The sequence below is a fragment of the Sphingorhabdus sp. EL138 genome, assembly GCF_945882965.1.
Classification (GTDB): domain Bacteria; phylum Pseudomonadota; class Alphaproteobacteria; order Sphingomonadales; family Sphingomonadaceae; genus Sphingorhabdus_B.
Genome location: NZ_CAMCWY010000001.1, coordinates 1 through 195851, shown reverse-complemented (window position 1 = coordinate 195851; position 195851 = coordinate 1). Strand labels below are relative to the sequence as shown.

200 protein-coding genes, 4 tRNA genes, 4 pseudogenes and 1 riboswitch are annotated in these 195851 nt (G+C 56.1%); of the genes and pseudogenes, 88 read left to right on the top strand and 120 right to left on the bottom strand.

Features of this window, described 5'->3' with window-relative positions; genetic code table 11:
* Window positions 1–201: 201 nt before the first annotated feature.
* Genes cysD through Q0N43_RS01030 form a run of 3 tightly spaced genes read left to right on the top strand, consistent with a single transcriptional unit; the run spans window position 202 to window position 3775 of the window.
* Window positions 202–1104: a sulfate adenylyltransferase subunit CysD gene (gene cysD, locus Q0N43_RS01040; protein ID WP_295441203.1), complete on the top strand. Its 903-nt coding sequence runs from the start codon at window positions 202–204 to the stop codon at window positions 1102–1104.
* The gene (cysN, locus tag Q0N43_RS01035; RefSeq protein ID WP_295441200.1) at window positions 1104–3026 is read left to right on the top strand and encodes a sulfate adenylyltransferase subunit CysN; all 1923 of its coding nucleotides are present in this window, start codon (window positions 1104–1106) and stop codon (window positions 3024–3026) included. The genes cysD and cysN overlap by 1 nt, the downstream gene beginning before the upstream one ends.
* On the top strand, window positions 3023–3775 hold the full coding sequence (locus tag Q0N43_RS01030) for a 3'(2'),5'-bisphosphate nucleotidase CysQ (protein ID WP_295441197.1): 753 nt from the start codon (window positions 3023–3025) through the stop codon (window positions 3773–3775). Before cysN ends, Q0N43_RS01030 begins: the two co-directional genes overlap by 4 nt.
* Window positions 3776–3795: 20 nt before the next feature.
* On the opposite strand, the gene Q0N43_RS01025 is transcribed toward Q0N43_RS01030, so the two are convergent.
* On the bottom strand, window positions 3796–5244 hold the full coding sequence (locus tag Q0N43_RS01025) for a S41 family peptidase (RefSeq protein ID WP_295441194.1): 1449 nt from the start codon (window positions 5242–5244) through the stop codon (window positions 3796–3798).
* Window positions 5245–5437: 193 nt separating this feature from the next.
* On the opposite strand from Q0N43_RS01025, the gene Q0N43_RS01020 reads away from it, so the two are divergent.
* The 7 genes from Q0N43_RS01020 to Q0N43_RS00990 all read left to right on the top strand — a co-directional run bounded on the left by Q0N43_RS01020 (window position 5438) and on the right by Q0N43_RS00990 (window position 16135).
* On the top strand, window positions 5438–6760 hold the full coding sequence (locus Q0N43_RS01020) for an AarF/ABC1/UbiB kinase family protein (RefSeq protein ID WP_295441191.1): 1323 nt from the start codon (window positions 5438–5440) through the stop codon (window positions 6758–6760).
* 152 nt (window positions 6761–6912) lie between these two features.
* The gene (gene ahpC, locus Q0N43_RS01015; RefSeq protein ID WP_295441188.1) at window positions 6913–7476 is read left to right on the top strand and encodes an alkyl hydroperoxide reductase subunit C; all 564 of its coding nucleotides are present in this window, start codon (window positions 6913–6915) and stop codon (window positions 7474–7476) included.
* 113 nt (window positions 7477–7589) lie between these two features.
* Window positions 7590–9140: an alkyl hydroperoxide reductase subunit F gene (gene ahpF, locus Q0N43_RS01010; protein ID WP_295441185.1), complete on the top strand. Its 1551-nt coding sequence runs from the start codon at window positions 7590–7592 to the stop codon at window positions 9138–9140.
* Window positions 9141–9303: 163 nt separating this feature from the next.
* A complete protein-coding gene (locus tag Q0N43_RS01005) occupies window positions 9304–10350 on the top strand; it encodes an efflux RND transporter periplasmic adaptor subunit (protein ID WP_295441182.1) in 1047 nt (348 codons plus the stop codon).
* Between the two features lie 12 nt (window positions 10351–10362).
* Complete coding sequence (locus tag Q0N43_RS01000) at window positions 10363–13467, top strand: efflux RND transporter permease subunit (protein WP_295441179.1); 3105 nt, start codon at window positions 10363–10365, stop codon at window positions 13465–13467.
* A 101-nt stretch (window positions 13468–13568) separates the two neighbouring features.
* A complete protein-coding gene (gene wecB / locus Q0N43_RS00995; protein WP_295441175.1) occupies window positions 13569–14687 on the top strand; it encodes a UDP-N-acetylglucosamine 2-epimerase (non-hydrolyzing) in 1119 nt (372 codons plus the stop codon).
* Window positions 14688–14833: 146 nt separating this feature from the next.
* Complete coding sequence (locus Q0N43_RS00990) at window positions 14834–16135, top strand: UDP-glucose/GDP-mannose dehydrogenase family protein (RefSeq protein ID WP_295441172.1); 1302 nt, start codon at window positions 14834–14836, stop codon at window positions 16133–16135.
* Window positions 16136–16153: 18 nt separating this feature from the next.
* On the opposite strand, the gene Q0N43_RS00985 is transcribed toward Q0N43_RS00990, so the two are convergent.
* The 28 genes from Q0N43_RS00985 to Q0N43_RS00850 all read right to left on the bottom strand — a co-directional run bounded on the left by Q0N43_RS00985 (window position 16154) and on the right by Q0N43_RS00850 (window position 47784).
* Entirely contained in the window at window positions 16154–17713 is a 1560-nt protein-coding gene (locus Q0N43_RS00985) for a fatty acid--CoA ligase (RefSeq protein WP_295441169.1), read from the bottom strand.
* Between the two features lie 96 nt (window positions 17714–17809).
* Window positions 17810–18439: a DUF938 domain-containing protein gene (locus Q0N43_RS00980; protein WP_295441166.1), complete on the bottom strand. Its 630-nt coding sequence runs from the start codon at window positions 18437–18439 to the stop codon at window positions 17810–17812.
* Window positions 18436–20007, bottom strand: coding sequence for an aminomethyl-transferring glycine dehydrogenase subunit GcvPB (gene gcvPB, locus Q0N43_RS00975; protein WP_295441163.1), 1572 nt, complete (start codon window positions 20005–20007; stop codon window positions 18436–18438). Before gcvPB ends, Q0N43_RS00980 begins: the two co-directional genes overlap by 4 nt.
* Window positions 20004–21362 (bottom strand): aminomethyl-transferring glycine dehydrogenase subunit GcvPA, encoded by a 1359-nt coding sequence (gene gcvPA, locus Q0N43_RS00970; protein ID WP_295441161.1) that lies wholly within the window; start codon window positions 21360–21362, stop codon window positions 20004–20006. The genes gcvPB and gcvPA overlap by 4 nt, the downstream gene beginning before the upstream one ends.
* A gap of 36 nt (window positions 21363–21398) precedes the next feature.
* Window positions 21399–21770, bottom strand: a complete 372-nt coding sequence (gene gcvH, locus Q0N43_RS00965) for a glycine cleavage system protein GcvH (protein ID WP_295441159.1) — start codon at window positions 21768–21770, stop codon at window positions 21399–21401.
* Entirely contained in the window at window positions 21767–22915 is a 1149-nt protein-coding gene (gene gcvT / locus Q0N43_RS00960; protein ID WP_295441155.1) for a glycine cleavage system aminomethyltransferase GcvT, read from the bottom strand. Before gcvT ends, gcvH begins: the two co-directional genes overlap by 4 nt.
* A gap of 182 nt (window positions 22916–23097) precedes the next feature.
* Window positions 23098–23186, bottom strand: a riboswitch (glycine riboswitch).
* A 34-nt stretch (window positions 23187–23220) separates the two neighbouring features.
* Window positions 23221–23877 (bottom strand): NAD-dependent epimerase/dehydratase family protein, encoded by a 657-nt coding sequence (locus tag Q0N43_RS00955; RefSeq protein ID WP_295441152.1) that lies wholly within the window; start codon window positions 23875–23877, stop codon window positions 23221–23223.
* Window positions 23874–25025 (bottom strand): deoxyguanosinetriphosphate triphosphohydrolase, encoded by a 1152-nt coding sequence (locus Q0N43_RS00950; protein ID WP_295441150.1) that lies wholly within the window; start codon window positions 25023–25025, stop codon window positions 23874–23876. The genes Q0N43_RS00955 and Q0N43_RS00950 overlap by 4 nt, the downstream gene beginning before the upstream one ends.
* A gap of 39 nt (window positions 25026–25064) precedes the next feature.
* A complete protein-coding gene (locus Q0N43_RS00945; protein WP_295441147.1) occupies window positions 25065–26834 on the bottom strand; it encodes a hypothetical protein in 1770 nt (589 codons plus the stop codon).
* A gap of 126 nt (window positions 26835–26960) precedes the next feature.
* The gene (gene ftsZ, locus Q0N43_RS00940) at window positions 26961–28448 is read right to left on the bottom strand and encodes a cell division protein FtsZ (RefSeq protein ID WP_295441144.1); all 1488 of its coding nucleotides are present in this window, start codon (window positions 28446–28448) and stop codon (window positions 26961–26963) included.
* Between the two features lie 104 nt (window positions 28449–28552).
* Window positions 28553–29818: a cell division protein FtsA gene (ftsA, locus tag Q0N43_RS00935; protein WP_295441142.1), complete on the bottom strand. Its 1266-nt coding sequence runs from the start codon at window positions 29816–29818 to the stop codon at window positions 28553–28555.
* Window positions 29815–30747, bottom strand: coding sequence for a cell division protein FtsQ/DivIB (locus tag Q0N43_RS00930; protein ID WP_295441140.1), 933 nt, complete (start codon window positions 30745–30747; stop codon window positions 29815–29817). Before Q0N43_RS00930 ends, ftsA begins: the two co-directional genes overlap by 4 nt.
* Window positions 30747–31694: a D-alanine--D-alanine ligase gene (locus tag Q0N43_RS00925; RefSeq protein WP_295441138.1), complete on the bottom strand. Its 948-nt coding sequence runs from the start codon at window positions 31692–31694 to the stop codon at window positions 30747–30749. The genes Q0N43_RS00930 and Q0N43_RS00925 overlap by 1 nt, the downstream gene beginning before the upstream one ends.
* Complete coding sequence (gene murB, locus Q0N43_RS00920) at window positions 31681–32580, bottom strand: UDP-N-acetylmuramate dehydrogenase (protein ID WP_295441136.1); 900 nt, start codon at window positions 32578–32580, stop codon at window positions 31681–31683. The genes Q0N43_RS00925 and murB overlap by 14 nt, the downstream gene beginning before the upstream one ends.
* Window positions 32577–33995 carry a UDP-N-acetylmuramate--L-alanine ligase gene (gene murC / locus Q0N43_RS00915; RefSeq protein WP_295441135.1) on the bottom strand — a complete coding sequence of 473 codons (1419 nt, stop codon included), beginning with the start codon at window positions 33993–33995 and terminating at the stop codon, window positions 32577–32579. Before murC ends, murB begins: the two co-directional genes overlap by 4 nt.
* Window positions 33992–35173, bottom strand: coding sequence for an undecaprenyldiphospho-muramoylpentapeptide beta-N-acetylglucosaminyltransferase (murG, locus tag Q0N43_RS00910; RefSeq protein WP_295441133.1), 1182 nt, complete (start codon window positions 35171–35173; stop codon window positions 33992–33994). Before murG ends, murC begins: the two co-directional genes overlap by 4 nt.
* A complete protein-coding gene (locus tag Q0N43_RS00905; protein ID WP_295441131.1) occupies window positions 35170–36390 on the bottom strand; it encodes a putative peptidoglycan glycosyltransferase FtsW in 1221 nt (406 codons plus the stop codon). Before Q0N43_RS00905 ends, murG begins: the two co-directional genes overlap by 4 nt.
* Window positions 36387–37676, bottom strand: a complete 1290-nt coding sequence (gene murD, locus Q0N43_RS00900; protein ID WP_295441129.1) for a UDP-N-acetylmuramoyl-L-alanine--D-glutamate ligase — start codon at window positions 37674–37676, stop codon at window positions 36387–36389. Before murD ends, Q0N43_RS00905 begins: the two co-directional genes overlap by 4 nt.
* Window positions 37673–38743: a phospho-N-acetylmuramoyl-pentapeptide-transferase gene (mraY, locus tag Q0N43_RS00895; protein ID WP_295441128.1), complete on the bottom strand. Its 1071-nt coding sequence runs from the start codon at window positions 38741–38743 to the stop codon at window positions 37673–37675. The genes murD and mraY overlap by 4 nt, the downstream gene beginning before the upstream one ends.
* Entirely contained in the window at window positions 38743–40131 is a 1389-nt protein-coding gene (gene murF / locus Q0N43_RS00890; protein WP_295441119.1) for a UDP-N-acetylmuramoyl-tripeptide--D-alanyl-D-alanine ligase, read from the bottom strand. The genes mraY and murF overlap by 1 nt, the downstream gene beginning before the upstream one ends.
* Window positions 40128–41522, bottom strand: coding sequence for a UDP-N-acetylmuramoyl-L-alanyl-D-glutamate--2,6-diaminopimelate ligase (locus tag Q0N43_RS00885; RefSeq protein WP_295441227.1), 1395 nt, complete (start codon window positions 41520–41522; stop codon window positions 40128–40130). Before Q0N43_RS00885 ends, murF begins: the two co-directional genes overlap by 4 nt.
* Window positions 41523–41554: 32 nt before the next feature.
* On the bottom strand, window positions 41555–43291 hold the full coding sequence (locus tag Q0N43_RS00880) for a penicillin-binding protein 2 (RefSeq protein ID WP_295441116.1): 1737 nt from the start codon (window positions 43289–43291) through the stop codon (window positions 41555–41557).
* Window positions 43291–43872, bottom strand: a complete 582-nt coding sequence (locus Q0N43_RS00875; protein ID WP_295441114.1) for a hypothetical protein — start codon at window positions 43870–43872, stop codon at window positions 43291–43293. The genes Q0N43_RS00880 and Q0N43_RS00875 overlap by 1 nt, the downstream gene beginning before the upstream one ends.
* Window positions 43873–43880: 8 nt before the next feature.
* The gene (gene rsmH / locus Q0N43_RS00870; RefSeq protein WP_295441111.1) at window positions 43881–44837 is read right to left on the bottom strand and encodes a 16S rRNA (cytosine(1402)-N(4))-methyltransferase RsmH; all 957 of its coding nucleotides are present in this window, start codon (window positions 44835–44837) and stop codon (window positions 43881–43883) included.
* Window positions 44834–45322: a hypothetical protein gene (locus Q0N43_RS00865; RefSeq protein WP_295441108.1), complete on the bottom strand. Its 489-nt coding sequence runs from the start codon at window positions 45320–45322 to the stop codon at window positions 44834–44836. The genes rsmH and Q0N43_RS00865 overlap by 4 nt, the downstream gene beginning before the upstream one ends.
* A 310-nt stretch (window positions 45323–45632) precedes the next feature.
* Window positions 45633–46463 carry a hypothetical protein gene (locus Q0N43_RS00860; protein ID WP_295441105.1) on the bottom strand — a complete coding sequence of 277 codons (831 nt, stop codon included), beginning with the start codon at window positions 46461–46463 and terminating at the stop codon, window positions 45633–45635.
* 10 nt (window positions 46464–46473) lie between these two features.
* A complete protein-coding gene (locus Q0N43_RS00855; protein WP_295441102.1) occupies window positions 46474–46761 on the bottom strand; it encodes a hypothetical protein in 288 nt (95 codons plus the stop codon).
* A 30-nt stretch (window positions 46762–46791) separates the two neighbouring features.
* A complete protein-coding gene (locus tag Q0N43_RS00850) occupies window positions 46792–47784 on the bottom strand; it encodes a cysteine synthase A (RefSeq protein WP_295441100.1) in 993 nt (330 codons plus the stop codon).
* Between the two features lie 174 nt (window positions 47785–47958).
* Between Q0N43_RS00850 and Q0N43_RS00845 the strand changes: the two genes are divergently transcribed.
* Both Q0N43_RS00845 and Q0N43_RS00840 read left to right on the top strand, forming a co-directional pair.
* Entirely contained in the window at window positions 47959–50091 is a 2133-nt protein-coding gene (locus Q0N43_RS00845; RefSeq protein WP_295441097.1) for a TonB-dependent receptor, read from the top strand.
* 133 nt (window positions 50092–50224) lie between these two features.
* Window positions 50225–50347, top strand: coding sequence for an entericidin A/B family lipoprotein (locus tag Q0N43_RS00840; protein WP_295441093.1), 123 nt, complete (start codon window positions 50225–50227; stop codon window positions 50345–50347).
* 321 nt (window positions 50348–50668) lie between these two features.
* On the opposite strand, the gene tatC is transcribed toward Q0N43_RS00840, so the two are convergent.
* The 10 genes from tatC to Q0N43_RS00790 all read right to left on the bottom strand — a co-directional run bounded on the left by tatC (window position 50669) and on the right by Q0N43_RS00790 (window position 58347).
* Window positions 50669–51436 (bottom strand): twin-arginine translocase subunit TatC, encoded by a 768-nt coding sequence (tatC, locus tag Q0N43_RS00835; RefSeq protein ID WP_295441091.1) that lies wholly within the window; start codon window positions 51434–51436, stop codon window positions 50669–50671.
* Window positions 51433–51795, bottom strand: coding sequence for a Sec-independent protein translocase protein TatB (tatB, locus tag Q0N43_RS00830; RefSeq protein WP_295441088.1), 363 nt, complete (start codon window positions 51793–51795; stop codon window positions 51433–51435). The genes tatC and tatB overlap by 4 nt, the downstream gene beginning before the upstream one ends.
* Window positions 51796–51842: 47 nt before the next feature.
* Window positions 51843–52064: a twin-arginine translocase TatA/TatE family subunit gene (locus Q0N43_RS00825; protein ID WP_295441086.1), complete on the bottom strand. Its 222-nt coding sequence runs from the start codon at window positions 52062–52064 to the stop codon at window positions 51843–51845.
* A 64-nt stretch (window positions 52065–52128) separates the two neighbouring features.
* Entirely contained in the window at window positions 52129–52734 is a 606-nt protein-coding gene (gene scpB, locus Q0N43_RS00820; RefSeq protein WP_295441084.1) for an SMC-Scp complex subunit ScpB, read from the bottom strand.
* On the bottom strand, window positions 52731–53513 hold the full coding sequence (locus tag Q0N43_RS00815; RefSeq protein ID WP_295441224.1) for a ScpA family protein: 783 nt from the start codon (window positions 53511–53513) through the stop codon (window positions 52731–52733). Before Q0N43_RS00815 ends, scpB begins: the two co-directional genes overlap by 4 nt.
* An 8-nt stretch (window positions 53514–53521) precedes the next feature.
* Entirely contained in the window at window positions 53522–54571 is a 1050-nt protein-coding gene (gene nagZ / locus Q0N43_RS00810) for a beta-N-acetylhexosaminidase (RefSeq protein WP_295441082.1), read from the bottom strand.
* A gap of 75 nt (window positions 54572–54646) precedes the next feature.
* Complete coding sequence (locus Q0N43_RS00805; RefSeq protein ID WP_295441079.1) at window positions 54647–55153, bottom strand: DUF1993 domain-containing protein; 507 nt, start codon at window positions 55151–55153, stop codon at window positions 54647–54649.
* Between the two features lie 135 nt (window positions 55154–55288).
* Window positions 55289–55933 (bottom strand): SPOR domain-containing protein, encoded by a 645-nt coding sequence (locus Q0N43_RS00800; protein ID WP_295441076.1) that lies wholly within the window; start codon window positions 55931–55933, stop codon window positions 55289–55291.
* Window positions 55934–55949: 16 nt separating this feature from the next.
* Window positions 55950–57671, bottom strand: a complete 1722-nt coding sequence (gene argS, locus Q0N43_RS00795; protein ID WP_295441074.1) for an arginine--tRNA ligase — start codon at window positions 57669–57671, stop codon at window positions 55950–55952.
* 25 nt (window positions 57672–57696) lie between these two features.
* Window positions 57697–58347 carry a hypothetical protein gene (locus Q0N43_RS00790; RefSeq protein WP_295441072.1) on the bottom strand — a complete coding sequence of 217 codons (651 nt, stop codon included), beginning with the start codon at window positions 58345–58347 and terminating at the stop codon, window positions 57697–57699.
* A gap of 400 nt (window positions 58348–58747) precedes the next feature.
* On the opposite strand from Q0N43_RS00790, the gene ispH reads away from it, so the two are divergent.
* The 3 genes from ispH to rnhA are packed head-to-tail and all read left to right on the top strand — an operon-like array spanning window position 58748 to window position 61126.
* Window positions 58748–59713: a 4-hydroxy-3-methylbut-2-enyl diphosphate reductase gene (ispH, locus tag Q0N43_RS00785; RefSeq protein WP_295441070.1), complete on the top strand. Its 966-nt coding sequence runs from the start codon at window positions 58748–58750 to the stop codon at window positions 59711–59713.
* Window position 59714: 1 nt separating this feature from the next.
* On the top strand, window positions 59715–60689 hold the full coding sequence (thrB, locus tag Q0N43_RS00780; protein ID WP_295441067.1) for a homoserine kinase: 975 nt from the start codon (window positions 59715–59717) through the stop codon (window positions 60687–60689).
* Window positions 60686–61126 carry a ribonuclease HI gene (rnhA, locus tag Q0N43_RS00775; protein ID WP_295441065.1) on the top strand — a complete coding sequence of 147 codons (441 nt, stop codon included), beginning with the start codon at window positions 60686–60688 and terminating at the stop codon, window positions 61124–61126. The genes thrB and rnhA overlap by 4 nt, the downstream gene beginning before the upstream one ends.
* Here the strand turns inward: rnhA and Q0N43_RS00770 are convergent.
* The 5 genes from Q0N43_RS00770 to maiA all read right to left on the bottom strand — a co-directional run bounded on the left by Q0N43_RS00770 (window position 61123) and on the right by maiA (window position 65435).
* A complete protein-coding gene (locus tag Q0N43_RS00770) occupies window positions 61123–62232 on the bottom strand; it encodes an FAD-dependent oxidoreductase (protein ID WP_295441063.1) in 1110 nt (369 codons plus the stop codon). The two genes, rnhA and Q0N43_RS00770, sit on opposite strands and share 4 nt — an antisense overlap.
* A complete protein-coding gene (locus Q0N43_RS00765; RefSeq protein WP_295441060.1) occupies window positions 62229–63185 on the bottom strand; it encodes an alpha/beta hydrolase in 957 nt (318 codons plus the stop codon). The genes Q0N43_RS00770 and Q0N43_RS00765 overlap by 4 nt, the downstream gene beginning before the upstream one ends.
* Before the next feature lie 59 nt (window positions 63186–63244).
* Window positions 63245–64252 (bottom strand): fumarylacetoacetate hydrolase family protein, encoded by a 1008-nt coding sequence (locus tag Q0N43_RS00760; RefSeq protein ID WP_295441057.1) that lies wholly within the window; start codon window positions 64250–64252, stop codon window positions 63245–63247.
* 104 nt (window positions 64253–64356) lie between these two features.
* Complete coding sequence (locus Q0N43_RS00755; protein ID WP_295441054.1) at window positions 64357–64803, bottom strand: MarR family winged helix-turn-helix transcriptional regulator; 447 nt, start codon at window positions 64801–64803, stop codon at window positions 64357–64359.
* Window positions 64803–65435, bottom strand: coding sequence for a maleylacetoacetate isomerase (maiA, locus tag Q0N43_RS00750; protein ID WP_295441051.1), 633 nt, complete (start codon window positions 65433–65435; stop codon window positions 64803–64805). Before maiA ends, Q0N43_RS00755 begins: the two co-directional genes overlap by 1 nt.
* A gap of 99 nt (window positions 65436–65534) precedes the next feature.
* On the opposite strand from maiA, the gene Q0N43_RS00745 reads away from it, so the two are divergent.
* Window positions 65535–65954 carry a DUF2147 domain-containing protein gene (locus Q0N43_RS00745; protein ID WP_295441048.1) on the top strand — a complete coding sequence of 140 codons (420 nt, stop codon included), beginning with the start codon at window positions 65535–65537 and terminating at the stop codon, window positions 65952–65954.
* Between the two features lie 37 nt (window positions 65955–65991).
* Here Q0N43_RS00745 and Q0N43_RS00740 read toward each other — a convergent pair whose 3' ends face one another.
* Complete coding sequence (locus Q0N43_RS00740; RefSeq protein ID WP_295441045.1) at window positions 65992–66849, bottom strand: ABC transporter permease; 858 nt, start codon at window positions 66847–66849, stop codon at window positions 65992–65994.
* Window positions 66850–66940: 91 nt separating this feature from the next.
* Between Q0N43_RS00740 and Q0N43_RS00735 the strand changes: the two genes are divergently transcribed.
* Together Q0N43_RS00735 and parE are read left to right on the top strand one after the other, a co-directional pair.
* Window positions 66941–67612, top strand: a complete 672-nt coding sequence (locus Q0N43_RS00735; RefSeq protein ID WP_295441042.1) for a GcrA family cell cycle regulator — start codon at window positions 66941–66943, stop codon at window positions 67610–67612.
* A gap of 87 nt (window positions 67613–67699) precedes the next feature.
* Window positions 67700–69688, top strand: a complete 1989-nt coding sequence (parE, locus tag Q0N43_RS00730; RefSeq protein ID WP_295441039.1) for a DNA topoisomerase IV subunit B — start codon at window positions 67700–67702, stop codon at window positions 69686–69688.
* Between the two features lie 123 nt (window positions 69689–69811).
* On the opposite strand, the gene Q0N43_RS00725 is transcribed toward parE, so the two are convergent.
* The 16 genes from Q0N43_RS00725 to Q0N43_RS00650 all read right to left on the bottom strand — a co-directional run bounded on the left by Q0N43_RS00725 (window position 69812) and on the right by Q0N43_RS00650 (window position 83715).
* The gene (locus Q0N43_RS00725; RefSeq protein WP_295441036.1) at window positions 69812–70351 is read right to left on the bottom strand and encodes a GNAT family N-acetyltransferase; all 540 of its coding nucleotides are present in this window, start codon (window positions 70349–70351) and stop codon (window positions 69812–69814) included.
* Complete coding sequence (locus Q0N43_RS00720; protein ID WP_295441033.1) at window positions 70348–71139, bottom strand: LysR family transcriptional regulator; 792 nt, start codon at window positions 71137–71139, stop codon at window positions 70348–70350. Before Q0N43_RS00720 ends, Q0N43_RS00725 begins: the two co-directional genes overlap by 4 nt.
* Window positions 71136–71546 (bottom strand): Co2+/Mg2+ efflux protein ApaG, encoded by a 411-nt coding sequence (gene apaG, locus Q0N43_RS00715; protein ID WP_295441030.1) that lies wholly within the window; start codon window positions 71544–71546, stop codon window positions 71136–71138. Before apaG ends, Q0N43_RS00720 begins: the two co-directional genes overlap by 4 nt.
* Window positions 71543–72751 (bottom strand): aminotransferase class I/II-fold pyridoxal phosphate-dependent enzyme, encoded by a 1209-nt coding sequence (locus Q0N43_RS00710; RefSeq protein WP_295441028.1) that lies wholly within the window; start codon window positions 72749–72751, stop codon window positions 71543–71545. The genes apaG and Q0N43_RS00710 overlap by 4 nt, the downstream gene beginning before the upstream one ends.
* Before the next feature lie 27 nt (window positions 72752–72778).
* Window positions 72779–73825, bottom strand: coding sequence for a 3-isopropylmalate dehydrogenase (leuB, locus tag Q0N43_RS00705; protein ID WP_295441025.1), 1047 nt, complete (start codon window positions 73823–73825; stop codon window positions 72779–72781).
* Between the two features lie 138 nt (window positions 73826–73963).
* Complete coding sequence (locus Q0N43_RS00700; RefSeq protein ID WP_295441021.1) at window positions 73964–74554, bottom strand: recombination protein O N-terminal domain-containing protein; 591 nt, start codon at window positions 74552–74554, stop codon at window positions 73964–73966.
* A gap of 37 nt (window positions 74555–74591) precedes the next feature.
* Window positions 74592–74903, bottom strand: coding sequence for a hypothetical protein (locus Q0N43_RS00695; RefSeq protein ID WP_295441018.1), 312 nt, complete (start codon window positions 74901–74903; stop codon window positions 74592–74594).
* Between the two features lie 75 nt (window positions 74904–74978).
* Window positions 74979–76937, bottom strand: a complete 1959-nt coding sequence (gene uvrC / locus Q0N43_RS00690; RefSeq protein WP_295441014.1) for an excinuclease ABC subunit UvrC — start codon at window positions 76935–76937, stop codon at window positions 74979–74981.
* Between the two features lie 197 nt (window positions 76938–77134).
* The gene (locus tag Q0N43_RS00685; protein WP_295441011.1) at window positions 77135–77749 is read right to left on the bottom strand and encodes a F0F1 ATP synthase subunit B; all 615 of its coding nucleotides are present in this window, start codon (window positions 77747–77749) and stop codon (window positions 77135–77137) included.
* The gene (locus Q0N43_RS00680; RefSeq protein WP_295441008.1) at window positions 77742–78236 is read right to left on the bottom strand and encodes an ATPase; all 495 of its coding nucleotides are present in this window, start codon (window positions 78234–78236) and stop codon (window positions 77742–77744) included. Before Q0N43_RS00680 ends, Q0N43_RS00685 begins: the two co-directional genes overlap by 8 nt.
* Before the next feature lie 58 nt (window positions 78237–78294).
* Window positions 78295–78522: a F0F1 ATP synthase subunit C gene (locus Q0N43_RS00675; protein WP_125229901.1), complete on the bottom strand. Its 228-nt coding sequence runs from the start codon at window positions 78520–78522 to the stop codon at window positions 78295–78297.
* Between the two features lie 42 nt (window positions 78523–78564).
* Complete coding sequence (locus tag Q0N43_RS00670; protein WP_295441221.1) at window positions 78565–79320, bottom strand: F0F1 ATP synthase subunit A; 756 nt, start codon at window positions 79318–79320, stop codon at window positions 78565–78567.
* A 67-nt stretch (window positions 79321–79387) separates the two neighbouring features.
* Window positions 79388–79705 (bottom strand): AtpZ/AtpI family protein, encoded by a 318-nt coding sequence (locus tag Q0N43_RS00665; protein ID WP_295441001.1) that lies wholly within the window; start codon window positions 79703–79705, stop codon window positions 79388–79390.
* 179 nt (window positions 79706–79884) lie between these two features.
* Window positions 79885–80277 (bottom strand): YdbL family protein, encoded by a 393-nt coding sequence (locus Q0N43_RS00660; RefSeq protein ID WP_295440998.1) that lies wholly within the window; start codon window positions 80275–80277, stop codon window positions 79885–79887.
* On the bottom strand, window positions 80277–80516 hold the full coding sequence (locus tag Q0N43_RS00655; protein ID WP_295440995.1) for a YnbE family lipoprotein: 240 nt from the start codon (window positions 80514–80516) through the stop codon (window positions 80277–80279). Before Q0N43_RS00655 ends, Q0N43_RS00660 begins: the two co-directional genes overlap by 1 nt.
* Before the next feature lie 25 nt (window positions 80517–80541).
* Complete coding sequence (locus Q0N43_RS00650) at window positions 80542–83715, bottom strand: YdbH domain-containing protein (protein ID WP_295440992.1); 3174 nt, start codon at window positions 83713–83715, stop codon at window positions 80542–80544.
* A gap of 163 nt (window positions 83716–83878) precedes the next feature.
* On the opposite strand from Q0N43_RS00650, the gene radC reads away from it, so the two are divergent.
* Both radC and Q0N43_RS00640 read left to right on the top strand, forming a co-directional pair.
* Complete coding sequence (radC, locus tag Q0N43_RS00645) at window positions 83879–84520, top strand: DNA repair protein RadC (protein ID WP_295440988.1); 642 nt, start codon at window positions 83879–83881, stop codon at window positions 84518–84520.
* A 39-nt stretch (window positions 84521–84559) separates the two neighbouring features.
* Window positions 84560–85813: a multidrug effflux MFS transporter gene (locus Q0N43_RS00640; RefSeq protein ID WP_295440985.1), complete on the top strand. Its 1254-nt coding sequence runs from the start codon at window positions 84560–84562 to the stop codon at window positions 85811–85813.
* Window positions 85814–85868: 55 nt separating this feature from the next.
* Here the strand turns inward: Q0N43_RS00640 and Q0N43_RS00635 are convergent, their stop codons facing one another.
* From Q0N43_RS00635 to Q0N43_RS00620, 4 genes are all read right to left on the bottom strand, one after another.
* Window positions 85869–87425 carry an amino acid permease gene (locus Q0N43_RS00635; protein ID WP_295440982.1) on the bottom strand — a complete coding sequence of 519 codons (1557 nt, stop codon included), beginning with the start codon at window positions 87423–87425 and terminating at the stop codon, window positions 85869–85871.
* 68 nt (window positions 87426–87493) lie between these two features.
* On the bottom strand, window positions 87494–87871 hold the full coding sequence (locus Q0N43_RS00630; protein ID WP_295440980.1) for a histidine triad nucleotide-binding protein: 378 nt from the start codon (window positions 87869–87871) through the stop codon (window positions 87494–87496).
* A 15-nt stretch (window positions 87872–87886) separates the two neighbouring features.
* Window positions 87887–88201 (bottom strand): phosphoribosyl-ATP diphosphatase, encoded by a 315-nt coding sequence (locus tag Q0N43_RS00625; RefSeq protein ID WP_295440978.1) that lies wholly within the window; start codon window positions 88199–88201, stop codon window positions 87887–87889.
* Window positions 88201–88710, bottom strand: coding sequence for a MarR family transcriptional regulator (locus Q0N43_RS00620; protein WP_295440975.1), 510 nt, complete (start codon window positions 88708–88710; stop codon window positions 88201–88203). The genes Q0N43_RS00625 and Q0N43_RS00620 overlap by 1 nt, the downstream gene beginning before the upstream one ends.
* 48 nt (window positions 88711–88758) lie before the next feature.
* Here Q0N43_RS00620 and Q0N43_RS00615 point away from each other — a divergent pair, with 48 nt between their 5' ends.
* From Q0N43_RS00615 to Q0N43_RS00600, 4 genes are all read left to right on the top strand, one after another.
* The gene (locus tag Q0N43_RS00615) at window positions 88759–89859 is read left to right on the top strand and encodes a branched-chain amino acid aminotransferase (protein WP_295440972.1); all 1101 of its coding nucleotides are present in this window, start codon (window positions 88759–88761) and stop codon (window positions 89857–89859) included.
* 62 nt (window positions 89860–89921) lie between these two features.
* A tRNA-Gln gene (locus Q0N43_RS00610) sits at window positions 89922–89996 on the top strand.
* A 155-nt stretch (window positions 89997–90151) separates the two neighbouring features.
* Window positions 90152–90439, top strand: coding sequence for a response regulator (locus Q0N43_RS00605; RefSeq protein WP_295440969.1), 288 nt, complete (start codon window positions 90152–90154; stop codon window positions 90437–90439).
* Between the two features lie 68 nt (window positions 90440–90507).
* Window positions 90508–90792, top strand: a complete 285-nt coding sequence (locus tag Q0N43_RS00600; RefSeq protein WP_295440966.1) for a winged helix-turn-helix domain-containing protein — start codon at window positions 90508–90510, stop codon at window positions 90790–90792.
* Window positions 90793–90825: 33 nt separating this feature from the next.
* Here the strand turns inward: Q0N43_RS00600 and Q0N43_RS00595 are convergent, their stop codons facing one another.
* Window positions 90826–92199 carry a class II 3-deoxy-7-phosphoheptulonate synthase gene (locus Q0N43_RS00595; RefSeq protein ID WP_295440962.1) on the bottom strand — a complete coding sequence of 458 codons (1374 nt, stop codon included), beginning with the start codon at window positions 92197–92199 and terminating at the stop codon, window positions 90826–90828.
* Between the two features lie 389 nt (window positions 92200–92588).
* On the opposite strand from Q0N43_RS00595, the gene petA reads away from it, so the two are divergent.
* The 8 genes from petA to Q0N43_RS00555 all read left to right on the top strand — a co-directional run bounded on the left by petA (window position 92589) and on the right by Q0N43_RS00555 (window position 98387).
* Complete coding sequence (gene petA, locus Q0N43_RS00590; RefSeq protein WP_295441218.1) at window positions 92589–93152, top strand: ubiquinol-cytochrome c reductase iron-sulfur subunit; 564 nt, start codon at window positions 92589–92591, stop codon at window positions 93150–93152.
* 14 nt (window positions 93153–93166) lie between these two features.
* Window positions 93167–94462 carry a cytochrome b/b6 gene (locus tag Q0N43_RS00585; RefSeq protein ID WP_295440960.1) on the top strand — a complete coding sequence of 432 codons (1296 nt, stop codon included), beginning with the start codon at window positions 93167–93169 and terminating at the stop codon, window positions 94460–94462.
* 18 nt (window positions 94463–94480) lie between these two features.
* Window positions 94481–95344 (top strand): cytochrome c1, encoded by an 864-nt coding sequence (locus tag Q0N43_RS00580; protein WP_295440957.1) that lies wholly within the window; start codon window positions 94481–94483, stop codon window positions 95342–95344.
* A gap of 119 nt (window positions 95345–95463) precedes the next feature.
* Window positions 95464–95537, top strand: a tRNA-Gly gene (locus Q0N43_RS00575).
* Between the two features lie 141 nt (window positions 95538–95678).
* Window positions 95679–96185 (top strand): EF-hand domain-containing protein, encoded by a 507-nt coding sequence (locus Q0N43_RS00570; protein WP_295440954.1) that lies wholly within the window; start codon window positions 95679–95681, stop codon window positions 96183–96185.
* Between the two features lie 292 nt (window positions 96186–96477).
* Window positions 96478–96939, top strand: coding sequence for a tRNA (cytidine(34)-2'-O)-methyltransferase (locus tag Q0N43_RS00565; protein WP_295440952.1), 462 nt, complete (start codon window positions 96478–96480; stop codon window positions 96937–96939).
* Complete coding sequence (gene hemF / locus Q0N43_RS00560; RefSeq protein ID WP_295440949.1) at window positions 96936–97793, top strand: oxygen-dependent coproporphyrinogen oxidase; 858 nt, start codon at window positions 96936–96938, stop codon at window positions 97791–97793. The genes Q0N43_RS00565 and hemF overlap by 4 nt, the downstream gene beginning before the upstream one ends.
* 6 nt (window positions 97794–97799) lie before the next feature.
* A complete protein-coding gene (locus Q0N43_RS00555) occupies window positions 97800–98387 on the top strand; it encodes a GNAT family N-acetyltransferase (RefSeq protein ID WP_295440946.1) in 588 nt (195 codons plus the stop codon).
* Between the two features lie 2 nt (window positions 98388–98389).
* On the opposite strand, the gene Q0N43_RS00550 is transcribed toward Q0N43_RS00555, so the two are convergent.
* Entirely contained in the window at window positions 98390–99133 is a 744-nt protein-coding gene (locus Q0N43_RS00550; protein ID WP_295440942.1) for a hypothetical protein, read from the bottom strand.
* 79 nt (window positions 99134–99212) lie between these two features.
* Here Q0N43_RS00550 and lipB point away from each other — a divergent pair, with 79 nt between their 5' ends.
* From lipB to Q0N43_RS00535, 3 genes are read left to right on the top strand one after another with little or no spacing between them, the layout of a single operon-like run.
* Window positions 99213–99890, top strand: coding sequence for a lipoyl(octanoyl) transferase LipB (gene lipB / locus Q0N43_RS00545; RefSeq protein ID WP_295440939.1), 678 nt, complete (start codon window positions 99213–99215; stop codon window positions 99888–99890).
* Between the two features lie 15 nt (window positions 99891–99905).
* Complete coding sequence (locus Q0N43_RS00540; RefSeq protein ID WP_295440936.1) at window positions 99906–100190, top strand: hypothetical protein; 285 nt, start codon at window positions 99906–99908, stop codon at window positions 100188–100190.
* Window positions 100187–101479: an NADH:flavin oxidoreductase/NADH oxidase family protein gene (locus Q0N43_RS00535; RefSeq protein ID WP_295440934.1), complete on the top strand. Its 1293-nt coding sequence runs from the start codon at window positions 100187–100189 to the stop codon at window positions 101477–101479. The genes Q0N43_RS00540 and Q0N43_RS00535 overlap by 4 nt, the downstream gene beginning before the upstream one ends.
* Here Q0N43_RS00535 and fdxA read toward each other — a convergent pair.
* The 4 genes from fdxA to Q0N43_RS00515 form a co-directional block, all read right to left on the bottom strand.
* A complete protein-coding gene (gene fdxA / locus Q0N43_RS00530; protein ID WP_295440932.1) occupies window positions 101476–101814 on the bottom strand; it encodes a ferredoxin FdxA in 339 nt (112 codons plus the stop codon). The genes Q0N43_RS00535 and fdxA overlap by 4 nt on opposite strands.
* 105 nt (window positions 101815–101919) lie before the next feature.
* Window positions 101920–102168 carry a S4 domain-containing protein gene (locus Q0N43_RS00525; RefSeq protein WP_295440929.1) on the bottom strand — a complete coding sequence of 83 codons (249 nt, stop codon included), beginning with the start codon at window positions 102166–102168 and terminating at the stop codon, window positions 101920–101922.
* A 12-nt stretch (window positions 102169–102180) separates the two neighbouring features.
* A complete protein-coding gene (locus Q0N43_RS00520; RefSeq protein ID WP_295440927.1) occupies window positions 102181–104898 on the bottom strand; it encodes a helicase-related protein in 2718 nt (905 codons plus the stop codon).
* A gap of 106 nt (window positions 104899–105004) precedes the next feature.
* A complete protein-coding gene (locus tag Q0N43_RS00515) occupies window positions 105005–106243 on the bottom strand; it encodes an FAD-dependent oxidoreductase (RefSeq protein WP_295440924.1) in 1239 nt (412 codons plus the stop codon).
* 106 nt (window positions 106244–106349) lie between these two features.
* Between Q0N43_RS00515 and Q0N43_RS00510 the strand changes: the two genes are divergently transcribed.
* The 4 genes from Q0N43_RS00510 to Q0N43_RS00495 all read left to right on the top strand — a co-directional run bounded on the left by Q0N43_RS00510 (window position 106350) and on the right by Q0N43_RS00495 (window position 110852).
* A complete protein-coding gene (locus Q0N43_RS00510) occupies window positions 106350–107516 on the top strand; it encodes an acyl-CoA dehydrogenase family protein (protein ID WP_295440921.1) in 1167 nt (388 codons plus the stop codon).
* A gap of 22 nt (window positions 107517–107538) precedes the next feature.
* Window positions 107539–108276: a gamma-glutamyl-gamma-aminobutyrate hydrolase family protein gene (locus tag Q0N43_RS00505; RefSeq protein WP_295440918.1), complete on the top strand. Its 738-nt coding sequence runs from the start codon at window positions 107539–107541 to the stop codon at window positions 108274–108276.
* A 208-nt stretch (window positions 108277–108484) separates the two neighbouring features.
* On the top strand, window positions 108485–109876 hold the full coding sequence (locus tag Q0N43_RS00500) for an aspartate aminotransferase family protein (protein ID WP_295440914.1): 1392 nt from the start codon (window positions 108485–108487) through the stop codon (window positions 109874–109876).
* A gap of 283 nt (window positions 109877–110159) precedes the next feature.
* On the top strand, window positions 110160–110852 hold the full coding sequence (locus Q0N43_RS00495) for an FKBP-type peptidyl-prolyl cis-trans isomerase (protein WP_295440912.1): 693 nt from the start codon (window positions 110160–110162) through the stop codon (window positions 110850–110852).
* Between the two features lie 4 nt (window positions 110853–110856).
* Here Q0N43_RS00495 and Q0N43_RS00490 read toward each other — a convergent pair whose 3' ends face one another.
* The 5 genes from Q0N43_RS00490 to Q0N43_RS00470 all read right to left on the bottom strand — a co-directional run bounded on the left by Q0N43_RS00490 (window position 110857) and on the right by Q0N43_RS00470 (window position 116161).
* Complete coding sequence (locus tag Q0N43_RS00490; protein ID WP_295440909.1) at window positions 110857–111987, bottom strand: ABC transporter ATP-binding protein; 1131 nt, start codon at window positions 111985–111987, stop codon at window positions 110857–110859.
* A 47-nt stretch (window positions 111988–112034) separates the two neighbouring features.
* Window positions 112035–112871, bottom strand: a complete 837-nt coding sequence (locus Q0N43_RS00485) for an ABC transporter permease (protein WP_295440907.1) — start codon at window positions 112869–112871, stop codon at window positions 112035–112037.
* A complete protein-coding gene (locus tag Q0N43_RS00480) occupies window positions 112871–113785 on the bottom strand; it encodes an ABC transporter permease (protein WP_295441215.1) in 915 nt (304 codons plus the stop codon). Before Q0N43_RS00480 ends, Q0N43_RS00485 begins: the two co-directional genes overlap by 1 nt.
* 3 nt (window positions 113786–113788) lie before the next feature.
* Window positions 113789–114898, bottom strand: a complete 1110-nt coding sequence (locus Q0N43_RS00475) for a spermidine/putrescine ABC transporter substrate-binding protein (RefSeq protein WP_295440904.1) — start codon at window positions 114896–114898, stop codon at window positions 113789–113791.
* A 138-nt stretch (window positions 114899–115036) separates the two neighbouring features.
* Entirely contained in the window at window positions 115037–116161 is a 1125-nt protein-coding gene (locus Q0N43_RS00470; RefSeq protein ID WP_295440901.1) for a serine hydrolase, read from the bottom strand.
* A gap of 4 nt (window positions 116162–116165) precedes the next feature.
* On the opposite strand from Q0N43_RS00470, the gene Q0N43_RS00465 reads away from it, so the two are divergent.
* From Q0N43_RS00465 to Q0N43_RS00445, 5 genes are all read left to right on the top strand, one after another.
* The gene (locus Q0N43_RS00465; RefSeq protein ID WP_295440898.1) at window positions 116166–116375 is read left to right on the top strand and encodes a hypothetical protein; all 210 of its coding nucleotides are present in this window, start codon (window positions 116166–116168) and stop codon (window positions 116373–116375) included.
* A 119-nt stretch (window positions 116376–116494) separates the two neighbouring features.
* Entirely contained in the window at window positions 116495–117103 is a 609-nt protein-coding gene (locus tag Q0N43_RS00460; RefSeq protein ID WP_295440895.1) for a LemA family protein, read from the top strand.
* A 21-nt stretch (window positions 117104–117124) separates the two neighbouring features.
* Complete coding sequence (locus Q0N43_RS00455) at window positions 117125–117910, top strand: TPM domain-containing protein (RefSeq protein ID WP_295440892.1); 786 nt, start codon at window positions 117125–117127, stop codon at window positions 117908–117910.
* Between the two features lie 11 nt (window positions 117911–117921).
* On the top strand, window positions 117922–118611 hold the full coding sequence (locus Q0N43_RS00450) for a hypothetical protein (protein ID WP_295440890.1): 690 nt from the start codon (window positions 117922–117924) through the stop codon (window positions 118609–118611).
* Complete coding sequence (locus tag Q0N43_RS00445; RefSeq protein ID WP_295440887.1) at window positions 118608–119126, top strand: NUDIX hydrolase; 519 nt, start codon at window positions 118608–118610, stop codon at window positions 119124–119126. Before Q0N43_RS00450 ends, Q0N43_RS00445 begins: the two co-directional genes overlap by 4 nt.
* Here Q0N43_RS00445 and Q0N43_RS00440 read toward each other — a convergent pair.
* The 3 genes from Q0N43_RS00440 to Q0N43_RS00430 are packed head-to-tail and all read right to left on the bottom strand — an operon-like array spanning window position 119123 to window position 122951.
* Window positions 119123–119398, bottom strand: coding sequence for an NADH dehydrogenase ubiquinone Fe-S protein 4 (locus Q0N43_RS00440; RefSeq protein WP_295440885.1), 276 nt, complete (start codon window positions 119396–119398; stop codon window positions 119123–119125). The genes Q0N43_RS00445 and Q0N43_RS00440 overlap by 4 nt on opposite strands.
* A 56-nt stretch (window positions 119399–119454) precedes the next feature.
* Entirely contained in the window at window positions 119455–121908 is a 2454-nt protein-coding gene (gene hrpB / locus Q0N43_RS00435; protein ID WP_295440881.1) for an ATP-dependent helicase HrpB, read from the bottom strand.
* A gap of 29 nt (window positions 121909–121937) precedes the next feature.
* Window positions 121938–122951 (bottom strand): polyprenyl synthetase family protein, encoded by a 1014-nt coding sequence (locus tag Q0N43_RS00430; protein ID WP_295440879.1) that lies wholly within the window; start codon window positions 122949–122951, stop codon window positions 121938–121940.
* A gap of 96 nt (window positions 122952–123047) precedes the next feature.
* On the opposite strand from Q0N43_RS00430, the gene Q0N43_RS00425 reads away from it, so the two are divergent.
* Entirely contained in the window at window positions 123048–123335 is a 288-nt protein-coding gene (locus Q0N43_RS00425) for a chorismate mutase (RefSeq protein WP_295441212.1), read from the top strand.
* On the opposite strand, the gene Q0N43_RS00420 is transcribed toward Q0N43_RS00425, so the two are convergent.
* From Q0N43_RS00420 to Q0N43_RS00400, 5 genes are all read right to left on the bottom strand, one after another.
* Complete coding sequence (locus tag Q0N43_RS00420; RefSeq protein WP_295440876.1) at window positions 123336–124712, bottom strand: HAMP domain-containing sensor histidine kinase; 1377 nt, start codon at window positions 124710–124712, stop codon at window positions 123336–123338.
* A gap of 17 nt (window positions 124713–124729) precedes the next feature.
* The gene (locus tag Q0N43_RS00415; RefSeq protein WP_295440873.1) at window positions 124730–125395 is read right to left on the bottom strand and encodes a response regulator transcription factor; all 666 of its coding nucleotides are present in this window, start codon (window positions 125393–125395) and stop codon (window positions 124730–124732) included.
* A gap of 72 nt (window positions 125396–125467) precedes the next feature.
* Entirely contained in the window at window positions 125468–125767 is a 300-nt protein-coding gene (locus Q0N43_RS00410) for a hypothetical protein (protein ID WP_295440870.1), read from the bottom strand.
* A 77-nt stretch (window positions 125768–125844) separates the two neighbouring features.
* Window positions 125845–126561, bottom strand: coding sequence for an SIMPL domain-containing protein (locus Q0N43_RS00405; RefSeq protein WP_295440867.1), 717 nt, complete (start codon window positions 126559–126561; stop codon window positions 125845–125847).
* A 27-nt stretch (window positions 126562–126588) separates the two neighbouring features.
* On the bottom strand, window positions 126589–127437 hold the full coding sequence (locus Q0N43_RS00400) for a D-amino-acid transaminase (RefSeq protein WP_295440864.1): 849 nt from the start codon (window positions 127435–127437) through the stop codon (window positions 126589–126591).
* Between the two features lie 135 nt (window positions 127438–127572).
* Here Q0N43_RS00400 and Q0N43_RS00395 point away from each other — a divergent pair, with 135 nt between their 5' ends.
* Window positions 127573–129375 (top strand): ATP-binding cassette domain-containing protein, encoded by a 1803-nt coding sequence (locus Q0N43_RS00395; protein WP_295440861.1) that lies wholly within the window; start codon window positions 127573–127575, stop codon window positions 129373–129375.
* Here the strand turns inward: Q0N43_RS00395 and Q0N43_RS00390 are convergent.
* Window positions 129372–129869, bottom strand: a complete 498-nt coding sequence (locus Q0N43_RS00390; protein ID WP_295440859.1) for a DUF6456 domain-containing protein — start codon at window positions 129867–129869, stop codon at window positions 129372–129374. The two genes, Q0N43_RS00395 and Q0N43_RS00390, sit on opposite strands and share 4 nt — an antisense overlap.
* An 88-nt stretch (window positions 129870–129957) precedes the next feature.
* On the opposite strand from Q0N43_RS00390, the gene Q0N43_RS00385 reads away from it, so the two are divergent.
* The gene (locus tag Q0N43_RS00385; protein WP_295440856.1) at window positions 129958–130521 is read left to right on the top strand and encodes a helix-turn-helix transcriptional regulator; all 564 of its coding nucleotides are present in this window, start codon (window positions 129958–129960) and stop codon (window positions 130519–130521) included.
* 3 nt (window positions 130522–130524) lie between these two features.
* On the opposite strand, the gene secF is transcribed toward Q0N43_RS00385, so the two are convergent.
* From secF to yajC, 3 genes are all read right to left on the bottom strand, one after another.
* Window positions 130525–131514 carry a protein translocase subunit SecF gene (secF, locus tag Q0N43_RS00380; RefSeq protein ID WP_295440853.1) on the bottom strand — a complete coding sequence of 330 codons (990 nt, stop codon included), beginning with the start codon at window positions 131512–131514 and terminating at the stop codon, window positions 130525–130527.
* 10 nt (window positions 131515–131524) lie between these two features.
* Window positions 131525–133123, bottom strand: coding sequence for a protein translocase subunit SecD (gene secD, locus Q0N43_RS00375; protein ID WP_295440851.1), 1599 nt, complete (start codon window positions 133121–133123; stop codon window positions 131525–131527).
* A gap of 68 nt (window positions 133124–133191) precedes the next feature.
* Entirely contained in the window at window positions 133192–133512 is a 321-nt protein-coding gene (yajC, locus tag Q0N43_RS00370) for a preprotein translocase subunit YajC (protein ID WP_295440848.1), read from the bottom strand.
* A gap of 180 nt (window positions 133513–133692) precedes the next feature.
* On the opposite strand from yajC, the gene Q0N43_RS00365 reads away from it, so the two are divergent.
* The 4 genes and pseudogenes from Q0N43_RS00365 (at window position 133693) to Q0N43_RS00350 (ending at window position 135036) form a co-directional block, all read left to right on the top strand.
* Window positions 133693–133769: transfer RNA gene (locus Q0N43_RS00365), tRNA-Pro, on the top strand.
* Window positions 133770–133903: 134 nt separating this feature from the next.
* Window positions 133904–134245: pseudogene (locus Q0N43_RS00360) on the top strand (glycosyl hydrolase 108 family protein).
* A 49-nt stretch (window positions 134246–134294) separates the two neighbouring features.
* Window positions 134295–134699 (top strand): annotated as a pseudogene (locus tag Q0N43_RS00355) (holin family protein).
* A 73-nt stretch (window positions 134700–134772) separates the two neighbouring features.
* On the top strand, window positions 134773–135036 hold the full coding sequence (locus Q0N43_RS00350) for a hypothetical protein (protein ID WP_295440845.1): 264 nt from the start codon (window positions 134773–134775) through the stop codon (window positions 135034–135036).
* A gap of 164 nt (window positions 135037–135200) precedes the next feature.
* On the opposite strand, the pseudogene Q0N43_RS00345 reads toward Q0N43_RS00350, so the two are convergent.
* Window positions 135201–135873 (bottom strand): annotated as a pseudogene (locus Q0N43_RS00345) (gamma-glutamyltransferase).
* A 218-nt stretch (window positions 135874–136091) separates the two neighbouring features.
* Here Q0N43_RS00345 and Q0N43_RS00340 point away from each other — a divergent pair.
* The 6 genes from Q0N43_RS00340 (at window position 136092) to Q0N43_RS00315 (ending at window position 139724) form a co-directional block, all read left to right on the top strand.
* Entirely contained in the window at window positions 136092–136304 is a 213-nt protein-coding gene (locus Q0N43_RS00340) for a hypothetical protein (protein ID WP_295440842.1), read from the top strand.
* 123 nt (window positions 136305–136427) lie between these two features.
* Window positions 136428–137450 carry a hypothetical protein gene (locus Q0N43_RS00335; RefSeq protein ID WP_295440839.1) on the top strand — a complete coding sequence of 341 codons (1023 nt, stop codon included), beginning with the start codon at window positions 136428–136430 and terminating at the stop codon, window positions 137448–137450.
* A 107-nt stretch (window positions 137451–137557) separates the two neighbouring features.
* Window positions 137558–137779 carry a helix-turn-helix domain-containing protein gene (locus Q0N43_RS00330; protein ID WP_295440835.1) on the top strand — a complete coding sequence of 74 codons (222 nt, stop codon included), beginning with the start codon at window positions 137558–137560 and terminating at the stop codon, window positions 137777–137779.
* Window positions 137776–138369 (top strand): hypothetical protein, encoded by a 594-nt coding sequence (locus tag Q0N43_RS00325; protein WP_295440832.1) that lies wholly within the window; start codon window positions 137776–137778, stop codon window positions 138367–138369. The genes Q0N43_RS00330 and Q0N43_RS00325 overlap by 4 nt, the downstream gene beginning before the upstream one ends.
* A gap of 437 nt (window positions 138370–138806) precedes the next feature.
* Window positions 138807–139361: a hypothetical protein gene (locus Q0N43_RS00320; protein ID WP_295440829.1), complete on the top strand. Its 555-nt coding sequence runs from the start codon at window positions 138807–138809 to the stop codon at window positions 139359–139361.
* Window positions 139362–139502: 141 nt separating this feature from the next.
* The gene (locus tag Q0N43_RS00315) at window positions 139503–139724 is read left to right on the top strand and encodes a hypothetical protein (RefSeq protein ID WP_295440827.1); all 222 of its coding nucleotides are present in this window, start codon (window positions 139503–139505) and stop codon (window positions 139722–139724) included.
* Between the two features lie 180 nt (window positions 139725–139904).
* Here Q0N43_RS00315 and Q0N43_RS00310 read toward each other — a convergent pair.
* The 5 genes from Q0N43_RS00310 to Q0N43_RS00290 form a co-directional block, all read right to left on the bottom strand.
* Window positions 139905–139981 (bottom strand) — tRNA-Arg (locus tag Q0N43_RS00310).
* 35 nt (window positions 139982–140016) lie between these two features.
* A complete protein-coding gene (locus Q0N43_RS00305; protein ID WP_295440825.1) occupies window positions 140017–140505 on the bottom strand; it encodes a DUF1178 family protein in 489 nt (162 codons plus the stop codon).
* Entirely contained in the window at window positions 140502–140774 is a 273-nt protein-coding gene (gene grxC, locus Q0N43_RS00300) for a glutaredoxin 3 (protein ID WP_295440822.1), read from the bottom strand. Before grxC ends, Q0N43_RS00305 begins: the two co-directional genes overlap by 4 nt.
* A 31-nt stretch (window positions 140775–140805) precedes the next feature.
* On the bottom strand, window positions 140806–140961 hold the full coding sequence (locus tag Q0N43_RS00295) for a hypothetical protein (protein WP_295440819.1): 156 nt from the start codon (window positions 140959–140961) through the stop codon (window positions 140806–140808).
* Window positions 140958–141533 carry a double zinc ribbon domain-containing protein gene (locus tag Q0N43_RS00290; RefSeq protein WP_295440816.1) on the bottom strand — a complete coding sequence of 192 codons (576 nt, stop codon included), beginning with the start codon at window positions 141531–141533 and terminating at the stop codon, window positions 140958–140960. Before Q0N43_RS00290 ends, Q0N43_RS00295 begins: the two co-directional genes overlap by 4 nt.
* 10 nt (window positions 141534–141543) lie before the next feature.
* Between Q0N43_RS00290 and Q0N43_RS00285 the strand changes: the two genes are divergently transcribed.
* Complete coding sequence (locus Q0N43_RS00285; protein WP_295440813.1) at window positions 141544–142416, top strand: methyltransferase domain-containing protein; 873 nt, start codon at window positions 141544–141546, stop codon at window positions 142414–142416.
* On the opposite strand, the gene Q0N43_RS00280 is transcribed toward Q0N43_RS00285, so the two are convergent.
* From Q0N43_RS00280 to Q0N43_RS00260, 5 genes are all read right to left on the bottom strand, one after another.
* On the bottom strand, window positions 142413–142820 hold the full coding sequence (locus Q0N43_RS00280) for a (deoxy)nucleoside triphosphate pyrophosphohydrolase (RefSeq protein WP_295440810.1): 408 nt from the start codon (window positions 142818–142820) through the stop codon (window positions 142413–142415). The genes Q0N43_RS00285 and Q0N43_RS00280 overlap by 4 nt on opposite strands.
* Window positions 142821–142906: 86 nt before the next feature.
* Complete coding sequence (locus Q0N43_RS00275; protein ID WP_295440807.1) at window positions 142907–144406, bottom strand: M48 family metalloprotease; 1500 nt, start codon at window positions 144404–144406, stop codon at window positions 142907–142909.
* Between the two features lie 96 nt (window positions 144407–144502).
* Entirely contained in the window at window positions 144503–145447 is a 945-nt protein-coding gene (locus tag Q0N43_RS00270; protein WP_295440805.1) for an acetyl-CoA carboxylase carboxyltransferase subunit alpha, read from the bottom strand.
* Entirely contained in the window at window positions 145444–146370 is a 927-nt protein-coding gene (locus Q0N43_RS00265) for a tyrosine recombinase (protein ID WP_295440802.1), read from the bottom strand. Before Q0N43_RS00265 ends, Q0N43_RS00270 begins: the two co-directional genes overlap by 4 nt.
* A gap of 30 nt (window positions 146371–146400) precedes the next feature.
* Window positions 146401–148182: a hypothetical protein gene (locus tag Q0N43_RS00260; RefSeq protein ID WP_295440800.1), complete on the bottom strand. Its 1782-nt coding sequence runs from the start codon at window positions 148180–148182 to the stop codon at window positions 146401–146403.
* Between the two features lie 252 nt (window positions 148183–148434).
* On the opposite strand from Q0N43_RS00260, the gene Q0N43_RS00255 reads away from it, so the two are divergent.
* Both Q0N43_RS00255 and aroB read left to right on the top strand, forming a co-directional pair.
* Entirely contained in the window at window positions 148435–148998 is a 564-nt protein-coding gene (locus Q0N43_RS00255; RefSeq protein ID WP_295441209.1) for a shikimate kinase, read from the top strand.
* Window positions 148995–150095, top strand: a complete 1101-nt coding sequence (aroB, locus tag Q0N43_RS00250; protein ID WP_295440797.1) for a 3-dehydroquinate synthase — start codon at window positions 148995–148997, stop codon at window positions 150093–150095. The genes Q0N43_RS00255 and aroB overlap by 4 nt, the downstream gene beginning before the upstream one ends.
* Here aroB and Q0N43_RS00245 read toward each other — a convergent pair.
* From Q0N43_RS00245 to radA, 4 genes are read right to left on the bottom strand one after another with little or no spacing between them, the layout of a single operon-like run.
* Window positions 150092–151879 carry a monovalent cation:proton antiporter-2 (CPA2) family protein gene (locus tag Q0N43_RS00245; protein WP_295440794.1) on the bottom strand — a complete coding sequence of 596 codons (1788 nt, stop codon included), beginning with the start codon at window positions 151877–151879 and terminating at the stop codon, window positions 150092–150094. The two genes, aroB and Q0N43_RS00245, sit on opposite strands and share 4 nt — an antisense overlap.
* Window positions 151879–152310, bottom strand: a complete 432-nt coding sequence (locus Q0N43_RS00240; protein WP_295440791.1) for an iron-sulfur cluster assembly scaffold protein — start codon at window positions 152308–152310, stop codon at window positions 151879–151881. Before Q0N43_RS00240 ends, Q0N43_RS00245 begins: the two co-directional genes overlap by 1 nt.
* Complete coding sequence (locus Q0N43_RS00235) at window positions 152310–152834, bottom strand: CvpA family protein (protein WP_295440788.1); 525 nt, start codon at window positions 152832–152834, stop codon at window positions 152310–152312. The genes Q0N43_RS00240 and Q0N43_RS00235 overlap by 1 nt, the downstream gene beginning before the upstream one ends.
* A gap of 36 nt (window positions 152835–152870) precedes the next feature.
* Window positions 152871–154235, bottom strand: a complete 1365-nt coding sequence (gene radA, locus Q0N43_RS00230) for a DNA repair protein RadA (protein WP_295440785.1) — start codon at window positions 154233–154235, stop codon at window positions 152871–152873.
* A 93-nt stretch (window positions 154236–154328) separates the two neighbouring features.
* Between radA and Q0N43_RS00225 the strand changes: the two genes are divergently transcribed.
* Complete coding sequence (locus Q0N43_RS00225) at window positions 154329–156665, top strand: patatin-like protein (RefSeq protein ID WP_295440781.1); 2337 nt, start codon at window positions 154329–154331, stop codon at window positions 156663–156665.
* A gap of 56 nt (window positions 156666–156721) precedes the next feature.
* Here Q0N43_RS00225 and dnaJ read toward each other — a convergent pair whose 3' ends face one another.
* Both dnaJ and dnaK read right to left on the bottom strand, forming a co-directional pair.
* Window positions 156722–157849, bottom strand: coding sequence for a molecular chaperone DnaJ (gene dnaJ / locus Q0N43_RS00220; RefSeq protein WP_295440779.1), 1128 nt, complete (start codon window positions 157847–157849; stop codon window positions 156722–156724).
* A gap of 68 nt (window positions 157850–157917) precedes the next feature.
* Entirely contained in the window at window positions 157918–159825 is a 1908-nt protein-coding gene (dnaK, locus tag Q0N43_RS00215; protein ID WP_295440776.1) for a molecular chaperone DnaK, read from the bottom strand.
* A gap of 226 nt (window positions 159826–160051) precedes the next feature.
* Here dnaK and Q0N43_RS00210 point away from each other — a divergent pair, with 226 nt between their 5' ends.
* Both Q0N43_RS00210 and Q0N43_RS00205 read left to right on the top strand, forming a co-directional pair.
* Entirely contained in the window at window positions 160052–160525 is a 474-nt protein-coding gene (locus Q0N43_RS00210; protein ID WP_295440772.1) for a copper chaperone PCu(A)C, read from the top strand.
* Window positions 160526–160527: 2 nt separating this feature from the next.
* Entirely contained in the window at window positions 160528–160992 is a 465-nt protein-coding gene (locus Q0N43_RS00205; RefSeq protein WP_295440770.1) for a vgr related protein, read from the top strand.
* On the opposite strand, the gene Q0N43_RS00200 is transcribed toward Q0N43_RS00205, so the two are convergent.
* From Q0N43_RS00200 to hrcA, 3 genes are all read right to left on the bottom strand, one after another.
* Window positions 160981–162378 (bottom strand): MATE family efflux transporter, encoded by a 1398-nt coding sequence (locus Q0N43_RS00200; protein ID WP_295440767.1) that lies wholly within the window; start codon window positions 162376–162378, stop codon window positions 160981–160983. The two genes, Q0N43_RS00205 and Q0N43_RS00200, sit on opposite strands and share 12 nt — an antisense overlap.
* A gap of 61 nt (window positions 162379–162439) precedes the next feature.
* Window positions 162440–163015 (bottom strand): nucleotide exchange factor GrpE, encoded by a 576-nt coding sequence (gene grpE, locus Q0N43_RS00195; protein WP_295440764.1) that lies wholly within the window; start codon window positions 163013–163015, stop codon window positions 162440–162442.
* An 89-nt stretch (window positions 163016–163104) separates the two neighbouring features.
* Window positions 163105–164148 carry a heat-inducible transcriptional repressor HrcA gene (hrcA, locus tag Q0N43_RS00190; RefSeq protein ID WP_295440761.1) on the bottom strand — a complete coding sequence of 348 codons (1044 nt, stop codon included), beginning with the start codon at window positions 164146–164148 and terminating at the stop codon, window positions 163105–163107.
* A gap of 82 nt (window positions 164149–164230) precedes the next feature.
* On the opposite strand from hrcA, the gene rph reads away from it, so the two are divergent.
* The 4 genes from rph to Q0N43_RS00170 all read left to right on the top strand — a co-directional run bounded on the left by rph (window position 164231) and on the right by Q0N43_RS00170 (window position 167931).
* Window positions 164231–164944 carry a ribonuclease PH gene (gene rph / locus Q0N43_RS00185; protein WP_295440758.1) on the top strand — a complete coding sequence of 238 codons (714 nt, stop codon included), beginning with the start codon at window positions 164231–164233 and terminating at the stop codon, window positions 164942–164944.
* A 119-nt stretch (window positions 164945–165063) separates the two neighbouring features.
* A complete protein-coding gene (gene rdgB / locus Q0N43_RS00180) occupies window positions 165064–165690 on the top strand; it encodes an RdgB/HAM1 family non-canonical purine NTP pyrophosphatase (RefSeq protein ID WP_295440755.1) in 627 nt (208 codons plus the stop codon).
* Between the two features lie 179 nt (window positions 165691–165869).
* The gene (gene hemW, locus Q0N43_RS00175) at window positions 165870–167030 is read left to right on the top strand and encodes a radical SAM family heme chaperone HemW (RefSeq protein WP_295440752.1); all 1161 of its coding nucleotides are present in this window, start codon (window positions 165870–165872) and stop codon (window positions 167028–167030) included.
* A gap of 13 nt (window positions 167031–167043) precedes the next feature.
* Entirely contained in the window at window positions 167044–167931 is an 888-nt protein-coding gene (locus tag Q0N43_RS00170; RefSeq protein WP_295440749.1) for a tyrosine recombinase XerC, read from the top strand.
* Here Q0N43_RS00170 and Q0N43_RS00165 read toward each other — a convergent pair.
* Genes Q0N43_RS00165 through rsmI form a run of 4 tightly spaced genes read right to left on the bottom strand, consistent with a single transcriptional unit; the run spans window position 167888 to window position 170683 of the window.
* Window positions 167888–168532 (bottom strand): DedA family protein, encoded by a 645-nt coding sequence (locus Q0N43_RS00165; RefSeq protein WP_295440746.1) that lies wholly within the window; start codon window positions 168530–168532, stop codon window positions 167888–167890. The two genes, Q0N43_RS00170 and Q0N43_RS00165, sit on opposite strands and share 44 nt — an antisense overlap.
* Window positions 168532–169494 (bottom strand): glutathione synthase, encoded by a 963-nt coding sequence (gshB, locus tag Q0N43_RS00160; RefSeq protein ID WP_295440743.1) that lies wholly within the window; start codon window positions 169492–169494, stop codon window positions 168532–168534. Before gshB ends, Q0N43_RS00165 begins: the two co-directional genes overlap by 1 nt.
* An 11-nt stretch (window positions 169495–169505) precedes the next feature.
* Window positions 169506–169856 (bottom strand): YraN family protein, encoded by a 351-nt coding sequence (locus Q0N43_RS00155; protein WP_295440740.1) that lies wholly within the window; start codon window positions 169854–169856, stop codon window positions 169506–169508.
* Entirely contained in the window at window positions 169853–170683 is an 831-nt protein-coding gene (gene rsmI, locus Q0N43_RS00150) for a 16S rRNA (cytidine(1402)-2'-O)-methyltransferase (RefSeq protein WP_295440737.1), read from the bottom strand. Before rsmI ends, Q0N43_RS00155 begins: the two co-directional genes overlap by 4 nt.
* A gap of 33 nt (window positions 170684–170716) precedes the next feature.
* Here rsmI and Q0N43_RS00145 point away from each other — a divergent pair, with 33 nt between their 5' ends.
* The gene (locus Q0N43_RS00145) at window positions 170717–171877 is read left to right on the top strand and encodes a penicillin-binding protein activator (protein WP_295440734.1); all 1161 of its coding nucleotides are present in this window, start codon (window positions 170717–170719) and stop codon (window positions 171875–171877) included.
* A gap of 48 nt (window positions 171878–171925) precedes the next feature.
* Here Q0N43_RS00145 and def read toward each other — a convergent pair whose 3' ends face one another.
* Entirely contained in the window at window positions 171926–172483 is a 558-nt protein-coding gene (gene def, locus Q0N43_RS00140; protein ID WP_295440732.1) for a peptide deformylase, read from the bottom strand.
* 31 nt (window positions 172484–172514) lie between these two features.
* On the bottom strand, window positions 172515–173111 hold the full coding sequence (gene recR / locus Q0N43_RS00135; RefSeq protein ID WP_295440729.1) for a recombination mediator RecR: 597 nt from the start codon (window positions 173109–173111) through the stop codon (window positions 172515–172517).
* A gap of 42 nt (window positions 173112–173153) precedes the next feature.
* On the opposite strand from recR, the gene fmt reads away from it, so the two are divergent.
* Complete coding sequence (fmt, locus tag Q0N43_RS00130; RefSeq protein ID WP_295441206.1) at window positions 173154–174059, top strand: methionyl-tRNA formyltransferase; 906 nt, start codon at window positions 173154–173156, stop codon at window positions 174057–174059.
* The gene (truA, locus tag Q0N43_RS00125) at window positions 174056–174796 is read left to right on the top strand and encodes a tRNA pseudouridine(38-40) synthase TruA (protein WP_295440725.1); all 741 of its coding nucleotides are present in this window, start codon (window positions 174056–174058) and stop codon (window positions 174794–174796) included. The genes fmt and truA overlap by 4 nt, the downstream gene beginning before the upstream one ends.
* A gap of 28 nt (window positions 174797–174824) precedes the next feature.
* On the opposite strand, the pseudogene Q0N43_RS00120 reads toward truA, so the two are convergent.
* Window positions 174825–175364, bottom strand: a pseudogene (locus tag Q0N43_RS00120) (methylated-DNA--[protein]-cysteine S-methyltransferase); the annotation flags it as partial.
* An 8-nt stretch (window positions 175365–175372) separates the two neighbouring features.
* Entirely contained in the window at window positions 175373–176050 is a 678-nt protein-coding gene (locus tag Q0N43_RS00115; protein WP_295440721.1) for a dienelactone hydrolase family protein, read from the bottom strand.
* Between the two features lie 220 nt (window positions 176051–176270).
* Here Q0N43_RS00115 and Q0N43_RS00110 point away from each other — a divergent pair, with 220 nt between their 5' ends.
* The 5 genes from Q0N43_RS00110 (at window position 176271) to Q0N43_RS00090 (ending at window position 181411) form a co-directional block, all read left to right on the top strand.
* Entirely contained in the window at window positions 176271–176837 is a 567-nt protein-coding gene (locus Q0N43_RS00110; protein WP_295440719.1) for a F0F1 ATP synthase subunit delta, read from the top strand.
* 35 nt (window positions 176838–176872) lie between these two features.
* Window positions 176873–178402 carry a F0F1 ATP synthase subunit alpha gene (atpA, locus tag Q0N43_RS00105; protein WP_295440716.1) on the top strand — a complete coding sequence of 510 codons (1530 nt, stop codon included), beginning with the start codon at window positions 176873–176875 and terminating at the stop codon, window positions 178400–178402.
* Between the two features lie 84 nt (window positions 178403–178486).
* Window positions 178487–179368, top strand: coding sequence for a F0F1 ATP synthase subunit gamma (locus Q0N43_RS00100; protein ID WP_295440713.1), 882 nt, complete (start codon window positions 178487–178489; stop codon window positions 179366–179368).
* Between the two features lie 27 nt (window positions 179369–179395).
* A complete protein-coding gene (atpD, locus tag Q0N43_RS00095; RefSeq protein WP_295440711.1) occupies window positions 179396–180952 on the top strand; it encodes a F0F1 ATP synthase subunit beta in 1557 nt (518 codons plus the stop codon).
* Between the two features lie 198 nt (window positions 180953–181150).
* The gene (locus Q0N43_RS00090) at window positions 181151–181411 is read left to right on the top strand and encodes an ATP synthase F1 subunit epsilon (RefSeq protein ID WP_295440707.1); all 261 of its coding nucleotides are present in this window, start codon (window positions 181151–181153) and stop codon (window positions 181409–181411) included.
* Window positions 181412–181421: 10 nt separating this feature from the next.
* On the opposite strand, the gene Q0N43_RS00085 is transcribed toward Q0N43_RS00090, so the two are convergent.
* A complete protein-coding gene (locus Q0N43_RS00085; RefSeq protein ID WP_295440704.1) occupies window positions 181422–181922 on the bottom strand; it encodes an SH3 domain-containing protein in 501 nt (166 codons plus the stop codon).
* 80 nt (window positions 181923–182002) lie between these two features.
* Between Q0N43_RS00085 and Q0N43_RS00080 the strand changes: the two genes are divergently transcribed.
* Both Q0N43_RS00080 and Q0N43_RS00075 read left to right on the top strand, forming a co-directional pair.
* Window positions 182003–183001 carry a D-glycerate dehydrogenase gene (locus tag Q0N43_RS00080; RefSeq protein WP_295440701.1) on the top strand — a complete coding sequence of 333 codons (999 nt, stop codon included), beginning with the start codon at window positions 182003–182005 and terminating at the stop codon, window positions 182999–183001.
* Between the two features lie 102 nt (window positions 183002–183103).
* Window positions 183104–184414, top strand: a complete 1311-nt coding sequence (locus Q0N43_RS00075; protein WP_295440697.1) for an ammonium transporter — start codon at window positions 183104–183106, stop codon at window positions 184412–184414.
* Between the two features lie 79 nt (window positions 184415–184493).
* On the opposite strand, the gene Q0N43_RS00070 is transcribed toward Q0N43_RS00075, so the two are convergent.
* Entirely contained in the window at window positions 184494–185897 is a 1404-nt protein-coding gene (locus Q0N43_RS00070; RefSeq protein ID WP_295440694.1) for a nitronate monooxygenase, read from the bottom strand.
* A 72-nt stretch (window positions 185898–185969) separates the two neighbouring features.
* Complete coding sequence (locus Q0N43_RS00065; protein WP_295440691.1) at window positions 185970–187118, bottom strand: glycosyltransferase family 4 protein; 1149 nt, start codon at window positions 187116–187118, stop codon at window positions 185970–185972.
* Between the two features lie 37 nt (window positions 187119–187155).
* On the opposite strand from Q0N43_RS00065, the gene Q0N43_RS00060 reads away from it, so the two are divergent.
* From Q0N43_RS00060 to Q0N43_RS00035, 6 genes are all read left to right on the top strand, one after another.
* Window positions 187156–188547 carry a protein adenylyltransferase SelO family protein gene (locus Q0N43_RS00060; protein WP_295440688.1) on the top strand — a complete coding sequence of 464 codons (1392 nt, stop codon included), beginning with the start codon at window positions 187156–187158 and terminating at the stop codon, window positions 188545–188547.
* Between the two features lie 101 nt (window positions 188548–188648).
* Window positions 188649–189416, top strand: a complete 768-nt coding sequence (gene cobA, locus Q0N43_RS00055) for a uroporphyrinogen-III C-methyltransferase (protein WP_295440685.1) — start codon at window positions 188649–188651, stop codon at window positions 189414–189416.
* Window positions 189413–189709: a DUF2849 domain-containing protein gene (locus Q0N43_RS00050; RefSeq protein ID WP_295440682.1), complete on the top strand. Its 297-nt coding sequence runs from the start codon at window positions 189413–189415 to the stop codon at window positions 189707–189709. The genes cobA and Q0N43_RS00050 overlap by 4 nt, the downstream gene beginning before the upstream one ends.
* A gap of 1 nt (window position 189710) precedes the next feature.
* The gene (locus tag Q0N43_RS00045; protein WP_295440680.1) at window positions 189711–191339 is read left to right on the top strand and encodes a nitrite/sulfite reductase; all 1629 of its coding nucleotides are present in this window, start codon (window positions 189711–189713) and stop codon (window positions 191337–191339) included.
* On the top strand, window positions 191332–191754 hold the full coding sequence (locus Q0N43_RS00040) for a DUF934 domain-containing protein (protein WP_295440677.1): 423 nt from the start codon (window positions 191332–191334) through the stop codon (window positions 191752–191754). The genes Q0N43_RS00045 and Q0N43_RS00040 overlap by 8 nt, the downstream gene beginning before the upstream one ends.
* Window positions 191747–192517 carry a phosphoadenylyl-sulfate reductase gene (locus tag Q0N43_RS00035; RefSeq protein WP_295440674.1) on the top strand — a complete coding sequence of 257 codons (771 nt, stop codon included), beginning with the start codon at window positions 191747–191749 and terminating at the stop codon, window positions 192515–192517. Before Q0N43_RS00040 ends, Q0N43_RS00035 begins: the two co-directional genes overlap by 8 nt.
* A 37-nt stretch (window positions 192518–192554) precedes the next feature.
* Here Q0N43_RS00035 and Q0N43_RS00030 read toward each other — a convergent pair whose 3' ends face one another.
* Window positions 192555–192938 carry a thioesterase family protein gene (locus Q0N43_RS00030; protein WP_295440671.1) on the bottom strand — a complete coding sequence of 128 codons (384 nt, stop codon included), beginning with the start codon at window positions 192936–192938 and terminating at the stop codon, window positions 192555–192557.
* 168 nt (window positions 192939–193106) lie between these two features.
* Between Q0N43_RS00030 and Q0N43_RS00025 the strand changes: the two genes are divergently transcribed.
* The 5 genes from Q0N43_RS00025 to yidC all read left to right on the top strand — a co-directional run.
* The gene (locus Q0N43_RS00025) at window positions 193107–193448 is read left to right on the top strand and encodes a hypothetical protein (RefSeq protein ID WP_295440668.1); all 342 of its coding nucleotides are present in this window, start codon (window positions 193107–193109) and stop codon (window positions 193446–193448) included.
* A gap of 197 nt (window positions 193449–193645) precedes the next feature.
* Window positions 193646–193780: a 50S ribosomal protein L34 gene (rpmH, locus tag Q0N43_RS00020; RefSeq protein WP_125230634.1), complete on the top strand. Its 135-nt coding sequence runs from the start codon at window positions 193646–193648 to the stop codon at window positions 193778–193780.
* 23 nt (window positions 193781–193803) lie between these two features.
* Window positions 193804–194139: a ribonuclease P protein component gene (gene rnpA, locus Q0N43_RS00015; protein WP_295440661.1), complete on the top strand. Its 336-nt coding sequence runs from the start codon at window positions 193804–193806 to the stop codon at window positions 194137–194139.
* Window positions 194140–194287: 148 nt separating this feature from the next.
* Window positions 194288–194500 (top strand): membrane protein insertion efficiency factor YidD, encoded by a 213-nt coding sequence (gene yidD, locus Q0N43_RS00010; RefSeq protein ID WP_295440658.1) that lies wholly within the window; start codon window positions 194288–194290, stop codon window positions 194498–194500.
* A 34-nt stretch (window positions 194501–194534) separates the two neighbouring features.
* Window positions 194535–195851: membrane protein insertase YidC (gene yidC, locus Q0N43_RS00005; RefSeq protein ID WP_295440655.1), on the top strand; the 1317-nt coding region annotated here is incomplete at its 3' end.

The following is a 195851-nucleotide window of genomic DNA, read 5'->3' as shown; positions in this document are numbered from 1 at the left end:
ACTTTTAATCAGTAGGTCGCTGGTTCGAACCCAGCAGGGCTCACCACATCTAGGTTGCGCGCATATTGCGGATATTTCCGACGCTACGCACTCGGTTCTCGTCACCTTCGCTAAAACTGTGCTATTTGCCCTAACAAGAATGTCTTGTTTGCGGGATGCATGTAGTTCTGACTATGGGGATCATAGGAAGCGAAACAGACTATGACCAAAACCCTTACCCATCTTGAGCGCCTTGAGGCTGAAGCCATCCATATTATGCGGGAGGTTGTCGCCGAAGCGGAAAAGCCGGTGATGCTATATAGCGTCGGCAAAGACAGCGCCGTGATGCTGCATTTGGCGCGCAAGGCGTTTTACCCATCGCCGCCGCCCTTTCCGTTGTTGCATATCGATACCACCTGGAAGTTCACCGCGATGTACGCGTTGCGCGAGCAGGCGGCGCGCGATGCAGGCATGGAATTATTGGTATACCAAAATCCAGAGGCAATTGCGCGCGGCATCAACCCTTTTGATCATGGGTCGCTGCACACCGATATGTGGAAAACCGAAGGGCTGAAGCAAGCACTCGACCAATATGGTTTCGACGTCGCCTTTGGCGGGGCGCGGCGTGACGAGGAAAAGAGCCGGGCCAAGGAACGCATATTCTCTTTCCGCACCGCGACGCATATTTGGGATCCAAAGAACCAACGACCCGAATTGTGGAACCTGTATAATGCACGCAAGGCGAAAGCAGAGAGCATCAGGGTATTCCCGATCTCCAACTGGACCGAGCTGGACATCTGGCAGTATATCCACCTTGAGAATATCGAGATTGTGCCTTTATATTTCAGCGCGCCGCGCCCCACAGTGACCCGCGACGGCATGTTGCTGATGCTAGATGATGATCGCTTCCCGTTAAAAGACGGCGAGGTTCCGGTTGAACGATCCATCCGTTTCAGGACGCTTGGATGCTATCCGCTGACGGGCGCGGTTGAAAGCCATGCCGCAACCTTGCCCGAGATTATTCAGGAAATGCTGCTAACCACCACCTCCGAACGCCAAGGGCGCGCTATTGACCATGATCAGGCCGCCAGCATGGAAAAGAAGAAGCAGGAGGGCTATTTCTGATGTCAGATGCAACGCCTCAAAATGGCATCTACAAAACCGATGACCTTATTGCTTCGGACATTGAATCCTATCTGAATGTCCACCAGCATAAGTCGCTGTTGCGGTTCATCACTTGCGGTTCCGTAGATGACGGCAAATCGACGCTTATCGGTCGCTTACTATACGATTCCAAAATGATCTTTGAAGATCAGCTTGCGGCATTGGAATCCGATTCAAAAAGGTTAGGTACACAGGGCCAAGAAATCGACTTTGCCTTGCTTGTCGACGGCCTTGCAGCCGAGCGAGAGCAAGGCATCACCATCGACGTCGCCTACCGGTTTTTTGCGACCGAGAAGCGGAAATTCATCGTCGCCGATTGCCCTGGTCATGAACAATATACACGCAATATGGTAACCGGCGCATCAACGGCGGATCTTGCGGTAATCTTGGTCGACGCGCGTAAAGGTGTTCTCGTCCAGACGCGGCGCCATAGCTATCTTGTCCACTTATTGGGCATAAGAAACATCGTCCTTGCCGTGAACAAGATGGACCTGATCGACTATGATCAGGCGACATATGATGCAATCGTCGCCGAATATGCCGCCTTTGCGCGCAGCATCGGAATAAGCGATTTTACCGCCATGCCGATTTCCGGCTTCAAAGGCGACAATATCACCGAGCGTTCCGTCCATATGCCATTTTATACAGGTCAGCCGCTTATCGCGCATTTGGAGACCGTGGCGCTTGATAACGACGTGGACCAAGCCAAGCCATTGCGTATGCCGGTACAATGGGTCAACCGGCCCAATCTCGATTTCCGGGGATTTTCCGGCCAGATCGCAACGGGCATATTGCGTCTGGGCGATAATATTCGCGTGCTGCCTTCAGGTAAGACTTCAACGATCAGCAAGATCGTCACATTTGACGGCGAGCTGAACGAAGCTGTTGCAGGCCAGTCGGTTACGCTGTGCCTTGCAGACGAAATTGACTGTTCGCGCGGCGACGTGATTGCCGCTGCAGATAATCCGCCCGAGGTATCCGACCAGTTTGAAAGCACCATTGTCTGGATGGCGGACGAGCCTTTGATACCAGGGCGGGCCTATTGGTTGAAGCTTGGGACGCAGACGGTATCGGCCACGGTACAATCGCCCAAATTCTCCATCAATGTAAACAACATGGAGAATATGGCCGCCAAGACGTTGGAACTCAACGCCATTGGGGTTGCGGAGATATTAACCGACAAACCTATTGTGTTCGAACCATATACGAACAACCATGTTTTGGGCGGATATATTCTGATCGACAAGATCACCAATGCGACCGTCGCTGCCGGCATGCTGCACTTTTCTTTGCGTCGCGCACAAAATGTCCATTGGCAAGCGACTGACATTGGCCGCGAAACGCATGCTGCGCTCAAAAACCAAAAGCCGAAGATTTTATGGTTCACGGGCCTTTCCGGTTCGGGCAAATCGACGATTGCCAATGAAGTGGAAAAGATACTCAATCTGCTGAACAGGCATACATTTTTGCTTGATGGCGACAATGTCCGCCACGGCCTCAATAAGGATTTGGGCTTTACCGAAACCGACCGGATTGAAAACATTCGCCGCGTGGGCGAAGTTGCAAAGCTGATGGCAGATGCAGGTCTCATTGTCCTGACTGCGTTTATTTCGCCATTCCGCGCGGAACGCGATATGGTGCGCGCATTGATGCCGGAGGGTGAGTTTGTCGAGATATTCGTCGACACGCCACTTGAGGTCGCCGAGGCGCGCGATGTGAAGGGGTTGTATAAAAAGGCCCGTGCCGGACAATTAAAGAATTTTACAGGAATCGACAGTCCCTATGAACCACCCGAAAACCCGGACATCTGTGTGAACACGGTCGAAATGAGCCCTGCAGAAGCCGCTGAGCATATCGTTCGCCAGCTGATGCCGTTAAAATGAGCATTATCGCAGACGATTGCGCCTTAGCCGCGCATTTGGCCGAAACCGCTGGCAAATTGCTTTTGCAAGTGCGCGACAGCGGGCTGCTATCATTGCATGCGCTTGGCAAGGCTGGTGATCAAACCGCCAATCAGTTTTTGATTCATGCCCTCGCCGAACAACGTCCTGATGACGGGTTGTTGTCGGAAGAAAGCAAGGACACCGACGCGCGCCTTTCAAAATCACGCGTGTGGATTATCGATCCGGTTGATGGCACCCGCGAATATGGGGAAGGCCGCACCGATTGGGCCGTCCACGTCGCGCTTGCGATACATGGTGCCCCGGTAATTGGCGCGGTCGCACTTCCCGGGTTGGGCATTGTGCTAAGGAGCGATCAGCCGACAGCCATCCCTGCCGCCCCCGAAAAACTGCGCATGGTGGTCAGCCGAACTAGGCCCGCAGCAGAAGCCTTGACGGTAGCAAACGCGTTAGGCGCGGAATGCATCCCGATGGGTTCCGCAGGCGCAAAGGCCATGGCGGTCGTGCGCGGTGAGGCCGATATTTACCTGCATAATGGCGGGCAGTATGAATGGGACAATTGCGCGCCAGCGGCCGTCGCGATTGCCTTTGGCCTGCACGTCAGCCGAATTGATGGTAGCCCTTTAGTCTATAATCAGGCGGATACATATATCCCGGATCTACTCATTTGTCGCAAACAGCATGCCCAGAGCGTATTGGACGCGCTAAAGGCGGCGACGGCGGCGACCTGAGCGCATCCAACACAATGTTTTTAGAACAATCCTGGAACCTCACGCTGGGCTATGCTGGCGTTTTTCGGCGCAGGCAAAACACGACGTTCGTTTCCTGAAGCTACGCTCTGGGCGCTTTGGGCGAGCGCGATTGGCGTGCAACTGCGCCCCGCCACGAAATCCAGCGCCGTGCGCAGCGAAGCCTCTTGCGGGTCGCCTAAAGGCCGGGTGATATCGTCAGCCGCAGCACAGGTGGTGCGCATGGTGCCTGCAAGGCCGGAGAAATAATCACCCTGCCCATCCTGATTTTCTTTCGCAAAAGCAACAACGCGAATGCGATCATCACAAGCTGCCAGATCAAGCCCGATCTGCCCGACGGGCTTACCGAAACTGTTACTGCCGACCAAAGCGGCGTTAGCACCAAGAAACGGCACGAAGGCCGCCGCTACCAATTCACTCGCAGAGGCCGTCGAACCTGTAGAGATGAAGGCAATTTTCACTGGAGAAACCGACTGCGGTTGCGGGGCAAAGCGACGCGTTGCATTTTCTGCTGACTTAGACGCGCGGAAACGCGTCAATGAGAAAATGTCGCTGCTATAGCGGTTGCCGCCAAGCAAGTCGCCCATCACCTCCGCCGTTGAGACAAGCCCGCCACCATTATAGCGGAAGTCGATAACAAAATTTGTGATACCTTGCGCACGGAAATCGGAAAACGCGGTGCGCAATTGGTTGTCAGCGGTCGAAATGAATGTGCGCATATTGATATAACCGACACGCTGGCCGCCGCCATTGTCGATGACTTTCACGCCATAACGCGATGAGAGCGGGCTAATGTCATATTCCGCTTTGGTCACTGTGACATTGCGCGTTCCCCCTGCGTCCGTAATGCGAAATACGCGTGAGGTCCCCACGGTGCTTGGACCCAAAGCGTTCGATACACCCGCAGATCCTTCCGCTGCCAAAACATCAGATACCGACCGGATGTTCGAAGAATTGATACCGATTCCCACAATTTCCGTGCCACGGTCAATGCCAGCGGCAAGCGCTGGCGCGCCCTCAAAGGCTTCTATTACGAATACTCGTGTGGGTTGATAAGAAAGACGCACGCCGAACCCGGCCGTCGCACCTGAGGAAAAATAGGCGTTTTCCTCTTGGATAGAGGTAACGTAGGTGAAATACCGGTCCCGCCCTTGACCACGTGCAGTCGCGGTTAAGGCATCAATATAGTCGCCCACGGTGGTGTAAGCCGAAGGGCTGAGTGCTGTCGGCAGCGTTTCTGGAAACAGGTACCATTCGTTCAGGACGGACCCCGCAAAATTCTGCCGATTGAGCAAACTACAGGTCGTAGTGGGCGGCTGAGGTGGCGGAGGCGTCACGCTGGTGGGGGCAACGGTGATTGTACCGCCCCCTGAATCGCTTCCACTGCCACCACATGCCGAAACGCCTACAGCCAGTATCAGTATGATGCTGTTTAACGGAGGTTTTTTCATAACCTGTTCCTGCAATTTTTGCACTATCCCAATGCCACATAGGTGCACGGGTTGCGACCTATTCACAAGTGGCATTTGTGCCTCAAACTTCAGATTAACGGCTCGTTATTGTAAATTCTTTTAGCGCTTTACCTTGCCGAACGGCGTGGGGCATCTCATCTAGAGGTTGCCCCATTCTTAGAGCAGCGATTTCATGCCCCCTGATCAATTTGTGTCCAAGGGACTGCGCGTCCCAAGCGGACGGCTCTCCCGCATCGCCCGCTTCGGCAACATAGCGACGGGTATCGCTGGAAGCATGTTGCTGGATGGCGCGCGACAACTGGCCAGTGGCCGCCGCCCAACCGTTGGCGAACTGCTGATGACACCAGCAAATGCGATGCGGGTCACGCTGCAATTGGGCAAAATGCGCGGCGCAGCTATGAAACTAGGGCAGCTTATATCCATGGACACCGGCGATTTCCTGCCGCCTAAATTGACGGACATTTTTGCAAGACTTCGTGCCGATGCCCAACATATGCCGCCAGCGCAGCTGAACATGGTTATGACACGCCATTGGGGAAAGGATTGGCGCGCGCAGTTCATACGTTTTGATGACCAGCCCATTGCGGCGGCCTCTATCGGGCAAGTGCATCGCGCGCTGACTGTCGATCAACAGGACGTGGCCGTTAAAATCCAATATCTCGGGGTACGCCGCAGCATCGATAGCGATGTCGATAACGTCGCTGCGTTGTTGCGCTTATCGAACGTGCTGCCAAAGACGTTAGATATCACGCCATTGTTGGCGGAGGCAAAACGTCAGTTACATGAAGAGGCGGATTATGCGCGTGAGGGCGCATATCTTATGCAATTTGGCGCACTGCTGATGGATGCGCCCGAATATGCGGTACCGGCTTTTTATGCGCCGCTGAGCAGTAAAAATGTGTTGGCAATGTCCTTTATCGACAGCGTCCCGATCGAATCGATGATCAGCGCGCCGCAAGCGGACCGTGACGGAATCATGACGCTGCTGATTGAGCTGGTGGTGCGGGAATTGTTTGAATTCCGCTTGATGCAGACAGACCCCAATTTCGCGAATTACCGATATGCCCCTGAAACGCGGCAAGTCGTCTTGCTCGACTTTGGTGCGACCCGGGCTCTGCCGAAAGCCATGGTCGCGCAATATCAAAGCTTGCTGAACATGGGCGTTGCGGGCGATAAAGAAGGTGTTCTGGCTGCTGTGCTCGACATCGGCTTTATGAATGCACAAACCGTGCAGCAGAATAAGCCCGAAATCGATAAGCTGATAGCAGCCGCGATTGATATGATCCAGCGGCCAGGCCCGTTTGATTTTGCCCGGACCGATTTTATCACCGACATGCGCGATGAAGGCATGACAATCGCGGCTGATCGGCGCAACTGGCATATTCCGCCGTCTGACACGTTGTTTGTGCAGCGTAAACTGGGCGGCGTATTCTTATTAGCCAGTCGGTTAAAGGCGCGTGTCGATGTAAACCGCATCCTTGCCCGCTATTTGTGAATTATTTGCGCCTTGAACAGCGGCGCTTTAAAACATTAATTATCGACAAAAACGATTAGTCATTGCAAAAAGCGTTGCTAGACTAAATCAGGAAAATCGTGTTTAGCCACGTCAGTCCACACCAACCTCTCCTCAACAAAAAGGGTAATTACATGGGTATCATTGGTTCAAGCCTTAAGCCATTCACTGCGCAATCGTATAAATCGGGCAAGTTTGTCGAAGTGTCGGACACCGACGTTGTTGGCAAATGGGCCGTATTTTTCTTCTATCCAGCGGACTGGACCTTCGTCTGCCCAACCGAACTGGAAGATCTCGCCGACCAATATACAGACCTGCAAGGCATGGGCGTTGAAGTGTATTCGGTATCGACCGACACGCATTTCAGCCACAAGTCATGGCATGATAGTTCGCCAGCGATCAGCAAGATCAACTTCCACATGCTGGGCGACCAGAACCATGTAATTAGCAACAATTTCGGCGTGTTGCGCGAAGGCCAGGGCCTCGCAGACCGCGCGACCTTCGTCGTCGATCCAGACGGCGTTATTCAGGTTATGGAAATCACCTGCGAAGGCGTTGGCCGTAACGCGGTTGAACTCGTCCGCAAGATCAAGGCCGCCATTTACGTGCGTGAGCACCCAGGTCAGGTTTGCCCTGCGAAGTGGGAAGAAGGCGGCGAAACGCTTGCACCTTCGATCGACCTCGTCGGCAAGATCTAAATATATATCGGGTGCCGCGTAAATGGCGCGGCACCCAACCTACCGTTTTTTACAAGAATTTCGACCGCGTTGTTGCGCGGCTTGTCTCCGCTCGCTTAAAAAAGGCCTCCCCGATGCTTGATGCTGCTACAACTGCCCAGCTAAAAACTTATCTGGCAAATCTGCGCACGCCCGTTGAACTGGTCGCGACGTTGGACGACAGCCCAAAGTCTGCGGAAATGCGCACCCTGGTAGAAAATGTAGTCGAACAATCGCCTTTGCTGTCGGCACGTTATGATGGTCACGCCGACCGCGTGCCCTCCTTTGCCATTCGCCGAGCCGATGGCACAGCCGAAACGCAATTTGCTGGCCTACCGCTTGGGCACGAGTTCACTTCATTGGTGCTCGCATTGTTGCACATGGGTGGTCACCCGCCAAAGGAAGAGGCTGAACTGCTCGAATCCGTCAAGGCGCTTGAGGGCAGTTTCAAATTCGATACATTCTTCTCTTTGTCCTGCCAGAATTGCCCCGATGTTATTCAGGCGATTAACATCATGGCTGCGCTCAACCCCGGCGTAAGCCATGTCGCCATTGACGGCGCGATGTTCCGTGAGGAGGTCGAAACACGCAAGGTCATGGCCGTGCCAGCGGTTTACTTAAACGGCGAACCATTTGGCCAAGGCCGCATGGACCTGTCGCAGATCATGGCAAAGCTTGATACCGGCACAATTACGCGTGCCGCCGAAAAGATCGCGGCGATGGAGCCGTTTGAGGTTCTGGTTGTCGGTGGCGGACCTGCTGGCGCTGCGGCAGCGATTTACGCCGCGCGCAAGGGCTTTCGTACCGGTGTTGTCGCCGAACGCTTCGGCGGCCAAGTGCTTGATACTATGGGTATCGAAAACTTCATTTCGATCCAACACACAGAAGGTCCAAAGCTCGTAGCCCAGTTGGAGCAGCATGTCCGCGAATATGACGTCGACATTCTGAACTTGCAGACGGCCGCTGAACTCATCCCCGCTGGCGCCGATGGTCTGCACGAAGTCAAACTCGCAAGCGGTGCCTCGTTAAAGGCGAAGACGCTGATCCTGTCCACCGGCGCGCGCTGGCGGCAGATGAACGTCCCGGGCGAAGAAGAATATCGCAACAAAGGCGTCGCTTATTGTCCACATTGCGATGGTCCTTTGTATAAGGGAAAGCGCACCGCAGTCATTGGCGGCGGGAACTCTGGTGTTGAGGCCGCGATCGACCTTGCCGGTATTGTCGCGCATGTCACATTGATAGAATTTGACTCACAGTTGCGCGCCGATGCTGTGTTGCAGAAGAAACTCCGCAGCCTGCCCAACGTAGATATCATCACCTCCGCACTCAGCACTGAAGTCATTGGCGACGGCGAGAAGGTTCAGGCTTTGGTCTACACCGACAGAAAAACCGACGAGTCCCATCGCATCGATCTGGACGGCATCTTTGTGCAGATTGGCTTGGTGCCCAATACCGAATGGCTCAAAGGCCCGCTAACATTGTCGCCGCGCGGGGAAATTGAAATCGATGCACATAACGCGACCAATATTCCCGGCGTGTTTGCAGCAGGTGATGTCACCACTGTGCCGTATAAGCAGATTATCGTTGCGATGGGCGAAGGGACGAAGGCCGGATTGTCGGCATTTGACCATATCATTCGGCATTGATGGCAAGATAAGACAAGGCAGCCAAGCGCGACCAGCTTGCTGCCCAAAAGGGTTTCCGCACAAAAAAGCTTCATGTGTCATAAAATTACTGGTCGATTGGAGTAAGTTCCGCCAACAGCACGTTTGAGGTTGTCCCCTTCCTGAATCCCAAACTGGTGAGAAAATGCGTAAGCCAATCATTCTGTCATTGATGCTCTGTGTGGCCGCATGTGGTGGCAGCGAAGAAAAGCGCGAGCGCCCTACCCCGCTAGTTACCATTGACGCGGTATCCTCACACGCATTTTCGGATGTCTATGTCGCTGTGGGAACGGCTAATGCAAATGAGCAAGTTTCGGTCCGCGCGCCGGTCACCGAACGGATAACGCAACTTGGCTTTTCCGACGGCGATTATGTGCAAAAGGGACAAATGCTTGCGGTTCTTGCGCAGGGTCAGGAGACGGCATCCCTTGCCAGTGCGCAAGCCCGCGCACGCGAAGCCGAGCAACAGCTAAAGCGTATCAGCGAACTTCACCGCCGCGGCTTTGCAACCAACGCAAGTTTGGACGCGCAAACCGCATCTGCAACTGCTGCAAAGGCGCTGGCAAATGAGGCGCGTGCGTCGGTTGGCGACCGTGTCGTGCGTGCGCCTTTTTCCGGCTACGTATCGTTGCGGCGAATTTCCGTTGGCGCCGTTGTAAGCGCTGGCGACGAAATTGCCGCAGTGAGCGATCTTAGTTCAATTAAGCTCGACTTCACCGTGCCAGAAACAATGCTTGCCAATGTCCGGGTGGGACAGGTCATAACGGCAAAGGCCGCCGCCTTTCCAGACTATGTCGCGTCGGGCAGCATTACCGCCATTGACCCTGTTGTTAATCCACAAACCCGCACACTAACATTGCGTGCAGTTTTGCCCAACCGCAATGCCAACTTGAAACCCGGCATGCTGCTATCCGTAACAATAGCGTCAAAAAATCGCACTGCTCCTGCCGTACCCGAACTGTCATTGGTCCGCGAAGGCGATACTAGCTTTGTCTATACGGTTGGGTCCGACCTTAAGGCGAAGCGCACGCCTGTGATAACCGGGACACGGGACGGCAATTTGGTCGAAATTATTCAGGGCATGAAAGTGGGTGACAAAATCGTCACCGAAGGCGTGGTAAAACTTTCCGATGGCACCACGGTGCGGACTGGCCCCGCCAAGGCAAGCGGCGCACCAGCCAAATCGCGCTGATGCAAGTCTGACATGAAACTCTCCGACACCTCCGTCCGTAGACCCGTATTCGCAGCCGTTATTGCGATTCTAATGGTGCTCGTCGGTGTTGTAGGGTTTTTAAGTCTGCCCGTCCGCGAGTATCCAGATACTGAACCGCCAATCGTATCTGTCGGGACAACCTACACTGGCGCAGCCGCGACAGTCGTTGAATCCCGCGTCACTCAAGTCCTCGAAAATTCGCTTGCCGGTATTGAGGGGATTCAGACCATCACATCGCGTTCACGCGACGGGCAGTCGGACATTACCATCGAATTTGCGCCTGGCCGTTCGGTAGACAGCGCCGCCAATGATGTCCGTGATCGTGTCGGCGGGGCTGCGGACGATTTGCCCGAAGAAGTGCTGCCGCCCGAAGTGCGCAAGGTCGATGCGGACGCGTCGCCAATCCTGTTTCTCGTCGTTTCGAAGCCCGGTTGGTCGCGGCTTGAGCTTAGCGATTATGTCGACCGCAATCTTGTTGACCGCTTTTCGTCCATCGACGGCGTCGCCCGTATATATGTAGGCGGCGAAGCAAGGCCGTCCATGCGGATATGGCTTCAGCCGGATCGCTTGGCGGCCTTGGGCCTGACGCCGATAGACATTGAAAATGCCTTGCGCAGCCAGAATGTTGAGCTTCCCGCTGGGCGGCTTGAATCAACCGATCAAAATGTCACGCTGCGGGTGACCCGCCCTTTTGGCACGGAAGCCGAATTTCGCCAGTTGATCGTCGCGCGTGGCACAGATGGATCATTGACGCGCCTGGGTGATGTTGCGCGAATCGAAACTGGGCCCGAAAATCCTTACGCCGCGTTTCGCCTCAACGGGGAATCTGCGTTAGGCATGGGCATTGTACGCCAATCGGGTGCGAACACACTGGCTGTGGCAGAGCGCGCGAAACAACTTGCCGAGCAAATCAAACCCACTTTGCCACAAGGCATGACAATTACCGTTGGTTCCGATGACTCGCTGTTCATAAGCAAGGCAATCAGCAGCGTGTGGGTCACCCTGGCAGAAGCAGCAGCGCTGGTTGTCTTAGTCATTTTCCTGTTTTTGGGCAGTTGGCGCGCGACGATCATCCCCGCTGTTACCGTGCCCATTTGCGTGCTCGCAACTTTTGCTGTCCTCTGGTTGCTTGGCTTTTCGATTAACTTGCTGACGCTATTGGCAATGGTGCTGGCCATTGGCCTTGTTGTCGATGACGCAATTGTTGTGCTTGAAAACGTCTATCACCGCATTGAACAGGGCGAGCCGCCCTTGGTCGCGGCGGTAACCGGAACGCGGCAAGTGGCGTTTGCCGTTGTCTCTACCACCGTCGTCGTTTGCGCCGTATTTGTGCCGGTGATGTTTCTGGTTGGCCAGACGGGCTTGCTTTTCCGCGAACTGGCAGGCGCGATGATTGCGGCCATTGCCTTTTCGGGTTTCGTCGCACTCAGCCTTGTCCCGATGCTGTGTTCCAAGCTGCTAAAGCAAGAAGAACGCGGGCGCGTGGCCAAATGGGTGGATGACAAGTTCCAGCGGCTTGAGCGTCGTTATGCCCACCTGCTGTCAGTTGTGATCGCAAAGCCATTGGGCACATCACTTGGCGTGCTCGGTTTCCTTTTATGTGCCGGATTCCTGTTCACTACATTGCAATCCGAACTCGCGCCGGCCGAAGATGTCGGCATATTGAACGCCAGCATTTCCGCGCCTGAGGGCACTAGCTTTGAAGCCATGGACAAGTATATGCTTCAGGCGTCGGAACCGATCGTGAAGCTGATCGAAAAGGGCACCGTAAGGTCAATCATTCAGCGCACGCCCGGCGGATTTGGACCCAGCGACGATTTCAACAGCGGGACGTTTATCGTCTTTCTAAAACCATGGGACGAACGGACCGAGAAAACCGAAGATGTGGTTGCGCAGGTCAACAAAATCCTCGCCGAGCTGCCTGCTGTTCGCGGCAATGCGTCGGTGCGGTCGTCCATCGGGCGCGGGCGTGGTCAGCCCATAAATTTCGTGATTGCTGGTTCAACATATGAATCGCTTAGCATTGCGCGTGACCGCATATTGGGCGCGGTAAGTGAAAATCCCGGCATCGTAAACATGGATTCCGATTATAAGGAAACCAAACCCCAAATGGAGATTCAGGTCGATACCGCCCGCGCGGGCGACCTCGGCATCTCAGTGGCAGAGGTTAGCCAGGCGCTACAAACGCTCTTGGGGTCGCGCCGGGTATCGACCTATTTGGATCGCGGCGAAGAATATCGCGTCATCGTACAAGCGGATGCAGCGGATCGCGCCACTGCCGAAAATCTCGCTGCGATCCAGCTTCGGACGCGTGACGGATCATTGGTGTCGCTCGCCAACCTTGTAAAATACACCGAGACCGCAGGCGCCCGCGATTTGGGTCGCTTTAACAAGCTGCGCGCAATCACGCTTCAAGGTGGGCTGGCACCGGGTTATACGATGGGGGAGGCTTTGGCCTTTTTGGAAGAGCAAGCCGCTGCATCCCCAGAAGTATTGGCGGTTGGGTATCGCGGTGAAAGTCAGGCTTTCAAGGAAACCGGCGGCTCAATCATGCTTGTGTTCTTGCTGACGATTCTTCTGGTATATCTCGTGCTCGCCGCACAGTTTGAAAGCTTCGTTCACCCGGTGACTATCATTATGACAGTACCATTGGCCGTCGGGGGTGGCATCATTGGTCTTGCGCTCACGGGCATGACGTTGAACCTTTATAGCCAGATTGGCATTGTGATGCTCGTCGGCCTCGCTGCGAAGAACGGTATTCTGATCGTCGAATTTGCAAACCAGTTACGTGACGACGGGATGGAAATATTGGAGGCGGTTCAACAAGCCGCTAGCCGTCGCTTGCGACCCATTTTGATGACATCTATTGCCACGGTATTCGGGGCAATTCCCTTGGCTATTGCAAGTGGTGCCGGTGGCGGTGCGCGGTCAGCCATTGGTGTGGTGATTGTTTTCGGTGTGACACTGGCAACGTTCATCACACTCATACTCATCCCGCTCATTTATGCGCGGCTTGCCAAATATACAGGCTCTCCTGAGGCGGTATCGCGCCGCTTGGAACAGGAAATGAAAACGCACGCAACGCCGTTGTCTTAGCGCATGTTGCAATAAAAATTATTTACAAATAATTTCGTTTCTTTTCAATATTTTATTGTTATCTACGATCTTGGCGCAGGCCGAGAATGCAGGGACCGTAGATGTACAAGAATTTGGTGATTTTCGGCACGCGGCCCGACGCGGTTAAGTTGTTCCCGGTTATAAACGCGCTGTCGCAATATCCGGATATGCACAGTGAAGTCCTGGTCAGCGGGCAACATCGGCATATGTTGGACCAAGTGCTGTCGATCAGCGGCATCGTGCCCGATTATGACCTCAACCTCATGCGTCCGGGACAATCACTCGACACGCTCACGGCGCGCCTGCTGCAAACAATTGGGGTGGTAATGGACAGCGCGAAGCCGGATCGCGTCATCGTTCAGGGTGACACCGTAACAGCTATGGTCGGCGCGCTTGCCGCTTATTATCGCAAGATTCCAGTTAGCCACATCGAAGCGGGATTGCGCAGCCATGATATTTATCAGCCATGGCCCGAAGAGATAAATCGCAAGATTATCAGCAATATCGCCAATCAGCATTTCGCCGCAACGGAGATATCCGCTGCCGCTCTCTGCGCAGAATCCATTCCCGCCGATCAAGTCTTTGTGACCGGCAAAGCCGTGATTGATGCGCTGCATTGGGTCTTAAAACGAATTGAACACGACCCGTCGCTCATCATTGGCCTCGCGCCGTTGGAGGCCAGGTTTCGCGGTCGTAAAATTATCGGGATTACCGCCCACCGCCGGGAGAATTTTGGTGCGGGCATGGTGAACATCGCCGCTGCGATAAAAGCCATTGACGCGCGTGACGATGTGGCCTGTATCTTTCCTGTCCATATGAACCCGAAAGTCCGTGCGGTCATGAATGCCGCTTTGGGGGACTTACCCAATATCGCGATGATTGAGCCGCTGGATTATCCATACTTTGCGCGGCTGTTTTCCATCAGCCATATCATGCTGACCGACAGCGGCGGTGTTCAGGAGGAGGCGCCCGCGCTCGACAAACCTGTATTGGTCCTGCGCGAGACCACCGAACGGCCAGAAAGCGTCACAACGGGAATAGCAAAGCTCATTGGGACAGATACGCAGCGGATCATTTGTGAAATTTCGACTCTTTTGGAGGATGATGCCGCTTATGCCGCAATGGCCCGTGGGCGATATTCCTTTGGCGATGGACATGCGAGCCAGCGAATAGCAGAAATTATCTCGAACGCGCGTTGACATTACGCCCAAATTTTCGAGCCAACGCGTCGCCTCGATCAATTTTTTTGGCTTGGCCTAAGAACCGATTGTCCCAAGACTTGTTGCCGCGCGTATAACGTCATAAGGCGTACACGTTCGGATGCCGCCTTTAAGAGGGACAATTAATGAAAATTGCTATGATTGGTTCAGGCTATGTAGGCCTTGTGTCTGGTGCGTGCTTTGCCGATTTCGGTCATGAAGTTGTCTGCGTGGATAAGGACGGGTCCAAAATCACCCGTCTGCACGCCAATATCATGCCGATTTACGAGCCTGGCCTTGACGCGCTTGTCAAAACCAATGTCGATGCGGGCCGGTTAAGCTTTTCAACGGATGTTACCGAAGCGGTCAAAGGGTGCGATGCGGTTTTCATCGCCGTGGGCACGCCTTCGCGTCGTGGTGATGGCCATGCGGACTTAAGCTATGTCTACGCCGCTGCCGAGGAATTGGCGCGCGCGATCGATCCGCACACCGTTGTTGTTACGAAATCGACCGTTCCAGTCGGCACTGGCGACGAAGTCGAGCGGATCATCCGCGAAACCAGCCCCGAGCTGGACTTTGCGGTGGTATCCAACCCCGAATTCTTGCGCGAAGGCGCTGCCATTGGCGACTTTAAGCGCCCAGACCGCATTGTCGTTGGCAGCGATGTCGAATGGGCCCGCGATGTCATGCGCGCTGTGTACCGCCCGCTCTTCCTCAACGAATCGCCCTTATTATTCACCAGCCGCCGTTCGTCGGAACTCATCAAATATGCCGCCAACGCATTTTTGGCGACGAAGATCACCTTCATCAATGAAATGGCAGATCTCTGCGAAAAACTAGGGGCGAACGTGCAAGATGTGTCGCGCGGTATTGGCCTCGACAACCGTATCGGGTCAAAGTTTCTGCATGCCGGCCCCGGCTATGGCGGCAGTTGCTTTCCAAAGGACACTCTCGCGCTCCTCAAGACCGCGCAGGACCATGAAACACCCGTTCGGGTCGTTGAGGCCGTGGTGCAGGCAAATGACCTTAGAAAGCGCGCTATGGGCCGCAAGATTATCACGGCGCTGGGCGGCGATGTACGCGGCCTAAAGATTGGCCTGCTTGGCCTGACGTTTAAGCCCAACACCGATGATATGCGCGATGCGCCGTCGATTGCGATCGTCCAGACCTTGTTAGACGCTGGTGCAATCGTGCACGCCCACGATCCAGAGGGTATGGAAGAAGCAGCAAAGATCCTGCCCGATGTCATCATGGCCGACAGCGCTTATGATGCCGCACAAGGCGCGCACGCCGTGGCGTTGATTACCGAGTGGGATGCCTATCGCGCGCTTGACCTCAAAAAACTACACGCGGCGATGGCGGGCGATGTCCTTGTGGATTTGCGCAACATCTACCGCCCTGACGATACCGCCGCAGCAGGGTTTAATTATGTCAGCGTGGGCCGCTGATTTCGATTCTCAGCGGCTTCAGTTTACCTGCCGCTCAAAACCAGCCCAATATGGGGCGCGTAGGTCCTTGCGCAGGATTTTGCCCGATGCATTGCGCGGCAATGCCGCAATGATGTCGACCGAACGTGGCACCTTAAAGCCTGCAATGCGTTCGCGTGCCCACCCAATGACGCTATCGGGATCAATTTGTGCGCCCGGTTTGGGGACGCATATCGCCTTCACCGCTTCGCCCCATTTGGCGTCCGGCACGCCAATCACCGCGACCTCCAATATATCGGGATGTCCGTAAATCGCGCTTTCCACTTCAGCGGGATAGACATTTTCACCGCCAGTGATGATCATGTCTTTCACGCGGTCGTGGATATACATATATCCATTCGCATCCAGATATCCAGCATCACCGGTTTTAATCCAGCCACCGTCGGCAACGGTGCCTTTCGTGGCTTCGGGTAAGTTCCAATAGCCAATCATATTGTTGGACGACCGCGTCCAAATCTCACCCACTTCGCCCACCGGAACATCGTTCCCTGCAGCATCCACCACGCGCAATTCGACGCCGGGAATCGGCTTACCAGCCGAACGCATTCGTGTATTGCCATTGGGATCATGGTCCTCGGGCGGCAACATGCAGATCGTGCCTGTCGTTTCTGTCATACCATAGACCTGGATAAATTCGGCGCTGAACACATCCATACACTGGCGTAACAGCTCAAGCGGAATGGGCGCTGCGCCATAGAGGATATATTTAAGACGGCTATAATCTACGCTGCGGCAACGCGGGTGGTTGACCATCATCTGCAAAGCGGCAGGGACGATGAAAAGCCGCGTTGCCCCGCCCTTTTCGATAGCATCAAAGACGGAGTCTGGCGAGAACTCCGCCTCTACGAGCGCCGGCAGACCTGACGCCATAGCCATGATGCCAAGCCCGGTTCCGCCAATATGCGCGCAGGGCATGGCGATGAGGACGACCTCATCATCTTCCCATTTACTATAGGCATTCCCCTCTTCGGCAGCATTTTTGCGCAGCGCGAACAGGTTCCGGTTGGAAAGCACCGCGCCTTTGGGATTACCAGTCGTGCCGGAGGTGTAGAGTTGCAGCACGGCGTCATCAGGGCCAGCCGGCGCAAACGCAGTGCGCGCCGTCGCCTCAATCATATCGCGCGCTTCTTCTTCGGGTATGACCCGATCAACACCAGCTATCCCGCTGGCCAAGGCGTGCACACCCGCCTCAAACCCCTGCCCCGCAAAGAGTATGCGTGCGCCAGTATCGTTGGCGATATAGGCCCATTCGGCAGGCGCAAGACGCCATCCGACGGGCACCATCACGACACCAATCCGCGCCGCGCCGTAGAACAACGCAAAATATAGATCGCTGTTTTTGCCAATCCAGGCAATCCGGTCGCCCTTTTTCAGGCCTAACCCAAGCAGCATCGCGACGATCTTCGCGGTGCGCTCCTCCAACTCGCCATATGTGAAATGGCGGTCATCTTGCAAAAGCGCGGCCCATTCCGGCCGTTCCACCGCCCAGTGCGTTAAAAAACCATCAAAGCTCAGTATGTCGTAGCTGGCAACGGCCATATCATTCTCCCCTAGCACCGGCCATTTTTTCGCAAAGGCCTGATGCAATGTGTTGAGAGATTATCGCGACATGTCAATATTGTGATTTGCAGCCGCCTAAGCGCGGAAGATCAACGATAGATTGTTCGCGGGCATATCGATGACTGAGTCCAAGTGGAGCCCTGATTTATAGGCTTCTGCCGCAATATCCTCGACATAGCGCAGGCCCCATTCGGCATTTTGTTGCCGCAGCGAAGCATCAAAGGCGGCATTGCTTGGGACCAGCGGGACGTCGCGTTGGTTGAAGGGTCCGTAAATGAAAAGCACGGCAGACGGCGGCAAAAGACGCGAGACGTTGCGTAGTAGACCAACGGTGGCAGCCCAAGGGCTGATATGCGTCATGTTGATGCAGACGACCGCGTCAGCCTGCGCTATCGGCCAATCTGCCGTTGCGTCGAGCAGCATCGCAGGCCGCATGTTCGGCACGTTGGAATCCGCACGCCACGCGTTGATCGACGCAAGGGCGATTGGGTCCGGGTCGCTTGGCTGCCATGTCAGCGCGGGGAACAGCCTTGAAAAGTGCACAGCATGTTCGCCGGTCCCGCTCGCCACTTCCAACACGAGGCCTTCTGCCGGAAGCAAGCGCGCCAATGTTTCCGCAATCACATCACGGTTGCGCTCGGTCGCTGGCGCGTAGCGTTTTACGTCTGGGCCGCTTTCGAAGATGAATGGCTGCGGTCCACTCATTCTGCCGCAACGGCCTGTTCGGGTTCGCGCCAGACCAACACGGGCTTACGCGCAGCTTGGGTTTCATCGAGGCGGCGACGCGGCGCATGATGCGGCGCGGACTTTAGCGACGGGTCACCCGCCTTGGCCCGCTCCGCCACGCGACCCAGCGCGCCAATGAACTGATCCAGCGTTGCCTTGCTCTCGGTCTCGGTCGGCTCGATCAGCATTGCGCCATGCACCACGAGCGGGAAATATACCGTCATCGGGTGATAGCCCTCATCAATCAGGCCCTTGGCAATGTCGAGCGTGGAGAAGCCTTCGGCCAGCCCATTGTCGTTGAACAATGCCTCATGCATGCAAGGACCGCTATGGGCGAAAGGTGCCTCAAGAACGTCCTCCAAGCTGCGCAGGATGTAGTTGGCGTTCAGCACGGCATCTTCCGCCACTTGGCGTAGGCCATTTGCGCCATGCGACATGATGTAAGCCAACGCGCGGGTGAACATGCCCATTTGCCCGTGGAAGGCAGTCATGCGTCCAAAGCTGCGCGGATGGCGTTCACCGGCTGTTTCTTCTTCAACGAGTGTGTAATTGCCGTCAGCATGTCGTTCGGTAAAGGGCAAGGGACCATAAGGCGACAGCGCTTGTGACAACACCACTGGCCCGGAACCCGGCCCACCGCCGCCATGCGGGGTAGAAAACGTCTTGTGCAGGTTGATGTGCATCGCATCGATGCCCAAATCGCCGGGGCGGACGCGGCCAACAATCGCATTGAAGTTCGCGCCGTCGCAATAGACATAGCCACCCGCCGCATGGACCGCGTCAGAAATTGCGCGCATATCCCGCTCGAATAGACCGCAGGTGTTGGGATTAGTGATCATCACCCCGGCCACATCCGGACCAAGCCTTGCTTTAAGCACCGCCAAGTCAACCCTGCCTTCCGAGGTTGCCGGGATATTTTCGACCAAGAAACCGGCAAAAGCCGCAGTGGCAGGGTTGGTCCCATGCGCACTTTCGGGAACCAAGATAACGCTGCGCGGGTCACCCCGTGCTTCGAGTGCCGCCTTGATACACAATATTCCGCACAGCTCCCCGTGCGCGCCAGCCTTGGGCGTCATAGCGACCCCATACATTCCGGTGAGCTGGATCAGCCACACCGCAAGTTCATTGATAACCGCCAATGCGCCTTGGACCGTCTCGACAGGTTGCAACGGATGGACATCGGCAAAGCCCGCCATGCGCGCGACTTTTTCATTCAGGCGCGGATTGTGCTTCATTGTGCAGCTGCCGAGCGGGAAGAAACCGAGATCAATCGCGTAATTCTGACGGCTGAGGCGCGTATAATGGCGTACCGTCTCAGGCTCCGACAGGCCGGGCAGGCCAATGTCGCTGTGCCGTTCCAGATTGCCCAGGCGCGTGGCGACCTGCGGCGCATCGGCGAGATCAACGCCTGTTGTTTCAGTGGTGCCAATCTCGAAAATCAATGCCTCTTCCAGCATCAATGCCTTGTTGCCGGTATAGGTTGCAGGAACGCTTTCGCCTACACCGCCCATTTCGGGCTTCCATCCGCTCTGTTTGATGCTGTTCATGCCAAAATCTGCTGCAAAGCGGCGGCAAATGTTTCGACATCCGCGCTGGTGGCGGTCTCCGTAACGGCCACAAGCAGGCCATTTGAAAGCGCGTCTGCATTGGGGTAAAGACGCCCAAGCGACACGCCGCCAAGTATCTTGCGGTCGGCAAGCGCACGCACAACGGGTCGCGCTTCTTTGGGTAGCTTTAACGTAAATTCGTTGAAGAAGCTGTCATTGACCAATGCGACGCCCGGAATTTTTGACAGCCGATCCGCCGCTTGCACCGCAAGCGCGTGGTTCAACTGGGCTAATCCGCGCAATCCTTTTTCACCCAACAGGGTTAGATGCACACTGAAAGCCAGCGCACAAAGACCGGAATTGGTGCAGATATTTGACATCGCCTTTTCACGGCGGATATGCTGCTCACGTGTGGACAGGGTAAGGACAAAGCCGCGCTTTCCTTCGGCATCCACAGTCTCACCGCATAAGCGACCAGGCATTTGGCGGACGAATTTTTCCTTGCACGCGAATAGGCCTACATAAGGCCCGCCAAATTGCAAGCCGACGCCAAGCGACTGCCCCTCACCCACCACGATGTCCGCGCCCATTTCACCGGGCGCTTTAATCGCGCCCAAGGCAACGGGCTCCGTCACGACCGCAATCAACAACGCCCCATGCGCATGCGCCTTAGCGGCGATGGCAGACAGGTCTTCGATCCGTCCCAATATGTCGGGATATTGCACAACGACGCAGCTTGTCTCGCCGTCAATAGCGGCGAGCAAACGCGCGCTGTCGGTCTGGGCAGAAAGCTCCGGCAATGCGGTGTGCAAGGTATCGCCCGTATATTGCGCCATCGTCTTGGCCACGCTGACATAATGCGGGTGCAACCCTGAAGACAGCAGTGCCTTTGTCCGCTTGGTAATGCGGCCAGCCATGCCAATGGCTTCCCAACAAGCGGTCGAGCCGTCATACATCGACGCATTGGCGACATCGCAACCGAACAATCGCGCAACCTGAGTCTGGAATTCAAACAGCATTTGCAACGTGCCCTGCGCGATTTCGGGCTGATAGGGCGTGTACGCGGTCAGGAACTCACCGCGCTGGATGATGTGATCCACGCTTGCGGGCACATGATGCTTATATGCGCCTGCGCCCAAGAAGAATGGATGATGCGACGAGGTCATATTTTGGCGCGCGAGCTCAGAAAAATGCCGCTCCACCGCCATTTCACTGGCGTGATTGGGCAGGCCAAGGATCGGCCCATCCAGTCGCGCTTCGGCAGGCACATCACAAAACAAATCGTCAATCGACTTTGCCCCGATGACAGCAAGCATCGCTTGCCGGTCAGATGGGGTTAACGGTAAATAACGCATTTCAATCTCCATAACCCGCATCGCGAGCGGATTATCTTAAAGCCCGTCAACAAATGCCTTATACGCGGCAGCATCCATCAGGCTGTTAAGTTCGCTGATGTCGCTTAAAGTGAGCTTGAAGAACCAGCCTTCGCCTTCGGGGTCGCTGTTGACCAAAGCAGGGTCGCCCTCAAGCGCGGCATTGCTGTCGATGACTGTACCGCTCACGGGCGCGTAAACGTCGGATGCGGCCTTCACCGATTCCACAACCGCTGCATCGCCGCCTTTTTTTAACGTCGCACCTGCCGCAGGAACCTCCGCAAACACAATGTCGCCCAATTGGCCTTGCGCATATTGCGTGATGCCGACTGTTGCGCTGTCGCCGTCTACGTCGATCCACTCATGATCTTCGGTGAAATAACGGGTCATGCGTTCACTCCTTTGCGATGATAATGATGTGGGACGAAAGGTAGATTTGCGACAGTGATGGACACGCGCTTGCCGCGCACTTCGGCTGCAAGCGCGGTGCCGACCGCGTTATGGCCAGCATCAACATAGCCCATGGCAATGGGCGCGCCGACGCTTGGGCCAAAGCCGCCAGAGGTAATGACACCAACTTGCATGTCGCCTGCAAAAATCGGTGCGCCCTCACGGACGGGCATTTTGCCATCGACCGAAAGGCCAACCAACTTGCGTGCAGGGCCGTTGGCAAGCGCTTCTAGGATACGCTCGGACCCAGCAAAGCCACCTTGCGCCCGGCGGCGTTTGGAGATGGCAAAGGCGGCGTTGGCTTCGACAGGCTCCAGTTCAGGGTTCATATCATGACCATAGAGCGGCAAGCCAGCCTCAAGCCGGAGCGAATCGCGTGCGCCAAGGCCAATCGGCTTGACCTCTGGCTGCGCACATAATTGGTCCGCCAGTTTTTGTGCATGCGTGGCCGGAACAGAGATTTCAAAGCCATCCTCGCCCGTATAGCCCGAACGGCTAATCCAAAGCGGCTCAGGGTCGGTCTTGGGACCCCAGAAGAATGAACCCGCCTCCATGAAATACAGCGCGTCCACGCCCGGCACGACACGTTTCAACGCATCGACCGCCTTGGGCCCTTGCAGCGCCAACAACGCGCGGTCTTCCATATTGTTGATGGTGATTTCGTCGGGCAGATATTCGCGCAGATAGCCCATATCATCCCATTTCACCGCGCCATTGACGACGACATACAGGCCCATTGGCGCCGCCGTAATCATCATGTCGTCGAGCACGCCACCGTCTTCGGCCAGCAAAAGCGAATAGCGCATCTTGCCCTCTTTCAGTGCCGAAATGTCGCCGGGGACGAGGGCTTCAAGCGCTTCGGCGGCACCGTCGCCGGTCAGCATCAACTGACCCATATGGCTTACATCGAACAGCCCGGCATTTTCGCGCGTCCAGATATGTTCGGCCATGATGCCTTCATATTGGATCGGCATGTGGTAGCCCGCAAATTCAACCATGCGCGCGCCCTTGTCACGATGCCAGGCATCGAGCGGCAGCTCTAATATTTCGATGGGTTCGAGTTCGAATTCGTCTTCTTCGCGCATATCAGTCCGTTCAAGAGTCGCAGCGACCGACGCCGGTTGGCGCAAAGTCTGCTGCCCCCTCTGTCACGGGTACCTGAGAGCTTTATCCACGATAGGTGCCATGAATGGCGCATATGGCAGGTTACACCTTCGGTGGCGTATCTCAGCAAACGGCCAAGATAAGCGCTTTCCAGAGTGTCGCAAAAGCCGAAGCGGTCCTTTTGCCTGAGAGATTCCGGGGCGGTTGCTCCTTCGGCGATCCCTTAAAGGGATGCTCTCCCGCTTCGTCAGCGACAGTCCTATATTGGCGTTAGCCTATTGCAGAGTCAACCGGCGAGCGCGCGGATGGAATCATTTTCGTGGATAAAAACGCCATGTTCGCGCCTATCTGCCAAGCCCGCGATGGCCTGCGCCAATATATGAGATGGCGTGGAGGCATATTTCCGCATCGGTCCAACCATCAACCTGTCGACGAACGGTGACAATAAAATCCCCAATGCCTCGCCCGGACGATTCCCCTCGCGCTTGCCACCCGTCAGCAGGCTTGGGCGCATGATATCAAGGCGTTGAAAGCCAATGTTGCACAGCCCCTGTTCCATCTCAGCCTTTGTTCTCAGGTAGAAATTGCTGCTCGCTGGCATCGCGCCCACCGATGAGACAGTGATGAAATGCTGTGTTCCGGCTGCATGGCTGGCCTGTGCAAAGGCAAGCACCAGCGCGTGGTCGATAGCCTTGAAAGCGTCCTGCGACCCTGCGGTGCGTATCGTGGTTCCCAAACATGAAATGGCGACGTCCGGCTTAATTCGCGCCACAATCGCTGGCCATTCATCGCTTAAGGCGACATGCTCCTGCACATTGCGTGTTGATTGCGCGGTAGGTCGACGCGACACCAAATGGACCTCAACTCCGTTACGGGCCAGTAGATCCGCCACCTCTTTTCCGACCAAGCCCGAGCCACCGGCAATGACGATTTTCGGGTTCACGCGCCGATCCCGCAAAGTTCGCGGTGCCGGTCAGTGGCGTAACGATCCGTCATCCCGGCCAAAAAGTCGCCGATATGGCGGCTACGCTCCGGGTCTTGCTGGGGAAGATTTTCGCGCCATTCGGGTGGCAGCAGGCCAACATCGTTGTGATAGAGCACAAACAGTTCGCGCACGACCTTCGATGCCTCCATCGCCGCCGCAGTCTGCGTGGGGTGATGATAGAGCTTTTGATACATGAATTTCTTGAGCCGCCGCTCACGCGCTGCCATTTCAGAGGAAAACCCACCAATCATGACGCCAGCCTTGCGCACATCATCGGCAGTTCTGATACCGAGTTCGTCTATGCGCGTGCGCGTGGATTCAATCACATCATTGACCATCACGCCAATCTGTTCACGCGTAAGCTCGCCGATCAAGCGGCGCGGGCGGACGTCGGGGTAGCGGGCCAAGATAGCCTGCCAGCGCTCCGCCACGAACGGCAGCTCAAGCAATTGGTCCATGTCGAGCAACCCTGCCCGGATGCCATCGTCAATATCGTGATTGTCGTAAGCGATATCGTCGCTGATCGCCGCAACTTGCGCCTCCAACGAAGGCCAATCGGTCAGGCTTAGGTCAAAGCCTGCATGCACTTCGGCCAAGGCCCAACCGGGGTTGGCAACCGGGCCATTATGTTTGGCCAGCCCCTCAAGCAGTTCCCAGCTTAAGTTTAATCCAGGCCATGACGGATAGGGCGATTCAAGCAGCGTCAGCGTACGCAGCGTCTGCGCATTGTGGTCGAACCCGCCAAACGGCTTCATCGCTTCTTCAAGCGCATCCTCGCCCGCATGACCGAAGGGCGGATGGCCAATATCGTGGGCCAGACACAAGGCCTCGGTCAGATCCTCATTCAAGCCCAGCGCGCGGGCAATCGTCCGGCCAATTTGCGCGACCTCAAGACTATGTGTCAGGCGGACACGAAAATGATCGCCATCGGGGGAAATAAAAACCTGCGTCTTGTGGCGCAGGCGGCGAAACGCAATCGAATGGATGATACGGTCGCGGTCACGCTGAAAAATATCCCGTGGTCCGCGTATATCGCTGGACGGTTCGGCATGCAGCCGACCTCGGCTATGTTCAGGAAAGGAGGCATAAGGGGCAAGATGCGACATGGCGCGCTTATGCCGCCAAGTGCCACCGACCGGAAGCCACTATTTTGTTTTCAACGGACTAACGACCTCGCCAATCTCGCTTTTCCACATAAAGGCGTCACCGCCCGCCTTTTTATAGTCGCCTTCCCATTTCTTCGCCGCTTTCAGGTCGGCAAACGGACCAACCAACAGACGGTCTGTTCGGCCCCATTCGGACGTGTATGGGTTCCGGTCTTTAAGCAAGGCCGCATAGGTCTTGATGAGTTTGCGATAATCAAAGCCAAGGGCATTGGCGTTTCCGGTCGCAATCTGCACCCAATAGCGGGCGGGATGGTCCTTTTCGGCTTTGGCCTTCGCCGCAATCTTAGGATCAAACTTGGCAACCTTGACTGGCTCTGCCGTCGCCTTGGGTGCCAGTGGTTTCAATTTTTTCAAATCAACGGGAACTTGCGAAGGCTGTTGATCGCTTTCCGGAATATCAATGGCCTCCACAATTGCGCCCAGATCAAAGCCGGAGGACGCAACCGGCACCGCAGGCGCGGGTTCAGGCGCTTGCCCAGCAGCATTTGGGGCCTGCGATATCGGGACTGCCTCCTGTATTGACCCACGGCTTTGGGTTGGTGCTGGCGTAATGGCAGCGGGCAAAGCAGGCGTTGGCGTGCTTACCGGCCTTGGCAAGGCTGCACTGACCAATGGGCGCGCAGTTTCGGGCACTGGCAGCGCATTATTGCTGACGCTGGCAATTCGGGCGGTTTGCGCTTCCTCGATCTGGGCACGCGCGGCAGTGCTAAGGCGAGACGTGTCTGTCTTGGGCAGCTTCTGTGCTTCGGGAATATTGGCAACCACCGCCTGAATTTCCGCCCGCTCCTCGGCCTTTTGGTCGCGTTTACGATGTGGATTCGAGGTGGTTTTGCCGTCGCGCTTTGGCGTAGCTATTGGTCCAAGCGCAGCGCCCGACGGAATAAGGCGATTATTGCCGGACACGACGGGCGCCTGTGGTTGCCTCGATGCAATTCGGCGGACCTGTTCACTGTCACGTCCGACCGCTTGGCCCGTCGGGAAATGGCCCAAATGTATTGCCGCTGCCTTCTGCGCAGCCGTCAGGGAAGGCATCAGCCGGAAAAACCGCTCCATTCGCTGGGCCGAGCTAGCATCCATGAACCCTTGCGCGACTTTCGTTGCTTCAATAAGGTCCCCTCGGGCCGCCAGCATGAAAGCCCGGGCACGCCATGCCGTGGCACTGTTGCGTTGCAGCAGCGGAACCAGCATCGCGTCGGCGGCTTCTTTTTGCCCCGCCAGAGACAAGGAAACCGCCTGGCGGATAATCAGGTCATCCGAGGCTGACGCTGTCCGCGCCAACTTATAATCCTGCTGCGCGCGGGCAAAATTACCCAACAGGTCAAACGCCAATGCACGGTCCAGCGCAATCGAACGCTCATTCGCGCCGAGGCGGACGGCTTGATCAAACAACCGCAGTGCTTCAAACGGGTTTTCCGTGCGCACGGTCGCCGTCGCCAGACCTGACACGATACGGCTGCTGCTGGGACGAAGCGCATTGGCACGCGTGAAGAAGTTCAAAGCGGCGTTGGCGTCGCCCAAGGCAAGCGAGGCGTTGCCCGCATCGGCCATGGCGTCCGCATCGGAAGGATTAAGAGATATCCGGCGCATGGCTGCACGCAACTCGGCCGCGCCAGCAGGTTCCGAACGTATCGGTGCAGCAGGCGCTACCTGGTCAAGTGCCTCAAGCGCGCTTTCATCAACGGCTTGCGCGAGCACGCCCGATGATAAAGCGAGCGCACACAATATCCCTGCATCACGTAACATTGTCACATTCATTCGCCCTTATTTGAACGCAGATTGCCGGACGCAAAGCCTGCTTACAAAATGCTCCGACAAATGGTTGCCTAAACCGGACGAAATGACGCGGCGCTGCTGACGCAGCTTAGGGTCAGGACCCTAAGAGTTGTTCTGCCTATCGAGGAAGCGCGGAACGTTCACACTGCTCGCATCATCACGGCTCTTGTCATCTGCATCGTCGGACCGGGAAAGACCGCGTGACAGGTTCGACATACGTTCGAACAACGTACCCCCTGTGGAAATGCGGGGTGCCGCACGTTCAGGCGCCTGTGTTACGTCGACAGGTGCAGGCGATGGTACATTTGCATCCGCAGGCGTGTTCAGTTCAAGCGCATCTGCGCCTGCCCAAGATGCAGAGGAAAAGGTGCTCGACCCGGGCGACTGCTCTTGGCCGTCCGCAGTGGCGTCTTCATCCGCTTCTGGAGCTTCGAAATCACTGCCAAGGACCAAGCTGTCGTCTTCTTCTGGTTCCGCAACCAGGTTTGGTTCTTCAACTGGCGCGGAATTGGTGGATACAAATAAAGGCGGTATTGGCGCAGGCGCCACCACAACTGGCTCTGGTGCCGGACGGTTGAACGAAAATGGCGTCCGCGATTGCGTTGCTGGTGATGTGCTCAGGCCTTCATTATCGATACCGGTTGCAACAACCGAAACGCGGATTTTGCCGTTCAGATTTTCATTGAACGCTGAACCCCAGATGATGTTTGCATCGGGGTCAACAAGCTCACGAATATAGTTCGCAGCCTCGTCAACTTCCATCAGGCGCATGTCTTCGCCGCCAGTAATCGACACGATAACGCCCTTTGCGCCTTGCATCGAAACGCCGTCGAGCAGCGGGTTGGCAATCGCCCTCTCCGCCGCTTCAAGCGCGCGGCCATCGCCTTCGGCTTCGCCAGTGCCCATCATCGCCTTGCCCATTTCGTGCATGACAGAACGCACATCGGCAAAATCGAGGTTGATGAGGCCAGGCATAACCATAAGGTCAGTGATACCGCGAACGCCCTGTTGCAGAACTTCGTCGGCAAGCAAGAATGCCTCTTTAAACGTCGTGTTCGGGTTGGCGACCAAAAACAGGTTCTGGTTGGGAATAACGATCAGGGTGTCAACATGCTGTTGCAGTTCGGCAATGCCTGAATCTGCAGAGCGCATCCGGCGCGATCCTTCAAAAAGGAATGGCTTAGTCACGACGCCAACGGTTAGTATGTTCATTTCACGCGCAGCCTGCGCAATGACTGGAGCGGCGCCTGTTCCGGTTCCACCGCCCATGCCAGCCGCGATGAAGCACATGTGACAACCAGCCAAAGCGGACTTTACTTGCTCAATTGTCTCTTCAGCAGCGGCCCGTCCGACCTCTGGGCGCGAACCAGCGCCAAGACCCTGCGTAATCTCGGGTCCAAGCTGAATGCGATAATCCGCAGGCGAGGCGTTCAGTGCCTGCGCATCGGTGTTGGCCACAAGGAAATCTACGCCTTCAACCTTCGCTTTTATCATATTGGCAACGGCATTTCCGCCGGCACCGCCAATGCCAATCACTGCAATTTTCGGCTTCAATTCGTCAACCATAGGTGGTCCGATATTGATGCTCATAATTTTATCCCCTTAGCCTCTTTGGCTTGTTCGATATTTACATGCCTTTGACACAAAAGCGTAATGCGCACACCAGAAAATTACCCTTTTTGCACAGGTTTCTGTCAGAAGTTCTCACGAACGGCCCGTTTTAGCCGTTCAATCAAACTTGGCATCGATCCGCCCAAATGTTCGGTGCGCAAATCATAGCCCGATTGCAGTTCGATCCGCTCCGATGCCGCATAATGAATCAACCCGACAAGCGTTGAGAATGCCGGCCCGGAATGCGCGTCGGGAATGCTGATAAGCCCGGTGGGACGCCCGATGCGGACAGTGCGGCCTAATGCGCTCTGCATATGTTCGGCTGCACCCTTTAATTCTGCGCCGCCGCCGGTCAGGACAACCTGATGCCCGGACGGCCCTGTAAAGCCCAGCGTTTTCAAAGCGCGCGCAACTTCAGTCACAATTCCGTCAACGCGCTGGCACACGACCGCGTTCAACTGCGCCTTGGTGATGCGTGGCGCTTGATTGCCGTGTTCAACGCCATTTTCGTCCGGGCCGATATCAAGCACATCCTGATGGTCGCGTGGGCTGGTCAATGCCGAACCATGAAAACATTTCAGCCGCTCCGCTTGCGCCCGGCGAATACCAAAGACCGACGCGATATCGTCGGTGATGTCCGAGCCGCCTTTTTGAATGGTTTCAAGTCCGACCAGCATGCCACCAATGAATACCGACACGTTGGTGACTGCTGCCCCAAATTCGACAAGCGCAACGCCAAGCTCACGCTCTTCGTCCGTCAAACAGGCAAGACCTGTTGCAACTGGTCCGACAACAAGCGAATCAACATCCAGATGCGCGGAGCGCACCGTCATATCCATGTTGCGGACGGGTGACGGGTCGGCAAGGACGACATGCACGTCCACGCCAAGCCTATCTGCGTGCAACCCAACCGGATTTGTCACACCGCCAACACCATCGAGCGAATATAGCGTCGGTTGAATATGCAGCGCAATTTTGCCGCCCGTCTGGATATTAGCGCGTCCGGCCTGCAACAGTTCGTCGACATCGTCTTGCGTGATGCGGTCGCCGCCCAGTTCAATTTCAACGGGCGCCAACATGCTATCGAGCCCGCCCGACGACATGCCGACCCAAGCTCTGTCAATGTTAAGGCCAGCAATGCGTTCGGCTTGCTCCACCGCGTGGCGGACAGACAGTTCGGCCTGTTCGATGTCCGCAATACAGCCACGGGTCACACCGCGACTTTCGCGCTGACCCGTGCCCAGCACCAGCAGATCGCCATTTTCGGTTTGCCGTGCGATTAACGCGGACACTTTGGATGAACCGATATCAATCGCCGAAATCAGCCGTTCGGCACGCGTCGTCTTCATGCCGTTAGTCCATTGTTTGTTATCGTGATTTCGTTACTTTCGGTGTCATCGTTATTTTCCACTTGATCAGGCTGTGCCTTTGGTGCTTTGCGGAAATAGGCGCGATCGGGGTCGCGCAGGTCAAAATGGATGAGGTCGCGGCCAAGCAAACGGTGGACACCATCCAAGCGTGCAAAGTTCAGCAGTGCTTTAGCCGCTTCCGCCTCACCCTCTGGTAAAGCCAGCGTTTCGCCCGTCTGGAACTGCAAGTCCCAGCGACGGTTACCTATCCAAGTTGCGCCTGAAACGTGCGATTTCAAAGCCGAAGCTTTGTCGAGCAAGGCGTTTAAGGCGACGATATGTGCATTGGCTTGCCTGCCGTTCAACGTCGGTAACTCGCCGCCCGCACCCGCGCGGACATTTGCCAGGACGATCCCGTTCGCGTCGATCAGCGAGTATTTCCCGTCCCGTTGCCATAGCGCCGCTGGCTTGCGTTCAATGATCTCTACCGCCAGCGTATCGGGCAAGCGCCGCGCAATACGTGCGTCCTTAATCCACCCATATTGCAGCAGGTCCGCGCGTACCTTGTCGATATCCACCAAAGGCATCGCACGATCTTTTTCGGCGAACACCAACTGATAGACTTTTAATTGGTCCACCCGTTCCATGCCCGTGACCTCGACGCGCTGCACCTGAAAGCCAGCCTTGGCGGCAAGCGCGGTATATTGTTGGTAACCGGCTGCCAGCAGCCCGGCATATTGCGCAGCGACCAAGGCAAGTAGCGTGAGCGCCGCCAATATGATCCAGGTAACAATGCGCTGCACCTCCTGTTCGGTCAAAGGCAGCATGCGCAGCAACATATCGACACGCGAAGCTTGCAGCACCTTTTGCCGTGAGCCTGGGCTTTTTGCCTTGCGTTTTGCAGGCGCTTTGCGTGCGGCACCAGCCATTATGCCACTGCCCCTTTAACAATCAGCGCCTCTTTAACGATGATGTCCACAAGCTGTTCGTAGCTAATCCCGACATAACGCGCTTGTTCGGGCACAAGGCTCAACGGAGTCATGCCAGGCTGGGTATTGATTTCGAGAACGAAAACGCCGTCCATGCCTGCTTCGTCATCCCAACGAAAATCGGTGCGAGAGGCGCCCTTGCAGCCAAGCAATTGGTGCGCGCGCAGGGCCGTGTCCAACATATATTGGGCAATATCCGCAGGAATTTCCGCAGGGCAGATATGTTCCGTCAGCCCGTCTGTATATTTCGCATCAAAATCGTAAAAGCCGCTCTTGGGCTTCAACTCGGTTACGCACAACGCTTTGTCGCCCAGCACGGCCACGGTCAACTCGCGGCCCTTAATGAAGGGTTCAGCCAGCAACCGGTCAAATTCCTGCCACGGCCCTTTGGCGTCGCGCCCAATCGGGTTGCCGTAATTGCTGCCTTCTGTGACGATTGCCACCCCGACCGAGCTGCCCTCGTTTAAAGGTTTCAGGACATAAGGGCGCGGCAGCGGGTCAGCCGCATATAGGCTTTCGCTGTCGACCATCGTGCCCTTTGGCATCGGGATTCCGTCGGGTACGAGGCACTGTTTCGTCAGTTCCTTGTCAATGGCGATGACTGAGGTCACCATGCCGCTATGCGTGTACGCTATGCCCATTAGGTCCAGCATGCCCTGCACCGACCCATCTTCGCCCGGAACCCCGTGCAAGGCGTTGAACACAACATCGGGGCGAAGGCCCGCAAGGACTTGTGCCACATTGCGGTCCATGTCGACGCGGCTGACCTGATAGCCAAGCTTTTCAAGCGCATCAGCTACATTATTGCCGCTCATCAAGGACACAGGCCGTTCGTTCGACCATCCGCCCATCAACACCACGACGTGCATTTGCTTACTCATTTTCATCACCCACGCGCTGAATTTCCCATATTAGTTCCACGCCAGACTGCGCCATGACGCGGGCACGGACTTCCTCGCCAAGCGCCTCAATATCTGCGCTGCTCGCATCGCCGGTATTTATCAAGAAATTGGTATGTTTTTCGGACACCTGCGCGCCGCCAATCTGAAGCCCACGGCAGCCAGCCGCATCGACGAGTTGCCACGCCTTATGTCCATCAGGGTTCCTAAAGGTAGAACCGCCCGTTTTGGAGCGCAGCGGCTGCGATGCTTCGCGCGATGCGCTAATCCGGTCCATCTCGGCTTGGATTGCTTCAGGTTCGCCCGGATGCCCCTGAAAGCGCGCGGCCACAACAATTGCGCCATCGGGCAGTTCGGAATGCCGATAGCAATAATGCAAATCTTCCACCGACAAGGTCGCCAGCGTTCCGTCGCGTATCACTACATCGCAATTAAGCAATATGTCTTTCACCTCGCCGCCATAAGCGCCCCCATTCATACGGACAAAGCCGCCGACCGTGCCGGGGATTGAGCGCAAAAATTCTAAGCCAGCGATGCCCTTGTCGCGCGCGGTGGATGAAACCAATATGCCTGACGCACCCGCGCCACACGCCAGCGTCACCGCATCTGTGCAAGTGACCTTGGCAAAGGCCTTACCCAAACGGATGACAACGCCCCTGACACCACCATCGCGGACGATGAGGTTCGAACCCAAACCAAGCGCCATGACAGGCGTGCTGGAGTCAAGTTCGCGCAAAAACGATTGCAGGTCGGCAACGTCCTTTGGTTCAAACAATATCTCCGCGCAGCCGCCTGATTTGAACCAGACCAACGGCGCCAACGGTGCGTCTTGGGTCAAGCGACCTTCTACATGCGGCAAAATCTGCGTCGTCATGCACGCGCTGCCTTTATGGCGTCGGCGAGGCCAGCGGCCCATTTGGTGATGTCGCCAGCGCCTAAACACACGACAATATCATGGTGCTGCAACACCTCAGCTAGCTTGCGCGCCAAGTCGCTTGCGTCCGCCACGGTCACGGCGGAAGGATGCCCACGCGCCTTAATGCCACGCACCAGCGCGTCTGCATCTATGCCGTCTATCGGACCCTCACCTGCGGCGTAGACTGGCGATATGAATACCATGTCAGCATCATTAAACGCCTGTTGGAAATCATCCATATGGTCGCGCAATCGCGTGAATCGGTGCGGCTGTGCCACGGCAATCACACGACCCTGCGCGCCTTCGCGGGCAGCAGAGAGCACGGCGCGGATTTCGACGGGATGGTGGCCATAATCGTCGATTATCGTGACCGACCCATCAGCAAGGGCTATTTCGCCGACCTTAGTAAAGCGCCGTTTAACCCCGCCGAATTTGTCAAAGCCATGGGCAACGGCCGCATCGCTCATCCCCATTTCAAGGCCAACCGCGATAGCAGCCAGCGCATTTTGCACATTGTGGCGGCCGGGCATGGGAAGGTCGATGCCCGTTATCGTCCGTTGCGACCCGTCGCGGGCGCGAATAACGACGTCGAAGCTGTTCCCGCCGGGGTGCGGGGTAACATTTTCACCGCGAATGTCGGCCTGCGCCGAAAAGCCATAGGTAATGATCCGGCGGTCGCGAATCTTAGGCAAAATCGCCTGCACTTCGGGATGGTCGAGACACATGATCGCCGCGCCGTAAAATGGCACGTTTTCGACGAACTCGACAAATGCGTTTTTGATCGCGTCAAAGCCGCCATAATGGTCAAGATGTTCAGGATCGATGTTGGTTACCACCGCAATCGTGCCATCAAGCCGCAGGAAGCTGCCGTCGCTTTCGTCCGCCTCAACTACCATCCAGTCGCTTGCACCAAGGCGCGCGTTGGAACCGTAGCTGTTGATGATACCGCCGTTGATGACCGTCGGATCAATGCCGCCATGGTCAAGCATCGCAGCAATCATAGATGTCGTCGTCGTCTTGCCATGTGTACCAGCCACAGCGACCGTGTTCTTCAACCGCATCAATTCGGCCAGCATTTCGGCCCGCCGAACCAAGGGTATGCGCCGTTCCAAAGCGGCGTCGCGTTCAGGATTGCCCGCCTTTACGGCAGTCGAGGTCACGACCACCGCTGCCTCGCCCAGATTTTCGGCGCTATGGCCAATCATCACCTTGATACCGCGTTGGCGCAGGCCATCGAGGACATAGCTGTCGGCGATGTCGCTGCCTTGCACGCGGTAACCCAAATTGTGCATGACCTCCGCAATGCCCGACATGCCGATGCCGCCAATACCGACGAAATGCACAATGCCGATATCGGTTGGAACGCCTCTCATGCCGCATTCTCTTTAGCAAGTGCGGGCGATGGGCTGAAAGCGCCACTGGGTTGGGGTTGCGATTTAATGCCATGCATGATTGGGGCGCGACCAAAGGATTCAACCAGGTCGGCAAGATCGGCAACCGCATTTGGTCGGCCGCAGCTTTTGGCGGCCTTCGCTGCATTTTCCAGCGCACCGGGTTCCAACGCTATCTTCTGGATTTGCTTGGCGAGTTCAACCGCCGTGAAGGCGGGTTGCGCGATTGCGCGCGCGCCGCCTGCGTGGACCATTTCCTTAACGTTATAGCTTTGATGATCGTCGGTCGCGCTGGGCAGCGGAACGAGGATCGCAGGCCGTCCAGCGCATGTCAGCTCTGCAATCGTCGATGCCCCGGCCCGCGATATCACCATATGCGCCCAGCCAAGTCGTTGCGGCAAGTCAGGCATATAGGTCGCCAGCTCAGCTGGAATGTCATGGGTGGCATAAGCGGACCGCACCGCGTCAATATCCTCAGCGCGGCATTGCTGCGTAACCTGCAAAAGCTGCCGTAAACTAAGCGGCAACATCGACAAGCCATCAGGCACAACATCGGAAAGCACCGTCGCGCCCTGGCTTCCGCCGGTCACCAACACGCGGAATATGCCATCGGCCAATAGCATTGGATAAGGCTGGTCGCGCAAATCAAGCACCTCTTCGCGGACCGGGTTGCCGACCAGATGCACCTTGCTGGCATGACGCGGCGACAGGCGGAGCACATCGGGATAAGAAGTGGCGATGGCATTCACTTGCCGCGCGGTGAAACGATTCACGCGGCCAAGCACGGCATTTTGTTCATGAATAATCGCCGGTATCTTCTCGGCAAAGGCACCCAGCAATGCGGGAAACGCGGGATAACCGCCAAAGCCGACTACGGCGCTGGGTGCAAAATTTTCGTACAGGCGGCGCGCCATAGCGCGGCCCTCTGCAATTGCCTTTATGCCCCGAAGCCAGCTCGCCGGATTTTTGGTAATACGTCCAGCAGGCAAGATATGCGTGGCGATCTTATCAGGGCAGCCCGGAATTTTCGCCCCGCGCTCGTCCGTAATCAGCGCCACATGATGGCCTCGATTGATCAGCTCCTGCCCCAGCGCAAAGGCAGGAATCAAATGCCCTCCAGTTCCGCCAGCGGCCAACACATAATGCCGAGTAATGGTCATGGCCTGTGTCCCTTCACCATATAAAGCGACCGGTCAAGATATGGGTTTCGCTTCGTCAATGCGAGTATCAGGCCGCAGGTAATCGAGAGCGCTAAAATAGACGATCCGCCATAGCTGATGAAGGGCAAAGTCATCCCCTTTGATGGGAAAACGCCCAAATTCACGGCAATATTAATCATCGCCTGTCCGCAAAATTGTGCGCCAAGGCCCGTGACCGCCATGACCACAAACTGGTCCTTCTCATCCAACAGGCGGATGATGATGCGGACCAGAATCGCGAAGTATAAAAGGGCAATGACCATGCAGGCCAAAAGGCCGAATTCTTCGCCGATGACCGAGAAGATATAATCGGTATGCCCCTCAGGCAGCGAGTATTTCTTCACGCCAAGCCCGGGGCCAAGGCCAATGAAGCCCCCGTTAGTTAAGGTCGCCAGCGCCATCTTGTCATGCGTCAGCCCCTCTGTACCAAAAATCCACGCGTCGATCCGCTGGGTTGCGACGGGGTAGAAGTTGTAGGCGAGGAGGATGAACAATACGCCGCTGATCACGAGGAACCAAAGCCGGCCTGCAGGCACGCCAGCGACCATCATCAGAGCAAACCACGTCCCCATGAACAAGATAGTTTGCCCAAGGTCCGGTTGAAGCAACAGGAAAAAACACACACAGCCAGTGGCGATGCTGGTAAGAATAAGAACGGGTAAGCTTGGGTCTTTTAACCGCCAGCTAATAATCCACGCCATCATGACCGCGTAAAAGGGCTTCAGAAACTCAGACGGCTGAAGCCCTGCAAAACCAGCGCCAATCCATCTTTGTGACCCATTCACCTCGCGTCCCAATAGGGGCACCAAAGCAAGCAGAACAAAAAAGACGCAAAAACCGTAGACCGCAAAGCGCTGCGCCTGTGCGCGCGGATACATCGACACAAGAAGCATGAGCGGGACACCAACCAAGACCCACATCAACTGCCGATAAAAGAAATAGAGCGAAGAAAGCTGCGTCGTTGAAGACGACAGCCGCTGCGCACCCGCTGGAGACGCAGCGGCAACGGCAAGCAACCCAATGGCGATCAACACCATCATCAGCGATAACAATACGCGATCAAGTTCCCAAAACCACACGCCCAAGGGCGAACGGTCGCCACGGCCCAAGCGGTTGGCAAAGCCGATTTTGCCGGTTTTAGCCGCAAGCACCCAGGGAGCCTCTTTTGGATCCCTCATAATGCTTCCACAATCGCGCGGAACGCATCGCCGCGGGCTTCAAAGTCTTTGAACTGGTCAAAGGACGCGCACGCGGGCGAGAGCATGATAACGTCGCCCGGCTGTGCTTGGGCTGCTGCTGAATGCACCGCCGCGCCCATCATCTCGCTGCGTTCCACAGGCATGTGCGGCGACAATAATGCATGGAACAACGGACCGGCTTCGCCAATGGTGTAAGCCTTTACAACATGGCCGAAATTAGGGATGCATTCGTCAAGATTGTCGGTTTTTGGCAATCCGCCAACGATCCAATGCACGCGCGGATACGCGGCCAAGGCGGGCGCAGTGGACGCCGCATTCGTTGCCTTGCTGTCGTTGATGAACAATATGCCATTACGTTCGGCAACAACTTCCATCCGATGGGCAAGCCCTTTGAAGCTGCGCATCGCTGGCCGCCATTGGGCCTCAGTCACGCCAAGCGATTCGACGATGGCAATGGCCACCGCGATATTCTGCAAATTATGGGGTCCTTGAAGCGAAGGCCATTCGGCCTGACCAGTTACCGATTGCGGATTGGCGAGATGCACATATTCCGTCCCACGCCGCGCAAGCACTTGCGTGTAAACGCGTTCGGTATCAGCGTCGCCTTTACCAAACACAGAAAACTCTTGGCCCGTCTGCATTTCAAACAGCCGCGCTTTCGACGCCATATAGCCGTCATAACCATCATAGCGGTCGAGATGATCTGGTGAGAGGTTAATGAGCGCAGCGGCATCGCAAGCAAGGCTATGCGTGATGTCAATTTGGTAGCTTGAAAGCTCAAGCACATAAACGCCGCCTGCGGGCAACGGCACTTGCGATAATATTGGCAAGCCAATATTGCCCCCCATGCAGACCGGAATTAACGCGCTCTCCAGCACATGATGCACCAATGCCGTCGTGGTGGATTTGCCATTGGTCCCTGTAATTCCCACGACACGATGCGGCGGCAGGTTCGGCCGCGCCATCGCGAACAATTCTATATCGCCAATCAACGGGATTCCTGCCGCCTTTGCCTTATCCGCGATAGGGTGGCGGTTGATGGGAACGCCGGGCGAAACGACAATCGCCTCATAGCCCGTCAAGTCGCCCAGCAACGGATCGGCAATCGTCGCGATATCCGCAACCTTAAAGCGCGCCCCTTCGTCATTGTCCCATGCCAAAACTTCGGCCCCGCCCGCGACAAGCGCGCGTGCAGTCGAAAGGCCGGAGCGCGCAAGTCCCAATATTGCGAACTTTCGGTCTTTAAAGGCAGGGGTAGTGATCATCTGAGTTTGAGGGTTGATAGCCCTGCAAGTGCCAATACGAAAGCCACAATCCAGAAACGGATGACAACGGTTGGCTCGGACCAGCCAAGCTGCTCAAAATGGTGGTGGATCGGTGCCATGCGAAAAATGCGCTTGCCCGTGCGCTTGAACCAAAACACCTGAATTATAACAGAAAGCGCTTCCAGCACAAAAAGCCCGCCGATGATGACGAGCACAAATTCATGATGCGCGACAACCGCAATTGCGCCAAGCGTGCCGCCCAAGGCAAGGCTTCCAGTGTCGCCCATGAACACCGCTGCGGGCGGCGCGTTGAACCACAAAAAGGCAAGGCCAGCGCCCACAATCGCGCCGCACAACATGGCCAAGTCCCCTGCCCCCAAAAAGAAGGGAATACCGAGATATTCGGCATATTTGGCGTTGCCGACCATGTAGACGATCAACATAAATGCAATAGAGGCAATGATGACGGGCATGGTCGCAAGCCCATCAAGGCCGTCGGTCAAGTTCACAGCATTGCCAAAGGATACGATCACAAACGCGCCAAAAGGCACATACCACCAGCCCAAGTCGATAACGGGACCGTTGACGAAGGGCAGATATAAATTGCCGCCCGATTGCCAGACGATCAACGATACCGCGACACCGGCAATGGCAAATTCCCACAACAACCGGACTTTGCCGGACACGCCCTTGTGGCTGCGTTTCTTGACCTTGTCATAATCGTCGAGAAAACCGACCATGCCAAAGCCAGCCGTCACCAATAAACAGGCCCATACATATATGTTTGTCAGGTCCATCCACAAAAGCATCGAAATACCGATCGACACCAACATCATAAGCCCGCCCATCGTTGGCGTACCGACCTTGGCCAGATGCGATTGTGGCCCGAGACTGCGAATGGGTTGCCCCTTGCCCTGACGCACGCGCAGCATGCTGATAAAGCGTGGTCCAATCAGCAGGCCAATGATTAATGCGGTTGCAATCGCCGCGCCAGACCGGAAGCTGAGATAGCGGATAAGGTTGAAAATACCCGGAAATCCAAGATATTCGGCCAAAACATATAGCATCAGTTTTTCCCACCCGTCAGCGCGTTCACGATATTGGAGAGTCCCATACTATTGGAACCTTTGACCAAAACCGTGTCTGATGCGCAAAGATATTGTTGCAAGACGCCAAGTGCCTCCTGCGCGGTCGCGCAATGCGCGAATTCCCTCGGTCCCTCAACCCCTGCTTTCAACTCTTCGGCGAGAATTTCCATCTCTTTACCGACAAGGATCGCAAAATCCACCTTTGCGGCGGCCAAGGGCACGGCAAGCGCGCGGTGATAATGATCACCCTTGTCGCCCAATTCCTTCATCGAACCTAAAACAGCTATACGCCGTCCGCCGCTCGACAGTCCCAACTGGCCAATTGTTGCCGCCATGGACGCTGGGTTGGCGTTGTAGCTTTCATCGATCACATGCACATTGCCGCCAGCAATCGCCACATCATGCCGCGCGCCGCGTCCGGATAGGCCGTCCATTTCGGCCATCGCCAGACCCGCAGACGCCAGATCACCGCCCGCGGCGAGCACAGCCGCCAATACAGCCATGCTGTTGGCAATCCAATGCGGACCGGGTTGCGACAAATTGAAGGACAACATCGCGTCGCACACTTTTGCTGTGATCAGCGTGCCATTTTGGGCCGTGTTGAGATGGTCGATAACACGAACATCCGCGTCGGGGCTGAAACCAAAGGACAATATCGTTTTGGTGTAATGTTCTGCCGCAGCGCGCAAACGCGGATAATGCACATTGTCTGCGGGCAGGATCGCCGTGCCGCCTTCGACTAAGCCTTCGAATATCTCCGCCTTGGCATCGGCAATGCCGCTTTCATCCTTGAAAAATTCAATATGCGCAGGGGCGATGGTGGTGATGATGGCAACATCAGGGCGGACAATATGGCTCAACGCGCGCATTTCGCCTGCATGGTTCATACCCATTTCGAAGATGCCAAAATCGCAATCTGCGGGCATCCGCGCCAGGCTTAAGGGCACGCCGACATGGTTGTTGTAGCTTTTCACCGAACGGTGCGCGCGGCCGCGTGAACATCGGTCCAACGCGGCAAACAACGCCTCCTTCGTCCCTGTTTTACCCGCAGAGCCAGTCACGCCAATAATCTTTGCCTTGGTCCGCGCGCGCGACGCATGGCCCAATGCCTCCAACGCCTGCATCGTATCGGTAACAAGGATGTGCGGGTGCGGCACTGGCTGCGACACAATTGCGCCCGCTGCGCCATTGGCAAATGCCGTGTCGACGAACAAATGCCCGTCAGTCTCTGCGCCTTTCAACGCCAGAAACAAGTCGCCTGTGCCGATTTCACGCGAGTCAAAGGCAACGCCAGTGGCATCAAAATGCCCCGACGCTATACCGCCCGTCGCCGCCAGCAGTTCGTCAAAGGTCCACAATAAGTTCATACCGCGCATTCCCGTGCGACTTCGACATCGTCAAAGGGCAAAACACGGCCCATGATGATCTGTCCCTGTTCATGCCCCTTGCCCGCGATCAAGACAATGTCGTCCGGCTCGGCATGTTCGATGGCAAAGGCAATGGCGTAACGCCTATCGCCAATTTCATGCGCGCCCTTTGCACCTGCCATGACATCCGCACGGATGAGCGAGGGATCTTCGCTTCTTGGGTTGTCGTCAGTGACAATCACAATGTCGGAATCCGCCACGGCCACCGCGCCCATTTCCGGACGTTTGCCCGTATCCCGGTCGCCGCCAGCACCAAATACGGTGATGAGCTTGCCCTTGGTATGGGGACGCAAGGCCGCGATTGCCGCGCGCAAGCCATCAGCTGTATGCGCATAATCAACGTAAACGGGCGCGCCGCTTTTGGTAATCACCGCGCGTTCCAAACGTCCGCGCACGGGTTGCAACCGCGCCAGATGCGACAGCAGGCTTTCGACCTCTCCACCGCTTGCCATTACCACGCCTGCCGCAACCAAAGCATTAGCGGCCTGATACGCGCCAATCAGCGGCAACTTCAATTTGTGCACATCGCCCTGAATACGCAGTTCAAGGGTCTGCCCAAGCTGCGTGGGTTGGCGCGACAATAATTGGATGCCCTTGCCCTTTTCGCCGACCGTAATCAGGCGGAGTTCCCGTTTGCGCGCGCGGGCAATCGCTTGGTCGGACCAGACATCGTCGGCCCAAATGACGGCGCAGCCGCTTTCGTCGACGACTTCGTCAAACAACCGCATCTTGGCTTCAAAATACGCTTCCATGGTCCCGTGATAATCAAGATGATCGCGGCTTAAATTGGTAAAGGCTGCAACCGAAACCGGAACGCCTTCGCTGCGATATTGGGACAGGCCGTGGCTTGATGCCTCGAATATCGCATGGCTGACGCCTTCGCGTGCTAGCCCTGACAAATTGGACAGGAAGGTTACGATGTCGGGTGTAGTCAGTCCGGTCTTGGCCTGATCCGACGCTGTGGTGATACCCAAAGTGCCAATCGACGCCGCATTATGCCCCGCCATCCGCCAAAGCTGCCGCGTCAGTTCTGCGGTCGATGTCTTACCATTGGTTCCGGTGACAGCAGCAACATGGTCTGGAAAAGGTCGGAAGAATTTTGCCGCAAGATGCGCGAAAGCGCGGCGCGGGTTGGCTTCGGCAACATGCATCGCGCCGCGCACCAACGCTTCGGGACGTGCGACAACGGCAATGGCACCAGCGGCAATCGCATCGTCGATAAAATCTTCGCCGTTAAACGCAGCGCCTTCAAACGCACCAAAAACGGTGCCTGGCGCAATCTTCCTATGGTCGATGGCAAAGCCGGTCACTATTTTGTCGGCAGATGCCATGTCGGCACCGCTTACCAATTGCCCGAGCTTCACTATTGCTCTCCCTTCGCCTTCCACAGTAAAGGCTTTAGCTCTGATACATCAACTTCGCGTTTCATATCCGGAATAATTCCCAATAATGGACCAATGCGCGTGACCGTTTTGCGGACAACTGGCGCGGCGGTATAGCCCGCCGTGCGCTGAAAACTTGATGCATCGGTACCCTTTGGTTCATCGAGCATCGCAATCACAATATAACGCGGATTGTCCATAGGAAATGCCGCAGCGAAGGTTGCGACCACAAGATTGCGGCTATACCCACCAACACTGGGTTTTTCCGCCGAGCCGGTTTTTCCGCCGACGCGATAGCCCAATGCGTCGGCTTGATTGCCTGTGCCGTCGCCCACAATCATGCGCATCATCTGACGCATCCGCGCGCTGGTTGCAGCTTTGAACACGCGTTTGCCGGGGATTTTTGCCTCGGGCTTTGCCTTGAACATCGTGGCCGGCCGATAGATACCGCCATTGACCATCGCGGCATAAGCGCTCGCCAAATGCAACGGCGTAACGGCAATGCCATGGCCATAGCCAACGGTCATGTTTTTCAGGCGATCCCATTTTTTGGGATAGAGCGGCATCGCTTTTTCGGCGAGTTCAATGTCTGGCCGCGCGTTGAAATGCATCGTGCGCAGCATCGCGTCCATGCGGGCGGCACCCAAATTATCCGCAATTTGCGCTGTCACGATATTCGAACTGTGAATCAGTGATTCTGGGGCATTGAGCCAACGTTCAGACGGATGCGAATCCCGAATTTTGAACTGGCCAACCTGAAGCGGCTTTGTCGCGTCATAGCGCACCGAAAGATCACGCACCGTGCCCGCGTCCATCGCCGCTGCAACCGTCAATGGCTTGAAGGTGGAACCCAGCTCATAAACGCGGTTCGTAACATTATTAGTCTGCCGCGAAATCGGGTAGCGGCCATCGACTATATTTTGCCCAAGGTCGGGGATGTTGGCAAAAGATGGCCGGTTCGGGTTGAATGATGGCAGGGTGGCCATGGCGATGACTTCGCCCGTTTGCACATCCAGGATCACGCCCGCCGCACCCTTGGCAGTGGTTGCAGCCATGCCGGATGCAAGCTCGCTTTCAAGTGCGGCTTGCACACGGACATCCAACGCAAGGTTCAACGGCGCGGAACGCTTTGACGGGTCACGCAGATAGTCATTCATGACTCGCTCCATGCCCATCGCGCCTTTGCCGTCGCGATTCACAAAACCCAAGACATGCGCCGCCATATCATGCTGCGGATATAATCGCGTGGCCTCACGCGGGAACTCAATGGCGACTTCGCCAAGGCTGTGCACCTGCCGAACTTGCTCTGGCAGCGCGCGTTTCCGCAGATAGCCGGGCTTGTCTGCAGTCAATTTGGCATAAAATTCAGAAGCTGGTGTGTCCGGGAAGATTTCTGCCAATTGGCTTGCCAATTGCTTACGATCGCCCAGAATATCTTCAGGCTTTACCCAAATCGCATAGCCATAGATGCTGCGCGCCAAAGGAACGCCGTTGCGGTCCACAATGTCACCCCGCTCAGGCACATATTCAGTGCTCGTTGCACCATATGCCCGCGTGCTTTCAAATAATGCCAAGGTGGTAAGGCGGCCAATCAACAGCACCACAAACATGCCAAATGCCAGCAATAGGATAAGCATCCGCCAAAACCCGTGCGCCGCAAATGGTGGCGGGTTGACGCCGCTTTTCCGAGTGGTTGTGCGGGCGATATGCGGATTCATTACCGGCGGCGTTCGTTCGCGGACTTAGCGGAAATGTCCCGTAACAGATCATCGGACAATAGCGTTTCGTCCATACGCGCAAGTCGCTCGGTCCGGGTCTGTTCAACCTTTGGCGCTAAGGGCTTTGGCGCGACGCGCTTTACCGGCTCGGCGAAAATCGGCGCTGCAACAGCCGTTGCAATCGCAGTCGACTTTTTCACCACAGCCTCAATCGTTGGCGCAGGATTCGCTTGGTTGGCGCTTGGCGCAACGTCGATATCCGCAGATGCCATCATCACTGGTTTCGTCTGCTGCAGATCTCCGGTCAGTTCTGCAAGTGCAGCTTCACCGTTGACGAATTGCTGCGCCGATGGTGGCTGATAACCGTACAAAAGCTCATTCCATTCCTCCAGCTGCTGAAGGCTGGCGCGCGTCCGGATTTCCGCTTGAAGAAAGCTGATTTCCCGCTTTGTTTCAAGAATTTCGCGATCAACCGACACAAGATCGCCATGCGTCGCGGCAACATTGAGCGACAATGGGTACAACAGAATGGCAACCATGAAAACCAAAGCCAACCAGCCGAGATTCTGGAGTTTTTTCATAGCGAGACTCATGCTGCAAGTCCTCCTGTTGCCCATGCGGCGGCGTGTGTCCGAGTTGCGGAACGTAAGGTTGCCGACCGTGACCGTGGATTACGGGCCAGTTCAGCGTCCGATGGCCGGACTGCCTTGTCCGCTTTATCAAAGGTGGGGGCCGGACCGTCGCTGCCAACGGATGGCACATGGCGCGACCCTGCGGCTTCTGCGCCGCTACGGCGACGCAAAAATTGCTTGACGATGCGGTCTTCAAGACTGTGGAAGGTGACGACTGCCAAGCGGCCACCTGGCTTCAACATGCGTTCGGCAGCCTCAAGGCCGTCGGTCAGCTCGTCCAACTCGCGGTTTACATGAATGCGAATGGCTTGAAAGGCGCGGGTAGCAGGATCTTTCGGCGCGCCGGGCTTGTGACCAACGGCCTTGCGGACAATGGCGGCCAATTGCGCGGTGGTTTCTATGGGCCGCGCAGCAACAATCGAACGCGCAATGCGGCGTGAGCGATGCTCTTCGCCATAACGGTAAATAATATCTGCAATATCAACTTCTTCGGCCTCGTTGACAAAGTCCGCCGCGGTCATGCCGTCCTGACCCATGCGCATATCAAGCGGGCCATCTTTTTGAAAAGAAAAGCCACGCTCAGCGCGATCAAGCTGCATCGACGAAACGCCGATATCCAATACAACGCCATCGACCGACGAAATGTCGTCGGCCATCAAGACATTGTCCATAATAGAAAAGCAGGCCGCGTAAAGACGCAGAGCGCCTTCGTTGCGGCCTGCAAGGTCGGCACCTTCTTTAAGGGCATCGGGATCGCGGTCGAACGCGTAAACGCGCGCACCGCCAGCCAGTATCGCCTGACTGTATCCACCTGCACCGAAGGTACCATCCACGATCTCAGCGCCAGGGGTGATGGCAAGAGAGTGAATTACTTCATCCAGTAAGACTGGAATATGGGGGGCTGGCGCGCTCATTTGTCGCGCCTTGCCTGGGACAGCCAATAATTCAGCTCATCCTTAACGGGATTAAATGCTGCAGGCGCCTCTGTCAGGAAGACGTCGGGGTTCCACAGCATGAAATGTGTTGTTGCACCAAAAAAGAAGGCGCGATCTTCAATACGACCGAAATGCTTGAGCATCGGCGACAGCACAAAGCGGCCACTGGCTTCAAAAGCAGTCTCGAAAATGGAAGATGCTGAAACACCTGCGATTTCGCGGTCAAATTCGGTACCGCGATTAACGGCACTTTGCCATTGCGCCTCGATATCGGCGCGCAGCTTAAGGCGTTCGGAGCCGCCAAAGCCGATTAGGCAAGGCAAAGTGGAATGGCGCGATATACACACGCTGTTGCTGCCGCTGGATTGTTGGACGCTGTCGCGCAGTTCCGCAGGAATGGTCGTGCGGCCTTTGGCGTCGACATTTGACACCCCCGAACCTGCATAGACGACCAACGCTGACACTAACCGTACACCCCTCGAATAAAGGGCGCAGACCTCTAATCATGGCGAAACATATCGCCATGCGGACGCCGTAACGACCGATAGAATCAGGAATCCACCCCTTGATGACTGTGCATAGCAAGGGATTTCATGGATGAAAAGAGGGATTTTGTGGAAAATTATTTAATTTTTGGTGAAAACGCTTAAATTCCGTTACTTTTTATACATCGCTCCAAATATAGGTTGCATAATGGACGCGATTTTATGGCACCAAAAGCGCCAAAATCGAGAGCTTTGCCGACAATATCGGCACCATTTCCCCCATCGTCCTTCATTTTCCCACAAAATCCCCGTCCAGTCCCTTATTGTCGTGCAGAGCTGCCAAAAGCGCTTGCAACAGGGCCATATTGGCAAATTCATCCTTGCCGGTGAGGATCCGCATCCCCCGTCCTTCCCAAAAGGCATCATCGAGAAAATCGGCATCGGCCACAAGCACAGCGCGCCCTTTGCCCATCCGGCAATCCGCCAACAGGCCTTTCGCCAATATTGCGCAGCGGTTTTTAGCTGTGCCCTCTTTGGGCAACCACTCCCCGGGTGTTACCGTTCGGATATTGAACACGCCAATCTTGCGCATGGAAGTAGGCTCCTCGTCCTCCAACGGCAAAACCAGCTCCACCCCCCAATGCGCCAACAAGGGCGACAGCATCGACGTAAACAAAGGACGCCGTTTATCGCCCAAGGGGTAAAGACTTCCCCATTGCAAAGCGGGGTCCGCAAGTATCAACACAAGGCCACCTTGCCGGACCCAATTGTCGATCCAGACCAGTTCGCGTGGTGCAAAGGCCCGCGGCTGCGCAAGCAGAAGCATGTGGTTAGGCTTTGGCACCCAAGCCGCCACATCGTCGATGGGCGTGATGTCAAAATGCGCGCTCAGACGGGTAAAGGCGGGATGCGCGGTGGCGTCCTTGGCCAAATCCGCCTCAATGCCCCCCTCGCTCCAGACCAGCGGCAGCGAAGTCATCAGTCCTAATGCCGGCTTTGGCCGGCTGTCCGTTGGGCGCATAGTGACAAAGCCAGCGAGCAAAAGCGAAAACGTACATGCCGCCAACACAGCGATAAGCAGCCACTTTCTGCCGCCGAACTGGACCCATCTATCAATCACAAAACAATTATTATTGTGCGGGCGCGGATGAACGCCGCGTTTGCGCTGCATCCTTGGCGGCTCTTTCGGCGTCCGTCTCCTTAGCCACCGGTGTAACGCCCAACTCCGCCAGCGGTTCATCCGGCGTTGCGTCCTTATCCGTTATCAGGGGCGCAGATTCAGGCGCGCCGCCTGTTTGTGGCCCGTCGCTCACCCGGTCAAGGACCATATTGGCCAATGTCACGAACAAGAGCACGACGACGAGCCCAACCAGCCCTACCTGAATACGCTGAATTGCGGATTGCTTTTGTTCGACCATGTGCGTCCTCCTTAAACCTCAATATGGCTTTTAGCTGTCTTGCTGCCACGGCATTACCGGAAGGTTTTTGCTGCGCATCCACGCCGGGTTATAAATGGTGGACAAATATCGGAAGCCGGTATCACATAATATCGTCACGATACGCTTACCCGGCCCCAAATGCTTTGCCAGCGCAATGGCACCTGCCACGTTGATCCCCGAAGACAGCCCAAGGCAAAGCCCCTCCTCCGCCAAAAGCCGCCGGACCCAGACAAGGCCCTCTTCATCAGAAATGCGGAATTGCGTATCAATGGGCGCGCCGTCGAGATTGGCGGTGATGCGCCCCTGCCCAATGCCTTCAGCAACCGAGCTGCCTTCGGCACTTAATTCGCCATGCGCATAATAATTATAAAGCGCCGCACCATGCGGATCGGCCAGAGCGATGGTGACGCCCTCATCCTTTGCCTTTAGCCCAAGCCCGACGCCAGCGATCGTCCCGCCCGTGCCAGCCGCGCAGGTGAAGCCGTCAATCTTGCCATCCATCTGCGTCCAGATTTCTTCGGCCGTGGTTTCAATATGCGCGCGGCGGTTGGCGATATTGTCGAACTGGTTTGCCCAAACCGCATTTTCGGTCTCCTCCGCCAGCCGGCGTGATGTGTGCACGAAATGCCCCGGGTTGGCATAAGGGGCCGCTGGCACAAGCACGAGCTCTGCACCCAAAGCGCGCAGCGTGTCCTTTTTCTCCTGACTCTGCGTTTCGGGCATGACGATGATCGTCTTATACCCAAGTGCATTGCACACCAAAGCAAGGCCAATGCCCGTGTTACCAGCCGTGCCCTCGACGATTATCCCGCCGGGCTTTAATAGCCCCTGCCGTTCGGCATCGCGGACGATGTAAAGCGCGGCGCGATCCTTTACCGATGCACCGGGGTTCACATATTCGCATTTGCCAAAAATATCGCATCCGGCTTCCGCGCTTGGCCCTTTCAGGCGGACAAGCGGCGTGTTGCCAATCAAATCAAGTGTTGAGCCAAGCGTTTTCATATCCCAGACAGCTAGGCGCGTTCAGGACCAATCGCAAGACGGTCTGAGCGCTGGCGCGACAATATGCAGGCCAAATGCGGATATTGTCGCAAAATGCATTTCAGGTGTTGTTATATTATATCATTACGCGTAACATGTGGTTCTAACCCTCGCTCTTATGGATGACGTTCTGTTATGAAAACCGCCGCGCTTCTTACGATATCCGCAAGCCTTTCCGCATTATCGCTGCCTTCGGCAGCACCCGCTTATGCGCAGCAGAGTGATTCAGCTTCGACCGAAGCCAGTATTCAGTCCGACGACTTTCACGGGTCCGACGACATCGTCGTCACCGCGCCATTTGTTGAACGCCTCGATATTCTTTCCGGCACGTCTGCGATTTCGGGCGAGGTGCTCGCCGAAAAAACGCGCGCGCAATTGGGCGATATCTTAACCAGCCTGCCCGGCGTTTCGGCGACGAGCTTCTCCCCCGGCGCATCGCGGCCCGTGCTGCGCGGTTATCAAGGAAACCGCGTCGCTGTTTTAACGGACGGTATCGGCAATATCGACGCGTCCAACACTTCGGCGGACCATGCGGTTACTATCGACACCTTGACGGTTGAACGGATTGAAGTGTTGCGTGGGCCAGCCGTCCTGTTGTTCGGCGGTCAGGCCGTGGGCGGCGCGGTCAACGCGCTCGACAAGCGAATCCCGCGTTCCATCCCGGACGAAGACATTCACATTGATGCGCTGGCCGGATATGGCAGCGCAGCGCGCGACTGGTCCGGCGGCGCGTCGATTGATATGCCGATCACAGACCGGGTCATCGTCCATCTCGACGGCAGTTACCGCAACAGCGATGATCTGCGAACCGGCGGCTATGTCTTGTCCCCTAATTTACGCGGTGAGGTGCTCGAATTCGCGGCAGAGGAAACCAGCGAAGGCAATCTGGAAGAAGCAGCCGAAGCACGCGAGTTGGCGGATCAGCGCGGACGCATTCCCAATAGCGCAGTGAAAAGCTGGACCGCTGGCGGTGGCATTGCGTTTATCGACGATAATGGCAATCTTGGCGTGTCTTATAGTATATATGACACCAATTACGGCATACCTGCCCGCCCCGGCACATCGCATGCCCATGCCGCCGCAGAAACCGCAGAGGAAGCAGCCGTCACCATTGGCTTGCGGCAATATCGCCTCGACTTTCGCGGCGAGCTTAATTTAGGCGAGGGCTTGTTCGACAAACTGCGCCTGCGCGCGGGCTATGCCGATTATACCCATACCGAATTTGAAGGCGACGAAGTCGGCACCGTCTTTAACAGTCAGGGTATCGAGGCGCGGGCCGAGTTGGTGCAAAATGACCGCAACGGCTGGCGCGGGGCCAGCGGCATCCAATATCAAATCCGCGATTTCGAAGCGATTGGTGCAGAAGCCTTCGTCCCGCCCAACAAAACGCGCCAATATGGCCTGTTCACCTTGCAGGAATATACCAAAGGCAATCTGGACGCCGAAGTCGCTGTGCGGTTCGACGCCGCCGAACTGCGCGCCGATACGCTGGGCATCACGCGGTCATTCCAGAATGTCTCTGCTGCTTTGGGCGTTGGTTACAATATTGGTGATTTGAAGATCGGCGCGAATATTTCGCGGACGGGCCGCGCGCCAGCGGTGGAGGAATTATTCTCCAACGGACCGCATATCGCAACGCAGGCCTTTGAAATAGGCGACCCTGATATGAAAAGCGAGCGCGCTTGGAATGGCGAGCTCTATGCGCGTTATGACACGCCGGGAACCGCGTTCAGCGCAACGCTATACACCAACCGCTTCGACAATTTCATTTATGAAGCTGACACTGGCGACATCGAAGATGATTTGCCGGTGTTCCAATATTTTCAGAATGACGCCAAGGTTTGGGGTGTAGAATTTCAGGCGTCCAAGCGCCTCGCCAGCTTTGGCAGTTCAAATCTTTCGGTTGATGGCGTTGCGGATTATACACGCGCCAAAATCTCGTCTGGTGGCGGCAATGTCCCGCGTATCCCGCCCTTGCGTTTGCTGGGCGGTGTTGAGTTGACCAATGCAAGCTTTGACCTGCGCGGTGAGGTCGAATGGAGCGACGATCAGACAAAGACCGCCGCATTTGAGACGCCAACGGACGGTTTCACTTTGGTCAATGCTTCGGCAACCTGGCGGCCGTTCGGGCGGGGTCGTAACATTGCGCTGATTGCGTCGGCGAACAATATTTTCGACCTAACCGCCCGTCGTGCCGCGTCCTTTACCAAGGATTTCGTGCCTTTGACCGGTCGTGATTTCCGGGTGACGGCGCGCTTGAGCTTCTGATCATCCGATATTGTTCATGTAACACCCCCAAGGTGCTAATCCGGCTATCGCGCGCTAGAAAAACGGAACCTTCGCGCGATCACCGGGTTAGCCTGCTAGGCCTTATTTTTGGGCCAAGATCTTGGAGAATATCATGCGCAAAATTGCAACGATCATCCTGCTCTCAGCCGCATTGCTGGCAGCGGCCTGCAACACCGTCAAGGGCGTGGGCGAAGACATTGAGTCCGTCGGCGAAGCGGGCGATCGCGCAATCTGACAACTGGTTTGATGGCGTAACGTGAGGGCCGGAGGGGAACCTCTGGCCCTTTTGGTTTGGGTCGGGCGCGTGCTTTAGGGGTGTCTCGAACACTGAGCCGCACGAAGGGCTCGACATGAACGGGCAGGAGCGCCCTCCTTTATCTAATACCCGTCACCCTGAACTTGTTTCACCTTCGGTGACTGTCGTTCCAGGGTCCATCGTGCAGCACGCCCAGAGCTAGAACGGATAAATGGACCCTGAAACAAGTTCAGGGTGACGTGGGGGATGAAGAGATGGCCGGAAGACAAAGGACAGAGGGTGACGGCAGCGCGGTCAAACCTACAACACGGCCTCTTCGGTGGCCTCAGCCTTATTACGGCGGCGGCGGGTGAACCAGATCGCAATCAGGGCAAGCTCGTACAATATGCACAAGGGGATCGCGAGCAGCAATTGCGACACGACATCGGGCGGCGTGAGGACGGCAGCGATGGCGAAGGCACCGACAATGGCATAGCGCCGCGAGCTCCTAAGCTGTTCCAGCGTCACAATCCCTGCCCGCTCCAACAACATCAGCAAGACCGGTAGCAGAAACGAAATGCCAAAGCCGAAGATGAACTTCATCACGAAACTTAAGTAATTATCGACGCCCGGAAGCGCCTCTTGCTCGACACCGCCGACAGTGCCGCCAAAGCCAAGCAAATATTCCAGCGCGACCGGGATCGCCATATAATATGCCATCGACGCGCCCGTGATAAACAACACAGGCGTTGCGAGCAAGAATGGCAGAAATGCGCGTTTCTCTTTGCTGTACAAGCCTGGCGCAACGAAGCGCCACAATTGGGTTGCGAACACCGGGAAAGAGAAGAAGGTGGCGGCAAAAAACGCAACCTTAATCTCGACAAAAAATGCCTCGAATATCGCGGTGTAAATCAGTTTGGTTTGCCCCGACGCGAGCAAGGGTTGCACGAGAAAGCCGAAGATCTGTCGCGCGAAATAGAGGCTCATACCAAAGGCAATGGCAAGCGCCAAAAAGCTCCAGAGCAGACGGCTGCGCAGCTCAATCAAATGATCAAGCAAGGGCATTTTGCTGTCGTCGATTTCGTTCATGTCTTGGCCGCCATTTCGGTGGGCGGAGTGTCGATCGGCGGGGTGTCGGCGGGCGAAGTGTCGACCGGCGTTTCTGCTATATGCGTATCAGGGTCATCACCGACAACGTCTGCGCGAGGATCGGCCGGGTGCGCAGCCATGATACGCTCATTTTCGGCCTTCCATTTTTTCTCAAGCTCTTCAATTTCGGACTGGCGCACCATTTCGTCAAAGCCCGACCGGAAATGCGCCGCGACACCGCGCGCCTTGCCCACCCATTTGCCGACAACGCGCAAAGCCTTTGGCAAATCCTTTGGCCCGATGACCAAAAGCGCCACAAGGACGACAAGCAACAGTTCGGACGACGCGATGTCAAACACGTCAGTCCCCCGGCATCGAGGGTGAATGATCCAGCACTGTCAATGGCTTAGCCTTGATTCTTGTCAGTCTGCTTTTCAGCGTCAACGACCGTATTTGCGCTAATCTGCGGCGGAGCCTTAGGCGCCTCGTCCTCTTCGCTCATACCCTTTTTAAAGCTTTTAATGCCTTTGGCGACGTCGCCCATCATGTCGGAAAAACGGCCCTTGCCAAACAAGAGCAACACCAAAATGCCAACAATCAGCCAGTGCCAGATGCTAAAACCACCCATTTCAAACTCCTAACGGGGCGCACCCCGGATGTTGCGAACCCTATGTTGCATGTCCTTCACCTATTTAGGCATTGTTTTCGTCAATTGCCAGTTCGGCGTCACTTTCTTCGCCGGTAAATAGCATATCGCCCATTGCGCTATCAATCGGGTCAAGCAAACCGGCGGCTTTCAGGTCCGCAATCCCCGGCAGATCCTTGCGGCTGGTCAGCCCGAAATGCGTCAGGAAGCCGGGCGTCGTCGCGTAAATTAGGGGCCGCCCCGGCACTTCGCGGCGGCCAGCAGGGCGCACCCATCCAGCCTCCATCAAGACATCGAGCGTGCCCTTTGAAATCTGCACGCCGCGAATGGCCTCAATTTCGGCGCGGCTGACGGGTTCATGATAAGCGATGATTGCCAAGGTTTCGACCGCAGCGCGGCTGAGCTTGTGGCTTTCCTCTCGTTCGCGGCGCAGCAAATGCGCAAGGTCAGCGGCGGTTTGAAAATGCCAGGTCTTACCGCGCCGGACGAGTTCAATGCCGCGGCCTTGATAATGTTCAGATAGATGCGTAAGCGCCGCCGCAACATCGACGCTGTCGCCGACGTAGATCCGAATCTGTTCAACGGTCATCGGATGGTCGCTGGCGAACAAGGTCGCCTCCACCGCGCGCAGGTCGGGGTCGGTTTCGATCATCTTACCTTTTTCCGCACCATCAATGGCGCAAAGGTCGCCTCTTGCTGCAAATCGGCGAGTCCACGTTTGGCAAGCTCCAAGGCCGCGACAAAGCTGGAGGCTAAGGCTGATTTACGCAAGGCCGGGTCCGTCGTTGGCGGCAAAAACGCATGTATCGCGGTCCAGTCAATCGCGCGGCCAATCATGGCCGATACGCGCTCCAACGCTTGCTCCAACGTCATGACCTGGCGTTTTTTGACGATGTGCATGGCAGGCGCGGTGCGCGCGTTGATTTGGCCATAAGCGGTGATTAGCTCAAAATAATCGCATTCCCACGCTCGCGCTTTGACCACGCGCAACCCTTCGGGTGTGCCGCGCAAGAACACGTCGCGGCCAATCCGGTCGCGCGCCATCAACCGCGCGCCGCTCTCACGCATGGCGTTCAGCCGCTCCAGCCGCAATTGTAAGCGCAATGCAAGCTCCTCCGGCGATGGGTCAATCGTCGGATCCTTCGGCAGCAATAATGCCGATTTGAGATAGGCCAACCAAGCGGCCATCACCAGATAATCGGCAGCGATCTCAAGCTTAAGCGCGCGTGCCTGATCAATGAATATCAGATATTGTTCGACCAAGGCAAGAATAGACAATTGCCGCAAATCGACCTTTTGATTGCGGGCGAGCGTGAGCAATAGGTCCAACGGTCCTTCCCAGCCGTCAATATCGATGGTCAGCACATCGGGGCCAAATTCGACACTGGTAGCGCTCTCGTCGCGAAGGGCGCCCTCTGCGTCAAAGAGCATTGGTGCCATCATGCCGCGCCAGTGGCCCCGCCTGTCAGCTTGGCTTGCGTGTCGGCCAAGGCAAGTAACTGGTCACGTTTGTCCAGCAGATGCGCCAGCCGGTCGGCGTCAAACGGCACAGACGGCAGCGTCATCGCACAATCAAGGCGGGCACGGGCAGCAGGCGTAATTTCGGGCAGAATACTGGCTATCGCCACCATTTCGTCAAAGCGGCCCCAGCAATTGAGCGCAAGATCGCAGCCCGCCGCAACGCAGGCCAAAGCGCGGCTCGCGACATCGCCTTGCAACGCATTCATATCCAGATCGTCGCTCATCAACAGGCCGTCGAAACCGACCATATCGCGAATAACCTTATCAATGACAAAGCGCGACATGGTTGCGGTGTGCGCCTTGTCCCAAACGTCATATACAACATGGCCCGTCATGCCCATCGCGGCGGTTTTGAGCGCGCGGAAGGGGGCAAGGTCTTGCGCCAACTCGGCCTCAGTTGCGGTCACATGTGGCAAGTCGTGATGGGTGTCGACCGTAGCGCGGCCCTGCCCCGGCATATGCTTTACGACGCCGATGACGCCGCCCAAGGCAAGACCATCAAGGATCGCGCGGCCCAACGCCGCGACACGCATCGGGTCGCTGCCCAAGGCGCGGTCGCCAATGGCGGAATGCGTGTCGGGCACGCGAACATCAAGGACGGGCAAGCAATCGACATTGATGCCAACTTCGGTCAGCGAGAGCGCAATAGCCTCTGCATTACAACGTGCCGCCTCAATCGCGGTGATAGGTGCGATGTCATATAGCGCGTCGAACGCGCCGCCAGCGGGGAAATCAGGCCAGACCGGCGGACGCATCCGCGCGACACGGCCGCCCTCTTGGTCAATCAGGATGGGCACATTGTCGCGGCCATGCAACGCCCGCAAGCTGTCGGTCAGCGCGCGGACCTGCACCCGATCTTCGATATTGCGTTTGAACAGGATATAGCCTGCTGGCTCGACATCGCGAAACAGCCGTTTTTCGTCATCCGTCAGGGTCAGGCCCGATAGGCCAAATATTACCGGCTTCATGGCGTGAACGCTAAGCCCGCCGCCGCCGCAAGGCAAGCATGGAGCGGCGGGAAGTGGCGCTTTAGCTGTGTATAATTACCGAATTGCGCCCAAGAAATCGAGCTTGCCCAAAGGCACACCCTTCATCCGCAACAGCGCATAGGCCATGCTGAGATGAAAGAAGAAATTGGGAATGGCAAAGCCGTGGACGTAGGTGTTGCCAGTGAACGGGATGTCCCCGCTGGGCGTCGTCAGCACGACCTTTGCATCTTCGCGGGCTTCAAAACCATCGGGCGATGCGGCTTGCAGAAAGGATATGGCCTTGGCCACGCGGGCTTGGACATCGTCATAGCTGGCTTCATCATCGGCCCAAGGCTGGTTTTCAACTTGGCCGACGCGGACCGCAACAAACTTCGCGGTATCAGTGGTCATCTGCACTTGCTTCGTCAGCGGGGCCATGTCGTCGATCAGCCGCGCATCGAGCAATTGAGACACATCCATGCCCTGTTCAGCGGCAAAAGCCTTACCCTTTTCGAGCATATTGGACAGGTTTTTCAAGCCGCGGATGAAAGTGGGAATGGCAGCGTCATATAAAGCAGGCATATTCTTTTTCCTCGGGAAGTTTGGCGCTGCTTAAGTTGCTATTTGAAACGCTTCAACGTGAAAAAGGGGGCGGTGCGCCTTGTTAGAAAGGAAATGCCAGCATGACGAGAGAGTGCGTGGCATCGCGCCAGAGGCCTACCGCACGATCAAGCAATTCTCACCCGCGACCCTCAGTTTCGCGCAGAGTTGTTGCGCTTCGGTTGAATTGGCGGTGACGGCTTGCAGGCGGAAAACTGTGCCCCCGCCTTCGACATTGGCTTGGGCAATCTTGCGATTCATCCCCGCCAAAAACCCAAAGCGCTTGTTTAGACCGGTCCATGCCGTTTCGGCCTTGGCGAAATCGCCGAACGCGCCAAGCTGCACCAAGACCGCATTCGCAGGCGCTTTATCGGTCGCAGTTGGAGTCGCTGGCTGCGCCGTAACAGGACCAGCGGGCGGAACCGCGAGCACGGCGCCAGTTTTCTGCCCTTCGCTTGCGGCAAAGGCGGAATCGCCTTCACCTTCGAAGCTTTTGCCGCCAGCATCCGCAGGCTTTTCCTTGTAATTACTCTTGGGCGCGACGATCAGTTCGCCCGTGCCGTTTGGTCCGCCCGCTTGGCCTGATTGAAGCCAATAAATGCCCCCGACAATCGCCGCGAGCAAAGCAAAGCCAGCCACCCCCAAGTAGGCGAGCCGCATGGGCGATCCGTTCGGCTCTGCGGCATAACCATCAGCGGTTTCGAGCCAAGGCAGACGATCATTGTCGTCGAGATTCAGCCCATCATTGTTGCGGTTAATCACGTCACGTCCCCAATCCCTACATGTTGTAAGCGGCTTCAACCCCCATCAGACGCAATCCATTGCGTAGGACTTGCCCGATTTTGTCCGCCATGAAAAGCCTTGCGCCTGTAACTTCCTGATTTTGCACGAGTATAAAGCGCTTATCAGGCTGGTCATTACCTAAGTTCCAATAGGCATGGAAAGCAGCTGCCAGATCATTCAGATAAAAAGCAATTCTGTGCGGCTCGCCTGATTTTGCGGCGGCTTCCACGATACGCGGGAAATTTGCGGCTTCGCGGATGAGGCCAATCTCCGCATCGCCCAGCAACGCGATCTGCGCGCCATCGGGGCCAAGTCCTTCGACTTCTGCCTTGCGCATGGTCGATGATATGCGCGCATGGGCATATTGCACGTAGAATACCGGATTGTCCTTTGACGCTTCCACCACCTTGGCGAAATCGAAATCCATTTGCGCATCGGACTTGCGTGTCAGCATCGTGAAGCGGACGACGTCCTTGCCAACCTCTTCAATCACCTCGGCCAAGGTTACAAAACTGCCTGACCTTTTGGACATTTTAACGGGTTCGCCGCCGCGCAGCAGGCGCACCATCTGCACCAGCTTGACATCGAAATCGACTTTGCCATCGGTAAGCGCATTGACCGCCGCCTTGATCCGTTTGACCGTACCCGCATGGTCCGCGCCCCAAATGTCGATCATGGCATCGACGCCCTGGCTTTTCTGAAAATGATAAGCAAGGTCAGCGCCGAAATAGGTCCAGCTGCCGTCGGATTTCTTGATAGGCCGATCTTGGTCATCGCCAAATTGCGTTGAGCGGAACAAGGGGAGCGTCACAGGCTCCCAATCTTCAATTTCCTTGCCTTTTGGCTTTTCCAGCTCGCCGTCATAGACGAGCCCGCGCGCACGCAACTCTTTCTCTGCGACATCAGCCTTGCCTGCTTCATGCAGCTCGGCCTCGGACGAAAACAGGTCATGGTGGATGCCAAGCAAGGCCAAGTCGGCTTTGATCATCTCCATCATTTCGCCGACTGCGGCCTTGCGGAATAGCCCAAGCCATTCGCTTTCAGGCGCGGCGACATATTGGTCACCAAAACGCGTCGCAAGCTGCTGGCCAACGGGAACCAGATAATCGCCGGGATACAGCCCTTCTGCGATTTCTATGGTCTCGCCCAATGCCTCACGATAGCGCAGATGCACGGACCGCGCGAGGACATCGACTTGGCCACCCGCGTCGTTGATATAATATTCGCGGATCACGCGGTACCCGGCAAATTCAAGCAATTTAGCCAAAGCATCACCGACCACAGCGCCGCGACAATGACCCATATGCATAGGGCCAGTCGGGTTAGCGGAGACATATTCGATATTCACGTACTTGCCATCGCCCACATGCGATCGCCCATAATCGTCGCCCGATGCCGCGATACCGCGCAATTCATCAAGCCACGCCGATGCATCAAGCCGCAGGTTGAGGAACCCCGGCCCGGCAATTTCAACCGCCGTAACACCAGCGACCTTCGCCAGTTCAACCGACAAAGCCTCTGCTAAGGCGCGCGGGTTGGTTCCGGCGGGTTTCGCAAGCACCATTGCTGCGTTGGTGGAGATATCGCCATGCGTCGCATCGCGCGGCGGCTCAACCGTTACATTGCTGCGGTCCAAATCCGTCGGCAAGGTTCCGAGCGCCACAAGCGCGTCCAACGCATGGTCGACATGCGCTGCATATTGTTCAAAAAGGGTCATGACTGTGCCTTGAAATCAACGCGGATCAACGCGTGACATTGTAACGCAGCTGATCTTCGGTCAGCTGAAAACCGATGAGCATTTCAAAGCTTGATCGGACAACCGCTGCGCGCACTTCGGGGTCGGCCATCGGGTCAAGCGCCGCGTCGGGATCGCCCGGCTTGCGCTTCTTGGTGATTTTCTGCACGATTTCGGCGGGCAAGCTGGCTGCGTTTCTGTCGATATAACCAGCCGCTTGCGCCTGCGCCGATGCGCGTTGCTGGCCATCGGCAAATTGCAGTGTCACTTGACCAACCCGCTTTGCAATCACAGCGCTGCCGCCTTGAACGACCGTGTTGAAATACGGTATAATTACAGACCGGCTGCCGCGCACGTCGCTGCGCCGCGCTTGCACATCAAATGTCGCCTGCGAAAAGATCTTCTCGCCCCCTTCGTCGCAAACAGGACGAATATTGGTGATTGTCGCAACCACGTCGATGGCTTCGGCGTCCGTGCTGCCAATTGGGTTGAAAATAGTGATGTCCCCCGTGCCATCGGGCACCGCAACCGTAGGGCAGCCAGACCGCGTGACGTTCACGCCAACGCCAGCAGCAACATCCAGTTCGCCGTCGCGTGAGCAACCGGCCAAAGTAGCGGCGGCAATACCGATGGTCAGGGCTTTGGCGGCGAAGTTCATAAAGGGCAATCCTTGGGTTTCTGAGGCTTGGGTCGCGGGTGCGAAACGTGATTTAGTCCTTATCCCCCGATTGCGGCCCGCGCAACAGGGGAAAGGTCTTGGCGGATGCAGCGACTTAATCGGGGTCATAACCTGTTAAAATCAACTTCGCGGCGTCAAAATGGCAAAGATATCGAAGTAAAATGTCCGCTGCAGGCAGTTATTCTGCTTGCAAGGGCATTTTACTTTGAGATCGAAGCCATTTTGGCGTCCTTCGGATTTGACCCATTTTGTCCATTGCCACGTTGGCAAAGCTAGACTTAGAACCACTAAGCCTGCGCCTTGCCGCCTTGCACTGAACAAAATGGCCTCAAACCTCGTAGTTGAATTTAACAGGTCATGACCCTAAAGAACATGACGTATGGCTGAACAATCACCCCCAAAAAAATCGCTCCGGCTACTTTTGGCCGCGCCACGTGGTTTTTGCGCAGGCGTTGACCGCGCTATCCAGATTGTTGAGCTTGCGCTCGAACAACATGGCGCGCCGGTCTATGTCCGCCATGAAATCGTCCACAACCGCTATGTCGTTGACAGTTTAAAGGTCAAAGGTGCAATTTTTGTCGAAGAACTCGACGAAGTGCCCGATGGCGGCAATGTTGTATTTTCCGCACATGGCGTTCCCAAATCTGTTCCTGCAACTGCGCAAGCACGTGGCCTTGCCTATTTTGACGCGACATGCCCATTGGTATCAAAGGTCCATAAGCAAGCCGAACGGCAGGTTGAAGCAGGCCGTCATATCATTTTCGTGGGCCATGCCGGGCATCCGGAAGTCATCGGCACCTTTGGCCAAGTGCCCCCCGGTGCGATGACTCTGGTGGAAACAGCCGACGAGGCACGGTTGATTGAGCCTGCGGAACCCGACAATCTCGCGTTTTTGACGCAGACCACATTGTCGGTCGATGATACATCGGAAATCGTGGGAATCCTTCAACAACGCTTCCCCAATATCGTCGGGCCAAAGGGAGAGGATATTTGTTACGCCACCTCGAACCGCCAAGAATCGGTGAAAGCGATTGCGCATCAATGTGACCTTGTCCTCGTTATCGGCGCGCCCAACAGCTCAAACTCGCTCCGTTTGGTTGAGGTTGCCGCGCGTTCCGGCGCGAAGGCCTATTTGGTGCAGCGTGCCGAAGAAATTAGCCTGAACTGGTTTGATGACGTTAAAACGCTCGGCTTGACCGCAGGAGCGTCGGCACCTGAAGTTTTGGTGCGCGAGATTATCGACGCACTCGCGCTGCATTTCGACTTGGATGAGCAGCAAGTCACCACCGCCGAAGAGACCATCACGTTTAAACTGCCCCGCGAACTGGCTGGCGCGGCGATCTGATTTGGCGGTTTATACGCAGTTAGGGCCGCAGCAGGTTGACGCATTGCTGGCGCATTATGAAGTCGGCGAGCTTGTGGCGTTGAAGGGCATTGCGGAGGGCGTCGAAAACAGCAATTTCTTTGTGCAAACAACGCAAAGCCGCTTCATCCTGACCCTTTATGAAAACCGCGTAAATCCCGACGATTTGCCGTTTTTCTATGCTTTGCTCAAGCATTTGCATGATGCAGGTTGCAAGGTGCCGCAGTTTATTACGGATCGTGATGGCCAATGGCTACAAACCGTCGCGGGGCGACCGGCGTGCCTTATAGAATTTCTCGATGGCGTTTCTGTCACCGAGCCGACGGCGGCACAGGCACATTCGACCGGTGCGGCATTGGGGCATATGCACAAGGCGCTGGCCGATTTCACTTTGTCGCGGCCAAATAGCCTTGGCGTTTCGGCATGGCGGCCATTAGCGATGCGTTGCACGGCCGAAGGACTTGAGTCCATCGCGAACGGCCTGTCAGCGCGGGTCTTTGCCGAGTGCGATCATCTGGAGGCGCATTGGCCAACCGATTTGCCCGTCGCGGCGATCCATGCCGATCTGTTTCCGGACAATGTCCTGATGCTTGGCGACCATGTGAGTGGCTTGATCGACTTCTACTTCGCGTGCACTGAAATCCGCGCTTATGACTTGGCGGTCACGCACAGCGCATGGTGCTTTTCCCATGATGGCGCCGTTTTTGATGCAGAGGTGAGTGCGGGCTTGCTTTCGGGCTATGCCAATTGCGTGCCCTTGGACGCAGCAACGCGGGAAGCCTTGCCCATATTGCTGCGCGGAGCATGTCTGCGGTTTTTGTTAACGCGCTGCTATGACTGGATTAACACGCCGGCAAATGCGCTTGTGACGCGCAAAGACCCGCTGGCGTTCCTGCGCCGACTTGATTTCTACAGCGACAGCACGCAGGTTGAAAATATGTTGGGGCAGTATTCGTGAAACAGCTTGAGATTTTCACCGATGGCGCTTGCAAGGGCAATCCCGGGCCTGGCGGGTGGGGTGCTGTGATCCGTTATGACAAGCATGAGAAAGAAATTTCGGGCGGCGATCCAGATACCACCAATAATCGGATGGAGCTTTCCGCCGCGATTAAAGCGCTCAACATCCTGATCGAGCCGTGCCATGTGAAATTGTACACGGACAGCAAATATGTCCTCGACGGCATCACCAAATGGATCCACGGCTGGCAACGCAATGGATGGAAAAATGCTTCAAAACAGCCCGTCCGCAACGCCGATTTATGGCATGACCTGATTGAGGCGGTTGCGCGTCATCAGGTCGAATGGATTTGGGTGAAAGGGCATAATGGCCACCCCGAAAACGAACGCGCCGACCGGCTGGCGAGCGACGCGGCGGAGGTTGCGGCGCAGCGCTAAAGAAAACGCGCTGGCGTGTAGATAGCGGAATTCACCTTGTGCGGCGGGGCAATTGCTTCATCCAATAATGACCCGGCAAGCTGCGCTGCGGCAGGTGCAGTCTGGATGCCAAAGCCGCCCTGCCCCGCAAACCAGAAAAACGCATCATTCGCCGAATCGCGACCAATGACGGGCAACCGGTCCGGCGCGAAGCTGCGAAGCCCGGCCCATTTATGCTCAACGCGCTGAATCTCCCAATCCATCACAGTCTGCAGGCGATCAATGGCGGTGGCGACGTCCAGTTCCTCTGGCGCGGCGTCACAGGCCGGGGTTGCGGTTTCATCATGCGGACTGAGCCACAGGCGGCCGCCCGCATCGGGTTTGAAATAGAAACTGCCATCCAACCCAATCACCAAGGGCAAGTCCGCCGGAACAATTGGCGACACAACCAATTGTGCGATCGTGCGGCGATAGGGTTGAATGCCCAAGGGCCGCACCTGCGCCATTTGCGCCACTTCGTCGGCCCATGCGCCCGCCGCGTTAATGAGGATATTTGCCGAACAGTTCAGGCCGCCCGCCGTGATCTGCCATGCGCCCTTTTGCCATATAGCGGCGCTCAGGCGGCTGTTGCAGTATAGGTCTGCGCCTTGCCTTTTTGCTTGGCGCAAATAAGCGGCGTGCAAATTTGCGACATCAATGTCGCAACAGTCTGGCTCCCAAAGGCCATGTGTCCATTCGCTGCGTAGTCTAGGGACACGCATTGCCACTGCGGCGCGGTCGCTGACGTCGATATGAACGCCGCTGGCCGCAAATTCGGCGAGCATATCGTCCGCCAACGCCGCCTGATCCGATGTACCGATGTGCAGCGCGCCGCGCTTGTGCATCAATGGGCCGTCATGAAAATCCGCAGGTGGCGCGGCCAAAAACGGCCCTGACGCAGTGGTGAGTGGCTGGACCCCCGGGCCGCCATAGCATTCGACCCAGAACGCGGCCGATCGGCCCGTCGAATGATATCCGGGATGCGCCTCTGCCTCAAACAACACCACCGATGCCCGCGCGGACAATGTCGCCGCAAGGCTTGCGCCAGCAATGCCAGCACCGATAATGGCAAAGTCAAAGTCGCTCATTTTCGCGGTGCGTTGACTTCCAGAAAGCTGTCGATCCGCTTGAGGCACTGGTCACGCACGGGATCGGCCTCCCGCAACAATTCATGCGCGGCCTCTTTGCCGAAGATTAATGTTTCGGCAACTGGCAGGCGTTTGCTGTCGGCAATCACGCGCGGAGTGCTGACCAACTGGTCGCCAGTGGTCGCGAGCAGCAAGACGGGCGTCTTCACCGCCTCCAACAGACCCGGCGCTTCCAACATGCGGATCGACGCAATTGCGCGTTCGATCCAATGCCAGCTTGGCGGCCCCAATTTGACATTAGGGCGCAATTTCCACCATGCGAGTTCGTCTTCGTAACGATCATCATCATGCGTCAACATTCTGCCACGCATCTCGAGGGGCGACATGGGTTTCTCACTGACTTTCCATGCGGCATCCTCGCCCTTGCCGATCTTGACCATCAGCTTTGCAAACGCATGGTTCAGGGCCAGTGGCAGGCCGCCGGTTTGAATACCCAGCATCGGCGCGCTCAGCACGACCGCGTCGGGGTCAATTGCCTTTTCCACCAAAGCGCGCATGGCCAGATGCCCGCCCATGCTATGTGCCATCACAACAAATGGGCCGGGATTTTTCTGTTTCCAAGCGCGCCAAAAAAGCCGCAGATCAGAAATCCAAGTGCCAAAATCATCGATATGACCCACTTGCGGGTTCGCCAATATCCGTCCGGATTCGCCCTGCCCGCGCCAGTCAATTGCCGTCACGCGCCAGCCCGCATCGGCATAATAGGCCAGCGTCTCCAGATATTTTTCATAATGGTCGCCGCGGCCTGGCAGGAACAATAACGACCCGCGGGGCGGGTTTGTGCCTTGCCAATCAATGCGGCGAATGGCCCATTGGTCGGCGGCATGCCAGATGCTCTCCACTGCGTCGGCAGGGATCATGCGTCGGTTCATCGGGGTATTGGTTACGTGCATGGCTGTCTCTCGTAAACTAGGCGGTACGGATATTGAAGCGGGGATCGATGCCTACCCCTTTAACTTTTACGAACGGTCTGCTCGATAGCGCCAAAGATACTGTGTCCGGCATTGTCGAGTACTTCAATCCGCAAGACGTCGCCATCCTTTAGGAATGGCGTCACCATATCGCCCGTCTGGATTTTCTCGACCATGCGCGCTTCGGCCAAACAGCTATAGCCAAGGCCGCCAGCAGCAACAGGCTTGCCGGGGCCACCATCGGCATCACGGTTGGATACTGTGCCCGAACCGATAATAGACCCTGCACCGATATTCCGCGTCTTGGCGAGATGCGCGATCAAGGTTCCAAAATCAAAAGTACAATCGTCCGAAGCCACCGCGCGGCCAAATGGCGCGCCGTTAAGGTCAACATTCAATGTGCGGTGCAGCTTTCCGCCCTGCCAATGCTCCCCAAGGCTGTCCGGCGTGACGAACACGGGCGATAAGGCGCTGGCGGGTTTCGATTGGACAAAGCCAAAGCCCTTTTCCAACTCGGCGGGGATGAGGTTGCGTAACGACACATCGTTCACAAGGCCAACCAGCCGGATGTAAGACAAGGCGTCCTGCGCCGATGTTCCTTGCGGCACATCGCCAGTCACGACAACAATCTCCGCCTCAAGATCACATCCCCACGCCTCGTCGGTTAAGGGAATGTCGTCGCGGGCACCCATGAAGGCATCAGAACCACCCTGATACATTAAAGGGTCATGCCAAAAGCTGTTGGGTAGGACCGCGCCCCGCGCCTTGCGGACCAATTCGACATGATTGACATAAGCCGAACTGTCCGCCCATTGAAAAGCCCGCGGCAAAGGTGCGGCGGCGTCATGTTCGTGGAAGCGTTCGCGGGGAATGACGGCATGTTCAAGATCGGTCGCGAGTGCTTGTAATCGCGGCGCAAACTCTTCCCAATCGTCAAGCGCGGCCTGCAACGTCGGGACGATGTGCGCGGCATCGGCATACCAGGCAAGATTGTCCGACACGACAACCAGATGTCCGTCGCGGCCCGACTTCAATGATGCAAGTTTCATGATGTTTCTCCGGCTTTTGCCCTTCATGCAACGATATTGCGGTTGCGGCAACCGCAACTCTGCGTTTGGGCGTCGGGAATGTTGGGCGCGAGGAAATTGGGCTCCTAACCCAGCTCAACGACTCGCGCGCGCAATTGCGCCAACATCGCCTCCAACAACTTCGCCTCGCCGCTGCCTAATATCTTCTCAAGCTCGGCCTCTAACGTCAGCGCCTCTGGCACAATGTGTTCGTATAAATCGCGTCCCGCTGGCGTGAGCGCCAGATGATGTGAACGGCCATCCGACGTGTTAGGCACACGGCTGATCAGGCTGCGTTCCTCCAACGCCTTGCACGCGCGGTTAATGGTGACCTTGTCCATCGCGGTTGCCGTAACCAATTGCCGCTGCGTTGCCACATCGCTTTCGCCCAACAGCGCCATAACTCGCCATTCCGGCAACTTTAGAGCAAATTTCCCACGATAAGCACGCGCGATCAGGTTACTGACCGCGTTCGAGGTGATGGATAATTGATAAGGAAGAAACGCACCGAGCGTCAGTTTTTTTGTTGGCATCAGTCGGGCTTCACTTGGTCAGGATGCGCCGCGGCAAACGCCGGAAACGCGGTCAGCGCGGCATCCATCCGCAATAGCTTGGGAAAGGCATCCAACGGCGTATCCACGCGGCGGGCATTCGCCATTTGCGGGACAAGGCAGACATCGGCCAAATTCGGCAAATCGCCGCCGAACAAGCCATCTTCGGGTGCCATTGCCTCCAACGCCGTGAAACCTTCAATTATCCAGTGCCTGAACCATTGGTCCACAGCCTCTTGCGATTGGCCCATCTGGTCCTTCAGATATCGCAGGACGCGCAGATTATCGATGGGATGTATGTCGGCAGCGATAATCAGCGCCTGCGCCAATGTTTTTGCCCGATCCGCCGGATTTGAAGAGACCATCGCGGGGTCGGGATATTGCGCATCCAGATAGTCAATAATCGCCAAGCTTTGCGTCAGGTCATGCCCGTTTATCGACAGCATCGGGACAAAGCCCTGCGGATTGCGCTCCACATAATCGGGTGCCCTTTGGGCATTGTCCAGCAGGCTGGTTGGCACGCGCGTATACGTCACATTTTTAAGGTTCAGCACAATGCGCACACGATAGCTTGCGGACGAACGCTGGTAGTCGAACAGGATAATTTCACTCATGCATCCCAATAAGCATGGCATAGGTAAAAGGCAAAAGCATTGCGACTTGCGACTTGCGTATTGGCCGTTTATGCAGGTCTTCAACTCGAAGGACCCGATATGCATCACAGCAAAAAATGGATGATCGCAGCCGCGATTATCGCGGCCGTGCCCGCACAAGCCGCCGCGCCAGTTTCCGGGCTTTGGGTCACACAAAGCAAGGACGGCGTGGTCGCAGTATACCAATGCGGCGCGGCATTATGCGGGAAGCTGGTGAAGTTTCTTGTCAACCCGCCAGCAGGTGCGGGCGCGAAGGACATGAACAACCCCGATAAAGCGCTACGCAACCGAACGATATTGGGCATGAATGTCCTGACTGGATTCAAGTCCGACGGCAAAGAATGGAAAGGCCAGATTTACGATCCCAAGTCAGGTAAAACCTATCGCTCGATCGTCTACAAGGGCAAGTCAGGCAATCTAGTCGTCAAAGGATGTATTGGACCATTTTGTCAGGCGCAAACATGGACGCCGGCCAGCTAAGAGTCAGGGCGACTTAAATCCACCTACGCCGCGTCAATTATGCGCGTAATTTCCATCCAGAGCGCAGCAAGAGATAGCAGATAAGCCCAAGTGCCGTGTTGAGCGCGAGCAACAGCAATGCGCCAAACGCCACCGGGCTATCCGCGTTGCCGATAAAGCCATAGCGGAAACCCGAAATCGCGTAGAAAAACGGGTTAGCGTGGCTAATCACCTGAAAAGTAGGCGATAATGTATCAACCGAATAGAAAGTGCCAGACAGCAAAGCCGCAGGCGCAACGATGAAGTTGCTGACTGCGGCGGCATGATCGAACTTTTCCGCCCATATTGATGTCATGACGCCGATAAGCGCAAGCATCATGGACCCCATCAGCCCGAACCACAAAACCGCCCAGAAATGCATAGGGGTGACATGGACGCCGGGCCAGAATAACATGGCAAGCCAGATCGTTCCGCCAACCAGAAACGCCCGCGTCACCGCAGCCGCCGTAAGCGCGGTCAAAACCTCCGCGTTGGAAAGCGGAGGCATCAGATAATCAACAATCGTTCCCTGAATCTTGCCCACCAACAGCGAGAAGCTCGAATTTGCAAAAGCGTTCTGCATCATGCCCATGATGATAAGGCCAGGCGCGATAAAGTCAGCGAACGACACGCCCAACACGGTTGGCTTGACCGCGCCCAAGGCGACGGTGAAGATGATCAGATAGAGCAGGGTCGTAATGGACGGGGCCCACACGGTTTGCAGCTGCACCTTAAAAAAGCGGCGGACCTCTTTCGTGTACAAGGTTTGCAGGCCAACCCAGTTTACATTGCGGATATAGCGTTCTCCATCGGGCAGTTGCACAACGGGGTTGGCCTCCCTATCTTGGCCAGTGTTGCTTTTATGGTGGATAGTCATTGAGCAATCGACTATCGGCTTGCAGCGATAACCGCAAGGCGCAATCGCGTCATTCGTGCGGCAAATAGAACTCGTTATTGGAATTGCAATTATGTCGTGGACCGACCAGCGGATTGATCAGCTAAAGGCGCTTTGGGACAAAGGCCTGACCGCAAGCCAGATCGCAGATGAACTTGGCGGCGTCAGCCGCAATGCCGTTATTGGCAAGGCACACCGTTTGGGCCTGAAATCACGCCCTTCGCCTGTGAAGTCGAACGATGCGGACAAAAAAGCCGCGCCGAAAAAGGCTGCACCGGCGCCGGCAAAGGCTCCTGCCGCCGCTGCGCCAGCGCGCCCACGTCCATCTGCACCGACCGCTGAACCAATTACCCCTGTGCGCGCAGACGATGATACCTTAGAGGCACCCGCGCCGCGCGCGTCGGCGATGCCGCGTATCGTATCCATTGGACCCGGTGGCTTCATGCGTCAGGGTCCCGGCGATCAACAAGCGCCCATACCACCTGCCCCGCCACGCCGCCTTGTGCCCGCAAAGCCCAGCCGCGAAATGGCGGACAAAACATCCTTGCTCGATTTGAACGAGCGTATTTGTCGCTGGCCACTTGGCCACCCCGGTGAGGCGGATTTCCATTTCTGCGGTGTGCCCGTGAATCCGGGCTTCCCTTATTGTGTCGAACATTGCGGCCGTGCCTATCAGGCGCAGCTTCCACGCGGTGTGCGCCGCCCTCCACCACCCATGCCGTTTGGTGGGCCAAGGGTTCGTTAAAGGCCGGAAACGAAATATCCACAGGCTATTTTCAAAGCCTTGTGCTCGTGCTTGCGCGGGTGACTCTCCCGTGCCTATAGCATACCGATGAACGATGACCTGTTCGGCGGCAGCGCGGCCGCCACCGCCGCATCCAATGACTATACCGCTTCTGCGATTGAGGTGTTGGAGGGGCTTGAGCCTGTTCGCCGTCGCCCGGGCATGTATATTGGCGGCATTGATGAGCGCGCGTTGCACCATCTGGCGTCCGAAGTGCTCGACAATTCGATGGATGAGGCTGTTGCCGGCCACGCCAACCGGATCGAAGTTCTTCTGGGTGTCGGCAACCGCCTTACCATTACTGACAATGGCCGCGGTATTCCGGTCGATCCGCATCCGAAGTTCCCTGACAAGTCTGCGCTTGAGGTCATCCTCACAACCTTGCACTCCGGCGGTAAATTCACCGACAAGGCCTATGCGACCTCGGGCGGCCTGCATGGTGTGGGTGTGTCGGTCGTCAATGCGCTTTCGACTGATACTTTAGTTGAGGTCGCGCGCAACAAGCAGCTTTATCGCCAGCGATTTTCGCAAGGCCTTCCGCTCGGCAAGTTGGAGGAATTGGGCCCAACGCCCAACCGGCGCGGAACAACGATTGCCTTTACGCCCGACCCCGAGATTTTTGGCGCAGACGCGAAGTTCAAACCCGCGAGGCTGTTCCGTTTGGCGCGGTCAAAGGCCTATTTGTTTGCTGGCGTCGAAATACGCTGGCGCTGCGATGCGGAATTGGCGAGCGAGGATGTGCCCGCCGAAGCCGTGTTCCAATTCCCCGGCGGTCTGTCCGACCATTTGCGAGAGCAGCTTGGCACCCGTGCCTGCGCCACTACCGAATTTTTCGCCGGGACGCAGGATTTTCCCGACGCGCAAGGGCGCGTCGAATGGGCGATTTCATGGCCATTATATTCCGACGGTTCCTATAGCTGGTATTGTAACACTATTCCCACGCCCGATGGCGGCACGCATGAGGCGGGCGTTCGCGCCGCGCTGACCAGGGGCCTGCGGGCCTTTGGCGAATTGATTGGCCAGAAAAAAGCCGCGCAGATTTCAGCGGAAGACATTTTCAACGAAGCCGAATTGATGTTGTCGGTATTCATCCGCAACCCGCAATTTCAAAGCCAGACCAAGGACCGGTTGACCTCACCTGAGGCAACGCGCCTTGTCGAAAACGCGGTGCGCGACCATTTTGACCATTATCTTGCCGACAATATGGAACGTGGCAAGGCGTTGATAGGCTTCATCCTTGAAAAGGTCGATGATCGCTTGCGCCGCAAGGCCGAGCGTGAGGTGAAGCGCAAGACCGCGACCTCAGGCCGCAAGGTGCGCTTGCCGGGTAAGCTTACCGATTGTGCGTCGGACGACCCGACTGGCACCGAATTGTTTATCGTCGAAGGCGACAGCGCAGGCGGCAGCGCGAAACAAGCGCGCAATCGCAAGACGCAGGCGATACTGCCGATCCGGGGTAAAATCCTAAACGTTGCATCGGCCACGGCTGACAAGATCCGCGCAAACAATGAAATCGCCGACCTGCAATTGGCGCTGGGCTGTGGCACACGTAAGGACTGCAACCCGGATAATCTGCGCTATGAACGGATCATCATCATGACCGATGCCGATGTCGATGGCGCGCATATCGCGACCTTGCTGATGACATTTTTCTTCCAAGAAATGGCGGAGATCGTGAAAGCCGGGCATCTCTTCCTCGCCCGCCCCCCGCTCTATCGCCTGACGCATGGCAGCCAAAGCGTCTATGCCGCCGATGACGCCCACCGCGCCGAATTGGAAACGACGCTGTTCAAAGGCAAGAAGGTCGATGTTGGCCGCTTTAAGGGACTCGGCGAAATGAACCCGAACCAGTTGAAGGAAACCACAATGGACCCGGCGACCCGCTCGCTGATCCGCATCACTTTGCCGCATGAATATGAACGGCGCGCAGTGGTCAATGACCTGGTCGACCGCCTGATGGGCAAAAATCCGGAGCACCGGTTCAACTTCATTCAGGAAAACGCCGCGCAGTTGGATGAGGATACGATTGACGCTTGATGGGGGCAGTCTCTTCGCGCGAGCGTCACCCCGAGCATCACCTATCGTCCCCCTGAACTCGCTTCAGGGTCTATCGTGCAGCCAAGGCGGACCTTGAAAGACGGAATGGACGCTGAACCAAGTTCAGGCTGATGCTGATTTAAGCCACTCGGAACGCAATATTCCGAAAATCAGGCTATCGCGTAGACCGATATGGGTTTCCCATGCTTCACGCAAATGCCCTTCGCGCTGGAAACCTAGTTTTTCAAGAAGCCGTATTGAACCAATGTTATCGGGGTCTGTGTCTGCCATAACCCGACGCGCAGCGAGGTTCACAAAAGCATGATCCAAAGCCATACAGGTAGCTTCATAGGTATAGCCTCTGCCCCAATGGCTGCGTCCGAGAATATAACCTAGCTCAAAGCTGTTTTTGCGGCACGGCAAAAGAATAACCCATCCTAGTGCGACCCTTTCGTCGAGCGTGATGGCCCAACATATATGACCAGCCTTGGTGTCTGCATTCAAAGCAATGTAACTTTGCGTTTCATCGATATCCTCATGCGGGCCGCTAGACCAATAAAGCATAACTTCGTCATCGGATAGAACATCAAAGAGCGCGGGTGCATCATCGACTCTCAACTGCCTGAGAATGACACGCTCGCCGAGAAGTTTCGGCGCAGTCACCCCGTCAAAGCCTCAACCAGCGCCTTCACCTTCTTCTGCCGCCATTGTGGCAAGGGTGCGACTAGCCAATAGGCTTGATCGCTTTCCTTCGCATTGTCGACGGCGCGCACTTTGCCGCTGGCGATGTCAGCTTCGGCAAGGATTAGCGGGACAGTCGCCCTGCCCAGCCCAATCGCGGCGGCGTCAATGGCAAGGCCAGCGTCGGCAAGACGAAGCGCGGCAACGCCCTCTGCCACCGGACAATTTGGCCAGCTGATTGGTGTCTCTGCCCCACCCTGTGGCGCGGCAACGGTCACATAAGCGCCCGCCGCAAGGCAAATGCCCTCATGTTCCCCCGGCCCGGTAGTCAGGCGGATGGCGAGGTCGAGATTGGCCTCGGTAAAGTCAATACTCTCGTCCGCCGCAACCAAATTAAAACGCGTATCGGGGTTTGCCTTGCTAAACGTCGCCAGCCGCGCGGCGAGCCATTTGGCGGTAAAATCACGCGGCGCGGCAATGGTCAGCGCATTGGACGACTGCCCCGCCTGCATTGCACGGACCGATTCTTCGAATTGCAGGAACCCGGCGCGCAGGGCATCAAGGCCGTTTGCCGCTTCGTCCGTCAGCTCCAGCCCCTTGGGCGTGCGGCGGAACAGCACGACGCCCAACATATCCTCCAGCGCGCGGATTTGTTGACCGACGGCGGCGGGTGTGACCGCGAGTTCGTCGGCTGCCTTCGTAAAGCTCAAATGCCGCGCCGCAGCGTCAAGTACGCGCAAGCCGTTTAGGGGCAGATGGGTGCGCTTCATCGCGCCGTAGCTGGCGCGACCAGCGTAAACCGCGGAATTTCAGCAAGGAACGTGGTACTATCTTCGCGAATGAAACGATATTGCCCTTCCATCATGCCGCTGGGTGTGGGCAATGGGCAACCGGAAACATAATCATGGCTCTCGCCCGGCTTAAGCAGCGGCTGTTCTCCCACCACGCCGTCGCCATCGACATGGCTGATCGTGCCGCGACCATCGGTAATCCGCCAATGCCGGGTCATTAATTGCACAGGCGCATCACCCACATTTTCGATGCGGATATGGTAGGACCAGAACCAGCGTCCTTGGGCGGGCGCGGATTGTTCCACCAAAAAATTTGGCGAGACGCGGACGGTAATGCCGTCAGTCGTCGCGCTGGCGGCGAAAAAGGAATCGAGGATGCCGCTCATAAACCAGCGGCCTTGAGCGCCTGATCCAAATCTTCGATCAAATCGGCAGGATCTTCCAAACCAACATTGATGCGGATCAAGCCTTCGCCAACGCCCATCGCTTCGCGGGCTTCGGGGCCCATGCTGTGATGCGTGGAGGATGCCGGGTGGCACATCAGGCTGCGCGCATCGCCGATATTGTTCGAGATATCGATCAACTTCAGCCCATTTAATAAGGCATGTGCTTGTTTACGGCCACCATCGACCGAAAAGGCGAAGATTGGCCCGCACGCCTTCATCTGCTGCATCGCAAGTGCATGTTGCGGGTGGCTTTCAAGGCCGGGGTGCATCATGTGCGGCACGCGGCCCTCAAGGAATTTACCCACGACAAGCGCGTTTTCAGACTGCCGCATGGCGCGCAGCTCCAACGTCTCAAGCCCCTTATGCACCACCCATGCGTTAAAGGGTGACAAATTTGGCCCAGTGTTGCGCTGAAACGGCAAAAGCACGTCATCGATCCATTGTTGCGAGCCACACACCGCGCCGGCCAATACGCGGCCCTGCCCGTCCATCAATTTGGTTGCGCTATAAGCGACAACGTCGGCGCCAAAGTCCATCGGACGCTGAAGAACGCTCGTAGCAAAGGCGTTATCGACGACGGTGGTGATACCATGTTCCTTCGCCAGTCCGCAGACATAGGCCATGTCGACAATGTCCATCGTCGGGTTTGCCGGCGTTTCAAAGAAGAACACTTTCGTATTCGGCTGGATCGCGGCCTTCCACGCGTCATTATCGCGGCTGTCGATGGTGGTCGTGCTGATACCCCATTTGGGCAGCAAATTGTCCGTTAGCCAACGGCAAGAACCGAACGCCGCACGCGCGGCAACGACATGGTCGCCCATTTGCAACTGGCACAATAACGCCGTGGTCATCGCCGCCATGCCCGTGGCTTGGGCGCGGCATGCCTCTGCCCCCTCCATCAACGCAATGCGTTCTTCAAGCATTTGCACCGTCGGATTCTGCAACCGCGAATAGGTCATGCCATCCTGTTCACCGGCAAAGCGCGCGGCAACGGTTTCAGCGTCGTCATAGGTAAAGCCCGACGACAGGAATAACGCCTCAGACGTCTCGCCATGCTCGCTGCGCCAAGTGCCCCCACGCACAGCTTGGGTGGCGGGACGCCAAAGCTTCGTAATTTCGCGATTCTGGCCTGTGGTTTTCTTCATAAGTTCGCTTTTCGGGGAGAGCAGGGTTCAGGTCAAGGCGGCAAGCACCGCATCACCCATTTCACGGGTCGAATGAGTGCCGCCGAGATCCGCAGATCGTGCGCCCCCAGCAAGTGCCTTCGCCACGGCAGTTTCAATACGGTCGGCATGCTCCGGCAAGTCCAGAGAGTAACGCAGCATCATCGCCGCCGACAATATCGTCGCAAGCGGGTTGGCCTTGCCCTGCCCCGCGATATCGGGCGCGCTGCCGTGGATTGGCTCGTATAAGCCCTTCTGGGCGGCGTCCAAAGAGGCGCTCGGCAACATGCCAATGGAGCCAGCGCACATGCTGGCCTGATCGGACAATATGTCGCCGAACAAATTGCCCGTCACGATCACGTCAAACTGGCCAGGGTTGCGCACCAATTGCATCGCGCAATTGTCGACATACATGTGGCTTAAAGCGACTTCGGGATATTCGGCATGGGTTTCAATGACGACATCGCGCCACAGTTGCGAGGTTTCGAGCACATTGGCCTTGTCCACCGAGCAGAGTTTCCTGCCGCGCGCCATCGCGGTTTCAAAGCCGACGCGGGCGATGCGGCGGACCTCATCCTCATTGTAAGACATGATATCATAGCCTTCGCGCTTGCCGTCGGCGGTTTTGCGCATACCCTTTTCGCCAAAATATACATCGCCATTGAGTTCGCGGACGATGACCATATCAATTTGTGACGCAACCTCAGGGCGAAGCGCGCTGGCGTCGGCCAATTCGGGAAACAATATCGCGGGGCGCAGGTTCGCGAACAAGGATAGTTCCTTGCGTAGGCCCAATATCGCCTGTTCTGGACGCAAATGCCGTTCGAGCGCGTCACAATCCGGATCCCCCACCGCACCAAATAATATCGCATCAGCGCGCTTGGCAAGCGCGAGCGTGTCGACGGGCAATGGATGGCCAGTCGCCTTATATGCCGCACCGCCGACGAGCACTTCTTCAAAGGCAAGCCCTTCGATAGCGAGCGCATCCAGAACGCGCAGTGCTTCTGCGATGACTTCGGGACCAATTCCGTCCCCGGGTAACAAAGCAACTAACATGGCGGCATTCCTCAAAAGAAACCGTAGTGCTGCGCCTGTCGAAGCACGCCTCTCGGGATGGCGATGCCTTTAAGCGCCCTTCGACAGGCTCAGGGCTACGGGGTTGTAATCATGCCTCCCCTGCCAAGTGCAGAGCGCTTATGCAACTGCCCTTTTCAATCGCTCCACCAGCCGTTCACGCGCAGCCATGACGTCGGCGCGGCGGTCGCCCAGCACATGCGCGACCAGCCGCTTGCGAGTCTGCGCCATCATTGCGACGGGCGCGCTGTCACTATCATGGTCTTCAGCATAGCCAAGTTCGGCCAGCAGCAACGTCTCATATTGCGCCACCGCCCCTGCCCACACCCTAGCCGCCGGGGCAAGTTCAATTGCGGAGAGCAAACCATCCGCTGCGCTATGGACACGCGGATAGGGGATGCCCTCCGCCAGCGTCGCTGCGGTCAGCGCCGTGACCCAGTCAATCGCGGCAATCGCCAATGGTTCGCTTAACAAATGCGCGCGGCTGTGCTCTAATTCGGGCGTCAGGCGCGCCAATTGTCCAGCGATGCGCGTCCGCCATTCGCCCTTGATGACATTGCCGGGGATGAGGGCTGGCCGCAATTGCCGCCCGCGTGCGCCTGCGACATAGCCCGCAATGATGCCGTAATCTGCGGTAAAGCAACGCACAATGGCACCTGTTTCGCCATGGTTGCGGACCGCGCAGATGATGGCCGATGCCGAAATGTCCATGCGCCCTCATGCCAAGACTGCGCCGTGAGGGGAAGCTCTATCCTGCGTCCCCGCTGACCATGAATAAGGTCACACCTGCATATTTTTCGGCGGCAGGTTGGAAAACAGCATCAATTTCAAATGACTGATCCGTCAGTTGCAGTTCGTTGAGCCCCGATAAATGGAAAGCGCCAATCTTCTTATCACGTCGCGCAACGCCATGTTTTTCCAATATGACCGCATCGGTGAACACTGCATTATGTTTGGAATATAGGACATGCGGGGCAAGCTTCATCGGCACATTGTTGTACACTAGGGTGATACATTTTTTGAGCGCGATAGCTTCAAGCAACAGTTGATTGTTCGTCATAGGCTGACTCTATCGAACCTACCTCACCATGCAACTAAAACATTGTGCAGTGCAACATATCGCTGCAAGCGGACATCACCCGTTGCTATGATAATAATCATAGACCGTTTGGGCGACGGCAGCTGATACGCTGGGGGCTTTTTGCAAATCCTCAAGGCTGGCATTGCGCACGGCACGGGCAGTGCCAAAATGCATCAATAGCGCCTTTTTACGCGACGGGCCAATACCTGGAACTTCGTCAAGCGGGCTAACGGTAATGGCCTTGCTGCGTTTCGCGCGGTGCGCACCAATGGCAAAGCGATGCGCCTCATCGCGCAGCCGTTGCAAATAAAACATGACGGGCGCGTTGACGGGCAAGGTAAATTCGCGGCCATCGGGGAAGTGAAACATCTCGCGGCCCGCATGGCGGTTAGGGCCTTTGGACACGCCGATAAAGGCAACATCCTCTACACCCAATTCACGCACTATTTGCATGACGGAGCTCATTTGCCCCTTGCCGCCATCGATCAGGACAAGATCGGGCCAGTTTTCATCGCGTTCAGGTTCAAAATCCTCCCCGGTTCGGGGAGAATTTACGAGTCGCCCAAAACGCCGCGCCATGACTTCGCGCATCATGGCAAAGTCGTCACCCGGCGCAATGTCAGGGTTTTTGATGTTGAACTTGCGATATTGGCCCTTGATGAAACCTTCCGGCCCAGCCACGATCATCGCGCCCAGCGCGTTGGTCCCCTGAATATGGCTGTTGTCATAGACTTCGATCCGGCGCGGCGCTTCGGGCAATTCGAACAGGTCAGCCACTTCTTGCAGCAATTTACCCTGCGTAGTGCCCTCTGCCAGCTTGCGGTCCAGCGCCTCTTCGGCGTTACGCGTCGCTTGTTTGACCAAGCGCACACGGTCGCCGCGTTGCGGCACGCTGATTTCGATCTTGCGTTCGGCACGTTCGGACAGGGCTTGCGCCAACAAGTCTGTCTCGGTCAGTTGCCGGTCAAGGAAAATGCATTTCGCAGGCGGAACATTTTCATAAAATTGCGCAAGGAAGCTTGTGAACACCTCGTCCTCGCTGATTTCAGCAACATGCGCGGGGAAGAACGAACGATGCCCCCAATTCTGCCCGCCACGAATGAAAAATGCCTGAATGCCTATAACGCCGTTGCGATGTGCCAGCGCGAAGATGTCAGCGTCGCCCGCGCCTTGCGCGTTGATCGCCTGCGACCCCTGAATGAAGGTAAGCGCCCGAAGACGGTCGCGGACCATAGCGGCGCGTTCGAAATCGAGCGCCTCAGCGGCGGATTCCATTTCCTTGGCCAATTTGGCTTGCACAGCGGAGGATTTGCCGTCGAGGAAGGATTTGGCGTCCGCGACAAGACTGTCATAAGACGCGTCGTCAATCCGCCCGACACAAGGCGCGGAACAGCGCTTGATTTGATACAGCAAACAAGGCCGGTCGCGATTGTTAAAGAAACTGTCGGTGCAGCTTCGCAGCAAAAACAATTTTTGCAGCGCGTTCAGTGTTTGGTTGACGGAGCCAGCGCTGGCGAACGGGCCGTAATATTGGCCCTTATGCCGCCGCGCACCGCGATGTTTCTGAATGCGCGGAAATTTATGGTCGGCGCGCAGCAGAATGAAGGGGAAGCTTTTGTCGTCACGCAGCAGCACATTGTAAGCGGGGCGGTAACGCTTGATGAGTTGCGCCTCCAGCAACAGCGCCTCAGCCTCGCTATTGGTGGTGACGATGGTCATGGATCGCGTCAGCGCGACCATCCGGCGCAAGCGGTTGGGCAGCCGGTCGATCTGCACATAATTGCCGACGCGATTCTTTAAGGCACGGGCTTTACCGACATAGAGCACGTCGCCGCGCGCATCGTGCATGCGGTAGACACCGGGTTTGAACGGCAGGGTGTTCAGGACATTTCGGATCGCGGCGATGCCGATGTCAAAATCCGGCGTGTCCGCACCGCGCACCGCATATGTCGCCTTTTCCTCGCTAAAGCGGGAGGCTGCGTTGGGTTGGTCGGGGCGTTCGGCTTTGGGCATGTTGCCTGCCATGTAGGCTGAGCCATTGGCAGACTCAATGTCATTCCGTTGGGGGGCTTGTTTAGCATACCCACCGTCATTCCCGCGCAGGCGGGAATCTAATTCCGGACTCATAACTGCTCCAAAACGGCTTATTGCTAACGGAGAGCACAGGAGTTGGGTTCCCGCCTGCGCGGGAATTACTAAGTTTTTATAACTTAATTCAGCGCCGCAATCGACTGATCGATTAACGCGGCATCGGCCTTTGCGTCATGATGCGCAGCGATAAGTTGCGCAGCGGCAGCAGCAGCAGCCGTGGCCGCAGCCTTACGCACATCGCCAATCGCAGCGCGTTCGGCGGCGGCAATTTTTTCTTCGGCAGCTTGCGCACGGCGGCCAATCAACGCAGTTGCGTCGGACTTGGCGCGCGATACGATCAACTTGGCTTCTTCTTCCGCCGCAGCCTTCATTGCTTCGGCGTCAATCGCCGCTTGCTTGGCCTTAGCTTGATATTCGGCCTTGATGGCTTCAGCTTCGGCCCGCAAAGCGGTGGCCTGATCCAATTGCGCGCGAATGCCCGCAATCTGGTTATCCAGCGCGCCTGCAATCATCGCAGGGACTTTTTTCCAAATAGCCAACGCAATAACCGCTAGCATCGCCAATGCGACGAGCATGGAGGCATCAAAGCCCAGCGCCGACGGCGTGACATGTTCTTCAGCGCCGCCGTGCGCTTCGGTTGACGCATGTGTTTCGGCGGCTGGCGTTGCAATCGCGGCGGCCTCTGGCGCAGGTGCAGTCATGGGCGCTTCGGTTGCTGTGGTTGGATTAGCCATGCGACATTACCGCCTTCACTGCTTTTGTGGCTTGCGCAGATGTGACCTTGGCACCGGAAACCTTGGCGACGATGTCCGCCGCAGCTTCGGCGGCGACAGCTTCTATGCCAGCCAGCGCGTTGGCCGTTGCCTTGGCCAAATCGGCGTCGGCAGCGGCGATCTTTGCGCTGATTTCGGCGTCCGCCTTTGCCAAACGCGCATCGGCGTCCGTCGCGGCTTTCACCTTGGCAGCGGCGGACTTGGCCTGCGCTGCGGTCCGCGCCGCCGTCAGGTCGGCAGCACCGCTGTCACCCAGATTGTTGGCCTCTGCCCGTGCATGTTCGGCAGCAGCAAGGTCGTCCGCAATCTTGCGATTACGGGCATCCATCGTTGCTTCCACCTTTGGCAACATGACCCGGCTGACCGTAAAATAGATCAAGCCAAAGACAATCAACAGCCAAAAGAACTGCGATGCGTAGGTTTCAAGGATCTGACTAATCTGGGGCATATTATGCGTTCGTCCTTATGAAAGAATGCCCCGGCGCAGTGCCGGGGCGAACCGTCAGTTAGGCAACGAAGATCAGGATCATCGCGATAACGAACGCGAGCAGACCAAGAAGTTCGACGGCGGCGAAGCCGATGAACAGACGGCCCTGCTGGCTGTCAGCTGCTGCTGGATTACGCAACGCGCCCTGAAGGAACGAGCTAAAAACGTTACCAACACCGCCAGCGGCGATACCGGCACCAATTGCTGCCAGACCGGCACCGATCATTTGGGCTGCTTCTGCGTCCATGATAATAACTCCTGTTAAAAAATAAACTTAGTGGTTGAAAACTTAATGCAAATTGACGGCGTCGTTGATGTACAGCGACGTCAAAAGCGCGAAAACATAAGCCTGAATTGCACACACAAGCAATTCAAGCAGGGTAATACCAATCATCAGCAGAAACGCTGGGAAGCTCACAATCAGCGGCACCCAAGCGGCTTCTGCATTCAGGCCGTTGATCACAAATCCGGCGAGCACCTTCATCATGATATGTCCGGCAGTCATGGCGACGAACAAACGCAGTGCGAGACTGAATGGACGGATCATGAAAGAGAAAAGCTCAATAACCGGGATCAGCCAAAGCAACCACCATGGCGTGCCATGCGGCACAAACAGGCTGAAGAAATGTAGGCCATGCTTCCAGAAACCAACGACCAAGACAGTGCCGAAGCTGAACAACGCCAAGACGGCAGTTACGGTCAGATGGCTGGTAATTGTGAAGGGATGCACGCCGGGAACGATGCCAAAGGGCATCATGCCCATGAAATTCGCCATCAGGATGAACATGAACAACGAGAAAACCAAGGGCACATATTTCTTGCCCTCGGGACCAACATTTGCGGTCAACATGTTGTTGATAAAGCCAGTGGCACCTTCGACCGCCATTTGCCAGCGACCGGGAACCATTTCGCGCTTCATTCCGCCCGCCATGAAAACCCACAAAGCGCCAAGGACAAGCACCATGAACAACGAAGAGTTGGTGAAGGAGACGTCATAGCCACCAAGTTGAAGCTGCGCGAGCGGCTCAATCTTGAACTGGTACATCGGATCGATTTTGCCGCTTTCGCCTGCCACGTTCACTACCCTGTTATATACACGTCAAGCGCCCGGATTAGTCCGGACGCTCTGCTGAAATCTTTATTATATTCCTGAAGGCGACCGCGATGCCCAAAAACATGCACGTCAACAGGAGCGCAGGCGCGATACCCAGAAGGCGGTCCAATAACCAGCCAACCAAAGCACCACCAGCCGGACCAGCAATCAGTTCGGTCAAAACCCTGTTCCCTTGCCGCATTCCTTTGGCGGGAACCTGATCCTTACCAGCACGAACTGCCTCGGCTTTCCGCGCTGCTTTCAGCTGCAAATCTATCGAATCGAGCCGTGCGTCACTTGTGCCGTCATTGTCCTGCCCGGGGTTATTTGAATTCATGTGATTCCGGCCTTTCTAAACAAGGGAAACCACCTCGAAATCGGGCAAACCCCGCCTAGGCACGGGCGCTTTAGGAGAGCCCCCGCGCCAAGTCAACAGCGCGCCTACAAGATTGTTGCAACGCAATAGAAAAGGCCGCGGCATCTCTACCACGGCCCATCCAAACTATATTGGCAGTCTTACTGCGGACAGCGCGAATCCAGCTCTGGTGCGGTGCCGTCGCGGGTTCTCCATTGCCCCGATGATGTCTGGTATTTTTCCCCCGATACGGTGCGTTCTGCAATCAGGCGGCAGCCCGTACGCAACGCCATTTCCTCGACTGTGGCACCATTTGCCAGAGCCTCTTTTGAATACACGGCCTTGCGCTTAATGTTGATATCCTCAACCAGCGCGCGAACCGCCGACGAAGGCGGGACGACAAAGCCCAGATAACCGTCTGACTTTTCACCCACTAAACCGCTTTCCCGCGCATTTTGATAGGCCGGGTCACGGCCCGACTGGAAGGCTATTGCGCTTGTTGCGATGGCACCCAGCAACAACGCTGCGGTCATCATTTCAACAGAAACTTTCATCAAAATACTCCAGGGTTTTCTTGGATCACTTTTTCGGACGCAGCCGACAGCTTGTATAAAATCTCCTGCCGGATCGCGATGTTCAAGTTGATGACGATTGGCTTGTCTGGCGCGGTGACTTGCACGCATCCTGTCAAAACCGACGCCACCAACGGCGCGCACAAGAATATCATTTTCCTCATATGGCGGCGAATCGCATTATCCGTGCGGTTCGTCAATTGATCGCGGTTTTGCGCCATGTTCGCTTTCCCTATGCTGAATGGTTCATTCATTTGATGGTTCTTGTTTAGTTTCCGCTGGCCCTGTTTGCGCGTTCTGCTTTTTCTGCGCGTCGAGCAAAGACTGCAGATCGCGGTCCGCCGCATAATTGGCGTCATAAAGCCCGCGGATAGAGCCTATAACCTTCAGGAATTCCGCCGTCACGCTGACGTTGAACTTGATGGGAATCCGCGCCAATTGCCGGGTTAGGAAGTTGCGCTTTGCCAGCGTCCCCTGCTGCACCCCAGTAAAGCCGATGTCCGTGACGATTTCCCCGTCAAGGTCGCCCCCCACGCCAATGGTCAATGTGGAATAGCGGATAGAGCGCAAGGCGTTGAAGGCATAGTTGGCGAACATACCCATATCTTCATAGGCAAGTTCACCCAGATAGCTGACCTCCCCGCCGCCGGGACGCGACACCAGAGCGCCGCCGACAATCCTGCCGCCATCTTGGTTGAACAGCATGGGCAAGGTCCCATCAAACACGCCGGTAACGCGCAAATTCTGGAAATCATATCCAGCCAGCAGTTTCTCCGCGTCAACGCCAATGACGCGGAAGGTCAGGCGGCGTTCGGACTCAACCCCGAAATCGAGGACAGTTGGCTCAAGGACCAATTCCCCGCCCGCAAATGGCCAGCGCCCCGATTCAATCGCGACCTGCCGATTGGGCAGCAATCGATAGCTGACCGTTCCCCCCAGCGCGGCTATACCTGGGTTCACCGACCCCAAAGTTGCGATTTGGTCCGATGCAGTTTCGAGGCCCAAAAGGTCGGAAAACACGATTTCGGTCGTCAGCCCCTCAACCGGGCCGAAGGCAGCGGCCAAGTTCATATTGAGCGTGGACGCGCGTCCAGTGCTGCGCACCCCATCTGTGTCCCACGCGATACGACCATCACCCGAGACGCTGCCGTCAACATTGGCGACGACGCCCAAGACAAGGGCTGTGAGCAAGTCGGGTTGAAAGCCCTCCTTAAAGCGCACGTCATCCACCGCGAGCAAGGCGCGCCCGCTGCTGTTGCTTAAATCATGACGGATATCGACATCTGACACCCGCGTACCGGTGGTTAGCTCAACCAAATGGCCGGTCGCGGTGATGATGTTGTTTTCGAGCAACAACCGCACATCTGGAACCAGCATGGGCTTGAACCTGTCGACCTGGTCTGCATCCAACACATTTAGCCGCGCGTTGAGGGTCAGCGTCTTGGCAAGGTAACGCCATTCACCCGATGCGGCGTCCATCAGCAGCGGCAGTTTGCCAATCTGCCCCGCGCCGCCGGTCAATGCACCGGAAGCGCCGCCTTGATCGAATCTTCCATCAACGCTGCCAATATTGAAAACAGAACGCGCTTCGGGTTGGCCCAGCTCAACGACCACATCTTTGGCGGCAAAACCATCGGTCAGGCTGAAGCGGACATTACTGCCACGCGCAGCGAGCGGCGCGCTTCCAAGCGTACCCAAAACGTTGAGGCCTGCAACATTAGTCGCAAAGCGGGCGTTGCCTTCACGCACGCTCAGCATCGGGCGGCCAGCATCCGGACAAAGCCGGAGCGACTGGCCGCGTAACGCAAGGCTCGATAGCCGCAACGCGTCAAATCGGACATTCTGGCAGCTGTCATACAAGGTGAAAGCCCCAGCATTGTAACGACCCGATATGGGCACGTTCAGGCCAGTGACGAAACCACCCGGCAACGGCCCTGATATCCGCGCCTGTCCGGCAAAGCGCCATGCGCCATTGCCCCCCCCCTTAAAGGCAAGTTTAGGCACTATAAGCTTCGCCCCGCCAGAGGCATAAGGCGCAATAACCAGATTGCCCGACCAGCTCTGACCCGATTGTGCGAGCGAAAGGGCGGCAGAGGGCACATTGGGCCCAGATAATGCGATCTGAACAGGCGCGTTCAATATCCAACCAGTCGATGTTGCCATGGCACCGAAGTTACCGTTTTGCCGCATACGCAAGCCTGATGCACTTGTGAACGCAAGCTTCGCGATGCGTGCCCCACGCCGACCCTGAAAATCCTGATAGCCATCAAAATCGAGGCTGGCGGAGAATTGATCGCCAGCGCGTTCGAGCACGGGTGCGATTCGCGCGATTATGGGGCCAACTGGCGTGTCCTTCGTTTGTGCGGCCAAGTCACGAAGGCCCGCGATTGTGCCGCGATCAAATGCGCCGCCAGTGATTGAGGCATCGCCGCGCGCAGACAAAGCCATATGGCCGTCCATGAGGCCAGCCGTTCCCTTAGCCGCCCAAACCAACCGGCGCGCCGACAGCGGGGCGGAACGCAATGAACCCTCGTGCACGGTAAAGTCGAAATTGGTACGCGCCAGTTTGCCATCGACCGACAGCTTGCCGAATATGCCCCGCAAGTGAGCTTGCGATAGTCTGAGCGCATCTGCCGCATAAGCAAAGGTGCCGTCCCACGCATCAAAACGTTCAGACAGCTTGAGATTAATATCAAAACGCGGCGCGTCGAGCACAATGCCTGCTTCGCCGCATGTTGCTTTGGTGGACGTCATTGGCCCGATTAAATGCGGCTCACGCCATTCGAGCAGCAGCTTGCCATCAAATTTCATGTCTGCCGCGCTACATCCCGCCGCCTTCACAACCGGCGCGCGCAGCGACAGAACGCCGGTGAAACGGTTCCGCAGCAGGCCGCTGCCATTGAGGCCAGCACCAATAACACCCCATGGTGTATCAATCCGCGCACGCGCGTTTTTAATTTCTACCGCGATATCGGGCCACGCAAACGGCTCGGCGGATTTGACGTCGCGGAATTTGTCGAGTCCACCGAAGGACAAGGTGCCATCGGCATAACGCCCGCGCAAGATGATGCCGTCCGCGCGGACGTCGCGCAAAGTTGCACCGGCAAAGTTCAGGGCCACGTCAATTTCGACCAGCTTTGCGGTAAGGTCAGGGCGAGCAGGGTCGCCGATAACAAGATCGCGAATACGCTGCGTACGCAAACCGATCGTATCAATTTTGTAGCTTGCCTTGATACCCCGCTCTGCAAACGCATTTTGCACAAAACGGTCGGCGATAGTGTTGCGCTGAGTCCACGCAAACAGCAACAGTAGTGCGAGCAAGATGCCAACGCCGCCGAAAATGCGCCGCTTCCAATGTGCGCCGCTATAGTGTTGCACATCGACATCGCCCGTCGGTGTTTCGTCGGCAGGATTCTGCATAATACGCAAATGCGGGAAAGGCCGTCCTGTTGCAACGCCATTTGCATGATGCGACTTGCGCCCGACGCAAAAATCACAGAAAAGAACAATATCACAGCAGGATAGACTGATTACAGATAGAATGGATAAGACGTAACATCATGGCACGGGCCACCGCGCGCGTTTGCGTAAGCGTTTGTTGGAGAAGAATGGCGAAAGCCTTCACGATCATGAATTGATCGAGTATCTCCTCGCGCTCGCCATTCCGCGCCGAGATACCAAGCAGATCGCGAAGGATTTGATTCACCGTTACGGCAGCCTATCGGCCTTGCTGACCGCAGACGCCGACAGTATTTTACAAGAAAAATGGATGGGCGAAACCAGCGTTGCGGCGTTGAAGATAGTTCAAGTCGCGGCGCTTCGCCTGCTCAGCGAACCCGTGCGCGAACTGCCGATACTGTCGTCTTGGCAATCATTGCTGGATTATCTGCGCGCCGACATGGCGCATCTGACGATTGAGCGCGTGCGCACGCTATATCTTAACAGCAAAAACATGCTGATCCGTGATGAGGTGGCGAGCGAGGGTTCCATCGACCAAGCCGCCATTTACACCCGCGAAGTCATCCGTCGCGCGATGGACCTTGGCGCGGCAGCGATTATTCTTGTCCACAACCATCCCAGCGGGGACAGCTCCCCCAGCCGGCAAGACATCGCGATGACGCGCGACATTGCCGATGCGGGGAAGAAGTTCGGATTAGCTGTGCACGATCACATCATCATTGGCAAAAACGGTTTCAGCAGCATGCGCAGTTCCCGGCTGATTTAGTGGGTGGCAAAATGGTGGCCGCTCCCGCATAGCCACAAAATGCCATCCCCAACCCCCGTCAAGAAATCCATCGGCCCGCGTGAGTTGACCGTTATGATGTCGTCGCTCATGGCGCTGAATGCGCTGGCCATTGACGCGATGTTGCCCGCCTTCCCCGCCATGGTGCGCGGCCTTAGCCTCGCTGAGCCGAACCAGATCCAATACATTATTTCGACCTTTCTGGCTGGCACAGGAATCGGTGCGCTCATTTACGGTCCATTGTCCGACCGTTATGGACGAAAGCCGATATTGTTGATTGCAACTATTGGTGCGGCGATAGCGTCTTTGGCATGTTCCTTCGCGCCTGATTTTGAAATCATGCTTGTCATGCGCTTTATCCATGGGCTGTTGGCGGCAGCCATGGGCGTTCTGGTGATTTCGGTTATCCGAGATCAATTTGAAGGCGACGCCATGGCGCGGCGCATGTCGACCATCTTCCTCATCTTCATGATCGTGCCAATTATTGCGCCGACAATTGGCCAGTTGGTGCTGCTTTTCGCTGGCTGGCGGGTGATTTTTGACCTGATGGCCGTCATGGCCGTCGCCGCCGCTATCTGGGTCTATCTGCGCTTGCCCGAAACATTGGCACCCGAAAATGTCATTCCTATTCAGCCAAAGGCGCTCGCAAAGGCGTGGAAGATTGTCGTCCTGAACCGCAATGCCGCTGGTTACATGATTGGCGCTGGCGTCACGCAGGGCGCTTTGTTCGGCTATCTCAACAGTTCGCAGCAGATGTTTGACAAGGTGTTCAACGCGGCGGATTTCTTCACCATTGGCTTTGCGATCATCGCCATTGGCATCGCGGTGTCCAACTTCACCAATTCGCGGATCGTCGAACGTTTTGGGGCGCGCCGTGTGTCGCAGACCGCATTGTTGACCTTCATCGCGTTGGGCGCGTTGCAATTGCTTGCGGCCAAGTTTGCGCCAACGTCCTTGCCGATCTTCCTGATATTGCTGACCGGTAACATGGCGATGATTGGCTTTATCGGGTCCAACTTCTCGTCGATTGCAATGTCCCCCTTTGGCCATGTCGCAGGGGCGGCCTCGTCTTTTCAGACCTTCGTCCGCACGGCGCTTGCGGCATCGCTTGGCGCCATTATCGGGCAGCAGTTTGACGGCACGGTATATCCCGTCGCTTTGGGGTTCCTATGCTGCGGGCTGGTGGCGCTTGGCCTTGTGCTGTGGTGCGAGAAGGGGAAGCTGTTTACCCGGCCCGGAACCACTCAGCCCCTGCCCACCAACCCGCGCAATTAAGGCAAAGAAAAGGGGCACCGAAGCGCCCCTGTCCTATTGTTATTTGGCGGAAGCCTTAGTCCACTAATGGACCAGGAAACTCACCCATATCCGGCGCATCATCCATACTTTGGTCATGCTGCAGGTTTGAATTGCGCATGCCATACACGAAGTAAATCAATATGGCCCCAATCAAAAAGTATAAAAACATCATGAGTACATGTTGTGGAAGCGACTCGATCAGATACAGGCAGGACAATATGCCAAGGATCGGTGTCAGCGGGTACAAAGGCACCGAGAAACCACGCGGCAATTCAGGTGCTGCACGGCGCAGGTAAATCACCGACAGACAGACGATGGCAAATGCCGCCAAAGTACCAACCGACGTCATGTCGCCCAGAACATTGATGTCAAAGAAACCAGCCGCAACCGCCGTGATCGTGCCAACCAACAACGTGTTGATGTAAGGTGTGTGGAAACGTGGGTGCACCCTCGAGAATATCTTCGGCAACAGACCATCGCGGGCCATGGTGTAGAAGATACGGGTTTGAGCATACATCAACACCAGAACAACCGAGGTCAGACCAATGATAGCGCCGACCTTAATGGTCTTTGCCAGCCACGACCATTGGGCACCGAAGCTATCGACCACAACCGCAACTGGGTCAGGCACGTTCAATGTTCCATAAGGCACGAGCAGGGTCATGATCGCAGCGACAAGCATGTAAATGACGGTGCAAACAACCAACGAACCGATAATACCAAATGGCATATCGCGCTTGGGGTCTTTTGCTTCCTGACCAGCGGTAGATACCGCTTCGAAACCGATATAGGCAAAGAAAACGATAGAGGCAGCGCGCATGATGCCGTCGAAACCGAATTCACCTTCGCCGGTATTTTCAGGAATAAATGGCGTCCAATTAGTCGCCACTAGTTCAGGCAGATTTGAAAGGACGATATAACCACCAACTAGAATGAACGCTGCCAACACGCTGACTTTGATAGCTACGATGATGTTGTTCACTTTGGCCGATTCCGATACGCCAACCACCAATAAAAGTGACAAGGCCATGCAGACAAAGAATGCTGGCAAGTTGAAAATCGCAGTCACGGCGGCGCCATCGACGATCAACGGGGCACCATCCTGCATGACGGCATGTCCGGTGGGTCCTGTGAATTGGGGCGGGATGACAAGGCCGAAGTCCGCAAGCAAGCTGACAACATAGCCGCCCCAGCCGACGGCCACCACCGATGCGGCAAGGCCGTATTCGAGAAGCAGCAACGCGCCCATAATCCAAGCAACAAATTCGCCCAACGTGGTGTAGCTGTAAGTATAAGCTGAACCCGACACCGGCAGCGTCGAGGAGAGTTCTGCGTAGCAAAGCCCTGCAAAAGCACAGACGATGCCTGCGACAACGAAAGACAACATAACCGCAGGGCCAGCATGTAAGGCAGCCGCGCTACCCGTACGGACGAAAATACCCGCACCGATGATGCACCCAACGCCCAACAGCAAAAGGTTCCATTTGCCCAACGAACGCTTAAGTTCGCTGTTTGCCGACTCTCTTTGTACCTGTGCGATCGTTTTGCGCGCAAACATGCGCTGCAACACGGATTGCTGCTCAACGGCCATCATAATCTCCCCGATGGATTTCTTATCGCGCAGAACCTAGCCTCTAAATGCCGCCGCGCAACTTAATTTCACCGTATAAGCATGGGTCCGAGCGGTTTTCCACCAAAAATATGGACATGCAGGTGCGGAACCTCTTGATGTGAATCCATTCCGATGTTGGCGAGCAGGCGATATCCAGGCTCGACCAGTCCTAGTTCGCGCGCAACATGGCCCACGGCGCGGACAAATCCGGCGATTTCGGCATCGCTGGCTTTGGCGCTGAAATCATCCCAGCTGACATAGGTGCCTTTTGGGATCACCAGCACATGAACAGGTGCTTGCGGGTTGATGTCGTCAAAGGCCAAGGCCCATGCATCCTCGAACACCTTGCGGCAAGGTATCTCGCCGCGCAGGATTTTGGCGAAGATATTCTGGTCGTCATATTCCAGTGTCGGATCAATCGGCATGTGTCACTCCTTGGCTTATGTCCGCGCCGCTTTTTCGACCAAGCCAGAGACGCCTTCCCTGCGATCCAGTTCAGCGAGCACATCGTCCAGCGACACACCCACATCACGCAGCAATATCATCAGGTGAAAAATCAGGTCCGCGGCTTCAGCGGTGACATGCTGCGCATCGCCTGAAAGCGCCGCGATAATTGTCTCGGTCGCTTCTTCGCCAACCTTTTGCGCGATTTTACCGCGACCTTTGGCTAATAAGGATGCGACATAGCTGCTGTCCGGGGCGGCGTCCGCCCGCTGGGCAATGGTGTGTTCGAGCCGTATGAGTGTATCGCGCATCAAATATCTCTCTGTAAGGCGACGACCATGGCCTTGTCCTCAGCGGGGATCAAGCCCTCGAGAACGCGCCAGAAGCCTGTGACGGATTCCTGACCCGCCGCGGCATAAGCGGACGCCAGGCTGTTGCGGAGCGCATCGAACAATTGCGCTTCGAACTGAATGCCCTCTGGCGTGAGGCGCAAGAGTTTCTGACGCCGGTCGACATTCCCCGTTCGCGTTTCGACAAGTCCCCTGTCCGCCAAATCGGTAAGGACTCGGCCAAGCGATTGTTTGGTGATCGCGAGGATTTTCAACAACGCGCTAATCGGCAGATCGGGCTGGCGCGCAACGAAATACAGCGCGCGATGGTGCGCGCGACCAAGGCCATGTGCCGCCAGCCCTTCGTCAATTGCGCGGGTAAGTCGCGTGTATCCAAAGAATAAAAGCTCAACCCCGCGCCGCACTTCATTTTCTCGAAGGAACAGGGGCGACGCGGTCGGCGTGACAGAAACAGAAGATGGGACAGCCATATTGACGTATCTTGGCCTAGCCCATAGGACAGTGCAAGACCCTAATGAATGAGAGCATCGATGAACGCTGGCGCATTTCCTTTTGAAGCAAACCCTAATCCGGTCGATTCCAGCGAACGCACGGCGCGGCTGGTCGATCCCGGTTTTGGACGAGTTTTCACCGACCATATGGTGACGATTCGGTATTCGGACGACAAAGGCTGGTATGGCGCAAAGGTCGGGCCACGCGCGCCCCTATCGCTCGACCCTGCGACGGCCGTTTTGCATTATGCGCAAGAGATTTTTGAAGGGCTAAAGGCCTATCGCCTTGCCGACGGCGGAATGGCCTTGTTCCGTCCCGAACAAAATGCCCGCCGTTTTCAACGCTCGGCAAAGCGCTTGGCAATGCCCCAATTGCCTGAAGAGATGTTCCTGCAAGCGTGCAAGCAATTGGTTGATGTCGATAAGGACTGGTTTCCACCTGTTGATGGCGGCTCTATTTATCTGCGCCCATTCATGATCGCGAGCGAAGTGTTTCTGGGCGTGAAGCCATCTGCAGAATATCTGTTCATGGTCATTGCGTCTGCGGCCGGCAATTATTTCAAAAGCGGCGCGCCAGCAATTTCGATCTGGGTGTCCGAACATTATACCCGCGCGGCACCCGGCGGCACGGGCGCGGCGAAATGTGGTGGTAACTATGCCGCCAGCCTTGTGGCGCAGTCCGAAGCGATCAAACAGGGTTGCGACCAGGTCGTATTTCTCGACGCAGCCGAACATCGCTGGGTCGAAGAACTGGGCGGCATGAACCTATTTTTCCTGTTCGATGACGGGTCGATCATCACGCCGCCCGCCGACGGCACAATATTGGAAGGCATCACCCGCGATTCCGTGCTAACTTTGGCGCGTGCGCAAGGGTTGAACGTGCGTGAGGAGCGCTACGCCATCGACCAGTGGCGGGCCGATGCAGAATCGGGGCGCTTGGTCGAAACCTTTGCCTGCGGAACGGCTGCAGTCGTGACGCCGGTTGGAAAAGTGCAGTCTGCGAAGGGCAGCTTTACCATCGGCGCAGGCGGTCCGGGGCAGATGACTCAGCAAATTCGTTCACAACTTGTGGATATCCAACGCGGAGTTGCCGCAGATGCCCATGGCTGGGTGCAGCGTATTGATTAAGCAGTTGCGCAATAAGTTTCCCGCGATATAAGCCGCCGGAACTGGTCAGATTACTGGCTTGCTGGGGCGTCGCCAAGCGGTAAGGCAGCGGCTTTTGATGCCGCCATTCGCAGGTTCGATCCCTGCCGCCCCAGCCATTTATGCAGATAATGCAAGCTTATCATTTCCAGAATTTTTGTAAACTTTTGTAATCATACGTAAAAATTGCAGCGCTATCTAGTAACGAAGTAATATATCGTTAGGTATATTTTACCGCTGTGATGTCGGCGGGCCGCTGAGGGGTGGTATTAGGATGAAAGTGTTTATTGCGGACTATTGTTTGGATGTTGTTGATTATCTTAAACATATAGTCGAAGACCTGGGGTATGTTGCCGTCGGTTGCACCAGCAGCAATGATTTTACAGAGATATTGTCGCGGGACGTGTTTGACCTCGTCATCTTGGATTGGAATATTCGCGCCGGGGACGATACTTCCCTGCTTGAATGGATGAATACGGCTTTGCCGACCCGACCACCGGTAATCATGATGGCGAGCCGGTCTGCTAAGCGGGAAAGCCGTAATGTTATGCGGCACGGATAAACGCTTTGCTGCGCGGCAATGCGGTCGGGGGGGCGTTTGATACTGAAGTCATATACGGCGCCTACAAAATGAACCGGCTTGAGCGGAGCGTTACAATCCATGAACAGACCGTCATTTTGACCGCCAAGGAATTTGATTTGACGGAAATGTTTTTCAAAAACACAGACCGGACCTTGTCGCGTCATTATATTATGCAAACCATTTGGCGGACAACGGCAACGCTAGCGACACGGACGTTAGACATGCATATTTCGAGGGTGCGGGCGAAGTTGGATTTGCGGTCCGAAAACGGCTTCCGGATTTCAACGGTTTTCGGTTACGGTTACCGTCTGGAATTGCGCAGTAAGCCGTAAGCATTGACAACTGACTGTGCGAAAAAGGAAGCTTTAAGCGGCCTTTTTCGCGCGCTCCACCATTTCCTGATTCAGCATTTCGGCCAACAGAAACGCCAGTTCAAGTGACTGCGCCGCGTTCAGGCGTGGGTCGCAATGTGTGTGATACCGATCTGCCAGACCTTCGTCAGTCACGGCAACGGCCCCGCCGGTGCACTCGGTGACATTCTGACCCGTCATTTCAATATGGATACCGCCGCCAAAGCTTCCCTCGGCGCGGTGCACAGCAAAAAAGCCGCGCACTTCGGCTAAGATACGCTCAAACGGGCGCGTTTTATATCCGCTAGCTGATTTGACGACGTTGCCATGCATGGGGTCACACGACCAGATGACGGGATGTCCTTCACGCTGCACGGCGCGTACCAAGGTCGGAAGCCCAGTTTCAACCTTGTCATAGCCGTAACGCGAGATCAACGTGATCCGCCCTGCCTCCCGCGCTGGGTTCAATGTATCGAGCATCCGCAACAATGCATCGGGTTCAAGGCTTGGGCCACATTTTACGCCAATGGGGTTGCCGATACCACGCAAAAATTCGACATGGGCGGAGCCCTCAAACCGCGTCCGATCACCAATCCACAAGAAATGCGCTGACGTATCGTACCAGCCGCCGGTCAGGCTGTCCTGACGCGTCATCGCCTGCTCATACGGCAATAACAAGGCTTCATGGCTGGTGTAGAAGCTCGTCCCCTTAATTTGCGGCACTGTCTCTGGCGTAATGCCGCACGCTTCCATAAAGGCCAGCGCCTCGCTGATACGATCTGCGGTTTCTTTATATTTCTGTGCCCATGGCGAACGGCCCATATAATCATGCGTCCAGGCGTTCACCTGCTGCAGATTGGCATAACCACCGCTGGAAAAGGCGCGCAGCAGGTTCAGTGTTGATGCGGCCTGACTATAGGCACGGATCATACGCGCCGGGTCTGGCTCGCGTCCCTCGGCAACAAATTCAATATCATTGATGATGTCACCGAAATAGCTCGGCAGCTCAACGCCGTCTATTGTTTCGGTCGGTGTCGAGCGTGGCTTGGCAAATTGTCCCGCCATGCGTCCAAGTTTCACCACAGGTAACTTACCCGCGAAGGTCAGCACAACGGCCATTTGTAAGATCACGCGGAAAGTATCGCGGATGTTATTCGGGTGAAATTCGGCAAAACTTTCGGCGCAGTCGCCGCCCTGAAGAAGAAACGCCTTACCTTCCGTTACTTTAGCAAGATCGGTTGTGAGGTTTCGCGCTTCACCTGCAAAAACCAACGGCGGATAATTACGTAGCGTGTTTTCGGTGGCCGCCAACGCAGCAGCATCCTTGTAAGCAGGCATGTGAATGCCCGTTGCGTCTCTCCAGCTTTCAGGCGTCCAATTCGTCGCCATGGGTCATACTCCAACAATAATCGAATAACATTTGCGCTCTTTAGGCGTAACATGTTGTCGGTAGCAAGTGTTAGCGCCTAATTTCCGCTGGTTTCGCAAAATGCAACCAAGCTGGCGTATTTTGCTACATTGACGACCAAATTGCCTGTTGGCAAATGATTGGAAAGGCGTCTATGTGGCCGCTGAATCGCCCCCGCCGCACGCCATAGTACTGGACGCAGCTGGAGTGTTAAGATTTCGTCGGTATCGTGGGGTTCAGCCCCGCGACGCAAGAAGGGCAGATTATGTTGACAGTCAAAAAAACAAACGGCACAGGAAAAAAGCCGGTAAAAGCGCCAAAGATTTCCGCTGCAGCCGCTTTGAATGCGGAAAATCCGACATCGGGCGTTATGCCTGCGCAAGACCTGCGCGTTGAAAACAACGATCATGCGCCAGTCGTCCGCCGCCGTGACTTCATACACATCGCAACCATCAGCTTCGCTGGCGTAGGCGCTGCCGCCGTTGCTATGCCGTTGGTATCGCAGATGAGCGCAAGCGCTGACGTGCTGGCTTTGGCCTCTATCGAAGTTGATGTAGCCGCGATTCAGCCCGGTCAGTCGATCAAGACCAGCTGGCGCAAACAGCCTGTATTTATTCGCAACCTCACGGCCGCTGAAATCGAGATGGCCAACAAGGTTGATGTGGGTTCATTACGTGATCCGCAAACGCTTGCCGAACGCACCAAGCCTGGCAAAGAAAATTGGTTAATCACGCTGGGCGTCTGCACCCATTTGGGCTGCGTGCCTTTGGGCGCCGCCGCTGGCGAAGTTAAGGGCGAATTTGGGGGCTATTTCTGCCCATGCCATGGTTCGCATTATGATACCGCCGCACGTATCCGGAAGGGACCAGCCCCGACGAATCTCGTCGTTCCGGAATTCGCATTCATTTCTGACACAGTCGTTAAAATCGGTTGAGGAGCTAGAACGTTATGAGCTTCCCTTGGGCACAAGAATATAAGCCGCAAGGCACCGTAAGTAAGTGGGTCGATGAACGCCTGCCCTTGCCGCGTCTGGTTTTTAACTCACTCGGCGCAGGATATCCTGTGCCACGTAACCTCAATTATTTCTGGAACTTCGGTGTCCTTGCTGGCTTCGCTTTGGTTATCCAGATAGTAACTGGCATCGTTCTTGCTATGCACTATTATGCAAGCGTCGACGGCGCGTTCAACAGCGTCGAGCACATCATGCGCGACGTAAACGCAGGCTGGTTCTTGCGCTACGCGCATATGAACGGCGCGAGCTTCTTTTTCATTGTCGTCTACATTCACATTTTCCGGGGACTTTTCTACGGATCGTATAAAGCGCCGCGTGAAATGATCTGGTTGCTTGGCGTCACAATTTTCCTTCTGATGATGGCTACGGCGTTCATGGGCTATGTGCTTCCATGGGGCCAGATGAGCTTCTGGGGGGCACAGGTTATCACTGGCTTCTTCTCCGCCATTCCATTGGTGGGCGAACCATTGCGTCAGTTGTTGCTTGGCGGCTTTGCGCCTGACCAAGCCGCGCTGAACCGCTTCTTCTCGCTGCACTATCTGATGCCGTTCGTCATTGCTGGCGTCATCATCCTACATATTTGGGCATTACACATTCCAGGATCATCGAACCCAACGGGCGTAAGCATCAAGGGCGAACAGGACACTGTTCCGTTTCACCCTTATTACACCGCGAAGGACGGGTTCGGTCTGGGCGTCTTCTTGATCTTCTTTGTTGCAGTGACATTCTTTGCACCAAATATGTTGGGTCACCCAGATAACTATATCCCGGCAAACCCGCTTTCGACACCAGCGCACATCGTGCCTGAATGGTATTTCTTACCATTCTACGCGATCTTGAAAGCGTTCACCGTCGATTTTGGTATTCCGTTCACCGGTATCATCATCGTTGAGGCCAAGCTGATGGGCGTGTTGGCGATGTTTGGTTCGATCTTGCTGTTGTTCTTCCTGCCTTGGCTGGACACATCGCCAGTACGTTCGGGTCACTATCGCCCATTGTTCCGTAAGTTCTTCTGGTACGGCCTCATCCCAAGTCTGGTCGTTTTGACCTATTGCGGTGGTAAGCCTCCGTACACCGAGTGGGTTGTCCTCAGCCAGATTGCGGCGGCATATTATTTCGCGCACTTCTTGATCATCTTACCGTTAGTCTCACGTATTGAACGGCCGCTACCGCTGCCCAATTCAATCACTGAAGCCGTCACCGGTAAACCGCTTGAAATAGCGGCTGCGTAAAACAGGGAAAGCAGTATCATGGTTCGTTTAGTTGCTTTTTTTATAGGTCTGTTTTTCAGCGGCATGCTTTTAGTTGGCCTTGGGGATACTGTTATCCAGGCTATTCAGGAACCTGCGCAGCCCACGGCTGAGCATGAGTTTCACGAAATGCCACTTGCCGTCAGCTTTGCGCATGACGGTCCGTTCGGCAAGTTTGACCGTGGCCAGTTACAGCGTGGATTGAAGGTATATTCTGAAGTATGCGCGGCGTGCCACAGCCTAAATCTTGTTGCCTTCCGTGATTTCGCGGCATTGGGTTACAATGAAGAACAAGTGAAGGCACTGGCCAAAGGTTGGAAGACCGAAGTACCAAGCATCAACCCTGAAACGGGTGAAGCCGCCTCGCGCCCTGCAATCCCCGCCGATAAAATTCCTTCGCCATTTGCGAACGAAACTGCTGCACGTGCCGCGAACAATAATGCGCTTCCACCTGATCTTTCCTTGATCACCAAGGCGCGCGGCGATGGCCCTGCTTATGTTTATTCATTGTTGATGGGTTACCGTGATCAAGCTGGCTACAAGAATGAAGAAGGCCAAGAGCTGCTAAAGGAATTCCCTGAAGCAGCAACACCTGCTAGCCTCCACTTCAACCCATGGTTTGCAAATTTGAACATCGCTATGGCCAACCCGATCGCGGGTGATGATCAAGTTACCTATGATGATGGCACGAAGGCCACCAAGGCGCAGATGGCGAAAGACGTTTCTGCATTCTTGACATGGACAGCAGAGCCAAAGATGGAAAACCGCAAGAGCGCAGGTTGGGCGGCTTTGGGCTTCCTGATTATCTTCACCGTGCTTGCCTGGATGTCCTACCAAACTATCTGGGCAGACAAAAAGCATTGACAGGGTGAAACCGATTTTCGAAGGAGCCGCTTTTGCGGCCCTTTCTTTTGCAATGAGGACGTTGACGCTAAGGCCGGATAATGGCAATAGCGGGGCTTCAAACGGCCATTTGGTCCGTTGCGGGTATAGCATAGTGGTAATGCACTAGCCTTCCAAGCTAGCTAGAGGGGTTCGATTCCCCTTACCCGCTCCATCGTTAACCCCAGCGACAGGCGCACCGCTTAGCTGATACAGTTTGAGACAAAATGGCCATTGTCTTGACAAGCTATCGCGCCATATGCATCCTATGTTCACGCGCGCGCTCTATTGCGGATGATTAGAAGGAGCGAGAATAATGAAGAAACTTTCAGTCTATGCTGGCGTCATGCTCCTGTCTGTTACTTCCGCAGCGGCGCTTCATGCTGCACCAGTTAAAGCCGCTTCAGACGGAAATCATATTATCACCAAGGCAGAAGCCATGGCAGCGGCCGATGCGCGCTTTGCCAAGATAGACGTAAATGGCGACGGCACATTAAACGCAGCCGACCGGATCGCCATGATGGCAAAGCTCTTTGTTATGATGGACTCAGACAAAAATGGTGCCATTAGCCAAAGCGAGTTCATGGCGGCCCATGAAGCTGGTGTCGAGCGACGCGCAGACCGGCGTGAACGGCGCATGGAACGCATTGGAGCCAGCATGCGTGAAGCCCGCCAACGGGGCCGTTTTGGCGGCATGGCCATGGTCCCGCGCGCCGACACCAATCGGGACAAGGCCGTGTCCCAAGCAGAGTACCGCGCTGCGATTGACGCACGCTTTACTAAGGCAGATGCCAATCAAGATGACAGCATTTCTATTGAATAACGTCAGGCCGCACGTAAGACACGCTAAGGCTAGCGCGGTCTCGCCCGCGCGTTTTCGCGCACTGTTCGATTGAATAGTCTCTTAGCCTGTGGTCTGCGGGCTATAGTTTTTTACATATTTTGAGTTACACGGGTTTCCGGAGCTGAGCCGTATCTGGGGCGTTACGATTATATCCCTGTGACTAGCGACTGCATTATGTCAGCCCATTCCGCTTTTAGAGCAATAACCGTTTGGACGCGGGCAGCGATACACGCTAATCGCCGCGAAACAGGTTTTTAGTGAGGAGGCCATCATGCGCATCGCACTGTATCAGCCAGACATGGCCGGAAATGTTGGAGCGGTTTTGCGCACGTCGGCCTGCTTTGGTGTCATATGTGATATCATCGAACCCTGCGGCTTTGCCTTTTCTGAACGCGCGTTGAAACGTTCGGGAATGGATTATATGGAACATGTCCAGCTTCAACGTCATGCAGCTTGGTCGGCCTTTCTCGAAACTTTGGACGGCGCGCGGCTCGTCTTGATGTCCAGCAAGGCGTCTACCCCGCTTCCACAGTTTGCATTTCGACCCGATGACGTTATTCTAATGGGGTCCGAAAGCAAAGGGGCACCGCCCGAAGTTCATGCACGTGCCGACGCGCGCGTATATATTCCGATGGCCGCAGGATTTCGATCCTTGAACATTTCGGTATCGGCTGGCATCGCTTTGGCAGAAGGTCTTCGACAGACCCATTCATTCCCGAAAGGCGAGAGATGACCCTGATATTAGATCAACGCCAACAGGCCGCGCGGACATGGTTCGAATCGTTTCGTGACAGCATTTGCGCGTCGTTTGAAGCGATTGAGCGTGAGGCAGGGTCCGACGCGTCGTTTGAATATACCCCATGGGACCGCAACGACCATGATGGCTCCCCCGGTGGCGGGGGTGTCCGCGGGGTGATGAAGGGCAAGATTTTCGAGAAAGTCGGCGTGAACGTGTCCACCGTCGGCGGCAGCTTCAACCCCGAATTTGCCCAAACCATTCATGGTGCCGCCGAAGACCCAAGTTTTTTCGCCACGGGCATCAGCCTCGTCGCGCATATGGCAAACCCGCATGTGCCAGCGGTGCATATGAATACGCGTTACCTGGTTACAACGAAAAGCTGGTTTGGCGGCGGTGCAGACCTTAACCCGCCTATTCCCTATGCAGAAGATACGGACGAATTCCACGCGCGCCTTCGTGCGGCCTGCGCGCCTTTTGGACCCGATGTGTATGAACGTTATCGCAAATGGGCGGACGAATATTTCTGGATTCCGCACCGCAACGTCCATCGCGGCGTCGGCGGGATATTCTACGATCATCTCGAAAACACAAGCGACGCATTGTTTGCACAGAATTTCGCATTCACCCGCGATGTCGGCAATGCCTTCCTCGACATCTTTCCAAAGCTTGTCCGCCGCCGCATGAACCAACCTTTCAGTGCCGAAGAAAAGCAGGCGCAATTGCGCTGGCGTGGCCTCTATGCCGAGTTTAACTTGGTATATGACCGTGGCACGGCGTTTGGGTTGAAGACTGGCGGCAATGTCGACGCGATATTGATGAGCCTGCCCCCCGAAGTGGTATGGGCCTAAATCCACATGGTGTTTAGCCCGATTGCCCATGGCGAACTTGGTGCCATTGTAACATCGTTAGAAATGACGAGCCGTCCGCCGTTGCGGGCGCTACCAGCGTCGGAGCTGCGGTTAGAACGATGGCAAGCGCCAACTGCAGATACATACAGCACGCTGTATCGCCGAATTGGCGAACCCTGGCTTTGGTTCTCCCGGCTTGAGCTTAGTGACACCGACCTGTTGCAAATCATCCATGACCCTGCGGTGCGCATCTGGGCCGTTCTGGACCGGCGCGGAATTGAGGTCGGGATGTTGGAGCTTGATTTCCGGCAGGCCGGACAATGCGAGATTGCCTTTTTCGGTCTTGTGCCAGAGCTGACTGGCAAGGGTCATGGCAAATGGCTGATGGCGATGGCGCTACAGATGGGCTGGGCGGAGGCTGGCGTTCATCGGATGTGGGTGCACACCTGTACGCTTGATGGTCCCGGTGCGCTGGCCTTTTATCAAAGGTCCGGTTTCACCGCTTATCAACGGCAGTTGGAAACCTTCCCCGATCCACGCCTTAATGGCCTCATACCGCGCGATGCTGCGCCGCATATCCCACTTATAGCTTAGGGTCAGGACCTAGGCGTCTGCGCGGAAAGCTGACGGTTGACGGCGACCAACATCAATATAAACGCCACGGCCTCCGCAGCAACAAACAGCGCCTTGACGGCTGATTCTACAATCGGGATGCCAGCTTCGCCAGCGATGGACTGGCAAATGGCGATGATCACCGTATCGGCCACATCAGCGAAAATGCGCAATACAACGGCAACGAAAAGCATCAAAAACAGGATCGCCCAACCGCAATTACTAGTGACGCGCCAAGTCCGGATGACGGATTTGTTTATACCATCCCCAGTATCCTGCGTGAAGACGGCGGGCAATATTGCAAAGCGGCCATAAAGATAGGGGCCGGGTATGATCAGCAGAAAAAATCCAGCCAAGGTGGCCCAGCCAACAAGCAAGCTTGTAAGCAAATAAGGGAAGAATAATACCGCTGCGATTCCAAGAGCATCTTCCACTTTTTCCAAGCGACGCCCCGACATCAGCACATACAGCGACAGGCTGCCATATATGGTTACCAACATCGTCGGCACCATGACGCGCCAGTTGGCTTCGAAATAGCTGCTGATTTCCAGTAGGGCTTGATTCGTATCGTTCAGATTTTCAACGATCAGCGGCGGCACGAGAAATGCCGAAATCCATGCCGACATGAAAATGAAGAGGCCTGCGATTGCGACAGTCGCCTCTTTATGCGCCGCAAGCAAAGCCCGCGCGTCAGTCCAGACAGCGCGATAATCAAGCTTCTTTGGCATAACGTCTCCTTAGCAGTGCGAGGCGTAGAGGCAGACATATGCGGTGGCAAGCCGCTTGCACCGTGCTAAAGGGTACAGCATGATTTTGGATCACAATATCGACTGGGACATATCAACAGGCCTGATCCCGTATCCAGACGCACTAAAACGTATGGAAGCGTTGCAGGGCGCGATACGTGATGACAACGCAAGAGAGCTTATCTGGCTGCTGGAACACCCGCCCTTATACACCAGCGGCACCAGTGCGGACCCCGCAGAACTGCTCAGCCAGCGATTTCCAGTCTATCACACAGGGCGCGGCGGGCGATACACCTATCATGGACCGGGCCAGCGCGTTGGCTATATCCTATTGGACCTGGCCCACCACAGCAAGGATGTGCGCTGCTACGTCCATGCGCTTGAAGGCTGGGTGATACGTGCGCTTGGCGATTTTGGTATCGAAGCCCGACGCGCCGAAGGGCGCATTGGCATTTGGTGCGACACGCCGGATGGCCAAGAGGCAAAAATCGGCGCGATTGGCGTACGTGTTCGCAAATGGGTCACGATGCATGGTTTTGCCGTAAATATTTCCCCTGATCTTAGCCATTTTTCTGGCATCGTGCCCTGCGGGATATCGGAATATCCGGTGACCAGCCTCGCCGCGCTGGGCATCAACGCTACCCTATCAGATTTTGACGCCGCTTTGCTGTCCACTTTCCCCGATTTTCTCAATAGCCTTGCGAAACCAAATGAAAATTGTAGGGATACGGCGAGTTAGACGAACGGGGATACTATGCGCTTTTGCAACTTCACGCCTGCCCTTGCCATGATGCTGCTTTTGTCCGCGTGCGGCGGCTCGAAGGAAGATAATCAGGCCACCGAAACGCTCATGGATAATCTCGACAGTCTAGAAGGCACGATCAGCGACGACATGATCAACACGGATGAAGCCGTTGATGATGTGCCAGTTCAGTCTGGCGCAGATGTTTCGGTACCGGTCGCAAGCGGGGATGCTGCCCCAGCCAAAACTGATGCAGCAGACACGGCAAAAGTCGAAATATCCGGCGAGTCCAAGTGAGACTAAGCAACACGCTAAAGCTGCCTTGCGGGGCCGTACTGAATAACCGCATCGCAAAGGCCGCGATGACAGAAGGACTTGCCGACCCATTGGGTCGCCCGACGCCTGAATTGCAACGCCTATATGGCATTTGGTCGGATGGCGGCGCTGGCCTGCATATTTCGGGCAATATTCAGATTGATGCGGACCATCTTGAGCGTCCTGGCAACGTCTTTTTTGACGGACATCCTGACGCCGAGATGATGACCGCCCTCCAATTCTGGACAAAGGCGGCGACCCGCAACGGCAATCATTTCTGGGCACAGATCAGCCATGCCGGACGGCAGACGATGCGCGCGGTCAACCGGCATCCCAAGGCACCTTCTGCGGTCAAGCTGGGGTTACCCGGTGGACAATTTGGTACGCCTGTCGCCTTAACCGAAGACGAAATACTTAACCTCATTGGCCGCTTTGGTCAGGCCGCATTACATTGCAAAAATGGCGGATTTACAGGCGTTCAGATTCATGCCGCGCATGGCTATCTAATTTCGCAATTCTTAAGCCCACGGTCGAACCAACGCACGGACCGCTGGGGCGGAAGCCTTGTGAACCGCGCCCGTTTCCTGATGTTCACAATAAACACTGTGCGCACCTTGGTTGGCCCCGAATTCCCCATTTCCGTCAAATTGAACAGCGCCGATTTCCAGCGCGGCGGCTTTGCCTTTGAGGACAGCCTTCAAGTGGCCCGTTGGTTGCAGGATGCGGGTGTGGACCTCGTTGAGATTTCGGGCGGCACTTATGAGCAACCCAAGCTGCTTGGTATTCAAGGCATGGAGGAAGAAGAAGCCCAGAATGTGGCAGACACCACGCTATCCCGCGAAGCTTATTTTGTTGATTTCGCCCAAGCGATGAAGGCCGAGTTAAAAATACCCTTTATGGTTACCGGCGGCTTCCGCAGCGCATCGGCAATGGTTCAAGCATTGCGCAACGGCGGTGCCGACGTCATCGGCCTTGCTCGGCCATTATGCGTGATAACCGAAGCGCCAAAAAGGCTGCTCGGTGGCACGGCGATGTTACCTAAAGTCGAGAACCAATTGAAGCTGCTGCCTGAATGGCTTTCAAGCTTACGCAAAATCAAGATGGTGCGGAGCGTAGAGGGATTTGCCACGCAATATTGGTTTTACAGCCAGATCTATGCCCTCGGCCGCACGGGCCGCACCGCGCCAAATATGACGGTTTTTGCCGCATTGCGTGAAGTAGAAGCGTATCAGAAAAATTGGTTAAAAGCCAGTCGCGCCGCGAGAGCTTAATCGCCCTCGCCGGGGTCGGGGCTGAAATATTTGTCGAACTTGCCTTCTACGCCCTTAAACTCATCTGCATCGACAGGCGGTTCACGGCTTGAGGTGATGTTCGGCCATTCCGCGCTATAGGTCGTGTTCAATTCAAGCCATTGCTCAAGACCGTTTTCGGTGTCTGGCAAGATTGCTTCTGCGGGGCATTCCGGTTCGCAGACGCCGCAATCGATGCATTCATTGGGGTTGATCACGAGCATATTGTCGCCTTCATAAAAGCAATCCACCGGACACACTTCAACGCAGTCCATATATTTGCAGCGGATGCAGGCATCGGTAACGACATAAGTCACTTGCGGAATTCTCCCAAAGGCGGCGGCGGACTGACCGTTCTAGTTTTCTGCCTATTGCGAGGTGCGGGGGGAAGTCAACGGCGGAATGCAACTGCCCGTCATATTTTATTCCATAAGTTGATAGCAAAGCTTTACTTCACTCGCGGGACCGCGCCGCAATGGCATGGACAGAAGTTTGAACGTTACAACGGCCGCACCAATGGGCAGCGTCATGACATCGCCGATGGCGATGGGCAGGCTACCCTTTTCCACCCGACGACCGTTGACGCGGATACGCCCGGTTTCCGCCCAATTTTGGGCGAGAGTCCGGCTCTTGGCAAATCGCAGAAAGAACAGAAGTTTGTCGATCCGCAACTTCGCCTGACCCTATAGTTTTAGCCCCTTAAGCGCCGCCAGTTGCAGCGCCAAGGATGATGGTTGGGCGGTTTGCTTTGCGGCAACGGGTGCGCGCTCGGGCTTGGCTGGTGGCTTGTCAGTAGTCTGCGATTTTTGGTGTTGCGGCTTGGCGCGCGGTTGACGCTGTTCGGGCGGGCGCGGCTTTGGAAGGCCTGCCCAGCGCCAATGCGTCAGGGTGATGGCTTGCGGCTCGGCTGCTGGCGGCGCGGCGGCTGGCGGTGCGGCGGCTGGCGGTGCGGCTGCCTCTTGGGCGCTCGCTTCGGGTTCCGCGGGAACCGCCGCCTCTGCATTCTCGAGTTCAGTCGTCCGCGCAACCTCTTCCGCAACAACCTCAATTGCCTCAACCACGGCATCAGGGACCGTCTCAGTTACAACCTCCGGCTCCGGCGCCTTCTCCGCAGGGCGGAAGCCTGCATCCCGCATCAAGGCCTTTAATCCGGCTTCGCTGATGCCCAGCGACGTGGCGAACGCCATGTCCATGCCAAACAGATTACCCTGCCCGCGTGCTTCATGCGCTTTTTTGATAACCCGTTCGGCCAAGTCAATTCGGACATATTCGTCGCCAATCCGGCGATAGCCTGCGTTGCGCGCTTCGGAGGCATTGGCAAAATTCCACGCCTTCAAATGCACGGCGCTTTCGGGCGGAAGTTCGGGCATCGCGCGGTTGTCGCGCGCCGCAAATAATGCTGCACGCCATTTGGCCGCCGCTGGCTTCAGCGCGGCATGGTGATAAATATCGAGTGCGCCAAAGACGATGCCGCCCTTTCGCGCTGCGCCGCGTGCTTCCTTGGGTAATGCCGCAATCGCATCGGCCAAATAATGCCGCCCCGCAATGCCGCCTTCGTCCGCCAATCGCACCGCAAGCGCGCGGACATTGCCATCGATATCTGCTTGCTGGGCGAGTTCCAATAGTCCGACTATGCCGCCCATGGCTTTAGCCAATTGCGCTGCAATCCAGTTTTCGGCGCGGGTCGTAATTTCACGCAACGCATCGCCTTCAAGGCCAGCGACCGCCTTCACCGGCGTAAATGCAGGTTGAAGCAGTGTCCGCCCCTTGGTCAGCGCGCCCAATATTTCGCCCTGCCAGAAAATTGCGGGCTTGCCTTCTCCATCGGCTGCGAGCGAGAATTCGCTGTCCTCTGCCATGCTTACGTCCTTTGCCTTTTGTCTCAAATGTGCTGCCAAATGTCGTTCGGCGGCAGCCAATAACAGCTTACGGTCACTTGCTTTGGCCGCCGGGTCAACCCGAAACGCAAAGCCCTGTAAAGTACCAATATCCTCCCCATCGACCAGAACACGGTTGTCGGCTTGAATGTCCACAGGCAATAAACCAACGTCTTTCGCGCCTTTCCGCAGCAGCATGGATGTGCGTTTATCAACAAATCGCTGGCGCAATGCATCGTGCAACGCGTCCGATAACTTTTCCTCCAATGCGCGTGCGCGTTCCGCCATAGCGGGCGGATTGGTCAACCAATCGCTCCGATGGGAGATATAGGTCCATGTCCGCACCGCCGCGATTCGCGCCGAAAGCGTATCGACATCGCCTTGGATATTGTCGAGCCGCGCGAGTTCACTGGCATAGACACCTTGCGGAATGACACGTTCATTTTGTCCCAGATATTGCCATAAAGACACGACGAAGCGGCTGTGATGCTCCTCGCCCATTTGCCGGAAGTCAGGCAAGCACGCGACCTCCCAAAGCCGGGCAACGTCCAATTGATGGCGGATGAGCGCTTTCACATCGGGCATTTCCGCCAATCGTTTCAGCACCAACAGGTCGATGACCTTCGGCGCAGGTAAAAGCCCCGGACGATTTGGCTTCTTCTCCAAATCCGCGATCAGCGTCGCTATATCGTTAAAACGCGGCTTGGCTTCGCGCCAATATAACCAGTCCAGACGCGGAAAACTGTGCCCTTCAATCGCCAACACTTCTTCCGGCGTGAATTCGCTGCCCTCGCCAGCCAAGGTTCCGAAACTACCATCGCGCTGGTGCCGGCCAGCACGCCCCGCAATTTGCGCCATTTCGGCGACCGTCAGACGGCGGCGGCGCGAACCGTCGAATTTGGACAGGCTGACGAATGCGACATGCGCGACATCAAGGTTCAACCCCATACCAATGGCGTCGGTCGCGACAAGATAATCCACCTCGCCCGATTGAAACATCGCGACTTGGGCATTTCGGGTACGCGGCGACAGTGCACCCATCACCACCGCCGCCCCACCACGCATCCGGCGCAATGTTTCGGCGACCGCATAAACCTGTTGTATGGAGAAAGCGACGATCGCTGACCGTTTGGGCAAACGCGACAGCTTCTTCGCGCCAGCATAGCTCAACGTCGAAAAACGCGGACGGGAGATGATTTCAGCATCGGGCAGCAACGCGCGGATAATCGGGCGGAGACTTTCCGACCCCAGGATCATCGTTTCCTCCCGCCCGCGCGCATGCAATATCCGGTCAGTAAAAATATGCCCACGTTCGGGGTCAGCACCCAATTGCGCTTCGTCTATCGCGACGAAGGCAAAGTCCTTCTGAATGGGCATGCTTTCAACGGTGCAGCAATACCAGCGGGCTTGCGGCGGTTCAATCCGCTCTTCACCCGTGATTAAGGCAACATTCTGCACGCCCTTCATGGCGACAACGCGGTCGTAAATTTCCCGCGCCAGCAAGCGCAGCGGAAACCCGATCATCCCGCTGGAATGCGCGCACATCCGTTCGACAGCAAGATGCGTCTTACCCGTATTGGTTGGACCTAAAATGGCCGTGAGGGCGGAACGAACTGAGGGCAAATTTAATTCAGTTGGCCATCAAAGCTGCGGCGAGTTCCTTCAATGGCACGTCGGTATTGGCCAATTGTTGCACCATGGGCGACAGGCCTTCGGTCACGAACAAGCGGCCTTGAACATAATCCTTAGTCGCATTGACGCAGTCGAGCGCAATGACTTTACCGGCCTTCAGATAGACTACAGAGAAGCTGCGGGTGTTAGGGTCTCCGCGCAGTACCGTGAAATCATAACCCGCGCTGATGCCTACCGTTTGCAGGCGCAAATCATATTGGTTGGACCAGAACCATGGCACCGCATGATATTGCGTCACCGCACCAGTCAGGCTTTTGGCCACGGCATTCGCCATATCATTGGCGTTCTGCACCGATTCAACGCGCATGATGTTGCCGCCTGCAAAATCATTGGCATGGGCCGCGCAGTCGCCAATGGCGTAGATGTCAGGCAAGGACGTCCGGCAATAGGCATCGACATCAACTCCGGCCCCACCCGACGCGCCAGCGTTCAGCAAGGGCGCGACAGCAGGGATGATACCGATGCCGACAATCACCATTTGGGCGGGGATCACTGCCCCATCGGCCAGACGCACACCGGTGACAAAATCATCGCCCTGTATGCCACATATTTCAACACCGAGGCGCACATCGACACCATGCGCGCGATGTTGCGCCTCATAAAAGCGCGATAGAGGCTCGCCAGTAACCCGTGCCAACACACGGTCCATCGCCTCCAGCACAGTGACTTTCTTGCCCATTTTGCGGAGCACGGCAGCCGCCTCAAGTCCGATATATCCGCCACCTACAATTGCAATGTCAGCGACCTCGTCGAGACCGTCGAGCATCCCGTCCACATCAGCGCGCGTGCGTACAACGTGCATCCCAGGCAGATTGCCGCCCTCAACGGGCAATGGCCGCGGACTGCCGCCAGTCGCCCAGATCATGTTCCCATAAGAAATGGTCGCCCCGTCAGACAGTATCACCTTATGGGCAGATGGATCGACCACCTCCACACGCAATCCCAACATCATATCGACGCCACGTTCCGCCCAAAAAGCCGCCGGCCGGATCATAATGCGTTCAAACGCTTTATCGCCCGCGAAATAGTCTTTCGACAAAGGCGGGCGCTCATAGGGATATTCAGGCTCAGCGTTCACTACGCCAATGCTACCTTCATATTTGGCCTGCCGTAACGCAATCGCGGCCTGCGCGCCGCCGTGGCCGCCGCCGACAATAAGAATATCATAATGCATCATTGCAGATTCGCTCGGTTAACAAACATTGGATGTGCGGTAAGCAAAAGGTCGCCCACTGGCTAGTCCTATGCTTGCGGCGCATGCAATTAACTGGCAGAGCAAGGCCATGACAAGCATGACCTTAGACTTTGCCCTTGGCGAAAATGCCGACATGATCCGCGAAACGACGAAGCGTTTCGCAACCGACAAAATCGCGCCGCTCGCGGCCAAAATTGACGCGGATGACTGGTTCCCGCGGGATGCGCTTTGGCCCGCCATGGGCGAACTCGGTTTGCATGGAATTACTGTTGATGCGGCCGATGGCGGCCTTGGCTTTGGCTATTTGGAGCATGTTGTCGCGGTCGAAGAAGTCAGCCGTGCCTCTGCCTCTATTGGCCTGTCCTACGGCGCGCATTCCAACCTATGTGTCAATCAGATCGCGCGCTGGGCCACGCTAGAGCAAAAGGCGAAATATCTGCCAAAGCTTATTTCCGGTGAACATGTAGGCAGCCTTGCCATGTCGGAAGCGGACGCTGGTTCGGACGTTGTGTCGATGAAGCTGAAGGCGGAAGCGGTTCAAGGCGGCTATATCCTGAACGGCACCAAATATTGGATCACCAACGCGCCTTACGCCGACACTTTGGTTGTCTATGCCAAGACAGTGCCCGAAGCGGCGTCACGTGGCATCACCGCGTTTCTGGTTGAAAAAGGCATAGAGGGTTTTACCATTGGCCAGAAAATCGATAAAGTCGGGATGCGCGGATCGCCGACTGCGGAGCTCGTGTTCAACGACTGTTTCGTGTCCGAAGAACAGATGATGGGCCCGCTGCATGGCGGCGTTGGCGTATTGATGTCCGGCCTGGATTACGAACGCGTCGTACTCGCCGGACTTCAGCTTGGCGTGATGCAAGCCTGCCTCGACGTCGTTTTGCCCTATGTTCGCGAACGCAGGCAATTCGGTAAGCCCATTGGCAGTTTTCAGCTTATGCAGGCGAAGGTCGCCGACATGTATGTCGCGCTCAATTCTGCCCGCAGCTATGTCTACAATGTCGCGCGGGCATGTGACGCGGGGCAGACCACGCGTTTTGATGCGGCAGGCGCAATCCTGCTGGCCAGCGAAAGCGCAGTGAAGGTCGCTGGCGAAGCCATTCAGGCCCTTGGCGGCGCTGGCTATACCAAGGATTGGCCCGTCGAGCGGTATTGGCGCGATGCAAAATTGCTCGACATTGGTGCGGGCACAAATGAAATTCGGCGGATGCTGATTGGCCGGGAGCTGATCGGAGCGACTGCATGAGCGCGTTGGTCGGCAACCTTATATGACGGCGCGTCCTGTCCTGGGGATCATCGCCTGCAACCGCATAGTCGGCAGCGAAGTCGCCCAAGCCGTTATGAACCGCTATATTCGCGCAGCCATGACCTATGCCGATGTTGCGGCGCTGATTATCCCATCCTTGCCCGACCTTATGACCGCCGCAGAGGTAGCGCCGCGTATTGACGGCATATTGCTAACGGGAAGCCCGTCGAACGTTGCAACGCGGCTTTATGGCGAAGAGGGCGGCGATGGGCCCAATGATGATGCCCGCGACGAAATCGCCATATCGATGGTGCACCGCATGATCGATGCGCAAAAGCCGGTATTCGGCATTTGCCGTGGCTTTCAGGAAATCAACGTCGCTTTGGGCGGCACGCTCCGCCGTGACACCAGCGCGAGCGATACGCTTTTGCGTCATCATGCGCCGGACGATGTCGGGTTTGACGCAATGTTTGACCATCGCCATGCCGTTGGCCTGACCGATGGCGGTATTTTGGCGGACGCATATGGCAAAGGCGCATTGGACGTAAACTCGGTCCATTATCAGGGCATTGCAAAACTAGCCGACGGCCTAAATGTCGAAGCCCGCGCGCCCGACGGCTTGGTCGAGGCCTATAGCGCACGGCCGAATGGCGCGCCCTTGATCGCGGTGCAATGGCACCCCGAATGGGGAACAGAAAATGACCTAGATTCGCAAATCTATTTCCACCTTTTAGGAAAAGCGTTAAGAGGTGAATTGTGAACAACAAAGTGACCCGATATAATCGCTATCAAGCGCGGATTGGCTTTTCGCCCTGATCCAGATTTGGGCGCTGCCTATCGCTCCCCTCCCGCAAGCGGGAGGGGCTGGGGGTGGGCCTGCTACGGCTAAGTTAAATAGCTCGCCTGCGGCTCGCACCCTCCCCTAACCCCTCCCGCCTGCGGGAGGGGAATATTCAGGAGACCTTTTCATGCCACGCAATTACGACATCGCCGAACTTCGCCGTTTGGACATCGCCCACCATTTGCCCGCACAAGCCGACTGGCAAGAGATTGAAGATCTGGGCGGAAGCCGGATCATCACCCATGCCGAAGGCTGCTACATTCACGATGGCGAAGGCAACCGCATTTTGGACGGCATGGCTGGTCTGTGGTGCGTCAATGTCGGCTATGGTCGCGACGAATTGGCTGACGTCGCGCGTGACCAGATGCGTGAGCTGCCTTATTATAACAGCTTCTTCAAAACCGCGAATGCGCCAGCCATCATGCTGGCCGACAAGATTGCGAGCCTGACGGGCGGACGTCTGCCGCATGTATTTTTCAACAGCTCCGGCTCCGAAGCCAATGACACCATATTGCGCATGGTGCGCCATTATTGGCAGGTAAAGGGCGAGCACAGCCGCACCATCATCATCAGCCGCCACAATGCCTATCATGGTTCCACCGTAGCTGGCGTCAGCATGGGCGGGATGAAGGCGATGCATGACCAAGGCTTCCCCGCGCCGGGCATATTGCCGATGGCTGGCATCGAACATGTGCGTCAGCCTTATTATTACAACGAAGGCCGCGACATGACGCCTGAGGATTTCGGCACAGCATGCGCACAAGCCATTGAAGACAAGATATTAGAGGTCGGTCCTGAAAACGTCGCAGCCTTCATTGGTGAGCCTGTACAAGGTGCCGGTGGCGTCATCATCCCGCCCGCCAATTATTGGCCGCAGGTTGAGGCAATTTGCCGCAAATATGGCATATTATTGGTCTGTGATGAGGTCATTTGCGGCTTTGGCCGCACTGGCAATATGTGGGGCCACGAAACCATGGGTATTCAGCCCGACATCATCGCCATGGCGAAGGGGCTTTCGTCGGGTTATCTGCCCATCTCTGCCGTGGCGGTCAGCGCGGACATCATCAAGGTGATGAAAACCGGCGGCGATTTCGTCCATGGCTATACCTATTCGGGGCATCCGGTGGCGTCGGCTGTTGCCTTGCGCAATATCGAGATATTGGAGCGCGAAGCCCTAGTTGACAAGGTCCGCAATGAAACCGGGCCCTATCTGGCAAAGGCGCTCGCGCCATTGCGCGACCATCCTTTGGTCGGTGAGGCGCGCTCCATCGGCTTGCTTGGCGCAATCGAGATTGTGGCGGACAAGGCAACCGGCGCCCGCTTTGGCGGCGCAGAGGGCACCGCAGGGCCAATGGTGCGCGACATCTGCATCCGCAACGGCCTGATGGTGCGCGGCATCCGCGACAGCATCGTCATGTGCCCGCCATTGATCATCACCCCTGCACAAATTGACGAGCTTGTCGGGATTATCCACAAGTCGCTTGATGAGGCCGAGCCGAAATTGCGGGCGATTGGATAAGGGGGCATAAAAAACCGCAGCCCTGAGCCACCAGCGCAAGGCGCTGGTGAAGGTCGAAGGGCGTCTCTCAGATGCAGCGCGACATTGTGAGGCGTGCTTCGAGAGGTTCAGCACTACGGTTTCTTCTACCTAGACAAAGCCCGTTCAACCCTTACCAAAGGCAACCATGACATCACCAACATTAAAGCGCGCGTTAATCACGGCAGCCCTCACCCGCGCCCTGCTCCTGCAATTTGCACCGGCGTAGGCCGCCGCGCCCGTCGCGGCAAAACCAAAGCCGCCAGTGCTTACCTGCGCTGTCAAAACACCGGAGGGCCTGTCCTATACCGTCATCAAGCCGGGCAAGGGCGAGCGGCCAATCGCCGAGTCCAATGTCACCGTGAATTACAAGGGCATGCTGACAGCAGACGGCAGCGAATTTGATTCCGGCCAAGGTGCCCAATTCCCCGTTGGCGGCGTCATTCCCGGCTTTGCCCAAGGCCTGCAACTGATGCAAGCCGGCGGCAGCTATCGCCTCTGTATCCCTGCGGTGCTCGGCTATGGCGCGGCTGGCACTGGCCCAATTCCGCCCAATGCCGATTTGGTGTTTGAGGTTGACCTGCTGTCCTTCATCAACCCGCCACCAAAACCAGTCATTCCGGTCGCTGAACGCAGTTGCACACAATCCACCACGACGGGCCTCGGCTTTAAAATCCTGAAAGCTGCCGCTGGTAAAAAGCCAGCCGATGGCGACATGGCGCTTGTCGACTTCACCATCTTTGACACCTCGACTGGCGTAGTGCAGCAAAAAAGCGAATGGGAAAAGATCCCGTTGAGCCAAGCATCGCCGATTTTTCGAGAAAGCCTGAACATGATTTCGATAGGTTCAACTTACCGTTTCTGTATGCCTAAAACCTTAGACGGATCACCAGACAGCAATATCATCGTCACGTTAATTGACCTCAGGCCAGCGCCGAGGGAGACAATACAGAACTAGCCCTCTAGCTCAACAAAACAACAGGACTGTCGGCGCGCCAGTGCATGCTGACCTTGTCATCCCAGGTGAAGTCTTCCTGGTCATGGCGCGAGAGGTTGGGGCGGCTGACGCGGATGATTTGGCCGCCCTCAAGTTGAATATCATATAAAGTGACATCGCCAAGATAGCTCATGCCCTTAATCGTACCGCGCGCGAGATTGTGGCCGTCGGGTGCGTCTTGGGCAGCGGCGCGGACGGCTTTGCCTTCGCCGGGAACGTGCAGGTAAATTTTTTCAGGGCGAAGCGCGATCCACACATTTGCCCCATGGGGGCCTGTAACACCGTGGTTCAGGTAAACCTTACCAAGGCCCGGACAATCAACGGCAGCCTTATCGGGTTCGTCCAGCGTCAGCGTGCCTTCAAATATGTTTACCGAACCCACAAAGTCCGCCACGAACCGATTGGCGGGATATTCGTAAAGGTCCGATGGTGGCGCGAGCTGTGCAACTTCACCTTTGTTGATTACCGCAACGCGGCTTGCCATCGACAGCGCCTCGTCTTGATCATGGGTGACGGTAACGAAGGTAATACCAATCTTGTTCTGCAAATCCGCCAGTTCAAATTGCATTTGCGCGCGCAATTTCGCGTCGAGCGCCGAGAGCGGCTCATCAAGCAACAATACCTTGGGCCGCATGACCAAGCTGCGTGCGAGCGCAACCCGCTGCCGCTGCCCACCTGACATTTGGTCGGGCATCCGGTCTTCAAAGCCGCCGAGTTTTACCAGTTCAAGCGCTTCGGAAACACGGTCGCGAATCTCGCCTTTCGATACGCCCGATATGCGCAGGCCGTAGCCCACATTATCCGTCACGTTCATATGCGGAAACACGGCGTAGCTTTGGAACACCATGTTCACGGGCCGCTTGTTTGGCGGAACAAGACTCATATCCTGTCCATCAATCACGATCTGCCCCTCAGTCGGCAATTCAAACCCCGCGATCATCCGCAACAAAGTCGTCTTGCCGCAGCCCGAGGGCCCAAGCAGAACGAAGAATTCGCCTGCGCGAATATCAAGACTGACATTGTCGACCGCCGTCACCTTGCCAAAGCGTTTGGACACGTTGCGGATTTGAATGATGGGCTGTTTGGTTTCGGTCATATCAATATTCCAACTAAGTCGGTTCGTGTCGGGTATAGGCGCGCATCTCAATGGGCGTCCGATATGCCCTTCACGCCCTGATATTTCAGCGCGATGAAGGTCAGGGCGACAGTGAGAACGATGAGGATGGTCGACGCGGCGTTAACCTCTGGCGTGACCGAAAAGCGGACCATTGAATAGACCTTTACAGGAAAGGTAATGGTGTCGGGACCGCTGGTGAAAAAGGTGATGACGAAATCATCAAGGCTGAGCGTGAAGGCGAGCAACGCGCCTGCAACTAAAGACGGCTTTAGGTGCGGCAGCAGGACATCGCGAAACGCCTGCCACTCGGTTGCGCCAAGGTCCTTTGCCGCCTCTTCCTCTTCCTTGTTAAAACTCGCCAACCGCGCGCGCACGACCATGGCGACAAAAGGAAAACAGAAAGTGATGTGCGCGATAGTGATGGCAGAAAGGTTTAATGGCCATGGCAGGTCGGATGGCCAGTCAACCTTGGCGAAAAAGATCAAAAACGCCACGCCCAAGCATATTTCGGGGACGATGATCGGCAAGGACATGGTGCCTTCGACCAGCCCCTTGAAAGGAAAACGAAAGCGCCAGAGCATGACCGCGGCCAACGCGCCAATGACTAAGCTGACGATCGTCGCGAAGAACGCGATGGTGAGCGAATTGACCATCGCCTCGACCAAGCTATCATTATTGAGCGCCTTTTCATAATATTTGAGCGTAAAACCTTTCCACATCACGTTGCGCTTGCTGTCATTGAAGCTGAAAATCATCAGGACGATGAGCGGCGCATAGAGGAACAGTATGGTCAGCCCAACCCAACTGCGCATCCAAAGCTTGCGGGTATATTCAAGCGGGGCGATGGCGGTGCGGTTAAACATCAGCCAGCCTCTTTCACTTTGCTCGACCGCATCGATTGCAGCGCGATCAAAATGAACATTGCGTAGATCAACAGGAAGGACAAAGCCGCGCCAAACGGCCAGTCATTGGCGCGCTTGAACTGCCGTTCGATCACATTAGCAATCATCTGGCTATCGGTGCCACCCATCAGGTCCGGCGTCAGATACGCCCCCAATGCAGGGATGAGCGTGATCATAACGCCGGCAACAATTCCGGGTGCCGCGAGTGGGACTACGACTTGAATGAAGGTTTTGAAATGGCCTGCACCCAAATCAAGGCTCGCCTCTATCAGGCTTTTGTCCAGCCGGTCGAGCGCCGAATACAACGGCAACACCATGAAGGGCAGATGCACATAGACCAGCCCCAATACGACCGCAAAATTATTGTAGAGCAGTTGCACAGGCGTCCAAGCCTCAAGCGGTTGCATCCCCACCAATGTGCGCAACCAGCTTGCGCCTTCCCACAGCCCGCCCAGCCCCTTATTCATATAGCCATTGGTGCCCATCAACGCCATCAGCGCATAAGTACGGATCAACAGGTTGGTCCAAAAAGGCAGCATGATGCCCAGCAGCAGCCAAGGCCGCCATTTCGGCGCAGCAAAGGTAATTGCCATTGCCACCGGAAAACCAATGATGAGGCAAATCAATGTGGTGAGCGCAGCCACCGCAAAGCTTTTCAGGAAGATCGAAAGATACAACCACTCAATCGCGCGTTTGTAATTGTCGAGCGTGCCAGAAATATCAATGTCGGCTTGACCAGCATTCTGTCCAAAGCTGTAGAGCCAGACGATGGTCATGGGCGCGATGAAGAACAGGGTAAGCCAGAACACCGGTGCCGAGGCAACGGCGGCAAAAGGCTTCTTCTGGCTTTTCCAGTCCTGCAACGGCCCTGACATCAATTATGCCGCCCGAACGCGGGTAAACGCCTCCTCATATTTCGGCTGCAGCTCTGCATTAAATTTGGCATATTCGCATTTCGCCAGAACAGCGGCAGGAGGGAAAATGACCTGATTATTTTTATAATCATCGGGCATCAACGCCTTTGCTGCGTCATTAGGTGTTGGGTAAAGGATTGTCTCGGTTATCTTCTTACCCGCTTCGGCATCCAGCAAATAGTTGATGAAAGCATGGGCATTTTTCGGATGCGGCGCACCCTTTGGAATGCACAGATTATCGGAATTTAGCTGGCTGCCTTCCTTGGGAATGACAAAGCCGATGTCGGGGTCTTCCACCATCACTTGCGCAATGTCGCCATTATATTCAAGGACAAGATCGACCTCACCCTTCAGCAACAGATCCTGCCCATTGTCTTCATGGAAGGATTTAATGTTCGGCTTTTGCTTGATCATCATCGCTTCAATCATTTTGATATCAGCGTCGGTAAGGTCATTGACCGATTTACCCAGATATTTGCCATAGAGCCGGAACATGTCGCCCGCCTCAGACAGCACGGCAATGCGGCCCTTATACTCGTCACTGTCAAACAGGACTTTCCAGCTATCGGGAACCAACTTCACCTTTGACTTGCGATACCCAATGCCAAGCGCCAGCCATGTGTAAGGCATAGAATATTTGCGCGCAGGATCATATAGCACATCTTGATAATCAGGCGCAATGTTCTTGAAATTGGGGATCTGCGCCTTGTCGAGTTCAACCAGCATATCCGCTGCGGCCATGCGCTCAACAAAGTCATTCGACGGCACGATGACGTCATAGCCTTGGTTGCCCGCGCGCAGCTTGGCAAATAATTCGTCGTTGCTGGCGAACAAAGTCATGTTCACGTCAACGCCGGCGCTGTCCTTGTAATCTTCCAACGTGGTCTCACCAATATAGGTGTCCCAGTTATAAAAGTTCAGCTTGGCCTCTTCGCCATTGGCAAGCTTTGCCGCCTCTTTCTCGCCACATCCAGCAAGCGCACCGGTCAGCGAGAAGCCAACCGCCGCAACGCCCATGCCTTTCAGCATAGCGCGCCGATTGCTACCTGCGTACAAAAAGGTCTTAAAATCCATGGCTAATCTCCCTCTGAGGCCCCGTCTGTGAGGCCGTCATGCTGGACTAATATCCAGACTTAGAAAAGCCCCTTTTTTCAACATGTCGCAGCGTAATTTAGTTGCGATGGTTCGCAATTATTTTGCACCGCAACATAATTATTTGGCGCGCGCCATAGCCTCTGAATCGACCGCCGCTTGAACAGCCTTGTAAAAAGCTTCCCGCTGCACACCGACCGTGTTGGGGTCAGTTGCCTTGGGCCAGTTACTGTTCGATGCGATCACAAGGTTACGCTTGGGGTCAATGAAGATGCCTTGGCCGAAAATGCCTTGGGCGGCATAACTGCCGTCGTCATAGGTCCACCATTGATAGCCATAGCCCTTACCAGGCATATCAATGTCCGCTTGCTTGCTCGTCGCTGGCGCGATCCAGTTGTCGGGCAAGATGCTTGCGCCGTTGACCTTCGCTCCGCCCAGCATGAACACGCCAAAACGTGCATAATCGCGCGTCGATGCCTGAATGCAGCAACCGCTAATCTCGTGCCCGGTCGCCCCCAGCAGCCAGCTTGCGTCCTGCTCCATACCAAATGGTGCCCATAATTTTTCGGACAGATACGCGGACAAGGTTTTCTTTGTGGCGGAGCTGACCAACACGCCAATCAAATTGGTTTCACCGGTTTTATAGACCCATTTTGTACCAGCTGGGGCCTCACGCGGCAATTTGCGCATGTAGCTGACGGTCACGTCCATGCCATTTTCGGCCTTATGCGTGTTGAACAAAGCGACGTCGGACTTGGGGTCCTCATAATCCTCATTCCATTTGACGCCGGACGTCATCGTGAGCAATTGTTTGATGGTTACGTCATCATAAGCCGAGCCCTTCAGATCAGGGATATAGGCCGAAACCTTGTCATCAATTCTTTTGATATAGCCGTCTTTTATCGCCGCACCGACCAAGGTCGAGGTGAAGGATTTCGCGACAGAAAAGCTCGTCCATTTACCCTCTGCGCCAAAATCGAGACCATATTTTTCCATCCGCACTTTGCCATCTTGGATGATGACCAACCCGGCGGTGCGTTGCGCCTTCATATAGGCATCGACATCCGTTACGATCGTCAACGGCGCGCCCTTGGGCAAAGGATACACCTCGTCCCCTTTCGCAATCACATTGGCCTTAGCAAGGATGGGGATGCGATCCATGGTACGAAACGCGGCGTCGCGTTGCTCTACGCTCCAGAACAGCACGTTAGCGTCCGTCGGCAGGCTGTACAGGAGCGCTTTCATATCCTTGTCCGCACTGACCCAGAAACCGCCTGCTGCCGATGCTATGACCAGCAAAAACCCGAATATCCATTTTTTCATCCTGCTCCCCCAAATTTTATCTTTTGATCAAAGTGACCAGCGCAACATTGATGCTGACGCGCTTGGCTCTACTTCTGCAATACATCAGATAATAGCGGCAAAGCGAAGTAAATTTATCGCCAAAGCCGGTTGGTAAAATTCATTGTGCGAACGACTGCAGTCATTGCGAAAGACCACAGCGCGCCTTATGTACTTAATACACGCCGCCTAAAGGCGGGATTTCTAGGCATTATGCCAAGTGGAGGAGTTCGTTAGATGCGTAAAACATTTTTGAAATTTCTTCTGGTGCCGGTTGCTGCGGCGACCCTAGCCGGATGTGGAATTAACAGCGTTCCGACGGCTGAAGAAAATGCCAAGGCGAAATGGGCCGATGTGCAAGCCGCGTTTCAAGAGCGCGCGAACCTCATTCCCAACCTAGCCAATATTGTTAAAAGCGCAGCAGCGCAGGAAAACAAGACGCTGACCGAAGTCATACGGGCGCGTGCGCAAGCCACCTCGCCCAACATCCAGGTTAACCCTGACGACTTAAGCAATCCTGCAAAGATGGCAGCGTTTCAGGCGGCACAGAATCAATTGTCGGGCAGCCTGTCGCGCCTGCTGGTTTCGGTCGAGCAATATCCTCAGTTAAGAAGCCAGGAAGGCTATTTGAAATTGCAGGACCAGTTGGAGGGTCAGGAAAACCGGGTGCGGATTACGCTGCGTGATTATAATGAAGCGGTGCGCGGCTATAACACCACCATTCGGACATTCCCCGATATCATTGGCGCAAAGGTCATCCATGGCGCAAAGCCGATGGTTCCGTATCAAGCCACAACACAAGGTGCCGAGACCGCACCAACGCTAGATATGGCACCCGCGGCCTAAGGCCAATTTGGGGAATTGAACATGAATAAGGCCCTTGGCCTCATGATTGCGCTGCTACTGGCCCTCACCGGCCAAGCAGCAGTTGCGCAGGATTTTCCGAAGCTGACGGGCCGTGTGGTGGATCAGGCGGACCTGCTTGACCCACAGCAAGAGGCCGCGCTCACGGCGAAGCTGGCGGGGCTGGAAACCCGCACAAAGCGTCAGTTGGTGGTAACAACGCTGAGCAGCCTAGAAGGATATGAGATATCCGATTATGGCTACCGGCTTGGCCGCACATGGGCACTGGGTCAGGATGGCAAAGGCGAGACCGAGAAGGACAATGGCGCTATCCTGATCATTGCGCCTAAAGAACGCAAAATGCGGATTGAGGTGGGCTATGGCCTTGAGCCATTTCTAACCGACGGTCTATCCTCCAGCATCATTCGCAACGACATCACGCCACGGTTCAAGGAAGGTGATTTTGCAGGCGGTATCAATGCGGGCGTCGATCGCATAGTTACACAGTTGGAGCTACCCGCCGATGAAGCCGCCAAGATAGCCAGAGCAGCGCAGGAACCGCGCGGGCGCGATGAGGGCGTTCCTTTTGGCGCGATCATATTTGTTCTGTTCCTGATCTTCTTCGTATTCTTACCCATGTTCCGTTCCTCCAATGGTAGCGGTCGCAAGCACCGGCGCGGCGGCATGGGTCCCGTGATTATCTGGGGCGGCGGTGGCGGCTTTGGCGGCGGTGGCGGCGGAGTTGGCGGTGGCGGATTTGGAGGCGGTGGCGGCAGCTTCGGTGGCGGCGGTGCGTCGGGTGGCTGGTAGGAACGTTTGATATGAACATACGTAAAATAAGCCAAATGAGCGCAGCTGACCATGTGCTGGTAACAGCCGCAGTCGCCGATGCCGAACGGCACACAAGCGGCGAAATCGTTACGATTGTAACGGACCTTTCGGACCATTATGACGATATTGCAATGGCCTGGGCAAGCGCAGTCGCGTTCCTTGCGCTGATAAGCTACGCGACCTTTCCTGAATTTTACATCGGTCTGATTACCCGTCTGTCGGGTGGTTGGGGTCATGAATATACGACCGGTGAATATGTCGCCTTGTTGGTGACCGCCGTTGCGTTGAAATGGGTCGGAACTTGGTTGATCCTGAAATGGACACCCTTGCGCATGGCGCTCACGCCCAAAGCCACGAAACTGGCCCGCGTGCGCAGCCGCGCCATCAGCCTGTTTAAGGTTGGAACGGAATCAAAGACGGAGGCCCGAACCGGCGTTTTATTATATCTTTCGATGAAAGAGCATCGCGCGGAAATCGTCGCGGATGAAGCCATCGCGTCCAAGGTTGCACCGGAAGTTTGGGGTGACGCGATGGTTGCGTTGCTGGATCAGGTGAAGGCGGGAAACCCCGGCGCTGGTGTTGCCGCAGCAGTCGCGCAAATGGGCGTTGTTTTGGCCGAAAATTTCCCCAAGGGCAGTGAAAATCCTAACGAACTACCCGACAGGCTCATAGAATTATGATCGAACAAGACGATGTGGAAACCGTGATGTGGCAAGGGCGCTTCATCACGGCGAAGACACGCGGAAAATGGGAATATGTCAGCCGTGCGCGCGGCATTAAGGCCGCGGTGATCCTTGCGATGGAGGATGATCATGTCCTGCTCGTCGAACAATATCGCGTCCCGCTTGGCGCGCGTTGCATTGAACTACCCGCTGGCCTGATTGGTGACCATGAAGAGGGCGAAGACACATTAGTGTCCGCTGCCCGAGAACTTGAGGAAGAAACCGGCTATCGCGCCGACCATTTGGAGATCGTTGGCGCGTTTTTCTCGTCACCGGGCATGGTTAGCGAAAGCTTCTCACTCGTGCGCGCACGCGGCTTGACAAAAGTAAGTGAAGGCGGCGGTGTTGACGGCGAGAATATCATCGTCCACCGCGTTGCCTTGGCCGACTTGCCACATTTTGTTCAGGAAAAGCGTGCCGAAGGCTGCGTCATGGACGTCAAGCTGCTGATGCTGCCCGGAATGATCGCTTAACGGAAATTATCCGCATAGGCCTGCAGCTTTAGCGTTTTCGGCGGCGTTGGGATGAAGGTTGCGACAATGCCCTTTTTCTCAGCATAAGCGCGCGCCGCGTGCAGGCTTGGAAAAGTCAGTTGCACCTGAGCTTGCGTATCGCCTGAGCCTGCCCAACCCATCAGCGGGTCTGCTTTGCGCGGTTCTGCCTGCGCATGTTCCAGCACCCATTCGCGGCGGCCACTGCCCGATTGCATGGCATTTTTGGGGCGCTGAAAGATACGGGCGGACATATTGTATTTCCTGATGGTTATTTCGTCTCCGCCTTGCCCGAACAGCATCTGGGTCGTCAAGCGTTGCGGGGCGTATCGCGCGCTTGTGCTTTTTTGGTCTTGAGACTGGCGATGCTTTCCCACGGCGCGTCGGGCCAGTTATGCTTGGGATAACGCCCGCGCATTTCCTTGGCCACGTCCCGCCAGCTTCCGCGCCAAAATTCGGGCAGGTTGCGCGTGGTCTGAATAGGACGGCCAGCAGGCGAGGTTAGGCTGAGAACGAGTGGTATGCGGTCAACGCCCACCAACGGGTGCATATCAAGCCCGAACAGAGCCTGCACGCGCAATTCGACGGTTGGGCCAGCTTCGGCGGCATAATCGATACTATGCTCGGTTCCGGCGGGGCTTTTGAACGAAGCGGGCGCGATTTGGTCAATACGGGCCCGCACGTCCCAACCAAGCATATTGTCGAGTGCTTGCGCCAAGGCCGACGGCGCGACATCACGCAAGCGGCTCACCTTGCCAAGCAAGGGCACAAGCCATTTTTCCGCGCTGTGCGCCAAAGCATCGTCGCTGAGCGTGGCAATACCGGCGAACAGCGCGCGTTCCCGAAGCGCGCGAGCCGAACCCGACCAAGGCAGTATGTCGATCCCGATATCGCACACAGCGGCTAACAAAGCGTTGGCAACCGCCTGCGGGTTGGGTTTCTCAACGCGTCCCTCGCTAATTACAATCGCGCCAAGCCGCCGCTGCACGCGTGCCTCCACGCGGTCAGCATTTTTGTCGTAGGACAATATCTCCTGACTGACGATTCGATGCGCAAATCGGCCTATGATTTCCGGCTCGGTCAGCGCCGCCGCCGACAATATACGTGCGCCCGACGCCGCGCCTTGCACATCGGCCACAGCAAGCCATTCCGCCCGTGCGAGAGGCGACGCGGCGTCAAGCTGAAGCCCGCGACCCATGGCGCTGATCCATTTCTCGCCCTTGGGATCGCGACGTTTCGCTATTCGCTCAGGAAATGCTGTGGCGATCAGGCCGCCGATGCTCAAGGGATCGACCCCGCCATTACCATTACACAGACGCCCAATGCGTAGCGCCAGCTTGCGTGCGGCTTCTGCCTTTGGCCCACGTTCCCGCACGAAGCGTTCATAGCGTGCGTCAATATCCTCACTTTGCCCACCCAGACCGCGCTCTTGCAACAGGACCGCCAACATCGCTGCGTCCTGCGCTTGCCCACTAAGGGCAGCGGTCACGACCATATGCGCAAGGTTCGGAGGTAAAGGCAGGTTGGCAAGCGTGGTTCCGTGGACCGTAATCCGTCCCTGCGCGTCCAATGCGTCCATCGAGTTCAACAGCTTACGCGCTTGCTGCACGGCGGCGGTGGGTGGCAAATCAAGCCAGCGCAGGCTAGCCGGGTCATTCTCGCCCCAGCGCGCACAATCGAGCAACACAGGCGCAAGGTCACTCTCGAGAATCTCGGGTGGGTCGAATGGCGGCAGGCCCCCATTGCCCGCCTCCTCCCACAGCCGATAGGCAACCCCTGCCTGTTGGCGCGCGGCACGCCCGGCGCGCTGTGTTGCGGCGGACAGGCTTGCGCGCTCGGTGACTAACCGCGTGACGCCAGCCGCTTGGTCAAAGCGGGCGCGCCGTGCAAGGCCACTGTCGACCACGACACGCACCCCATCGATGGTTAGGCTGGTCTCGGCAATGTTTGTGGCGAAAATGACCTTGCGGCGGCCTTGCGCATCACGGCGGACCGCAAGTCTCTGGGCCACTGGGTCAATCTGCCCATGCAGCCTGTGCACAACGATATCGGGCCCGCAATCGCCCAATGCGTCAAAGGCGCGGTCGATCTCACGTACGCCGGGCAGAAATGCCAATATATCGCCCTGCTGCTCCGACAGCGCTTGGCGCAATATGCGCACAATATCGGTTTCAATCGGCAGTTCAGTCCTGCGGCCGACATACAGATATTCCAAAGGCCATCTTTTGCCTTCGCTTTCCAGTACAGGCGCGTTGTCCATCAATGTTGAGAAACGCGCCCCATCCAAAGTCGCGGACATCGCCAGCAAGCGCAGATCAGGCCGGAAAGCGGCCTGCGCCTCAAGCGCCAGCGCGAGGCCGAAATCGCTATCGATGCTGCGTTCGTGGACTTCGTCAAACAGCACAGCCGAGACACCCGATAATTCGGGGTCGCCGATGATCCGGTTGCGGAAAATTCCCTCGGTCATCACCAATATGCGTGTGTTGGGGCCAACTTTGCTATCAAGCCGTGTCGCGTATCCAACCCGTCCGCCGACCGTTTCGTCCAAGTTTTCGGCGATACGTTCCGCCGCCATGCGCGCGGCCAAGCGGCGCGGTGACAGCAGAAGGATTTGGCCGTTGCAATAAGGCTCATCCAATAAAGCAGGCGCAACCATACTGGTTTTACCCGCGCCCGGCGGGGCGATAAGAACGGCGTTGGGCACCGCGCGCAACGATGCCAGCAAATCAGGCATAACCGCCATGACAGGCAATGCTTCGGTCATGTTAAGCGCGGACGGCACCGCTTCATCCGTCAATATGCGCGGGCTATTGCGAACTTCACTGCCTCAGTCAGCGCAGATTTGGCTTCGCCTGCGGGGAAATGCGCAATCGCATCTATTGCACGCTGACCATAATGCCGCGCCCTATCCAATGTGTCGTCAATGGCGCGATGCGCATGCAACAATGTCCGCGCATGGGCCAAATCGGCGTCGCTCACCCGGTTACCAAGCATCGCGTCGCGCCAGAATTTCTGCTCTTCGGCGTTGCCACGGCAATGCGCGAGAATGACGGGTAGCGTAACCTTGCCATCGCGGAAATCATCGCCGCTGTCCTTGCCCATGGTCGCGCCGTCGGAGACATAGTCGATGGCATCGTCAACAAGCTGGAACGCAATGCCTAGATTGCGGCCAAAGGCATCCAACGCCATTTCCTGCGCCTCTCCGCTTTCGGCGACAACCGCAGATATCCGGCACGCCGCAGCAAACAAAGCCGCCGTTTTCGAACCAATGATGTCGAGATATTTCTCCTCAGTCGTCGAAATTTGCCGCTGCGCAGTCAACTGGTGGACCTCGCCTTCCGCGATAACCGCCGACGCATTTGAGAGGATTTTAAGAACCTTGAGTGATCCATCCTCGACCATCAGCTCAAACGACCGGCTGAACAGAAAGTCGCCGACGAGCACAGCCGCTGGGTTCCCGAAAATCAGGTTCGCAGCAGTCTTGCCGCGTCGCATGTCGCTGCCGTCGACAACATCATCATGCAGCAACGTTGCGGTGTGAATAAACTCTACAGCTGCGGCCAGTTTGTGATGACGGTCGCCAGGATAATCAAGCAACTGCGCGCAGGCCAAGGTAAGCATGGGCCGCATACGTTTGCCGCCGCCGGCAATTAAATGGCCTGCCAGTTCGGGAATAAGCGGGATTTCGGACTGCATACGATCAAGAATGACCGTATTGACCTTATTCATGCCCAAAGCGACCAATTTCAAGATTGGGTCTAGCGATGGCGCCTGATGTCCGCCGATTTTGTGGATTGTTGCCGTCATAATCTGATCGCTGTGACGCGCGGCGCGTGGATAGGCAAGTGCAAATGGCGTATTTCCCCTTGTCCGTTGCGGTCAATATCGGCACAGATGGCATTGATGAACGACGCAGACACCCTCGCCCGCTTTCGCAACAGCATCGATAACATTGATGCAGCGCTGGTTTTCATGCTCGCCGAGCGGTTCAAGATCACGCAGGCGGTTGGCGAGTTTAAGGCGAAGTCGTCGCTGTCACCTGCAGACCCTGCACGTGAAGAGCGGCAGATACAGCGGCTTCGGCAATTAGCACATGACGCCAAGCTTGACCCTGATTTTACCGAGAAATTCCTGCGCTTCATCATTGACGAAGTCATCCGCCATCATCAGCAAATCCGCGACGGAAGTTAATCAGCTCATCGCTTTCGGTAAGCGTAGTCTGACCAAAAGTCCGCCAAGATCCTCGCTTTTCTCCAACGCGACAGTCCCGCCATAAATTTCAACAACGTCGCGGACGATCGCGAGACCAAGGCCAGTACCAGGCTTGCTGGTATCCAGCCGCGCACCGCGATCAAACAGCCGTTCACGTTCGCTCTCGGGAATGCCTTGTCCGTCATCCTCAATGATCATTTCCACAAAATCGCCAGTATCTTCGACGGTTACAAACACACTGCCGCCACCATATTTGGCGGCGTTTTCGATCAGGTTACCAAGCATTTCATCCAGATCTTGCCGCTCCACACGTGCGGCAACTTCTGTATCTCCGGCCATATCGAGTCGGACATGCGCATAAAGACGGCCCACCGCGCGTTCCACCGATTCCAAGCTGCCCCAGACGACCGCGCGGCTGTGGCTGTGGCCCCGGCGGCCAACGGCGCGGGCGCGGGCCAAATGATGGTCCACCTGACGCCGCATCGTTGTGGCTTCGCGGATAACCGTCTCCGATATATCGGGGGCTTGTGCGGTCGCGCTATTCATAATGACCGTTAATGGCGTCTTGAGCGCGTGCGCAAGGTTACCCGCATGACGGCGCGATTCCTCCGCCTGTTTCTCATTATGGTCGAGCAAGGCGTTTAGTTCATTGACCATTGGCATCACTTCGTCGGGCAAGGCATCTGTGACCCGGCTTTCCTCTCCGCTGCGCATCTGGGCAATCGCCATGCGCACCGCGCGTAGGGGCCATAGCCCGTAAAATGTCTGTAACGCCGCCAAAATGATTAGGCCAAGCGCCAGCAGAAAGAAGCTTGTCACCAATACCGAGCGCAATTCCTGAATTTGCGCATCAAGGCTATTGCGGCTCTGCGCCACCATGAATGTCCAAGCGACATCGGAGTCCGGCAGCTTTATGGAGCGCTCTGCGATGCGCAGCGGCTCGTCCGGAAATTCATCACTATTCCGAAAATGAACCGACTGATCTTTGTGACCAGCGGGCGGGCTAAGTGCACGATCCCACAGCGAGCGAGAGGGAAATGGCATCGCGTCTTTGCCAGTAATCTGCCAGTAGAGCCCGCTGTTCGGTTCCAGAAAACGTTGGTCGCCCAACGGCCGGTTCATCCGGATTTCGCCATCAGGGCCGATTTCTGCCGAAGCAATCATCGCGGTCAGGACATATTCAATCTGAGTATCAAAATTCTGTTCAACCGAATTGGTCAACACGCGGTCCAGCGCAGCGCCCCCGCCGATGAGCAAAATCGTAATCCACGCAGCTGCCGTCAGGATCATCCGGCGCGTAAGCGATCCGGTGCTTTGGAATTGGCTGCGCCACGTTGGCGGCTTTGGTACGGACATAATGGCGACTGGCGGATTCAGCTGACGGGTTCCTCAAGGCTGTAGCCAAGGCCCCTGATCGTCGAAATCACGTCCTGCCCCAGTTTCTTTCGGATGCGGGTCACGAAGACCTCAATAGTGTTCGAATCCCGGTCGAAATCCTGATCATAAATATGTTCGATCAGTTCCGTCCGCGAAACGACCTTGCCCTTGTGGTGCATCAGGTAAGACAGAAGCTTATATTCTTGCGCAGTCAACTTCACGGGCTGACCATCAAGCGTCACACGGCCCGAACGCGTATCCAACCGGACATCGCCGACATTCAGCTCGCTCGACGCATTGCCAGACGCACGGCGGATCAGCGCACGCAATCGTGCAATCAATTCTTCGGTCTGGAACGGCTTGGCGAGATAATCATCGGCACCTGCATCAAGGCCAGCGACCTTGTCCGACCAGCTATCTCGTGCCGTCAGCACCAAAACGGGGAATTTCCGGCCTTCCTTGCGCCAGCGGTCAAGAACGGTCAGCCCATCAATCTCCGGCAGACCAAGGTCAAGGATGACGGCGTCATAATTTTCGGTGACACCCATGTAATGGCCATCCTCACCATCAACTGAGAGGTCAACGGCATAGCCAGCGCCTTCAAGCGTTGACTTGAGCTGCTTACCCAAATTGGGCTCGTCTTCCACGATCAAAATGCGCATGCCATTCCCTTATATTGTCAAACATTGTAACGATATGGTGCTAGCATATTTGGGTACAGCCACAAAATCCTATCACCGTTGCCGCAGCATGCTTCCCGTCCGTCCATCCACATCGACGAAGATAACGCGGGCGCGGTCAATGAATTTCAACCGATACACCTGTGCGCTTGGGTCATATTCCGGCCCCAAATACTGCATCCCGCGCATGCGCGGCACAATAATTGCCTCAATCTCGCGTAAGGGCTTGACCTTGCCGGCCCGCATATCCTGCCGCGCCTCATTCTGTTCGCCCCGGCGCGGATCGGCCGTTACGGGGCTAAGCAAGGCGATGCTTGCGAGCGTAAAGACAAGGACAAGTCGGTGTAACATCATCGCCCCCTAAGCGTGCGGCATTGAACGCAAAGTGAATGGAGCGCCTACGCTGCGCGTCGCATGACGTCCAAAACCCATTATTTTACCATTTCAAATGTGAAGGACATGCTTGCTCCGACACTTAATTCGCCCGTTGAGATGGGTGTTGTTTTTTCCGCCGCGGCGTCCATCGAACGCACACCCATTGGCATTGGTGCAAACCCCCGCCCCTGATCATTTTCTTCGACGCGCAGCACGCGGACATCATTGTAACCCGCCTTGCGCGCCAAGCTGCGCGCGCGGTTCATCGCCAAAGCCCACACCTTGTCGCGGGCGGCTTCCCGGAATCTGCTGTCGTCATCAATGCCGAACGCAGGCCCGTTGAAATTGGTCGCGCCATCCGCCGCAAGCGCATCCAGGAACGCGCCAAGCTTGTTCAAGCTGCGTAGCTTGGCATTGACCATGTTCGAGGCCTGATAGCCCTTAAAAATCTGCTGCCCGTCGCGATAATCAAATTGCTGGTTCAAATTGATTTGTGTCGTTTGGATATCCCGATCAGTTATGCCAAGCCGCTTCAACCGCGCAACCACAGATGCCATTTGCACATTATTGGCGCGGACCGCCGCGCTTGCCGTTGGCGCCATTGTTTGAACGCCCGTTGAAAACGTCGCGATGTCAGGCGGGGTTTCAACCGTTTCTGAAATCGTCAGGTCAATGACCGGATTGGCGGTGGTAATATGCACCTCAGTCGCCATCGCGCCACTGGCCATCATCCCGCCGGTCACCAGCATCGCTGCCAAAATCAATTTACGCATGTGAAACTCCCATTTTATGCCAACCATTTATATTGCTGTTCGGCGTGCCCTATCGATATAGGCATGGCGAAGCTGAACGGTTGCCGAACCGGGTTTCCCATCACCGATTATATGCCCGTTTATCTGCACCACGGGCATCACAAAGCCTGAGGCGGACGACACAAAGGCTTCGGCGGCTTGCTCCGCCTCGTGAACCGAAAAAGGCCGCTCTTCTATGCGTTGTGCCACAAGCGGAAGCACGGATGCACGGGTAATGCCGTGTAAGATTTCGCAGGTTAACGGGTGCGTGACCAGAACGCCCTCATGCGTTATGATATGCGCGTTTTGCGCGCTGCCTTCGGTAATCCATCCATTGCGCTCCATCCACGCATCGTCCACGCCACGTGCAATCGCCTCATTTTTCATCATGGAGGCATACAGCAGTTGCGTTGTTTTGATGTCCGCCCTGCCCCAACGCAAATCAGGCATCGTCACCACCCGAAGCCCGCGAAGCGCCACCGGGTTGTCGGCAAGCGTGCGGGATTGCGTAAAAGCAAAAACCGTCGGCGGCGTGTCGGCGGGCGGAAACACAAAGTCGCGGTCTTCAGGCGTGCCGCGCGTGACCTGCCAATAGATCATTCCCTCTTCGACATGATTACGCGCAACCAGTTCGCGACAGATGGCGCGCCAGTCATCTGCACCTGGTGCGCCTTTTATGCCGACTTCTGTGAGCGAGCGGGCAACGCGTTGCACATGGCCGTCGAAATCCACAAGTTTGCCGTCGAGTATGGAGACAACCTCATAGATTGAGTCCGAAAACAGGAAACCACGGTCGAAGACCGACACCTTGCCCTCGGTTTCGGGGATATAATGGCCGTTGAGATAGATCGTCCGCATAAAAGGGCTTTGCTTGAAGCTTCATCTATCGTCAACATCCACATTGTCATTGCGGCTTTGGCGGGACTGACAATAAACGGTGGATAGACAATCTGGCTTGCCCCTACCGTTGCTACCCCCTATCCGCCAGCCGACATGTCGCAACCTCCTATCTTCGCGTTCGAAAAACTCAGCCTCCAACAAGGTGGCGGCTGGCTGTTTCAGGATATGGATTTGTTCATCGGCGCGCGCGACCGGTTGGCGCTCATCGGTCGCAATGGGGCCGGAAAAACGACATTGATGAAGCTGGTGGCAGGAACAGTCGAAGCTGACAAGGGCAACCGCGTCCTCGTACCCGGCACCAACATCGTGATGCTTGAGCAAGACCCCGACGTCAGCGCCTTCGACCGGCTTATCGATTTTGCCATTCATGGTGAAAAAGGCCCGCCCGAATATGCGGTGCGCGCGATTGCCGACCAATTGGGTATCAATCTGGAGCGTGAGGCAAAGACCGCAAGCGGCGGAGAAAAGCGACGCGCCTCGATTTGCCGGGCACTGGCAAGCGAGCCTGACCTGCTGCTGCTGGACGAACCGACCAACCATCTTGACCTTGCCGCGATTGAATGGCTAGAGGAATGGCTGACGCGCTATCGCGGCGCATTCATGGTGATCAGCCATGACCGGACGTTTCTAACGCGCTTGACGCGACAGACATTCTGGCTGGATCGCGGGCTGCTGCGCCGCAATGAAATCGGCTTTGGTGGCTATGACGCTTGGACTGAACGCGTGTTTGCCGAAGATGCGCGCAATGCAGACCGTCTGGATGCCAAGTTGAAGATTGAGGCGCATTGGCTGGAACGCGGCGTTACGGCGCGGCGCAAGCGAAACCAGGGCCGGTTGGCCAAGCTCTGGGAAATGCGTGCCGCGCGGGCCGCGATGATTGGCCCGCAAGGCACAGCAAAGCTCGCCGCTTCAAGCGACGACAGCAAAACCAAAACGGTCATCAGCGCGCAGAATGTCGGCAAAAGTTTTGGCGACCGGACGATCATCAAGGATTTCACGCTGCGCATTCAACGCGGCGACCGCATCGGCATTGTCGGCGCAAATGGCACCGGCAAAACAACGCTTATCCGTATGCTAACGGGCGAGACCGAACCCGACACGGGCAACATAACGCTGTCACCAACCTTGACGGGCATCTTCATTGACCAGCAACGCAAACTGCTGACGCCCGAAAAGCGCGTGCGCGATGTGTTGGCCGATGGCAGCGACTGGATCGATGTGCGCGGCGTGCGCAAGCATGTACAGGGTTATCTTAAGGAATTCCTGTTCGACCCCGCGTTGATTGAGGCGCGCATCGGTTCCTTGTCCGGCGGCGAGCAATCGCGCATTTTGCTGGCCCGGGAATTTGCCCGTGAAGCCAATTTGCTGGTGTTGGACGAACCAACCAACGACCTTGATCTAGAAACGCTTGATCTGCTGCAAGAGGTTATCGCGGATTATGACGGCACGGTTTTGATTGTCAGCCATGACCGCGATTTTCTCGACCGGACGGTCAATTTGACGCTTGGTCTGGATGGGTCTGGGCATGTCGATATCATCGCCGGCGGATATGCCGATTGGGAAGAAAAACGCGACAAGCGAGACAAGCCCGCCGCCAAGAAGAGCGAAAAAACCGGTTCGACCGAACCTGCCTCTGCGGCCCCATCAGCACTAAAGACGGTCAAGCTAACCTACAAAGAGCAGCGCGACTATGACCTCCTGCCAAAGCGGATCACAGACATTGATGTCGAGATTGCTGCGATGGAGATGGAAATGAGCGACCCGGCTTTGTACACGCAAAAGCCAGCGCGCTTTGCCGAACTGACCAGCAAGACCGAAGGCCTGCGCGCCGAAAAGGATGCGGCAGAGGAACGCTGGCTCGAACTCGCGATGATGGTCGAGGATCCCACATCCTAGCCGGTAATGCGGTAGAAGGCAGCTAGCCGATCTAGCGCGATTTTTAGTACGAGTTTTCCCGACCGCACGGGCCACGACATCTCGCGTTCCCCAGCAGGCACACTTTCCCCAATACAAATCACTCGCCACGCAATATCCGACAAATCGGGGCCAAGCGCGGTCAGCGCGCCGTCAAAGCGGCTTTTGGCCTGAATCATCCGTTCCGTTCGGTTCAGCCCCGATGGCGCGCCGCGTTTTTGACGGCTACGCGGGATATTCTCCCACGACATAGTCACATGCGGTCCAAGTGCGGCGGCTTCATAATCCCCGCGCAATATCTCTCCGGCCAACATTTGTCGGTTCGACAAATAGCCGCGCGCGTGCAACCACGACAGTGGCGATTCCGATAGGTTAATCGTCACAGTGCGCCGGCTAGCGGGACTTTCCGCCACTGGGTTTTCGACCAACATGCGTCGGTCGTAAAATTTTCGGTTCGAATGGCATTTGGCGGGCATCGATAATCTCCTTTGACTCATCGAAACACCCTTGCCATGTGGTAAATATTGTAGGAAAGAAAAAACCTATTTGGTAATGGAGTGTTCCATGCAAAGTCGAATTCGCGATGTTCGAAGGGCCAAGGGCCTGACACTTGCCGATGTAGCCGAACGCTGCAATCCACCAACAACGGCACAAACTATCGGCCGCCTCGAAACCGGCATGCGCGTGCTGTCGCTCATCTGGATTAACCGTATTGCGGAAGCATTGGGCGTCGATTCCAGCGATCTTGTCGCTTTGCCTGACCAACAATTTCTGCCCGTCGCGGCGGTGCTGCATGAGGATGGAACTTATGCCCCAACACAAGAGGAGCGCATCATGGTTCCCAATGTCGGTGGCAGCATGGTCGGGCTTCGGATTGCAGCGGCAATGGGCGAATATCGACGTGGCGATGAATTATGGCTTGAACAGCTACAACCGGACGATTTTGCGTCTGCGCTGAATTTGGATGTCCTTGTGCCACGACCGGGCGGACGGTTCATCTTTGGCCGCTTGCTTGGCCGTGATGTCAGCAAGCTCCACCTTCTGCCTCTTGAGGCCGGCGCACGTCAAAAGGTCGTGACCGAACCAGCCTGGATTGCCAAAGCCGTCCGGCTCGTCCGCAAGTTATAGCCGTTAAGGCTGTGCGCCGAAGTCTGCGTCTATCCGTTCGGCCTTAGAACCCGTGACTTCGTCGGTCGGGACGAAGCTATGTGATCCAACCTTGAACCAAATCAGGATCGGCGCTGCCTGATAGATGGATGAATAGGTCCCCACGACAATACCAAATGCCATTGCCATGCTGAAACCAAAGATGACGTCCGGTCCAAACAGCACCAGCACGATCAGCGGCAGCGAAATCGATACGCTGGTCATCACCGTCCGGGACAAGGTTTCATTGACCGACAGGTTTAACAGCGAGGCCATTTCCATTTTTCGGAACTTCATCAGGTTTTCGCGGATGCGGTCGTAAATCACGACGGTGTCGTTCAAGGAATAGCCGATGATGGTCAGCAACGCGGCAATGATGTTCAGATCAAACTCCCACCCCGTCAGCGCAAATAGCCCGAAGGTAAGCGTTACATCGTGGACCAGCGACCAGATCGCGCCGACACCGAACTGCCATTCGAAACGGAACCAGATATAGATCGAAATACCGGCCATTGCGGCCAGAAGTGCCAATATTCCCTTGCTGAACAACTCCTCCGAAACCTTGCCGGAGACAGAGTCTACCCCGTCAATCCGTACATCGGGATGACCGACCTTCAAACTGCTGGTGATTTTCTCCGCCATCGCATTGGCCAGTTCCGGATTCTTGTCCGCGCCTTCTGGCAGTTTCATGCGGATCGACACTTGGTTTTCAGCGCCGAAGCGCTGAATTGTCGGGTCGCCATAGCCAAGACTGCCCACCGTCTCGCGTAATTCGGTCACAGGCGCCGTGGCGCTTTGCGTAAAGGTTGCGCGGATCATTTGGCCGCCGATGAAATCGACACCGAAATTGAGGCCCTTGGTCGCGACCAAGCCAATGGATGCCGCCATCAGAAGCAAGCTTATGGCAAAAGCCCAAACGCGCCATTTGAGAAAGTCGATATTTGTGTCATCACGAACGAGTTTGAGCAGTTTCATATCAATATCCTCAAATCGTCAATTCAGTGGGACGCGTGCGCTTCACCCAGAGTGAGACCCACATGCGGGTGATGGTCACTGCGGTGAAAACCGAGGTCACAATCCCGATCATCAAAACCACGGCAAATCCGCGAATGGGTCCCGACCCGAAAATGAAGAGCAAAACCGCCGCGATGACGTTGGTGCTGTTCGCATCGAAAATCGCGCGGCTTGCCTCTTTGTAACCAACTTCAATCGCCTGCACGACGCGCCTGCCTCGCTTCAACTCCTCACGGATACGCTCGTTAATCAAAACGTTTGCGTCAACCGCCGCGCCAATCGTCAGGACAAAGCCCGCAATTCCCGGCAAGGTCAATGTCGCATTGGCAAAGGACATAACGCCCAAAATCATCAACACGTTGATGACCAAAGCAACATTGGCATACATGCCAAAGCGTCCGTAAACGAGGAACATGAGCACAAGAATGGCGGTTGTACCAATGACCGCAGCCAAAACCCCACGGCGGATGGAGTCCGCACCAAGGTCGGGCCCAACTGAACGTTCCTCAACAATCGTCAGGTCAACCGGCAATGCGCCAGAGCGGAGCGAGATCGAGAGCGCATTGGCACTTTCGGTCGTAAAGCTGCCCGAAATCTGCGATACGCCGCCAAAGATCGGTTCCCGAATTTGCGGCGCGGAGATGACTTGGCCATCGAGCACAATCGCGAACAATTTGTTCACATTTTGCTGAGTCATGCGGGCAAATCTTTGACCGCCCTCGGAATCGAACTGGATGGTGACGGCAGGCTCATTGGTCTGCGAGTCAAATGTCGGGTCGGCCTTGACCAATTTGTCCCCGGATATACCGCCCAAGCGGCGCACGGCGATGTTCGGCAGACCAGTGGGATTGTCGGGATAGGGCAGAACTTGGCTACCAACACGGGCCTTGCCCTGCGCGGTTTGGTCGGGATCAGCCTGTTCATCAACCAGCTTGAATTCAAGCTTTGCGGTTTTACCGATCAGCGCCTTCAACGCCTCTGGATCATCCAATCCCGGAACCTGAACAACGATGCGGTTCTGACCTTGACGAATGATCGTCGGCTCAAGCGTGCCAAGCGCGTTAATCCGGCGGTCAATGACGTCCTTGGCCGTGTCCATCGCTTGGTCAAGCGCAGTTTCATCGCCAGAGCTTGCCGGTGACAGAATAATTCGGTTGCCGATGTTTACGCCGAGATTCCAATCCCGCGCACCCAAACTATTGCTGATGAGCGGCAAAATAACTTCACGAGCAGCATCAACCTTTGATATGTCGGTGACGTTAAAGCTTAATTGACCTTGACTGCGCGAGACATCAGCGATCGCAATTTGCGGATTGGCACGGCGCATAGCATTACGGACACTGTCCTCCAACGCTTCAAGCCGGGCCTCTGATAATTGCGACGTGTCCGCCTCAAGCAAGATATGACTACCACCAGCAAGATCGAGACCCAGATTGATAGTGGATGTGGGCACAAATTGCGCAAGCTGCGCGCGCATTTGCGATGGCAACAAGCTTGGAATAGCAAAGGCTATCCCGACAATCAGCACAATGTTGAGCATCCATATGCGCCAACGTGGAAAATCAAGCATAGATGGGTTCCGAGCGAACTATGAAGGCAATATCTGGGGCGAGCGGCAAAGCCGTTCAACCCCGACGGTTAATCATTCGCGGCTTTGGCATTGCGCGGCTGCACATTGGCGATGGTTGACTTGACCGCTTTCACCCGAACGTTTGGAGCAATTTCAACTTCGACATGATCGTCAGCAACCTTAGTCACTTTGCCCATCAGGCCACCAGCGGTGACGACATCGTCATTCTTTTGTACCGCCGCGATTTTTGCCTCATGCTCCTTCGCCCGCTTTTGCTGAGGACGGATGAGGAAGAAGTAAAATACGACAAAGATCAGCAGGAGTGGAAACAACTGCACGAAAAATGCAGAACCACCACCAGCGGCGGCACCTAAGATAACAAACGCCATGAAAAAACCTCACCCTAATGAAATCGCGCGCCAACATGCAGCGCAGTCTCGAACTAATCGGGCGCGATTATCACCTGCACCCTGCTGACGCAACGTCAAAGCGTCGACAGCGCGCTTGCTTTTCAAAAACCAGCGCCATATACGCGCCCTTCCATTGACCTCGGCGAGGTCAATGGCGGTCGGGACGTAGCGCAGCCTGGTAGCGCATCACACTGGGGGTGTGGGGGTCGCAGGTTCGAATCCTGTCGTCCCGACCAATTTTTCCAATAAAAATGATAGTTCAACGACGCGCAAACGCGCGCAGTTCGTGTATTCGGCATATTTTACTTTCATACAAAAACCTATTTGGTTATTTAATGCGTGAAAATGAGGATATGGCGATGCGGGACATATCGACGGCCTGATTGCGCGCGAGGGCGGTTTTGTCGATCATCCCGCCCACAAAGGTGGGCCAACGCGCTGGGTCATTACGCAATCAGTCGCCCGTCGACATGGTTAGATGGGGCAGATGGAAAATTTGCCGCGCAACGTGGCAGCGTTGATTTACAAAAAGCAATATTGGCGCACGCCTGCCTTCGATAAAGTGGCACAAATCGAACCGATCTTGGCAGAAGAGTTATTTGACACTGGCGTCAATATGGGCACCAGCACAGCAATCGGGTTATTGCAACGCGCGCATTATGTCCGCTTGGCCGAAGCACGCCCTGCGCAAGAGGCGTTTCTATATGGCTAGATAACAAGCCGTATTGGTTAATTTTACATAGGAGCATGCCATGTAACTCATTGAAGATATCATTGGGCCGATTACCGGCCAGATCGACAAAATCATTCCCGACCCGAAAGCCCGGGATGCGGCAAAGCTAGAACTGATCAAGCTGCAAGGCAGTCAGGAGATGGATGCCTTGCGCACCCAATTGTCCGCCGTCTTGGCGGAGGCGCAATCCGCAGACCCATGGACAAGCCGTGCGCGGCCAAGCTTTCTATATGTCATGTATGCCATGCTCTTGTGGGCGATCCCGATGGGGTTGATCGCCGCCGTTGAGCCAGAGGCCGCGGCCAATATCGCGCGTGGCATGAACGCCTATCTCAACGGCTTGCCATAGCCTTTATATGCGTTGTTTGGCACTGGCTATCTCGGCTACACCGTCGCCCGCCAATGGGTTATTTCACGTGGGCTGGAAAAATAGTTGCTTAAAGCCAGCAACATCCGTTACGCCTCTACATACCCGAAAGGGGTTATAGGGACTTAGGAGAACCGAGATGAAGAAATTAGTCGCAACTGTTGCTGCTCTTGCCTTTGCAGCATCACTTACCGCATGTGGCGAAGCCGGTGAAAAGGCTGCTGAAGAAACCGCCGAAGCCGCCGACGCAACTGGCGAAGCTATGGAAGCCGGCGCCGAAAACGCAATGACTGCTACGGAAGATGCAGCCGACGCAACCGCCGAGGCCGCCGCTGACGCAGCTGCCGAAGCTGGCGCTGCTGTTGAAGAAGCTGGTAAAGACATGCAGAAAGCCGCCGAATAATCGGCACTTATTGCATAGAATGTGAGCCCGCCCTGCCTTTGCGCAGCGGCGGGCTTTTTCATGTCGGTATATTGGTCGCTGCTGTCATATCGCAGCAACAGCTTCCAAGCGAGGCGCCATCCAGCCACAAACCGTTGTTCACATCGCCCCCTGCATTTGGCCCGTCAGCGCGATTGCCTCCGTTCGGGCGGAATGGCCTGCGCGCCGGGGCATCGAGGGTCTGCAGCGCCTAAGAAAAGACCGTTGTCGATCATGATGGATTGGGCGCTAACCATTGTTTCGTCGGAGGTGATGGTGTGGCCCATGGATTTCAGGATGTTGACCGTATCGGGATTGAAATTTGGCTCAACCCGCAACTTATCGCTGGTGCCCTGATAGATTCGCGGCTGATGGGTGGCCTCTTCAACATTGAGGTTGAAATCGACGACGTTGACGATCACTTGCATGACCGTATTGATGATCGTGCTCCCCCCGGGCGTTCCGGTGACGAGCCAAGGATTTCCATTTTCATGACAATTGTCGGCATCATCGTCGAAATCATTCGTTTAGCCGGCGCCATCGCATTGGGCGGTGATGGTAAGCCTTCCCGCAGCGCTTTGGCAGCCTGTGCGTGCGAGAAGTTATTCATCTGATTGTTGAGCAGCACGCCCGTTCCGGCGATCATCACGCCTGAACCGAAATCGGCGCCCAAGGTGTAGGTCGTTGACACTACATTGCCCTGCGCGTCAGCCACCGAAAATGGGTGGTAGACGGGCTTTCATGTTTGAAAGGGTCACCCACGCCCATTTGCGCGGCGGGTTTGGCCTTGCCTGGGTCGATACGAGCGGCGCGTGACAGGGCATAGGCTTTTGAAATGAACCCTTGGACCGGTGCGGTTACGAAATCGGTATCTCCCAGAAGGGGGCAGATCAGCGGCGATTACGATTTTAGACCGTCTCTTGGGCTGTGATGAGCAGAGGAATTTGACATGGCCAGCGAAGGGGTTGGTTTTTACGACTACCGGAAAAACACCCATCAGTGGTTGCTCGAGGGCGAAGAAGTTGCTCGATGCCGCCATGCTCAAGATTGCCAAGGAACAAGCCTCAGCAGCCGGAACAGGGGCTGAAACGATTGAGATTGCCGATTGGCGTATCCACGATCTTCGGCGCACGATGGCAACGAGTTTCCAGATACTTGGTGTTCGGTTCGAAGTTACCGAAGCCACCCTCAACCATATTTCGGGCATGAGCCGTGCTGGTGTTGCAGGTGTCTATCAGCAGCACGACTAGAAGGAGGAAAAGCGGGAAGCTCTTGAAAAATGGGCACAGCACTGCGAAAGGTTGCTGGCAGGTTGATATTGTACGACTAAACAGGTTATGCATATTGGGATATAATCCTGAGGTGACATGCAGATGCCAACCACCACTTCCTCACCGTTGGTTGCTCTTGAGGTAGCCGTGAAGGAGTTCGGTCCTTGTGAAGGTGGGTACGATAAAGCACGTGTCAGGATTCTTCGAGAAATCTCGTCGAACTCGGCATTCGCTTTTGAGCTGATTGGGAAACCACCCCCCGTTGCATGGGCTAAAGGCTCTGAAGGCAATGTCCGGGAATGGTTTGGTGAATTGGCTGAGGCTCTGTCCCAAGATGCCCCTGCCAATGAGCTTTTAGAATGGCTGATGGATCAAGAAACAGGACCGCAAGTCAATTTTTCGCAGGTCAGAGAGATTTGGATCACCAAACAGCCCGAAGGATGGATTGCGGACTCTGACCTAAATCCTACCTGGAACGAAACAGAAGCTCTTGCATGGATTGCCACACAGGACATCTACGTTGTGGGTCTCTCCAAAAAGAAGCAGCATAGAGGAGAAGTAAATCAATATATAGGTATGCTTGCGTATATAAGTTCTAATAAATGCCGCATGTCAGATCACGAGATGGCTCAAAAACCGAAGTGGCAATCTTGCCATTGTCTTGGATTTTCGTGGGATCAGCTTCGTAGGTTTTCCAGATCAAAATCTCTAAACCAAGAAAATCTGTCAATTTTGAACTACGATATTGAAAAAGGGTGTGTAAGTTATCGGGATTCAGATGGCAAAGAAGCCCCGCTTTTTCTCAAGAAACACGTATTTCAGTTTTATCCAATCCCCGACCCTACGCTGCCATTGGCTCAAGAGGCCGTAAGGTTGCAGCATCAGATGAGAACTGGCGCTGCTGGACGGCCAACTAAAGGGAAATCACTTTATCTGGCTGAATTTCGTCGTCGAGACAAATCCGATGAATTGAACGAGACGTTAAGCGAAGAAAGTCGTCACCTAACCGAGTGGTTTCAGATACATTATCCGATGGCGGACCAGCCAACGCGCAAAACCATCGAGAACACCATTCGCCGTGAATTCAAGGCTGCCAAGGCTCCTCGGTTAGCTCCCCCAAAATAGCCCCAAAAATAAACGAAGACCCATATTTTGGGGCTCTTTTTCGTGGTTTTGAGTTGCCCTAAATCCACTCCTGCCAGCGGCAAGGACCGCATCAACAGGAGAAAAATATGGCACAAAATCTAATAACCCCGAAGCAGCTAGCGGAGATGTTTGCGGTCAATGAAAACACACTTGAGAAGTGGCGTTTGCAAGGCATTGGCCCCAAATTCATCAAGATCCAACGCAACGTTCGCTACGCTGCGAATGATGTCGATCGCTGGACGAACGAACATACATTTGCATCTACCAAAATTGCCGATGCAGCATTGAAATTTGGGGGTGCGCTATGAACACTGCCAATACAGCGGCACAAGCTGGAATAACTAAACAACCCGCAATCATAAAAAACGAAGGAAATTTTAAAAATAAAAAGGAAATAAATATGCCCATTTACAATACAAACTATGTTTTATTCGATAAAACAAATTTATCAAATTTGCCCGAAGTTGTTCTGGATCATATTTCGTCAACGCTAACAAAAGAAGGCATAGGTCATACATCGTTCGACTGGAAATGCCTGATCTTGGAGCGTTCTCCAGAATTCATCGCCATAGAAGCGTGTGAATGCTGCGGGAATATAAAGATCAGTGCTAACTTGGGCGTTGAAAACCCCTACGGTCACACACATGAATTTGTAGAACGAAATCTAAGCAAACTGATTAATGACGAATGGTGCAAAGCCTTATCTTTCTGTGATAAGGACGGACATATCATTTCATTAGAGATGTTTGTTCCTTGCAACGGCTCCAGCTTGCTAAACTTCTCCATGTCCATGGAAGAATTTGAGCAAAAACTGAAATCGTTTCTTGCGGTAGCTTCCAAGCTTGGCTTGGAAATCGTCATTGATGATGATACCGAACTAACAGCCTGCAGCAACTAAAACCAAAGCAGACATAGCAAGGCAAAGCCTCGACGTGCTCGTCGGGCAATGCCTTGCCATGTCTAAAATCCTGAAAAACGCACTTGACCTGATCCCCTCAAGTTGGTCCAATTTTTTGTGAAAAAATCACTGAAGGTCAATTAGCGTCTTAGTGAAACGGTCAATTGCCCTGACACGGCAATTCGGGTTGGTCCGCTTATGGTTGGCTAAAACTTGGCTTATCCCTTGTTCTTGGAAATCTCCGCCCAAAACGGTCTTCCAATATCCTGAGTGAGGGTCTTGAACCTGAATATCTGCTTTGCGGATAGGCATACTTCACTCCTCTACCCCATCTGGAAAACCACCAAATCTTGTGGTATAATACAATCATGATTTTCGTCTTCTAACACCACTGCCAGCGCCATCAGTTGGCGCACGAAAATCATCGCACACCATTCATGAAAGCAACAATTGCCAGCATAGTGCTGCGCAGACTGCCTTCACACCTTCAATTCATGGAGATGCCTTTGAAAACCAAAATTCTCGAACCTCAAAATATCAATGAAGCCACAATTATAACGATACTCGATAATGGTGCGCTAGAACATTACGACAATGGTGGGCTGTATGTGACGACCTACCCGATTAACTTCTGGTTGGGCCTTGATGAAAAACGCAAGCTGCTGGTCATTTACACATATTGGGACATTGTTCACGATGTGGACGAACTCCAAATTCTGCGTTTTGTGAACCAAGCAAACACTCAGAAAATCATGCTTCAGTTCTCATACAATGCCAAGCTTGGTAGATTTTATGGTCACTACACGCATCCCTATAATGTGGGGCTGTTGCCTCCGCATGTGCTGACGTTATGCCAGAAATTTTCGTCCATCTTCGAAGATGTGCTGCACGAAGGAATTGCAGACGGCGTTTTGCAGGAATTGCCAGAAGGCACAGACGATGATGCTAATGAAGCGTCATCTGATGGTGCTTCAGATTCAACGGTTCACTGAACGGATCATCATATGTGGATCATCACGAAAATTGGGTTTTTTAGCATTGTTCAGAAGCCATGGAACAAGCCAGACGATACACTAACCATCAGAGCAAGAGCCCGTACAGACTTAGAAAATCTGAGAGCCTACTTGCCCGACATGTCTGAAGTTCTAGCAAGTGAGGATAGCGATTACCGCTACCGAGCTACCGCTGATAGAGAAGTCGTTATGGCAGCAATGTCCAAGCTGACTGCCGATGTAGACTATGACAATTTCAAAAATGAAGTTGCTTCACGGCAGGGCTATGCCCGAGCTGCCATATATGCCGAAGTCTGGGAGGTACTCTATAAATTACAGATTGGCCGATTTGAAGAACAGTAGAACCAAATGTTCTGATCACAGACGGTGTGTCCTATTCTGGCATGTATGAGGCTTCAGGAATCCGTTGTTTCACATTGACTGAGATGTAAGCACATTCCTTTTCAGTGCTTACATAGTGCCTACATTTTATTAAATTCCAATACGGAGAATTACAAAATACGGCTAAATCATCGAAGTATATGGTGCACCCAACTGGATTCGAACCAGTGGCCCCCAGATTAGGAATCTGATGCTCTATCCTGCTGAGCTATGGGTGCAACGCCCACAGTCATAGCTGCGCGCAATCGGACGGTCAATTTTTTGCAGAGGGTGGGACGACCGGAAATAACAAAGGCACAAGGCCAACGCCTTCTTCAACCAACGCCTTTGCCTCATCACTGCTGGTTTCGCCGTGGATGAGGCGATCAGGTTCTTCGCCATAATATATGGCGCGCGCGGTTTCGGCGAAGTTGCCGCCCACCCATTGCGATTTATCCAGCATTTCGGATTGCGCACGGGCTAATTTTTGAACCAACTCCGCCATCGCCGAGGGCAGGACGGCAGTTGCGGGTGCGTCAACGCTTGTTTCGGCTGCGTCAGGGGTCACTGAAGGCAAAAGGGCTGGCCGTTGGTTGCCCTTGCGCGGAACATTAGGCACCGACAGCGCCTTTTGCACGATGCCATCATTGCACGCAGGGCAAGCAAGCAGACCGCTAGATTTCTGCGCATCAAAATCGGCAGACGACGCAAACCAGCCTTCGAACTGATGCCCGTTGCTACAGTTCAGGTCAAATGTGATCATTGCGCGCCGCTGGCTCCCAGCAAGCTATCCAGCTTTCCTTGGGTATCGAGCGCGCGCAAATCATCCGACCCGCCAACCGCGACGTCATTGATGAAAATCTGCGGCACGGTGCAGGCGCCCGGCGCACGTGCGACCATCTCAGCGCGCTTTGCGCCGCCCATCGTGACGTCATATTCGGTATATGTAACGCCTTTGCTATCCAAAAGATGTTTGGCGCGCACGCAATAAGGGCAGCCGAATTTGGTGTAGATTTCAATATTTGCGGTCATAAAACGGAAATGGTGATCCCAGCGATGCAAGTCAAGCGTCGAACAATATTGGCGCGTCAGATTGCAGCACGCCGCCGCGCAAGGCACGCGCCCAGCAGAAAATCTGTACCCAGTCTGCACCGTCACGTTTGAGCACCGCGACGCAGCCATCGCTCGTTGCACCCGTGGTCAGGACGTCGTCGATCAAGATGATTTGCGCCCTTTTAATTTGCCCTTATATTTCGGATGCAGGGCAAAGGCGCTACCTACGGCCTGTCTGCGCCGTTTGTGGTCCAAGCCGCGCATGCTCGGCGTGCGCTTATGCCGTAATAATATATCAGGCACAAAGGCGATGCCGGTTGAGGCCGCGAGATGTTTGCCGATCAGCGCCGACTGGTTGAAGCTGCGTAACCAAATCCGTGTCCAATGCAATGGCACGGGCGTAATGATAACTTGGCCCGTATCGTCCGGCAAATGGCGCAGCAATTGCTGCGCAATCACGACGGCGCGGATGCCGTCATGTCTGGGCGGGTGGGCAATGCAAGAGGCGCAATACGCGTCCGCGCCACGGTCAAAGTCAAAGGGGACTGCGCATCCCCGACACCAACGCGGCCCCAGAAATTCCAACTTTTGCCAGCAGGAGAGGCAGAACGAACGGCCCGCTGCGGTAATCGTGCCGCAACAGGGGCAGCGTTCGGGCAATACCCAATTCAACATCATGTAGAAAATGTGGCCGCCCTTTGCCATATCGGACTTGTCGGACAAAGATTGGGTCTGCACAAGGGCGCAAATGAACAATCAACTGAACCCCCCGGAAATTTTTGACCGCCGCCGCCGTCATGCCCTGCGCGCGCGGGCCGCTGGGCGTTCGAAGGATGATTTCCTGTGGCAACATATCGCGCAAGATATGGCAGAGCGACTGTCTGCGGTTACGCGCACGTTCGAACATGCCCTCATCATCGGGCCCATCGGACGATGGCAGAGGCAAATTTTGCCGCCAAATGTCCCCTGCACCCTTGCCCCTCTCCGCGATAAAGTAGCGGTATTAGAGGCAGGGAGCGATGCGCCAGTTGTGTTGGAGGAAGACCACCTGCCCTTCACGCCCGGCAGCTTTGACCTGGTGATTTCGGCAGGAACGCTGGATAGCGTCAACGACTTGCCCGGTGCGCTTATTCAAATCCGCCATATCTTGCGGCCCGATGGATTGTTCCTTGGCCATATGTTCGGCGCTGGCACGTTGGGCGCGTTGAAGGCGATGTTGCTGGAGGCGGATGCCGATCGTGTGACCCCGCATATCCACCCGCAGATTGACTTACGCAGCGCCGCAGACCTCATCGTGCGCGCTGGATTCACTTTGCCTGTCGCGGATCAGGACATTTGCGCTGTGCGTTATGGTGACTGGCGCTCGATTGTGTCCGATATACGCGACGCTGGCGTTGGCAATGCGCTTGCCGGACCGCGCAATTATCTGGGCAAAGACGTGGCCACACGGCTGGAACATGCGTTTGCCGCCCGTGCCGATGCCCAAGCTAAGGTTACAGAGAGCTTTTCCCATATCTATTTAAGCGGATGGGCACCGTCCGAAAACCAACCCCGACCCGCCAAAAGAGGCAGCGGGCAGGTTTCGCTCTCGGACATATTGTCCAAGGACCTGGCGGGCTAGATACCCTGCAACTTGCGGACCAGAGGATAATCCGCGGGCGGCATCGGCAAATCCGTCATATCTTGCGGCAAAGTCCATTGGATATCGGACGCGTAGATCGCGCTGGGCGTACCCGACCATGTGGTGCAACGATAGAGTAGAAGTAAGAGATTTCGGTCGCCCAATGGTTCGCTGGCAAAGGTTTCGGGCACCAAATCCTGCGCTGCAACGATGATACCAAGCTCCTCCTCAAGTTCCCGGACAAGAGCTATTTCAGGGGATTCGCCGGGATCCAATTTACCCCCCGGAAACTCCCATAAACCGCCCATTTGGGTATCCATAGGACGCTTTTGAAGCAAAATTTCGCCCCTCTCGTTGGTCAACGCGGCGGCAACCACGAACAATATCGTCGTACTATTTTCCATATTCTCACCACATCGCAGGGTTTTGATGGGCTGTGTGGGATTTTGATGCGCCTCGCAACTGGGAATGCGTCGCGCCTCTTTTTCGTTCAGTACGTCACGATCTTCAGCTTCTGGCCAGCGCGAATGGCGGCATTGGATGACAATCCGTTTAGCGCCCTAAAACGTTCATTTTGTAGCGATGGGTACGCCATGCGCGCGGCGAGTGTTGCGACGCTATCCCGCGGCCCGGCTGTCACCACACGCAGCTTGCGTGGTTTTACGGTGGCGGCTTGCAAAGGGGTCAGACGCGACATGCTTGCAAACATGCGGTCAAACGGGTGCGCGTTGCTGGCCGTGATCGTCACAAAATGATAGGCCATGCTCGGCGCCCATTCATACGCAAACACCGAAACGACGCGTTGCCCCTGCTGCGTATTGACGATGGCATTAGTGTAAAAAGCGGGGATATCATTCACGGTTGTCCGGCGTATTTCGCCTGCGGGAATCGCGGCGCTCTCCCCCGATACTGCCTTAAGCGCGTTGGCCACATAGCTGCTGCGGTTGCCATCAAACGCGCCGCCGGCGAATATCGCTTTTCCATTATTCCCGTTAATGGTCACCGCATCACTGGCGTTTTGCATGCCAAAGCCAGACGGCGCGGTGAACTTCATCTTCAGTTGCGGATGTAAGAAATCTTGCCCTTCGACCACACCTTGCGCGGGGTCATCGCCGTATAACATGCCATCAATGGCCGCCAAATGGGCGTCAGCATTGCGGAAGGTGCTGGCGGGATAGCTTTTCGACCGAGATACTGCGCGCGAGACGCGGCGGGCAGGATCGGGGTGGGTGCTTGCCCACTCCGGGACCCGGTTATTGGCCAAGCCGGCCACGCGCGCATCCACGCTGGTCTGCAACGCCAATGAATTGAGCATCGATGCCAATGCGCTTGGATCATATCCCGCTGTGCTGAGATAACGGATGCCGTATTCATCTGCTTCCTCTTCTTGCGTGCGTGAATATTTTAGCGTGAAGACCTGCGCCAATGGACCTGCGTATTGCTGTAACCCGCCGCCTAGAGCGCCGAGCCAACCGCCCGAGTTACCCAGCACTGCCCCTAATATGCTACCGCCCATCCCCAAAAGGCCAGCAAGCGTAGCGTTGTTTCTGCGCTTTTCACTGTGCCGTGCTGCTGTGTGCCCGATCTCATGGCCAAGAACGCCTGCCATTTCGGCTTCATTATTGGTCAAGGCGACCAATTGGCGCGTGATATAAACATACCCCCCCGGCAACGCGAACGCATTATTCACCGACGAATTCAGCAATGTGACGTTAAAATCGCTTTGCGCGTTTCCAAGCCTCGACTGCATGGCAATGTTTTGGCCGATCCGGACGACATAGGCAGTCTGCGGACTTTGCATCGGTCCGCCAAACTCTTTCAAAATTTCTGCGTGATATTTTGCGCCTTCATTCTTTTCTTGGGCGGTAAAGGGCTTGGGAACAGCGCGAGCCGTAGTTCGGGATTGTGCTTCGGCGGGAATAGGACCGCCAACATTTGCCAATCCGAAAATTGCGGCGCCCGTAACAAGAAATGTCTTTGAAAAGCGCATAAAATCCCTGCCTAAATACACAGAACGCCATTTAGCCAACTATGTTGCGACGCGTCGACATTGTAAAGCGCGTCAACTTTCTATGCCAAGAAAAACTTAGGCGCCCATGGATAAGAATTTTGCGCGACGCTGTTGAAGCAGTTCTTTGGACGAGAACCCTGACAATGCATTCAACTCCTCGTCTATGGCGGTCGCAAGCGCTGCTGCCGCCATGCCATGGTCGCGATGTGCGCCACCAACGGGCTCTGGAACAATCCGGTCAATGATGCGCAGCGCTTTCAGGTCGTCTGCCGTCATCTTCATGGCTTGCGCTGCGTCCGCCGCCTTGTCGCCGGTGCGCCACAAAATGGATGCGCAACCTTCGGGCGATATCACCGAATACACGGCATATTGAAACATCAATATGCGGTCGGCAGCCGCAAGTGCAACAGCACCACCGGATCCACCCTCGCCCACGATGCACGCAATCATCGGCACGCCAAGCGCAAGGCATTTTTCGGTTGAACGGGCAATCGCCTCTGCCTGCCCGCGTTCTTCGGCCTGAATACCCGGAAACGCGCCCGACGTATCGACCAGGCTCACCACCGGGATACCGAACCGATCCGCAAGTTCCATCAAGCGAATGGCTTTGCGATAGCCCTCGGGCTTGCCCATGCCAAAATTATGGCGCAGGCGGCTTTGCGTATCATCGCCCTTTTCATGCCCAATGACCATTATGCGGCGGCCATTCAGGCGGGCAAGACCGCCAATGATCGCTTGGTCATCGCCAAAGGCGCGGTCCCCTGCCAAGGGCATGAAGTCTTCAAACATCGCCTCGATATAATGTTTGAAATGCGGGCGTTCCGGGTGCCGTGCAACCTGCGTTTTCTGCCACGCCGTCAGATTGGCATAAGTTTCCTTCAGCTGCTTGTCTGCCTTGTCGCGCAATTTGGCGATTTCGGCGCCCGCATCAACGTCGCTATCACGCGCGGCATCTTGCAATTCAAGGATGCGCGCTTCGAGCGCAGCAACCGGCTTTTCAAAGTCGAGATATACCATCATACATGCGGGTTAGAGCCTGAGGTGCGACGGGTCAATGTGCGCGTTGCCAATGGATGACGCCGATTTACCAGTTCGACGAGCTTGCTGCTGTCGACATGCGTGTAAATCTGCGTCGTTGCGATGTCTGCATGCCCCAGCATGGACTGCAACGCCCGCAAATTAGCGCCGCCTGCCAACAGATGCGTGGCAAAGGCATGCCGCAGGACATGCGGACTAACCTTCGCCGGATCCAGCCCCGAATGCGCGGCAAGGTCCTTGATTATCTGGAACAGGCGAATACGGCTGATATGCAACCCGCGCGACGGAAAGAGAAAACGCGACTTTTCAGGAACGAAGTCCAACCAAGCACTGACTGCGTGGCGTGCACGATTGGAAATGGGGATTAATCGTTCCTTGTCACCTTTGCCATTGATTATGATGAACGGCCTATCAGACACAACCGCATTTCGCGGCAGGGCGACCAATTCGGTCGCACGCAGACCAGAACCGTACAGAAGTTCAATAAGCGCCGACAGCCGGTAATCACTTGGCACTGGATGCGCCTGCGCAAGCTTTGCTTCAATGACCGCGAACAAGGTGTCGACTTCCTCTTTATCCAGAATTTTGGGCAAAGGCCGCATCTGCGCGGGCTTTGGGAGCGCTGCCGACGGATTATCGGCGCGAAATCCCTCTTCATGCAGAAAGGCAAAAAAACGCCGCAATGCCGATGCCTTGCGCGCGACCGAGCTGTTGGCAAGGTCTCGCCATTGGCGCGCCAGTTCAACGAGCGCGTCAGGCCCTGCCACTGCCAGTTGGCTGTGCAAAAGGCCGGATGCCGACATCAAGTCGCTTTGGTACGCCAAAAGCGTGTTCTTCGCGACACCCTGCTCTGCCGCCAACATCTCCAGAAAACGCGCAATCAGATCAGGATCGGATAAGCTCATTGCTGGCTAACGATCGTGATTGCCATATTGTCAGGCAAAAGTGACAGCTTCAGCCGCAATCATCCGTGCTTCGGCCTCCAAACCGACCTGACGCAATGAACGGACGATATAATAAAGATGATTGGCGGGAACCAACGACCATGAAGGCGCCTGCAATGCCGCCATCGCCATCAATGCGACCGTGCCCTGCTCGCCACGTTTGGCCGCGGCGGCAATCGCCTTTGACCATGCGGTTTGCCGGAAAATATTGATTTTGAGATCGCCTGCAAAGTCTGTGCCCGCATCAGTTTCAATACGGCCAAGCCCGGACAAGCCGGCGAGCAATAGCCGTGATTTATGTCCGTCGGTGCTGCCATCATTCTCGAAAAAATCGTCAAGGCTGCCATAATCCGCGGCCGTTACCCGCCCCGGAGCCGCCAACGTCACAAGCGCCCAACCCAGCGATCCATCCGCCACAACGTCAATCCATCGCGCAGCGAAGCGGTCAAGCCCTGCCGTCAGCATGGAGGCAATCAGCCGGTCAGCCTCTGCCTGATGATCATCGCTCGGCGTAATCAGCGCAGCCGCCCGCGCCGTCATCACCAATGAACCCTGATAATCTGCGCCAGCGGCCGCCGTGGTCCATAAAGACGTCATAGCCGCTACCTTGGCATCTGCACCTGATGCGGTATACGCATATCCAAGGCTTTCGGCCCGTGACCGCACGGCGTCGGGCGCATCCGGATCATCAAGGACCTGCGCATAAAGATCTACCATGTTCCGGTTCGACAATATACCAAGCGCGGCAGCACCGGGCGCATATTGGGCCCGGATCGTCGGCGTAAACATAGGCAACTGCACCCGCCAACCGTCGACCTGACGCCCCGTGTCGGCAAATAGGCTTTCCGGGGGTTCAAGGCCCACAGCAGCCGAAAGACCGAAGCGCCAAGGGTTCATACCCTCCACATTTTCCCATTCGATTTTCACCGAACGCCGCCCGTTAATTCCCGCCCCAACCGCTTTTTCAGCCAGAAAATAATCGACGCCGCGCACCCATCCCTGATAGCGGCCCTGATTGATAAATGCCATCGCGCTGCCTTGCTCACCCGCCAGCGACGCACAGATGGCGCGCGTCATTTTCCAGCGGCCATTGTTTACAAGGCGCACACCGCTTTCGGTCAGTGGGCACATGCCCGCTAAATCGCCATTGGCCAAATAGGCCTGCATCGCGACCTCATGGAGCCGTTTTGTGTACGCTGCGCCATCAACCTGCTGAACTAAATTACGCGCCACGACCGAGTCGCCCATCCGCAGCAACAACCACGCGCGCTCCGCTGTCCAATCCGCGCCTTTGACACCATCTGGCGTGTTGGTGCGGCTGGCAAGTAAGCGCCGCGCCATGATAGTAGCCCAGCGTGAGGCAATCGGCCCCGACGTCCGCTCTAATATCTGGCTGAGGAAAGCACCATCCAGCGTACCATAAGAGTCCGCCGGAAATCCGCCTGATGCTTGCGATAAAATCCCGATATCGTCCAAAGACTTTCGCGCAGAAGGTGGCACATCAAAACGGATGACCAATTCCGGCTTTTCTTCACCTTCCTCTTCCGTCGCATTTTCGTCCCCCGTCAAAGGGGCCGCAGCGGTGGTGCCATCCGGTGATTTGGCGGCATTTGGCGCAGGTCGGCCTACTTGGGGCAGCGGCGGGGGTGGAGGATCGCCAAAGCCTTCAGGAAGCAGGGATTCAGGCCCCTGCTGCCCCAGCGCAGGCAAAGAAAACACCAAGACCAGAGCGCTGGCAAGCAAAAGGCCGCTTTTTGAAATCTTGTCAGTCAATGATGCAAACCTGTTTCCATATCTGCGCACAGCAATGCGGTATGTCCCCATATCATCCGTTGCCATTGCCGCAACCCTCTGCTGAGAATAGCAAGGCTATGCCCCTTGCGGCAACCGATAGAAACCGCAAAAACCGCATTTTACGCAGCTATCCTGATTTTGATAGCCTATCATCTTATACTTACGAAGAAAATCCGCAAAGCGGCAAACCGCTTTCGGCTGACGCCAAGGCGATATATAGGCGATATCGTCATGGCTGAACATCACGAACCGAAAAAACGTAAATCTGGCACGCAGGCCGCATGGGTCATTGACCGTCCGGTGGTGCTTGTCGGCATGATGGGCGTTGGTAAAACCAGCATTGGAAAACGGCTTGCCGCCCGTCTGGGTGCGCCTTTCGTCGATTCCGATGACGAAATTGAAAAGGCAGCGGGTCTGTCGATCACGGAAATATTTGCGAGATTTGGTGAGGGTTATTTTCGGGATGGTGAACGTCGTGTGATTGCCCGGCTCATCGAAGGCGAACCGAAGGTCATTGCAACTGGTGGCGGCGCTTTCGTCAACGACGATACCCGCGCACTCATCTTGGAACGCGCAACATCGATCTGGCTTAATGCCGATGTCAAAGTGCTTGCCGACCGCGTGTCGCGGCGCGACCACCGCCCTTTGTTGCAAGGCAATGACCCGGTTACGGTCCTGACCGATCTTGGCAAATTGCGTAACCCCATATATGCCGCCGCCAATCTCCATATTCGCAGCGATACCTCGCCACATGTGCGGACCGTTGAAAACATATTGAAGGCCCTTTCCGCATGACCGTGATATCCGTCGACCTGTCCAACCGCCCCTATGACATTCATGTCCGCGCCGGGTTACTGGCCGATGTCGGCGCTATTTTAACGCCTTATGCCCGCAACAGCCGTTTGCTGGTGGTAACCGACGAAAATGTGGCTCGGGCTGTTCTGCCGCAGTTTGAATCGACATTGCGCGACGCAGGGTTGTCATGCGCGCATTTCGTACTGCCCGCTGGCGAAGCGGGAAAAAGCTGGGTGCAGTTGGAACGGCTGACGGATTGGTTGCTGGAACAGCATGTGGAACGAAGCGACCACATAATCGCGCTGGGCGGCGGCGTCGTTGGGGACATTACTGGCTTTGCCGCGCATATCATCAAACGCGGGTGTGCCTTTGTCCAGATACCTACGACCCTGCTTGCCCAGGTCGACAGCAGTGTCGGCGGCAAGACCGCCATCAACAGCGCGGCAGGCAAAAATCTGGTCGGGGCGTTTCATCAACCGGCGATGGTGTTGATCGACCCAGAGTTGCTTTTAACGCTTCCATCCCGCCAACTCGCGGCGGGTTTTGCCGAGGTGGTGAAATATGGCCTGATCGATGACGCGGCGTTTTTTGACTTTTGCGCGGATAATCTCGACAGCTTTTTTGCAGGTGACCCTGATATCCGCGCGCAGGCCATCATCCGGTCCGTACAATCCAAGGCGCGGATCGTCGCCGCCGACGAAACCGAACGCACGGGGACGCGGGCGTTGTTGAACCTGGGGCACACTTTTGGCCACGCGCTGGAGGCCGACACAGGCTTTTCCGACCGGCTGTTTCACGGCGAAGCGGTCGCCGCCGGCATGGCCTTGGCGTTTGGCTATTCGGCGCGGTTGGGGCATTGCCCCGCCGAAGATGCGCAACGGGTCACGCAACTTCTGCAACGCGCTGGGCTACCGACCACGCTATCAGACGCAGGCGTCACCGCCAAAGGTGCGGCCTTGGTTGACTATATGCGGCATGACAAGAAAATGAGCGCGGGCACGCTGCCCTTCTTGCTCGCCCGCGGTATCGGGCAGACATTTTTGTCCAAAGATGTCGCGCTGGACGACGTCGCAGCATTCCTCGACAGCGAATTTTAATCGTCCGTAATCAGAAAGTCGTCTGAATCGTCGCCGCCGAAACTGTGGCGGGTTCCAGCATGCATATCACCGGTTGTGAACTGCGCTTTCATGCGGCTGCGGTCACGATGCCGGAACTCCAGGATAATGTCTTGAATCTTTTCACGATCCGTACCGAAATATTTCAACGCGTCGGCAGACATCCGGATGGAGGATTCAAATACCTCGCGCATGATGTCGATGCCCTTGTCTTTCATCAATAACAAGGCTTGCTCCCGGCCGTACGCGCGCACGAACAATTTTGTGCGCGGGAATGTTTCGCGCACGGGCATCAGCGATTCTGCGGTCATGTATCGGTCGTCAATGCAGAAGAATATCGCCTGCGCGTCTTCACCGCCTGCGCGCTTTAGCAAGTCAACGCGGGTGCCATCGCCGTAAAAAACCTTAAAGCCAAAGTCCTCGCTGAGGTCGATGGTCTGCGGGTTGATGTCAATTAACGTGACTGAGCGCCCTGCCGCCTGCATGATCTGCGATACTTGTTGCCCGAAACGTCCATGCCCGACGATAATGACATTGGCTTGTGATGCGAGTTCGGGGTCATCAAGCTGCACTTCGCCGCTGACCTTTCGCGCCGCAAGCTTGCCCGCAAAGATCATCAGGAACGGCGTCGTTGCCATGGATAAGGTGACAACCGCGCCAAACAGGCTTGCGGCCTCCGGTTCAATCAACAACGCCTGCTGCGCCGCGGCAAACAACACGAAGGCAAACTCGCCACCTTGGCTCAATAGCATCGCCATAATGATGGACGGCTTGTTTTGGAGGCCAAAGCACCGACCAAGCGCATAGATGACGGCGATCTTGACTGTGATCAGCGCCAGCGCCAGACCCGCCAAGAAAAAGGGTTCCGAAAGGATGACATCGACGTCGAGCAACATGCCGACAGCTAGGAAAAACAGGCCGAGTAAAATGGAGCGAAACGGATCAATATCGGCCTCCAACTCATGCCGGTAAGGGGATTCCGCCAACATAACGCCAGCGATAAATGCGCCCAAGGCTGGCGAAACACCGATCGCTTGCATTACCGCGGCGCTGATGCAGACGGTGAATAGGCCAGTGACGATAAACAATTCGCGCTCTGAAATCTTGCCGACCAACCGCAGGAGCGGCGACAGCAGATAGCGTCCGGCCAACACCAGTACCACAATCGCCAGAACCGCATAAAACATCAGATACCAGCCCTCAATCGCGCCCTCCTGCGCCGGTGCGCGCGACAGGGCCGCAACGATAGTCAACAAGGGAACAATGGAAATGTCCTGAAACAACAAGATAGAGAAGCTCTTCTCTCCATAATCAGTCTTCATCCGACCGCGCGATTGCAGCAATGGCAACACCTGCGCAGTGGAGGACAAAGCCAAGGGAAGCCCGAGCACTAAGGCGGCCTGCCAGCTAAAGCTTGGCATTGCGAAATGAATGACGGCGAACATGCCAAGCCCGCACAATATGACCTGCAACGGCCCGAAAAGCAGTATGTCCCGCCGCAACAGCCACAGCCGGCTGGGTGACAATTCTAGCCCGACGAGGAACAGCAGCAAGATGATGCCGATTTCGGAATAGGCCAATATCGTCGCTGGCGCGTCAATCAACGCAAGGCCGTCAGGCCCGATAGCAATGCCCGCGACCAGATAGCCAAGCACCGCGCCAAGGCCGAGACGCCTGAAAATCAACACCGCCAACAACGCCGCGCCGAGCAGCACCACCCCGCCTAACATGACATCAGCGACGAGGTGGTGTGATGTTTCTTCCATCAGGCGTTCTGTTTGGCCTGCGCGGCGGCAGCAAGAATCGCGTCATAAGGCAATAATATCGCGGCATGGCGCGAAGGATAATCAGTTGCCGCTGCCAACAATGCCAATTCCGGCCAGCAGCTTGGCATATCGCCCTCCCGTTTTAACGCCTGCGCCACGCCATCGCGCAATTTGGCGACTTCAGTCATAGCTGTGCCAACCGCATGGTGCATCAAAATCGCCGCAGAGGCCTGCCCAAGCGCGCAGGCGTTGGCCCGCAATGCAAGGCCGCGCAATGTGCCGTCAGCGTCGGTCACAATATCCGCTTGAATGCGGCTGCCGCACAAGGGCGAACGCACTTCGGCACTGCCATCCGGCTCTGCAAGGCGATTGTCAGCGGCCAAAGACGTCGCCAACCGCAAGATATCCCGATTGTAGAGCGCCGAGTCCATCAGTTTGCCGTTTCCGGGTCGCTATCGGCAGTGCGGCTTTGTTCGCGGACAAATTCCGACACGGCGTCGCCGCTGGCATTGAGCAAAGGATATGTGCGCGAACCGGTCATCCACTCGGGCGGCCCCTCATCTGTGCCATACACCAAATCATATGCCATCACGAACAGCAGGAAAACCAGAGTCGCGATAATCAGGCCCTTGAGCATACCAAAGCCAAAACCAAGCACACGGTCAATCGGGCCAAGTATGGACTTGCGCGTTTTGGCGCCAATCGATTTCGCTATCCATGTACCCACGGCAAAGATGACGATGACAAGCGCTAAAAAGGCAAGCACAGCAGCGCCGGAGTCAGAGCCCACGGCCTCTGCCAAAGCCGCCGTCGCAGGCGCGTGGAACATACGCACGGCAAAGATAATCAGCACCCATGCGATCATCGACAGAACCTCTTGCACAAAGCCGCGTAAGAAGCCGAACGCGGCCCCGCTGCCCAGCAAGAACAGGACAATGATATCAAGTGCTGTCATCTAATCCTGTTGCCTTTAAAACCGTTCAAAGAGGATTTAGGGACGTCCCAGCATATGGTCAACGAGATTGGCAAGCGTGCGGAACTCGTGCGTTGATATGCCGGTCTGACCTTTGACCGACGGCGGCACCAAGGCGCGGCTGAACCCGAGCTTTGCCGATTCCTTAAGCCGCAACGCACCATGGGCGACGGGACGGATTTCGCCGGATAAAGCAACTTCGCCAAAGAGTACAGCATCGGACGGCAGTGGCCGTTCCGCCAAAGCCGAAACCAACGCTGCGGCAACCGCAAGATCGGCGGCTGGGTCAGAAATGCGATAGCCACCTGCAATGTTGAGATACACCTCAGCCGTTGAAAAACTCAGGCCGCATCGCGCCTCCAGCACCGCCAATATCATCGCGAGCCGACCGCTGTCCCAGCCCACAACGGCGCGGCGCGGTGTTGCCCCACTGGATAGCCGCACGGTCAGCGCTTGAATTTCCACAAGCACTGGCCGCGTTCCTTCCAACGCTGGAAACACCGTTGCCCCCGTAACCTGTTCGGCCCGGTCGGTCAGGAACAACGCGCTGGGGTTTCCGACCTCCGTCAAGCCTTCTTCAACCATCGCAAAAACACCGATTTCGTCGGTCCCGCCAAACCGGTTCTTGGACGCGCGCAAAATGCGATATTGATGGCTGCGTTCGCCTTCGAACGACAATACGGTGTCAACCATATGTTCCAGCACGCGGGGTCCGGCAATCGTCCCGTCTTTGGTGACATGGCCGACGAGCATCAACGCCGTGCCGCGCTCCTTGGCAAAGCGGATAAGCTCTTGCGCCGACGCGCGTACTTGGCTGACCGTGCCCGGCGCGCCTTCGATGAGGTCGCTGTGCATCGTCTGAATAGAATCGATGACCAATAAAGCGGGCGGCGCGCCATGTGCCATCGTCGTGAGGATATCGCGCACAGAGGTTGCGGCGGCAAGCTGCAACGGCGCATCGCCAAGGCCAAGTCGGCGGGCCCGCAAGCGAACTTGGTCAACCGCCTCTTCACCCGAAATATACGCAACGGATAGGCCGCGCCGCGCGAGGTTTGCAGCAGCTTGTAACAATAACGTCGACTTACCAATGCCCGGATCACCACCGAGCAGGGTCGCCGAACCCGGCACAAGGCCGCCACCCAATGCGCGGTCAAATTCGGATATACCCGTTGACGCCCGTTCAGGCAGTTTAATATCCGAATTTAATCCGGACAATTCGACCGCACGGCCGCCCGAATGCAAATGATGCTTCAGTTCAAAAACAGTTGCCTTGGCCTCTTCCGCCAAGGTGTTCCATTCGCCGCAATCGTCGCACTGCCCCTGCCAGCGGTTGGATTCGGACCCGCATGCCTGACACACATATTTGCGCTTTGCTTTTGCCATAGCCGGTAATTAACAGAACAAATCAAGAACTCAAGACATAAGTGCGCCGTATCAACGCTTGCGTGTGACGCGGCGTAATGCCACATATTTGATATGCGCGAAAAAGAACTCAGGCTGGCGCTCATTTGTTATGGCGGGGTTAGCCTTGCCATTTACATGCATGGCGTCACGCGCGAGATTTGGCACATGGTCCGCGCGAGCCGCGCGTTTCATGACGGTGCGCCCCCCACCCGCCGCAGTGAGATTGTCTATCATGATTTGCTTGCCGAGTTGTCACGCGTCAGTGGCGTAAAACTGCGCGTTTTGACGGACATCATTGCTGGGTCAAGCGCGGGCGGGATCAACGGCATTTTCCTGTCACAGGCTATTGTCACGGGCCAATCGCTTGAGCCGTTGACCGATATGTGGCTTGAGATGGCGGACGTCGACGTGCTGCTTGATCCTGATGCACGCCCGCTGTCGCGCTTCACCAAATTTTGGGCGACGCCCATTGCGTGGATGATCTTGCGCCGACGCGGCGGGGCGGTTGAAAGAACCGTCGCAAAAGAGGCGCAGGAGGAAGTTGCGGCCAAGCTGTCACGCTTTGTCCGTGCACGCTGGTTTGCGCCGCCCTTTGGTGGGAATGTGTTTTCGAAACTGTTGCTTGATGCGCTGAACGCAATGGCCGCGAGCGCCGCCCAACCACCGCTTTTACCCATTAGCCAGCCGCTGGACCTGTTTGTCACCGTAACCGACTATTACGGCCATGATCGGGCGCTGCGCCTCAACAGTCCTGAAGAGGTCACGGAGTCCGAACATCGGATCACAGTCGATTTTTCCACACGCGGACGAACGGGCCTTGCCGACATTGCCGAGCTGATTTTCGCTGCGCGGGCCACGGCCAGTTTCCCCGGTGCTTTCCCGCCATTTTCGGTGCGTGAACTTGACCGGTTGTTGGCGCGGGAAAATGTCCCATGGCTTGGCCGCAATATATTTTTGAACCGCATATTGCCGCAGCAATTTGCCGCAAATGCCGCAGAAGATACGATGTTAATCGACGGATCGGTGTTGGCCAATGCGCCGTTTAACCAAGCGATCTCCGCCTTGCGCAACCGCCCGGCGCGCCGCGAAGTGGACCGGCGTTTTGTTTATATCGACCCCACGCCCGGCCGCCCCGGTTTCCGTTTTGGCCACCGCAAAGCAGACGGCACCGCCGATATGCCGCGCAAGCCACCGGGGTTCTTTTCGACAATATTGGGGGCGTCGTCCAACATTCCGCGTGAACAGCCCATTCGGGACAGCCTTGAAAAGATCACTGGCCGTTCGGAACGTATTGAACGAACGCGGCGCGTCATCGACAGCTTGCGCAGCGAGGTTGAAAATACGGTAGAGACGCTGCTCGGTAAGACATGGTTCCTCACCCAGCCAACCGCAAGCCGCATGCAAAAATGGCGGCAATCTGCGCAGGAAAAGGCGATTGTTGCCGCCGGGTTCGGTTACCGCGCCTACAATCATCTCAAAATCGCAGGTGTTGTTGATGATATTGTCGCCACCGCCCGCCGTAGCTTGCCCGATGCATCAGCCGCGTTTTTCGGTGACTTGCGTGCCGCGCTTTGGGCAGAAATCGGGAGCCGTGACCTTGACCTAATGCCGCCGCGTAAACGCAAGGCCACCACCCGCCAAATTGCCTTCCTTCGCGCGCATGACCTGCGCTTCCGCATCCGTCGCCTGCGCTTTCTTACCCGGCATCTGACTGAAGAAGTCGAAAATGTTATCGATATGCCGGACGATGATATCGCCAAAATGCGCGATGCCATTTACAAATGCCTCGCTTTGTTTCTCGATTTGGAAACTGCGGAGTTTTTAGGGCTGGATTTCGCGATGGCCGCCAAATCTGGCATAGCCGATCCCGCAGGCGTAATGGACCATCTTGCGGCGCAACGCGATCTGGTGCGGGCCGACGGCAAAGTCGACAAAATATTATGCGATGCCATGCTGAATATGCCCGTTGAGGCGCGCCGGGTCATGCTGCTCGGCTATTTGGGCTATGCGCTATACGACATCGCCACGCTGCCTTTGTTGCAGGATGAAGGCTTTGATGAATTCGACCCGGTCAAAGTGGACCGCATATCCCCCGACGACTGCAACTCCATCCGCACCGGCGGCACGGCCGCGATGTTAAAGGGCATAGAGTTCAACAATTTCGGTGCGTTTTTCAGCCGCGCCTATCGTGAAAACGACTATCTATGGGGCCGTTTGCATGGCGCGGAACGCATGATCGATATCCTGATATCGTCACTGCCACCGGGCCATGAATTTTCGACTGGCCGCGCACAAAGTTACAAAAAGCGCGTGTTTCACGCGATACTGGATGAGGAGCAGGAGCGGCTGACGCATATCCAGCCCCTCATCATTTCGTTACGGACCGAGGTGGACCAGATTAACATCTGACCTTCGATATCTTTGCCATTTTGACGCCGCGAAGGTGGATTTAAGTGGTCCTGACCCTAATCAGTGATGCCGTCCCAAATGCCCTTAAGTTTGTCAAAAAAGCCTGTTGATTGCGGACATTCTGCGCCCGTTTCGGTTTCGCGGAACTCCCGCAATATTTCCTTCTGCCGCGCGGACAGCTTTGACGGCGTTTCCACGTCGATCTGAATGACCATATCACCGCGACCACGCCCTTGCAGCACAGGCATGCCTGCCCCGCGCTGGCGAAGCTGTTTGCCCGACTGTATGCCCTCTGGAACGATGATGATATGTTCTGTACTATCGAGGCACGGGATGCGGATTTCGCCACCCAGCGCCGCTGTGGTGAAGCTTACGGGCACGCGGCAGAACAATGTCGTGCCGTCGCGTTCGAACACCTTGTGGCGCGACAGATGGATGAAGATATAAAGATCACCCGCCGCTGCGCCATTTGGCCCAGCCTCGCCACGGCCAGCGACACGAATGCGGGTGCCTTCGTCGACGCCGGGCGGAATATTGACGGCGATGGTCTTGCGTTCATCCACCCGGCCTTCGCCGCGGCAGGCCCGGCATGGGGACTCAATCACTTCCCCGCGACCGTGGCAGGTCGGGCATGTGCGTTCGACCACAAAGAAACCTTGCTGCGCGCGTACCTTGCCATGACCTGCGCACAGGTTGCAGCGACGCTTGCCTGACCCAGGCGTCGCGCCACTGCCACTGCATGTGCCGCACGAGGTAGCAACGTCGACGGTAATCTCGGCATCCTTGCCGTGGAAGGCCTCATCAAGCGATATTTCGAGATCATAGCGTAAATCTGCGCCACGCGCAGGGCCGCGCTGGCGGCCACCAAAGGCGTCGCCAAAAAAGCTTTCGAAAATATCGGAGAAGTCACCAAAGCCAGCGCCGCCTTGGCCGCCGCCGCCACCCATGCCACCATTTTCAAACGCTTCCTTGCCGAACCGGTCATAGGCCGCGCGCTTTTGTGGATCTTTCAGGACGTCATAAGCCTGACTAATCGCCTTGAACTTAGCTTCGGATTTGTCGCAGCCGGGATTACGGTCGGGATGGCATTCCATCGCGATCCGGCGATACGCGGTTTTCAGCGTCTTTTCATCCGCTGTCCGCTCGACTTCTAACAATTCATAATAATCAATGTCGAGATTCATGACTGACTACCCCCCCGGTCTTCCCAACCGTCGCTACGTTTCGATAGCGACGGTCGAAAAATTCAACATCAGTCTTTCTTGTCGTCTTCGACTTCGGAGAATTCAGCATCGACAACATTATCGTCGGCTGGCGCTTCTTCCGATGCAGCGCCTGCCGATGTGCCAGCAGCTTGCTCTTCCTTGTAGATCGCTTCGCCAAGCTTCATCGCGATTTGGGCCAAGGCCGCTGCCTTTTCCTTCATGGCTTCTGCATCGCCGCCTTCAATAGCGGTTTTGGTTTCGGCCACAGCTGCTTCGATTTCGCCCTTCAACGCGGCATCAATCTTGTCGCCATACTCTTCCAACTGCTTCTCGGTGGAATGAACAAGGCTTTCTGCATTATTCTTGGCTTCTGCCGATTCACGACGCTGCTTGTCTTCTTCGGCAAAGGCTTCGGCATCGCGCACCATCTGGTCAATATCCGCATCGGACAGACCGCCCGATGCCTGAATTTTGATCTGCTGTTCCTTGCCTGTGCCCTTATCCTTGGCGGTCACGCTCACAAGGCCGTTGGCGTCAATGTCGAACGTCACTTCAACCTGCGGAACGCCGCGGGGTGCAGGTGGAATGCCGACCAGATCGAAATTGCCAAGCAGCTTATTATCCGCCGCCATTTCACGCTCACCTTGGAAGACGCGGATGGTCACGGCATTTTGATTGTCTTCGGCAGTCGAATATACTTGGCTCTTCTTCGTTGGGATTGTCGTGTTACGGTCGATCATACGCGTAAATACGCCACCGAGCGTTTCGATACCCAATGACAGTGGCGTCACGTCCAGCAACAACACGTCCTTGACATCGCCCTGCAAAACGCCCGCCTGAATGGCAGCGCCCATCGCAACAACTTCATCAGGGTTCACGCCTGTATGCGGTTCCTTGCCGAAGAAATTCTTCACCACGTCGCGCACCTTTGGCATGCGGGTCATGCCGCCGACCATTACGACTTCATCAATGCCATCGGCCTTGATACCCGCATCAGCCAATGCCTTTTTGCAAGGCTCAAGCGTGCGCTTAATCAGGTCGCCAACCAATTTTTCAAGGTCAGCACGCGTGATAGTTTTCACAAGGTGCTTTGGACCATTTTGGTCAGCGGTGATAAACGGAAGGTTGACTTCGGTTGTCTGTGTTGAAGATAATTCGATCTTCGCCTTTTCAGCCGCTTCCTTCAAACGTTGCAGCGCCAGCTTGTCCTTGGTCAGGTCAATGCCTTCGGCCTTGTTGAAATCGGCTGCCAAATGCTCAACGAGCACGCTGTCGAAATCTTCACCGCCAAGGAATGTGTCACCATTGGTGGATTTCACTTCAAACACGCCGTCGCCGACCTCTAGGATCGAAATGTCGAACGTGCCGCCGCCAAGGTCATAGACCGCGATGGTTTTATTCTCATCCTTGTCCATGCCATAAGCAAGCGCAGCAGCGGTTGGCTCGTTAATGATACGCAGCACTTCAAGACCCGCAATCAGGCCAGCATCCTTTGTGGCCTGACGCTGGGCGTCGTTGAAATAGGCTGGAACGGTGATGACCGCTTGCGTGACAGTTTCGCCCAAATAGGCTTCCGCTGTTTCTTTCATCTTTTGCAAGATGAATGCCGAAATTTGTGAAGGCGAATAATCTTCGCCGCCTGCTTTGACCCATGCATCGCCGGTCTTGCCCTTGACGATGCTGTAAGGAACGAGGCCCATATCCTTCTTGGTCATTGGGTCATCAAAGCGGCGGCCAATAAGGCGCTTCACCGCATAAATGGTGCTTTCCGGATTGGTGACGGCCTGACGCTTGGCTGGCTGGCCAATAAGGCGCTCGCCATCCTTCGCAAAGGCCACGATCGATGGCGTTGTGCGCGCGCCTTCTGCATTTTCGATGACCTTGGGCTTGCCGCCGTCCATGACCGCAACGCAGCTGTTTGTCGTGCCCAAGTCGATACCAATAACTTTAGCCATAAAAACTTTACCCCGAAATTTTAAAAATTGAACTTTACCCTGTCGCATTTCGCACCAGCCCTATCAGGCACTGGGGTTACGCGTAACGTGACGTTGTAGCGGCGATATAGGTGTCAATTCTCTTGGCACAAGACTTCGGCGTTCCTAGATAGGGAAAATATTAGGTGAAAACGCGGTATAGCTGGACCGCACCAGCGCGCGCACCTAACCGCAAAAGGAGGACGATATGAACCGACATATATGCACATTCAGCGCCGCTGTGGCTGCCCTGTTGCTGGGCGCATGCGGCCCAACGCCGCAGTTGAAGGTAAAGGAAGCCACGCTGACCCTGTCGCCTGTCGACAACAACCCGTCGGCCATGCACTTCAACGTTTATGGCGGGCCGGAGGATGTGTATTTGCTGCGCGTAAGTTCCCCATCGGCCGTTCGGGTTGAAATGCACGATGTCACAATGGATGCAAAAACCGGCGCCGTGGCCATGACCCCTATGGACCGCGTGCCCATTCCGTCTGGTGAAAAAGTTGCCTTCAAAAAAGGCGGTAAGCATGTGATGATATGGGGCGTCAACGTCATCCCCCGCCGTTTGGGCGTGATTGAGACCGAGTTTCTGTTTTCGAACAATGCCCGCATATTGGTGAGGGCCCGCGTGCAAGAAATCGACGGCAGCGACCCCGACGAGAAAAAGGCCATTGATGGTTAAACATGTTCGGCCCGCATAAATCCGGCAGGGCGTTAACCGTCCGCGAACGGGCGCTGGCGGAATCCGTTTTCAGGTCAGCGCTCGATTATGATGATATCCGAATCCATAACCGCCGTTATTTTTGGTTTCAGCCGCGCCACGTGACGATGGCCCCGAACGGCCATATATGGTTTCACCCAAAGGGCGATTTATTCTGCGATGATTTTTGCGATGCCAGCCTCAGCGCGCAAGGCTTGTTCATCCACGAACTCGTGCATGTGTGGCAGCACCAAAGGGGCATATGCCTGCCGCTTCGGCGGTATCCGTTTTGCCGCTATGATTATAGCTTAAAACCGGGGTGGCAACTCGACCAATATGGGCTGGAACAGCAATGCGAAATCGTCCGGCATATATTTCTGTTGCGCAACGGGGCGAAGGTCGCAGGCGCGCCGTTGCTGTCGCAATATGACGGTGTGCTACCCTTCTGACGGCAGCAGGCCAAGCCGCGCGCGCATCGACCAGCGCACGAGCATCAAAACCGCGACAATGCCGAGTCCAGTCGCCAAGCCAAGCCAAATGCCAACGCCATTCCAACCTTGGTAAAATGCCAGCCATGCGCCCACGCCAATGCCAACCACCCAATAGCCAAAGGCGGCAAACAACATGGGCACTGTCGTATCGTGCAATCCACGCAGCATGCCCGCGCCTACAACTTGCGCGCCATCGACAATCTGGAACAGGGCCGCAATGGCAAGGAAGCTGACGGCCAGTCGCACGACCTCTGCATTGATCGTAGCATCGCGGTCAATGAACAAAGCAATCAACAATTCTGGTGACAGCCACATCAACACCGCCATCGCCGCCATGAACCCCGTTCCCATGACAAAGCTGGCCCAACCGGCGCGGCGAATAAGCTGCATATCGCGCCGACCATAGCCAATGCCCACACGCACCGTCGCGGCCTGCGCAAGGCCCAAGGGCACCATGAACGTCACGCTCGCGACCTGAAGCGCGATGGCATGCGCCGCGACTGAGGCGGTGTCGATTAACCCCATGAGCATGACTGCAACGCCAAAGACGCCGCCTTCCAACCCCATCGTAACGCCAATCGGCAGGCCCAGTTTCCACAGCGCCCGAAAACGCGGCCAATCGCTGCGCCACCAACGCCCGAAGAGATGATATCGCCGGAATTTGGGATGATAGCTAATCACCGCCACCATGCCCAAAAACATGAACATATTGGCGAGAATACTGCCCAAACCAGCGCCGATTATGCCAAAGGCCGGCACGCCCAACTTCCCGAAAATGAGGACATAGTTGAATGCCGCGTTCGCAAAAACGCCCAAGATACCGATGACGAGCGACCATAAGGGCTGCTCCAACGCCGAAAGGAAATTGCGCGCGATAATCAGCCACAAAAATGGCAGGATCGACCACATATAGGCACGCACATAGCTTTGCGCCTTGACCGCAAGTTCGGCCTGCTGGCCAAGCGTCAACAATATGGCTTCGGTCTGCCACAAGATCAGCCATATCGGGATCATGATCGCAACGGCGACCCACAATCCTTGCCGAAATGTGCGCCGGATATCGCGCACTGAATGTGCCTTTGCGCCGCGCTCGCTCGCCATCATCGGCGCGGTCGCGGTGACGAGGCCCATGCAGAAGATCGCCGCCGTCATGCACAGGTTGAAGCCAAGCGATGCCGCCGCCAACTCAGTTGGCCCAAGCCACCCCACCATCACCACATCGGTCGCGCCAATCAACGACATCGACAGGTTGGTCAGGATCAACGGCCAGGCAAGCGACAAGGTCGCGCGAAGTTCATCGCGCCAAGGGGACTGACGGTCCATGGGGATTGCCGCTGTGGTCATATGACGCGCTCGATAGCGGAGCGCGTTGCGTTAGACCACCCCCGGCGTGATGGTCCTGACCCTAATCCGCCGCCTTTGCCACCCCAACCAAAGCAGGGCGCAGCAAGCGGTCCTTGATCATATATCCAGCCTGCATTTCGGCGACAATGATGCCGGGTTCCAGATCTGCGCTTGGAATTTCAACCATCGCCTGATGTTGGTTGGGATCCAACGGCATGCCCATGGCGGCAATGCGCGTAATGCCATTTTTGGCAAAGACGCTGTCCAGCTCACGACCAGTCGCTTCAAGGCCGATGACGAGCGGTTTCATCGCGTCGCTCTCGCGCATTTCAGACGGAATTGCCTCTAATGCGCGTGACAGATTGTCGGACACGGATAGCACATCGCGGGCAAAACCCGTTGCGGCATAAGCGCGCGCGTCCTGCGCTTCTTTCTCCATACGGCGCCGCACATTTTGCGTTTCGGCCTGCGCGTATAAAACATCCTGCTGTGCAGCAGCGAGCGCTTCTTCAAGCGCCGCAATCTTTGCATCGGCAGCGTCAGTTACCTCTGACGTATCGTCCTTCATATGCTCTGGCACGCCTTCAAGTTCTTTTTCTACAGCGGAATCGGCTGCGGCTGATTTCTTCTTTGTCATAAACCTGATTAACCCAATTACGTTGCGACTGCATGGTCGTTTGTTGCTGCTCGCATATAGAAAGCAATTTTATTTCATCAACCCGCGCATCATTTAATTAAACGGCTCAGCGCTTGCGCGGTAAAATCGACCATCGGCACAATGCGCGCATAATTCAGGCGTGTCGGGCCAATGACGCCAATGACGCCAACCACCTTGCCCCCTGCCTCCCGATAGGGCGCGGCGATGACGGACGATCCCGAAAGCGAGAAAAGATTATTTTCCGAACCGATGAAAATCCGTGTCGATTGCGCCTCACGCGCGCTGTCGACCAGCCGCGCGATCTCCTCTTTGCTCTCAAGCTCGTCCAACAATTGGCGGACGCGGTCGAGGTCGGCGGCCGCGGCTTCGTCGATCAGGTTCGACTGCCCGCGCACGATGAGCACTGGCCGGTCATTCGCATCAAGCGACCAAATCGCCAGCCCGTCACGCACCAGTTTTTGGCTGGCGACGTCAAGTTCGGCCTTTTCGGCCCGAATTTCGCTGTCGAGGCGCTCGAGCGCTTCGGACAGCGTCAATCCCGAAAGGCGCGCCGAAATATAGTTTGCGGCCTCAACTAACATGGATTCGCTAATTGCCGGGTCAATCAACACCAGCCGGTTTTCCACGCTATTGTCGGACCCGACCATGATTGCGAGCACTTGTGACGGGGACAGGCGCGCAAAGCTAAATGCCTTTAGGACCGCGTCACGCTTTGGCACAAGCACGATACCGGCGCAGGCGGACAGACCCGACAGAACCGAAGTCGCGGCCACCAGTGCCTCTTCAATCGGCCCCTCGCCCCGGATTTGCGATTCAATCGCGCGCTGTTCCTCAACCGATGGCGCAGCCGAGTGCATCATGCCATCGACGAACAGGCGAAGGCCGCTCTCGGTTGGCACGCGCCCAGCACTTGTGTGCGGTGAGGCGAGATAGCCTGCTTCCTCCAAATCCTGCATGACATTGCGGATCGATGCAGGCGACAGGTTTAACCCTGCAAATTTGGAAACTGTTCGCGATCCAACCGGCGCGCCATTGTCCAGATAGCTTTCAACCACCATCCGGAAAATCATGCGTGTCCGGTCATTTAATTCATTGATGGGTGTTTGGCTCACCGCGTCAGTGTAGCGCACCGCGCACTTGCAAAGCAAGCGGGGCAGGCTAATGCGGGCAGCAACTTGTTATCAGGAGAGTATCATGCGTCCATCCGGCCGTTCGCCAGACGAAATGCGCGCCATTTCGATTGACACCCATTTCACCAAACATGCCGAAGGTAGCTGCCTCATCGGTTTTGGCGACACCCGCGTGCTGGTGACCGCCAGCGTCGAAGATCGTATTCCGCCATGGTTGCGCGGCAAGGGTGAAGGCTGGGTTACGGCGGAATATTCGATGTTGCCCCGCGCCACGCATACGCGCAGCCAGCGCGAAGCCGCCAAGGGCAAGCAGTCGGGCCGGACTCAGGAAATTCAGCGCCTTATTGGCCGTTCGTTACGCTCCGTCGTTGATTTGAAGAAGCTGGGTGAAAACCAAATCACCATCGATTGTGACGTGTTGCAAGCCGATGGCGGCACGCGCACTGCGGCGATTTCCGGCGCATGGGTTGCGCTTCGGCTTGCGGTCAATGGCCTGCTGGCGTCGGGCGCGATTAAAGAGGACCCCATTAGCGGCCGTGTTGCAGCGGTAAGCTGCGGTATCTTCAAAGGCACGCCGGTGTTGGACCTTGATTATATCGAAGATTCCGACGCAGACTCCGATGCCAATTTCGTCCTGATCGAAGGTGGCCAGATTGCCGAAGTGCAAGCCACTGCCGAAGGCGCGACCTATGACGAAGAAGGCCTGCTGCGCCTGCTCCGCCTCGCGCGCATCGGAACAGACCGGATTTTCGCCGCGCAGGCCGACGCGGTTAAGTAAAGCGCAACCGTCGCTCCAGCGCAGGCTGGAGCCTATCGCGCCTGTCGTGCAAGACTGAGACACGTGATGGGCCCCAGCCTTCGCTGGGGCGACGGATTTTGTAGTAAGAGGCAAGCATTATGAATCACCGCAAACTCGAACCCGGCAGGCTGGTCATCGCCAGCCATAATGCTGGCAAGGTCCGTGAAATCCGTGCCTTGCTTGCGCCTTTTGGTATCGAACCGGTATCGGCGGGCGAACTTGGCCTGCCTGAACCTGAAGAAACCGGGACTAGCTTTGCCGAAAATGCTTTGCTTAAGGCCCATGCGTCGGCGCAAGGGTCCGGCCTGCCCGCGCTGGCCGATGACAGCGGCCTATGCGTTGCTGCCTTGGGCGGTGCGCCGGGGGTCTACACCGCCGATTGGGCGGAAACGCAGGTCTTCGAAGGCGGGCCGGGGCGTGACTGGTATATGGCGATGGGCAAGGTTGAGGGCAAGCTGGCCGAACTTGGCCCAGACACCGACCGGAGATCGTATTTCGTCTGCACTTTGGCGCTGGCATGGCCCGATGGGCATCAGGAAATTTTCGAAGGCCGTGTGCAGGGCAGCCTGACATGGCCACCACGTGGGTTGCATGGCTTTGGCTATGACCCTGTGTTCGTTCCGGAAGGACGCAGCGAGACCTTTGCTGAACTTGATCCGCAAGAGAAACACGGGATGAGCCACCGGGCGGACGCATTTCGCAAATTGGTTGCGGCGGTGTTTTGAACAAGCCCGCGCGCCCATATACCGCAGCCCTGAGCCGTCAGTGCAACAGCGCTGACGATATTCGAAGGGCGCTTTTCAGTATTGCAACTTGCCAGACGGCGACACGCCCTTCGACGGACGCAGCCGATGCCCGGCTGCTGCTCAGGGCTACGGTCTAGGCCGACACGATAGCGCAGCCTATGCCCGCCCCGCTCGCCCTTTATATCCATTGGCCATTTTGCGTTTCGAAATGCCCTTATTGTGATTTCAATAGCCATGTCCGCGAGACGGTGGACGATGCGGCCTGGTGTGCGGCATTGCTGGCAGATATGGCATATGAGGCGGCCCGCACGCCGGATCGTAAGCTGACCTCCATCTTCTTTGGCGGGGGCACGCCGTCTTTGATGCCGCCGTCCACCGTCGCTGCGCTAATTGACGCGGCGGAGCGGCATTGGGGCTTTGCCGACGATATTGAAATCACTTTGGAGGCGAACCCGTCTTCGGTGGAGGCCGCGCGTTTCGCTGATCTCGCAGGCGCAGGCGTTAACCGCGTATCGCTTGGGCTTCAGTCACTAGATGATGCCGCGCTGGCGTTTTTGGGGCGCGCGCATTCAGTGCTGGAAAGCCTTGACGCGCTGGCCATTGCCCAGCGTCATTTTGGGCGCGTCAACATCGACCTGATTTACGCGCGACCTGACCAAACCGCTGGCCAGTGGGAGGCCGAGTTGCAACGCGCCCTTTCCTTCGGCACTGACCATATGTCGCTATATCAGCTTACGATTGAACCCGGCACGCGCTTTGAAACCTTGGTGCGCACGGGCCATTTCATTCCCGCCGACGATGATGATGCCGCGACATTGTATGACCTGACCGGACAGATGACATCCGCCACAGGCATCCCGCCCTATGAAATCAGCAACCATGCCCGCCCCGGCGGCGAAAGCCGCCATAATTTAAGCTATTGGCGTTATGATGATTATATCGGCATTGGCCCCGGCGCACATGGGCGGCGGCTGCACGCTGCAACACAGCGCCATAAGAAGCCGGAGAATTTCTTGTCCGCAGTCGAGCGCAATATGCACGGCATCAGCAGCGAAGACCATCTCAATGCAGCCACGCGCGCCACCGAAAGCTTGCTGATGGGATTGCGGTTGGCAGAAGGGATTGACCTCAGCCGCCTGTCGCAACGCACGGGCATCGCTGCTGCCGACTTGCTCGACATCGATGCAGTCGACAAAATCGCGCAGCTTGGCCTGATCGCGCGTGACGCAGATCACGTCACCGTCACACCGCAAGGCATGCCGTTGCTCGACGCGATCTTGCCGCAAATAGTAAACATTGAGGCTGATGCCTCCGCCTGATAGCATAGGGCCCATGCCGTCCTTACTTGCCGAATACCTTGCGTTCCTGACCGACAACCGGCGGATGTCACCGCATAGCGCGCGCGCCTATCACGCGACGGCAGACCGGCTAACCGGATTCCTGCAACTCCATTGGGGCAGCGAAGTCACCCGCGTGACGCTGCACAATATTTCATTGGCAGACATGCGCGCATTTTTGGCCGCCCGGCGCGGCGATGGCCTCACCAATCGTTCCACGGCGCGTGAATTGTCCGCAGTGCGGCATTTCTTGCGCTTTGCCTTGGGCGATGATGTGACTTTACCTGTGATGAAGGGGCCGCGTGTGCCGCGCAGCCTGCCGCGCCCGGTGAACCCCGATGATGTTCTGGCGCTGGCCGATGACGTTGCTGAAAATACAAAGGATATGTGGATCGGCGCGCGCGATTGGGCGTTGCTTTTGCTGCTGTATGGCAGCGGCCTGCGCGTCAGTGAGGCGACTGGCCTGATGGGCGACATATTGCCCTTGGGCAGCACGTTGCGGGTCACAGGCAAGCGCAACAAAACGCGCATCGTGCCATTGCTGGAGATAGTACGGACCGCCATTCAGGACTATCTCGCTGTATGCCCTTATACCGCCAGTGCCGACCAGCCATTGTTTCGCGGCGCACACGGCGGGCTCTTATCGCCTGCATTGGTCCGCCGCGCAGTTCAGGGCGCACGCACGCGATTGGGCTTGTCCGACCGCACAACGCCGCACGCGCTGCGCCATAGCTTTGCCACGCATTTGCTGGCGGGCGGGGGGGACTTGCGCAGTCTGCAGGAATTATTGGGCCATGCCAGCCTGTCGTCTACGCAAGTCTATACCGCTGTCGATACCGCTATGCTTCTGGATGAATATCAGAACGCGCATCCTCGGGCTTAGGCACAGGCTTAGCCTTCCAACGGACAAGCCGCCAAACATAGGTCAGGACGATGCCTGCGATCACTAAGGTCGACAATGGCCCAAGCCATTTTTCCACATCTTTGAATTGCGACCCCAAGAAATAGCCTGCACTGGCCAAGGCCGCGGTCCATCCGGCGGTGCCGATTGTCGAGAAGATCATGAAGCGGCGAAACGTCATCCCGAACAGGCCAGCGGGTATCGAGATCAGCGACCGTAATGTGGGCAACATCCGCGCGATCAAGACGATGATCGATCCATGCTTGCGAAACAGCCTTTGGCCGCGCTCCACCTCATCCCAATCGAGCGTCAACCAACGGCTGTAGCGGTCGATGAAGATATGCATCCGCTTTTCGCCAAATTTGACAGCCACCCAATACCAGATCCAGTTGCCCACCATTGCGCCTGCCGTGCCAGCCGCAATGGTTCCAGCAAGGTTCATAGTGCCCCGCGCAGAGGATACACCCGCCACCGTCATAATGACTTCGGACGGGATTGGCGGGAATATCGTTTCAAGCAGCATCAACAACGCCACGCCCCAATAATGGCCCCATTCGACCAAGCGAATAATCCAGTCTTCCATTATTTCTGCCCCGACAATTTATGTTCAATCACGTCGAGAATGCGCGATGCTGTGTCCGTTCCATTAAAACGATCAATGGCGACGATTCCTGTGGGCGAGGTCACGTTGATTTCGGTCAGCCACTGCCCACCGATGACGTCAATGCCCACGTAAATAAGGCCAAGTTCCTTCAAACGCGGCGCCATCGCGGAACAGATTTCGCGCTCGCGCGCTGTCAACTCAGTCGGCTCCGCGCTGCCGCCAACGGCCAAGTTGGAGCGGAATTCGCCCTCGCCTGGACGGCGGTTGATCGCGCCCGTCACTTCGCCGTCAATCATGACGATACGTTTATCGCCCAGCGCCACATCGGGAAGGAATGGCTGCACCATATGCGGTTCGGGCCATGTAGTGTTGAACACCTCAAACAAAGCGCCCAGATTGCTGCCGTCGGCGTCAATGCGGAAAATGGCTTTGCCCCCATTGCCATGCAGCGGCTTTACAACAACTGCGCCATATAATTTTTGGAAGTCGCGCACTTCATCTGCCGAACGCGTGATGATTGTCGGCGGCATATATTGCCGATAATCGAGCACCATCACTTTTTCGGGCGCGTTGCGGACGCTCACGGGGTTGTTGACCACCAGAGTTTCATGCGCGATGCGCTCAAGCAAATGGGTAGCGGTGATGTAGCCGACATGAAAGGGCGGGTCCTGCCGCATCAACACCACGTCGATGTCTGCGCCTAAATCAATCTTCTTTGGCGCGCCAAAACGATAATGTGCGCCTTCGACCCGTTGCAGGTCATGCACCGGATGCGCCCAAGCCGTCAGCCGGTCATTGGCATCCAGCGTCAATGAACCAACATCATAATGCCAGATCTCATAACCGCGCTTTTGCCCTGCCAGCATTAGCGCAAAGCTGGAATCGCCAATGATGTTGATGCCGTCCATCGGGTCCATTTGGACCGCCATTTTAAGTGCCATTTCGCGAGTTCCTATCCGTGCCAGACATTTGGCAAATGGTTGGGCCAGCGCCATGGCGCAACCTTAATCACATCAATCTGCATATTTTCACATTTTTTGCCATATTTGGGGAGCAGAATTTCCGCCGCAGTGGCGACACGGCGCAACCGACTGGCATCAATCGCCGTAGCAAGGTCAACGGCTTTCGTCCGGGCCTTTACCTCGACAAAGGCGATGCTCTTTCCGCGCCGGGCGATTAAGTCCACCTCACCACGCGGGGTTTTTACGCGCGCACCCACGATCTGCCATCCTTTCAGCCGCAGGAACCAGGCCGCAATCACCTCCCCGCGCCGTCCGCGTTTTTCGGCGGCAAGACGGTTCACTTCGCCTTCAACTCCGAGGCACGGGCGTAGACGGCATTGCGTTCCAGCCCAAAGCGCTTGGCAATAAAGCCAGCAGCTTTGGCGGCGGACATTGTCTCAAGCGCCTCTTGCAACGCCGCATCGACGTCCCCTGTTTCAGTCGCCACACCGTCGGCAGGCGGGCCAATGATCAGGACGATTTCGCCCTTCGGTTTATGTTCGGCATACCGCGCCGCCAACTGCGTCGCTGTTCCTGTCACTACCTCTTCAAACTTCTTGGTCAGCTCGCGGGCCACGGCAACTTCTCGGTCGCCATAGGTGTCGGCGATGGCGGCCAAGCTTGCGGCCAGACGCGGGCCAGCTTCGTAAAACACCAATGTCGCCCTGACCTGCCCCAGCTCAGTCAATGTCTCGACCCGCGCTTTGGCCTTATTGGGCAGGAATCCTGCAAACAAGAAGCGGTCTGTTGGCAGGCCACAGACCGACAAAGCCGCCGTCACGGCACTTGCACCCGGAATAGTGAACACCGGCACGCCAGCGTCACGTGCTGCGCGGACCAGCTTATACCCGGGATCAGAGATTAATGGCGTGCCAGCGTCCGACACCAAGGCGACAACAGCATTACGCGCAGCGGCGACCAAGGACTCGCGCTCAATGTCCCCGCTATGGTCATTATAGCGACGCATTTTCTTTTTAATATTAAGGTGATGCAACAATTTTCCGGTGACACGGCTATCCTCAACCGCGACGATTTCTGCGGCTTTCAAAAGGTCCATTGCCCTTTGCGTGATATCTGCAAGGTTGCCGATGGGGGTCGCAACGACATATAAGCCTGATTCGAACGTCATCGGAATATGCAGCTTCTTCCCAAGGAACCCAAAATGAGTGCATCCATTGCCGCAACGCGCGCGCAGCCGCAAGCTTTAGCAGGCCAATTCAAAAAGCTGCTGATATTGGCATCTGTCATTCTGCTGGCGGCGTGTAGCACAGTCCCGCGCAGCAAGGCACCGCTTGTGGTCGCCGATCCGTCCGACGGCATGCACCGCATTGCGCTTTTACTGCCCGTAACTGGTCCTGATGCCGAAGTCGGGCAATCGATTGCCAATGCGACGGCACTGGCGCTTGCCGATACCAAAGTCACCAACATCCGCATGGTCACTTATGACACAGGCCTTGGTGTGGCCGCCGCGACACAACGCGCGATTGCGGATGGAAATAAGGTCATTGTGGGCCCGCTGCGCGGCGACAATGTCATTGAGGTCGCAGAAATTGCACGTCCATCGGGGGTGCCCATCATCAGCTTCTCCAACGATGTGGGCGTTGCCGGACAGAATGTATTCTTGCTTGGCCATTTACCGAACCAATCGATTGAACGCGTGGTGCTATATGCCAAGTCAAAGGGCATGAACCGCTTTGCGGGTGTTGTTGCATCCAATGTCTACGGACAACGTGCGCAATCGAACTTAACAACAGCCGTGCGTGCCGCAGGCGGCGTCTTGGTGGGCATTCAGGAAGCAAATGGCACCGCCGCGTCTGCCGACGCCGCAGCCCGTCGTTTGGCACAGTTAGGCCCTATCGACGCTGTGCTGATCGCCGACAACGGCCGCGCAGCCATCACAACCGTGCCTGCCTTGCGCCGCAGCGGGCTTCGCACCGCCAAAATCCTGGGCACCGATTTGTGGAATATCGACGGCACGCTTGCGGGTAGTTCTCCCCTGTATGGCGCGTGGTTCGCAAGTGTATCGGACACGCTCTACACCCAATATGCCACCAAATATCGCGCCCGTTTTGGCAAGGCCCCGTTGCGCCTCTCAAGCCTTGGGTATGACTCCGTCCTGTTGGTCGCCCGCGTCGCCCGCGACTGGCGTCCCGGCACACGCTTTCCCATAGGGCAGTTGACCGATCCTCAGGGCTTCATCGGCGTTGACGGCGCGTTCCGCTTTAACCCCAATGGAATGACTGACCGTATGCTTGAGGTGCAAGAAATTCAGGCTGGCAAATTCGTCACCGTCAGCGCGGCGCCGTCACAATTTGCGAAATAAACAAAAGCGTTAGGAATCTCGCCATAACCGGGGTTTCAACTTACCACATCAATGGTGGCAATCCGGGCCATGCACATGACCGCCACCCATTTTGCGGGCCTTCTCGATTTTCTTCAACACCATCTGACGCTTTAGGCGCGACAGATGGTCGATGAACAATATGCCCTCCAGATGATCCATTTCATGCTGCAAACATGTCGCCATTAGGCCAGTCATGGTCTCTTCATGCACCTTACCGTCCAAGTCCTGCCAGCGGGCGCGGATTTGGGTGGGGCGCTCCACCTCAGCATATTGGTCGGGGACGGACAGGCAACCTTCAGTATACAGGCTATGTTCGTTGGACGGATCCAGAATTTCGGGGTTCACAAAAACGCGCGGGTTGCGCACGGGCTCTTCGCCTTGCGCTTCCTCTTCCTGCAAGTCGATAACCAACAGGCGCTTTGGCACACCCACCTGAATGGCGGCCAAGCCAATGCCGGGCGCGGCATACATCGTCTCAATCATGTCATTGACGAGCGTTTTCAGATCGCCGTCGAAGCTCTCAACAGGTTTTGAAATGATTTTCAGCCGCGGGTCGGGCACTTCAAGAATAGATAATGTAGCCATGGATAGCAAATAGGGACGGTTTTTGGATAAATCAACCGACGGGTCGTCGCGCGCGCAAGGCTTGCGCCAAGGTGCCATCGTCGAGATAATCAAGTTCCCCGCCCACTGGCACGCCATGCGCCAGTTGAGTCAGGCGAATTGGGAATTGTTCCAGCCGTTCGGCCAGATAATGCGCCGTTGTCTGCCCCTCAAGCGTTGCGTTCATCGCGAGCACCACCTCGTCAATGCCGCCCAAAGCAATGCGGCTGACTAAGCCGTCTATCTTAAGGTCCTCTGGCCGAACACCATCCAGCGCGGACAAACGCCCGCCCAGAACATGGTATTTTCCGGGAAACAGACGCGATCGGTCCAACGCCCACAGGTCGGAAACATCCTCGACCACACAGATGGACCGGATGTCGCGGCGCGGATCAACACAAATGCCGCATGGGTTGCCGGTGTCGATATTGCCGCAGGTGTCACACACGACCAGCCTTTGTTCGACCTGCTCCAACGCGCGTAAAAGCGGCTGCAACACGCTCTCGCGCTTTTTCATCAGGTGCAGTACGACGCGGCGCGCCGACCGTGGGCCAAGCCCCGGCAGTTTCGACAATGCTTGCGCGAGTGCGTCTATTTCTTGCGATGCCATGCGCCGGGTCTTAGGGGGCTTTTGAACAAAGGAAAAGTGACGATGCGTCTTGCCTTCATGGGAACGCCCGAATTTGCCGTGCCGACGCTCGATGCGTTGGTGGCGGCTGGGCATGATGTGGTCGCTGTCTATACGCAGCCGCCGCGCCCCGCCAATCGCGGCAAGAAACTTACCCCGTCTGCGGTGCAGCAACGCGCCGAGGAACTGGGGCTGCGCGTGCGATCACCTTTGTCGCTGCGTCAGGCAGAGGCACAGGCTGATTTCGCTGCACTGGGCCTCGATATTGCTATCGTTGCTGCTTATGGCCTCATATTGCCGCCTGCGGTGTTGGAGGCCCCCACATATGGCTGCCTGAATGTCCATGGATCATTGCTGCCACGCTGGCGGGGCGCCGCACCAGTGCAGCGGGCGATATTGGCTGGCGATGCCAATAGTGGCGTCATGGTGATGCAGATGGAGGCCGGGTTGGATACTGGCCCCGTCCGCGCGACAACGGAAATCGAAATCGGGCACAAAACGACTGGCCAGCTTACTATGGAGCTAGCAGAGCTTGGTGCGGAACTGATGGTCCGGGTGTTGGCCGATTTGGCGTTGTTTCCCTGCGTAGCGCAGCCGGAAGAAGGCGTTATTTATGCCGCCAAGATCGACAAGGCGGAAACGAAGCTGGATTTTTCCCAGTCCGCAGCGGCGGTCGAAAGCCAAATCCGCGCTTTCAACCCAGCGCCGGGCGCTTGGTTCGAATTTGACGGCGAGAGATATCGGATATTGGCCGCCGACATCGTTACAGCCAATGGCGCGGCAGGCACGATTATGGATGACCAACTCACCATTTCCTGCAACACCAACGCCATTCGGCCCACACTCATCCAACGCGCCGGCAAGCCTATCATGCCCACCGCCGACTTTCTTCGCGGCAAGGCCATTCCAGTCGGAACGACCCTGTCATGACTCGCTTCGCGCTCACCATAGAATTTGACGGCGGCCCCTATATGGGCTGGCAATGGCAGGACCATGGCCCCTCAGTCCAAGGCGCGATCGAAGAGGCAATATTCAAAACCACTGGCGAAAAGACTTTAGTCTATAGCGCTGGCCGCACCGATGCCGGTGTCCATGCGCGTGGTATGCGCGCGCATGTCGATGTGGAAAAAGGCCTATCCGCCTTCCGCTTGATGGAGGCCATCAACGCACATTTGCGCCCGCACCCCATCGCGATATTGGCATGCGAAGACGTCGCCGATGACTGGCATGCGCGCTATAGCTGCATTGGCCGGGCTTATGAATATCGCATCCTTAACCGCCGCGCCTCCCTAACGCTGGAAAAGGGCCGCGTCTGGCGCGTCGGACCGGAATTGGATGCCGATGCCATGCATGACGCCGCGCAGATACTTGTCGGCCTGCATGATTTCACCACCTTCCGCTCCACCGCTTGCCAATCCGCCAGTGCGACCAAAACGCTCGACCGCCTGAACGTCCGGCGGGAGGGGCAGCATGTGATTATTGAGGCAGCGGCCTTGTCCTTCTTGCACCATCAAGTGCGCTCCATGGTCGGATGCCTTGTCGCCGTCGGACTTGGGCGTTGGACAGCGGCAGACTTGAAAGGCGCGCTTGATGCCGCTGACCGGTCTGCTCTGGCCGAAAATGCACCACCCGAAGGGCTCTATTTTGTACGGGCGCTTTACCCTTGAAAATTGGCGACTGTGCGCCGCCCGGCTTTTAGACTAAAAACAGACCGCCCTGCCCGCTTTCCCACGCCAGCAAACGGCGCTTGCGTTCCAGCCCATAGGCATAGCCGCCAAGGCCGCCGTCAGAGCGAATAACGCGGTGGCAGGGAATAAGCACTGAAACAGGGTTGGCACCATTGGCCGAACCCGCCGCGCGCACGGCATCGGGTTTTCCTACCGCAGCGGCTATTTCGGCATAATTGCGTGTTTCGCCAGCGGGTATCTGAAGCAGCGCCTGCCACGCGGCCATTTGGAAATCAGTGCCGCCGACATCCAAGGGCAATTGCGGCATCTGCCTTGGGTTTTGAACGGCAAAGACGGCGCCGTCGATCAAGGCCGAGAGCGAACCGCCTTTACTCAGCAGGGTCGCGTTCGGAAAGCGGCGCTTTAGCGCGCTTTCGTTTTCATCAAACGACAGGCGGCAAATCCCCTTATCCGTCGCGGCGAGCAACATAGGCCCCAGCGCTGTTTCAGCCACCGCCCAAGAAATGGACACGCCTGCACCCCCTTCACTCCATGTGCTTGGTTTCATGTTTGCCGTCACCCACCGCACGCGTGAAACAGGGCAAGCGTCCGTTCCCGCGCCAAATCGGCGCTGGCTTCATGATAATCCTTGCGCCGGTCGGAATTGAATCCGTGATTGGCGTCATAGACAAATATTTGCGCCGTCGGGTGCGCCTTTTCAATCAGCGCTTCGACGCCCTCCATCGGTATGCCCGCGTCATAGCGTCCGAAATGGGCAATAGTGGCACATTTAGGTGCCTTGTCGGCATATTGGGTCGACACGAGACTGCCATAATAGCAGCTGGCTGCGGCGAGATCATCGCTGATCCCCGCCATTGCCCAAGCGACTGAGCCGCCATAGCAATATCCGGTTATGAACACTGGCCCTTTGTCCTTAAGCGCATTGATGCAGACCTGCGCATCATCAAGCGACTGGACGAACGGATGCAGGTCCCGGGCCAACTCAACGGCACGATTATAGTCGGGCCCGGTATACGCCGCCTCAAACCCCGGATGCTCACGATCAAAAATGGCCGGACACAAGACTTCATATCCGTCGGCGGCATATTCATCGCACAATTCGCGGATATGGTCGGTCACGCCAAATATTTCCTGCACCAGAACAAGCCCACCGCGACGTTCCCCCTCGGCTTCGACACGGTAAACCGCGATTTCCGTGCCATCCGACATCGTCATGCGAATCATTTCACCCATTACATTCTCCGTTTTGTCACCTTGATTTTGTTTCAGGATAACGCCCTGCGGCGGTTTGTTATATTGAAACAAGTTCAGGATTACGATTCCATTTAAACAAGCAACAATCGCCATCTTGCATCCCAGCAAAACCCCTGCTAGGCGCGGCGCGACGCCAGCAAGGGGTAACCCTTGACGCGATCAGCAGGGTTTTCAGTTTCACATTTTAGGAATTCGACGCGTGGATTATTCCGGCGGTACAAGCGCTAATATTCAAGCCAGTCTTGCTGGCCGTTACGCGACGGCATTGTTTGAACTGGCGCGCGATGCGAAGGCGATTGATGCCGTTGAAAAGAGCATGCGAGCGATTGCCCAAGCTGTGACCGAATCGGCTGATCTAAAAGCGCTCACTAGCAACCCGGTACTCAGCCGTAGTGATGCGAAGAACGCCATTGCCGCTGTTGCAAAAGCAATGAAGCTTGATGCCCTGACTGCAAAGACATTGGGCGTGCTCGCCGACAATCGCCGCTTGAGCGAAACCGCTTCCGTTGCCCGCGCGTTTTCCACGCTTGCCGCGGCCCATCGCGGCGAAGTGACTGCTGAAGTTACCTCCGCGCATGCATTGAGCGCTGCGCAGACCAAGGCATTATTGGCCACGCTTAAAACACGCGTCGGCAGCAATGTCGCCATACACACTAAAGTCGATCCGTCACTCCTTGGTGGGCTTACCGTAAAAATCGGTAGCCAGATGATCGACAATTCTATCAAAACCCGTTTGAACACTCTCGCTAACCAGATGAAAGGCTGACGGCATCCGCCGTCAGTGAAAGGCTAAGTAGCAACATGGATATCCGCGCCGCAGAAATTTCCAAGGTCATTAAGGACCAGATCGCCAATTTCGGCACCGAAGCTCAGGTTTCGGAAGTCGGTAGCGTATTGTCGGTTGGTGACGGCATCGCCCGTATTCACGGCCTCGACAATGTGCAGGCTGGTGAAATGGTCGAATTCTCCAATGGTGTTCAGGGCATGGCGCTGAACCTCGAAGCGGACAATGTCGGTGTTGTTATTTTCGGTTCAGACAGCGAAATCCGTGAAGGTGACGTTGTAAAGCGTACACGCACCATTGTGGACGTTCCTGTCGGCAAGGAATTGCTTGGCCGCGTTGTTGACGGCCTTGGCAACCCAATCGATGGCAAGGGTCCGTTGAAGACCACGCAGCGCAGCCGCGTTGAAGTCAAAGCGCCCGGTATCATCCCGCGCCAATCGGTTTCGGAGCCTGTGCAAACGGGCCTTAAGGCGCTTGACGCCCTCGTGCCTGTTGGCCGTGGTCAGCGCGAATTGATCATTGGCGACCGTCAGACGGGTAAGACCGCTGTCGCCATCGACACCTTCATCAACCAGAAGGAAGTCAACAAGGGCACCGACGAATCGAAGAAGCTTTACTGCATCTACGTCGCCGTGGGTCAGAAGCGTTCAACCGTCGCGCAGATCGTCCGCGCGTTGGAAGAACAAGGCGCGATGGAATATTCCATCGTCGTTGCGGCAACCGCTTCGGAGCCTGCACCGCTGCAATATCTCGCGCCTTATACTGGCGTTGCCATGGGCGAATTCTTCCGCGACAATGGCATGCATGCCGTCATCGTATATGACGATTTGTCGAAGCAAGCTGTGGCCTATCGCCAGATGTCCTTGCTCCTGCGTCGTCCTCCGGGCCGTGAAGCATATCCCGGTGACGTTTTCTATCTGCACAGCCGCTTGCTGGAGCGCGCCGCGAAGATGTCCGACGCAAATGGCGGTGGTTCGTTGACGGCATTGCCAATCATCGAAACACAGGCTGGCGACGTGTCGGCCTATATCCCAACGAACGTGATTTCGATTACTGACGGTCAGATTTTCCTTGAAACCGACCTTTTCTTCCAGGGTATCCGCCCTGCGATTAACGTGGGCCTGTCGGTGAGCCGCGTTGGTTCGGCGGCGCAGACAAAGGCGATGAAAAAGGTATCGGGCTCGATTAAGCTTGAGCTTGCGCAATATCGCGAAATGGCGGCGTTCGCGCAGTTCGGTTCGGACCTTGATGCATCGACGCAGAAGCTTTTGAACCGAGGTGCGCGCCTGACCGAATTGTTGAAGCAAAAGCAATTCTCGCCGCTTCCATTTGAAGAGCAAACCGCTTCGATCTTTGCAGGCACCAACGGTTATCTCGATGGCATTCCTGTCACCGATGTGACCCGTTACGAAGAATCGATGCTGGCCGACTTGCGCGCCAACCATGCAGGCATCCTGAAGACCATTCGCGACAGCCGCGACTTTAGCGACGACAGCAAGAAAGCGCTGATGGCGACACTGGAAAAGTTCACTAAGAATTTTGCGTAAATTGGGTACCCCGGCGCAGGCAGGGGTCCAGACAACACTGATGAAACTGGACCCCGGCCTTTGCCGGGGAACACGGGAAACAAGATGGCAAGCTTAAAAGCCCTCAAAATGCGGATCAACTCGGTCAAGTCGACCCAGAAGATCACCAAGGCGATGAAAATGGTCGCCGCTGCGAAGCTGCGTCGGGCGACCGAAGCGGCTGAGGCCTCGCGTCCTTATGCCGAGCGGCTTGAGGCAGTGGTGTCGAGCATCGCCTCCAAGGTGTCTGTTGGGCCGCAATCGCCAAAATTGCTTGCAGGCTCAGGCAAGAATGACGTGCATCTGTTCGTTGTCGCAACCAGCGACAAGGGCCTTGCGGGTGCGTTCAACACCAACATCGTCCGTCTCGCCCGCCGTCAGGCAGAGGCGTTGAAGGCCGAGGGCAAGACCGTCAAATTCTACACCATCGGGAAAAAGGGCCGCGATCAGTTGAGCCGCACTTTCCGTGGCGATATCATCCACAGCATTGAACCCGGCGATCTGGGCAAGCTCACCTTTGCCGATGTGCAAGCTTGGGGCGAAGATCTGACCGCGCGTTTTGAAGCCGGGGATTTTGACATCGCGCATTTGTTCTTCAGCAAGTTTGAAAATGTGCTGACGCAAACGCCAACGCAGATTCAATTGATGCCCGTTGCGGTTTCCGCAGACGAGGGCGATACGGTTGGCCTGTCCGCCACAGTGGAATATGAACCCGACGAAGAAGAAATTCTCGCAGAATTGCTGCCACGCAATGTCGCCGTTCAGTTGCTGCGCGCGAACCGCGAAAATGCGGCGTCGGAGCAAGGCTCGAAAATGACGGCCATGGACAACGCAACGCGCAACGCGGGCGACATGATCAACAAGCTGACCATTCAATATAACCGCACGCGTCAAGCGGCGATTACGACTGAGTTAATCGAAATTATCGCAGGCGCTGAAGCGCTCTAACGACATCCAAAGGCAAGGAAGAAACACATGGCTAACGCCCCTAAAAAGACCGCAGCTCCCAAGGCTGCTGCTGCCCCTAAGGCGAAAGCGCCTGCACGCAAGGCCCCTGCCCCCAAGGCTGGTTCCGGTCAGACCGCCATCAACGTTGCTGGCGCGACTGGCCGTATCAGCCAGATCATTGGCGCTGTTGTCGATGTGACCTTCAGTGGCCAATTGCCATCGATTTTGTCAGCGCTTGAAACCGACAATAACGGCAACCGCTTGGTTCTTGAAGTGGCGCAGCATTTGGGCGAAAACACTGTCCGCACCATCGCTATGGACGCAACCGAAGGCCTGACCCGTGGTCAGCCAGTGCGCGACACCGGCGCGCAGATTTCTGTACCCGTTGGCCCAATGACGCTTGGCCGCATCATGAACGTCATTGGCGAGCCAATTGACGAGCGTGGCCCTGTTGGCGCGGCAAAGTACAACCCGATCCACGCAGAAGCGCCTTTGTTCACCGACCAGTCGACTGAGGCCGAAATCCTCGTAACCGGCATTAAGGTCATCGACCTGCTCGCGCCTTATGCAAAGGGCGGCAAGATCGGCCTGTTCGGCGGCGCGGGTGTTGGCAAGACCGTTCTTATTCAGGAACTGATCAACAACATCGCAAAGGGCCATGGCGGCGTTTCGGTTTTTGCTGGCGTGGGTGAGCGTACCCGCGAAGGAAACGATCTGTATCACGAATTTCTCGACGCTGGCGTTATAGCCAAGGACGCCGATGGCAACCCCACCCCAGAAGGTTCAAAGGTTGCGTTGGTCTTCGGTCAGATGAATGAGCCTCCCGGCGCCCGTGCACGTGTGGCTTTGTCAGGTCTGACCATGGCGGAATATTTCCGCGATGAAGAAGGCCAGGACGTATTGTTCTTCGTCGACAACATCTTCCGCTTCACGCAGGCTGGTTCCGAAGTGTCCGCACTTTTGGGCCGTATTCCTTCGGCTGTGGGCTATCAGCCAACTTTGGCAACCGACATGGGTCAGTTGCAGGAACGCATCACCTCGACCACCAAGGGTTCGATTACCTCAGTTCAGGCCATTTACGTTCCCGCAGATGACTTGACCGACCCTGCGCCAGCTGCGTCATTTGCTCACTTGGATGCAACGACCACGCTGAACCGCGCGATTTCGGAGCTTGGCATTTATCCCGCCGTTGACCCGCTTGACTCGGTCAGCCGCGTTTTGACACCAGCTGTTGTCGGTCAAGAGCATTATGACACCGCCCGCCGCGTTCAAGAAACGCTGCAAAAATATAAGTCGCTGCAAGACATCATCGCGATTTTGGGCATGGACGAATTGTCGGAAGACGACAAAACGACCGTAACCCGCGCGCGTAAGATCCAACGCTTCTTGTCGCAGCCTTTCCATGTTGCGGAAGTCTTCACCGGCATCTCCGGCAAGTTTGTTCAAGTCGAAGACACCGTCAAGTCGTTCAAGGCAGTCGTCGATGGAGAATATGACCATCTTCCAGAATCCGCGTTCTACATGGTTGGCGGGATCGAAGACGCGGTTGCCAAGGCAGCCAAAATGGCTGCGGAAGCGGCGTAAGCATTTACCTTCTCCCCTTGGGAGAAGGATACGAAGCCTTAGCTGTATAGCAGCTTAGGCGAAGTTGGATGAGGGGTTCAGCCCTGACGATTGGGCACTCCCCCTCACCCAGCTACGACTAACCGCCTTCGCGAGAGCGACGGCGCTAAGTCTTCACAACCCTCTCCCAAAGGAGAGGGGAAGGTTGGGAAAAGACTGATGGCATTACACTTCGAACTCGTAACCCCTGAGAAGCTCTATCGCTCGGACGATGTCTATATGGTCGTCGTTCCGGGCGCTGAGGGCGATTTCGGCGTGTTGGAGGGCCATAGCCCGATGATGAGCACGCTGCGCAATGACGCGGCGCTGGAGATTTACAAGACGCAAGGCGCAACGCCGGAACGCCTAATGGTCGCGGGTGGTTTTGCTGAGGTGAATGCAAGCGGCCTGACGGTTCTTGCAGAGCGCGTCGAAGCGTAAGCTTCACGCCTTACGGCGCTTCATCGCCCCAAATACGCGCCGTTTCGATATAACCGTACCGACCATTGGTTTCAAAGCGGCAATAGCCCTTTTCGCATGCATCAATGATTCCGACCACACCGGGTTCAACGCGCCATGAGATATGCGCATTGGCTTGGGGCAAGTCGCGCAATGCGCCATTGTCTTTACCAGTAACGATGGCGGTCCGCTTTGGGCTTAACAACCGGACATGCAGCCAGCCTTGGTCGCCATTGGGGTCTTGCACTTTACGCCAGACACTGTGAACCGCGACGACCTTCACCGGCAAATTCTGTCTTTTGTACACCCATGTCACTGGAAACTCAGTGCTGGGGCCAGTGCGCATGCGGGCCTCAGGCTTCTGAATCGATGCCCAATAAGGCGGCTGGCGCTGCGTCTGTCCAACGGCAGACGCCGCACCCAAAAAAGCAAGCGCCACTGCGCCATAATGCACTATCGATTTGTTTTGCTTGGCCATATTATTTACCATCATTTTCATCTTATACGGCAAGCCTTGCGGTGAGTGCAACCATCCTGTCTTGACCTTAGCCCGAATTCCGCTTTAGTCAGCCTATGCCAGAACTTAGCCGCATCGAACGTCCATCCCTTCGCGTCACGCGCACCTTGCTGCCTGCGGTTGAAAAACGCATGGCGGAGTTGTTCGACGCAAAATTCAACACCGATGACACGCCACTCAGCCGCGATGCGTTAATCGCTGCTATGGCCGGTTGCGACGTGCTTGTGCCAACAGTCACCGACAGCATCGATGCAGAAATCATCGCCGCCGCCCCGCCCCGGCTCAAGCTCATCGCCAGCTATGGCGCAGGGGTCAACCATATCGACCTGGCCGCTGCCAAGGCGAAGGGCATCATGGTCACCAATACGCCCGGCGTGTTCACCGACGATACCGCAGACCTAACGATGGCGCTCATCCTCAACGTCCCCCGCCGCCTTGGCGAAGGACATCGCGCCATGCGCAACGGCGATTGGCGCGGCTGGAGCCCAACAGGTATGCTTGGCCACCGGATTGGCGGCAAGACGTTGGGCATCATCGGGCTTGGCCGGATTGGTGAAGCTGTAGCGATGCGCGCAAAGGCCTTTGGCCTCAATATCCTCTACAACAAACGCCACCGCCTGCCCGCAAGCGTCGAGGATGAATTGGGCATCGTCTTTGAACCCGACATTGACCGGCTCATGGCGCGGTCAGACATTATCACCCTGCATTGCCCGTTAACCGCAGAAACCGACAAGATCATCAACGCCCACCGCATCGCGCAGATGAAAGCGGATGCCTATATCATCAACAGTTCGCGTGGGGAGTTGATTGATGAGGATGCGTTGATTGATGCCTTGGAAACGGGCCGCATCGCTGGCGCCGGGTTGGATGTATACACGCATGAGCCAGCGGTGGACTCGCGGCTGTTCAACATTCCCAATGTTGTGTTGCTGCCCCATTTGGGCAGCGCGACATTTGAGGGCAGAGAAGCATCAGGCGAGCGCGTAATTACCAATATCCGCATGTGGGCAGACGGCCACAGACCGCCAGATCAAGTCCTTGAAGGCTGGCAATAAGCAATATTGTATTCCTTGTGGCACGTTAACCGCAATTTTGTGCATTGAGCCTTGGGTTTTGCACGACTAGAGACAGGCCCAATACTGGGGGGCTACACAAACATGATTTCCAAAATTACAATGCGAGCGCTGCTTATAAGCACATTGGCTGCCGCGCCTGCATTTGCGCAAGATGCCGTTGCCGCATTGCCTGAAGCCAATAGCGGCGATAGCGCATGGATTTTGACCGCTTCGGCATTAGTGTTGATGATGACTCTGCCCGGGTTAGCGTTGTTCTACGGCGGGTTGGTCCGCGCCAAGAATTTTCTTTCAGTATTGGTCCAATGCGGCGCAGTGGCAGCTTTGGCTTCGGTCATTTGGATCGTGATTGGCTATAGCCTAGCTTTTTCCGTCAATGGCAACGGCTTGATCGGTTCTTTTGAAAACGTCATGTTTAACGGCTTACTGGCGTCCATTCGGGAGGGTCAGACAACCGGCGAGTTTGCCTTTGCTTTGTTCCAGATGACCTTTGCCATTATCACCCCTGCTCTGATCGTCGGCGCATGGGTCGAGCGTGCGCGCTTTGGCTGGGTTATTGCATTCAGCGCCTTATGGTCGCTTCTGGTCTATGTTCCAGTTACCCGCTGGGTTTGGGGTGGCGGATTTCTGGCCGATCAAGGCGTTATCGATTTTGCCGGCGGCATTGTCGTGCATACCACCGCAGGTGTTTCCGCGCTCGTAGTGGCCCTTATGCTCGGCAAGCGTATCGGCTTCCCCAAAACGCTTATGTTGCCCCACAGCCCTGCCCTTACGGTCGCTGGGGCCGGATTGTTATGGGTGGGCTGGTTTGGCTTTAACGGTGGTTCTGCCTTGGCGGCAAATGACGTGGCCGCGAGTGCCATTATCAACACCCATGTCGGTGCGTCGGCTGCGGCATTGGTCTGGTTGCTTATCGAACGGATCAAGGTGGGCAAGGCAACTGCGGTGGGCTTTGCGACTGGCGCCGTTGCCGGACTTGCGACCATTACGCCTGCGGCTGGCGTGATTGGCCCGGGCGGTGCAATCATTTTGGGTATATTGGCGGCGGTCATCTGCTTTTGGTTTGTGGGCCTTGTCAAAGGCACGCTGAAAATTGATGATTCACTCGATGTTTTCGCTGTGCACGGCGTTGGCGGCATATTGGGTTCCATATTGCTCGCCATTTTTGCGAGCGAGGCCCTGGGCGGCGCTGGCTATGCCGAAGGCACAGATATGGCATCGCAACTTTGGGCGCAGTTCAAAGGCGTCTTCATTGTCGCGGCCTATTCAGCCTTGGTAACGATGATCATCAGTTATTTGGTGTCGGCAATATTGCCAATGCGCGTGAGCGAGGATCAGGAACGCGACGGGCTCGATATTTCAAGCCACGGCGAAAGAGCGTGGGATCTGGATTGATGGAAATGGCGGGGCGCGATGCCCCGCCGAACCCACGACCGTTTTAAGAGACCTAACGCGTCAGCGCCCCAAAATGGCATCAATCGCCGGTAAGAATACGGTCAATCAATTGCTGCACCGTCGGGACAAAGCCGTTTGAATAAAACGGATCTTTCCCGAACATATAGGCGCTGTGTCCGGCGAACATCAGATTTTCATCAATGGGCGCGCCGTGGGCGATGTTCTGCAGCGCCTTTTGAATGCAAAAGCTGCGCGGGTCGGCAAGGCGGCCTGTAGAGTTATTGTCATGGTCTTTCCACGACGAAAAACCGCAATGCGACAAACATCCCATGCAGTCCTTTTGATCCTTTCGGATCGCTTCACCCGATGACGGTGTCACGAACACAAGCGAGTTATCGGGCGTTTTCAACGCAACGGTAAACCCGCGGGCATCGCATTCCCGTGCCTTCATCAGGTCGGCCTGGGTAACCCAGAAATTCTTACCCTTCACGCCCACATCCAATTGCGCCGTGTGTTCCGCGTCGGCGGCCTGCACATAGGGAATTTGACGTGCCGAACGCGCCTGAAGCTCCAAAAGAAACGGATTGATGACCGCGCTGGAGTAAAAGCCCGTTGGCGAAAATTGATGTAACAGCACCCCGTCTTCTGGAATTTTCGTCAGCGCGTCCTTCCAACCGGCCGGAATTGGGCTTTCTTGCGTCAACAGCGGACGTGTGCCCAATTGGAATGCAATCTGCCCAAGTTCGGGGTTATCAATCCAGTTGTTCCAGTCGCGTAAGTACCAGACGCCGCCGGCCATGATGATGGGCACATCATCCGAAATGCCTTCAACGCGCATGACATCGCGCAGGGCCTTTACGCGGGGATAGGGGTCTTCGGGGCTTCGCGGGTCTTCGGCGTTGGACAGGCCATTGTGGCCACCGGCAAGCCAAGGATCTTCATAAACGACCGCACCGAGCCATTCAGGCACCTTGTGATAGGCACGCTTCCACAAGGCGCGGAAAGCGCGCGCGGAGCTGACGATGGGCAGATAATAGACGCCATATTGCGCGGCAATCTCGGACAGCTTGTACGGCATGCCAGCGCCGCAGGTGACGCCTGTCACCATGCCCTTAGTCGCCTCAAGAATGCCGTGCAAGATGCGCTGGGCACCGCCCATTTCCCACAGCACGTTAATGTTAATGGCGCCGCGTCCATTGGAAATTTCATGCGCAAGCTGCACCTGCGCGATGCCGCCGCGAATGCCATATGCGACAAGTTCCTCATGCCGTTCGGCACGCGTTTTGCCAAGGAAGACTTGCGGGATTATGTCGCCATTTTCATCATAGCTATCGGCATTTACCGCCGACACTGTGCCGATGCCGCCCGCCGCCGCCCACGCGCCAGAGCTTGCATGATTGGTCGCCGCAACGCCCTTGCCGCCTTCGACCAATGGCCATACTTCACGGCCACCATAGATAATGGGTTTCAGACCCTTGAACACAAATAATACCCCTAAAATACGGCTTAAAGCGCGATTTCATGCGCTTATCTCTATGCGCGCTATCGCAAATATCTAACTCTGTCGCGCAAAATCCGCACGTTTCATGGCAGAGCCATAAAGCTGCCGATAGCGCGCAAACATCGTGTCCTCATCATATTGGGAACAGGCCAGTAAGCGGTTTGCAGCGCCCAATGTTGCACGAAGCGCCGGATCTTTTGCCAAGCTAGCGATAGCCAAAGCCAGCGCGTCCTCTTCAGCGCGTGCAACGATAAATGCCCGGTTTTCGCGCGCAACGATAGTACGGACATCGCCCACATCTGTGGACACAATGGGCAGCGCGCTGGTCATCGCTTCAACCAATGCAACGGGATATTGTTCGCTATCCGAGGACAAAGCAAAAATGTCAAAAAGCCCAATGTAGCGGGCGGGATCACGCAAATATCCGGGCATCATCACGCGGTCGGTGATGCCGAGCCGCTTTGCCTCTGATAGGATCACATCGCGGTCCGGCCCTTCGCCGACAATGGCAAGCTGGATATGCCGGCCAGCCGCCGCGACGGCGCGTAATAGCCGGGGCAAATTCTTAACGCTGCGCAGCCCGGCAATCGTGCCAACGACAATTTCTCCATCCCGTTTCTGGAACCCCGGAAAGGACCCGCGTTGCGGACGGCGGTTATAATGTTCGGTATCAATCCCGTTGGGAAAGCGCGCGATTTTCTCCTGCGGCTGATGCCAGACGGTTCGGGCAATCTGCTCCAGCGTTTTGGATGGCACGACAAGCGCGTCAGACCGTTGCAGCGCGATGGTGCGGAACCAATTGCGGTGCGACTTCAGCCGATCAACCTCATCCTGTTCAAATCCATCCTCATGATGAATAAGCGGCGGCAATTTCATGCTGCGCGTAAACAAGGTCTGCGCCATGACCCCATCCATCGCACCGAAATTATAACTGAGCACGAGGTGAAATTTCTTCATATAGGCGGCCAAGCGGCGATAGCGGCCCATGCTGGGCATTCCGGCGAGCAAAGGCGCTGCGTCTTTGGGAAAGCTTACCTTTACCCGGCGATCAATGATGTCCGCCGCGCCAAGGGCATCGCGAACAGCCGACAAAACCGTATGTTCGGCTTGGTTGCCAAAGTGGTTCATCAAACGCGCGGTGCGCGATTCCTGATCACCTAAATCAAAGCTGCTATGCAAATGCAGGATGCGAACCGCTGCCATACTTGCCTTTCCCTTATGCACCGCCCAGATGCGTTAGATGAACATGAAACCGTCCCCTTCCCCCTACCGCCCTGATCCAATAATCGCCAGTCTTGGCGCGAAAATTGGTGACGCCGTCCGACCTGCGCATTTTCCGGCGACGGTCTTGCGCTTTCGTAATGATCTTTGGGCAGCGACAATTGGCCTTGCCGACTATGACGACGCCGCTTGGGTCCGCCACTTTGGCGGTTTTGAACCGCTGCCCAATAATATGCCTGAACCGCTGGCTTTACGATATCATGGGCACCAATTTCGCGTCTATAATCCCAACATTGGCGATGGCCGTGGCTTCCTGTTTGCGCAGATGCGCGATGGCGACGGCCGCTTGCTTGATCTGGCCACCAAAGGGTCAGGCACGACACCCTACAGCCGGCGTGGGGATGGCCGCTTAACGTTAAAAGGTGGGGTGCGCGAGATTTTGGCAACCGAAATGCTGGAGGCGCTTGGCGTCAACACCTCCAAAACATTTTCGATCATTGAAACCGGCGAAGAATTAATGCGCGGCGATGAACCATCGCCCACAAGGTCCGCCGTCATGGTGCGATTAAGCCATAGCCATATCCGCATTGGCAGCTTCCAACGTGTCGCCGCCGAGGGCGATGCTGCGTTTATGGAGGAGCTTATCGCTTATTGCCTGACGCAGCTCTACGATGTTGCCGCGGCCGAAAATCCTGCGGCACAATTGCTTGAGCTGGCGGTTGAACGGGTCGCGGATCTTGCGGCGTCATATATGGTCGCTGGCTTTGTCCATGGCGTGCTCAATACCGACAATATCAATATTACCGGTGAGAGCTTCGATTATGGGCCATGGCGCTTTACCGAATATTGGGACCCGCAATTCACGGCGGCCTATTTCGACGAATCTGGTCTGTACGCATTTGGCCGACAGGCAGAGGCGCTGCATTGGAATTTGGGGCAGTTGGCAGTTGCGCTGCGTCTATTGTCCGATGCGCCCCCGTTAATTGACGCGTTGGAGCGTTTTCCGGGCCTGTATCAGCACGCGGTCATCCGGCGTTTTCTGTGGCGGCTGGGTATCGCATCACGCGGGGAGGCATCGGACAAGCAATTGGTCGAAGCCGCAGAGCGCACGATGACGCGGGAGAAAATTCCAATCGATCAATTCTTCTATCATTATCGTTATGGCAATGCGGACGCGGGCGAAGCCCTTGGCGAATATGAGGTGGCATTTGCAGCGTTGCTGCGTGATTACGCGCCAGTGGAAGGGGACCGCCACGATTATTGGACGAAAGGCGCGATATGTTCAATGGTGATCCACGAGGTGGAGGATATCTGGCAGGCCATATCCGAAAAGGATGACTGGTACCCGTTGCAGCGCAAAATCCTTGCTATTCGGGAGATGGGGCAAGCCCATATGTCACCTGAATTTTAGGGTCAGGACCCTAGCGACAAAATAATCCGCTAAAGTTCTTCTAAGCCTTGGCCAACTTATCCTGATTTGATGCTGGCGACTCGATTGCCCATGATGGCAAGATGGAAAAAGCACGCGTATATCTGGTGGGCGCTGGCCCCGGTGACCCCGAACTTCTGACCGTGAAGGCCGTGCGGTTGATTTCGAGCGCGGACGTTGTGGTGTATGATGGCCTTGTCGATGACGCAATCATGGCGCTCATCAATCCCGCCGCACGGATGATTTCTGTCGCCAAAAGCCGCTCACGCCATTTGGTGCCGCAGGACGGGATCAACGACATTCTGGTGCGCGAGGCGCAGGCAGGGAACATGGTAGTGCGGTTGAAAGGCGGCGACCCGTTTATTTTCGGACGCGGCGGCGAAGAGGCAGAAGCCTGCCGCGACGCTGGCATTGATGTGGAGGTCGTTCCCGGCATCTCCGCCGCGATGGGTGGTGCCGCCGCCAGTATGTTACCGCTGACACATCGTGATACCGCAAGCGCCGTTACCTTCGTCGCGGGTCAGTGCAAGGGCCTGACCGACCAAAATTGGGCTGGCCTTGCGGGTAAAGACCGCACGCTGGTGATTTACATGGGCATTGCGACCGCGTCGGATATCACTGAAAAGCTTATCTGCGATGGCCTGTCACCCGATACGCCGGTCGCGGTGCTGGAGCGCGCGACACGATCCGATGCGCGCGCCATGCGGACGATTTTAACGGACCTTGGCGGCATGATCGCGCGCGAAGGCGTTATGTCGCCAGCAATTATCATTGTCGGCGATGTCGTCCTGAAATCCGATGCCGAAGACCGGTTGTTCCATTTTGCCAAGCAGGCGGAGAAAATTGCGTGAAATTACTGACGGGAAATGATTTGGGGTCTGGCGCCGTCACATGGTGGACGGGCAATGGCTGGTCCATCCATGTCGAAGATGCCGCCGATGTTGGCGAACATGGCGAGGCAACACTCCTCGCCGAGGAAGGCGCACGCCGCGTTAATGCGCCTTACATCATTGACGCGCTGCCAACCGAAGATGGCCCGCGCCCGGCACATATTAAGGACCGTATCCGCGCGCTGGGACCAACCGTGCGCACTGATCTCACACTTAAGCCTGCCGATCCTGCGGCTGGCGACTGGATAATCTGACATGTATAAATATGACAATTATGACCAAGCGATGGTGGACGCGCGTGTTGCCGAATTTCGTGACCAAATAACCCGCCGCATTGCTGGGGACATGACGGAAGACCAGTTCAAACCCCTGCGGTTGATGAACGGCCTGTATCTGCAATTACATGCCTATATGCTGCGCGTTGCCATTCCTTATGGCACGCTCGATTCACGGCAGATGCGGATGCTGGCGCATATCGCCCGCAAATATGATCGCGATTATGGCCATTTCACCACGCGCCAGAATATTCAGTATAACTGGATCAAGCTGGAGGATTGTGCCGATATCCTAGAGGAGCTGGCCACCGTCGAAATGCATGCCATTCAAACAAGTGGCAATTGCATCCGCAACATTTCGTCGGACCAATATGCAGGCGCAGCGGCTGACGAAGTCACGGACCCGCGTCCTTGGGCCGAATTGCTACGCCAATGGTCAACCTTCCATCCGGAATTCAGCTACTTGCCCCGCAAGTTCAAAATCGCGGTGATTGCAGCGTCCGAGGATCGCGCAGCCATGCGTTTACACGACATCGGGCTTGAGCTGATCCGCCAAGATGGCGCATTGGGCGCTCGGGTATTTGTAGGCGGCGGCATGGGCCGGACTCCGATGATCGCGCCCGAGATCAACCCGTTCGTCAAGGCGGACGATCTGTTGAGCTATCTTGAAGCGTGTCTGCGCGTCTACAACCGCTACGGACGGCGCGACAATATGTACAAGGCGCGGATTAAGATCCTGATCCATGAAATTGGCGCAGACGAATATCGCCGTCAGGTCGCTGCGGAATTCGCCCATGTCAAAACATTGGGTATTGACCCGCCTTTGGCTGAGCTGGAACGCATAACTGCCTTTTTTGCGGCACCTGCATATGACGCGCCGGACGTAGAACCGGACCGCAATGATCCCGATTTTGCCGTCTGGCTCGATCAAAATGTAAAGCCGCATAAGCAAGCTGGCTATGCCATCGTCAACATCAGCTTGAAGCCTATTGGCGGCATTCCCGGTGACGCCACATCACAGCAAATTGATGTCATGGCTGACTTGGCAGAAAAATACAGCTTTGACGAACTGCGCGTCACGCATGCGCAGAATATCGTCCTGCCTTATGTGGCAAAGCGTGACTTATACGCCGTGTGGCAAGCCTTGCGCGATGCCGAGTTGGCCGACGCCAATCTTGACTTGATCAGCGATATCATCGCCTGCCCTGGTCTTGATTATTGCAGCCTTGCCAACGCCCGTTCGATCCCCGTCGCGCAGAAAATTGCAACGCGTTTTGCCGACATGGACCGGCAGCGCGATTTGGGCGAACTGAAGCTTAAAATTTCAGGCTGCATCAATGCCTGCGGACATCATCATGCCGGGCATATCGGCATATTGGGCGTCGATAAAAAAGGCGTGGAAAATTACCAGCTTACTTTTGGGGGTTCTGGCGCGGAAGATGTCAGCATCGGCAAGATCATTGGTCCTGGCTTTGACGAAGATGGCGTCGTTGACGCGGTCGAAAAGGCGACAGAAGTCTACAAGGCGCTGCGCCAAGGCGATGAACGTTTCCTCGACACCTATCGCCGTGTCGGCCTTGCACCCTTTAAGGAGGCGATTTATGGTTGAGTTTCGTTATCGCGCCGATGAAGTGACAGAACAGCCGTCAGTGACGCTGGATGCGTTTCTGGATCAGTCTAACGCGACCGCCGTCCGGTTGGAACCAGATGATGATGCCCGGGCTTTAATTCCTTTCCTCGATCGGCTGACGCTGATCGAAGTTGCTTTCCCCAAATATCGCGACGGCAGGGGCTATAGCGCCGCCCGCATCTTGCGCGAGGCCGGGTATCAAGGCGAATTGCGCGCCCAAGGTGACGTGTTGGTTGACCAGATTGCGTTTATGCGCCGCTGCGGCTTTGACAGTTTTGCGCCTGAATCCTCCTTAAACCCCGATGCGGTTGCACGTGCGCTCGACAATTATGACCATGCGTATCAAGGGGCCGCCGATAGCGTCGTGCCTATTTGGAAGCTACGGCATGGGTAACAAGGTCCGCATCGCTGATCGTATCAACGCCGCCTCGCGTTATACCGAAGGCGACGCGGTTCGCCTGAATAATATGTTCCGGGGCCGCGATACGGTTGAGATGCTGACGATCTTGCTGCGCGAAAATATGTTGGGCGATGCGGCGGTCGTCTCCAGCTTTGGCGCGGAGAGCGCGGTTTTGCTGCACGTCATTGCAAGCATTGATCCGACGATACCCGTCTTGTTCTTGGACACAGGCAAGCATTTCCCTGAGACGATTATCTATCGGGAGGAACTCCAGTCCAAGCTCGGTTTGCAGGATCTACGCATCCTGACCCCTGATCCTATTTTGCTCCAGCAAAAGGACCAAACCGGCCTGCGGTGGTCATATGACCCTGATGGTTGCTGCGAAATCCGCAAAGTGCTGCCGCTAAATGCCGCTTTGGCGGGCTTTGATGCACAGTTTACGGGGCGCAAAGCGTTCCAATCATCGACGCGCCGGGCACTACCCCGGTTTGAAATCGAAAATGGCCGTTTGAAGGTCAATCCGCTCGCCGATTGGGACCAAGCCAAAATCGACGCCTACATGGCCGAGCATGCTTTGCCCGCGCATCCCTTGGTGGAACTGGGCTACCCCTCAATTGGTTGCTCCCCCTGCACCACCAAAGTTGCGCCAGGCGAAGACCCGCGCTCGGGCCGTTGGAAGGGCTGGGACAAGGTGGAATGTGGGATACACAATGCCGTGACGCCAATAGGCGATGGCGCGGACAACCCTATTTTCTGAGACGGCACAGCACTGGGCGGATTATTTCTGGAAAAAATTATGCCTGAACATCGGCGGCAATGCGCGCAGGCCGCAGCGTTTTTGCATCAACGCAGCACCAGCTCGACTTTACCTCTGCAAGAACGTCCTCACCACGCTTGATCACCGTATCGTAAAAGGACCGCGCACCTTGGACCTTTTCCAACACCACGGTCGCAATCACATCATCATCAAGGAATGCCGGTTTGCGATAGGTAATCTCATGCTTGAGCGCGACCCACAGATATTTCGCCGCGGTTTCGGGCGGGGCAAGCTTGTTCCAATGCGCCAAAACCGCATCTTGAACCCAGTTCAGATAGCGCGCATTGTTCACATGCCCCATAAAATCAATGTCAGCAGGCAACACGCCTATACGGTGAAGATGTGAGAGGGCTTTTGTCATGAGGCTTTCATCATAAGCGGTAAAGAGGGGCGATACAGCCCTAATGCGGCGAAACCATGAATAAAAGCCGGCTATTACTGACAATGCTCAAGAATTTTTATTTCTGCGAAAACGGCTTGGGGCTGACATGAACTTGCAACACCTGTTCCGTTATCCCACATGACCCATATGCACCGCTCAAAACGGAAAAAATGGAGCGATATGCCCGCCTATCGCTGGTCGATGGTCATTTTGGGTTGGGCGCTAATCGTTACCGCGCCCATTATCAGCTGGCTTCCAGGCCCAGGCGGAATAGCGCAGTTTATCATTGGGCTCGGCGTGGTCCTTAAACATTCGCTTTGGGCAAAGAAGCGATATTCGCGGCTTTCAAAGCAACATCCCGAATATGCCCGCTGGGCAAATTGGGCACTGCGGCGCAAGAAGGTCAAAGGCCGCCCGCCCTTTCCCGACGTCAAACGCGATTTCCTGCACCTGTTCCGCCGCGACGACGTTGACATGAAAATGCCCTAGCGTCAGGACCACTTAAATCCACCTTCGCGGTTTGAGGCCATTTTGACGCCGCTAAGGTGGATTTAAGTGGTCCTGACCCTAACCCATGTTGACTTTTCGTCATGCCAATCGTATCGGCCACTGCAACAGAAAGGGTCGCTGCACAGATTCGGCGGCCATTTTCATTTCAAGACGCTAAAAATTTAAGGATTACAGTCATGAAGCGCACTTTTCAGCCGAGCAATCTCGTGCGTGCCCGTCGCCACGGTTTTCGTCTCCGTATGTCAACCGCTGCGGGCCGCAACATCCTGAACGCACGTCGCGCACGCGGCCGCAAGAAGCTGTCGGCTTAAGTAGCGAGCAGGCGAACCGCGACATGCGCGGTTATAGCGTCATTAAAAAAAGGCCAGATTTCTTGGCCGCGAACCGGGGGAAGCGATATGCAACTCCCGGTTTTGTTTTGCTTGTGAAAGACAGGCAGGACGAAACTACAGATATTCGGTTGGGCATTACCATTACCAAGAAAGTCGGCAACGCCGTCGTCCGCAACCGCATGCGCCGCCGCTTTCGCGCCTTGGCGCAGGAAATGCTCGGGCAAAATGGCAAGGCTGGCGCCGATCATATCCTGATCGGCCGCGACGGCGGGATCGAGCGGGACTTTGACGCATTGCGCAGCGACATGGCCAAGGCGCTGGGGAAGTTATGCGTCTGATAATGGACACATTATCCTCCCCATCGACTTGCGATGGGGAGGTGGTACGCCAACGGCGGGACGGAGGGGCCTTCAAGCATAGAGTCCCCTCCACCCTTCGCTGCGCGAACGGTCCCCCTCCCCATCGCAAGTCGATGGGGAGGTCCACATGATCGCGCGCCTGTTAATCCTCGTCGCAAGGGCCTGGCAAATCGGCCCATCGCGTGTTTTGCCGCCGACATGCCGGTTTAGCCCAAGCTGTTCGGCATACGCGATTAGTGCGCTGCAAAAATATGGCGCAATTAAGGGTGGCTGGCTGGCCATCAAACGGCTATTGCGCTGCCAACCATGGGGTGGGCACGGATATGATCCAGTGCCATGACGCTCAACTTACGGGTTAACGGGGAATTTTAGACGTGGACGATAAACGCAACCTGATCTTTGCAGTATTGCTGACTGGCATCATCCTGTTTGGCTGGCCCTATGTCGCCAGCTATTTCTTCCCCACACCAGCGCCCGTCGCCAGCACAGCCGCATCCGCCACCAACCCCGCGGGCGCAGCGACGTCTGATGTGTCTGTCGAGGCTGCGCCTGCCCAGGCGCAGGCCGTTCCGCTCGGCAATGCGCTGAAATCTTCGGCACGCATCATGGTCGAAACGCCAAAGCTGAAGGGCTCAATCAATCTTGAGGGCGCGAAAATCGACGACCTCGTGTTGCTCACCCACCGCGAACAACTGGCTAAGAAGTCGCCTCCTGTGCGCCTGTTTGCGCCATCTGGCACCAAAAACGCCTATTTCGCGCGCTTTGGCTGGGCCGGGACAGGCATCATCGCGCCAGACGACAAGACCGTCTGGACGCCAAGCGGCAACAAGCTGACGCCATCAACGCCCGTGACCTTAAGCTGGACCAATGCGCAAAGTCAGAAGTTTGAAATCGATTTGTCGATTGACGAAAATTACATGATTACCGCAAAGCAGCGCTTCACCAATGGAAGCATGGCGCCTGCCGAAATCGCCAGTTTCGCGTTGCTCAGCCGCACGGGTAAGCCCGCCGACGCAACGTCCGGTGGATCGATATTCACGCACATCCACATTGGCCCAGTGGGCGTGTTCGATGACCAACCCAATTATGACTGGGGCTATGTCGATGTCGCAGAAAATAAGGGTGAGGCATCCTTCACCAGCACGGGCGGCTGGTTAGGCTTTACCGATAAATATTGGCTGGGTGCGGTGATTCCGGATCAGAAAACGCCGGTATCGGCCAAGTTCCGCGCAAGCGGCGACGTCTATCAAGCACAGGTCATCCCAACGCGTAACACGAGCGTCGCCGCCGGGGCCGCATTTGACAGCAGCTCGCGCCTGTTTGCCGGTGCGAAGGAAATGGCTGTCCTCAACGCTTATTCTCAGGATTTGGGTATTCCCTATCTGGACTATGCGATTGACTGGGGCTGGTTCTGGTTCATCGCCATTCCGTTCTTCTGGATTCTCCATTGGCTGTTTGGCGTATTTGGTAACTTTGGCGTCGCTATCATTGGGCTAACCCTCATCGTGCGCGGGTTCATGTATCCAGTCGCGCAAAAGCAATTTGCGTCCATGGCACAGATGCGTGCGGTGCAGCCCAAGCTCAAGGTGCTGCAAGAACGCTGGAAAGATGACAAGCCGCGTCTGCAGCAGGAAATGATGACACTGTATAAGGAAGAGAAGGTAAACCCGCTCGCGGGCTGCCTTCCGATC

What these genes read in the sequence shown, in the direction of transcription:
- cysD (WP_295441203.1), top strand. Translation starts at nt 202, where the DNA reads ATGACCAAAACCCTTACCCATCTTGAGCGCCTTGAGGCTGAAGCCATC.
- cysN (WP_295441200.1), top strand. Translation starts at nt 1,104, where the DNA reads ATGTCAGATGCAACGCCTCAAAATGGCATCTACAAAACCGATGACCTT.
- Q0N43_RS01030 (WP_295441197.1), top strand. Translation starts at nt 3,023, where the DNA reads ATGAGCATTATCGCAGACGATTGCGCCTTAGCCGCGCATTTGGCCGAA.
- Q0N43_RS01025 (WP_295441194.1), bottom strand. Translation starts at nt 5,244, where the DNA reads ATGAAAAAACCTCCGTTAAACAGCATCATACTGATACTGGCTGTAGGC.
- Q0N43_RS01020 (WP_295441191.1), top strand. Translation starts at nt 5,438, where the DNA reads ATGCCCCCTGATCAATTTGTGTCCAAGGGACTGCGCGTCCCAAGCGGA.
- ahpC (WP_295441188.1), top strand. Translation starts at nt 6,913, where the DNA reads ATGGGTATCATTGGTTCAAGCCTTAAGCCATTCACTGCGCAATCGTAT.
- ahpF (WP_295441185.1), top strand. Translation starts at nt 7,590, where the DNA reads ATGCTTGATGCTGCTACAACTGCCCAGCTAAAAACTTATCTGGCAAAT.
- Q0N43_RS01005 (WP_295441182.1), top strand. Translation starts at nt 9,304, where the DNA reads ATGCGTAAGCCAATCATTCTGTCATTGATGCTCTGTGTGGCCGCATGT.
- Q0N43_RS01000 (WP_295441179.1), top strand. Translation starts at nt 10,363, where the DNA reads ATGAAACTCTCCGACACCTCCGTCCGTAGACCCGTATTCGCAGCCGTT.
- wecB (WP_295441175.1), top strand. Translation starts at nt 13,569, where the DNA reads ATGTACAAGAATTTGGTGATTTTCGGCACGCGGCCCGACGCGGTTAAG.
- Q0N43_RS00990 (WP_295441172.1), top strand. Translation starts at nt 14,834, where the DNA reads ATGAAAATTGCTATGATTGGTTCAGGCTATGTAGGCCTTGTGTCTGGT.
- Q0N43_RS00985 (WP_295441169.1), bottom strand. Translation starts at nt 17,713, where the DNA reads ATGGCCGTTGCCAGCTACGACATACTGAGCTTTGATGGTTTTTTAACG.
- Q0N43_RS00980 (WP_295441166.1), bottom strand. Translation starts at nt 18,439, where the DNA reads ATGAGTGGACCGCAGCCATTCATCTTCGAAAGCGGCCCAGACGTAAAA.
- gcvPB (WP_295441163.1), bottom strand. Translation starts at nt 20,007, where the DNA reads ATGAACAGCATCAAACAGAGCGGATGGAAGCCCGAAATGGGCGGTGTA.
- gcvPA (WP_295441161.1), bottom strand. Translation starts at nt 21,362, where the DNA reads ATGCGTTATTTACCGTTAACCCCATCTGACCGGCAAGCGATGCTTGCT.
- gcvH (WP_295441159.1), bottom strand. Translation starts at nt 21,770, where the DNA reads ATGACCCGTTATTTCACCGAAGATCATGAGTGGATCGACGTAGACGGC.
- gcvT (WP_295441155.1), bottom strand. Translation starts at nt 22,915, where the DNA reads ATGCGCGAAGAAGACGAATTCGAACTCGAACCCATCGAAATATTAGAG.
- Q0N43_RS00950 (WP_295441150.1), bottom strand. Translation starts at nt 25,025, where the DNA reads ATGTCGCATCTTGCCCCTTATGCCTCCTTTCCTGAACATAGCCGAGGT.
- ftsZ (WP_295441144.1), bottom strand. Translation starts at nt 28,448, where the DNA reads ATGAGCATCAATATCGGACCACCTATGGTTGACGAATTGAAGCCGAAA.
- ftsA (WP_295441142.1), bottom strand. Translation starts at nt 29,818, where the DNA reads ATGAAGACGACGCGTGCCGAACGGCTGATTTCGGCGATTGATATCGGT.
- Q0N43_RS00930 (WP_295441140.1), bottom strand. Translation starts at nt 30,747, where the DNA reads ATGGCTGGTGCCGCACGCAAAGCGCCTGCAAAACGCAAGGCAAAAAGC.
- Q0N43_RS00925 (WP_295441138.1), bottom strand. Translation starts at nt 31,694, where the DNA reads ATGAAAATGAGTAAGCAAATGCACGTCGTGGTGTTGATGGGCGGATGG.
- murB (WP_295441136.1), bottom strand. Translation starts at nt 32,580, where the DNA reads ATGACGACGCAGATTTTGCCGCATGTAGAAGGTCGCTTGACCCAAGAC.
- murC (WP_295441135.1), bottom strand. Translation starts at nt 33,995, where the DNA reads ATGAGAGGCGTTCCAACCGATATCGGCATTGTGCATTTCGTCGGTATT.
- murG (WP_295441133.1), bottom strand. Translation starts at nt 35,173, where the DNA reads ATGACCATTACTCGGCATTATGTGTTGGCCGCTGGCGGAACTGGAGGG.
- Q0N43_RS00905 (WP_295441131.1), bottom strand. Translation starts at nt 36,390, where the DNA reads ATGAGGGATCCAAAAGAGGCTCCCTGGGTGCTTGCGGCTAAAACCGGC.
- murD (WP_295441129.1), bottom strand. Translation starts at nt 37,676, where the DNA reads ATGATCACTACCCCTGCCTTTAAAGACCGAAAGTTCGCAATATTGGGA.
- mraY (WP_295441128.1), bottom strand. Translation starts at nt 38,743, where the DNA reads ATGCTATATGTTTTGGCCGAATATCTTGGATTTCCGGGTATTTTCAAC.
- murF (WP_295441119.1), bottom strand. Translation starts at nt 40,131, where the DNA reads ATGAACTTATTGTGGACCTTTGACGAACTGCTGGCGGCGACGGGCGGT.
- Q0N43_RS00885 (WP_295441227.1), bottom strand. Translation starts at nt 41,522, where the DNA reads ATGGCATCTGCCGACAAAATAGTGACCGGCTTTGCCATCGACCATAGG.
- Q0N43_RS00880 (WP_295441116.1), bottom strand. Translation starts at nt 43,291, where the DNA reads ATGAATCCGCATATCGCCCGCACAACCACTCGGAAAAGCGGCGTCAAC.
- Q0N43_RS00875 (WP_295441114.1), bottom strand. Translation starts at nt 43,872, where the DNA reads ATGAAAAAACTCCAGAATCTCGGCTGGTTGGCTTTGGTTTTCATGGTT.
- rsmH (WP_295441111.1), bottom strand. Translation starts at nt 44,837, where the DNA reads ATGAGCGCGCCAGCCCCCCATATTCCAGTCTTACTGGATGAAGTAATT.
- Q0N43_RS00855 (WP_295441102.1), bottom strand. Translation starts at nt 46,761, where the DNA reads ATGGTCGAACAAAAGCAATCCGCAATTCAGCGTATTCAGGTAGGGCTG.
- Q0N43_RS00850 (WP_295441100.1), bottom strand. Translation starts at nt 47,784, where the DNA reads ATGAAAACGCTTGGCTCAACACTTGATTTGATTGGCAACACGCCGCTT.
- Q0N43_RS00845 (WP_295441097.1), top strand. Translation starts at nt 47,959, where the DNA reads ATGAAAACCGCCGCGCTTCTTACGATATCCGCAAGCCTTTCCGCATTA.
- Q0N43_RS00840 (WP_295441093.1), top strand. Translation starts at nt 50,225, where the DNA reads ATGCGCAAAATTGCAACGATCATCCTGCTCTCAGCCGCATTGCTGGCA.
- tatC (WP_295441091.1), bottom strand. Translation starts at nt 51,436, where the DNA reads ATGAACGAAATCGACGACAGCAAAATGCCCTTGCTTGATCATTTGATT.
- Q0N43_RS00825 (WP_295441086.1), bottom strand. Translation starts at nt 52,064, where the DNA reads ATGGGTGGTTTTAGCATCTGGCACTGGCTGATTGTTGGCATTTTGGTG.
- scpB (WP_295441084.1), bottom strand. Translation starts at nt 52,734, where the DNA reads ATGATCGAAACCGACCCCGACCTGCGCGCGGTGGAGGCGACCTTGTTC.
- Q0N43_RS00815 (WP_295441224.1), bottom strand. Translation starts at nt 53,513, where the DNA reads ATGCTCTTTGACGCAGAGGGCGCCCTTCGCGACGAGAGCGCTACCAGT.
- nagZ (WP_295441082.1), bottom strand. Translation starts at nt 54,571, where the DNA reads ATGAAGCCGGTAATATTTGGCCTATCGGGCCTGACCCTGACGGATGAC.
- Q0N43_RS00805 (WP_295441079.1), bottom strand. Translation starts at nt 55,153, where the DNA reads ATGCCTGCTTTATATGACGCTGCCATTCCCACTTTCATCCGCGGCTTG.
- argS (WP_295441074.1), bottom strand. Translation starts at nt 57,671, where the DNA reads ATGACCCTTTTTGAACAATATGCAGCGCATGTCGACCATGCGTTGGAC.
- Q0N43_RS00790 (WP_295441072.1), bottom strand. Translation starts at nt 58,347, where the DNA reads ATGAACTTCGCCGCCAAAGCCCTGACCATCGGTATTGCCGCCGCTACT.
- ispH (WP_295441070.1), top strand. Translation starts at nt 58,748, where the DNA reads ATGGCTGAACAATCACCCCCAAAAAAATCGCTCCGGCTACTTTTGGCC.
- Q0N43_RS00770 (WP_295441063.1), bottom strand. Translation starts at nt 62,232, where the DNA reads ATGAGCGACTTTGACTTTGCCATTATCGGTGCTGGCATTGCTGGCGCA.
- Q0N43_RS00765 (WP_295441060.1), bottom strand. Translation starts at nt 63,185, where the DNA reads ATGCACGTAACCAATACCCCGATGAACCGACGCATGATCCCTGCCGAC.
- Q0N43_RS00760 (WP_295441057.1), bottom strand. Translation starts at nt 64,252, where the DNA reads ATGAAACTTGCATCATTGAAGTCGGGCCGCGACGGACATCTGGTTGTC.
- Q0N43_RS00755 (WP_295441054.1), bottom strand. Translation starts at nt 64,803, where the DNA reads ATGCCAACAAAAAAACTGACGCTCGGTGCGTTTCTTCCTTATCAATTA.
- maiA (WP_295441051.1), bottom strand. Translation starts at nt 65,435, where the DNA reads ATGAGTGAAATTATCCTGTTCGACTACCAGCGTTCGTCCGCAAGCTAT.
- Q0N43_RS00745 (WP_295441048.1), top strand. Translation starts at nt 65,535, where the DNA reads ATGCATCACAGCAAAAAATGGATGATCGCAGCCGCGATTATCGCGGCC.
- Q0N43_RS00740 (WP_295441045.1), bottom strand. Translation starts at nt 66,849, where the DNA reads ATGACTATCCACCATAAAAGCAACACTGGCCAAGATAGGGAGGCCAAC.
- Q0N43_RS00735 (WP_295441042.1), top strand. Translation starts at nt 66,941, where the DNA reads ATGTCGTGGACCGACCAGCGGATTGATCAGCTAAAGGCGCTTTGGGAC.
- parE (WP_295441039.1), top strand. Translation starts at nt 67,700, where the DNA reads ATGAACGATGACCTGTTCGGCGGCAGCGCGGCCGCCACCGCCGCATCC.
- Q0N43_RS00720 (WP_295441033.1), bottom strand. Translation starts at nt 71,139, where the DNA reads ATGAAGCGCACCCATCTGCCCCTAAACGGCTTGCGCGTACTTGACGCT.
- apaG (WP_295441030.1), bottom strand. Translation starts at nt 71,546, where the DNA reads ATGAGCGGCATCCTCGATTCCTTTTTCGCCGCCAGCGCGACGACTGAC.
- Q0N43_RS00710 (WP_295441028.1), bottom strand. Translation starts at nt 72,751, where the DNA reads ATGAAGAAAACCACAGGCCAGAATCGCGAAATTACGAAGCTTTGGCGT.
- leuB (WP_295441025.1), bottom strand. Translation starts at nt 73,825, where the DNA reads ATGTTAGTTGCTTTGTTACCCGGGGACGGAATTGGTCCCGAAGTCATC.
- Q0N43_RS00700 (WP_295441021.1), bottom strand. Translation starts at nt 74,554, where the DNA reads ATGGACATTTCGGCATCGGCCATCATCTGCGCGGTCCGCAACCATGGC.
- Q0N43_RS00695 (WP_295441018.1), bottom strand. Translation starts at nt 74,903, where the DNA reads ATGACGAACAATCAACTGTTGCTTGAAGCTATCGCGCTCAAAAAATGT.
- uvrC (WP_295441014.1), bottom strand. Translation starts at nt 76,937, where the DNA reads ATGCCCAAAGCCGAACGCCCCGACCAACCCAACGCAGCCTCCCGCTTT.
- Q0N43_RS00685 (WP_295441011.1), bottom strand. Translation starts at nt 77,749, where the DNA reads ATGGCTAATCCAACCACAGCAACCGAAGCGCCCATGACTGCACCTGCG.
- Q0N43_RS00680 (WP_295441008.1), bottom strand. Translation starts at nt 78,236, where the DNA reads ATGCCCCAGATTAGTCAGATCCTTGAAACCTACGCATCGCAGTTCTTT.
- Q0N43_RS00675 (WP_125229901.1), bottom strand. Translation starts at nt 78,522, where the DNA reads ATGGACGCAGAAGCAGCCCAAATGATCGGTGCCGGTCTGGCAGCAATT.
- Q0N43_RS00670 (WP_295441221.1), bottom strand. Translation starts at nt 79,320, where the DNA reads ATGTACCAGTTCAAGATTGAGCCGCTCGCGCAGCTTCAACTTGGTGGC.
- Q0N43_RS00665 (WP_295441001.1), bottom strand. Translation starts at nt 79,705, where the DNA reads ATGAATTCAAATAACCCCGGGCAGGACAATGACGGCACAAGTGACGCA.
- Q0N43_RS00660 (WP_295440998.1), bottom strand. Translation starts at nt 80,277, where the DNA reads ATGAAAGTTTCTGTTGAAATGATGACCGCAGCGTTGTTGCTGGGTGCC.
- Q0N43_RS00655 (WP_295440995.1), bottom strand. Translation starts at nt 80,516, where the DNA reads ATGGCGCAAAACCGCGATCAATTGACGAACCGCACGGATAATGCGATT.
- Q0N43_RS00650 (WP_295440992.1), bottom strand. Translation starts at nt 83,715, where the DNA reads ATGCAGAATCCTGCCGACGAAACACCGACGGGCGATGTCGATGTGCAA.
- Q0N43_RS00640 (WP_295440985.1), top strand. Translation starts at nt 84,560, where the DNA reads ATGCCATCCCCAACCCCCGTCAAGAAATCCATCGGCCCGCGTGAGTTG.
- Q0N43_RS00635 (WP_295440982.1), bottom strand. Translation starts at nt 87,425, where the DNA reads ATGGCCGTTGAGCAGCAATCCGTGTTGCAGCGCATGTTTGCGCGCAAA.
- Q0N43_RS00630 (WP_295440980.1), bottom strand. Translation starts at nt 87,871, where the DNA reads ATGCCGATTGATCCGACACTGGAATATGACGACCAGAATATCTTCGCC.
- Q0N43_RS00625 (WP_295440978.1), bottom strand. Translation starts at nt 88,201, where the DNA reads ATGCGCGATACACTCATACGGCTCGAACACACCATTGCCCAGCGGGCG.
- Q0N43_RS00620 (WP_295440975.1), bottom strand. Translation starts at nt 88,710, where the DNA reads ATGGCTGTCCCATCTTCTGTTTCTGTCACGCCGACCGCGTCGCCCCTG.
- Q0N43_RS00615 (WP_295440972.1), top strand. Translation starts at nt 88,759, where the DNA reads ATGAGAGCATCGATGAACGCTGGCGCATTTCCTTTTGAAGCAAACCCT.
- Q0N43_RS00605 (WP_295440969.1), top strand. Translation starts at nt 90,152, where the DNA reads ATGAAAGTGTTTATTGCGGACTATTGTTTGGATGTTGTTGATTATCTT.
- Q0N43_RS00600 (WP_295440966.1), top strand. Translation starts at nt 90,508, where the DNA reads ATGAACCGGCTTGAGCGGAGCGTTACAATCCATGAACAGACCGTCATT.
- Q0N43_RS00595 (WP_295440962.1), bottom strand. Translation starts at nt 92,199, where the DNA reads ATGGCGACGAATTGGACGCCTGAAAGCTGGAGAGACGCAACGGGCATT.
- petA (WP_295441218.1), top strand. Translation starts at nt 92,589, where the DNA reads ATGCCTGCGCAAGACCTGCGCGTTGAAAACAACGATCATGCGCCAGTC.
- Q0N43_RS00585 (WP_295440960.1), top strand. Translation starts at nt 93,167, where the DNA reads ATGAGCTTCCCTTGGGCACAAGAATATAAGCCGCAAGGCACCGTAAGT.
- Q0N43_RS00580 (WP_295440957.1), top strand. Translation starts at nt 94,481, where the DNA reads ATGGTTCGTTTAGTTGCTTTTTTTATAGGTCTGTTTTTCAGCGGCATG.
- Q0N43_RS00570 (WP_295440954.1), top strand. Translation starts at nt 95,679, where the DNA reads ATGAAGAAACTTTCAGTCTATGCTGGCGTCATGCTCCTGTCTGTTACT.
- Q0N43_RS00565 (WP_295440952.1), top strand. Translation starts at nt 96,478, where the DNA reads ATGCGCATCGCACTGTATCAGCCAGACATGGCCGGAAATGTTGGAGCG.
- hemF (WP_295440949.1), top strand. Translation starts at nt 96,936, where the DNA reads ATGACCCTGATATTAGATCAACGCCAACAGGCCGCGCGGACATGGTTC.
- Q0N43_RS00555 (WP_295440946.1), top strand. Translation starts at nt 97,800, where the DNA reads ATGGTGTTTAGCCCGATTGCCCATGGCGAACTTGGTGCCATTGTAACA.
- Q0N43_RS00550 (WP_295440942.1), bottom strand. Translation starts at nt 99,133, where the DNA reads ATGCCAAAGAAGCTTGATTATCGCGCTGTCTGGACTGACGCGCGGGCT.
- lipB (WP_295440939.1), top strand. Translation starts at nt 99,213, where the DNA reads ATGATTTTGGATCACAATATCGACTGGGACATATCAACAGGCCTGATC.
- Q0N43_RS00540 (WP_295440936.1), top strand. Translation starts at nt 99,906, where the DNA reads ATGCGCTTTTGCAACTTCACGCCTGCCCTTGCCATGATGCTGCTTTTG.
- Q0N43_RS00520 (WP_295440927.1), bottom strand. Translation starts at nt 104,898, where the DNA reads ATGATCGGGTTTCCGCTGCGCTTGCTGGCGCGGGAAATTTACGACCGC.
- Q0N43_RS00515 (WP_295440924.1), bottom strand. Translation starts at nt 106,243, where the DNA reads ATGATGCATTATGATATTCTTATTGTCGGCGGCGGCCACGGCGGCGCG.
- Q0N43_RS00510 (WP_295440921.1), top strand. Translation starts at nt 106,350, where the DNA reads ATGACAAGCATGACCTTAGACTTTGCCCTTGGCGAAAATGCCGACATG.
- Q0N43_RS00505 (WP_295440918.1), top strand. Translation starts at nt 107,539, where the DNA reads ATGACGGCGCGTCCTGTCCTGGGGATCATCGCCTGCAACCGCATAGTC.
- Q0N43_RS00500 (WP_295440914.1), top strand. Translation starts at nt 108,485, where the DNA reads ATGCCACGCAATTACGACATCGCCGAACTTCGCCGTTTGGACATCGCC.
- Q0N43_RS00490 (WP_295440909.1), bottom strand. Translation starts at nt 111,987, where the DNA reads ATGACCGAAACCAAACAGCCCATCATTCAAATCCGCAACGTGTCCAAA.
- Q0N43_RS00485 (WP_295440907.1), bottom strand. Translation starts at nt 112,871, where the DNA reads ATGTTTAACCGCACCGCCATCGCCCCGCTTGAATATACCCGCAAGCTT.
- Q0N43_RS00480 (WP_295441215.1), bottom strand. Translation starts at nt 113,785, where the DNA reads ATGTCAGGGCCGTTGCAGGACTGGAAAAGCCAGAAGAAGCCTTTTGCC.
- Q0N43_RS00475 (WP_295440904.1), bottom strand. Translation starts at nt 114,898, where the DNA reads ATGGATTTTAAGACCTTTTTGTACGCAGGTAGCAATCGGCGCGCTATG.
- Q0N43_RS00470 (WP_295440901.1), bottom strand. Translation starts at nt 116,161, where the DNA reads ATGAAAGCGCTCCTGTACAGCCTGCCGACGGACGCTAACGTGCTGTTC.
- Q0N43_RS00460 (WP_295440895.1), top strand. Translation starts at nt 116,495, where the DNA reads ATGCGTAAAACATTTTTGAAATTTCTTCTGGTGCCGGTTGCTGCGGCG.
- Q0N43_RS00455 (WP_295440892.1), top strand. Translation starts at nt 117,125, where the DNA reads ATGAATAAGGCCCTTGGCCTCATGATTGCGCTGCTACTGGCCCTCACC.
- Q0N43_RS00450 (WP_295440890.1), top strand. Translation starts at nt 117,922, where the DNA reads ATGAACATACGTAAAATAAGCCAAATGAGCGCAGCTGACCATGTGCTG.
- Q0N43_RS00445 (WP_295440887.1), top strand. Translation starts at nt 118,608, where the DNA reads ATGATCGAACAAGACGATGTGGAAACCGTGATGTGGCAAGGGCGCTTC.
- Q0N43_RS00440 (WP_295440885.1), bottom strand. Translation starts at nt 119,398, where the DNA reads ATGTCCGCCCGTATCTTTCAGCGCCCCAAAAATGCCATGCAATCGGGC.
- hrpB (WP_295440881.1), bottom strand. Translation starts at nt 121,908, where the DNA reads ATGACCGAAGCATTGCCTGTCATGGCGGTTATGCCTGATTTGCTGGCA.
- Q0N43_RS00430 (WP_295440879.1), bottom strand. Translation starts at nt 122,951, where the DNA reads ATGACGGCAACAATCCACAAAATCGGCGGACATCAGGCGCCATCGCTA.
- Q0N43_RS00425 (WP_295441212.1), top strand. Translation starts at nt 123,048, where the DNA reads ATGAACGACGCAGACACCCTCGCCCGCTTTCGCAACAGCATCGATAAC.
- Q0N43_RS00420 (WP_295440876.1), bottom strand. Translation starts at nt 124,712, where the DNA reads ATGTCCGTACCAAAGCCGCCAACGTGGCGCAGCCAATTCCAAAGCACC.
- Q0N43_RS00415 (WP_295440873.1), bottom strand. Translation starts at nt 125,395, where the DNA reads ATGCGCATTTTGATCGTGGAAGACGAGCCCAATTTGGGTAAGCAGCTC.
- Q0N43_RS00410 (WP_295440870.1), bottom strand. Translation starts at nt 125,767, where the DNA reads ATGATGTTACACCGACTTGTCCTTGTCTTTACGCTCGCAAGCATCGCC.
- Q0N43_RS00405 (WP_295440867.1), bottom strand. Translation starts at nt 126,561, where the DNA reads ATGCGTAAATTGATTTTGGCAGCGATGCTGGTGACCGGCGGGATGATG.
- Q0N43_RS00400 (WP_295440864.1), bottom strand. Translation starts at nt 127,437, where the DNA reads ATGCGGACGATCTATCTCAACGGCCATTATATCCCCGAAACCGAGGGC.
- Q0N43_RS00395 (WP_295440861.1), top strand. Translation starts at nt 127,573, where the DNA reads ATGTCGCAACCTCCTATCTTCGCGTTCGAAAAACTCAGCCTCCAACAA.
- Q0N43_RS00390 (WP_295440859.1), bottom strand. Translation starts at nt 129,869, where the DNA reads ATGCCCGCCAAATGCCATTCGAACCGAAAATTTTACGACCGACGCATG.
- Q0N43_RS00385 (WP_295440856.1), top strand. Translation starts at nt 129,958, where the DNA reads ATGCAAAGTCGAATTCGCGATGTTCGAAGGGCCAAGGGCCTGACACTT.
- secF (WP_295440853.1), bottom strand. Translation starts at nt 131,514, where the DNA reads ATGAAACTGCTCAAACTCGTTCGTGATGACACAAATATCGACTTTCTC.
- secD (WP_295440851.1), bottom strand. Translation starts at nt 133,123, where the DNA reads ATGCTTGATTTTCCACGTTGGCGCATATGGATGCTCAACATTGTGCTG.
- yajC (WP_295440848.1), bottom strand. Translation starts at nt 133,512, where the DNA reads ATGGCGTTTGTTATCTTAGGTGCCGCCGCTGGTGGTGGTTCTGCATTT.
- Q0N43_RS00350 (WP_295440845.1), top strand. Translation starts at nt 134,773, where the DNA reads ATGAAGAAATTAGTCGCAACTGTTGCTGCTCTTGCCTTTGCAGCATCA.
- Q0N43_RS00340 (WP_295440842.1), top strand. Translation starts at nt 136,092, where the DNA reads ATGCTCAAGATTGCCAAGGAACAAGCCTCAGCAGCCGGAACAGGGGCT.
- Q0N43_RS00335 (WP_295440839.1), top strand. Translation starts at nt 136,428, where the DNA reads ATGCCAACCACCACTTCCTCACCGTTGGTTGCTCTTGAGGTAGCCGTG.
- Q0N43_RS00330 (WP_295440835.1), top strand. Translation starts at nt 137,558, where the DNA reads ATGGCACAAAATCTAATAACCCCGAAGCAGCTAGCGGAGATGTTTGCG.
- Q0N43_RS00325 (WP_295440832.1), top strand. Translation starts at nt 137,776, where the DNA reads ATGAACACTGCCAATACAGCGGCACAAGCTGGAATAACTAAACAACCC.
- Q0N43_RS00320 (WP_295440829.1), top strand. Translation starts at nt 138,807, where the DNA reads ATGAAAGCAACAATTGCCAGCATAGTGCTGCGCAGACTGCCTTCACAC.
- Q0N43_RS00315 (WP_295440827.1), top strand. Translation starts at nt 139,503, where the DNA reads ATGTCTGAAGTTCTAGCAAGTGAGGATAGCGATTACCGCTACCGAGCT.
- Q0N43_RS00305 (WP_295440825.1), bottom strand. Translation starts at nt 140,505, where the DNA reads ATGATCACATTTGACCTGAACTGTAGCAACGGGCATCAGTTCGAAGGC.
- grxC (WP_295440822.1), bottom strand. Translation starts at nt 140,774, where the DNA reads ATGACCGCAAATATTGAAATCTACACCAAATTCGGCTGCCCTTATTGC.
- Q0N43_RS00285 (WP_295440813.1), top strand. Translation starts at nt 141,544, where the DNA reads ATGAACAATCAACTGAACCCCCCGGAAATTTTTGACCGCCGCCGCCGT.
- Q0N43_RS00280 (WP_295440810.1), bottom strand. Translation starts at nt 142,820, where the DNA reads ATGGAAAATAGTACGACGATATTGTTCGTGGTTGCCGCCGCGTTGACC.
- Q0N43_RS00275 (WP_295440807.1), bottom strand. Translation starts at nt 144,406, where the DNA reads ATGCGCTTTTCAAAGACATTTCTTGTTACGGGCGCCGCAATTTTCGGA.
- Q0N43_RS00270 (WP_295440805.1), bottom strand. Translation starts at nt 145,447, where the DNA reads ATGATGGTATATCTCGACTTTGAAAAGCCGGTTGCTGCGCTCGAAGCG.
- Q0N43_RS00265 (WP_295440802.1), bottom strand. Translation starts at nt 146,370, where the DNA reads ATGAGCTTATCCGATCCTGATCTGATTGCGCGTTTTCTGGAGATGTTG.
- Q0N43_RS00255 (WP_295441209.1), top strand. Translation starts at nt 148,435, where the DNA reads ATGGCTGAACATCACGAACCGAAAAAACGTAAATCTGGCACGCAGGCC.
- aroB (WP_295440797.1), top strand. Translation starts at nt 148,995, where the DNA reads ATGACCGTGATATCCGTCGACCTGTCCAACCGCCCCTATGACATTCAT.
- Q0N43_RS00245 (WP_295440794.1), bottom strand. Translation starts at nt 151,879, where the DNA reads ATGGAAGAAACATCACACCACCTCGTCGCTGATGTCATGTTAGGCGGG.
- Q0N43_RS00240 (WP_295440791.1), bottom strand. Translation starts at nt 152,310, where the DNA reads ATGGACTCGGCGCTCTACAATCGGGATATCTTGCGGTTGGCGACGTCT.
- Q0N43_RS00235 (WP_295440788.1), bottom strand. Translation starts at nt 152,834, where the DNA reads ATGACAGCACTTGATATCATTGTCCTGTTCTTGCTGGGCAGCGGGGCC.
- radA (WP_295440785.1), bottom strand. Translation starts at nt 154,235, where the DNA reads ATGGCAAAAGCAAAGCGCAAATATGTGTGTCAGGCATGCGGGTCCGAA.
- Q0N43_RS00225 (WP_295440781.1), top strand. Translation starts at nt 154,329, where the DNA reads ATGCGCGAAAAAGAACTCAGGCTGGCGCTCATTTGTTATGGCGGGGTT.
- dnaJ (WP_295440779.1), bottom strand. Translation starts at nt 157,849, where the DNA reads ATGAATCTCGACATTGATTATTATGAATTGTTAGAAGTCGAGCGGACA.
- dnaK (WP_295440776.1), bottom strand. Translation starts at nt 159,825, where the DNA reads ATGGCTAAAGTTATTGGTATCGACTTGGGCACGACAAACAGCTGCGTT.
- Q0N43_RS00210 (WP_295440772.1), top strand. Translation starts at nt 160,052, where the DNA reads ATGAACCGACATATATGCACATTCAGCGCCGCTGTGGCTGCCCTGTTG.
- Q0N43_RS00205 (WP_295440770.1), top strand. Translation starts at nt 160,528, where the DNA reads ATGTTCGGCCCGCATAAATCCGGCAGGGCGTTAACCGTCCGCGAACGG.
- Q0N43_RS00200 (WP_295440767.1), bottom strand. Translation starts at nt 162,378, where the DNA reads ATGACCACAGCGGCAATCCCCATGGACCGTCAGTCCCCTTGGCGCGAT.
- grpE (WP_295440764.1), bottom strand. Translation starts at nt 163,015, where the DNA reads ATGACAAAGAAGAAATCAGCCGCAGCCGATTCCGCTGTAGAAAAAGAA.
- rph (WP_295440758.1), top strand. Translation starts at nt 164,231, where the DNA reads ATGCGTCCATCCGGCCGTTCGCCAGACGAAATGCGCGCCATTTCGATT.
- rdgB (WP_295440755.1), top strand. Translation starts at nt 165,064, where the DNA reads ATGAATCACCGCAAACTCGAACCCGGCAGGCTGGTCATCGCCAGCCAT.
- hemW (WP_295440752.1), top strand. Translation starts at nt 165,870, where the DNA reads ATGCCCGCCCCGCTCGCCCTTTATATCCATTGGCCATTTTGCGTTTCG.
- Q0N43_RS00170 (WP_295440749.1), top strand. Translation starts at nt 167,044, where the DNA reads ATGCCGTCCTTACTTGCCGAATACCTTGCGTTCCTGACCGACAACCGG.
- Q0N43_RS00165 (WP_295440746.1), bottom strand. Translation starts at nt 168,532, where the DNA reads ATGGAAGACTGGATTATTCGCTTGGTCGAATGGGGCCATTATTGGGGC.
- gshB (WP_295440743.1), bottom strand. Translation starts at nt 169,494, where the DNA reads ATGGCACTTAAAATGGCGGTCCAAATGGACCCGATGGACGGCATCAAC.
- rsmI (WP_295440737.1), bottom strand. Translation starts at nt 170,683, where the DNA reads ATGACGTTCGAATCAGGCTTATATGTCGTTGCGACCCCCATCGGCAAC.
- Q0N43_RS00145 (WP_295440734.1), top strand. Translation starts at nt 170,717, where the DNA reads ATGAGTGCATCCATTGCCGCAACGCGCGCGCAGCCGCAAGCTTTAGCA.
- def (WP_295440732.1), bottom strand. Translation starts at nt 172,483, where the DNA reads ATGGCTACATTATCTATTCTTGAAGTGCCCGACCCGCGGCTGAAAATC.
- recR (WP_295440729.1), bottom strand. Translation starts at nt 173,111, where the DNA reads ATGGCATCGCAAGAAATAGACGCACTCGCGCAAGCATTGTCGAAACTG.
- fmt (WP_295441206.1), top strand. Translation starts at nt 173,154, where the DNA reads ATGCGTCTTGCCTTCATGGGAACGCCCGAATTTGCCGTGCCGACGCTC.
- truA (WP_295440725.1), top strand. Translation starts at nt 174,056, where the DNA reads ATGACTCGCTTCGCGCTCACCATAGAATTTGACGGCGGCCCCTATATG.
- Q0N43_RS00115 (WP_295440721.1), bottom strand. Translation starts at nt 176,050, where the DNA reads ATGGGTGAAATGATTCGCATGACGATGTCGGATGGCACGGAAATCGCG.
- atpA (WP_295440716.1), top strand. Translation starts at nt 176,873, where the DNA reads ATGGATATCCGCGCCGCAGAAATTTCCAAGGTCATTAAGGACCAGATC.
- Q0N43_RS00100 (WP_295440713.1), top strand. Translation starts at nt 178,487, where the DNA reads ATGGCAAGCTTAAAAGCCCTCAAAATGCGGATCAACTCGGTCAAGTCG.
- atpD (WP_295440711.1), top strand. Translation starts at nt 179,396, where the DNA reads ATGGCTAACGCCCCTAAAAAGACCGCAGCTCCCAAGGCTGCTGCTGCC.
- Q0N43_RS00090 (WP_295440707.1), top strand. Translation starts at nt 181,151, where the DNA reads ATGGCATTACACTTCGAACTCGTAACCCCTGAGAAGCTCTATCGCTCG.
- Q0N43_RS00085 (WP_295440704.1), bottom strand. Translation starts at nt 181,922, where the DNA reads ATGATGGTAAATAATATGGCCAAGCAAAACAAATCGATAGTGCATTAT.
- Q0N43_RS00080 (WP_295440701.1), top strand. Translation starts at nt 182,003, where the DNA reads ATGCCAGAACTTAGCCGCATCGAACGTCCATCCCTTCGCGTCACGCGC.
- Q0N43_RS00075 (WP_295440697.1), top strand. Translation starts at nt 183,104, where the DNA reads ATGATTTCCAAAATTACAATGCGAGCGCTGCTTATAAGCACATTGGCT.
- Q0N43_RS00065 (WP_295440691.1), bottom strand. Translation starts at nt 187,118, where the DNA reads ATGGCAGCGGTTCGCATCCTGCATTTGCATAGCAGCTTTGATTTAGGT.
- Q0N43_RS00060 (WP_295440688.1), top strand. Translation starts at nt 187,156, where the DNA reads ATGAACATGAAACCGTCCCCTTCCCCCTACCGCCCTGATCCAATAATC.
- cobA (WP_295440685.1), top strand. Translation starts at nt 188,649, where the DNA reads ATGGAAAAAGCACGCGTATATCTGGTGGGCGCTGGCCCCGGTGACCCC.
- Q0N43_RS00045 (WP_295440680.1), top strand. Translation starts at nt 189,711, where the DNA reads ATGTATAAATATGACAATTATGACCAAGCGATGGTGGACGCGCGTGTT.
- Q0N43_RS00040 (WP_295440677.1), top strand. Translation starts at nt 191,332, where the DNA reads ATGGTTGAGTTTCGTTATCGCGCCGATGAAGTGACAGAACAGCCGTCA.
- Q0N43_RS00035 (WP_295440674.1), top strand. Translation starts at nt 191,747, where the DNA reads ATGGGTAACAAGGTCCGCATCGCTGATCGTATCAACGCCGCCTCGCGT.
- Q0N43_RS00030 (WP_295440671.1), bottom strand. Translation starts at nt 192,938, where the DNA reads ATGACAAAAGCCCTCTCACATCTTCACCGTATAGGCGTGTTGCCTGCT.
- Q0N43_RS00025 (WP_295440668.1), top strand. Translation starts at nt 193,107, where the DNA reads ATGCACCGCTCAAAACGGAAAAAATGGAGCGATATGCCCGCCTATCGC.
- rpmH (WP_125230634.1), top strand. Translation starts at nt 193,646, where the DNA reads ATGAAGCGCACTTTTCAGCCGAGCAATCTCGTGCGTGCCCGTCGCCAC.
- rnpA (WP_295440661.1), top strand. Translation starts at nt 193,804, where the DNA reads ATGCGCGGTTATAGCGTCATTAAAAAAAGGCCAGATTTCTTGGCCGCG.
- yidD (WP_295440658.1), top strand. Translation starts at nt 194,288, where the DNA reads ATGATCGCGCGCCTGTTAATCCTCGTCGCAAGGGCCTGGCAAATCGGC.